The 230,686-nt window shown below is 37.1% G+C and carries 196 protein-coding genes, 1 tRNA gene, 1 other RNA gene, 1 pseudogene and 1 riboswitch (2 of these 200 cut by a window edge); of the genes and pseudogenes, 52 read left to right on the top strand and 147 right to left on the bottom strand.

The window, feature by feature from the left end:
- Together AC3RVF_RS10160 and AC3RVF_RS10155 are read left to right on the top strand one after the other, a co-directional pair.
- On the top strand, positions 1–1,187 hold the 3' portion of the coding sequence (locus AC3RVF_RS10160; protein WP_489691531.1) for a DUF3858 domain-containing protein. It extends 787 nt beyond the left edge of the window; the window shows 1,187 of its 1,974 coding nt (coding positions 788–1,974); its start codon lies beyond the left edge, outside the window; it ends in the stop codon at positions 1,185–1,187.
- A 1-nt stretch (position 1,188) separates the two neighbouring features.
- Positions 1,189–3,156, top strand: coding sequence for a DUF3858 domain-containing protein (locus AC3RVF_RS10155; protein ID WP_489693314.1), 1,968 nt, complete (start codon positions 1,189–1,191; stop codon positions 3,154–3,156).
- Positions 3,157–3,323: 167 nt separating this feature from the next.
- Here the strand turns inward: AC3RVF_RS10155 and AC3RVF_RS10150 are convergent, their stop codons facing one another.
- Both AC3RVF_RS10150 and AC3RVF_RS10145 read right to left on the bottom strand, forming a co-directional pair.
- Positions 3,324–4,136, bottom strand: a complete 813-nt coding sequence (locus AC3RVF_RS10150; RefSeq protein WP_489691529.1) for an SDR family NAD(P)-dependent oxidoreductase — start codon at positions 4,134–4,136, stop codon at positions 3,324–3,326.
- A gap of 29 nt (positions 4,137–4,165) precedes the next feature.
- A complete protein-coding gene (locus AC3RVF_RS10145; RefSeq protein ID WP_489691604.1) occupies positions 4,166–5,374 on the bottom strand; it encodes an NAD(P)-dependent oxidoreductase in 1,209 nt (402 codons plus the stop codon).
- Between the two features lie 134 nt (positions 5,375–5,508).
- On the opposite strand from AC3RVF_RS10145, the gene ssrA reads away from it, so the two are divergent.
- Positions 5,509–5,907, top strand: a transfer-messenger RNA (tmRNA) gene (gene ssrA / locus AC3RVF_RS10140).
- Positions 5,908–6,181: 274 nt separating this feature from the next.
- Positions 6,182–6,427, top strand: coding sequence for a GIY-YIG nuclease family protein (locus AC3RVF_RS10135; RefSeq protein ID WP_489693313.1), 246 nt, complete (start codon positions 6,182–6,184; stop codon positions 6,425–6,427).
- A 207-nt stretch (positions 6,428–6,634) separates the two neighbouring features.
- Here AC3RVF_RS10135 and AC3RVF_RS10130 read toward each other — a convergent pair whose 3' ends face one another.
- On the bottom strand, positions 6,635–7,108 hold the full coding sequence (locus AC3RVF_RS10130) for a hypothetical protein (RefSeq protein WP_489693312.1): 474 nt from the start codon (positions 7,106–7,108) through the stop codon (positions 6,635–6,637).
- A gap of 271 nt (positions 7,109–7,379) precedes the next feature.
- Between AC3RVF_RS10130 and AC3RVF_RS10125 the strand changes: the two genes are divergently transcribed.
- Positions 7,380–7,661, top strand: a complete 282-nt coding sequence (locus tag AC3RVF_RS10125; RefSeq protein ID WP_489693311.1) for a DUF2188 domain-containing protein — start codon at positions 7,380–7,382, stop codon at positions 7,659–7,661.
- A 381-nt stretch (positions 7,662–8,042) separates the two neighbouring features.
- On the opposite strand, the gene AC3RVF_RS10120 is transcribed toward AC3RVF_RS10125, so the two are convergent.
- The 10 genes from AC3RVF_RS10120 to AC3RVF_RS10075 form a co-directional block, all read right to left on the bottom strand.
- Positions 8,043–8,588, bottom strand: coding sequence for a PIN domain-containing protein (locus AC3RVF_RS10120; protein WP_489693310.1), 546 nt, complete (start codon positions 8,586–8,588; stop codon positions 8,043–8,045).
- Entirely contained in the window at positions 8,575–8,922 is a 348-nt protein-coding gene (locus tag AC3RVF_RS10115) for an STAS-like domain-containing protein (RefSeq protein ID WP_489693309.1), read from the bottom strand. The genes AC3RVF_RS10120 and AC3RVF_RS10115 overlap by 14 nt, the downstream gene beginning before the upstream one ends.
- Positions 8,923–8,944: 22 nt before the next feature.
- A complete protein-coding gene (locus AC3RVF_RS10110; RefSeq protein WP_489693308.1) occupies positions 8,945–9,850 on the bottom strand; it encodes a hypothetical protein in 906 nt (301 codons plus the stop codon).
- 188 nt (positions 9,851–10,038) lie between these two features.
- The gene (locus AC3RVF_RS10105) at positions 10,039–11,238 is read right to left on the bottom strand and encodes a PD-(D/E)XK nuclease family protein (protein WP_489693307.1); all 1,200 of its coding nucleotides are present in this window, start codon (positions 11,236–11,238) and stop codon (positions 10,039–10,041) included.
- Complete coding sequence (locus tag AC3RVF_RS10100; RefSeq protein WP_489693306.1) at positions 11,235–12,239, bottom strand: HNH endonuclease; 1,005 nt, start codon at positions 12,237–12,239, stop codon at positions 11,235–11,237. Before AC3RVF_RS10100 ends, AC3RVF_RS10105 begins: the two co-directional genes overlap by 4 nt.
- Positions 12,226–14,547 carry an OLD family protein gene (locus tag AC3RVF_RS10095; protein ID WP_489693305.1) on the bottom strand — a complete coding sequence of 774 codons (2,322 nt, stop codon included), beginning with the start codon at positions 14,545–14,547 and terminating at the stop codon, positions 12,226–12,228. Before AC3RVF_RS10095 ends, AC3RVF_RS10100 begins: the two co-directional genes overlap by 14 nt.
- Entirely contained in the window at positions 14,544–15,845 is a 1,302-nt protein-coding gene (locus tag AC3RVF_RS10090; RefSeq protein WP_489693304.1) for a restriction endonuclease subunit S, read from the bottom strand. Before AC3RVF_RS10090 ends, AC3RVF_RS10095 begins: the two co-directional genes overlap by 4 nt.
- Complete coding sequence (locus tag AC3RVF_RS10085) at positions 15,832–17,457, bottom strand: HsdM family class I SAM-dependent methyltransferase (RefSeq protein WP_489693303.1); 1,626 nt, start codon at positions 17,455–17,457, stop codon at positions 15,832–15,834. The genes AC3RVF_RS10090 and AC3RVF_RS10085 overlap by 14 nt, the downstream gene beginning before the upstream one ends.
- A gap of 9 nt (positions 17,458–17,466) precedes the next feature.
- Positions 17,467–20,535, bottom strand: a complete 3,069-nt coding sequence (locus AC3RVF_RS10080) for a type I restriction endonuclease subunit R (protein WP_489693302.1) — start codon at positions 20,533–20,535, stop codon at positions 17,467–17,469.
- Between the two features lie 135 nt (positions 20,536–20,670).
- A complete protein-coding gene (locus AC3RVF_RS10075; RefSeq protein WP_489693301.1) occupies positions 20,671–21,063 on the bottom strand; it encodes a hypothetical protein in 393 nt (130 codons plus the stop codon).
- A gap of 753 nt (positions 21,064–21,816) precedes the next feature.
- On the opposite strand from AC3RVF_RS10075, the gene AC3RVF_RS10070 reads away from it, so the two are divergent.
- The 10 genes from AC3RVF_RS10070 (at position 21,817) to AC3RVF_RS10025 (ending at position 47,516) form a co-directional block, all read left to right on the top strand.
- On the top strand, positions 21,817–29,013 hold the full coding sequence (locus AC3RVF_RS10070) for an HYR domain-containing protein (protein ID WP_489693300.1): 7,197 nt from the start codon (positions 21,817–21,819) through the stop codon (positions 29,011–29,013).
- A gap of 711 nt (positions 29,014–29,724) precedes the next feature.
- Positions 29,725–34,344, top strand: coding sequence for an HYR domain-containing protein (locus AC3RVF_RS10065; RefSeq protein WP_489691514.1), 4,620 nt, complete (start codon positions 29,725–29,727; stop codon positions 34,342–34,344).
- 249 nt (positions 34,345–34,593) lie between these two features.
- Positions 34,594–35,367, top strand: coding sequence for a DUF805 domain-containing protein (locus AC3RVF_RS10060; RefSeq protein WP_489691513.1), 774 nt, complete (start codon positions 34,594–34,596; stop codon positions 35,365–35,367).
- On the top strand, positions 35,357–38,008 hold the full coding sequence (locus AC3RVF_RS10055) for a DUF922 domain-containing protein (RefSeq protein ID WP_489693299.1): 2,652 nt from the start codon (positions 35,357–35,359) through the stop codon (positions 38,006–38,008). The genes AC3RVF_RS10060 and AC3RVF_RS10055 overlap by 11 nt, the downstream gene beginning before the upstream one ends.
- Positions 38,009–38,248: 240 nt before the next feature.
- Positions 38,249–39,835, top strand: a complete 1,587-nt coding sequence (locus AC3RVF_RS10050) for a sensor histidine kinase (protein WP_489691511.1) — start codon at positions 38,249–38,251, stop codon at positions 39,833–39,835.
- 2 nt (positions 39,836–39,837) lie between these two features.
- Positions 39,838–40,503: a response regulator gene (locus AC3RVF_RS10045; RefSeq protein WP_489691510.1), complete on the top strand. Its 666-nt coding sequence runs from the start codon at positions 39,838–39,840 to the stop codon at positions 40,501–40,503.
- A 504-nt stretch (positions 40,504–41,007) separates the two neighbouring features.
- Complete coding sequence (locus AC3RVF_RS10040; protein WP_489691509.1) at positions 41,008–43,155, top strand: cation:proton antiporter; 2,148 nt, start codon at positions 41,008–41,010, stop codon at positions 43,153–43,155.
- A gap of 212 nt (positions 43,156–43,367) precedes the next feature.
- Positions 43,368–43,871, top strand: a complete 504-nt coding sequence (locus tag AC3RVF_RS10035) for a GreA/GreB family elongation factor (protein ID WP_489691508.1) — start codon at positions 43,368–43,370, stop codon at positions 43,869–43,871.
- A 114-nt stretch (positions 43,872–43,985) separates the two neighbouring features.
- Positions 43,986–45,257, top strand: coding sequence for a hypothetical protein (locus tag AC3RVF_RS10030; RefSeq protein WP_489691507.1), 1,272 nt, complete (start codon positions 43,986–43,988; stop codon positions 45,255–45,257).
- A gap of 90 nt (positions 45,258–45,347) precedes the next feature.
- Positions 45,348–47,516 (top strand): S46 family peptidase, encoded by a 2,169-nt coding sequence (locus AC3RVF_RS10025; RefSeq protein WP_489693298.1) that lies wholly within the window; start codon positions 45,348–45,350, stop codon positions 47,514–47,516.
- A 103-nt stretch (positions 47,517–47,619) separates the two neighbouring features.
- On the opposite strand, the gene AC3RVF_RS10020 is transcribed toward AC3RVF_RS10025, so the two are convergent.
- The 7 genes from AC3RVF_RS10020 to AC3RVF_RS09990 all read right to left on the bottom strand — a co-directional run bounded on the left by AC3RVF_RS10020 (position 47,620) and on the right by AC3RVF_RS09990 (position 59,450).
- Positions 47,620–49,740 (bottom strand): M3 family metallopeptidase, encoded by a 2,121-nt coding sequence (locus tag AC3RVF_RS10020; protein WP_489693297.1) that lies wholly within the window; start codon positions 49,738–49,740, stop codon positions 47,620–47,622.
- 129 nt (positions 49,741–49,869) lie between these two features.
- Positions 49,870–50,904 (bottom strand): ice-binding family protein, encoded by a 1,035-nt coding sequence (locus AC3RVF_RS10015; RefSeq protein ID WP_489691504.1) that lies wholly within the window; start codon positions 50,902–50,904, stop codon positions 49,870–49,872.
- 400 nt (positions 50,905–51,304) lie between these two features.
- The gene (locus AC3RVF_RS10010; RefSeq protein WP_489691503.1) at positions 51,305–55,108 is read right to left on the bottom strand and encodes an HYR domain-containing protein; all 3,804 of its coding nucleotides are present in this window, start codon (positions 55,106–55,108) and stop codon (positions 51,305–51,307) included.
- A 509-nt stretch (positions 55,109–55,617) separates the two neighbouring features.
- On the bottom strand, positions 55,618–56,277 hold the full coding sequence (locus tag AC3RVF_RS10005; protein ID WP_489691502.1) for a uracil-DNA glycosylase family protein: 660 nt from the start codon (positions 56,275–56,277) through the stop codon (positions 55,618–55,620).
- Positions 56,278–56,343: 66 nt separating this feature from the next.
- Complete coding sequence (gene yaaA, locus AC3RVF_RS10000) at positions 56,344–57,105, bottom strand: peroxide stress protein YaaA (RefSeq protein ID WP_489693296.1); 762 nt, start codon at positions 57,103–57,105, stop codon at positions 56,344–56,346.
- A gap of 244 nt (positions 57,106–57,349) precedes the next feature.
- Positions 57,350–57,889 carry a DUF3124 domain-containing protein gene (locus AC3RVF_RS09995; RefSeq protein WP_489691500.1) on the bottom strand — a complete coding sequence of 180 codons (540 nt, stop codon included), beginning with the start codon at positions 57,887–57,889 and terminating at the stop codon, positions 57,350–57,352.
- An 82-nt stretch (positions 57,890–57,971) separates the two neighbouring features.
- Positions 57,972–59,450, bottom strand: a complete 1,479-nt coding sequence (locus AC3RVF_RS09990; RefSeq protein ID WP_489693295.1) for a potassium/proton antiporter — start codon at positions 59,448–59,450, stop codon at positions 57,972–57,974.
- A 146-nt stretch (positions 59,451–59,596) separates the two neighbouring features.
- On the opposite strand from AC3RVF_RS09990, the gene AC3RVF_RS09985 reads away from it, so the two are divergent.
- Together AC3RVF_RS09985 and AC3RVF_RS09980 are read left to right on the top strand one after the other, a co-directional pair.
- A complete protein-coding gene (locus tag AC3RVF_RS09985) occupies positions 59,597–60,391 on the top strand; it encodes a HipA family kinase (protein WP_489693340.1) in 795 nt (264 codons plus the stop codon).
- A complete protein-coding gene (locus AC3RVF_RS09980; RefSeq protein WP_489691496.1) occupies positions 60,369–60,752 on the top strand; it encodes a DUF3037 domain-containing protein in 384 nt (127 codons plus the stop codon). Before AC3RVF_RS09985 ends, AC3RVF_RS09980 begins: the two co-directional genes overlap by 23 nt.
- 48 nt (positions 60,753–60,800) lie before the next feature.
- Here the strand turns inward: AC3RVF_RS09980 and AC3RVF_RS09975 are convergent, their stop codons facing one another.
- From AC3RVF_RS09975 to AC3RVF_RS09935, 9 genes are all read right to left on the bottom strand, one after another.
- Positions 60,801–61,178 (bottom strand): PH domain-containing protein, encoded by a 378-nt coding sequence (locus tag AC3RVF_RS09975; protein ID WP_489693294.1) that lies wholly within the window; start codon positions 61,176–61,178, stop codon positions 60,801–60,803.
- Positions 61,179–61,233: 55 nt separating this feature from the next.
- Positions 61,234–61,725, bottom strand: a complete 492-nt coding sequence (locus tag AC3RVF_RS09970) for a DUF4251 domain-containing protein (protein ID WP_489691494.1) — start codon at positions 61,723–61,725, stop codon at positions 61,234–61,236.
- A gap of 62 nt (positions 61,726–61,787) precedes the next feature.
- Positions 61,788–62,498: a flavodoxin family protein gene (locus AC3RVF_RS09965; protein WP_489691493.1), complete on the bottom strand. Its 711-nt coding sequence runs from the start codon at positions 62,496–62,498 to the stop codon at positions 61,788–61,790.
- A gap of 104 nt (positions 62,499–62,602) precedes the next feature.
- Positions 62,603–63,007: a DUF6789 family protein gene (locus AC3RVF_RS09960; protein ID WP_489691492.1), complete on the bottom strand. Its 405-nt coding sequence runs from the start codon at positions 63,005–63,007 to the stop codon at positions 62,603–62,605.
- Positions 63,008–63,013: 6 nt separating this feature from the next.
- Positions 63,014–63,604, bottom strand: coding sequence for a YceI family protein (locus tag AC3RVF_RS09955; RefSeq protein ID WP_489693293.1), 591 nt, complete (start codon positions 63,602–63,604; stop codon positions 63,014–63,016).
- 88 nt (positions 63,605–63,692) lie between these two features.
- The gene (locus AC3RVF_RS09950) at positions 63,693–64,232 is read right to left on the bottom strand and encodes an RNA polymerase sigma factor (RefSeq protein WP_489691490.1); all 540 of its coding nucleotides are present in this window, start codon (positions 64,230–64,232) and stop codon (positions 63,693–63,695) included.
- 225 nt (positions 64,233–64,457) lie between these two features.
- Positions 64,458–64,859, bottom strand: a complete 402-nt coding sequence (locus AC3RVF_RS09945; protein ID WP_489691489.1) for a response regulator — start codon at positions 64,857–64,859, stop codon at positions 64,458–64,460.
- Between the two features lie 139 nt (positions 64,860–64,998).
- Positions 64,999–68,601: a PAS domain S-box protein gene (locus tag AC3RVF_RS09940; protein ID WP_489693292.1), complete on the bottom strand. Its 3,603-nt coding sequence runs from the start codon at positions 68,599–68,601 to the stop codon at positions 64,999–65,001.
- A 193-nt stretch (positions 68,602–68,794) separates the two neighbouring features.
- Positions 68,795–70,432: an ABC-F family ATP-binding cassette domain-containing protein gene (locus AC3RVF_RS09935; RefSeq protein ID WP_489691487.1), complete on the bottom strand. Its 1,638-nt coding sequence runs from the start codon at positions 70,430–70,432 to the stop codon at positions 68,795–68,797.
- 390 nt (positions 70,433–70,822) lie between these two features.
- On the opposite strand from AC3RVF_RS09935, the gene AC3RVF_RS09930 reads away from it, so the two are divergent.
- The gene (locus AC3RVF_RS09930; protein ID WP_489691486.1) at positions 70,823–71,131 is read left to right on the top strand and encodes an STAS domain-containing protein; all 309 of its coding nucleotides are present in this window, start codon (positions 70,823–70,825) and stop codon (positions 71,129–71,131) included.
- A gap of 790 nt (positions 71,132–71,921) precedes the next feature.
- Here AC3RVF_RS09930 and AC3RVF_RS09925 read toward each other — a convergent pair.
- From AC3RVF_RS09925 to AC3RVF_RS09915, 3 genes are all read right to left on the bottom strand, one after another.
- Entirely contained in the window at positions 71,922–74,327 is a 2,406-nt protein-coding gene (locus AC3RVF_RS09925) for a TonB-dependent receptor (RefSeq protein WP_489693291.1), read from the bottom strand.
- Between the two features lie 177 nt (positions 74,328–74,504).
- Positions 74,505–75,044 carry a hypothetical protein gene (locus AC3RVF_RS09920; RefSeq protein ID WP_489691484.1) on the bottom strand — a complete coding sequence of 180 codons (540 nt, stop codon included), beginning with the start codon at positions 75,042–75,044 and terminating at the stop codon, positions 74,505–74,507.
- 137 nt (positions 75,045–75,181) lie between these two features.
- On the bottom strand, positions 75,182–76,063 hold the full coding sequence (locus AC3RVF_RS09915; RefSeq protein WP_489693290.1) for a DUF808 domain-containing protein: 882 nt from the start codon (positions 76,061–76,063) through the stop codon (positions 75,182–75,184).
- Positions 76,064–76,208: 145 nt separating this feature from the next.
- On the opposite strand from AC3RVF_RS09915, the gene AC3RVF_RS09910 reads away from it, so the two are divergent.
- On the top strand, positions 76,209–77,102 hold the full coding sequence (locus AC3RVF_RS09910; RefSeq protein WP_489693289.1) for a phospholipase A: 894 nt from the start codon (positions 76,209–76,211) through the stop codon (positions 77,100–77,102).
- A 149-nt stretch (positions 77,103–77,251) separates the two neighbouring features.
- Here the strand turns inward: AC3RVF_RS09910 and AC3RVF_RS09905 are convergent, their stop codons facing one another.
- Together AC3RVF_RS09905 and AC3RVF_RS09900 are read right to left on the bottom strand one after the other, a co-directional pair.
- Positions 77,252–79,393, bottom strand: coding sequence for a S46 family peptidase (locus AC3RVF_RS09905; protein WP_489693288.1), 2,142 nt, complete (start codon positions 79,391–79,393; stop codon positions 77,252–77,254).
- 227 nt (positions 79,394–79,620) lie between these two features.
- Positions 79,621–82,041, bottom strand: coding sequence for a DUF7619 domain-containing protein (locus AC3RVF_RS09900; protein ID WP_489693287.1), 2,421 nt, complete (start codon positions 82,039–82,041; stop codon positions 79,621–79,623).
- Between the two features lie 372 nt (positions 82,042–82,413).
- Between AC3RVF_RS09900 and AC3RVF_RS09895 the strand changes: the two genes are divergently transcribed.
- The 3 genes from AC3RVF_RS09895 (at position 82,414) to AC3RVF_RS09885 (ending at position 84,808) form a co-directional block, all read left to right on the top strand.
- Positions 82,414–84,168, top strand: coding sequence for a T9SS type A sorting domain-containing protein (locus AC3RVF_RS09895; RefSeq protein WP_489693286.1), 1,755 nt, complete (start codon positions 82,414–82,416; stop codon positions 84,166–84,168).
- Positions 84,169–84,285: 117 nt separating this feature from the next.
- Positions 84,286–84,519, top strand: coding sequence for an addiction module protein (locus tag AC3RVF_RS09890; protein ID WP_489693285.1), 234 nt, complete (start codon positions 84,286–84,288; stop codon positions 84,517–84,519).
- Entirely contained in the window at positions 84,512–84,808 is a 297-nt protein-coding gene (locus tag AC3RVF_RS09885) for a type II toxin-antitoxin system RelE/ParE family toxin (RefSeq protein ID WP_489693284.1), read from the top strand. Before AC3RVF_RS09890 ends, AC3RVF_RS09885 begins: the two co-directional genes overlap by 8 nt.
- Before the next feature lie 2 nt (positions 84,809–84,810).
- Here the strand turns inward: AC3RVF_RS09885 and AC3RVF_RS09880 are convergent, their stop codons facing one another.
- Both AC3RVF_RS09880 and AC3RVF_RS09875 read right to left on the bottom strand, forming a co-directional pair.
- Complete coding sequence (locus AC3RVF_RS09880; protein WP_489691601.1) at positions 84,811–85,857, bottom strand: RluA family pseudouridine synthase; 1,047 nt, start codon at positions 85,855–85,857, stop codon at positions 84,811–84,813.
- Positions 85,844–86,476 carry a PASTA domain-containing protein gene (locus tag AC3RVF_RS09875; RefSeq protein WP_489693283.1) on the bottom strand — a complete coding sequence of 211 codons (633 nt, stop codon included), beginning with the start codon at positions 86,474–86,476 and terminating at the stop codon, positions 85,844–85,846. Before AC3RVF_RS09875 ends, AC3RVF_RS09880 begins: the two co-directional genes overlap by 14 nt.
- A 236-nt stretch (positions 86,477–86,712) precedes the next feature.
- On the opposite strand from AC3RVF_RS09875, the gene AC3RVF_RS09870 reads away from it, so the two are divergent.
- Genes AC3RVF_RS09870 through AC3RVF_RS09845 form a run of 6 tightly spaced genes read left to right on the top strand, consistent with a single transcriptional unit; the run spans position 86,713 to position 92,094 of the window.
- Entirely contained in the window at positions 86,713–87,696 is a 984-nt protein-coding gene (locus tag AC3RVF_RS09870; RefSeq protein ID WP_489691475.1) for a D-alanine--D-alanine ligase, read from the top strand.
- 20 nt (positions 87,697–87,716) lie between these two features.
- Positions 87,717–88,832, top strand: a complete 1,116-nt coding sequence (gene lpxB, locus AC3RVF_RS09865; RefSeq protein ID WP_489693282.1) for a lipid-A-disaccharide synthase — start codon at positions 87,717–87,719, stop codon at positions 88,830–88,832.
- A 45-nt stretch (positions 88,833–88,877) separates the two neighbouring features.
- Complete coding sequence (locus AC3RVF_RS09860) at positions 88,878–89,471, top strand: C40 family peptidase (RefSeq protein ID WP_489691473.1); 594 nt, start codon at positions 88,878–88,880, stop codon at positions 89,469–89,471.
- Between the two features lie 36 nt (positions 89,472–89,507).
- Entirely contained in the window at positions 89,508–89,741 is a 234-nt protein-coding gene (locus AC3RVF_RS09855; RefSeq protein WP_489691472.1) for a hypothetical protein, read from the top strand.
- On the top strand, positions 89,726–90,019 hold the full coding sequence (locus AC3RVF_RS09850; protein ID WP_489691471.1) for a type II toxin-antitoxin system RelE/ParE family toxin: 294 nt from the start codon (positions 89,726–89,728) through the stop codon (positions 90,017–90,019). Before AC3RVF_RS09855 ends, AC3RVF_RS09850 begins: the two co-directional genes overlap by 16 nt.
- 50 nt (positions 90,020–90,069) lie before the next feature.
- Positions 90,070–92,094 carry a ComEC/Rec2 family competence protein gene (locus tag AC3RVF_RS09845; protein WP_489691470.1) on the top strand — a complete coding sequence of 675 codons (2,025 nt, stop codon included), beginning with the start codon at positions 90,070–90,072 and terminating at the stop codon, positions 92,092–92,094.
- A 26-nt stretch (positions 92,095–92,120) separates the two neighbouring features.
- Here the strand turns inward: AC3RVF_RS09845 and AC3RVF_RS09840 are convergent, their stop codons facing one another.
- The 41 genes from AC3RVF_RS09840 to rpsL all read right to left on the bottom strand — a co-directional run bounded on the left by AC3RVF_RS09840 (position 92,121) and on the right by rpsL (position 122,250).
- Entirely contained in the window at positions 92,121–92,654 is a 534-nt protein-coding gene (locus AC3RVF_RS09840) for a thioredoxin family protein (RefSeq protein WP_489693281.1), read from the bottom strand.
- 84 nt (positions 92,655–92,738) lie between these two features.
- Positions 92,739–94,529, bottom strand: a complete 1,791-nt coding sequence (locus AC3RVF_RS09835) for a peptide MFS transporter (protein WP_489693280.1) — start codon at positions 94,527–94,529, stop codon at positions 92,739–92,741.
- Positions 94,530–94,561: 32 nt separating this feature from the next.
- Positions 94,562–95,968, bottom strand: a complete 1,407-nt coding sequence (locus AC3RVF_RS09830; RefSeq protein WP_489691467.1) for a peptide MFS transporter — start codon at positions 95,966–95,968, stop codon at positions 94,562–94,564.
- A gap of 29 nt (positions 95,969–95,997) precedes the next feature.
- Positions 95,998–98,178, bottom strand: a complete 2,181-nt coding sequence (locus AC3RVF_RS09825; protein ID WP_489693279.1) for a S9 family peptidase — start codon at positions 98,176–98,178, stop codon at positions 95,998–96,000.
- 294 nt (positions 98,179–98,472) lie between these two features.
- A complete protein-coding gene (locus AC3RVF_RS09820) occupies positions 98,473–99,387 on the bottom strand; it encodes a dimethylarginine dimethylaminohydrolase family protein (RefSeq protein WP_489691465.1) in 915 nt (304 codons plus the stop codon).
- A 61-nt stretch (positions 99,388–99,448) separates the two neighbouring features.
- Positions 99,449–100,735, bottom strand: coding sequence for a citrate synthase (locus tag AC3RVF_RS09815; protein WP_489691464.1), 1,287 nt, complete (start codon positions 100,733–100,735; stop codon positions 99,449–99,451).
- A gap of 179 nt (positions 100,736–100,914) precedes the next feature.
- A complete protein-coding gene (gene eno / locus AC3RVF_RS09810) occupies positions 100,915–102,201 on the bottom strand; it encodes a phosphopyruvate hydratase (RefSeq protein ID WP_489693278.1) in 1,287 nt (428 codons plus the stop codon).
- Between the two features lie 79 nt (positions 102,202–102,280).
- Complete coding sequence (gene carA / locus AC3RVF_RS09805; RefSeq protein WP_489693277.1) at positions 102,281–103,402, bottom strand: glutamine-hydrolyzing carbamoyl-phosphate synthase small subunit; 1,122 nt, start codon at positions 103,400–103,402, stop codon at positions 102,281–102,283.
- Between the two features lie 165 nt (positions 103,403–103,567).
- Positions 103,568–104,539 carry a T9SS type A sorting domain-containing protein gene (locus AC3RVF_RS09800; RefSeq protein ID WP_489693276.1) on the bottom strand — a complete coding sequence of 324 codons (972 nt, stop codon included), beginning with the start codon at positions 104,537–104,539 and terminating at the stop codon, positions 103,568–103,570.
- 199 nt (positions 104,540–104,738) lie between these two features.
- The gene (gene rplQ / locus AC3RVF_RS09795) at positions 104,739–105,248 is read right to left on the bottom strand and encodes a 50S ribosomal protein L17 (protein ID WP_489693275.1); all 510 of its coding nucleotides are present in this window, start codon (positions 105,246–105,248) and stop codon (positions 104,739–104,741) included.
- Between the two features lie 155 nt (positions 105,249–105,403).
- Positions 105,404–106,396 (bottom strand): DNA-directed RNA polymerase subunit alpha, encoded by a 993-nt coding sequence (locus AC3RVF_RS09790; RefSeq protein WP_489691460.1) that lies wholly within the window; start codon positions 106,394–106,396, stop codon positions 105,404–105,406.
- A gap of 21 nt (positions 106,397–106,417) precedes the next feature.
- On the bottom strand, positions 106,418–107,023 hold the full coding sequence (gene rpsD, locus AC3RVF_RS09785) for a 30S ribosomal protein S4 (RefSeq protein ID WP_489691459.1): 606 nt from the start codon (positions 107,021–107,023) through the stop codon (positions 106,418–106,420).
- Between the two features lie 145 nt (positions 107,024–107,168).
- Positions 107,169–107,570, bottom strand: coding sequence for a 30S ribosomal protein S11 (gene rpsK / locus AC3RVF_RS09780; RefSeq protein WP_489691458.1), 402 nt, complete (start codon positions 107,568–107,570; stop codon positions 107,169–107,171).
- A gap of 11 nt (positions 107,571–107,581) precedes the next feature.
- Positions 107,582–107,956 carry a 30S ribosomal protein S13 gene (gene rpsM / locus AC3RVF_RS09775; RefSeq protein ID WP_489691457.1) on the bottom strand — a complete coding sequence of 125 codons (375 nt, stop codon included), beginning with the start codon at positions 107,954–107,956 and terminating at the stop codon, positions 107,582–107,584.
- A 3-nt stretch (positions 107,957–107,959) separates the two neighbouring features.
- Positions 107,960–108,076 (bottom strand): type B 50S ribosomal protein L36, encoded by a 117-nt coding sequence (ykgO, locus tag AC3RVF_RS09770; protein ID WP_009779203.1) that lies wholly within the window; start codon positions 108,074–108,076, stop codon positions 107,960–107,962.
- Between the two features lie 95 nt (positions 108,077–108,171).
- Complete coding sequence (gene infA / locus AC3RVF_RS09765; protein WP_026452613.1) at positions 108,172–108,387, bottom strand: translation initiation factor IF-1; 216 nt, start codon at positions 108,385–108,387, stop codon at positions 108,172–108,174.
- Positions 108,388–108,389: 2 nt separating this feature from the next.
- Positions 108,390–109,733, bottom strand: a complete 1,344-nt coding sequence (gene secY / locus AC3RVF_RS09760; protein WP_489691456.1) for a preprotein translocase subunit SecY — start codon at positions 109,731–109,733, stop codon at positions 108,390–108,392.
- 12 nt (positions 109,734–109,745) lie between these two features.
- Positions 109,746–110,198, bottom strand: coding sequence for a 50S ribosomal protein L15 (rplO, locus tag AC3RVF_RS09755; RefSeq protein WP_489691455.1), 453 nt, complete (start codon positions 110,196–110,198; stop codon positions 109,746–109,748).
- A gap of 14 nt (positions 110,199–110,212) precedes the next feature.
- A complete protein-coding gene (gene rpmD, locus AC3RVF_RS09750) occupies positions 110,213–110,392 on the bottom strand; it encodes a 50S ribosomal protein L30 (protein ID WP_111880345.1) in 180 nt (59 codons plus the stop codon).
- An 11-nt stretch (positions 110,393–110,403) separates the two neighbouring features.
- Entirely contained in the window at positions 110,404–110,928 is a 525-nt protein-coding gene (gene rpsE / locus AC3RVF_RS09745) for a 30S ribosomal protein S5 (protein WP_489691454.1), read from the bottom strand.
- Between the two features lie 8 nt (positions 110,929–110,936).
- On the bottom strand, positions 110,937–111,293 hold the full coding sequence (gene rplR, locus AC3RVF_RS09740; protein ID WP_489691453.1) for a 50S ribosomal protein L18: 357 nt from the start codon (positions 111,291–111,293) through the stop codon (positions 110,937–110,939).
- An 11-nt stretch (positions 111,294–111,304) separates the two neighbouring features.
- Complete coding sequence (gene rplF / locus AC3RVF_RS09735) at positions 111,305–111,847, bottom strand: 50S ribosomal protein L6 (protein WP_489691452.1); 543 nt, start codon at positions 111,845–111,847, stop codon at positions 111,305–111,307.
- 15 nt (positions 111,848–111,862) lie between these two features.
- On the bottom strand, positions 111,863–112,264 hold the full coding sequence (rpsH, locus tag AC3RVF_RS09730) for a 30S ribosomal protein S8 (protein ID WP_489691451.1): 402 nt from the start codon (positions 112,262–112,264) through the stop codon (positions 111,863–111,865).
- A 113-nt stretch (positions 112,265–112,377) separates the two neighbouring features.
- Complete coding sequence (rpsN, locus tag AC3RVF_RS09725) at positions 112,378–112,647, bottom strand: 30S ribosomal protein S14 (RefSeq protein ID WP_111880340.1); 270 nt, start codon at positions 112,645–112,647, stop codon at positions 112,378–112,380.
- 3 nt (positions 112,648–112,650) lie between these two features.
- Positions 112,651–113,202, bottom strand: coding sequence for a 50S ribosomal protein L5 (gene rplE, locus AC3RVF_RS09720; protein WP_489691450.1), 552 nt, complete (start codon positions 113,200–113,202; stop codon positions 112,651–112,653).
- Positions 113,203–113,204: 2 nt separating this feature from the next.
- Entirely contained in the window at positions 113,205–113,519 is a 315-nt protein-coding gene (gene rplX / locus AC3RVF_RS09715) for a 50S ribosomal protein L24 (protein WP_489691449.1), read from the bottom strand.
- Positions 113,520–113,532: 13 nt separating this feature from the next.
- Positions 113,533–113,901, bottom strand: a complete 369-nt coding sequence (gene rplN, locus AC3RVF_RS09710) for a 50S ribosomal protein L14 (protein WP_489691448.1) — start codon at positions 113,899–113,901, stop codon at positions 113,533–113,535.
- Between the two features lie 2 nt (positions 113,902–113,903).
- Entirely contained in the window at positions 113,904–114,167 is a 264-nt protein-coding gene (gene rpsQ, locus AC3RVF_RS09705; protein WP_489691447.1) for a 30S ribosomal protein S17, read from the bottom strand.
- Between the two features lie 15 nt (positions 114,168–114,182).
- Positions 114,183–114,374, bottom strand: a complete 192-nt coding sequence (gene rpmC / locus AC3RVF_RS09700) for a 50S ribosomal protein L29 (protein ID WP_489691446.1) — start codon at positions 114,372–114,374, stop codon at positions 114,183–114,185.
- Positions 114,375–114,385: 11 nt separating this feature from the next.
- The gene (gene rplP / locus AC3RVF_RS09695) at positions 114,386–114,805 is read right to left on the bottom strand and encodes a 50S ribosomal protein L16 (protein WP_489691445.1); all 420 of its coding nucleotides are present in this window, start codon (positions 114,803–114,805) and stop codon (positions 114,386–114,388) included.
- Between the two features lie 18 nt (positions 114,806–114,823).
- On the bottom strand, positions 114,824–115,549 hold the full coding sequence (gene rpsC / locus AC3RVF_RS09690) for a 30S ribosomal protein S3 (protein ID WP_489691444.1): 726 nt from the start codon (positions 115,547–115,549) through the stop codon (positions 114,824–114,826).
- 4 nt (positions 115,550–115,553) lie between these two features.
- A complete protein-coding gene (rplV, locus tag AC3RVF_RS09685) occupies positions 115,554–115,964 on the bottom strand; it encodes a 50S ribosomal protein L22 (RefSeq protein ID WP_489691443.1) in 411 nt (136 codons plus the stop codon).
- 6 nt (positions 115,965–115,970) lie between these two features.
- The gene (gene rpsS / locus AC3RVF_RS09680; RefSeq protein ID WP_111880330.1) at positions 115,971–116,249 is read right to left on the bottom strand and encodes a 30S ribosomal protein S19; all 279 of its coding nucleotides are present in this window, start codon (positions 116,247–116,249) and stop codon (positions 115,971–115,973) included.
- A 3-nt stretch (positions 116,250–116,252) separates the two neighbouring features.
- Positions 116,253–117,077 (bottom strand): 50S ribosomal protein L2, encoded by an 825-nt coding sequence (gene rplB / locus AC3RVF_RS09675; RefSeq protein WP_489691442.1) that lies wholly within the window; start codon positions 117,075–117,077, stop codon positions 116,253–116,255.
- A 26-nt stretch (positions 117,078–117,103) separates the two neighbouring features.
- Entirely contained in the window at positions 117,104–117,394 is a 291-nt protein-coding gene (gene rplW / locus AC3RVF_RS09670; RefSeq protein WP_045079239.1) for a 50S ribosomal protein L23, read from the bottom strand.
- A 7-nt stretch (positions 117,395–117,401) separates the two neighbouring features.
- The gene (rplD, locus tag AC3RVF_RS09665; protein ID WP_489691441.1) at positions 117,402–118,031 is read right to left on the bottom strand and encodes a 50S ribosomal protein L4; all 630 of its coding nucleotides are present in this window, start codon (positions 118,029–118,031) and stop codon (positions 117,402–117,404) included.
- Positions 118,031–118,642, bottom strand: a complete 612-nt coding sequence (rplC, locus tag AC3RVF_RS09660) for a 50S ribosomal protein L3 (protein ID WP_489691440.1) — start codon at positions 118,640–118,642, stop codon at positions 118,031–118,033. Before rplC ends, rplD begins: the two co-directional genes overlap by 1 nt.
- Positions 118,643–118,856: 214 nt before the next feature.
- Positions 118,857–119,162, bottom strand: coding sequence for a 30S ribosomal protein S10 (gene rpsJ, locus AC3RVF_RS09655; RefSeq protein ID WP_010181931.1), 306 nt, complete (start codon positions 119,160–119,162; stop codon positions 118,857–118,859).
- An 11-nt stretch (positions 119,163–119,173) separates the two neighbouring features.
- Positions 119,174–121,312 carry an elongation factor G gene (gene fusA, locus AC3RVF_RS09650; RefSeq protein WP_489691439.1) on the bottom strand — a complete coding sequence of 713 codons (2,139 nt, stop codon included), beginning with the start codon at positions 121,310–121,312 and terminating at the stop codon, positions 119,174–119,176.
- A gap of 3 nt (positions 121,313–121,315) precedes the next feature.
- Positions 121,316–121,792 carry a 30S ribosomal protein S7 gene (rpsG, locus tag AC3RVF_RS09645; protein WP_489691438.1) on the bottom strand — a complete coding sequence of 159 codons (477 nt, stop codon included), beginning with the start codon at positions 121,790–121,792 and terminating at the stop codon, positions 121,316–121,318.
- An 83-nt stretch (positions 121,793–121,875) separates the two neighbouring features.
- Complete coding sequence (rpsL, locus tag AC3RVF_RS09640) at positions 121,876–122,250, bottom strand: 30S ribosomal protein S12 (RefSeq protein WP_014782632.1); 375 nt, start codon at positions 122,248–122,250, stop codon at positions 121,876–121,878.
- Between the two features lie 187 nt (positions 122,251–122,437).
- Between rpsL and AC3RVF_RS09635 the strand changes: the two genes are divergently transcribed.
- The 5 genes from AC3RVF_RS09635 to rlmB all read left to right on the top strand — a co-directional run bounded on the left by AC3RVF_RS09635 (position 122,438) and on the right by rlmB (position 130,099).
- The gene (locus AC3RVF_RS09635; protein ID WP_489691437.1) at positions 122,438–124,135 is read left to right on the top strand and encodes a POTRA domain-containing protein; all 1,698 of its coding nucleotides are present in this window, start codon (positions 122,438–122,440) and stop codon (positions 124,133–124,135) included.
- 120 nt (positions 124,136–124,255) lie between these two features.
- Positions 124,256–127,318, top strand: coding sequence for a SusC/RagA family TonB-linked outer membrane protein (locus AC3RVF_RS09630; RefSeq protein ID WP_489691436.1), 3,063 nt, complete (start codon positions 124,256–124,258; stop codon positions 127,316–127,318).
- A 20-nt stretch (positions 127,319–127,338) separates the two neighbouring features.
- Complete coding sequence (locus AC3RVF_RS09625; protein ID WP_489691435.1) at positions 127,339–128,778, top strand: RagB/SusD family nutrient uptake outer membrane protein; 1,440 nt, start codon at positions 127,339–127,341, stop codon at positions 128,776–128,778.
- Positions 128,779–128,800: 22 nt separating this feature from the next.
- On the top strand, positions 128,801–129,226 hold the full coding sequence (locus tag AC3RVF_RS09620; RefSeq protein ID WP_489691434.1) for a hypothetical protein: 426 nt from the start codon (positions 128,801–128,803) through the stop codon (positions 129,224–129,226).
- A gap of 132 nt (positions 129,227–129,358) precedes the next feature.
- Positions 129,359–130,099, top strand: a complete 741-nt coding sequence (rlmB, locus tag AC3RVF_RS09615) for a 23S rRNA (guanosine(2251)-2'-O)-methyltransferase RlmB (RefSeq protein WP_489691433.1) — start codon at positions 129,359–129,361, stop codon at positions 130,097–130,099.
- A 2-nt stretch (positions 130,100–130,101) separates the two neighbouring features.
- On the opposite strand, the gene AC3RVF_RS09610 is transcribed toward rlmB, so the two are convergent.
- On the bottom strand, positions 130,102–130,899 hold the full coding sequence (locus AC3RVF_RS09610; RefSeq protein ID WP_489693274.1) for a rhomboid family intramembrane serine protease: 798 nt from the start codon (positions 130,897–130,899) through the stop codon (positions 130,102–130,104).
- A 90-nt stretch (positions 130,900–130,989) separates the two neighbouring features.
- Between AC3RVF_RS09610 and AC3RVF_RS09605 the strand changes: the two genes are divergently transcribed.
- The gene (locus tag AC3RVF_RS09605) at positions 130,990–132,267 is read left to right on the top strand and encodes a replication-associated recombination protein A (protein ID WP_489691431.1); all 1,278 of its coding nucleotides are present in this window, start codon (positions 130,990–130,992) and stop codon (positions 132,265–132,267) included.
- Here AC3RVF_RS09605 and AC3RVF_RS09600 read toward each other — a convergent pair.
- From AC3RVF_RS09600 to radC, 6 genes are read right to left on the bottom strand one after another with little or no spacing between them, the layout of a single operon-like run.
- Positions 132,264–133,049 carry a hypothetical protein gene (locus tag AC3RVF_RS09600; protein ID WP_489691430.1) on the bottom strand — a complete coding sequence of 262 codons (786 nt, stop codon included), beginning with the start codon at positions 133,047–133,049 and terminating at the stop codon, positions 132,264–132,266. The genes AC3RVF_RS09605 and AC3RVF_RS09600 overlap by 4 nt on opposite strands.
- Complete coding sequence (locus AC3RVF_RS09595; RefSeq protein ID WP_489691429.1) at positions 133,046–134,461, bottom strand: DUF5723 family protein; 1,416 nt, start codon at positions 134,459–134,461, stop codon at positions 133,046–133,048. Before AC3RVF_RS09595 ends, AC3RVF_RS09600 begins: the two co-directional genes overlap by 4 nt.
- Positions 134,462–134,464: 3 nt before the next feature.
- Positions 134,465–135,010, bottom strand: coding sequence for a hypothetical protein (locus AC3RVF_RS09590; RefSeq protein ID WP_489691428.1), 546 nt, complete (start codon positions 135,008–135,010; stop codon positions 134,465–134,467).
- Positions 135,011–135,059: 49 nt separating this feature from the next.
- Positions 135,060–135,749, bottom strand: a complete 690-nt coding sequence (locus AC3RVF_RS09585) for a YjjG family noncanonical pyrimidine nucleotidase (protein WP_489691427.1) — start codon at positions 135,747–135,749, stop codon at positions 135,060–135,062.
- Positions 135,739–137,034: a DUF7033 domain-containing protein gene (locus AC3RVF_RS09580; protein WP_489691426.1), complete on the bottom strand. Its 1,296-nt coding sequence runs from the start codon at positions 137,032–137,034 to the stop codon at positions 135,739–135,741. Before AC3RVF_RS09580 ends, AC3RVF_RS09585 begins: the two co-directional genes overlap by 11 nt.
- Positions 137,035–137,040: 6 nt before the next feature.
- Positions 137,041–137,736, bottom strand: coding sequence for a RadC family protein (gene radC, locus AC3RVF_RS09575; protein WP_489691425.1), 696 nt, complete (start codon positions 137,734–137,736; stop codon positions 137,041–137,043).
- A gap of 133 nt (positions 137,737–137,869) precedes the next feature.
- Between radC and AC3RVF_RS09570 the strand changes: the two genes are divergently transcribed.
- Positions 137,870–138,310: a DUF1569 domain-containing protein gene (locus AC3RVF_RS09570; protein ID WP_489691424.1), complete on the top strand. Its 441-nt coding sequence runs from the start codon at positions 137,870–137,872 to the stop codon at positions 138,308–138,310.
- A gap of 188 nt (positions 138,311–138,498) precedes the next feature.
- Here the strand turns inward: AC3RVF_RS09570 and AC3RVF_RS09565 are convergent.
- From AC3RVF_RS09565 to mraZ, 15 genes are all read right to left on the bottom strand, one after another.
- Positions 138,499–138,572, bottom strand: a tRNA-Arg gene (locus tag AC3RVF_RS09565).
- Positions 138,573–138,620: 48 nt separating this feature from the next.
- Positions 138,621–139,070, bottom strand: coding sequence for a GatB/YqeY domain-containing protein (locus AC3RVF_RS09560; protein ID WP_489691423.1), 450 nt, complete (start codon positions 139,068–139,070; stop codon positions 138,621–138,623).
- A 152-nt stretch (positions 139,071–139,222) separates the two neighbouring features.
- Positions 139,223–141,199 carry a cell division protein FtsZ gene (gene ftsZ / locus AC3RVF_RS09555; protein WP_489691422.1) on the bottom strand — a complete coding sequence of 659 codons (1,977 nt, stop codon included), beginning with the start codon at positions 141,197–141,199 and terminating at the stop codon, positions 139,223–139,225.
- A gap of 72 nt (positions 141,200–141,271) precedes the next feature.
- Positions 141,272–142,627: a cell division protein FtsA gene (gene ftsA / locus AC3RVF_RS09550; RefSeq protein WP_489691421.1), complete on the bottom strand. Its 1,356-nt coding sequence runs from the start codon at positions 142,625–142,627 to the stop codon at positions 141,272–141,274.
- A gap of 4 nt (positions 142,628–142,631) precedes the next feature.
- On the bottom strand, positions 142,632–143,348 hold the full coding sequence (locus tag AC3RVF_RS09545) for a cell division protein FtsQ/DivIB (protein WP_489691420.1): 717 nt from the start codon (positions 143,346–143,348) through the stop codon (positions 142,632–142,634).
- Positions 143,338–144,693, bottom strand: a complete 1,356-nt coding sequence (gene murC / locus AC3RVF_RS09540; protein ID WP_489691419.1) for a UDP-N-acetylmuramate--L-alanine ligase — start codon at positions 144,691–144,693, stop codon at positions 143,338–143,340. The genes AC3RVF_RS09545 and murC overlap by 11 nt, the downstream gene beginning before the upstream one ends.
- A gap of 76 nt (positions 144,694–144,769) precedes the next feature.
- The gene (gene murG / locus AC3RVF_RS09535) at positions 144,770–145,864 is read right to left on the bottom strand and encodes an undecaprenyldiphospho-muramoylpentapeptide beta-N-acetylglucosaminyltransferase (protein ID WP_489691418.1); all 1,095 of its coding nucleotides are present in this window, start codon (positions 145,862–145,864) and stop codon (positions 144,770–144,772) included.
- A gap of 29 nt (positions 145,865–145,893) precedes the next feature.
- Positions 145,894–147,084, bottom strand: a complete 1,191-nt coding sequence (locus tag AC3RVF_RS09530) for an FtsW/RodA/SpoVE family cell cycle protein (RefSeq protein ID WP_489691417.1) — start codon at positions 147,082–147,084, stop codon at positions 145,894–145,896.
- A 31-nt stretch (positions 147,085–147,115) separates the two neighbouring features.
- The gene (gene murD, locus AC3RVF_RS09525; RefSeq protein ID WP_489691416.1) at positions 147,116–148,450 is read right to left on the bottom strand and encodes a UDP-N-acetylmuramoyl-L-alanine--D-glutamate ligase; all 1,335 of its coding nucleotides are present in this window, start codon (positions 148,448–148,450) and stop codon (positions 147,116–147,118) included.
- 4 nt (positions 148,451–148,454) lie between these two features.
- A complete protein-coding gene (gene mraY, locus AC3RVF_RS09520; RefSeq protein ID WP_489691415.1) occupies positions 148,455–149,696 on the bottom strand; it encodes a phospho-N-acetylmuramoyl-pentapeptide-transferase in 1,242 nt (413 codons plus the stop codon).
- Positions 149,697–149,700: 4 nt separating this feature from the next.
- On the bottom strand, positions 149,701–151,164 hold the full coding sequence (locus tag AC3RVF_RS09515; protein WP_489693273.1) for a UDP-N-acetylmuramoyl-L-alanyl-D-glutamate--2,6-diaminopimelate ligase: 1,464 nt from the start codon (positions 151,162–151,164) through the stop codon (positions 149,701–149,703).
- Positions 151,161–153,161, bottom strand: coding sequence for a penicillin-binding protein (locus tag AC3RVF_RS09510; RefSeq protein WP_489693272.1), 2,001 nt, complete (start codon positions 153,159–153,161; stop codon positions 151,161–151,163). The genes AC3RVF_RS09515 and AC3RVF_RS09510 overlap by 4 nt, the downstream gene beginning before the upstream one ends.
- Positions 153,162–153,221: 60 nt before the next feature.
- Positions 153,222–153,542, bottom strand: coding sequence for an FtsL-like putative cell division protein (locus AC3RVF_RS09505; RefSeq protein ID WP_489691412.1), 321 nt, complete (start codon positions 153,540–153,542; stop codon positions 153,222–153,224).
- Position 153,543: 1 nt separating this feature from the next.
- Positions 153,544–154,443, bottom strand: a complete 900-nt coding sequence (gene rsmH, locus AC3RVF_RS09500; protein WP_489693271.1) for a 16S rRNA (cytosine(1402)-N(4))-methyltransferase RsmH — start codon at positions 154,441–154,443, stop codon at positions 153,544–153,546.
- Entirely contained in the window at positions 154,427–154,900 is a 474-nt protein-coding gene (gene mraZ, locus AC3RVF_RS09495) for a division/cell wall cluster transcriptional repressor MraZ (RefSeq protein ID WP_489691410.1), read from the bottom strand. The genes rsmH and mraZ overlap by 17 nt, the downstream gene beginning before the upstream one ends.
- 204 nt (positions 154,901–155,104) lie before the next feature.
- Between mraZ and AC3RVF_RS09490 the strand changes: the two genes are divergently transcribed.
- Complete coding sequence (locus AC3RVF_RS09490) at positions 155,105–155,869, top strand: alpha/beta fold hydrolase (protein ID WP_489691409.1); 765 nt, start codon at positions 155,105–155,107, stop codon at positions 155,867–155,869.
- A gap of 61 nt (positions 155,870–155,930) precedes the next feature.
- Positions 155,931–156,542, top strand: coding sequence for a ribosome biogenesis GTP-binding protein YihA/YsxC (gene yihA / locus AC3RVF_RS09485; RefSeq protein ID WP_489693270.1), 612 nt, complete (start codon positions 155,931–155,933; stop codon positions 156,540–156,542).
- Positions 156,543–156,547: 5 nt separating this feature from the next.
- Here yihA and gldC read toward each other — a convergent pair whose 3' ends face one another.
- A complete protein-coding gene (gene gldC / locus AC3RVF_RS09480; protein ID WP_489691407.1) occupies positions 156,548–156,886 on the bottom strand; it encodes a gliding motility protein GldC in 339 nt (112 codons plus the stop codon).
- The gene (gene gldB, locus AC3RVF_RS09475; RefSeq protein WP_489693269.1) at positions 156,886–157,845 is read right to left on the bottom strand and encodes a gliding motility lipoprotein GldB; all 960 of its coding nucleotides are present in this window, start codon (positions 157,843–157,845) and stop codon (positions 156,886–156,888) included. Before gldB ends, gldC begins: the two co-directional genes overlap by 1 nt.
- A gap of 105 nt (positions 157,846–157,950) precedes the next feature.
- Between gldB and nadE the strand changes: the two genes are divergently transcribed.
- Both nadE and AC3RVF_RS09465 read left to right on the top strand, forming a co-directional pair.
- Positions 157,951–158,739, top strand: a complete 789-nt coding sequence (gene nadE, locus AC3RVF_RS09470) for an NAD(+) synthase (RefSeq protein ID WP_489691405.1) — start codon at positions 157,951–157,953, stop codon at positions 158,737–158,739.
- A gap of 136 nt (positions 158,740–158,875) precedes the next feature.
- A complete protein-coding gene (locus tag AC3RVF_RS09465; protein WP_489691404.1) occupies positions 158,876–159,508 on the top strand; it encodes a response regulator in 633 nt (210 codons plus the stop codon).
- 1 nt (position 159,509) lies between these two features.
- Here AC3RVF_RS09465 and dnaG read toward each other — a convergent pair whose 3' ends face one another.
- From dnaG to AC3RVF_RS09440, 5 genes are all read right to left on the bottom strand, one after another.
- Entirely contained in the window at positions 159,510–161,468 is a 1,959-nt protein-coding gene (gene dnaG / locus AC3RVF_RS09460; RefSeq protein WP_489693268.1) for a DNA primase, read from the bottom strand.
- Positions 161,469–161,599: 131 nt separating this feature from the next.
- Positions 161,600–162,670 carry a hypothetical protein gene (locus AC3RVF_RS09455; protein WP_489691402.1) on the bottom strand — a complete coding sequence of 357 codons (1,071 nt, stop codon included), beginning with the start codon at positions 162,668–162,670 and terminating at the stop codon, positions 161,600–161,602.
- A 118-nt stretch (positions 162,671–162,788) separates the two neighbouring features.
- Positions 162,789–163,583 carry a hypothetical protein gene (locus AC3RVF_RS09450; protein ID WP_489691401.1) on the bottom strand — a complete coding sequence of 265 codons (795 nt, stop codon included), beginning with the start codon at positions 163,581–163,583 and terminating at the stop codon, positions 162,789–162,791.
- Positions 163,570–164,136, bottom strand: a complete 567-nt coding sequence (locus tag AC3RVF_RS09445) for an RNA polymerase sigma factor (protein WP_489691400.1) — start codon at positions 164,134–164,136, stop codon at positions 163,570–163,572. The genes AC3RVF_RS09450 and AC3RVF_RS09445 overlap by 14 nt, the downstream gene beginning before the upstream one ends.
- 132 nt (positions 164,137–164,268) lie before the next feature.
- Entirely contained in the window at positions 164,269–165,246 is a 978-nt protein-coding gene (locus AC3RVF_RS09440; RefSeq protein WP_489693267.1) for a polyprenyl synthetase family protein, read from the bottom strand.
- A gap of 314 nt (positions 165,247–165,560) precedes the next feature.
- On the opposite strand from AC3RVF_RS09440, the gene AC3RVF_RS09435 reads away from it, so the two are divergent.
- Positions 165,561–166,370 carry a choice-of-anchor J domain-containing protein gene (locus AC3RVF_RS09435; RefSeq protein ID WP_489693266.1) on the top strand — a complete coding sequence of 270 codons (810 nt, stop codon included), beginning with the start codon at positions 165,561–165,563 and terminating at the stop codon, positions 166,368–166,370.
- A 50-nt stretch (positions 166,371–166,420) separates the two neighbouring features.
- Here the strand turns inward: AC3RVF_RS09435 and rlmN are convergent, their stop codons facing one another.
- The 10 genes from rlmN to AC3RVF_RS09385 all read right to left on the bottom strand — a co-directional run bounded on the left by rlmN (position 166,421) and on the right by AC3RVF_RS09385 (position 178,984).
- Positions 166,421–167,461, bottom strand: a complete 1,041-nt coding sequence (gene rlmN / locus AC3RVF_RS09430; protein WP_489691397.1) for a dual-specificity RNA methyltransferase RlmN — start codon at positions 167,459–167,461, stop codon at positions 166,421–166,423.
- 82 nt (positions 167,462–167,543) lie between these two features.
- Positions 167,544–169,202, bottom strand: coding sequence for a T9SS type A sorting domain-containing protein (locus tag AC3RVF_RS09425; protein WP_489693265.1), 1,659 nt, complete (start codon positions 169,200–169,202; stop codon positions 167,544–167,546).
- Positions 169,203–169,334: 132 nt separating this feature from the next.
- Positions 169,335–170,384: a tRNA preQ1(34) S-adenosylmethionine ribosyltransferase-isomerase QueA gene (gene queA, locus AC3RVF_RS09420; protein WP_489691395.1), complete on the bottom strand. Its 1,050-nt coding sequence runs from the start codon at positions 170,382–170,384 to the stop codon at positions 169,335–169,337.
- 136 nt (positions 170,385–170,520) lie between these two features.
- A complete protein-coding gene (locus tag AC3RVF_RS09415; RefSeq protein WP_489693264.1) occupies positions 170,521–171,765 on the bottom strand; it encodes a 3-phosphoshikimate 1-carboxyvinyltransferase in 1,245 nt (414 codons plus the stop codon).
- A 240-nt stretch (positions 171,766–172,005) separates the two neighbouring features.
- Positions 172,006–172,332, bottom strand: coding sequence for a nucleotide pyrophosphohydrolase (locus AC3RVF_RS09410; protein ID WP_489691393.1), 327 nt, complete (start codon positions 172,330–172,332; stop codon positions 172,006–172,008).
- Complete coding sequence (locus tag AC3RVF_RS09405; protein WP_489693263.1) at positions 172,332–174,353, bottom strand: DUF3858 domain-containing protein; 2,022 nt, start codon at positions 174,351–174,353, stop codon at positions 172,332–172,334. Before AC3RVF_RS09405 ends, AC3RVF_RS09410 begins: the two co-directional genes overlap by 1 nt.
- A 13-nt stretch (positions 174,354–174,366) precedes the next feature.
- Positions 174,367–176,271: a DUF3858 domain-containing protein gene (locus AC3RVF_RS09400; RefSeq protein ID WP_489693262.1), complete on the bottom strand. Its 1,905-nt coding sequence runs from the start codon at positions 176,269–176,271 to the stop codon at positions 174,367–174,369.
- Positions 176,272–176,421: 150 nt separating this feature from the next.
- Complete coding sequence (gene dtd / locus AC3RVF_RS09395) at positions 176,422–176,874, bottom strand: D-aminoacyl-tRNA deacylase (protein ID WP_489691390.1); 453 nt, start codon at positions 176,872–176,874, stop codon at positions 176,422–176,424.
- A gap of 58 nt (positions 176,875–176,932) precedes the next feature.
- On the bottom strand, positions 176,933–177,880 hold the full coding sequence (rsgA, locus tag AC3RVF_RS09390) for a ribosome small subunit-dependent GTPase A (protein WP_489693261.1): 948 nt from the start codon (positions 177,878–177,880) through the stop codon (positions 176,933–176,935).
- A gap of 21 nt (positions 177,881–177,901) precedes the next feature.
- Positions 177,902–178,984 carry a chorismate mutase gene (locus tag AC3RVF_RS09385; RefSeq protein ID WP_489691388.1) on the bottom strand — a complete coding sequence of 361 codons (1,083 nt, stop codon included), beginning with the start codon at positions 178,982–178,984 and terminating at the stop codon, positions 177,902–177,904.
- A gap of 245 nt (positions 178,985–179,229) precedes the next feature.
- Here AC3RVF_RS09385 and gldA point away from each other — a divergent pair, with 245 nt between their 5' ends.
- The gene (gene gldA / locus AC3RVF_RS09380) at positions 179,230–180,129 is read left to right on the top strand and encodes a gliding motility-associated ABC transporter ATP-binding subunit GldA (RefSeq protein WP_489693260.1); all 900 of its coding nucleotides are present in this window, start codon (positions 179,230–179,232) and stop codon (positions 180,127–180,129) included.
- Here the strand turns inward: gldA and AC3RVF_RS09375 are convergent.
- The 10 genes and pseudogenes from AC3RVF_RS09375 to AC3RVF_RS09330 form a co-directional block, all read right to left on the bottom strand.
- Positions 180,116–180,865, bottom strand: coding sequence for a head GIN domain-containing protein (locus tag AC3RVF_RS09375; protein WP_489691386.1), 750 nt, complete (start codon positions 180,863–180,865; stop codon positions 180,116–180,118). The two genes, gldA and AC3RVF_RS09375, sit on opposite strands and share 14 nt — an antisense overlap.
- Positions 180,866–180,894: 29 nt before the next feature.
- Positions 180,895–182,004, bottom strand: coding sequence for an acyloxyacyl hydrolase (locus tag AC3RVF_RS09370; RefSeq protein ID WP_489691385.1), 1,110 nt, complete (start codon positions 182,002–182,004; stop codon positions 180,895–180,897).
- Positions 182,005–182,075: 71 nt separating this feature from the next.
- Positions 182,076–183,032, bottom strand: a complete 957-nt coding sequence (metF, locus tag AC3RVF_RS09365) for a methylenetetrahydrofolate reductase [NAD(P)H] (RefSeq protein ID WP_489691384.1) — start codon at positions 183,030–183,032, stop codon at positions 182,076–182,078.
- 34 nt (positions 183,033–183,066) lie between these two features.
- The gene (gene metH, locus AC3RVF_RS09360) at positions 183,067–185,775 is read right to left on the bottom strand and encodes a methionine synthase (protein ID WP_489691383.1); all 2,709 of its coding nucleotides are present in this window, start codon (positions 185,773–185,775) and stop codon (positions 183,067–183,069) included.
- 59 nt (positions 185,776–185,834) lie between these two features.
- A complete protein-coding gene (locus tag AC3RVF_RS09355; RefSeq protein ID WP_489691382.1) occupies positions 185,835–186,776 on the bottom strand; it encodes a pyridoxal-phosphate dependent enzyme in 942 nt (313 codons plus the stop codon).
- Positions 186,773–187,786: a homocysteine S-methyltransferase family protein gene (locus AC3RVF_RS09350; RefSeq protein WP_489693259.1), complete on the bottom strand. Its 1,014-nt coding sequence runs from the start codon at positions 187,784–187,786 to the stop codon at positions 186,773–186,775. Before AC3RVF_RS09350 ends, AC3RVF_RS09355 begins: the two co-directional genes overlap by 4 nt.
- An 80-nt stretch (positions 187,787–187,866) precedes the next feature.
- Positions 187,867–188,301, bottom strand: coding sequence for an OsmC family protein (locus AC3RVF_RS09345; RefSeq protein WP_489693258.1), 435 nt, complete (start codon positions 188,299–188,301; stop codon positions 187,867–187,869).
- Positions 188,302–188,415: 114 nt separating this feature from the next.
- A pseudogene (locus tag AC3RVF_RS09340) lies at positions 188,416–189,495 on the bottom strand (homoserine dehydrogenase family protein); the annotation flags it as partial.
- A gap of 66 nt (positions 189,496–189,561) precedes the next feature.
- The gene (locus tag AC3RVF_RS09335) at positions 189,562–190,542 is read right to left on the bottom strand and encodes an alpha/beta fold hydrolase (RefSeq protein ID WP_489693257.1); all 981 of its coding nucleotides are present in this window, start codon (positions 190,540–190,542) and stop codon (positions 189,562–189,564) included.
- A 19-nt stretch (positions 190,543–190,561) separates the two neighbouring features.
- A complete protein-coding gene (locus AC3RVF_RS09330) occupies positions 190,562–191,857 on the bottom strand; it encodes an O-acetylhomoserine aminocarboxypropyltransferase/cysteine synthase family protein (protein WP_489693256.1) in 1,296 nt (431 codons plus the stop codon).
- 126 nt (positions 191,858–191,983) lie between these two features.
- A riboswitch (SAM riboswitch) is annotated at positions 191,984–192,103 on the bottom strand.
- 360 nt (positions 192,104–192,463) lie between these two features.
- On the opposite strand from AC3RVF_RS09330, the gene metK reads away from it, so the two are divergent.
- Positions 192,464–193,720 (top strand): methionine adenosyltransferase, encoded by a 1,257-nt coding sequence (gene metK, locus AC3RVF_RS09325; protein ID WP_489691376.1) that lies wholly within the window; start codon positions 192,464–192,466, stop codon positions 193,718–193,720.
- A gap of 128 nt (positions 193,721–193,848) precedes the next feature.
- On the opposite strand, the gene AC3RVF_RS09320 is transcribed toward metK, so the two are convergent.
- The 9 genes from AC3RVF_RS09320 to alaS form a co-directional block, all read right to left on the bottom strand.
- Complete coding sequence (locus AC3RVF_RS09320; RefSeq protein WP_489691375.1) at positions 193,849–195,393, bottom strand: M20/M25/M40 family metallo-hydrolase; 1,545 nt, start codon at positions 195,391–195,393, stop codon at positions 193,849–193,851.
- Between the two features lie 210 nt (positions 195,394–195,603).
- Complete coding sequence (locus tag AC3RVF_RS09315; protein WP_489691374.1) at positions 195,604–196,251, bottom strand: response regulator; 648 nt, start codon at positions 196,249–196,251, stop codon at positions 195,604–195,606.
- Positions 196,252–196,355: 104 nt separating this feature from the next.
- A complete protein-coding gene (locus tag AC3RVF_RS09310) occupies positions 196,356–198,146 on the bottom strand; it encodes a tetratricopeptide repeat-containing sensor histidine kinase (RefSeq protein WP_489693255.1) in 1,791 nt (596 codons plus the stop codon).
- A gap of 3 nt (positions 198,147–198,149) precedes the next feature.
- Positions 198,150–198,392, bottom strand: coding sequence for a hypothetical protein (locus tag AC3RVF_RS09305; protein WP_489693254.1), 243 nt, complete (start codon positions 198,390–198,392; stop codon positions 198,150–198,152).
- A 118-nt stretch (positions 198,393–198,510) separates the two neighbouring features.
- Entirely contained in the window at positions 198,511–200,490 is a 1,980-nt protein-coding gene (locus AC3RVF_RS09300) for a tetratricopeptide repeat-containing sensor histidine kinase (RefSeq protein WP_489693253.1), read from the bottom strand.
- Between the two features lie 181 nt (positions 200,491–200,671).
- Entirely contained in the window at positions 200,672–202,540 is a 1,869-nt protein-coding gene (locus tag AC3RVF_RS09295) for an outer membrane protein assembly factor BamB family protein (RefSeq protein WP_489691370.1), read from the bottom strand.
- A 229-nt stretch (positions 202,541–202,769) separates the two neighbouring features.
- Positions 202,770–203,291 carry a DUF6252 domain-containing protein gene (locus AC3RVF_RS09290; RefSeq protein WP_489691369.1) on the bottom strand — a complete coding sequence of 174 codons (522 nt, stop codon included), beginning with the start codon at positions 203,289–203,291 and terminating at the stop codon, positions 202,770–202,772.
- 135 nt (positions 203,292–203,426) lie between these two features.
- The gene (locus AC3RVF_RS09285) at positions 203,427–204,380 is read right to left on the bottom strand and encodes a GSCFA domain-containing protein (RefSeq protein ID WP_489693252.1); all 954 of its coding nucleotides are present in this window, start codon (positions 204,378–204,380) and stop codon (positions 203,427–203,429) included.
- Between the two features lie 94 nt (positions 204,381–204,474).
- A complete protein-coding gene (gene alaS, locus AC3RVF_RS09280) occupies positions 204,475–207,084 on the bottom strand; it encodes an alanine--tRNA ligase (RefSeq protein ID WP_489693251.1) in 2,610 nt (869 codons plus the stop codon).
- A gap of 121 nt (positions 207,085–207,205) precedes the next feature.
- On the opposite strand from alaS, the gene AC3RVF_RS09275 reads away from it, so the two are divergent.
- The 6 genes from AC3RVF_RS09275 to AC3RVF_RS09250 all read left to right on the top strand — a co-directional run bounded on the left by AC3RVF_RS09275 (position 207,206) and on the right by AC3RVF_RS09250 (position 211,152).
- Positions 207,206–208,183 (top strand): M23 family metallopeptidase, encoded by a 978-nt coding sequence (locus tag AC3RVF_RS09275; RefSeq protein WP_489691366.1) that lies wholly within the window; start codon positions 207,206–207,208, stop codon positions 208,181–208,183.
- A 6-nt stretch (positions 208,184–208,189) separates the two neighbouring features.
- Positions 208,190–208,519, top strand: a complete 330-nt coding sequence (locus tag AC3RVF_RS09270) for a MerR family transcriptional regulator (protein WP_489691365.1) — start codon at positions 208,190–208,192, stop codon at positions 208,517–208,519.
- Positions 208,520–208,531: 12 nt separating this feature from the next.
- Positions 208,532–209,140, top strand: a complete 609-nt coding sequence (locus AC3RVF_RS09265; RefSeq protein WP_489691364.1) for a LemA family protein — start codon at positions 208,532–208,534, stop codon at positions 209,138–209,140.
- 82 nt (positions 209,141–209,222) lie between these two features.
- Complete coding sequence (locus AC3RVF_RS09260) at positions 209,223–209,684, top strand: TPM domain-containing protein (RefSeq protein WP_489691363.1); 462 nt, start codon at positions 209,223–209,225, stop codon at positions 209,682–209,684.
- 62 nt (positions 209,685–209,746) lie between these two features.
- Positions 209,747–210,547: a TPM domain-containing protein gene (locus AC3RVF_RS09255; RefSeq protein ID WP_489691362.1), complete on the top strand. Its 801-nt coding sequence runs from the start codon at positions 209,747–209,749 to the stop codon at positions 210,545–210,547.
- Positions 210,548–210,657: 110 nt separating this feature from the next.
- Positions 210,658–211,152, top strand: coding sequence for a TPM domain-containing protein (locus tag AC3RVF_RS09250; protein ID WP_489691361.1), 495 nt, complete (start codon positions 210,658–210,660; stop codon positions 211,150–211,152).
- A 1-nt stretch (position 211,153) separates the two neighbouring features.
- Here AC3RVF_RS09250 and AC3RVF_RS09245 read toward each other — a convergent pair whose 3' ends face one another.
- From AC3RVF_RS09245 to der, 5 genes are all read right to left on the bottom strand, one after another.
- On the bottom strand, positions 211,154–213,916 hold the full coding sequence (locus AC3RVF_RS09245; RefSeq protein WP_489693250.1) for an outer membrane beta-barrel protein: 2,763 nt from the start codon (positions 213,914–213,916) through the stop codon (positions 211,154–211,156).
- Positions 213,917–214,230: 314 nt separating this feature from the next.
- Positions 214,231–214,626, bottom strand: coding sequence for a hypothetical protein (locus AC3RVF_RS09240; protein WP_489691359.1), 396 nt, complete (start codon positions 214,624–214,626; stop codon positions 214,231–214,233).
- A gap of 75 nt (positions 214,627–214,701) precedes the next feature.
- The gene (locus tag AC3RVF_RS09235; RefSeq protein WP_489693249.1) at positions 214,702–216,567 is read right to left on the bottom strand and encodes a T9SS type A sorting domain-containing protein; all 1,866 of its coding nucleotides are present in this window, start codon (positions 216,565–216,567) and stop codon (positions 214,702–214,704) included.
- A 144-nt stretch (positions 216,568–216,711) separates the two neighbouring features.
- On the bottom strand, positions 216,712–218,217 hold the full coding sequence (locus AC3RVF_RS09230) for a helix-turn-helix transcriptional regulator (RefSeq protein WP_489693248.1): 1,506 nt from the start codon (positions 218,215–218,217) through the stop codon (positions 216,712–216,714).
- Between the two features lie 188 nt (positions 218,218–218,405).
- Positions 218,406–219,713, bottom strand: coding sequence for a ribosome biogenesis GTPase Der (der, locus tag AC3RVF_RS09225; RefSeq protein WP_489693339.1), 1,308 nt, complete (start codon positions 219,711–219,713; stop codon positions 218,406–218,408).
- Between the two features lie 78 nt (positions 219,714–219,791).
- On the opposite strand from der, the gene AC3RVF_RS09220 reads away from it, so the two are divergent.
- Entirely contained in the window at positions 219,792–220,283 is a 492-nt protein-coding gene (locus AC3RVF_RS09220) for a GTP-binding protein (RefSeq protein ID WP_489691356.1), read from the top strand.
- 29 nt (positions 220,284–220,312) lie between these two features.
- On the opposite strand, the gene AC3RVF_RS09215 is transcribed toward AC3RVF_RS09220, so the two are convergent.
- Both AC3RVF_RS09215 and era read right to left on the bottom strand, forming a co-directional pair.
- Positions 220,313–221,107, bottom strand: coding sequence for a M90 family metallopeptidase (locus tag AC3RVF_RS09215; protein WP_489693247.1), 795 nt, complete (start codon positions 221,105–221,107; stop codon positions 220,313–220,315).
- Positions 221,104–221,994 (bottom strand): GTPase Era, encoded by an 891-nt coding sequence (gene era, locus AC3RVF_RS09210; RefSeq protein WP_489693246.1) that lies wholly within the window; start codon positions 221,992–221,994, stop codon positions 221,104–221,106. The genes AC3RVF_RS09215 and era overlap by 4 nt, the downstream gene beginning before the upstream one ends.
- Before the next feature lie 100 nt (positions 221,995–222,094).
- Here era and AC3RVF_RS09205 point away from each other — a divergent pair, with 100 nt between their 5' ends.
- The 3 genes from AC3RVF_RS09205 to AC3RVF_RS09195 all read left to right on the top strand — a co-directional run bounded on the left by AC3RVF_RS09205 (position 222,095) and on the right by AC3RVF_RS09195 (position 224,869).
- Positions 222,095–222,265 carry a C1orf53 family protein gene (locus AC3RVF_RS09205; protein WP_489693245.1) on the top strand — a complete coding sequence of 57 codons (171 nt, stop codon included), beginning with the start codon at positions 222,095–222,097 and terminating at the stop codon, positions 222,263–222,265.
- A gap of 16 nt (positions 222,266–222,281) precedes the next feature.
- Complete coding sequence (gene hutU / locus AC3RVF_RS09200) at positions 222,282–224,264, top strand: urocanate hydratase (RefSeq protein ID WP_489693244.1); 1,983 nt, start codon at positions 222,282–222,284, stop codon at positions 224,262–224,264.
- A 68-nt stretch (positions 224,265–224,332) separates the two neighbouring features.
- Positions 224,333–224,869: a DUF4136 domain-containing protein gene (locus tag AC3RVF_RS09195; RefSeq protein WP_489691350.1), complete on the top strand. Its 537-nt coding sequence runs from the start codon at positions 224,333–224,335 to the stop codon at positions 224,867–224,869.
- Between the two features lie 71 nt (positions 224,870–224,940).
- On the opposite strand, the gene AC3RVF_RS09190 is transcribed toward AC3RVF_RS09195, so the two are convergent.
- The 5 genes from AC3RVF_RS09190 to AC3RVF_RS09170 all read right to left on the bottom strand — a co-directional run.
- Positions 224,941–226,551 (bottom strand): T9SS type A sorting domain-containing protein, encoded by a 1,611-nt coding sequence (locus tag AC3RVF_RS09190; protein WP_489693243.1) that lies wholly within the window; start codon positions 226,549–226,551, stop codon positions 224,941–224,943.
- Between the two features lie 92 nt (positions 226,552–226,643).
- Positions 226,644–228,782, bottom strand: coding sequence for an alpha-ketoacid dehydrogenase subunit alpha/beta (locus tag AC3RVF_RS09185; RefSeq protein ID WP_489693242.1), 2,139 nt, complete (start codon positions 228,780–228,782; stop codon positions 226,644–226,646).
- 85 nt (positions 228,783–228,867) lie between these two features.
- Entirely contained in the window at positions 228,868–230,160 is a 1,293-nt protein-coding gene (locus AC3RVF_RS09180) for a dihydrolipoamide acetyltransferase family protein (RefSeq protein ID WP_489693241.1), read from the bottom strand.
- Between the two features lie 20 nt (positions 230,161–230,180).
- Positions 230,181–230,393, bottom strand: a complete 213-nt coding sequence (locus tag AC3RVF_RS09175) for a hypothetical protein (RefSeq protein WP_489691346.1) — start codon at positions 230,391–230,393, stop codon at positions 230,181–230,183.
- A gap of 63 nt (positions 230,394–230,456) precedes the next feature.
- Positions 230,457–230,686 carry the final stretch of an acyltransferase gene (locus AC3RVF_RS09170; protein WP_489693240.1) on the bottom strand. 379 nt of this gene lie beyond the right edge of the window, so 230 of the gene's 609 nt are visible here — the last part of the coding sequence; the start codon falls outside the window, past its right edge; its stop codon occupies positions 230,457–230,459.

Raw genomic sequence — 230,686 nt, 5'->3', positions numbered from 1 at the left:
TTAGTGTTGATTGGAAAGAACAAGTGTTTACTCGAAATTGGAAAGATGTAGATGAACGCTTTAAGAATGATGAAGATTTTGGAGACCAATTAACTCAGAAAAATTATTTTAAAAGAAAACTCCCAAATGAAATCCTAAATATTCCGGATAAAATGCTGCGTGCAAAAGCTGTTTATAAATTTATACAAGAAAGATATACTTGGAATGGCAGATATTTTAATTATGAAATTAAAGTAAAAGACGCTTTTGATGAAAAACTGGGAAGTGTAGCGGCCATTAACCTTTCACTAATAAATGCACTTGAGGCAGCAGGATTATACGCCAAACCTATGATCCTATCAACTCGTGAAAATGGTTCGCCAACAGAATTATACCCAGTTCTTTCAAACTTCAATTATGTTTTGGCGGTATTAATGATTAACAACGAAAGAGTTTTACTTGACGCCACCAACAAACAAACACCATTTGCAGTACTTCCTTTTCATGCGCTAAATATTCAAGGCCGCGTGATGGATTTCAAAAACGGGAGTTATTGGATGCCTATTGAACCTTTTAAACAAAACATACATTACGCAAACGCTCAAATAACCGCCGATGCAAATGGAGATTTTATTGGGAAAGTGAGTCAAGCTAGCTATGGCTACATCGGTTTAAAGAAACGAAGCATTATTGAAGACGGTACACTTCAAGAGTATATTATAACCCAAGAAAATGATAAAGCAGGAATAGAAATTGAAGAATACCAAGTGGAAGACCTCAACGCAATTGAAAAACCGCTGAAAGAAAACTACAACATTTCTATAGAACCCGAAACGGTGGGCGACAAAGTGCTCCTCTATCCTTTTTTCAACAAAACCTATATTTCTGAAAACCCATTCAAAATGAAAGAGCGCAACTACCCGATAGATTTCGGTTTTCCGTTCACAAATACCTATTTACTATCCATAGATTTGGGCGATGTTTATAAAGTTGAACAACTACCCGAAAGCCGCAGCATAAAATTACCCGGGGACGATGGCGAGTGTTTGGTAACTTATGTATCTGAAGGCAGCAAAATCAACATCCGCTTTAATATGAAACTGAATGCCTATCGTTTTCCGTCTGATGCCTACCAATCTTTAAAGGAATATTTCGGGACAATGATAACCATGTTGAAAGAAGAAGCAATCATTCTAAAAAAAATATAAAATGAATTTAAAATCGTTACTAATTATTTTGTTTTCCCTTTTATTTTCAATTAATTATTCGCAAACCAAGGCTGCTCATATTTTTGGGGAACCCATGGCAGAAGAGTACGCTATGACTAGCTATTCCTTAGATCCAGAGGCAAATGGTGTGATACTTTATGAAAGAGGAAACTATTCTGTCGATGTATCAGATGGCTACATAAGGCTCATTAAAGAAGTGCATAGAAAAATAAAGGTATTCGATGCTAAAAAATTTGAATTCGACCATGTTCAAATTCTTTACTACCGCGAAAACAATGTTCGTGAAAACATTAAGAATCTAAAAGCAATTACGCACAACGGTAAATCAAAAATCTATGTAAGCGATAATGCAATTTTTGACACCGATGAAAGTGATCATTGGTCGCTTAAAAAGTTCACATTTCCGAACGTGCAAGATGGTAGTATTCTTGAATATACGTATCGTGTTGAAACTCCCTATTTACGCAACTTTGGTGAATGGACTTTTATGAATTCGATACCGACCATATATTCTGAATTACATACAGAAATTCCTGGAAATTACACGTATAATAGAACGCTTTACGGCGAAAGAAAGCTGGATGTAAATCACGCAGATATAATTAGAGATTGCTTTCACCTTCCCGGCTTTAAAGTCCCTGGCGACTGCGAATCGGCTACGTATGCAATGAAAGACATTCCAGCTTATAAAGAGGAGAAATACATGCTTTCAGGCAATAATTACATTCCTTCCTTAAAATTTGAGCTTAGAGATATTGTTCACTTAAATGAAAGCAAAGATGCATACTCCAAAACTTGGAAGGATGTAGATCGCGAATTTAGATATGATAAAGATTTAGGGCGCCAATTAAAATATAACAACTTTTTTGAAGAACAGCTTCCTACTAATATTCAGAATATTTCCGATAAACTTGAACGCGCGAAGGCAGTTTATTACTTTATTCAGAGTACTATGGCTTGGAATAAAGAAACACGAATTTTAAGTGATATTCGTGTAAAAGATGCTTTCGAAAAAAAATCTGGGAATAATTCTGAAATAAATTTAGGGCTTATAAATGCTTTGGAAGCGGTTGGTTTAGAACCAAAAATAATGATTTTAGCAACCCGTGACAGGGCACAGCCCACAAAGCAATATCCTGTGCTTACAGATTTTAATTACGCAGTGGTTTTTCTGAACATCAACAATACAAAATACATACTAGATGCCACAGATAAATATATGCCGTTCGGTATGCTACCTTTTCGACTTTTAAATATTGAAGGACGTGTATTAGATTTTAAAGAAGGAAGTTATTGGGAACCCATTACCCCTATCGAAAAAAATATGCATTATGTAAATATGCAGTTGTCTGCCAATGAAAAAGGCATATTCTCTGGAAAGGTTAATGAAGTTTCTACGGGTTATATTTCAGTACCAAAGCGAAGTGAAAACTACAATGTGATAAAAGAACATATTGTAAAAAGAAAGCAGAGCAACAATGAAGCTTTGAATATCACTATGCTTCAGATTGAAAACGAAACAGATTTGGAACAACCTTATAAAGAAAGTTATGAGCTTACGCTACACGAGCAACCAGTAGGCGATAAACTGTTTGTATTTCCCTTCTTATTTCAAACCTATTTTACTGAGAATCCTTTCACCAAAGAAACTCGTGAATATCCAATTGACTTTGGGTATCCTGTCATTAACAACTACCTGGTTTCATTAGATTTGAAAGACCAGTATGAGATTGTAAAAGCTCCTGAAAACAAAATATTAAAACTTCCAAATAATGATGGGGAACTTTCAGTTGTTTACGATGTTTCTGGCACTAAAGTAAACGTTAGGCTAAGTGTAAAGCTCAACAACACAAGTTTTTCAACCGAAGCATATCCCGCTTTGCGTCAATTTTTTGAAACATTAGTAAAAATTCAGTCGGAAGAACCTATTGAGCTTAAGAGAATATAATTTTAGTCGCGGAAAAATTTAGTGTTAATCGGAAGTGTTTACATACTCTTGTAAATAGCTAAATATTTCCGTCAGTTTTCCTTCTGAGTTAGTCATTTGCGCACGGTCTGAAATTCCGCTTTTATCTCCATTAAAGAATGCGTTTTATTAAAAACTAAACATTCATTCTATACCTTTCTATTCTTTTCCTGAATACGCCTTATAACCGCGGTAGCAGTACGTCTGGAAACAAAACGCGGAAGTTTTGAGAGTAATTTATTAAGTGTGCCGGGCACGGCAACAACCTTCCCTTTTTGCATGGCTTTATAACCGTATTCGGCAACGACCGTTGGGCAAGCCATATTGAAATTGATTTTGTTTTCAGAATCTGAAGTGCCCACCCCATTTGATACCACCTCCTGAAAACAGGTTTTTGTTTGTCCTGGACACAGGCAGGTAACAGTAACCCCAGTGCCTTTAAGTTCATTCGCAATGGCTTCGGAAAAAGAAAGAATATAGGCTTTGGAAGCATAATATACCGACATTAACGGCCCGGGCTGAAATCCCGCAAGTGAGGAAATATTCAAAATTTTACCCTTCCCTCGATCCACCATTCCTTTTAAAACGAGTTTTGTTAAATGTGTGGTGGTCATAACGTGAAGGTTCAGCATTTCGGCTTCACGAACCCAATCAGTATCGTTAAAGCTGCCAAAAACGCCAAAGCCAGCATTGTTAATCAGTACATCTATTGATGCGCCCTCCAGAACCTCAAATATTTCATTCGCCGCGTTGCTTCTACTTAAATCATAGGAATACAGATAGATTTCACAATAATGGGCATTTAAAATCGCCTGTTTTGAGTGCTGTAATTTTTCAGTATCAACATCTACCAAAATTAGGTTGTAACCATCTATCGCCAAAAGTAGCGCAAGTTCAAAACCAAGGCCTGAGGCGGCTCCTGTAATTAATGCGGTTAATTTTTTGGGCTCTTTAAATATCAAATATTGGTAATGTTCGCATTAGTTAATAGCTATTCGCCAGTATCTACATAATCCTGTAAGTATGAAAATCGAGGGGTAAGATTTCCATCTGAAGTTGTCATTTGTGCACGTTCTAAAATTCCACTTTTATCTCCATTAAAGAATGCGGGAATAACGTGGTCCAAAAACATCTCTCCAAAACCTATACTGGCGTCTTTCGGCAATTCGCAAGGCAAATTATCTACCGCCATTACTGCAATAGCGCCGGGAGCATCAAAAGCAGTTTCGCTTTCAGTTTTTGGATCGTATCCGTAAAAAGGATTGGCAATGGTAGAGGCTCGCAAAGTACAGGCAATAGGTCCATCTACGTCGCAAGAAACATCTGCAACTAAGTTTATTTTGAAATCAGGCTGTTTTGCATCTTCTCGTGTAAATAGATAAGGCGCTCCGTTGCCGTAAAAGTGACCTGTAATAAACATATCGCTCACTTTGGCATATTTCATAAAATCGCTTTCGTAAACCGAAGGATCCTTATAAAATTCACGCTTGCTAAAAGCACCGCCGTCTTTACGTTTGTTGTATTCAGAAACGTCTATTAGGCAATAAACGGGCTCGTTAAATTCTTTTGAAAGATACTTAGCATCGGTAACTTCTTTAATCTTTAAATGATCTAAAATCTCCTTTGCGCCTCTGGTTACCTTTCCTGTTCCAGATAAGATAATTTTAATGTTGGGAATGGTTATTTTATCTAATTCAGCTTTTGCAGCTGTCAAGTCGGGAAGGATTTCAACTTTTGGTAGTTCGAATAATTTATCGCGCAATCCCAAACATCTAAAACCATTATATGCACCTACTAAACCTGCGTAATAACCAAAACCAATTAAACGGCGATTCGCTTTATTCACGATCGTTTCGTGGTCAAACATTTCAATCTTATTATTGAGCATAGCCTCCAACAAGTTTCGATTGTACGGCTGCTTTTTAAGAGTATGACTAAAATAGAAGTATTTCTTATTGGGAATTAATGCTTCAATCGGCACTTCCTTTACACCAAACATTACATCTGCATCTGTAATATCCTCCACCACTTTAAAACCTGCCTTTCTATATGCTTCATCGGGAAAAATACGGATATCTGAACTTTCCACAATTATAGTGGCCTCAGGATGTACTTTTATGACTTCTTGGCATTTTTCTGGAGATAAAACTACGCGACGATCTGGCGGGCTTTTGCGTTCTTTGATAATTGCAAAGGTTATTGGCATATGGTATTTTTATTGAATAGATTTAAAGCGAAGGTAAAGATAGGGTTTTTCATGTATCTTTGCGCTTCTTTAAACGTGAGACGTGAGACAGCTTTCTGCCACTGAACACTGATTACTAAAGAAAAAAAGGGGCCGACTGGTTTTGACAGCGGGTCTAATTGTATTGTAAGCATGTCGAGCGCTGGGATATAGCTCGTAAATATCATATTTCACACTTTTTAAACGGCGAGAACAACTACGCCCTAGCTGCATAATCCGAATTACAGTAGGATGTGCCTCGGCCCACAAGGTGGGCAAGCAGGAAGTCACTCAACGGCCTTGGTTTGCGGCGGTTGATTTAGTGGCTTCGTAAAAGTAAACCTAGCGATGCTAGTGCTTTGATGGCATCGTGAAGCTCAAGTAAAGATAAGGAGTGCGTTGGTAGTTTTCGACCGGCAATCTCACGAAAATCTAAATGAAAACTAAACATGTAGAAGGCATTATAATTGCTTGTTTGGACGAGGGTTCGAATCCCTCCGGCTCCACCTTCGCCCTCCGAAGCTTTGCGTATTTCAGCAAAGCGAAGGAGGGCTTTTTAAATTTAGGAAACTTATCATTAATGCCGTTTGAGGGCTTGCACCTCCGCTAAAGCTTTGGCGCACGCAGTCGGTGGATGCGGATCCACTTAATTTTGAATTGAATAGATATACTTCGCACTATGAAGCTTCATTAAAGGGGTGATATTCCAATGTCAATTCTAATAAGAATTAAAAATTGTTTATTAATTTTAGACGACTCCCCATAATTATAAAATCTTAAATTATGGAACTTCCCTTCGCTGTATATATACTTAAATGTGCCAATGGTATATATTACACAGGATACACAACCAATATTAGCAATAGGCTTACTGCACATAATAAAGGTGAGGTTTATTTTACTAAAGATAAACTTCCTGTACAACTTGAACATCTCTCACTCTTCGCAAACAAGCAAAAGGCGTATGATTTTGAACGGTATATAAAGTCAGGTTCAGGGATTGCTTTTCGAAACAAACGACTAATCTAAAATATAGAAAGGCTTTCCGCAATACGTTAGCGTAAACGGCTTTGCAGGTCTGATGCATAAGGGTTCACAGCTTTTTAAGTAATTTTCTGGCTCCACAATAAAAAACCACAATACGCATACTATTAGCGTGTTGTGGTTTTTTTATTATTTAATCTGTACGATTTTTTTAAAATACAGATTGCAAATTAGATTATAACATAGGTAAAATTACTCTTCTCTCTTCCCTGCATTATCGCGCGCCCATAATTGGTATTCCTTAAATTGTGCGTCGTTTAGTACGTCTTTTAAAATTCTATCTTGGTATTCCGTGCGCTCAAAGTTGTTCATTGTTTTTGAGCGGTTGTTGGTTTTCCAAGCAGCAACTTCAGTTCTCCATTCTTTTTCGAAACGGCTTATTTGATCGTCGCTCATATTTAAGTCGGTATACATTTTTTGCGTTTTGGCATTATATGCAACCTCAGCATTTTCAATTTCTGATTTAGACATTGTTGGCGCCACAGTTCTGCTTCCCGTGGCAACACGTTGAGGTGCCGTGGTAGTCGAACTTTTAGTGGTTACTTCTGTATTTACTCTACCTCTATTTGTAGTTTCAGATTCGGTTGTTGTAGTGGTTTGCGTTGGTCCGCAAGCGGTAAGCAAGGCTAATAATCCCGCTGCAGATACTATTTTTAGCTTTTTCATAGTGTTCAGTTTGTTTGTTGTAAGTACGAATTTACAACGCAGCAATAGTAAAATAATAGCCTTTAAGAAAAGTTTCTAATATGGTTAACAGGATGAATTGTACACACGGGAGTTCTGGAAAGCGAGATTGTATTAGAAATACATAATGCTTTTAAACCATTAGTTTGAGCGTCTTTTAAGTATTCCTGTAATGACTTAGTTTTGATAATGCGCACCCAGATATTCCAATCTATTAAAAACAGTATCTTCGGAGCTAGTAATTTATAGTTTTATGGCAAATGGCAAATCTTGGTTAAAAGCACTTCTGGAAATAATTAAAGTTATTTTTGAAAGTTCGCGGAGCAACGCTACACCCAGAACCTGGCACCAACACGTGGTACCTTATGAGGGGGATTGGGCCGTAAGGCGTGAGGGTAATAAACGCATCACTTCCAAACACCGTAAACAAAGTACAGCCATTACTAAAGCGAAACGAATAGCCAAAAAACACAAAGCCGATGTAATAATTCATAGGGAGGATGGAACTATTAGAGATCGGATTGGTTTTGATTAACTATTGCAATTTTTGTTTTCAGTCTTTCTCATCGAATGACGAACAGACTAATTTTGTTTGGTAATCCTTTTTATACTTTACCGCTATTTTCTTTCGCCTGCTAATTAGAGGATGAAATAAGACTCTGTTCCTCAAAAGCAGCTATGATATATCTTTTCCCGCTTTGACGGTGTTTAACCTTGGACTTTATAATAAGTAGATGCAGATGGGGAATAAATATATGCCGACACGGTTTTATTGGTTGGGTGCTGGTGGGATGATTGGGACAGGGTGAGGCGGTTAAGGTTTTCTTGATGGTTAAGGCATATCTCAATTTATAGATATACCCCTTTTCTTAACCTAAAAAATAAGAATCAAGAAAGGAAATTTACTTGATGCGAGTCAAATCTGCGAACTCAATATATCTATTTTGTCCTTTACCTTAAAGAAGTCTTTGTCATTTGTAACTACTTTGTAATTATTACCTCGAGACATTTCTGTTATATAGGAATCATTGAAATCTAAAAGTTCAAAGTCTTCAAGAATATTATCCAACTCTAATGCATTAAAACTGTCTGGAATCTTCACGACAATAGGAAGTTTAATAATTGTATTGAGTTGTTGAATTATAACAGCAACTGAATTTTTGTATTCTGCGGTTCCAACAAAATCTTTTTTAAAATCTGGTCTAGCAATTCCAGATTTCGGACACCATTGTTTAAAGTCTATCCGAAGTAGCACATTTGCATACTCGGAGAGTATTAGAGAGGATATAAAAACTGTAGAATTATTAGAGGACAAAAGCTCCTTTAGGAAAGCAGAATAGACTTTTTGATCTTTTCTTTGATAATTCGCGACAGATCCAAACAACAATAACCAAACGTTGGTATCAAAGAAAAATTGATCGTTAAATTTAGATTTATAAGTAGTTAGACTAATCGCGGCCATAGATAGATTCGTCAGAGTTTTCTTCAAAACTATCTTTAGCAGCAAAGTATTCCTTAGCTCTTTCTGTTACTTTTTTGAAAAGAATTTTATCTTCATCGGCTACATTAATAAGTTTTAAAGCCGGCGAGATCTCGTTTCCAGTATATTTACTATATAACTGGCCAATTGCAGCATTTAGAAATGCTGTGGTAAGTATGATGATTCCGGCAAAATCTAAAGTTGTTATAATACCCTTTTGAATATTTTCATCAAGCATAGTGAAGATTTTGTCCCCATCATCTGTAGTAACTGCAAAATTACTACCTATCTCGTCAAGCACCTTAATCTTGTTCATAACTAGTTTAAAGATTGTAAAGTTAGAAAATATTATCTAAATCAATTTTTTCTTCTTCTAAATAATATAATTTATTATCTGATAAGTCGAATTCTAAATTTGCGATCGTTCCAGAAAAACTAAAGTTAAGATCTTCTTTAGTTACCTGGCCTTCCCTTAACTCCCAATAACCATTAGACGAAATTATCTGTATTTTCCCCTTATTCAAATTTATAAACTCAAAAATAATTCCAAGTCCCAAACCGCCAGGTATATTACCTATTTTAGTAGTATTTCCTAGCTGCATTGCCCAATCTATACATTCGCAAGGAGAAAGTTTATCTTTCAAAAAACGTTGAACATTATTTGTTATTGTATCTCCCGTATCAACAATAGTAATATGCAGTTTTTGTTTATTAGGATAAAATTGACCACAAGTATGAATGTTCCTACATTTTCCGTGAGTTCTTGCATTTTCAAAAAGTTCATAGATGTTTTCCTTTATTTTCTTGCCCAGCCGTTCACTATGTCTTGGGAATTCTGGATTATCAATTAACTCAGCCTGAATATATTGATTATAGGATATGGCTTCTTTTTCCTTAAACATTTTATACGATATAGGGGTTTTATGTTCTCGTGTTGAAGGAATTTGCACACCATAGTGTTTAAAGAAACCATTTCGTGAAAGAATATCACTCTTATTATGAAAATTTTCACAATCTATTAAAGTAACTACATTGCCTCGTGATTCTAGTTCTTCTATTATAGCGCCCAAAATAGCACATAAATTAGCTTCTAACCACATTACATACTTAAAACTGATTAGTATTACTTGGTTTTGCGCAGAGGATAAATCATTGTGAAGCCGAAGCAATAATTCATAACCTTCAATCGCCGAAGTAATTCTTTGGGGAACATAACTAATATGAGGTTTATCTTTTGTCATCATCAATCAATATTTATATCCAGTTCGATTTGAGATTTCAAATCTCTGCTTCTTCTTACAATATAATTTTTCATAATGTCTTTACCTATATATGCAACCAGTGCTCTATCAGGGGGAGAAGTTTAGTTTATTTTCATACCGTGTTTTAAGCTATGCTGTAATTTTAAGAAGTTGTTTATTTCTTTCTTACATCAATTAGTCTTTAAAATATTACGTTCTTCTAAATATGCTTCAACTTTTTTAACTGGAGCATCATTAGCTTTAATTAAACTAACTAATATTTCACTAAAGCGTTCTTTAAATGAAATACCTCTAGTGAAAATATTCTTTTCATGATACGTAAAAGCGTGTGTGTGATTTTTTCTAATGTCTAAAGTTGACTCATTAAAGTGTTTTTGATTTTTAAACTCCTCAGTGAAGATTGCAACAAACTCTTGTTTATTTACAACACTGTTAGTGTTATTCCTTATTTCAAAACAAAGCCACAATGCATCATGTTCCATTAATTCGGATGCTGTTTTTATATAGAAATACAAATCATACCTTTTATCTTTTCTTCTAAACCATTTACCAGCCTTTTCGTAATCGTGTTCCTTAAATTCATATTCAATTACTTCTTCAATATGCTTTTCGGCAGCCTCTTTCGTTTTTATTATACCACTTATGTCTTCGTAATTTTCTACAATCTTACTTAATACATTATCCATTTCAGGGTTTTCTTTTAGATGATAATAATGACTTTCTATGTTTTTAAAATATTCTCTTAGATAAAACAAATCTGTACTACTAAAGTCGCCAGTAAGTTGAATATTACTTTGTACTTTTTCCAAAAGTTCTTTATGCGTAATATTCAAAAAATAAATAGAATCATTTGCCTTACATTCTTCAGGTTGATAAACTTTTAAGCTCAATACAATCCCAAAAGTCTTTTTATCTTTACTTTCTAAATGTTCCCAATAGACATATAATGGATTTATTAGATGATGGTTCAGTTTATTCTCAATACCGATTACCCAATCATCGCCTTCTAAAACAATATCTATGCTTTTTGTGGTTTCTTTAGCTCCTGTTGTTTGCTCTTCTGTTCTTACAGTTTTAACCTCATCAAAAGAACTTATATCGTTAAATGTTATGTAGGAATGTGTTTCTTTTAATTCGGCAATTTTATTTACAGCAATTTCTTGAAGTGCTTCACTAAATAATAACCCATACCCGTGTTCCTCATTCGGGTCAAAAAAATAAGCAAGTATATTACTATTGCGAATTTCTCTATGTTGAATCTTTAAAATATCAAATAGGTTTTTTCTTGGTCTTTTTGGGAGTGCCGGCAACTTGGATTTTATAAGTGCGACTTCTTTTAAAAGATCAAAATTGTCAATACTTTTCATCATTTAATTATTTTTAATTGTCTGGCTAAATCTTGTGTGTATTTTGACATAGGTCTTTTAAAAGTTTCGTCTGGCTTACTATAATTTCCAATAATCATCCTATCTATTATTAAAGTGTCTGGGAATATTTTATTGAAATTCCTTTCTAGGTATTTTTTATAAACTTGTGGATTAGCCTTAGCTTTCCAAACTAACTCTTCCCCAACATCCTTCTGTGCATCATAAATCTTTTGTAGCTGAAATAGATCATTATGATTTTCTAATAGAGTTTTATCTCCATTAAATGCCTCAAGACTAATAATCAACTTATTCAAATCTAAACTCATCCAATAATCAATTATTGACTTATCATCTAATTTAAATTGAAATACGTCCACATCATCTCCCGATGTATATAATTCAAATAAGGCGCTTTCCTTTCCTTTTGCTAAATTACAATTAGCGCAAGTAGGGTATAGATTAAAAAATGAAGTGCAGAGAAAGGGATATTTTGATTTTGGATGAAAATGATCCAGTTGTAATTTTGCTAAAACACGTTTTTTCTTCTTACGCTTTTTTGGATCAAAGTAAATCGGTTCAATCGTGATTGCAGATTGAGAATTACAATACACACAAGTTCTTAGGTCAGAATTTAATAAAAAGTATGGAAGTTCTTTGTCTCTTAAATCTTCATAGCGCATAGCAAAAACAACTTGTTCGTGAAATGTATATTTTTTGCTTGAAATATGTCTATTTAACTGTGAAGTATCTACTATTGCATTAAATTCAACTATTAGTTCCTTCATCTTTTCAGGATCTGCATTTAGAATAGTTTGATATTCGTCAATAATTTTTTTAATATATAACCTAAATTCTTTATGCTTTATTGGTTTTATATTTTCATAAAGTTTTTGGAGTCTGTCTAGTGGTAAACCAAAACTTGCTAATCTAGTATTTACAAAAAGATCATTATTAAATTTCTCTACAAACTTTTTGAGTTTATCTGTTATTTTAATCTTCCTCATCTTCCATCTCTTTTAATCTATTATCTATTTCCTGTCTTTTCAGAATAAGTGCTTGCTTATCTCTATATAAATACTTCTTATCAAATAGCTCGTTCAATCTTTCTTTTATGAGTGGTTCATCGACTATATTTATAATTTGTCTTGCACGATTTTTAGACCAATCATATTTTAAAATAAGTTCATCTATAACTTCTCTACCTTCAAGGTCATCTTTCAATACTAAGTAATCTGCTAAATCTCCAATCATTTCTTCAGAAAACTCTCCCATAAAACCATCTTGCAAAAAGAAACTATTTGCTAATAAATCGTGAACGTTAGCTCCAAAAGACTGTTTAGGCTTAAGATGATTCTCTAAAATATGCACTATATCTGACTTGTCATTTTTTACTTTATCGACATACACAATATTGTAATTGGGGATATCTGAAAGAGTTAATGGATCGTGCGTAGAAATGATAATTTGTATTTTTCTAGAATTTAATTCTGGAGTTTTTGAATTATCGACACCATTGTTAAGTTTATCAAAAATAATTGGAAGCACTTTTGTTATTGCACTTACATATTTCTTTTTCCATAAAGGATGAAAACCTAAATCAGCCTCATCCAATAAAATAATGTAATGTTCTTTTCTTCTAAAATGATTACGTTTTCTCATGGTGAACTCATAGAAACTACTAAAAAGATTTAGTAAAGATTTCTCTCCGTAAGAAAGTCTCTTGTCTGGTCTGAATTCTAATATTTGAGCATTAATTAAGTAATTCCCATTAAATTCTTCTAGCAGAACTCTATAAGTTTTCATAAAGCTTTTGAAGACTGAAAAATCAATACCGTTAAGTTGTACATTTATTTTACCACCTTCAATGATAACCCCTTCATACTGACTAAACTTGTTAGTGAAATTATAAAATTCTTGTATGGCCTTAAATAATTTAATTGCCTTTATAGCTCCATCTTTTAGTTGATCGATTATCTGAAAACGAGCTTCAAAAATTGCATTAAATGATTTACCTATCCCTACTTCAACTTCCTCAAGACCTTTTTTAATTACCTCTAATAAATCTTCCTTGTTCTCCTGAATTTTTATGTCTAAATATCTGCTAAACTTTAAAATATTATTTTTAATGTTTTCAAATTCATCATCATTCAACTCACTGTTTATCAATGATTCAAGCGCTCCATTAATATAACTATTAAGATGTTTTTTATTAATACCCTCAACAGAACCTTTTAATCTTTTTATTGCCGAAATGGCACGGCCTTGCTTTTCCTTTAAAACCTCATCAAAATTTGTACTCTCAAATTGAAAAAGTAGCATATGGTAATCATTTTCTATCATAACCTCTTTCAAAGTAGAATATACGTACTTGTCTAAATATGCTATCTTATGAAAAAATAGATGTTTTAATTTTTTTTCAAAATTCGTTTCTTTAATTATGTCATAATAGCTAATAGGGTACTTTCCGTTAAAGGCAGTTTGAATTGATGTCTCATCTATTAAAAGATATGACAATATATTAACTTCAATATTTTTGAAAAAATCATTACTATCATGGGTAAGATGATCCTTATTATCAGAATCGGTTGGATAGCTTTCCCATAATTTCTCAAGGGCTTCTTTTTGGATTTTTTCGATATCACCAGTAACTTTGAATCCACCATAGGTATTTCTCAAATCCTTTTTATAAAGAGGTTTGGCCATTATTTTAATATGGTTATATAATGGTAATTTTGGATAGATACTTTTAATTTGCTCAGCAAGATCATCCGACAATAGCATTATGGAACGCTCAATATTGTCTAAATGATATTCTGCTAAAGTTGATTTAAAATGGGAAGTTTTAGAAACGGATGAACTAAAATTATTTAAATCCTGATCTGGAATGGGGGAGTAATATAAAGTCGGTATGTCAATATTGACCGTTGCATCTATTCTTTCACCTTCATAAAATACTGGAATCTGGTTCTTTTCTGTAAAGTCTCCATTTTCATTTACGTGACCTGTTCTATTAACCAATTTAATATTATGCTCTGAGTCCTCATAAATAAAGATTGCTCTTGTAGTATCGTAGTGCTTATTTATTATAGAAAAGAGTGTTGTTTTTCCACTTCCATTCGCACCAACAATAGCCGATAATTCACTTATGTTGTTTGAATATAAATTTTCAACGTAATTATCGTTCTTAACGCGATTAATAGTGATCTTTTTATACTCCAGTTCAAAATTATAATAATAATTACTAACAAAGTTAATGGCCTGAGGCTTCTCAAAAAGATAGTGTTCTATTATATATGCTGCGACTAAAATCATCCTTTCCCATATTTTAATTTATCCTCAGCAACCATCCCCAACTCCCCCACAATCTCACCATAACCATCCCCAACACTAACCTGCCCATTCATCAACATAGGCAATAACCAATCCCGAAGCTCTGAGAGCTTTTGGTTTTGTGTAAGTACATTGTTTATTTTAAGATAAATGGGGTTAATAACTTTATGAAAATCCTCAAATAATCTACTTTCAGGAATTACAAATCTTAATGCTTTCAACTTACCCTGAGTAATTAAGGGTTGAGCTGAACCACCTGCTATATTAGAATAATTAATCCCTTTCAAGGTTAAAAGAAGCCACCACAAATACTTACCCATTTTTGGTTGAGATGTAACAGCATTATCTGTAATCCAGCAGGGATTTACTGAATAATGTACTTCTCCATAATTCGCACCTACTCTTCCAATAGCAATAACAGGTTCATCGAATAGAAATTTATTTGTATTACCAATAACTCCATTAGAACCAAAAACTGGAAATTGACCACAATCTGTTAGTCGTTCCTTTTTTATTCCATTTCCATTCTTAAAAAACGCATAATGTTCTAATTCAGAATCTTCCCACCCCACAGGAATCTCCCGCTTCAACTCCTCATTGTAAACCATCTTCCCGCCAGAAGATTTATAACCTTTTGAAGCATCGACTTTATGATCTGTTGAGGCACTTCGACTGCGCTCAGTGTGACATAGGTTTAAAGGAAAATCAAATTGTACAAACCAATAATCATAAAGCGTTTTTGCCATCGCTTCTAACTCTTGGTTTATTTTGTTGTTGACTTCTATTTTGGCATCTAAATCGGAAAGAACTTTAGCTATTTGTTTTTGGGTTGCTAAATCATGAAAAGGAATTTGAAATTCTTCTATTTGAGATTTACTAATGTGAGGAACAGACGAACCGGTTTGTATTCTAAATACATAATCCTCAAATCTTGGATTATTAATACAATAATATAAATAGACTTGGTCTAAATTTTCTGTTGTCCTTAAACAAGCTACGCGTTGAGCAAGAAGTAATGGTAAATCTTCCTGAAAGATTCTTGCTTTATTTTTACCTACTTTAGAGCCATCCATTCCAATAACAATGTCATCAGTTTTTAGCTTATAATATTCTTCCTTATCAAAGGGTATATTCCAATATTTAATAGTATCCCACCTTAACTTACCTTCTGTAACATTTTCACCCCGGACAACTCTTATTCCATTATCGGTGTATTTATCACCTTTAAAGGCACAGCCAGTTAAAATATCTACTACATTTTTTAGTCTAATTAATTCCATTCAATTGCTTTAAGTTGTTTTGAATGTCATTTTCCAATCTTTTAGATTCACCAAAAAGTGATTCCAAATTACTTTCAAAGCTTTTCATTTTAGCAGCAAATTCTTCCGCAGTAATGTCTGTATATTCTATTTTCACTTCAAAATATTGCCCTGCGCTTAGGCTGTAGTTTTTGGCTTTTATTTCATCATAGCTTACCACCACAGAGAAATCTTCTTTGGCTTCTTTAGCATTAAAAACATCTATAATTTGTTGTTCTTCTGCTTCGCTTAAAACAGTTTTTTGGTTTTTGCCTTCTTTTACTTTGGTTCCTAAGTTAGAGGCATCTACCAAAACCACATCTTTGGTATTTGTTTTATCTAAAAACAAAATACTTACGTTGGTTCCTGTGGTTGCAAAAATATTAGAGGGCATACTTACTACGCCAGCCAGCATTTTACTTGCAACCAGTTTTTGGCGAATCTTTTTATCTATACCAGATTGTGCGGTTATAAAACCTGTGGGTACTACAATGGCTGCTTTTCCTTTTGCAGATAAACTGTACATTATATGTTGTATAAACAACAAGTAAATAGCCATAGATTCCTTTTTGCTTTTAGGAATATTTGGGATGCCTGCAAAAAAGCGTTCTTTATTGGCTTTACTATCTAAATCTGCGCTGTAATCACTAAAATCTAACTTAAACGGCGGATTGGAAACTATATAATCAAACTGTTCTAATTGTCCGTTTTCTTGTTTGTGGTAGGGTTTTAAAATGGTATTGCCTTGTATAATGTTGCGTATGGAATGTACTAGATTATTTAAAATAAGGTTTAAACGCAACAAAGCAGACGACTTTTGTGAAATATCCTGCGAGTAAATGGTGCATTTATCTTCGCCAATGGCGTGTGCAATATTCATTAATAAGGTTCCCGATCCCGCACTTGGGTCATAGCAGGTTACATTGTTTACATTGGTATCTGTTACCAAACAGGCAGCCATAATTTTAGCAACGGCGTGCGGTGTAAAGTATTCTGCATATTTACCGCCACTATTGGTATTGTAATCTTTAATTAAATACTCAAATATAGTCGCGAAGAAATCAAACTTCTGCGTGAAAATATGCTCAAAACTAAAGTCAACTAGCTTGTTAACTAAGGCTTTGCAGAATGCATCTCTATTGTCTGAAACATATTTACTAATGTTTTCAAACAATACTACTTTTTCGCCTCCTTGTGTAAGTACTGAGAAAATATCGCTGTTTGTTTTGGCAACGTCTAATAATGTTTGGTCAAAAATATCAGCAAATTGATCTTCGTTTTGTTGTACAAATAAACGTGACAATAGGTTTTTAGGTGCAATGCGTGCTGTGTTTTCGCTTATTTGCATGCTTAGCATTTCTAAATCATCATCGGTATATTTTTCTAAAGCTTTGTCAAAATCAGCTGCTTTTGCTAATGCTGGTTCCAGTTGTTTTAATTCGTAAACGTATTTATCGTTTAGGAATTTATATAAAAACACTTGGGTTATAATTTTAAATTCGTTTCCGTCATTTCCTAAACCATAATTGGCGCAGACGCTTTTAAGATCGTCTATAAGGGCTTTGGTTTGGGTTTCAAATTGGTTTGTAGTCATTCTTTATTTTTAGGCAACTCTTCCGTTGTATTCGTTCATATATTCTTTTACAATAATGCTGTTAATCCGTTTTACATCGGTTGTATTTACAGCTATATTTTGTTCTTTATTAAATTGGTTAATCACCAAACGCATTACCATTTTTTCTACATAACTCTCGTTTTCTAAAATCTTTGAGTTTTGTAGTATCTCTTTATCTACCGCAGTTTTTAAACCTTTTAGGGCATCAAATAATTTACGTTCACTATCCGTTAACGGGTCTTTTTCCATTAAGCGTTTGTGAATGCGGGCATACTTAGCATCGTAATCATACTTTGCTCTTAACAATTGGTTTTCGCGTTCTAAGGTTTTGGCTTTATCGTAAATGGTGTTTAATGCTTTAATATTGGCTTCCATTTCTTCTTTGGAAACTTCACTTAAATTCTTCATTTTAAATAATCGCTCTAATTCTTCTCGTAAGGAGACAAAAACAGGATCGCGCGGGTCAAAATTACCGCCAAGCATTTCGCGTGTTTTCTGAAGAATGTTTTTAAGCTCGTCTGCCAAGACCATTTCTTCTTCTTTTATTTTGGTAAAAGCGAAAATGACATCTTCTAAAGCAAGGTTTAAAATGTTTGTAGTATCTACATTATGCTCTAATGCGTCTCTGGTATTTATTAAGGCTAACCTATCGTTCGCTAAACGTCCTAATATTGTTAGCTTTCTAAAGTCGAGTTTTTCCAGTAATTCAAAATCTCCGGAATAGCGAATTAGATTGTAGAGTTCTTTGGCGTTGTTTAATGCTTTTGCAATTTGGCGTATTTCTGTGCGGTCGTTAATGTCGCTCATTTGCTCGCCAAACACCGTTGCATTCTCTGTATTAAATTTAAAGAGAACGTCTTTTATTTCTTCAATTTCTTGTTCTATTTCGGCAGGCTTTTTAAATAGATTAGAGTAATGCTCCATTTCATCACCTAATTCAGATTGCAATTCGTTAAAATATTCTTGGTTGGTTTTGTCAAACTCTTTTTGAATATCTGCAAAGTCAACTACATAACCATATTTATGTTTTTTATAAGTTCTGTTTACACGCGTAAGTGTTTGAAGTAAGTTGTGCGATTTAATTTTTCGCCCTATGTATAGTTTCTTTAATCGCTTGGCATCAAAGCCAGTTAGCAACATATTATACACAAATAAAAAATCTATATTCCCAGCTTTATAATCAGCTACCCAATCGTTTCGGTCTTGCTTAGTGCCAACGTCATATAAAATTACTTGGGCAGTGTTTACTTTGCTGTCTTTTAACTTTTTATTTCCATAACTAGCAGACTCATCAGCTGCAAGATTTAAAAGAGAAGCGGATTTATCTGCATATTTCTCCTGAAAAACTTCGTGCATCATTTTAGCCTGCTCGGAAGAATCGCAGACTACCATTCCCCCAATTGTATTATCGTCCATTGAAATTCGTGCCTGCTCCATATCTTTTACGATATAGTCTAGCATAGGCTCTACAAACCTATTATGAGAATAAATGACTTTCTTTTCTGAATTGCCTTGTAACACTTTTAGTTCTTCAAGGGTTTTCTTTAAAGCCAGTTTATAATTGGTTTCTATCTCTTCACGAATTAACCGTAAAGTATAGCCATCTTTAATAGATAAGTTGTAATAGTATTTATGAATATAATCGCCAAACAAGGTTTTGGAATTATATTCTTTACCTAACAAAGGCGTGCCTGTTAAGCCAATTTTTATGGAATGTTTATCGGCTAATTCCAGATTGGCTAAAAAGCTTCCTTTTGGATTATAGCTTCTATGTACCTCATCTAAGAAAAATACCCGTTGTACACCTAAATTATAGTCGTTGTTTTTTATAACATCTGGATCATCCTTAAATTTTTGGATGTTTACTACCGTAATTTCAGCCTTTCCAGAATCGTTATGAATGACTTTTGTAGATTTTATATCTCTTGTAAATGCATCTCTACTATTTACTTTATGAACCACTAAGCCTCGAGCTGTAAATTCTTTAGCTGCTTGGGTTAATAAATCCAACCGATCTACAATAAAGTAGAACTTTGGAATAATGTTTTTCTTTTGATAATAATCTGTAAGATGCTTTACATTAAAATACGCCAAGGCAGTTTTCCCAGAACCTTGCGTGTGCCAAATAATTCCTTTTTTAATTCCAGCTTCTAATTTGCTTTCTATGGCTTTTGTTGCAAATAGCTGTGGATAACGCATCACGTGTTTTTCTAATCCATTTTCTTCTTCTACGTATGCGAGTGCATATTGTAATATGAATTTTAAACGATCTCTTTGGAATAAAGACGTGGAAATAGCATTGGTTGGAGTATTTGAACTTTTATTGTATAGGTACTCAATTTTGCTTTTAATACTTAGAAGATTCGTGTCTTTTAATATGAAATTCTCGTCCTCCTCTGTAAGTGGCGCGAGTAATTTATTCAAATCGAATATTTCTTCTTCTCTGAAATAATTGAAAATTGGTTTAAAATAATTGGTAGTGCTGTAAAATGCACCTTCTAACATTTGAGTATCATCTTCTGAATACTTCATATTGTTAGAAAACACCATTAGCTGTGTGATGTTTATGAACTTTCGGAATTTCTTGTTCTGAAAACGGCGTTGCATCCGTCTGTGTTCATCCTGAACCCCGTCTCTATTATTAGGTTTTTTCACCTCAATAAAAACTAAAGGCATTCCGTTTATTAAAAGTATGATGTCTGGCCTAAACGTTTCATCATCTTTCTGATAGGGTAATTCAGTTACAACCTGAAAAGAGTTATTATCGAAGTTTTTAAAATCAATAAGTTTTATTCCCGATTGATCTATTAGCTTATTATAAAACGCACGTCCTAAATCTTCATTTTCTAAAGAAAGACTTACTTCTTGATAAAGACGATTGATGTCCGCCTCAGATATTCCCTTGTTAATTTCTTTAATGGAACTTGTAAAAATATCAGTAAATATATTGGTTTCAATATCCCACACCTCATTTTTCAGAGATAGGTATTTATAGCCCAACTGAGTAAGATGGAGAATAGCCGGTATTTTTACTCGGGAGTCTTCGTTGAAAGCCATAAATTGGTTAGTAATTCTTCAAATATAAAATAATAAAACACTATCGCACTGCAAGTTTTCGCAACGCGAGAGATTTTGTTGTTTTGATTAGCTTATGTTTTTACACGGCTACCAATAGCGAAAGCAATTTACCACCTACTTCACCACCTCCACATTATACGTATACTTATAACCCACATATGAAACGGTGAACTTACTTTGCTCTTTGGCGGTTAATGCTTTAATGTATTTTATTCTACAGATTTTATCGTTGTTATCTACGCAATAGAAAGCCAGGCTTTCTTCACCATTTTCGGTGGTTTCTATATCTTCATCGCCAGAAATGGTGTACTCCATATCTTGTTTTGCCCGGATAGTTATTTTATTGGTATCTAGGTTTAGCGTAATTAAATCGCTAGTTTCTGAAATAGGGTCCCATTCTGTCCATTGTCCGTTATCTAGCTCGTAGCGCATCGAAATACCTGTTGCTTTAAGCTTAATTACCTGTGCTGAAATTGGCATGCTAATCAATAGGAATAGAACAGCCAAAAGGAGCGGTTTAAATACACATTTTTTCATCATACTAGTTTTTAATTTTTGTTATTCAGTAAAACAATCATAAATGGGGATTTAATTTTTTGCGTTTTTATTTCAGCAAAGCTTTAAGTGGGTTGAATTCTTTTTTTATTGCGTTGTATTTTTAAGTGTTGGTTTTAGTTTTGTAAATGTAAAAGTGTTAAAGTACATCGCATTGCGGAATTCCACATTGCAGTTAAAATAATTAGCGCACGACAGCTTGGAGCCTCTGTGCATGTGGTTTTTTGGTGATCGTGGGTCTCCTACGCTAAAGCTTCGGAGACCATGGGGAGAGAATCAAAGATATCAATTTTTACAAATTTTTCACTATCAAAATTGTTTTCTAAACAGGATGCTATTTTTTCTGAAAAAATATAAGGCGTATTTCTGTTTAGGTGGCAACTACAGCAATCTCATTCCTACAGTATTGCATACACAAGGCCATTTCTATTCTCATTATACGAATGCTATCAACAATATGAAAAATAGTCTTAGGGTTCCCTATTTATCATTTTAATACACTTTAGTTAGTTACATATCTAAATTTCTGTAGCGAATTGAGTACTAACAATATACGTGGTAACACTTATTTTCTATAGTGCTAATAATCAGTAACTTTAATATTTCAAACAATATTCAAATTACTCCCCTTTCTAAATTGATGAATACTTCATATTATTCCAATATGGAGTATTTACTATACTAATAACACTAACAACCAAACCAATGAAAAAAATTACACAACTATTAGCCGTAATAGCAATATTTTGCTGTTGCTGGCAGAGCAGTGCACAAGGGACAGAGAACAGCTTGTACTACCCTTCTTCATTACAGACACAACGGGCAATGCCCACGAGCCCAACTGCTGGACCTATGGGCATTGTTCCTATTGCGCCTACACAGGGCAATGAATTTTGTGCTGTTACCCATATTCCATATATAACGGAATTGGAACAGCCTAACGGTCAAATTTTCCGCGGGCGGATTTTAACCGTCGATAAAATTACGTATCTAGAAACTGAGGATGGTTATACTATTATGCAAGATCCTGCGGATGGCTATTTTAAATATGCCGCCCAAGGTGTTGATGGCGAATTGTATTTATCTGATGTAAAAGTTTCTGCTGCTAATCGCAGAAATGCGCAGGAAGTGCGCACGCTAAATTCTTTAAATACCCACGCTCGTTTTGCTGGAGCGCCTTTGCAAGAGCGATTAGTTAGTGCAAGTGCTTCGCGAATTCCGTCTGGAGTGTCTGTACAAAGTGTGTTTCCTTCTACTGGTGTTAGGAGGTCATTGCTTCTATTAATTGATTATCCAGATCAGCTTGCAACTTATACCAATGTAGAGTTTGACAATCTGAGCAATCAGGTTGGGTATAATGTAAACGGACAAACGGGAAGTTTTCGCGATTTTTATTTGGCGGCTTCATACGGTAGCTTAACAATAAACACTGATGTTTCTGGATGGTACACCGCGGCTAATAATCGCGCACATTACGGGGTTGATGATATAAATGCAAGAAATTTCTTTAATGCAGTACCGCTTATTCGCGAAGCAGTTGACGCAGCTGAAACAGCCGGTATTAATTATGCGAATTATGATGGTGATGGCGATGGGTCTGTTGATGTGGTTATGGTAATTCACTCTGGTCGTGGATCTGAAGAATCTGGTAATGCTGCCGATATCTGGTCTCATAGATGGACATTGTCTGCCGCTGGCTTACAGGTTACATACGATGGTAAAATTATTAATGACTATATAATTCAGGCTGAAAAATATGGTCCTGCATCGATTACAAACATAGGTGTAATGTGTCATGAATTTGGACACGCACTGGGACTTCCAGATTTATACGATACCGATGGCGGCTCTGAGGGTTTAGGAAATTGGTGCTTGATGGCTGGCGGAACTTGGAATAATAGTGGAAAAACGCCTGCTCATCCTTCTGTGTATTGTAAAGATGAAATGGGCTGGATGACACCAACTGTTTTAACTGGCTCGGGAACAATTACTAATATGGATTTTTCTCAAAGCTCTTCTGAAGCTTATCGACTAAATACATTGGTAGGTAATGAATATTTTTTAATTGAAAATAGACAAAAAGTTGGTTGGGATGCCTTTTTACCAGGTTCAGGATTATGTATTTATCATATTGATAGAGCCACAGCCAATAACACCAATCCAGCGAGATATCGTGTTGATTTGGAGCAAGGTGATGGTTTTAGAAATTTGAATTTAAATGTAAACCGCGGTGATGCAGGTGATACTTTTCCTGGAACTTCGGGTAATGCTACATTTAACTGTATTAGTAATCCGAATTCGAAAACATATAATACTGCGGAATCTGACGCTAACCTTTATAATATTGTAGCGGAAGCAGCCAATAAAATGGGCTTTAATTATTTTACTGCGGCAGATTATACAGCGCTAGCAGATTTAAATGTGAATGCTGGCGTTCAATCCGGTCTTGGGAGCGGTACTCCTACAGGTGGGGTATATAGCGGACCCGGTGTTACAGATGATGGAAACGGAACTACCTATAGTTTTGATCCTGCTGCTGCAGGAGTTGGAGTTCATACTTTAAACTATACCTTTTCATTTACACTTTCCTGTGCGGATACGGCCTCAGATAATGTGGAGGTTTTTGCTTCGGCAACAACTTTTACAGCATTGGCAGATTTATGTATAGATGCAGGTAATCAAACTGGTTTAGGCAGTGGTTCACCAACGGGCGGTGTATATAGCGGGCCGGGCGTTACTGATGATGGTAATGGTACAACCTATAGCTTTAATCCAGCCACCGCGGGAGCTGGAACACATACATTAACATATACCCAAGGTGGAGATTTTGCTACAGATAATGTGGAAGTATTTGCATTACCGAATGTAACTTTTACTGTGGCAATGGACCCGGTATGCCCAGCGACTGTGTTGCTTGGTCAAGGCGGTGGAAGCCCAACAGGTGGTTTATATAGTGGACCTGGAGTAACAGATGACGGTAATGGAACCACCTATACATTTGAATCGGGTGTTTCAGGGAATGGTACCCATACAATAACTTATAGCTATACTGACGGCAACGGATGTACTTCTAGTGCTACAGACACGGTAACCGTTGAAGATACTACTCCACCAGTTGTTACGTGCCCTGGAAATATTACCCAGAATAACGATCCCGGAAGTTGTGGCGCTGTAGTTACTTATGCTATGCCAACAATGACGGATAATTGTGGAACTACTCGTAATAATCAAATTCCTGATCAAACGAGTTCTTTTGGTGGAAATGCCAGAGGCTATTGGTTTACCGCGCCTGTTGATTTTGTAATTACTGCGCTAAGAGTTCCGAATACGGCTTCTGCTGATGATCAAAATGTACAAGTAATGCGTTTTGCAGCAGTTCCTACAACGTGGCCAGCTCTATCGTCTTATGACGCTTTGCTTCACTGGTCTGGCCTTACCCCTGGCAATAACTTTATTCCGGTAAATATTCCTGTTGTAGCGGGAGATATAATTGCGATTATGGGAACCCGTGGAACAGGTAATATAAATTCATATACTAATGGTAACAATATTGCAATTGGGGGAAATATTGTAAACATTGCTCGTTTTGGCACCCAAAACACTATACACACTGGCCCTGCGCCACAAGGTACTTACTGGACGGAACCTAGTGATAGCAATAAATCTCGTATAGAATTTGAATATGATGCAACTACGTTAAATCAAACAGCAGGTCTTCCATCGGGTAGTGTCTTCCCAGTAGGAACGACTACTAATACCTTTGAAGCAACAGATGCATCGGGTAATATGGCTAGTTGTAGTTTTGATGTTACAGTGGTTGATAATGAAAATCCTATAGTAATGTGTCAGGACATAACTATACAATTAGATGCCGCGGGAACGGCTACCATTATTCCTGATGATGTACTTGCACCACCCGTTCCTGGTTATTCTGTAAATCAGACAGGCGTATTTAACCCGATAGATATTTCTGGAATAGGAACAAATATTACGCTAGGTGATGATCAAGGAAGTGCGGCAATACCGTTGGGATTCTCGTTTGATTTTTTCGAAAATACATATACAGATCTTTTTATATCGTCTAATGGTTATTTATCGTTTTCAGGTGTAGATCTTGCTGATTTTTCAGACGATGCAATACCTAATGTATCTACTCCTAATGATATTATTGCTGTTGTATGGGACGATTTAAATCCTGCATCGGGAGGTACTATTCGTTATGCGATGACAGGGATAGCGCCAAATAGAGTGTTTATTGTAGAATACAATAACGTGCCGCAATTTCCAAATACCGCTCCTATTACCACCCAAGCGCAATTATACGAAGGATCTAATATTATTGAAATTCATACGCTATCTAAATTATCGGATGGAAATCCTTCAACCCAAGGAGTTGAAAATGCCGCTGGAGATGCCGGCACCTCTACACCAAATAGAAATAATCAAATATGGACCGCGTTTAATGATTATGTTGCCTTTATTCCTAGTACTGGCACTAATCCAAGTGATAATTGCGGTGTAGCAAGTACAACATTAGATATGGACACCTTTAGTTGTGCCAATGTAGGACCAAATACTGTAACTATAACCGTAACCGATGTAAACGGAAATACTAGTACTTGTACGGCAGTTGTAACTGTTGAAGATAATATACTGCCTACTATTACTTGCCCTGGAGATATTACAGTAAATAATGATGCTGGTATTTGTGGCGCCGTAGTTACATGGACCGCTCCAGTAGTAGTTGATAATTGTTCTGGAAGTGCAGTAATAACATCATCGCATAACCCTGGAGATATGTTCTCAATAGGGATAACCACGGTAACTTATATGGTAACAGATCCTGGCGGCAACACGGCTAATTGTAGCTTCACTGTAACTGTTAATGATACAGAGCCACCAGTTTTAACATGCCCAGTAGATTTTACAGTAAATAATAATGCTGGACTTTGTAGTACAGTGGTTACTTATGTTACTCCAACTGCTACAGATAACTGTTCGTTTAGCGATATACTTATTAATGGTAGTTTTGAAACAGGCGATTTTACAGGTTGGGTTGTGGATGATTTTACTGGTCCTTATATAGCATATTACGTAGGAGCATCTAATGATGGAGGTGCATTTTTCCCACCGGCTACTCCAACAGATGGAGGATTGCTAGCCGGAAATGGCTTCGATGCAGGAGCTCCTGACACCTCACTGCTGTATCAAGAAATTAGTATTCCTGCCGGAGCAACAACTGTCGATTTAAAGTGGGACGAAAATATAGATTATGACCTGCTCACTTTCTGTGGTGGATGTTCAGATAGAACCTATCAGGTTCAAATACTCGATGCAACCAACACCGTACTTCAAGTGCTAAAAACGAGAGTTTTGACTGCGGGTACAATTGAGGATGATAATATGTGGGAAAGTGAAATGGCAGATCTTTCTGCCTATGCAGGACAGACAATTAGAATTGGCTTCTGGCAAGATGTGCCTGATTCCTCCTCGGGTCCTGCTAAATTTGCATTAGATAATGTTGTCTTGCTGATAGATACGCCTGTTGCAGTTATTCAAACAGCTGGATTACCTAGTGGTAGTACTTTTCCAGTTGGAATAACAACAAATACCTTTGAAGCAACGGATGCAGCTGGTAATACTGCAAGCTGTAGTTTTACTATAACAGTGATAGATAACGAACCACCAGTGGCAAACTGTGCTCCTGCGTTCACGCTTCAATTAGATGCTGCTGGAAATGCAAGCATTACCGTTGGCGATATTGAAAACGGAAGTACAGATAACTGTGGAATTTCAACTACAACAATCGATAAATCAACATTCACTTGTGCAGATGTAGGGCCAAATACAATTACTTTAACGGTCACAGATGTTAATGGAAACGTTTCAACTTGTACAACCATTGTAACAGTTGAAGATAATGTGCCGCCAATAGCAGTATGCCAACCCTTTACAGCACAGCTAGACGCTACCGGAAACGTGACAATTACAGGAGCCGATGTTGACAATGGATCATCAGATGCCTGTGGAATTGCTTCACTTTCTGTATCTCCAGCCACATTTACTTGCGCAGACGTGGGACCAAACACAGTTACATTAACTGTAACCGATGTTAACGGAAATGTTTCAACATGTACAACTACTGTAACGGTTGAAGACAACGTGCCGCCTGTTGCAAACTGTGCTGCTCCATTTACTATTCAATTAGATGCTGCGGGTGATGCAAGTATTACTGTTGGAGACATAAACAATGGAAGTACTGATGCTTGCGGAATTGCAAGTACAACAATTGACAAATCAACATTTACTTGTGCAGATGTAGGTCCGAATACAGTGACCTTAACGGTAACCGATGTAAACGGAAATGTTTCAATGTGTACAACAATTGTAACTGTTGAAGATAGCATTGCACCAACCATAATCTGTCCAGCAGATATAACAGCCTTTACTGATGCAGGTGAATGTTTTGCAACGGTAAATTTTGCAACTCCGGTGGCTTTCGATAATTGTGGAATAGCGACTATTGTACAAACAATGGGAGCTCCAAGTGGAGGTACATTCCCTGTGGGAGTAAACACTATTGAATTCACTGCAACCGATGTAAATGGAAATACAAGCACGTGTACATTCACTATAACAGTGACCGATAACGAAGCGCCAGTGGCGGTTTGCCAGAACATCACCATCCAACTTGATGCTAACGGTAACGCAAGTATAGTGGCAGCAGACGTTGATGGCGGAAGCACAGACCAATGTGGTGTGGCTACTTTAGCGATAGACATTGATACTTTTGACTGTAGCAATGTTGGAGACAACAACGTGATTTTAACGGTAACCGATGTAAACGGAAACACTTCAACCTGTACTGCTATAGTAACTGTGGAAGATGTTACGGCGCCAGTAGTGGTTTGCCAAGACATAACAGTAGTGCTTGATGCATCGGGTACAGTAACCATAGCAGGAATAGATGTTGACGGTGGAAGCACTGATGCTTGCGGAATAGACACCTATACTTTAGATATGGACACCTTTGATTGTAGCAATGTTGGAGACAATATTGTAACATTAACGGTAACCGATGTAAATGGAAACACTGCAACTTGTACTGCTACAGTAACTGTTGAAGACAACACCAGTCCAGTGCTAGTTTGTCAAGACTTTACTTTAGAACTTGGTGCAGATGGTACTGCTATCCTTAATCCAAGTGATGTAATAGCTAGCAACGACGATGCTTGTGGAATCTTTACTTCTGCAGTAGATATTACGGCTTTCGATTGTTCAGATATTGGCGCGCCAATTACGGTTCAGGTATTTACAATAGATGTAAATGGCAACCTTGCAACTTGTACTGCAGAAGTAACAGTTGTAGATCTATTAGCACCAGTAATTACTTGTCCGGCAGATCAAACTGTTGATCCGGGACCTGGAAATATTTTCTATATTCTTCCAGATTACTTTGGAACCGGTGAAGCAACTGCAATAGACAACTGTACAGATCCTGTAACAGTAACAACGCAGAGTCCAGCAGCAGGAACACCACTTTCTGATGGTACATATACTATTTCATTTACAGCAACAGATGCATATGGCAACACAAGCACTTGCGATTTCGAACTAATAGTAGAAAGTGTACTTGGCGTTGGCGATAACAATCTAGATCTTGGAAGCATCAAAATGTATCCGGTACCAGCCAAAGATGTACTAAACATCAGCAATCCGCAGAGTTTAGAATTGGAAAGACTGGAAATATACGACCTAAGAGGTAGATTAGTACAGAGCACAGACCTTCGCGGAATGGGCAATGTGAAAACTATAAATATTGACCAACTAGCCGCTGCTTCTTATTATGTTAAGATTAAAGGTGCAACTGGCGAAATAACCAAACGACTTATAAAAGAGTAGTTTATTTAGTAAATAGTTTATAATTGTAAATCGCCCGAGGAAATTCCTCGGGCGATTTTTTTGTTTTTATAGGAATAAGATAGCGATTACTCGTTACAATTATTTTCATTGATTTCCATTTTAAAATGGTCAATTTATAACAGGGATGGCCATATTTCAGCCCGCAACCAGTTAATTCCAACAAACTACTAGAGATCTCAACTAACCACTACAAAAGAACGTTTTTCCTCAGATTCATTTACTGTTTCCATCCTACAATTAACTTAAATAATTAATAATAAAATTGCGTTTTTAACACTAACTACGTAAAATATACGTGTTACTACTTACTTAAAAGTTAAAAATTTAACATAACTTGCTGAATAGACAATAACGCAACTGATGCGAAATGTCAGTCTTTATTCATTTTATAAAGCTCGAAACCTCCTCATTTCTGACTTAAAAGAGGTCGCTTTCAAATTACAATCGCTAAAAGCTACTAATTTGATGCAAATTCTTAAAACCTAACTCGGTAGTCCCAATTACTGTACTTGCAAAATAGATATAGAATTCTTTTTAAGTACAATTTCATTCTGCTACAGTTAAAAAATTAGCTCCACAAATTTGACTGATTTAAACCTACGCCAAATGTTATTTAGAACAATGTTCTAAATGAGTATCGCAGTTTAAAAATTTAATTTGAGTCAACTTTAACCCTTTAATACCTTCATTATGAAAAAATTTATACTATCATTATGCATGTTTGCGGTCACGTGTTTTACGTATGGCCAGACAACAGTAACCAAGACTTATTCCGGGCCCACCGTTACAGTAGATGGCTGCGGAAATTATTGTGTAGCACTGCCAGGTGTTACTTTCTCAGCCGCCGATTTCACCCCCGGATGTACATCAATAATAGACATTAATATAAGTATAGACTGGCAAAAAACCAGTGGTACTTGTGGGGCGCCAGATACAAATTGTTCTTTTCACAATGAAACCAACTTTCGTATAGACGGACCTGCCGCTATGGAAATACTGGCTACTCCTAGTACGTGGAGCGGATGTGGAAATACCCCGGCGGTAACCACCGTTTTTGACCAGGCTGCCGCTGGCCCTCCAGGACCAGGAGATCCCGTTAGCGGGACCTTTCAACCAAATGGTGGAAATTTAGATAATTTTAATGGCTTAAGTGCTTTGGGAACATGGAGTCTGTCCGCAGGAGATACAGTTGGATCCGATCCACTTTGTGTGATGAGTTACTCTGTGACTATCACCGTAGGCGCCGCCAATGATACTTGTGCTACGGCTATTACAATAGATCCCGTTGCAGGAGGTACCGTAAGTGGCAACACTACTTGTGCTACTGCAAATGTTCCTCCAGAACCCAATTGTTCGGGTGTTGCAGCCGGATCACCAATGGTCTGGTATACTTTTACCGATACCACTGGAACGGGAATGATCGTTGATGCAAATACCTGTTCTGCAGGGACCGGTTATGACTCGGCACTAGGAGTTTATATTGGAGCTTGTGGAGCTCTCGCTTGTATTGCCGGTAATGATGATGCCTGCGGTTTGCAAAGCAGCGTTTCTTTTGTCACAGATGGATCCTCAACATACACCATTGGAGTGCACGGATTTTTTGGAAGTGTTGGTGCATTTGATCTTAATTTCAGTTCGTGCATCATAGATATTACCTGTCCTGCAGATGTAATTGTAAGTAATGATCCCGGTGCCTGTGAAGCAACTGGGGTTGGCTTGGGCACGCCAATTACTAATGGCTGCGCTGGTGAAATAATAAGTAACGACGCCCCCGCAGCCTTTCCTGTAGGAGTAACTGTTGTTACTTGGACTGTCACGGATGCTTCTGGAACAGCTATAGCAACTTGTACGCAAAATGTTACGGTTAACGACACTCAAAATCCAATCATTGGATGCCCAGCGGATATAACAATTAATAACGATCCCGGCGTGTGTGGTGCAACCGTATCTTATGGCATAGGATTCTCGGATAATTGTCCTGGGGCCACATTAAGCCAAACTGCCGGACAAGCTAGCGGAACTGTTTTCCCGATAGGAACAACAGTTAACACCTTTGTTGTAACCGATGCATCGGGTAATACTGCTACATGTAGTTTTAATGTTACGATTAATGATACTGAACCACCTGTAATTGCCTGCCCAGCAAATATAACGGTCAATAACGACCCAGGCGTTTGTGGCGCTACCATAACCTATGCAACACCTGTGGGCACAGATAATTGTCCAGCTTCCACAACAGTACAAACAGCTGGACAAGCCAGTGGAACCGTATTCCCAGTGGGTACAACCACTAATACTTTTGAAGTTACTGATGCTTCTGGAAATACAGCCACCTGTAGCTTCGATGTAACGGTAAATGATATAGAAGATCCAACCATTACATGCCCGGCAGATATTACAGTTAGTAACGATCCGGGAGTTTGTAACGCCGTGGTAAATTATACGGTCACAGGTATGGATAATTGTACCACTGGAACTAATCAAATCCCCGGACAAACCGGCACATTTACAGGTCTGGCCAGAGGTTACTACTTTGTGGCTCCAGCCAGTTTTACCATAACCGGTTTGAGAGTTCCAGATACATACGTGTCTACAGATCAGAATATTCAGGTAATGCGATTTGCCTCAACACCGGCAAACTTCCCAGGAACAACAAGTTATGATGCCTTACTTCATTGGTCTGGTTTAACTCCTGGAAATAACTTTATACCTGTGAATATCCCAGTAGCTCAAGGAGAGATCATTGGAATCTTGGGTACAAGAGGAACTAACAGTTCAAATTCATATGCGAGTGGTAACCCAATGGTAATTAATGGAATCAATATACCTATTAATAGACTAGGCTCACAGAATGATATTCATGCGGCAGCGGCACCCGATGGAACGTTTTTTACTGAGCCCTCTGGTGTTAATCCTAATAAAGGACGTATAGAATTTGAATATGACAGCCCAGTGTTAACGCAAACCGCAGGTCTTGCTAGCGGAAGCACTTTTCCAATAGGAACAACAACAAACAGCTTTGTAGCAACAGACGGTTCAGGAAATACTGCTACTTGTAGTTTTGATGTAACGGTTAACGATACCGAACCTCCAGTGGCAAACTGTGCTCCTGCGTTCACACTTCAATTAGATGCTTCTGGAAACGCTAGCATTGCCGTTGGAGATATTGATAACGGAAGTACAGACAACTGTGGCATTGCAACTACAACAATTGATAAATCATCTTTCACTTGTGCAGATGTAGGCCCTAACACGATTACTTTAACGGTAACCGATATTCACGGAAATGTTTCAACTTGTACAACAATTGTAACCGTAGAGGATAATGTAGCACCGATAGCAGTATGCCAACCGTTTACTGCACAATTGGATGCAACCGGAAACGTGACGATTACAGGAGCCAACGTTGATGGCGGATCATCAGATGCTTGTGGAATTGCTTCGCTTTCTGTTTCACCAAATACGTTCACTTGTGCAGATGTAGGTCCGAATACAGTTACTTTAACCGTAACAGATGTAAATGGAAATTCTTCAACTTGTACAACAACGGTAACTGTTGAAGACAATGTTGCGCCAGTAGCAAATTGTGCGCCGCCGTTCACCATTCAATTGGACGCCGCTGGAAACGCAAGCATCACAGTTGGAGATATTGATAATGGAAGTACAGATGCCTGTGGCATTGCAAGTACAACAATTGATAAATCAACCTTCACTTGTGCAGATGTAGGTCCTAATACAATTACTTTAACGGTAACCGATGTTAACGGAAACGTTTCTACTTGTACAACAGTTGTTACAGTTGAAGACAACATCCCACCAACCATAATTTGTCCAGCAGATGTTACTGCCAACACAGATCCGGGAAATTGTTTTGCTACGGTAACCTTTGTAACCCCAGTAGCTTTTGACAATTGTGGCATTGCTACTATTGTTCAAACAATGGGCGATCCAAGCGGAAGTGGTTTCCCTGTAGGTGTAAATACTATTGAGTTTACTGCAACAGATGTAAACGGAAACACAAGCACTTGTAGTTTCACCATTACAGTGACTGATAACGAAGCTCCAGTGGCTGTTTGTCAGAATATCACCATCCAACTTGATGCAGCTGGTAATGCAACAATTGTTGCAGCAGATGTTGACGGTGGAAGCACAGACCAATGTGGTGTGGCGAGTATTGCGATAGATATTAATACTTTCGATTGTAGTGATGTTGGCGACAACAACGTAATATTAACTGTAACTGACGTAAACGGAAACACTGCTACTTGTACAGCTGTAGTAACTGTTGAAGATGTAACGGCGCCAACAGTGGTTTGCCAGGACATAACCGTAATGCTCGACCCAGTAACGGGCACAGTAACTATCGCAGGAATAGACGTTGACGGAGGAAGCACTGATGCCTGTGGTATTGCAAGCTACGATCTTGATATGGACACGTTCGATTGTTCAAACGTTGGAGCAAACACAGTAATATTAACTGTAACCGACGTAAACGGAAACACTGCAACTTGTACTGCTACAGTAACTGTTGAAGACAATACGATTCCAGTAATCGTTTGTCAAGACTTTACTTTAGAACTTGGTGCAGATGGTACCGCCATCCTTGACCCAAGTGATGTGATAGCTTCTAACGACGATGCTTGTGGAATCTTTGCTTCGGCAGTAGATATTACGGCCTTTGACTGTGCAGATATTGGAGCGCCTATAACGGTTCAAGTATTTACAATAGATGTAAATGGAAACTTAAGCTCTTGTACAGCAGAAGTAACAGTTGTAGATTTATTAGCACCAGTAATTACCTGTCCAGCAGATCAAACTGTTGATCCGGGACCAGGAAATATATTCTATATTCTTCCAGATTACTTTGGAACTGGTGAAGCAACAGCTGTAGACAACTGTACAGATCCTGTAACAGTAACTATGCAAAGTCCTGCAGTTGGAACACCACTTTCTGATGGCACGTATACAATCACGCTAACAGCGACAGACGAATATGGCAACACTAGCACTTGCGATTTCGAGCTAATAGTAGAAAGTGTACTTGGTGTTGGTGATAATAACCAAAACCTGGGAAGCATAAAAATGTATCCAGTGCCAGCCAAAGACATTTTAAACATAAGCAATCCGCAGAGTTTAGAATTGGAAAGACTGGAAATTTACGATCTAAGAGGTAGATTGGTTCAAAGAGTAGATCTTCGTGGAATGGGTAATGTAAAAACCCTAAACATCGATCAACTTGCTGCTGCTACTTACTATGTTAAGATTAAAGGCGCCAATGGCGAAATAACCAAACGTTTACTAAAAGAATAGTATTCAAAATTAATAATTTTTAAAATGAAGTCGCCTGAGGAAATTCCTCGGGCGATTTTTTTTTACTTCCTGTTTGCAGTCTGAGTTTAAACTAAGTAATAAAATAGACCCCTTCTACCAAAAACAAAACACTACACACAATACACAACTGAAAAAAAATAGTCTCAAAATTTTAATTTTCAAAATTTCATAATTGCATTTGGAATATTGAACATCATTATTTTATATTGCAATTCATTTAACTTTCAAATGTTTAAAAATCCCTTTTCATTTAATGGTCGAATTCACAGAACCGAGTATGGCATTAGCTATACTATATTTCTCTTCTTCGCATATAGCTTTACATTTATTGCGGAATGGTTAAATCTTGGTGGGTATCATTTAATAGTCATCTTTGGTGCCAGTTATTGGTTTCTTATTTCCCAAAGTACTAAACGCTGCCATGACCTTGGCAACAATGGATTTTATCAGCTAATACCTTTTTACTTCTTTGCACTCATCTTTAGTGAAGGGCAAAATCGAAATAATAAATATGGGCAAGATCCTAAACTTGTAGAATTGCAAGCTGAGAAAGCGCCTACGACCTCATTATACAATAAATTTTCCCTTCCCGAAGGAAAAAGCATGGAAGCCATAGGTAGCGAATTGCTAAGCGGAATAATGCTTACTGCACTTTCTGTAGCCTTGTTGAATTACTTCACGAACACAGAAAGCTGGGTTACTTTTATTTTTGAAAGCATGTTTATAATGGCAGGTTATTACATGGTGCTTCTATTAAGTTTTAAACTAAATCCGCTTCCGCATTTACCTATTTATTTTATAGTTCACAGAGTTATTTTTAGCCTGGGGTGGTATGTTGTTATTTGGATCTATGAAGTGTATAGCAATAACATCAGCGATATTGAATTTGCTGCTATTGGCGGCGATATAATTTATATAATTTCAACTTTTATACTTACCTATATTCCTTATTTTTTATATAAAACGTTCAAGAAACCAAATCTAATACTGCTTGAAGCCTAAATATCATATTTTAATTTCGGCCATACTCATGGCGTGTTTGGTAATGTTAGCATACGCCAAAAAAACTGAGGTCACAAAAAGTATCCGCTGGCACGAACGCTCCCTAATTTGGGATGATTTTCCTATTATAAATAATATTCCTGGCGATTACCACGCTATGGTGTATTCTGATATACAATATGAAGGCAGCCGCGAAGATCAATTTCTTTACATTTATGCGCAAATGATTCCGCATCGCTCTGGAAGAGTTATAAAGGATGATACGGATACAGAACAGCTGCTTATTCACGAGCAAAATCATTTCAATATCACGGAATATCATGCGCGTCTTTTCCGTAAAGAAGTGGTTGAAATTGGAAGAGAAAAATTAACAAACAGTACCCTCAAAAGTCTTGGTAAGAAATATTTAGAGCAAATAGATGCGATGCAAGATAGGTATGACAGAGAATCTAAGCACAATATTGAATGGCCCGCACAGCGTTATTGGGAATTACATATTGCTGGTTTGTTGCGTGAGACTGCCTATTACACAAATCAAGATCTCTATACTTATCAGGCGTTTTTGGGTGGCTCCACTAAGTGGTTCCGACAATTATATTACACCATAGAAGGGGAGGTACTTACCTCCTATCCAGAGAAAGCTGAAAATAGTGGTTATGGCGAAGTATATAACATTGAGCGAAAGGCAGACAGCACCATTGTAGAGTATTACCAGAATGGAAAACTTACCAATGGCGGCTATTTTGAAGCGGCAAAGTGCATCATTACCTTTCCAAAAGTAAATACGCGAGAGGCGCTACTTTTTGATGCAGATAACAAGCCATATTCTAATAAAACTGAAGCTCATATTACCCGAACCATAACGGACGCCAAAGGTAATATTACAAAAACTTATTATGACGAAAACAAAAAACAGATTTCAGTTGAAGGAGTTTATACACTAAAAGGAGTTTGGGATGCTTCTAAAAAAAGTATGCATTCCAGTTACTACAATAAAGACGGCATTGCCGCAATGCGTCGTGGTGCTTTTCAAGAACTCCGAATACTAGATAGTATTAAAATTTCTACTAAAATCGCATATTTTAATAGCGATGGCAAGCCAATGCGGGACAAATTTTTTGTTTCAATTTACGAATATGAATATGACAGCAATTTTATGCTAAGCACTGTAAAATTGTATGATGTGGATGGTAAATATGCCATTGGTCTAGAAGGTTATAATGCTATCTATGATTATGACGCGCTGGGCAATATAAAGTCTATGGCTTACTTTGACGAATTGGGAAGCAAAACATCAAACACGGAGGGCATTCATAAATACATGTATACCTACGACCAGTATGGCAATAGTACCGATATGCGAAAATTTAATATTCGAGACCTTCCCACCAAAGGGGCTGATGATTATCATCAGTTCGTAAACCTATATGATAGCTTGGGAAGAACCACCTTTAATGCAAAATATTATCCCGATTATGTTTTAATGTTCAACGATAATAAAAGTGGGGCTGCTACTTATGAATATGTAGGAGACACTATTATAAACGTAAAAAATGTGGATGTATATGGCGAAGATGGGGTAAATGATTTGGGAATATTGTTGACCAAGCTGTTCATTGATGATAAAAAACAAACAATAAGGGAGGAGTTTTACGGCTCTGACGGTGCGTGGGCGAAAACCGAAGACGGAGTGGTTTCTTATACATATAAGTACGATGAAAGAGGAAACCAAACAGAAACGGCGGCATTTGATTCTTTAGGTAAATTACGTGCATGGCAAGAAGATGTAGCTATTACTCGCTGGGAATACGACGAAAATAACAATAAAAGCAGGACAACATATTTTACCGTCGATAACAAATTGGCAAATGCGGTAGATGCAACAACTTATAATGTATTTAAATATGATGATAATAGCAATTTAATAGAACGCACCAATTTCGATAAGAAAATGAATCCGAGTATTATTGATGGGGCATTTAGAACCAGCAGTATTTTAAATAAATTTGGGAAGGATTCCATCGTAATGATGTACGATATTAATAACAACTTACTAGCCAATGCAGGAATTATTAAATATACCTATAATTCACGAGGGGTTTTGCTCTCGGAAGCAAATTTCAACCCGAATAACCAAGCTGCACTAAATGAACTAGGTATTCATAAAACTGTTTATGTTCACGATAAATATGACAGGTATATTGGCTTTACATATTTTGGCAAAAATGGCGAAAGGATAAATAGTATAGAAGGCTACGCTAGCATGGAAATTAAATTAAACAATTCTGCATTTGTAAGCACCTATTCTTATTATAATGATAAAAAGAACCCAGTGCTAGGTCCCGATGGTTTTCACAAAATAGAAAATTATTATAATAATATGGATGAAGTGGTTCGAACTTCTACCTATGGATCAGACAATAAGCTAGTTAACAATGTAGATGGCATTGCAGATTATGTTTATCAAATAGATAAAAGTGGTAGGACAGTGCGCATTTCTTTCTATGATGCGAAAGGCAATTTAACGGAAAACGCAAGTGGTATCGCCGAATATTTATACAAGCCTTCATTAAATGGACTATTCTATCCTGAAAAACAACTAAATGCAGAAGGAGAGGAAGTTGCTGAAGAAGTCCTTTAAAAACTTTTTACGCTACTTAACTTGATCTAAAATTATTTGCCACAAAGAGCGAGTAGGCACTGTAAATATTGGCGAATTAATTAGAAAAACAGAACGTAACGCTGGCGGCACCAAACAAGAATAATATTACAGATACAGCAATTAACAAAACTGAAAATTTGTACCTATTTTTGAGGAATGGAAAAACCCTTGTTTTCATTCCTCATTTTTTGTTTCGTATTGGGAATGTTACCTCAAAAGGTGATTGGCCAATTCAAAATTGATAGTACTGCCTATCATTACAATCACATTTTGAATCCGCAGAAAAGCTCAGATATTTCACTAGCAATTAATTATTTTTCACATTTAAAAGAACAGCACCTCAACGAAAAAGATACGTATGAGGCTATTAAAGATTTGCGATTGATTGCCATTGGGCAGCTGGAGATAGGAAATAATTCTGATAGCGAAATAGCTACAGTAGAAGCGTTAGAATTAATAGATAATTCTGCACTTTCAGATACTTTGGTGGAAGCAAGAAAAGGGCTTTATAATCAGTTGGGACGAATCTACAGAGAGAACCATAGATATGATGAAGCTATAAAAGCTTACAAAAATGCCTTACTGTTCTCTGCAAATCTCAAGGACAGCCTCACTATTTTAAATAATACTGGCAATATCTACAAGGATATGGGGCTTTATGAAAAAGCGTTGGGGCAATTTGAACTTGCTTTAACGAAAGACAACGTTCAGAAAAATACCTTGGCATACGCTAGGTTACTGGATAATAAAGGTGCTACACAAGCTAAATTAGATCATCCAGATGCATTGGCACATCTGCAACTGGCTTTAACGTTAAGAGAAGCGAAAAATGATATCCCAGGCAAGTATTCTAGTTACCGCAATTTGGCAGTTTATTACATCGATAAAAACGATACTACCACAGCTTTGGATTTTGCAAACCGAGCTTACGAGGTTGCAGAGACCATGAATAGTCTTACTTATATTGAAAATGCGTTGTCACTTTTTGTTAGTATGAGTCCAGATCCCAGAATTGTGCGTTTTGAAACCATAAGTGATAGCATTGAAAAGGAGAAACAATTGGCAGGAAATAAATATGCCTTTTTGAAATACAATGTTGAAAAAGAGCGCAAAAATACAATCGCCGCCCAACTCGAAAATGAAAAACAAAAAACCTGGAAAATATTTATTTTGGCTATTGGTTTAGTTGGATTTGTAATAGCAATAGTTTCATATTTCAATATTAAGACCAGGCATAAACAAGAAAAAGTTGCGCAAGTATATACTACTGAAAAAAGAATTTCGAAAAAAGTACACGACGAAGTGGCAAATGATGTGTACAGGTTAATGGCTAAACTACAAAGCAAGCCTGCAGAAAAAGATGAGATTTTGGACGATTTAGAATCTATTTATATTAAAAGTAGAGATATCTCAAAAGAAAACAGCGCCATAGATGTTGAAAATTTCCAAGAAGTCTTGTCCGATTTATTGTTGAGTTATGAGAACCAAAATGTATCTGTAATTCGTAGGCATACCAAAACTATTGATTGGAAGACAGTATCAAATATTAAAAAAACCAATCTCTATAGAATATTGCAAGAATTAATGACTAATATGGCAAAACACAGTAATGCCACTGCAGTTGTATTAAATTTTGATCAAAAAGACAAGGCGATTTTCATCAAATATGCAGATAATGGCGTAGGATGTAAACTAAAAAGCAAAAATGGACTCCGAAATGCGGAATCCCGCATAGAAGCCATAAACGGAACTATTACTTTTGAATCTGAACCAAATAAAGGGTTTAAAGCAACTATAAGTATTTGATCATGTTTAAAAAAGTTCTAATTTCAGACGACCTAGATTGTATCAATCAAGGAGTAATATCGATATTGCAAGCATTAAAAATTGAAAACATTACAGAAGTTGCCTACTGCGATGATGCTTTCTTAAAAGTTGAAAAGGCGATTTTAGATAATGCACCATTCGATTTGCTGATAACAGACCTCTCCTACACTCCCGATCATAGAGAACAAACATTTTCGTCTGGCGAAGCGCTTATTGCTGTGCTAAAAAGTAAGTATCCTAAGCTTCCCATTATAGCCTATAGTGTGGAAGATCGATTGCAAAGGGTGCGCTCTCTAGTTTTAGAACACAACCTAAACGCCTACGTTTGTAAAGGCAGAAAAGGACTTGAAGAACTTAGAACTGCAATAAATAAAGTTGCTATGGGCGAAACCTATCTTTCGCCACAGGTTGTAAACGCTCTCTCCGGAAAGATTACGCCTGTATTAGACGATTACGATATTTCTTTAATGGAGCAGTTGGCAAACGGTTTATCGCAAAAAGAAATAAGTGAATATTTTAGAGATCGAAATATTCAACCCAGTAGTTTGAGTTCCGTAGAAAAAAGGGTGGGTAAACTTTGTATCCATTTTAAAGCAAAAAATGCAATTCACATGGTGGCGATTGCTAAAGATTTAGCACTGATTTAAGCTGCCTTTAATAATTTATTTCAAAAAAAATGGCCGCTTTACGGAATCCCGCAAAGAAATGTGCGTTTTGTCCCTTTTCTTTGTATTGGGATAGACAATTCATTCTGGGGAGAATTGTTTTGTGTTTTCCTATAACCGTCTTGTCGTTGAGGTAGGACGGTTTTTTTTATTTTGAAATTATCCTTCCAAAACGAGCAATGAATTACTTCGAAGTAAATTATTTTCTGATCTCGATATTTTGAATTAGATGATAAACTCTTTTCATTTTAAACAAATTCTAGCAGCTTCAGCTAATTTGAATATATAAATAAAAAATTGATTATTTCAGCTATCCGAAAATGCAAAATCTAATTTTAAATTAATAAGAATAGCATACATTTGGATAAGATTTTACGAGGGTATTTGGTTGCACACTTTAGGAAGGGAGCTAGCAGATATTTCGTAATTGCAAAGTACAGACAAGGACTCTAAAGCCCCTGGCAATGCACTAAAAAAGGATAGAGGATGATACAACTACACCTGCTTGTTATTAGTCTGCCGCTCACGAATCCTGTGTTAAAATTCCTTTTAATATTGGTAATTATTCTAATTGCCCCAATCATCCTCAATAAAATAAAAATCCCCCATCTTCTTGGCCTTATTATCGCTGGAGCTATAATTGGTCCAAATGGCTTCAATTTAATAGAACGCGATAGCAGTATTATCCTTTCTGGAACGGCTGGACTTCTATATATAATGTTCCTCGCAGGTTTGGAAATAGATTTAGCCGACTTCAAAAAAAACAGTAAAAAAAGTATTGTTTTTGGATTATACACCTTCATTATCCCTATGATATTGGGGACTCTTGCAGGTCTTTACATTTTAGAGCTTCCACTACCATCCACAATTTTACTGGCAAGTATGTTTGCTTCGCATACTCTAATTGCCTATCCGCTAATTAGTAAAATGGGCGTTGCAAAAAACAGAGCCGTAAATATAACCGTAGGCGGAACAATGATTACCGATACCCTAGCCCTACTGGTGCTGGCAGTAATAGTTGGAATGACAACTGGAGAAGTAAACACAGCATTCTGGATACGTTTGTCTATTTCAATAATTGTATTTGGTTGTATTATCTTGTTTCTCTTCCCTATAATTGGAAGGTGGTTTCTGAAACGTTACGACGATAAAGTATCGCAGTATATTTTTGTTTTGGTTATGGTTTTTTCGGGGGCTGGGCTTGCAGAACTAGCAGGAGTTGAAGCTATTATTGGTGCCTTTTTAGCCGGACTTGCACTTAATAGACTTATACCACAAATTTCACCATTAATGAACCGAGTGGAATTTGTAGGGAATGCTATTTTCATACCTTTTTTCCTTATTGGGGTGGGAATGCTAATTGATTACAAAGTATTTTTTAAAGATTTAGAAACTATTAAAGTGGCTGTGGTTATGATTGTTGTTGCAACTTCAGCTAAATTTCTTGCCGCTTGGTTAACGCAAAAAACGTATAAATTTTCGGTTGATGAAAGAAGGTTAATTTTTGGGCTTAGCAACGCACAGGCAGCGGCTACTTTGGCAGCGGTACTAGTGGGTTATTCTATTATTACAGGTGAAACAGCTACGGGTGAACCAATTCGGCTACTTGATGAAAACATCCTAAACGGTACTATTTTAATGATACTTTTTACCTGCACCGTAGCATCGTTTGTAGCGCAGAAAGGTGCTCAAAACATTGCGCTTTCCGAAGCTTATGATAATACAGGCGAAGAGGAATACTTGCAAGAAAAAATTCTGATTCCGATAAGTAATGAAGCTACTACAGACGAACTTATAAACCTGGGAGTTACTATAAAATCGAAGAATAACAAAGATGGTTTATATGCGCTCAATGTAATTGATAATAATACAACGGACGGTGCAGCAGACAAGAAAGCTAAAAAATTATTAACGAAAGCGGCAATAACTGCTGCGGCCACAGACAACCAATTGCACGAGCTTTTACGTTACGACATAAATATTACTAACGGTATTAATAGCGTCGTAAAAGAGCATAAAATTACCGATATAATTTTAGGGCTGCATATAAATCAAGGATTATCAAATTCATTTTTAGGAAATTTAACCGAAGGAATTTTATCAAAGTGCGACACCACAACGTTAATTTATAAACCAGCACAGCCTTTCGGAACCGTAAAAAGACATATAATTATTGTTCCTCAAAAAGCAGAAAAGGAAATAGGCTTTCCTTTTTGGCTGATAAAAGTCTGGAACATAGCACGCAATTCAGGCGCAAAACTCATATTCTACGCTACTTCAGAATCGCTAAATTTTATAAAAGAAATTCACCATTCACATCCTATAGAATCAGAGTTTGTAATTTTTGATGATTGGGATAACTTCTTAGATCTTTCCAGCAATTTCCATAAAGATGACAATCTTATAATAGTGATGAGTAGAAAGGATAAGCTATCATATACTAGTAATATGAGCAAAATTCCTTCATATCTCAACAAGCATTTTAAAAGCAATAGTTTTATAATAATTTATCCCATCCAAATTGGTGTCACCGATTCTGCCACAATAGACCTCACAAACCCTACCATCACAGAACCTCTTGAAAAGCTTGATGAAATAGGGAAGACAATCGCAAGAATATTTAAGCGGAAATAAAACCTACTCGTATTAATAATACTTTGTAAATCTGTAAAGCCGAAATATTTCAAACGCAACCTCTATGTTGCTATTTGTTAATTTCATGTAAACACTTTTTTCAATAAAGCAATGTATTGTAATTTCACAATTATCTATAAATAAATTCTAAATTAAAGTTTGATTTCATCATTTGTACCAAAATATAGAATGCACTTTTAATATAATTATATATGAGCCGAGGATTTGTAAAAGAAGAAGACCAAGAGGAAGCGCCCATTATACCGCCACGCGCAGCACTGCCTGCTGGCGCCACTAATTATGTAACCCCGACTGGCATGAAACTACTGCAAACAGAACGGGAACAGTTAGAAAACGAACGCGCTACTCTCTCCACTACTCACGAACAACAAAGACGAATTGAACTTGCAGTCCTAAACGGAAAACTGGATTTGCTTAACGAACGCATTGTGTCTGCAAGAATTTTAGATCCAGCATTACAACCAAAAAACGAAGTGCGATTTGGCGCAACAGTAACTTATAAAATATCTACCGCCCCTACTCCGCAAACCTTTCAGATTGTAGGCGTAGATGAGGCTGACATAGCCAAACGCAAAATTGCATTTGTGGCACCAATTGCTGTGGCGCTTACCGGACATAAAGTTGGAGATATAGCAGATTTTAAAATGGGAGGGGAATCTCGTAGTTTGGAGGTTGTAAACATAAAATATGAATAATAGAAAAAGCTACTTATTATTTAAGTTTTGATCATCCTGAAGGGTATTCATCGTAAAACTGATTTACTATTGTAGCGAAAAAAATACATTGTTTACTTAAAATTGAATGTCTTAATGAAAAAAATTATTGCCATCCTACTAAGTATAACAGCTGCTGTTGTAATTATCATATATTTTTCAATTTGGAGTACACCAACCAAAGTGGCTTCCCAAATTATCGTGAACACAGATAATATTAATACATTCAATTTTGGGGATCACGATTCGGTTACCATCGCAGTAACGACAATGTATGAAGGCAATATTTTAAAAAAAATGGTGCAAGGAGAGCAATATCGCGATGAATGGGCGATCCCCGTAAAAGTACCTATCGTTTTTTTACACACTTTAAAAGGAGGGCTTACCATTATTAAAAAAGGGGGAGGAAAACAGACTCAATCCTTACGATTAAAAAACAACAAAGGCATTTACTATTCATTGCGAAGTGTTGCAAAAAACCCCGAACCTCTTATTCCTGAATTCGCAAAAACACTGGGTATAGAAAATATTATTATCGATGGAATCTCGGCACAACATCCTTATGCCGCCATTGTGGTAGCTAAATTAGCCGAATCTATTTCAATTTTACACACGCACCCTTCCTTGGTATTTGTTCCTAAGCAAGAACGCCTAGGTAAATACAATACTACGTATGGTAACAAATTATATTGGCTTGAATATGAAACCGAAGGACCTACAAATTGGACACATTTAAAAAATGTAAATGAAATAATCGACACCGATAAACTGCAAGAAAAAAAACAACAATTAGGCGAAAAACTAAGTATTAAAAAGGAAGAATTGGTGCGAAATCGTTTATTCGATTTAGTGATTGGCGATTGGGACCGGCACGCAAAACAATGGGGCTGGGTGCTACAACAACAGGGAGAAAAGTATGTAGCCACCCCATTACCCGGAGATCGTGATAATGCATTTTTTTCAATAGACGGACTAATACCTTCGGTTGTGTCATCTAAAAACATACAGCCTCGTTTACGTCCTTTTGAAAAGGAGATAGACTATATTCCAGGACTGATATACCCTTTTGACAGGTATTTTTTACAAAACACAGCTGAAGAAATTTTTATAGAACAGGCAAAATTCATACAAAACCATTTAACAAACCAAGCAATTGAAGAAGCTTTAAAATTATGGCCAAAGGAAATATACAATCTCCACGGTGAAGAAATTATGGCCAATATAATAGCAAGAAGGGAGCGGTTAGTTGAATATGCTATAGCATTTAAAGTAGAAATTGACAGGCAAGGAATTTTAACTGAGCCATTAAAAGGTTCAGAGGATTTGGTTTTATCCAAACGTTTAATGCAGTGTTTTGAATGTGATTAAAAGCTACATAGAAAACCATTAGCCTAATTAAATTACCAAAATACCCTCCATATCATTATCTTGCACGCTATTATTTAAAAAACCGTTACTATGAAATTATTTCGCCTTCTTTTTATCTTTTTATCAGTCCCACTTTTTGCCCAACAAGGTGGTATGTGGATTCCTTCGCTCTTAGAAGGAATGAACGAATCTGAAATGACCAACCTCGGCATGAAAATGACCGCCAAGGATATTTACGATGTTAATAATGCAAGTTTAAAAGATGCAGTGCCTCACTTTAACGGCGGCTGTACTTCTGAAGTTATTAGCAATAAAGGACTTTTGCTTACTAATCACCACTGTGGTTATTCTCAAATTCAAAGTCATTCCACGTTAGAAAACGACTATTTGCAGGATGGTTTCTGGGCGATGAGCCTAAAAGAAGAACTTGCCAATCCTGGAGTTACCGCCACTTTTATCGTTAAGATTGAAGATGTAACAACCCAAGTAATGGCAGGCGTTACCGCAGCTATGAATGAGGCCGACAAACAAAAAAAGATAGAGGAAAATATTGCGAACGCTGTACAAAATTCTCCAAAAGAAGCTTGGCAGGAAAACCGCATACGTACATTTTATGAAGGCAACCAATACATGCTTTTTGTTGTAGAAACTTTTAAAGATATCCGTTTGGTAGGCGCTCCGCCTTCTTCAATTGGGAAGTTTGGTAGCGATACCGACAACTGGATTTGGCCACGCCACACTGGCGACTTCAGCCTTTTCAGAATTTATGCCGACAAAAACAACCGTCCCGCAGAATATTCTGAAGACAACGTGCCTTATACGCCAAAACACTTCCTACCTATTTCTTTAGATGGCGTAGCTGAAAACGATTTCACTTTAGTATTTGGGTACCCAGGAACTACAGATGAGTATTTACCTTCAATTGCTATCGAGCAGGTAATAAACACTGTTAACCCAGCGCGTATTGCCATTCGCGATGCTGCATTGGCTATTCAGGATAAATATATGCGTGTAGATCAGCAGATAAAAATTCAATATGCTTCCAAGTTTGCTCGTATCGCTAACTACTGGAAAAAGTGGAAAGGCGAAACCCTTGGTTTAAAAAAATCGAATGCTGTTGGCATCAAAAAGCAACAGGAAAAGGAACTTATTGCGCAAATTAATAAGAAAGGAAAACAACAAGAATACGGCCAACTTCTACCAAAATTCGAACAGTATTATACCGAAATAGAACCATATACTTTAGCTCGCGAATATTTCCTAGAAACAGTTTTACGAAATGTAGAATTACTTCGTACTGCCTACCAAGTTTATCAGTTAAAGCAAGTTTATGAAAGCCGTGGCGCACAATCTTTTGACGATAGAAAAAACAATATGATTGAAAGATTGGAAGGTCAATATAAAGATTACAGCAAAAAAGTAGATCAAGAAGTTTTCGAAGCCCTAATTGCACTTTATGCCGAAGGCGTTCCAGAACAATTTCTTCCTGCAACGTTTAAAAATTTAAATGCTGCACAGTTAACTACCAACGTCTACACTAATTCTGCTTTTGTAGATTATGCTTCAGTAAAAAAGTTATTAGAAGGTGATGCCGAAACGGTTATTGCTAAGCTAAATAACGATCCCGGTTTCAAAATTGTACAGGAAATGGCAGATGCTTATTTTGACAAGGTTGCCCCTAAATATGAAGAACTTGAATTAAACATTTCAGGTTTGCAGCGTGACTATATGAAAGCTATGCTCGAGTTAAGCCCGAAAAACGCGCGTATCTTCCCGAATGCTAACAGTACGCTTCGAGTAACCTACGGAAAAGTTGCTGGCTACTCTCCTGCCGATGCTGTCTATTACGAACCCGTAACTACTTTAGAAGGAGTAATTCAGAAATACGTTCCAGGCGACTACGAATTCGATGTTCCTCAAAAATTAATTGATTTATATGAAGCTAAAGATTACGGTCAATATGCTGAAAATGGCAAGATGCCAATCAATTTTATAGGAACTAACCACACAACAGGTGGCAATAGCGGGAGCCCTGCAATTGATGCCCACGGAAATCTGATAGGCCTTAACTTCGACCGTGTTTGGGAAGGTACAATGAGCGACTATTACTATGACCCTGCCCTATCTCGCAACATTATGGTAGATATTCGTTACGTGCTTTTTATAATGGATAAATACGCTGGTGCAACAAATTTAATTGATGAATTGAAGTTAGTACACCCAAAGAAGGATTTGAAAAAATCTAAAAAGAAGAAGTAAATAAAATATCCTCTGGAGCCCTTCAGCTTCAAATGGATATAAAAAAACCACGAATACACGAATAAAAAAACATTCGGGTATTCGTGGTTTTCATTTTATTCAATTATTTCAAGCCTCGTGCCTTAAGCATTGGCTCAATTTTCGGATCGCTACCACGCCAGTCTTTATACATTTTTTCGAGCTCCAAAGTGTTTCCTCTTGAAAGAATCATATCTCTAAAACGTTGACCGTTTTCGCGAGTAAGTCCGCCGTTGTTTTCAAACCAATTGTAGGCATCGTGATGTAACATTTCAGTCCAAGAATAGGAATAATATCCAGCAGCATATCCTCCAGCAAAAATGTGGGAGAAATAGGTTGAACGGTATCTTGGTGGCACTGCATGTACCACATTAAGTTTTGTGTTATTCAACGCTAACTTTTCAAACGCATTTACATCTTCAATCTTTTTGTCTGGCGAAATGATGTGCCATTGCATATCTAAATTAGAACCCGCCAAATTTTCGGTTAAACTATATCCTTGATTGAAAGTTCCCGAGTTTTTAATTTTATCAATTAACTGCTGCGGAATCTGCTCGCCAGTTTTATAGTGTAGCGCATAGTTTTTCAACACATCTGGATACAATGCCCAGTTTTCGTTAAATTGTGAAGGAAACTCTACGAAATCACGTGCTACGGCAGTTCCCGAAAGCGAAGGGTATTGCTGATCTGCAAAGAAACCATGAAGCGCATGTCCAAACTCGTGGAACATCGTGGATACCTCGTCATAGGTTAATAATGCAGGTTCATTCCCCGCTGGTTTTGGAATATTAAGCACATTATATATTACTGGCTTTTTATTATACAATTTAGATTGCGTAACAAAGTTGCTCATCCAAGCGCCACCACTTTTGCTAGGGCGTGCAAAAAAGTCTGCATAAAACAGTCCAAGCGCGTCGCCGTTTTCTTCAAACAATTCATAAACCATAACATCTTCGTGATAGGTTGGAATATCAGTTCTAGGTTTATAGGTAATGCCGTACAATTTTTCAGCGGCGTAAAACACACCTTTTTCCAAAACATTCTTCAATTCAAAATATGGCTTTATTTGATTTTCATCTAAATCATATTTTTCTTTACGAACCATTTCAGCATAATAATTCCAGTCCCAAGGCTCTAATGTGAAATCCTGTCCTTTGCTTTTAATCATTTTCTGAATTTCATTAGACTCTGCTTGCGCCTTGGCAGTGGCCGCTGGAATAAGTCCGCTGAAGAATTTGTTTACATTTTCAGGAGTTTTTGCCATTGTTTTTTGAAGACTCCATTCGGCATAATTATTAAACCCTAAAAGTTTTGCCTTTTGAGCACGTACTTCTACCAATTCCTTAATTAATTCGCGGGTGTCATTAGCACCTTGGTCTGCTCTGTGCCAAGCGGCTTTATAGAGCTTTTCTCTACTCGCTCTATTTTCCATAGATTGAAGTAGAGGTTGTTGCGTCGTGTTCTGCAATGGAATGGTCCAGCCTTTACCATCTTCATTTTCTTTCGATTTCAGAAAATCTTCATCCACGCCTGCTAATTCCTCTTTATTGGTAAAAGTTACAGCACCAGCATTATTAGCATCCAAAAGTGTTTTGCCAAATTTAGTTGTAAGCGTTGCGATTTTTCCGTTGTATTCCTTTAGTTTTTCTTTGTCTTCAGCAGAAAGATTAGCGCCAGCTATTTCAAAATCTTCGTAATAATTTTCAAGTAATTTTAAGGATTCCGTATCTAGATTTAATGATTCTTTTTTATCGTGAAGTGTTTTAAAACGTTTGAACAGATTATCGTTCAAATAAATCATATCGTTTTGGGCTGCGAATTTAGGCGCCATTTCGGTTTCCACAGCTTGAAGCGTTTCGTTGGTATTTGCACCAGCTAAGGCACCGAATACTTGAGAAGCTCTGTTTAAAAGCACACTACTTTTTTCCAAAGCGAGAACTGTATTTTCAAAAGTGGGTTCTTCACTATTATCTGCAATTTCAGATACGGCTTTCTTTTGCTGTTCTATACCTTCAAGCATTGCAGGTTTAAAATCTTCATCTTTTATTTTTGAAAAATCCGGTGCTCCGTAGGGCAAAGTACTTTCGGAAAGTAGCGGGTTTTCGGTGCTATTCATCTGTTCATCATTTTTGTTTAATTTTTCTTTAGAATTGTTACACGCAGTTACAATAATGGCAAGTGCCAAAAAGGGAATTATTTTTTTCATTGTGGAATTTTTTTAATAGATACGTAAAGATACACAAATAGCAAGATTTGTCTTGTGAAGTTATCTTAAATGAAAAATCCCCTCAGCAAAAGCTGAAGGGATTCTCTTTATTTGGTGGGTTTAAATTTATTAGTTTTTAATCAAACGCTTCACAGAACTTGCGTTGTCACCAACAATCTTTACAACATAAACCCCAGTTGCTAATGCTGAAATATCTATCGATTTTTCACCTTGCATATTGCGAAGGTTAGTCTGGTTAACAAGTTTTCCTGTTATATCATAAATCATCAATTTCTCGAGAGAAGTATTGTTGCTATTTACTAGGTTAATCAGGTTGTCTGCGGGATTCGGGTATAAAGCCAAACCTTCGTCTATTGAACTGTCATTAACACTAAGTACAACATTATTACCATCTAACGTTATAGCGGTCTGTGCAAGTGCTCTTCCGTCAAAAGTTGCTCCTGTTTGCATCGCTATCTGTGTTTGACACAATATATTTCCACTAAATTCTGATGTTGTTCCAAGAGTAACTTGTCCAGAAACTTGCCAGAAAATGTTTGATGCCTTCGCACCTCCACTAAGCGTAACAATTGCGCCGTTAGCTATAATTAAATCCTGTGCTATCTCAAATATCCAAACATCTGTTGGACTGCCTGAAAGAGTAACACCAGCTTCAGAAACTAAAACATTGGTACCCCATTTATAAACACCCGTGGTTAAGGTCTGTCCGGTAAGATCACCAGCGTGTAATTCAGTGTAATCTGGCGTTCTTCCAGCTGCATCGGTATATGCAGTTTCCATATCGCTTATAGCAGTCGTTAATTTTGTTGGAGTTGGTGATGCATAGTCTGATGCATATATTTTTCCATTAACTAAAGATGAAGTAGCAAATTGACCTGAGGAATCTAATATTAAACTAAATCCAGTTATACCGGTTTGGTCAATAGGGCTAACTCCAATATCGCCAACGATTGAAGTGGTTCCAGTAGCTGAAACTCCTGATTTTGCTAAGACCACGTAATTGCCAGCAGTTCCAAGATTAACTGGAGAAGGCGATTGCGACACAGCAATAGCTGGCATCGTTAAAGCAATTACGAGAATGATTCCGAGAAATCCCTTTAGTTTGATTGAAGTTGTTTGGGGACTTTGAGTATTGTTTTTCATAAAACATCTATTTTTTAGGGGGTTCTATAAGATCTAAATCAATCTAAATATGTCCTTCTAATAGATGACCAAAATTACACTAATAATAGATGCGGCTTAGCCATGTTTAAGCTAAGTTTAAGCCAAGCTTAAGCCAAAGTGTAGAAATTATCGATAAAACTGCTGTTTAATAGCCAAAAATTTATTAAAAAACCCCTGAATTATTAAATTTATGTTAAAACGACGTGTTAAGTTTATAATGGTAAAAATTACCAATTATATATTAGCTTCGGGTTTATTAAGTTACAATTGAGATTATGAAAGGAATCTCTTTAAGAATATTAAATATCTAAATTAGTTAAAATGAAAAAACCCCCTCAGCAAAAGCTGAAGGGGTTCTCCTTTTATAATTGGTTATTGATTATTTCTTAATCAAGCGCTTCACAGTGCTTGCATTTTCACCAATAATCTGAACAACGTAAACACCAGATGCAAGAGACGAAACATCTACTGCTTTTTCACCTTGCATTGTGCGAAGGTCTACTTGGTTTACAAGTCTTCCATTTATGTCATAAATCATCATTTTATCTAGAGAGATGTTGGTCTTGTTAACAAGATTTACAACATTGCTCGCTGGGTTTGGATATAAAGCCACACCAGCATCTAAAGAATTCTGATTCACACCAAGAACAGTTGTAACTGTAAGTTCAAAATCACAAGATGACATGTTACCGTACTCATCAGTAGCAGTAAAGCTAATGGTGTGAACACCATCTGGCAATGCCGCGCCTGGAGCCGGAACTTGAGTAGTCAACGTTACAGGATCTGTACAGTTATCGTCAGCAATCGCTTCGCCAGTTGCGAAGTAATCTGGAACGATATAGAAAATGTTTCCTGCTCCTGGATCTACAGTTTGATCTGCAGGGCACGTAAGTACCGGTGCAAGTCTGTCTACCACATGAACTTCAGCCACACAAGATGCAAGGTTACCACTAGTATCGCTTACGAAAACTGTAACCATTACTGGGGTTCCTATATCTGCACAAGTTACTGTAGGTACATCTACTGCAATAGTAGCGATACCACAAGCTTCATTTATATCAGAAAGTAAGCTGTAAGGATCAAGAGTAGTTGTACCATCTGGTCCAAGCTCAATTTCTACAACGTTACCAGTGCTTACACCTTCAAAATCAATTTGGAAGTTGTCTACACCAGCTCCCCAAGCCCAGCCGCCTTCATCGTCGTAAGTAAAACGAACTTGGAAGTCAGCATTCATATAAGCAGCCATATCTAGTGCTCCTGAATTGGTTGGGTTAGTATCAACATCAACAAATAGAATTTGTTGCCAAGCTGCACCATCATATACTTCTACAGCAAGGGTTCCGTCTCCTGCAAATTCCTGCATTGCATAATCAAAAGAGATAGATGCTGTTACAGCTGCAGAGATATCATAAACTGGAGAAATAAGTGAAACTAAGTTTACTTCACCGCTTCCTGCTGCATCATCATTAAAGATAGCTGCATTAGTCGGGAAATCATTTCCAATTGGCATATCTCCTGAACCGAAAGCCCAGTCAGCGCTACCAGAAGTAACAACTGTAGACCAGCCAGAAGGAATTGAAGCACCTTCAAAATCTGTAGCTTCGGATGTAATATTAGCAACTCCACAAGTAATTACTGGAGCAGTATTGTCTATTACATTTACAACTGCCATACAGGTAGAAGCGTTTCCACTTGCATCCGTAACAGTTACCTCAATAATATTCTCGCCAAGATCTGCACAAGTAAATTCTAAGCCTGAACCTCCAGATGTTACGTAGTGTAAAGTTCCATTCCACACACGAGGGGTGAAAATTGAACCTGTAAATAATCCAGTTACTGCAGAACCAAGGGACATTGAAAGTTCAGCATTTGAATAGCTCTGATTAGCACCAGTACCATTAGTATACCTCTGTCCAACGCCATCTGTTACTACTGCAATACCGTAAGTGGTATTGGCAGAAAGTACTACAGGAGCATTTAGTACAACATTGCTAGGAATATCCTGACCTGCGCCAGTTCCTGAACCAGATGCAGCTGGGGCACCCCAAGCAGCACTATTGGTTTCACTTCCTACATAAGTACCTGTTTTAACATATAAGTCTAAATCAAATACTGTTGTGCTTGCTGTATTAATATCAACTTCAGTCAATTCAATATCAGTAGGTCCAACTGTTACGTCATACATTACTGCCCAACCTGTTGAACCGCCATTATTTGAAGTGAAAAGTGAAGTTAGAGCGCCTGCTGTTCCACCACCAGCACCACCGGCGCTAATTGTGTATCCACAAGCTTCGTTAACACCAGTTACAAGATCGTTAGGGCTAATAGAAGCCATACCGTTTGCATCAAGGAAAACATCAAGTCCACCGCCAGCAGCAGCTTCATAGTTCAATAAGAAGTTGTCAACGCCAGCTCCCCAGCCCCATCCGCCAAGATCGTCAAAAGTGTAACGCACTTGGAATGCAGCATTTACATAAGTAGAGACGTCGAAAGATTCCGTTTGAATAGTAGTCAAGTTTGCATCATAAATAGCAATTTGTTGCCATGCCGCACCGTCATATACCTCTACTTTAAGTTCTTGGTCACCAAATTCTCTAAAGGCTACATCATAACCTACAGTTACATTTGAGGCAGCGCTAAGATCATATACAGGAGAGAGCAATCTTACTAGATTTACTGATCCATTACCGGCAGCATCATCATTAAAAATAGCAGCGTTGGTAGCAAAGTCAGGACCAATAGGCATGTCTCCTGAACCGAAAGCCCAATTTGCAACTCCAGTTTCTATCACTGTTGTCCATCCTGTTGGAACGGCTGCGCCATTAAAGTCTTCAGATTCTGAGAACACTCCAAATCCGCCTACACAGAATACTTCAGGTGGAGTAACATCTTGAACAGTTACTGTTGAAGTACAAGTTGCAGTTCTTCCAGCGCTATCAGTAACAGTCATAGTTACTGTGTTTGGACCTACCATTGAACAGTCGAATGTAGATACACTCAAAGTTCTTGAAGCTATAGTACAGTTATCTGTTGAACCGTTATCTAAATCGGCAGCAGTAATTGTTGCCATACCAGTTACTGGATCAAGGTCTATTGTAATGTCTTGGCATACTGCCACAGGATTTTCATTATCAATTACAGTAACAATAAAACTACAATCTACTGTATTATTATCGCTATCTGTAACAGTAAGGGTAACAGTAGTATCACCTACTGGGAAAGTACTTCCGCTTGGTGGGGTTGCTACAATATCGCCAGAGATGTTTCCATCTTCATCGTCAAAAGCAAGTCCAGCAAAGTTGACAACTGCGCCACAAGTTCCTGGAGAATTATTTGCTGAAATATTAGCAGGACATACTATAGTTGGAGGGTTACCAGTAGAAAGTACTGGGAAACCAGTAATATTAAGTTCAAAATTACCAGCATTAGAACCAAAACCGTGTACTAAAACGTAATATCTAGAAGAACCATCTGAAGTAAATGTTACTTCACTTCTAACGCCACTAGCAGCACAAAGGGCACCAGCATCATCATTTGCTCCTACGCAAGTAAGTGCTCCACAAGCACCAGTGTACACAGAAAGTTTAGTGTCATAACCAACGGCTGCACATGTATTAACAGTTACAGAAGAACCTGTACCGCTAACATCGTCAAAATAGTACCATACTCCGGCTGCAGTAATACTAACTCCCCCACAAGCCCCTGGTGTATCAACAGTAGCATTGGTAGTTGTACCAGGCACTGTACCATCAGCTGTTAACTCAATTGCACCTGCACAAAGATCATTTGCCGGTGGTGGTGGTGGTGTAAGATTTTGTAAAGTATTAGTGTAACAAGTAGCAGCAGTTCCACAACCTGGAGGAGGTGAAGAATGCGTATGAAACCTAATAGATGTAGAAGCAATGTTGTTCACAACTATGGGTGAAGTTCCAGATGCTATTACAACGTTGCTTGTATTTGTAATAGTTACATATGGAGCAGTAGAGGTGAATCGGTAATTACTACCTGCTATTAAACCATTAATGGTATTATAATCACCACCCCAACTACAGGTGGTTATGGTTTGCACTGCACCACTATTATTAGCAGTTACCGTCAGATACGGCGAAGTTCCAATGCATTGACTAAAAACGCTTCCGACCGTAAAAAATAACAGTAGAAGCGTGAGTGTAATTTTCTTCATAGATTGTAATTTAAATTAATAATTAATAATATTCTTAGTTAAAAGGTCGTTAAAAATAGCATAAAATATGACATAAGCCAAACAATTCCCAAAACAAAAATCGACTTCATCCCCAGAATATTTATGATTGCAAAGAAATAATTTTTTATGCATTTTTTAAAATATTGTCTATAAGAGAGTTAACGCCTTTGATTTTAAAACACCAGTCACAATACTTTTAAACTCAAAAATTTAACATTCAATTTACATTCAAAAAAAAAGGAATATCTGTAGACTATTTACCGCTAAAATCATAAAATATTGAATTTTGTATGAAACCTATGAATTATAAAATCACGCAACTCTATGCGCAGAAGAAGGTAAGAATGAGTAGAAAGACAGTAAAGATTTGGCTTAAAACACCACCGAATATTAGACTCTTTTTAGTACCGTGTAATAATCATTTATAGCGTGAAGGAATATTTAAAATAGAAGTATTAAAGCTCCCAAATCCAATGTGTTAAATGATATTAAAAAAAGAGTTTGTATTGAGCTACCCGAAAATCGATAGTAGTTTTTTCGGGAAATTCGGCCTTCATTTTTTTATACGCGGCAAGGCTGCCTACTGCCCTATTTGCTGCACCAGAAGGTGCAATTAGTGAGACGGTTTTAACTATCCGTTCGTTTTCGGGCATTTTAAATTGATGAATGCGCGGCACTTTGTTTGAAACTAATTCTAAGGAAATATTGTACGCCTTTAAATTTCTTCGGAAGAAATATTCAGGGCCATTCTTACTATTGCCTCCCGTGAAAAGCAAGGTGTCTATTTTAGGATTTTGCTGAAGTACAGAAATCAAATCGCGAAGCTCAACTTCCAACATTCCAATATCTGAAGCATCCACTTTTTCGCGCCTAGCGGAAGAAACCATATCGCAAATGCCAATACCTTTTTTTTTAAGAAAATACTCGCGCTGCTCGATGGCTTCTGCGGTGGTTTCAAACTTCAAATTTAGACCGAAAATCTTATCCAAAATCACCCACAACTGCCCGTCGCGACTTCCGTAACAAAAATCTACATCGCCATCTTTCAATTCGCCTGTGGTAAAACGCGGTGGCGGCAGGGTGCCAACAATCAACTTAGTTGCAGTTTCCGGAATGAATGGCGGATATGGATGAATGTGATGAAACAAATAAATTTACGATTGTAGATTGACGATTTAGTTTTCAGTTTTCGTTTTCGATTTCGATATCATAAACTACCTTATAAAAACAGGCTCATTTTCCTTCTCGGTATATTCTTCGCTATAGTTGTAACCGTCATAGTCGAAAGCTTTCAATTCATCTAAAGATTTCACATTGTTATCAATAGCAAAACGCGCCATGCTGCCGCGTGCTTTTTTGGCGAAAAAGGAAATTATTTTTAACTCCCCATTTTTGAAATCTTTGAAAACTGGTGAAATTACTGGCACCTTCAATTTCTTTTCGTCAATGGCGCTAAAGTATTCTACACTGGCGAGATTTAAGAAAAGTTCGTCATCTTCCAATTCGTCATTCAATGTTTCTGTAAGTGTTTTTTTCCAAAAAGCATATAAATCTTTTTTGCGGTTTATAGAAATCTTAGTGCCCATTTCCAAACGGTAGGCTTGCATCAAATCTAACGGTCGTAATATTCCGTACATTCCAGAGAGAATACGGAGCGAATCCTGTAAAAGATCAATCTTTTCCGCAGGAATTGTATAAGCATCTAATCCTGTATAAACATCGCCAGCAAAGGCGTAAACCGCTGGGCGGGCGTTTTCTTTTGTGAAAGGTGTGCTAAATTCTTTATATCGCTGATAATTAAGCTGTGCCAGTTTATCGCTGATGTCCATCAATTGCGCGATTGCCTTTTTGCTTTTACGTTCTAGCTTGTTGTTTATCATTTCGGCTTCTTCCAAAAATTTGGGTTGAGTGCCGCGACTAGTGGGAAGTTTGGATTCAAAATCCAGCGTTTTTGCTGGGGAAACTACTATTTTCATTTCAATTCTTTTTCTTCAAAAATAACGAAAACAAATTGATTGAAGATTTAAAATTTAAGATTCAAAATTGGTGCTTCAGCTTCACAAAGCAACCCAGTTAAGCTTTTCTATTTGAACTGTGAAATTGGGTGATTGTGAAGAAATCCTTTTGTTTTCTGTGGCTCTGTGGCAATTTCATCAAAAAGAGCGCAAAAAAAAAATGTAATCTGGCAAGATTTATAACATGAAAATTTTTAAATTGAATTCACTCAATTCTTCTTCCCTGCGTAGTAAAACTCAATCCTTGCGAGCCGCGAAGCGAAGTCATAATTGCTTCAAAAAACGGTTCGGGAGTTGAGGCTTTTGTGGTCCATTCAAAAATAAAATTGGCGCCGCTACCACCGTGATTGTCTACTTCATCAATAACAATTTCCACAGTTTCTAATGGTTTTAAGTAGATTGGTTTTTTGAAATAATGACGAATCAACTCGCCGTTAGTATTGTAGTAATCTGCTTTGGCAATGTAAATTGTATCTGTAATGCTAACATTTCTAAGGCTCACCATCGCAGTTAAACTGTGCGATTTTTCCATCGAAAAACTGTAGATATTTGAGTAAATACTCAAATAAGTTGTTCCCTTTTGCAGCGAATCATTTATTGGCTGTATAGCTTTAGCATCTACATAATGGTCTTCCCAATGATTTGGATGGTACGAGCCTATTTCTTTGGGTTCTTGGCAGCCTCCAACTATTCCCAAGAGAAATAGAAAAATCGTTATTTGCGATATTTTGAACAGTTTCTTCACAGATTTTTTACTGAATTATTTTCACAATAAAACTACAGCTTTTTATTGATTTCTGCCTTTGTTTCAAGCAGTACTATTCAATTTAAGTAGCCGAAAACTCCTTAATCTTTAAAGTTTGGAAGACCTTTTTAATTCCCTTTTTTGTTTCAGAAAGCACTATAAGCACATCGTCTGCATGAATAATTGTGCTACCGTTTGGCGTAATATATTTATCGTCTCTTTTTATCATTGCAATAATTGCGGTGCTTGGAAATTCGATATCCACAATTTTCATTCCTACCACTATGTTTCCATTATCTATGCCTATCTCCCGCATTTCTGTTTTGGGGTGTTCCTCGAGAAATTTTTCTGAAGGAGTCAATTTTTTCTCTTCGCTTGGAATACTCACTTTTAACCATTTGGCTACTACAGAAAGTGTAGTTCCTTGAATTAAAATAGAGGTAAGCGATATAAAAAATACAATATTGAACATCATATTAGCCTTGTCAATTCCAGCCAATAATGGATAGGTCGCAAATACAATGGGCACAGCTCCACGTAACCCCACCCACGAAATATAAAACCGTCTGCGCAATTTCATTTTAAAGGGAATAAGGCTTATAAAAACCGCCGCCGGACGCGCAACAAAAATTAGAAACAACGAGATTACAAGTCCGATGCCAATAACAGGGACTATCTGTGAAGGAAAAACTAAAAGTCCTAAGGTTAAGAAGAGCACGATTTGCATTAACCACGCCAAACCATCATACATTTTGAGAATGGTTTTTTTATGAATTAGATATTGATTTCCTAAATATACGGCGCAGATGTATATGGCTAAAAAGCCATTTCCACCAAAGAAATCTGTTACTGAAAAGGTGATGAACATTAAGGCGATAACCAGCACTGGGTATAAACCTTCAAAATCTAACTTAATTTTGTTAATTATAATCTTGCTCAGCTTCCCAAAGCCAAAACCAGCGATGGTTCCAATTATCATCTGCTGAAAAAACAACGGAATCATAGTTACTAAACCTTTATCCTGATTAATTACCAACCCCAAAAAGGCAATAGTTAACACATAAGCCATTGGGTCGTTACTACCGCTTTCCATTTCTAAAGTAGGACGTAAATTAGAGCGAAGTGCAAGATTTTTGGAACGTAAAATAGAAAACACGGCGGCTGCGTCTGTTGATGAAACTATGCTTCCTAAGAGCAAACTTTCATAAATGGTAAAATCGGTAACATAAAACACAAAAGTTCCTAAACCAACAGCAGTAAGTAAAACCCCCAATGTTGAAAGCATAAAACCTTCTTTCATAATAGGCTTTACTGTTTTCCAGTTAGTATCAAGCCCGCCAGAAAAAAGAATAAAGTTTAATGAAATTATGCCAATTAATTGCGCGAGTTGTGGATCGTTAAAACTGATGCCGCCAATTCCATCTTCGCCGGCAAGCATTCCTATTCCCAAGAAAAGAACTAAGGTGGGAACGCCAAATTTATAGGAAGTTTTACCCGCAATTATGCTTATAAAAAGCAATAACGAACCAACAAGTAAAATGTTTTCAATGGTTAAATTCAATAATTTTCAGTTTAATGTTTCACAATTGAGCAAAATACGAATTTATATTATTAAAAATAGCGGCAATTCATTTTTTGGAAGCAAAAAAACATCTTTAAATATTTCGGGTATCATATTCACAAATAAACCTAATTTTGCAATCAATGATAACCAACAAAATAGAACTCCGTACTGTAAACGTTACGCGTTACATTACCCCACTGCGGGAAGGAGGTTCCTTACCTGCTTTGGCCGAAGCGGATGACGATTTTAAATATGTTTTAAAATTTCGCGGTGCAGGTCATGGCGTAAAAGCATTGATTGCTGAATTGCTGGGTGGCGAGATTGCACGAACTTTAGGACTGAGAGTGCCCGAACTTGTTTTCGCAAACTTGGACGAAGCTTTCGGACGTAGTGAAGGTGATGAAGAAATACAGGATCTTTTAAAAGGTAGCCAAGGTCTTAACCTCGCTCTCCATTTTCTTTCGGGAGCGCTAACTTTTGATCCGATAGTTACTCAAGTTGAAGAAAAACTGGCCTCCAAAATTGTCTGGCTTGATGCGTTTACTACCAACATTGATCGTACGGTGAAAAACACAAATATGCTTATTTGGCATAAAGAACTTTGGCTTATTGATCACGGCGCCACTTACTATTTTCATCACGCATGGGACAATTGGGAAAAAACAGCTATTAGTCCGTTTATTTATATAAAAGATCACGTTTTGCTTCCGCAAGCATCTTTAGTTGAAGAAATAAACAATGAAATGATTGCTTTGCTTCCAGATGAAAAGCTTCGGGAAATTACAAACCTCATCCCCGCAGATTGGTTAAACTGGGAAGGTTCAGAAATGAAAGCCGAAGAAATAAGCGAAGTGTATTTTCAGTTTTTAGTAAAGCGTAGAAATAATGCAAACAACTTTGTAAAACAGATTCAGGATGCCCGGGAAACACTTGTATGAATATGCGGTAATACGTTTGGTGCCACGCGTAGAACGCGAGGAATTCCTGAATGTGGGTATCATTCTTTTTAGCAAAGGAGCTAAATATTTGAACTGTAAATACCAAATAGACACAGAAAAACTAAAGTTATTTTCTTGCGAATTGGAAGAAACAGATTTTAATCAAAACCTAAACGCTTTCCAGAAAATTTGCTCTGGGTCAAAAGAAGGTGGTCTTGTGGCACAATGGGAAATCCCCGATCGCTTCAGATGGCTTACGGCACAACGCAGTTCGTCACTTCAAACGTCGCGCCCTCACAATGGATTTAGCGACGATTTAGACAAAACTTTAGAGCGACTCTTTACGGAATTGGTGCTTTAAAAAGTTTAGGAGTTTAAAGGCTTAGAGATTGAGATTTACTGGCAAAAACTACAAAACCTTTCCTGCCAAATACCTCTGCACTTCGTAGATATCTATGCTTTTGTTGAATTTTTTACTCACCGTCGGCAAGTCTTCACTTGAAATCCAAATTTTTAGTTCGGCATCCAAGTCGAAAGTACCAGCGGTTTCCAACGAAAATCTTGAAATGTGCTTATAAGGCAAACATTTATATTCGGCTTTGCTGCCTGTTATTCCCTGCACGTCTATTAAAATTAGGCGTTTATTCGTGAACATAAATACATCTCGAAAAAGTTTGAAACCAAGTTCAACTACTTCGCCCTCAATTAAAAGTCGACCGTATTTTTCGTTTAATTTTTCAGCAGAAACCTCACTGGAGTTTCCTAATATTTTGTTGAATAGACTCATTGAAATAGTATAAAAGTTATGAAACTGAAGATATCTTTAAGTTAAACATTGAATATTATTTAACTTCACCCTGATAATTCACAGTATCTCGATTATTGGTATTAATAGAAAGTGTTGCAAAACCAGAGTCGCTTACTGTTAGCAGAAGCGTATAGGTATCGTTTTCATTTTTCACTGTAGCCTTTACTTCATAGCCCCTTTTCATTTCCGCAATGGTAAAATCTTCCGGCGCTCCTTTAAAGCGCATTCCTTTATCTTTTCCCGAAATCATAGCGCTATATGCGCGCCCATAAAACGGCATATTGCTGATAATCATTTCTGGCGAAAAGGTTACGGAATAACTACTACCCACTAAATTTTTTGGCGGTTGCCCCAACGGATACATGGTGTTTGCTACAAATTCAAAGTTTTTTGAATTCAACAAAATAGCCATCCTACTTTGGTCTGTTTTAGTGGCTAGTTGTGCTTTAGCGATTTTATCTTGCGCAGTTACGCCACCAAGAATAAAACAAAACAACGCTGCAAATAATATATTTCGTGTTTTCATAATTCATATTTTTCACAGAAGAAATCAAGCACTATGCCGAAATATTAAGAAAACCGATACTCTTAACGATATTCCGGGTTTTCAAAATTCCAGCGGGTGCCGTCGTCCCAAGCTTTTCGTGAATTACCATAAGCTGGATAACCACCTTGCTCTTTCAGCATTTTTGCCAAATGAAGCAAATTGTAAGTCATAAAGGTAGTATTCCTATTAGTGAAACCGTTATTCTTGGCATTGCTTTCTTCATCCAAATAACTCGGACCTGGCCCAGCTTCGCCTATCCAACCACAGTCTGCTTGCGGCGGAATACTGTAGCCCACATGTTGCATGGCATACAAAATACCCATTGAACAATGTTTTATTCCATCTTCATTACCCGTAATGATACAACCCCCTACTTTTCCGTAGAAATAATATTGTCCTTTTTCATTTTGCAAACTACTCATTGCGTAAAGACGTTCAATTAATTTTGTAGCAACCGAAGATTTTTCTCCCAACCAAATTGGGCTACCGATAATTAATATATCTGCTTCATCTACTTTTTTCCAAATTTCAGGCCAAGCATCTTCTTTCGCGCCATGCTCGGTCATATCTGGATATACTCCGTATGCAACGGGATGATCCACAAGGCGAATGTTTTCAAAAGAAACCCCTTCGGCTTCCAGAATATTTTGCGAAACATTCATTAATCCTTGCGTATGGCTAGTTTGCGGAGATTGCTTTAATGTGCAGTTAATGTAAAGAACTTTTAGTTTTGTAAAATCTGGTTTTCCCATAATATGTTGTGTTTGTTAAAACAAAACTATCATAAGTTCTGCTTTCTATAAATTATTTTAGACAAGCTTAACTTCTGACAATTCTGTTTACTAGTTAGTTATAATTATTTACGAGCAGTAAAAGCCACTCCCAATCCAAATACAAGGTGGCCAATTAATGTTGCCATCAATAGCATTACCATAGATCCTTCGCCTGGAGCCGCGCCCATAATTGTCATCATAATTTTCGCAAAAACAAATGCCAAAAAGCCAAATAGCAACCCAGATATTAAGGTATTTGCAATTTTTACTTTAGGATTAAATAGATAGACATAAACAAATGCATATACAATCCCTATCATAAAATGCATTATCCAGCCCACAAATAAGGGCATTCCTAACATTCCCGCTACCATTGCAGGAGGCGACATTTTTGGCATCCCCATATAAGGAGCCATTAAAATTACAATAGACATTACTATGGTACCAACGATACCCGCTACAATTGACTTAGATATATTTGATTTCATAATTGATTATCTTTTTTGATTTAACTCCATTGGAATATTGATTTGCACCTCATCGCCAACAACCATTGTTGTAGACCAGCTGCCCGTGCCCACTTTGTAATCTGTTCTATTAATGGTAGTGTTAAGTAACAACCCCATAATCATGGTTCCTTTCATCATTGGGTGCTCCATTTGCCCTGTGATTTTAAAAGGCAAAGAAACCTTTTTGGTCACACCTCTAATTGTTAAATCGCCGTGTGCGAGGAATTCATTTATTGATGTTGACTCCAGCTTTGTTGAAGAAAACGTTATTTCTGGATAGGTTTCGGCATCAAAGAAATCTGGAGATTGTAAATGTTTGTCTCTTTTTGCATTTTCAGTATTAACACTATGTGTTTTAACAGTGAAGCTTAATTTCCCATCAGCAATATTCTTAGGGTCTATCTGAAATTTGCCGTCAAAATCGGTGAAATTACCGTTAACCTCAGAAAAGAAGTGATTGATTGAAAAGTTGACCGAAGTGTGATCTTTGTCCAGCATCCACATACTGGAATCTTGCGCCTGCGCGGTGAAAGAAAATAGAATTGTCGCGAAAAAAGCGAATAATAGGGTTTTCATTTTTGATATCATCTGTAGTATATTTATTGGTTTATACTTATTAATACCAATAACTTCATAATATCACCCGTTGCATTAAATTATTTTTTCAATCTCTTTCTTGCTCCTTGATTTTTCGTATTTGGCTTATGCATTTATGTTTTTGATTTACGGCATTATGCCTTGTGGTATAACCGTATTCTGTCTGTATTTCGGCTAGTTCTTTACCGTTGTAAAAAAGATCGTTAATTAATCTACTGCAATGGTCAGTTATTTTCAACATATAACCTTTCATTTTATCTGCATAGGTTTTTTCTCGTTCTATATCAAGATTAATTTCTTCGAAAAGAGTATTATCGTGCATATTTTCGAACGCAATTTCGCGACCTGCATTTCTCAGTTTTTTAAACCAAATATTCTTACTTATTGCCACAACGTAGGTTTTTATTGAAGCAGTTAATACAAAATTATCCAACCGCAACTTTTCAACTAAAACAAGCATTGTATCTTGAAAAACATCATCGGCATCTGCTGTACTGCCGTTATTTTTCAGAACGAAATACTTTACAGTATCGAAGTGGTTTTTATAAAGAGTGCCAAAAGCAAAATTATTTTCGCCTTTTAAGTCGTCTAATAAAGAGTCTTTCATCGTTAAAATGTCGCTGGAATTACTATAAAATTACATTAAATAAAGTGATTTCTTATTGAATGTTTATAATCAAAGACTATAGGTTTTGGAAAACCTTCAACTAATTGAGGAGTAAACAGAAAGCTTAAGAAGTGAGTAAAGGAATTGAATTTGTTATTGCCTAAAGTAATTTACATTACCAAAACTGAAGTAACTAAAATAGACGGCGAGACAGCTATGAAAATACTACGCTTCATCAAAAAGGCCGCTTACCATTTTTGTAGATAGTGGTTTAGACAATAAATCTTTTACGTGCGGAATTGCATCAGCTTTTTCTAAGTCTTTTTGCTCAATAGAAGAAGTAAGTACATAAATAATAAACTGTTGCCGTATGTGCTGGGAAAAGTTATTGAAAATCTCTAAAAAATCCCAACCAGTAAAAACGGGCATATTGATATCAAGAAAAAGCATTGTCGGGGTACTTAATGTAGTATCTACATAATCTTCCTTTATAAATTGAAGGGCATCCTCAGGACTCACAAAAGTTTTAATCTCTGTAATGGGAGAAAATCTACGCAAAGAAAACTCGCAAATCATATTACTGGTTCGATCATCATCGACCACTATAAAACGTTCAGGTAATTTCATCGTTGACTTTTTAAACACGCAACGGTATTAGCGCATTCAATAATGGTTAGTATTATGCCTATCGGCATTCATATAGCTAAATATACTTAATTGTAGTAGTCACCCAAGTGCTTACTAAACATTTAACACTACGCAAATGTTATTTTCTATAATCAAATTCAATTGTAAATATAGCTCCTTTATTTACCTCGCTGGTTACCGAAATTTTTCCGCCCAATGTTTCTACTTGTGTTTTAACCATATACAAGCCCATTCCCTTTCCTTCAGTATCAGAATGAAATCTTTTGTAGAGCCCAAATATTTGTTCGCCTTCCTTCACTAAGTCAATACCCATTCCATTGTCTTTGAAAATTATGAACAGTTTATTTTTACTTATGTGCGAACTTATTTCAATAACTGGAATAAGCTCAGGCTGGCGATATTTAATACTATTCGAAATAAGGTTGTAAAATATACTCTGCATATAACTTTTAATAGTATTAAAAGTATCTGCGGCAGAAAAATCTGTTATAATCGTTACTTCTTCTTTCTGAATAAGATCGCTAATGCTCAGCTCGATATTGTTCGCCAACTCTGAGAGTATAACCTCTTCTTTGCGCTCAGTAATTTCCGTTTTTGTTTGAAGAATAGTGTTAAGATCGGCAATTACATTTTCAAGTCGATTAGCATCAGAACTTAGCGCTTCGCCCAGCATCAGTTTTACTTCTGCACTATGGGCTTCGTCTTTCAATTCTTCAGTTATACCAATAATATTTGCTACCGGCGAACGAAGGTTGTGCGAGATGATATAAGAAAATTGCTCAAGATCTTTATTGCGCTGTATAATGTCCGATATCATTTTAAGGCGTTCACTTTCTGCCTTTTTTTCTTTTGTCAAGTCTCTCATAATACCATAAACGTACAATGGGTTTCCAGAGCTATCAAATTCAAACTTCCATTCTGAGGATGCATAGCCCAATTCGCCATTTTGCCTAATAAAACGAAAATGAAATGATGAATCTTCCTGCATGGCGATAGCTTCATTCATAGTATTTGTGGCACGATCTCTATCTTCGGGATGTATAAATTTCAAAAATGAATCGCGAGATGGTTCTATATCTTCACTTATTCCTAAGATTCTATAAAACTCGTCGGACCAACTATATTGATTGGTAGCTACATCCAGTTCCCAACTTCCTACTTGTGCTATAAGTTGTGCTACATTTAACTTCGCTTCGCTTCGTATTACTTTATCTGCTGCATTTTTATGTTCAGTAATATCCTGAAAACTACCGTATATTTTGCTGCATTTTCCATTTGTAAAAACTGCTTCGCCAATGGTACGTACCCATTTCAGGTTTCCCTTAAAAGTGGTGAATTGTAGTTCCTCGTCCCAAGGAATTCCGTGATCCATGCATTGCTGTACACGCTGCGTTATAATTTTATTATGTTCGCCCTCAGTAAAAAGACCCATGCCTGTTGAAAGATCTGGGATAAAATCAGGTTCTGCTTCACGAATTTCCTTTGTTATATCCGACCAAAATACGGTCCCTTCAGCAACATCAATCTCCCAGCTTCCAATTCTCGCAAGCCTGTTCGACTTTTCTAAAAGGTCTTCTAAATGTTTCTTTTCAGTAATATCTGAAACCATTCCCAGTGACCCTCTAAAAATTGCCTCATCGTCAAAAATAGGATTGGCAGACATTTTAGTGAGAACATTTTTTCCGTTTTTAGATATAAAGGTATATTCAAGATTTTCAGCTATTCCCTGTTTCCTTCGCTCCAAGGCAATCAAAGCATTAACCTTTCCTTCCTCATTCATAAAATGAAAATTCTCCTTACCTAGCATTTCTTCTTCCGTGTATTCAAGAATCTCGCACATCTTTTTGTTTACAAAAGTTGTTCTACTATATTCGTCGAGCAGCCATATACCCTCCTGCGCAGTTTCTAGAATTTGACGGTATTTATTCTCGCTTTTTTCAATATTTTTCCTCGACACCACTTGTTCGGTAGTATCGTTTATAAAAAAGAAAACACCTTCTATATTACCCTCAGTATTTCTATAGGCTTGGAAAACGAAGTCTATATATAGTTCGGTAATTTTACCATTTCCTTCTTTATCTATTTTAATCATTATCTCAGCGCCAGTGTGCGATTCGCCGGTCTGATAAACATGGTCTAACATGTCAATAAATCCTTGCTCAATTATTTCTGGAAACACATCTGCAATGTTTTTCCCTATCACATCTATTTTGCCTGTCAACTGTAAATAATTGGGGTTAACCATTTCAAAAACATGGTTTACGCCTTTTAACATACCAATTGCTGAGGGTGCTTTTAAGAAAATATTGTAAAACTGGTCCCTCTCATTTTCAATGATTTTCTCAAATTTCTTTTTTTCTGTTACATCCTTTGCTACGCAATACATTAACCCATGTTCTTCATCATAATTAACAGACCATAACAGCGGGACTACTCTACCGCTTTTGTGCAAATATCTATTTTCAAAACCAGGGGTATTAATGGCGTTAAAAATATTTTTAAATACATTATACGTGACATCGACATCCTTATCGTAAACAAAATTTATAAATTTTAAACCTATTAGTTCTTCAGGGCTATAACCTAGAACATTTTGCGACGCCTTATTTACATTAACAAACTCGCCATCTGCATTGATTGTACAAATAAGGTCTAAAGAAGAATGTAATATTTTATTGAGTTCAGAAAGTGTTTTTTTCAACTCAACCGAAGTATTTCTGAGGTTATTTTCGGCAATCTTTCTTTCTGTAAATTCTTTGAAAGAAAGACAAATCCCCGTTATAGCTTCTAGATTATAAACAGGAGAAATTGTAAAATTAAACCACGAATCGCCATAAACATTATCAAAAATCACAGTTTCACCTGACAAAACTTTTGCGAAATACGATCTGTAGGCCTGCTTGCGAGAATTTGGCAGGAAATCGAAGGAGTTTTTTCCCGCGCTTAACGTTTCCTTTGAAATGTTATAAATAGTATTTTTAGCATTATTATTAAATTCAATAATAACACCTTTTGTATCCGTTAAAATAAATCCTTCTGAAGTACTATTAACAATGGCTTGTAGATTTGCCTCCGTTGTCTGCAAAGCTTCTACCCTTATCTTCTTTATTCTCAGCCTTTCTAAAATATCCAGCGCATTCGAAAGATCTGCTGTTGCTTCCTCTAGAAGTTGAATTTCTTCCGTTGTGAAAAAATTTAATTCAGATGCATATAAATTAAATGTGCCTATTACAGCACCCAGTTTTTTTAATGGCAATACTATATATGAACCGGAATCCATTTTAGCGGCTGCAGCACTATAATCTGGTATTTGTAACTTACATTCGTCAGAATTACAAACAAAGGTTTTGCCAGTATGCAACGCCTGACTTTGTGAATCTTTATATTGAAAAAATGCATCTGTGGAACTTACAGTAGCATCGGGATTTAAACCGGCTTGCTCAACAAGGTTTATTTGCCCAGTAGTTGAATCTATCATTCCAATCCAAGCAACTTTGAAATTCCCTGCTTCAATGGCAATGTTGCAGGCTTTTTTAAGAAATTCTTGTTCGTCAGAAGAATGAGCGATTGCTCGGTTTATTTGACTAATGAAAGTATATAAACGTGTTAGGCGATGAATTTTAAGTGTTCCGAAATTAAGTTCACTTTCGTTGAGATTTCTCTCATATATGTCCAGATCCTTGTCACTAACCATTCGGGAAATTTTTTCCTCTCTTTTCATTTTACCGTACATCAATTAAAAAAACACCTGCGTTAAATATAGGTAACATAATCTCAATGCTTCATTATTTCAAAGTCTTAGAGAATAAATGCAAACCATAAAGATTGAAAGGAATAACTTTTTTTTGAGTTGCGAAATTACGAAATTTTAAATTATCAATTATTTCTATGTTTTAGTTTTCTAATTAATACATCTAAACCTTCAAGTCAATATCTTTCAAATTTTCAATTCTATTTCGTTGAAGAAAATCGTCTATACTTTCAAAGTGTTCAATAACGCGTTTGTCTTTAAATTCGAATACTTTTTCAGAAAGCCCCTGCAAGAAATCGCGGTCGTGGGAAACAAGTATCAAGGTGCCATCAAACTGAAGCAATGCCTCTTTTAGCACATCTTTCGATTTTAAATCTAAATGGTTTGTAGGCTCATCGAGAATTAAAACGTTTACGGGTTCCAGTAATAGTTTTACCATAGCCAAACGCGTTTTTTCTCCCCCGGAAAGCAGACCCACTTTTTTGTCAATATCGTCGCCGCTAAACATAAAACGTCCGAGAATGTTTTTTATCTGGTTTCTAATTTCACCTTTGGCAACCTCATCTACGGTCTGAAAAACGGTGAGTTCTTTATCTAAAAGTGCCGCTTGATTTTGCGCAAAATAACCCACCTTGGTGTTGTGGCCTAAAGCGCAAGTTCCCTCAAAATCTATTTCGCCCATAATGGCTTTTATCATTGTAGATTTTCCTTCGCCATTTCTACCCACAAAACTCACTTTTTCACCGCGAGAAATACTCATATTGGCATCCTTAAAAACCACCAAATCGCCGTACTTTTTAGTGAGTCCTTCCGCAACAACCGGATAATCGCCACTGCGTTGTGAAGGCGGAAAACGAAGTGCTAAAGCTGAAGTATCTATTTCATCAATTTCAATTACCTGTAACTTTTCAAGCATCTTTTCGCGAGAATTCACTTGATTGGTTTTAGAATAAGTGCCTTTAAAACGATCTATAAATTGTTGGGTATCTGCAATAAATTTTTGTTGTTCTTCGTACGCTTTTATTTGGTGCGATCTTCTATCGGCGCGTAATTGCAAATAGTGACTGTAATTAGCTTTGTAATCGTAAATCCTTCCCATTGTTACTTCAATGGTGCGGTTTGTAATGTTATCGATAAATTTTCTGTCGTGCGAAATAACGATTACGGCTTTTGCTTTATTCAGCAAAAAATCTTCCAACCAGATTACAGATTCAATATCTACGTGATTAGTAGGCTCATCCAGCAAAATTAAATCCGGCTTTTGAAGTAGCAATTTTGCCAATTCAATTCGCATACGCCATCCGCCACTAAATTCGGAAGTTGGACGGTGCAAATCGCTTCTTTTAAAACCAAGTCCGCGAAGTGCTTTTTCTACTTCGGCTTCGTAATTTATTTCTTCGAGTGCATAATACTTTTCGCCTACTTCTGCCACTTTGGTGATGATGTTCATATACGCATCACTTTCATAATCGGTTCGGGTTTCCAATTCTTTATTGAGGCGATCCATTTCGTCCCTCATTTCAAAAATCTGTTTAAACGCTTTCGAGGCTTCCTCAAAAACGGTGCAGCTATCATCTGTAAGCAAATGCTGCGGCAAGTATGCAATAACCGCATCTTTTGGCGCACGCACATGGCCACGCGTAGCTTTTTGTTCGCCGGCAATTATCTTCATCATCGTACTTTTTCCGGCGCCATTTTTACCCATTAGGGCTATTTTGTCGTTTTCGTTTACAACGAAAGTAACATCACTAAAAAGCGTATCTCCACTAAATTCAACCGCTAAATTATCTATTGAAATCATATATTAATGTGTTGTTTTTTATGACGTAGGACTTTAAGACGTAGGACGAATGACACTTTTCAAAATGATCAGCACGCTTTTTTTTCATTGCTACGTCTTAAGTCATTTTTAAAGGCTTTGCTCTGTCTTAAGTCTTAAATCCTTTTTTAAAAGCTGCAAAACTATTAAAAAGAAGTGGATTGACAGTTAACAGTTTAATGTTGTTATTTACTTTAAAAAAAATGAATTTGTTGATAAGTCATGCCATTAGTAGTCATATTCGCACAGTTAAAGGGCTTATAATCAGCTATTATTCTGTAAATTCACAGTTACTAAAATTTATCCCCAAGTTAAATTTGCCCTCAAATTCCTACGCAAACCTATGTGATCGTTAATTTTAAATCACTTAGTATGAAATTGCATAGTTTTTTAACTAATCGTTTTTTGAGTTTAGAGGGGAAATTATACAGCGGTAATCTCTCCGAAGTTCAATTCAAAATTGAAACTGCCCTCGATAAAACCTCCTCTTTAATTATAGATTTAGATCTATTAGAAAAGTTTGACGCCGCAGGTGCTTATATGCTATATATGACCAGTAAAAAAGCGCGTGAAAACAATAAAGAAATTATACTGTTTTGTAGAAAAAATGAAATGGTAAAAACTATCTTCCAATTTGTTGGGATTCCCTACTACAGCAAAATCCCGAGAGTTACCGTATAACCGTTTTTAATTTGTTTTCCTGCATAAAATTGAATATGCTTACTTCAAATTATTAACGTTTCCGCTATGCCCTGCTTAATTCAATTTACTAAGAGCATTTGTAACCAAACAGGTCTGCGGAAACCGTTATTTTTCTACTTTTTTAAACTGAAAATCATCTTCCCGAATTAAGGCGCACCCGCGAGTGTGCCGCAACATTTTTCTTTTTCACTAAAATTACATCCGCCCATTATACTCCATAATTTATGGTGTTTAAAACTCGCCCTAACTATTTATTCTGAAAAGGAAAACTGGATGTTATGTTTCTAATTTTTAAAAATTATATCATGGCAAAAGGAAATAATCTTAGAACTTCCGCTAAAGATGCAAAAGCATTAAAGCAGGAAAAAATATTGAAAAAACTAGAAGATAAAAAAATGAAAAAACGCAAGTCGCGTGTTTAACTATTCTTTGGATTGTATAGTTAGTTGATGAGTGAAAGGGTTCGTGTTAAGTTATTACTGACCGGCCCTTTCCTTTTTGCCCCACTATTTCCGAAAAACTAAGAACCCACTCCAAAACTGGAGTGGGTTCTTTCAAATTAAGTGGGGAGAATTAAGCCAAATAGGCTTGATTCAAATATAAGCAAGATTTGCTTGTTTAAGTGGCTTATTAGGTAATGATTAACTTTTTATTTTGCATACATTTTATTCACAACCTCAAGTATATTTCATAAAAAAGCATAATTAGCTACACATTTTACGTGAATCTAAAACTTGCTCAACTTTATTTCAACATACTATGTTGAAAATTAAAAATGCGCCGTCAATGCAAGAATAAAATTCCTGCCAGCGCCTGAAAGACCAGAGCTATATGGACGGTAACGTTGGTCTGTTAGATTTTCAATACCACCGCTTACATCAAAAGTATCTGTTAATTTGTATAGCGCTTTAAAGTTAAGCGTGTACCAAGACGGAGCATACGGATTTCCGTTTTCATCGAGCGCATATATTTCTGTTTTGCCTCTTTCTTCATCAGGAAGCTCGTCAAAATCATATTGGCCTTGATAGTTTACATTCACTTCCATACTTAGCTTCTTCGCCTTATAATTCAAACGGGAAACTGCAAAAAATGGCGCAGCATGGCGAGATGTACTTGTTTCACCATTATCCAATTCTTCTTCTCCTTTTTGAAAATTAACATCGGTAGAAAAACCAAATCCTTTTGGCAATTTCACCTCAACGCCTGCCTGTAAACCATAAACATGGGCAACGGCAGCATTTTGAATTGCTTGCACCTGGCTTAATTCTCCCTGATACACGATGCTATCTTGACCGTTCAGCTTAAAATCTCTACGTACTAATGCATCTTTCAAAGAAGTGTAATAACCCGTAACATCTACTTTTAGAATATCACCAAAAACTTTTGCAATACTTAAATCTGCATTGTAAGCGTATTCGGGTTTTAAATCTGGATTGGGAATTACAACACTTCCAGGTTCCGAATCAAAAACTTTCCCCACATCATCAACGTTAGGCGCTCTAAAAGCCGAACCCAAATTGGAGCTTATCACCCAAGTATTGTTGGGACGATAAACGCCACCTATGCTGCCTGTGAGTGCGCCATTGTTTAAGTTGGCTTCAGTAAAAGGAAATGGATAAAACGTAGTGTCAAATTCAGAATCCAACAAAATATAATTGTAACGCGCTCCACCACTTAAGGTGAAATTATCTGTAACCTTAAACTCATCGGTAACATAAGCCGCAATAGATTGCCATTTGGACGCAGGATAACGTGCCGGGCCCGCTTCCGAAATACCTGTTGAAACATCTGTCAATAAACCTGTAGACTTTACATCATTCAACACATATTCAAGTCCGTAAAAAAGGGTGTTTCTTTCACCTGTCTCTTTTATAAAATCCAAATTGGCAGAATATGCACTCACTTCTTCCGCTTGCGAATTGCGTTCGGTTTTGTTAAAAGTTCGATCAATTCTACTCTCCTCAAACCATTGGTGTGCCAAGCGAATGCTCATTTGGTCGAAAACAGCATTGTTTGCAGTATGGTTAATGTTTAGATTATTCATCATCCAAATTTGAGGACCGTAGTCCCATTCTGCATAACGCGGCAATTCATCGCGAACTCGTAAGTGTCTGTCGTATCTTCCATAGGGTGAGGTTTCAGAATAATGAAAACCATATTGAAAATCCCAAGCTTCGCTAGGATGAAAACGGACTTTCTGCATCATATTAATTTGTGAATATGCCGTCGGAATTTGGAGCAACTTATCTTCCTGCGTAATCACAACATCAGTACTATCCTGTCGTTGCACATAATAATCCTTTAAATAATCGTCCGGGCCATGGCTTCCCTGACGCAAATTATCATAATCCCAAGATGAAATACTGGTTACAAATGCCCACTTTTTAAAACCTAAATTCACATCAAAATGCCCCGTCTTTTCATTGTTTGCAGATGAATAGCGCAAATTTGCTTTTCCCGTTACTAAAGGAGAATCCGTTAATGAAAGTCGTGGAGTTAAAGTTTGAAAACTCATTACGCCACCAATGGCATCACTACCATAAATTACCGAACCCGGACCAAATAGCACTTCGGCTCCCTCCATTGCGAAAGGATCTAAACTAATAACATTTTGAAGGTTTCCAGATCGAAAAATGGCGGTGTTCATTCGAACGCCATCAACAGAGTAAAGTAATCTGCTCGTTGCAAAGCCACGAATCATGGGGCTTCCACCACCCTGCTGACTTTTCTGAACAAATACTTTCCCGGAAGAACTTAAAAGATCTGCCGCGGTCTGCGGATTCTGTAGCGCAATGTCCTTTGCTGAAATAGAGATTATTTTTGAAGGTACATCGTCGCTGCTTTGCCTCCAGCGCGAACCAGAAATAACAACCTCATCAAGACTTAAATTAGAAATCTCTAAAAGTATAGTGAACCCTTCGGTTTGTAGTTGGTCATAACTTTTTATCACAGTTTTATAACCCATTGTGCGTATTTCAATTTTTTCGGCATTTTTAAAAGCGGTGATGTCTGCTTGCCCTTTTGAATTTGTGGTGGCATAAATTTTAGCATGAGTGCTACTAAGCGTAACCAGCTCTATTGGCTCACTGCTTTCGGCATCTTTAATGGTTATGGTTTGGGCTAGGGAGGTTCCCACAAAACCCACCAATAACCACAGGGTAAATAATTTCTTCATTTTATAATTGGCTTGTTTTAAATTAACTGAAGTTTAAAAAGTAAAGATTGCAAATTGTTCAGAGTCCAAAGCTTAATTGCTCGGAATCTGAATTTTTAAGCGTTTACTTTTAAACACTATAAACAATTGTTGCCGCCATACTGAAATAACGACAATAATCTAAATGTATAAATGTTGTTAACTTAGTTGTGGAGGAGGTGTGGGCGGACTTAAACGTATTGAAAAGAAATTATTTACACATAAATTGTCCTGATATATTGCAGACAAAGCGAATGTTGGAACGGCTTGCCACTCAAAAAGTTCTGAGCAGAAAAAGGAGTGAAAATAATTATAAAGTTGTTTTTGGTTGTCGCGATTCTCGTTGTTTGAGTCAAAAGAATCTGCCACGAGTATTTGCAATTTCTTATTGAGGGCAGTTTCGTCGTGATCCCACCAGCAGCGGTAATAAATGGAATCTCCCTTTATTTCTTTGGAAACAACGTCGTACATCTGCCCGTTGTATTCAAATTCCTTTGAATGCTCCCAGCGTAGTTTAGTATTAATTTCTTCTTTTGAAAACTTTAAAAGAACCAATTCATCTTGTTCCATTCCAGCAATCATTTTCCACTTTATTTCGCGCTTAATACTCGCCTTTTGAAAGTGGAGATAGAAGAACATTGTCACCGCTGGAGCAAACAATACAAAGAGAAATGATATGGCTACTATACTTTTTTTCAATCTAGAAAATTATGGGGTTTCAAATGTCGTAAAATTGAAAGTATTTGTGCGATTTTTTGGAATTAATTGTTCTGGACTCCAATAACAAGCTATAAAGTTTACAAAATCACTAAAAAAAATATGCTTGTAATTTGAAGTTATTTTTTGGCTTTAACCAATTTCCATATTTTTTTGAAACCCATAACTACAATCAAGCAGGCAAAACCCACCAAAAGGCCAACAACAAACTCAGTAATTATTGATGGTATAGCAGGAAATAAATGGTGAAAGAAATCAATATTATGCACGAAAATTCCCCCTGCAACCAAAATAAGTGCGATGGTCCCGATTATACTTAGCGATTTAATAACTTTCGGGAGGGCTTGTACTAAAACCATTCCCAACTTTTTAGAAAAGCTATTTTCACCTTTACTTCGTTTTATCAATTTAAAGCCAGCTTCGTCCATACGCACTATTAGCGCAACAATACCGTAAACGCCTACTGTTGCCACAATTGCTATAATGCTCACCACCATAATTTGTGTAGTTAGCGTTTCTTCAACCACCGTTCCTAAAGCAATGATGACTATTTCTATGGAAAGGATAAAATCGGTTAAAATAGCCGATTTTACGCGTTCTTTTTCAATTGCTAATATTTCGCTCTCGGTAAGCCCTACTTCTGCTAAAGATTCATTTGAATGCGCGTGAGGAAAAAAGAATTCATATATTTTTTCTGCACCTTCGTAGGCTAAGTAAAGACCTCCCAATATTAAAATTAGCGTCACAGCCCAAGGCAAAAAAGCACTGAGTAAAAATGCAATGGGAAGGATAATAAGTTTATTTAAAAACGAACCTTTTGTAATTGCCCACAACACCGGAATTTCGCGAGAGGAAGCAAAACCAGAAGCCTTTTCTGCATTTACAGCTAAGTCGTCGCCCAAGATTCCCGCCGTCTTTTTAGCGGCTACCTTGCTCATCATTGCAACATCGTCCAACAATGCAGCTATATCATCTAATATTGCGAAAATTCCTGATGCCATTATAAATTGATATTTAAGTATTAAGAAAATTCTATTTCCGAAAAGGTATATTTTTCAAGAGGCTAAAATAATTGTTTAATATAAAAATATGCATTTGCATTTCATTTATATTTCAGAATATATCTTTACAATCTAAAATATCTTAATGAAGTATTCCCAGCACTTTTTCTTTACAATTTTAATATTGTGTTCTTTCCATTCTTTTGCTCAAGATGCAGAAAAATATCTGTCCCTCACAGAAAATTGGCAGCTAGATTCAATTTTTCGGTCCAAAAAAGTAGATCTTAAGCTACACTCGTATAAACCGCTTTATATTCTTTTTACAAATTATAGTACTGATGTAAATACAGCTCCTGCCAGTGCTAATCCTAATAATGTAGTTCCTGAGCCCATTGCTTACAATGCAACCGAATTGGTTTTTCAAATAAGTTTTAAAACCAAAATGCTTCAAGACGTTTTTGGTGACGAAATAGGTGGCGACATTTGGGGAGCTTATACACAAAGTTCGCGTTGGCAATTGTACAATAATGAGCTATCTAGACCTTTTAGAGAAACCAACTATCAACCAGAAGTTTTTATAATATTTGGAACACCATACAGAATTGGAAGCTTAGAAGGTGTTTTTGTTGGAATGGGTTTAAACCACCAGAGCAACGGCCGCTCCAATCCTTTAAGCCGAAGTTGGAACCGGATTATCTTTCAAGCGGGATGGGAAATTGAAAAACTACAAATTGTTTTTAGACCTTGGGTTCGCCTGCCTGAAGATGAAGAAAACGACGACAACCCTGATATTGATGAATTTATGGGGCGTGCAGAACTTAACTTGAATTATACTTTAGGTAAACACGATTTTGAATTAGCAACCCGACATTCCCTAAGAAAAGGCAATAATAGTCATGGAAGTGCAAGATTGGACTACTCGTACCGAGTTGTTAGAAACTTAAAAATTCACGCGCAAGTTTTTACAGGTTACGGTGAAAGCTTGATAGACTACAACCATAAACAAACAACTTTTGGCGTTGGTCTTTCATTGTATTAATATGAAACAAAACTTTTAGCTCTGACGCTTGCCCGTTGCAACGCCGAAGTAAATTTTTTTTTTCATCAACCTACCGCACAAAAAAACCACGAATCCAATTGAATGGATTCGTGGTTTTTTAATACAATAGCTTTTAAGCTACTAAAAAATTATTTCGATAAAGTTAACTCATCAATTATATGACTTGCTCCAGCGAATTTATCTATTAAGAAAAGTACGTAACGTATATCAACATTAATGGTACGTTGCAGCTGATCGTCAAAAATAACATCGCCTGCCATTGCTTCAATGTTTCCATCAAAAGCTAAACCAATTAACTCTCCTTTTGCGTTCAATACAGGTGAACCTGAGTTACCACCAGTAATGTCGTTATCTGTTAGAAAGTTCACTGGCAAATAGCCGTCTTTATCTGCATATTGACCAAAATCCTTCTTCTCATAAAGATCAATAAGTTCTTTTGGCATATCAAATTCAGCATCGCCGGGTTGATATTTTGCAACAGTTCCTTTTAAGGTTGTGTAATAATTTTTGTTAGCATCGTTACGCTTATCTGCCGGCAAAGAAATTACTTTTCCGTAGGTTAATCGTAGTGTGCTATTTGCATCCGGATAGTATTTTTCGTCTGGATTTTGAAGACGCATACCTTCAACTAACATTCTGTAAGCACGCTCATAATCGCTTTCCAATTGCTTTTCCTCTTCTGTTTTGAAACGGTAACGAGTCAATAAATCTGTAGAAAGTTGAAATAACGGATCGTTCTTTAAAACTTCAGTATCTGGGTTAGCCATAAAAGCTTCCAATTTTTCTTTAGTTTCAAAAATGCTATTCGCAAATGCGGTATTCACATAATCATTCCAACCCGAATCACTTTTATTATTTGCTTCGGCAACACTAGCAACCATTGGCGCTATGTTTTGCGCTTTGGTAGAGTATAATTTTAATTGTGCTGCTAAAACATCTTTTTCTAAAGGAAGGTAAAGTCCCTCATAAAGATCATTTATTTCGGCATCTAACTTAGGTTTAACTTCTGCCTGTTTGGCTTCGTTTTGTTGCAAATAATAATCAAGAGCGTTGCCCAATCGATATGGAAGCGTAGCCATTTTAGTTCTAAGCAACAAGCCTATATAATTATTGTGGCGACTAACTTCATTGGTCTTTTCATAATAATTATTAATTACGGGCATCACTTCGGCAAACTTTTTATTGTCCTTTTTGTCTGCCCATTTCTGAAAAGCTTTTTCATCTTTACGTTTGCTTTCAGAAGTTTTATGTTGCTTTAACGCATCAATCATTCCTTGGCGGTTTTTCCAATAGTTGGCAGTAGACGCATAGCTAGAAGCATAATCAAGATTTACTTGCTGATCTTTGTTCATGTATGTTTTCATTACATCCATAGACGTTTTTGAAGCCTCCACCCAAGCTGGATACGCATACTCAACATTTTGCTCAATTCCGCCTGCAGGCATCCAACGGTTTGTTCTACCTGGATAACCCATAATCATAGCGAAGTCATTTTCTTCGAAACCTTTTATACTTGTGGTTAAGTGTTGTTTTGGCTTTAAAGGCACATTGTCTTCTGAATATTCAGCAGGGTTTCCGTCCTTATCTGCATACACTCTAAAAAGCGAAAAATCGCCAGTATGTCTTGGCCATTCCCAGTTGTCTGTATCGCCACCGAATTTTCCAATGCTCGCAGGAGGTGTTCCTACCAAACGCACATCGTTATAATCTTGGTAAACAAAGTAGTAAAACTCATTGCCTTGGTAAAAAGATTTTACCGAAACAGTATATTTTCCGCCTTCGTTATTTTCTTGTTCAATCTTAGCAATCTCTTTGTTTATCGTTGCTTCGCGTTCAGCTTCGGTCATTTTATCATTCACCAAGGCCAAAATACGTTTTGAAACATCGTCCATTCTAACAAAGAAACGCACGGAAAGACTTTTCGGTTTCAATTCCTCGCTTTTATTCCCTGCCCAAAATCCGTTGGTTAAATAATCATTTTCGGCGGTGGAAAGTTCAGCTATTTGGCTGTACCCACAGTGATGGTTGGTAAGCACCAAACCACTATCTGAAATAATTTCGGCAGTACATCCTCGGTTAAACTGTACAATAGCATCTTTCAGACTTGCATTGTTGATACTATAAATTTCTTCGGGCGTAAGTTGAAGGCCCATTTTTTGCATATCGCGGTAGTTTAAGCGTTCAATGTGCATTAAAAACCACATACCTTCGTTGGCCTGAACAGGCAGAACGAAAGCAGCAAGTAGGAAACAAATAATTAATTTTTTCATTAGAAAAAGAAGTTTTGATTATTAACAAATGTGAAAAATAAACGCCTTAATAAGGTTCTATTTATCGGTCGGTAAATATAGACGGATTCTCCACTTTTACTGCTTTTAGAATTCTAAAAAGAGTGAAAATATTTGAAATTTAACTTTTTGTTAAGAGAAGCTAGTTTAATAGGAAAGTGTTCTATACCGCGAAATGGAGAGTTGTACGTTTCAGGGTTACGAGTGTGTTACTTTTTCACAACCCGTAAAACTCGGCTCTCATCTCCAACAACAACCCGAACAAAATAATTTCCAGCACTTATCCCAGAAATATCTACTTGTTCACGATTACTGCTCCCTTTGGAAGTAAGCAAAGTCTGCCCAAGCATGTTCATTATTTTAATTGAAGAAATAGAACCCTCAGCTTGAATATTAAGAATATTATTTGTGGGATTTGGATATGCAACAATCTTTAAAGTCTCAAATTCAGAAACGCCCAATTCATCAACAAACTTTGTGTAAACAGTATTGGTTACAATCGCCGCATTAAAATCAAAGTATATATCCGCAGCATTTGCCACTACATCGTCTAATTGAATAGAAGGAAGTGGTTTTACCTTAAAAGCCACAAAACCTTGGCTTCCCTCGGGATCTGAAGTTGCCGTTGGCAAATTGATATCGTCAAAAATAAAATCAATTGTTCCATTTACAAGCTGCGTTTCCATAGCGTGGCTTTCGTCCAAAACTTTCAGTGTTGTCCAATCCAGTTTTTCATCAAGCGCATCCTGAACCCGAACATTTATGGCACTTGCAGTTCCCATATTCTGAAATCGCACTACATAATGCAAATATTCATCCGCATCGTCAATGAGCACTTGATAGCCTTCCAAAACTTGCTTATCGTTGGGATCAAAACTGTTTACCACTATTTGGTTTAGGTTAAAAACATTATCATCCGGAGCGGCATCGCCACTCATTGGGTTTACTCTTGCTATAAATGCTAGCACATCTCCTTCTTCAACTATCGGGGGTTGCGCTACATCAAAAATCACTTCAATAGTTCGGGTTTCAAAAGGGTTTAGGTTGCTGTAATCCCAAAAAATAGTATTTCCGTTTACGGAAGTTTCCGTTGGGGTTGCTTCTACAAAAGTCACCAACGCCCCATCAAAATCCAACTCCACATTGCCACTAAGTTGGGTTGTGCCTATATTTTCATAAACCAGTTTATAACGAGCTTCAAAACCAGGGCGGGCAGCATTTAATGGCACAATCGTAACGGCAAGGTCATTGGCCGTAGTTGCAGGTGCAATACAAAAATCTGCTATCTCTGTTTGGTTAAAGCCAACAAACGTATCAACCGCTTGCGCCGGACTTAATGAAAAATAAGGCGAAAGCCCCAAAACTGTTGTGGTATACGTATTCTCTGCAACGTTAAGATTATAGTCGCCAGAGTTTATAGTTGTGGTGGCAAAGTTGTTTGTTCCATCAGTAGTGTTTACAAGCAAACCACCAACTCCCGCATCGCCACCATCACAGCCGTTGTTTTCATCGTCGTATTTTACAGTGCCAGTTATATTGTTTAGGTCGCCGTTAGCGATTGAGCAATCCTCAACAAAGGTTGCCAATGGTGGAATGTCTGTAAAATTTGCTGCGGCGTATTGGGCATCTTCTACGCAGATAAATTGGAGGTTGGGATTGTTTTGTAATGATAAGGTTGGGATTGAACAATTTCCACCAAAAACTTCGTTGTTGCCATTTTTAAGATTTACATACCTTAAGTTCAAATTATTTAACCCTTCTACTTTACATAAATTAACATTATTGCTCAAATCTATTTCTTGAATTAAGGAATTAGAGAATTTAATATCTCTTAACGCTATGTTTGAAGAAACATCAATATTGGAAATAGGATTATTTGAAATATGAAACGTTGATAAATTAGAATTCTGTGAAACATCGATATTTGTAATATTATTTTTATCTGCCCATAAAGTTTGGAGATTTGTAATTGATGTAACATCTAATGATTCAATATCATTATCATAGCAGGCTAATATAGATATGTTTGGATGCTGACTCACGTCCAAACTTGATATGCTATTTCTATAACAAGCCAAATACTCTAATTGGGTATTTTGACTTACATCCAGAGCACTTAGATTAGCTTCATAACAATAAAGTAAATTAAGACTAGGGCATTGTGTTACATCTATAAAATTTAAAGGATTTCTTTCGCAACTTAACTGTAATAGGTTTATATTTTGTGATAAATCCAATTGTGTTATTTGATTATTAAAACAAGTAAGTTGCTCAAGAAGAACATTTTCTGAGAGGTCAAGTTCCGCAATTGAATTATTAGCACAACTTAAAGTTAGTAAATCTACATTTTGTGAAACATCTAATCCTGTCAATTGATTCCCCCCACAATACAATTCTTCTAATCCGATAAAAGCTTCAATCCCCGTAAGTTCCTGTATATCTTTATTTTGTACATCTAATAAAGTTATTCCCACCGCCTCACTAACCTGTATCTCCCCATCCCCATTGGTATCAATAGGTGGATTATAATTCAGCAGTGCATTTTTAAAATTGGCATCGGGTATGTTTACTATTTGCGCACTGGCAAAAAAAGAGGTAAGCAAGGTTAGGGTGAGTAGTAGATGTTTCATAGAAAAGACGGTTAGGGTATAAATTTAAAGACAAAAGTCACAGACTGTTGTTTATAAAGCACTATATATATATATCCAAAAAATATAAAAAACTTATTAAAAAATAACTTCTAAAAAGGTTCCCAATCCGTCTCAGCAGAAGCGGCGGCGACCAGTAATAAAGCCAAAACCCCTTCCCCCTCCCTCCGATTCGTAAACTTTAATTATAATAAAAATTTAAACCTTCATCGCCATTTTCCCCGTAGAGGACTACCAAATTTTTATAAGCGAAAGAAACTCATAGTCAGCCAAAAGTAATTGCAATTCAATTTCACTCTTTGTAAACCCAACATTTATTAATAGCTTTATAAAAATTAACTTCAAAAAAACCAAATGAAAAAAACAACTACACTACTTTCCCTATTATTCTTAGGAATAATTGGCACTGCTACTGCCCAGCAACAGGGTAAAAAAGCTAGCTTAAATGAAGACGGAACTATTTCCGTTGAAACTGTTATCCTGCCAGAAAACTACAATAATGAAAACACACAAGTTTTTGACCGCATTTGGCGCTTCGGTGAGCCTGCACATCCAAACCTAAAAAACAGTCGCGGTACTACCTTGGCAGATATTAACAACGATGGTGTAGACGAAATACTATACGGAATTTGGAACAAGCTATACGCCTTAAGTGGAGATGGATCTGTACTATGGGAAAAATCTGTGAGTGGAACTATTCTACTCCCTCCATCAGTAGCCGATTTGGATGGTGATGGCACACTTGAAATAATTCTAAACACAGGCGGCGTTCCAAATGCTGGCCGCGTTTATCTAATGGATCCCTTAGGAAACGATCTTCCTGGATGGCCATTAAATTTTGCAGACCACTGGATGATTAACGCTCCAGCCATTGCAGATGTGGATGGCGATGGCGTACTCGATATTGTTACTGGCGAGCGAGTGGCAAGCGCACAAGGCTTTGTACACGCCATTAAAATGGACGGCACACCCATTAATGCCAATTGGCCAGTAGAAGTTCTGGCTACCCCTGCTTTCACACCTTCAATTGGAGATGTTGATAATGACGGTAGCCCAGATGTGGTTATTGCTGCATCTTCAGCAGGAATGTACATTTTTGATAACCAAGGGCAAGTATTCCCTGGTTTTCCGGTCTTCGATGCGAACGTAAATTACTCCTACCAATCCCCAATGCTTGCAGATCTTGACGGTGATGGCGATTTAGAAATTATAGGAAGTAATCACGGCAACGCCCCAGGTTTTTACGTAATGGAGCACGATGGCTCCTACAAAGCTGGCTGGCCTATTGCTACAAATGGGTGGACCTATTCTCCTTCTACAGTTTGGGATGTGGATAATGACGGTACATTTGAAATATTTATGTCAGACAGAATTACTAGCAGCACCCAAGGTGAAGAACTTCCTGTTCTTTACGGGCTTGATCCAAATGGCAATAACTTACCCAACTTTCCAATTGAAAAATACGGCGGAACTGAAGGTGTAATTTCCATAGCAGATGTGAATAATGATGGGGAATTAGATTTAATCTTTCCAAGCATCATGACTGACGCGAATGGTTTTGGATATATACACGCCTATCCAATGGACGGTAGTGGCGAAATTGATGGCTTCCCGCTACGCACAAGAGGTTTTACATTTTTAAACGGTGCCGTTTTAGGCGATGTGGATGATGATGGCCTTTTAGATTTAACGGCAAATAGTTACACTCTCACTTTTGGTGCCGGCGTTGATTCTACTTTCGTAAACGTATATAATCTTAACGTTCCTTATAACCCAGATAGTATTAAGCGAAATGGATATAAAGGCAACAACACTCGTGATGGTTTGGTAGAATTAGAAGCTATTGCTGGTGTAACAGACTTTAATGCAATTTCCATGATTAACATTTATCCGAATCCTTCGGAAGGAATGTTGACTTTTAAAATTCCTGCAGCAATTCAAAATGCAAAGGTGAGAATTTATAGCGTTGACGGAAAAGTGGTGTTTTCGGAAGAAAAAAACTTAGAAACAAATTCTAGTTATAACCTGAAACATCTAAAAGGCGGCTTATATTTCGTTTCCATTTCTGACGGGAAGAATACATTTACTGCCAAGTGGGTGAAGAATTAGATAGATTTAAATTATTTTAAAACCATAAGTCCCTTTTCCTTTGTTTGGAAAAGGGACTTATTTTTTAATAAAAACTACATTTTAAAATTTCTTATATTTGAATAAAACCACTTTGCCATGACCACAATCCACATTGAAGAAGAACTGAACTTGGATAAAACCCATTTTAAAACAATTGAGGAATTTCAGCTGTATTTGATGATGCGTGAAAAAGACCAACCCGAGAATTATTCACTAAGCGATGCGCATAAAAAGTTACTTGATGAGCGCATTAAAGAAGCTGATGAAGCAAAAGAACCTGGCTTATCCTGGGAGGAAGTAAAAGCCAATTTGCAGAAAAGAAATGAATAATTTATCATTTCGCCGAATAGCTCAAAAGGATCTGCGAGAAATCATGCTTTATTATCAAGAAATAAATCAATCAATTGCAGCAAAATTTCTTCAGGAAACTGAGGATTGTATTTTTCATATTAAGCATTATCCAGAGGCCTTCCAAAAAAGAATTGAAGATGTACATATAGTATATCTAAAAACTTTCCCCATTGGAATATTCTATAAAATATATCCTTCAGAAATACGGGTAATAGCGGCTCTACACACCAGCCGAGACCCAAAAATTTGGAAAAAAAGAAATAGCTAATGCTACTCAATAACGTGCTGCGAATACTTTCGCCATTTTTCAATACAAGCCTCCATATCTTCTGGAATAGGGCTCTCAAAACGCATAAATTTATTTGTAACAGGGTGTACAAAACCTAAAGTGCGCGCGTGCAAAGCTTGACGCGGCAATACTTTAAAACAGTTATCTACAAACTGCTTGTACTTAGAAAAAGTTGTTCCTTTTAAAATTCTCTCACCACCGTAACGCTCATCGTTGAAAAGTGTGTGACCTATGTATTTCATATGCACACGGATTTGGTGCGTGCGGCCGGTTTCTAAACGGCAAGAAACCAAAGTTACATAGCCTAAACGCTCTATAATTTTATAGTGAGTAACCGCAGGTTTTCCTTTTTCCTCAACATCGTTTTCATAAACGGTATTTTGTAAACGGTTTTTGGGGTGACGTCCAATATTGCCCTCAACGGTTCCTTCTTCCTCTTCTACATTTCCCCAAACTATAGCTACGTATTCGCGCTCCGTGCTTTTGTCGAAAAACTGTTTGGCGAGATGCGTCATTGCTTCCTCTGTCTTCGCAACTACTAATAAACCGCTAGTGTCTTTATCTATTCTGTGAACAAGACCCGGACGATTACTACTGTTATTTGGAAGATTTTCGAAGTGATAGGTTAACGCATTTATTAATGTTCCGCTGTAATTACCGTGGCCAGGATGCACAACCATTCCCGGCTCTTTGTTCACTACAAGTACGGCATCATCTTCATAAACAATATCAATCGGAATATTTTCGGGCACCAATAAAAACTCATACGGTGGATGCTCAAAAAGCACCGTAACCACATCATTTCCTTTTACTTTGTAATTGCTTTTTACAGCTACGCCATTAACGTGTATATTTCCGGCAACGGCGGCCTTTTGTATTTTATTTCGAGTAGCCTTTTCAATAAGGTTCATCAGGTATTTGTCTACCCTAAGTGCACCTTGTCCTTTATCTGCTGTAAAGCGAAAATGTTCATAAAGTTCATCATTACCGTCAGTATCCTCTACTTCTTCTTCTTTAAAATTCGTCATTGTTGTCTTCTTCATTATTAGTGGGAGCCTCTAGGTTATCTTCTAAGGGGTCGTCTTCTGTTTGTATTCTATTTTGTGACTCGTCGCCCACAATTAAATCTATTACCGAAGTCTTTTGAAGCGGTGTACCAGGATCGAGCTTGTCGCCTTTGTAACGCATTTCTAAAACATTATCGCTTATGTGCGGACGGTAACTTATTTTACCAATTTTAAAGCCCATTGCTAAAAGTGTTGGCTCCGCTTGGCGGCGTGTACGGCCTAAAACATCCGGCACCTCAATTTTTCGGTAGCCAGACGGATTTAAGGTTAAGTAAAGCTTTCTATCTTCCTTTACAAATTTGCCCGGTTTTGGAATTTGCTCAATCACAGAATATCTGGGGTATTCGGGATTGTAATTTGCAGAATCTAAAATTTCATAGCGAAGATCCATTTCATCCAACTTCTCCTCGACTTTGTCTAAAGAAAATTTCGCCAAATTGGGTACTTCTATTTTTTCATTGTGATTAGTACTGTAGCGTAACCACCATAAAATCAAAAATCCCAAAACTAGTAATGCTACTATAGCCAAAAGCAATTGCTTCAAAAATGCTTTGGAAAACACGAACTGGAAAAAAGTCATACGTTTCTTTGTTTATGCACAAAAATATAAAGTCCAAAGGTAGTATCTTTTGTTGAAAGTCGCCCTAATCCCCAAAGCCGTAATTCAAAATTCTATACTACTTTTTCGAAATATGCTATAAATCGCCGCTACTGTTGCTAAATACTGCAACTCCCCACTTTGCACACTTATAACTTTAAAAAATTTAGCGCACTTATTTTTAATACTTTTGTAAACGTAGATTCTAATCAATTGTTATGGATAAAAAACATATCGCAGTGGCTATGGGTGGCTATTCCAGCGAATTTAAAATTTCAATAAACAGTGGCGGAGTAGTTTGCAATGCCCTTGACAAAAACAAATACGAAGTTTATCCGGTTCATATTCTGAAAGATAACTGGAGTTTTGTGAGCGAAAATGGCACAAAATATCCTGTAAATAGAGCAGATTTTAGCTTTAGCAACGGTACGGAAATCATAAAACCAGATGCTATTTTCAATACAATTCACGGCACACCCGGCGAAGACGGCTATCTACAAGCCTATTGGGAACTGCTCGGTATTCCACATACCAGCACAGATTATTATTCGGCAGCATTGAGTTTTAATAAGCGTGATTGTCTTTCAGTTTTAAAAAACTTTGGCGTACGCGCAGCAAATTCATATTATGTGAATAAAGGCTCCCAAATAAATGTGGAAGAAATTGTTATGAAAACAGGACTGCCTTGTTTTGTAAAACCAAATCGTTCCGGTTCCAGTTTTGGAATTAGTAAAGTGAACGATATGAGTGAAATGATGACCGCTATCGAAAAGGCTTTTACTGAAGATTCCGAAATAATAATTGAAAGGGCATTGGTGGGTACAGAAGTTTCCGTTGGTGTTTATAATAACGGCAAAGAGATAATTGCACTTCCAGTTACCGAGATTGTTTCGGAAAATGAATTCTTTGATTATGAGGCAAAATACCTTGGAAAATCACAGGAAATAACTCCTGCAAGAATATCTGAAGAAGAAACGGAAATGGTGAAAAAAGAAGCCGTTCGTATCTACAAATTACTGAATATGAAAGGCATCTCTCGTAGTGAATTCATAATTGAAAAAGGAAAACCATATTTCTTAGAAATAAATACAAATCCCGGTCTTTCTGCAGAAAGTATTATACCCAAGCAAGCGCGTGAAGCAGGAATGACACTCACCGAATTTTTTGATATAATGATTCAGAATGTACTGAAAACAGAATAGCGAATTTTTAAATTTAATTAATGAAATATTACCTCATAGCTGGAGAAGCTTCTGGCGATTTGCACGGAGCCAATTTAATGAAAGCCTTAAAAAAGGAAGACGCTGAAGCCGATTTCCGTTTTTGGGGTGGCGATTTAATGAAGGCTACTGGAGGAACAGAAGTAAAACATTACCGCGATTTGGCTTTTATGGGTTTCGCCGAAGTAATAATGAATCTTGGCACTATTTTAAAAAACATCAAATTCTGTAAGAAAGATATTGAAGATTATAATCCAGATGTAATAATTTTTATTGACTACCCTGGTTTCAACCTTCGCATCGCGAAATGGGCGCGGCACAAAGGTTATAAAACACATTATTATATTTCACCACAAATCTGGGCTTGGAAAGAAAGTAGAATAAAAGAGATAAAAAGTGACGTGGACGAAATGTATGTAATCCTCCCTTTTGAAAAAGAATTCTACGAAGAAAAACACAACTTCCCTGTGCACTTTGTGGGTCATCCATTGATTGATGCTATTTATAATAGAAAGCAAGTTATACCCGCTACCTTCAAAAAAGAAAATGGGCTGGACGATCGGCCAATTGTTGCGCTGCTACCTGGCAGCCGCAAGCAGGAAATCACAAAAATGCTGGAAATAATGATTTCCGTGGCAAAAGATTTTAAGGATTATCAGTTTGTAATTGCTGGTGCGCCGAGCCAAGAAAAATCGTTTTACGAAACTTTTCTGAGCACAAAAAACGTGCATTTTGTAACCAACAAAACGTACGATTTGCTAAGCATTTCGGAAGCCGCTTTAGTTACTTCGGGTACTGCTACATTGGAAACTGCTCTTTTTAAAGTGCCACAAGTGGTATGTTATAAAGGCAACAGAATTAGCTATGAAATCGCGAAGCGTGTTATTAAATTGGAGTACATTTCGTTGGTGAATTTAATTCTAAATAAAACCGTTGTAACGGAACTTATTCAAGCCGATTTCAATAAAAAAAGGTTAAAAGAAGAATTGACAAACATTTTGGATCCGTACAAACGTGCGGCCATGTTTTTAGACTATTACGAACTAGAAAAGAAACTCGGTGGTCGCGGTGCAAGTGAAAGCACGGCCAAACTAATATATTCAGCTATCAAGAAGTAAAATAAATTTCATAATTTTAAACAATTAATCCGCTACTCGCTATTTATGAAAAACCTGCTGTTACTTACTTTTTTCGCATTATTCCTGATTTCCTGCGGAAGCACGAAAAATACAGGCGAAGTACCTGAAATAATTATTGCTAAAAACGAGCCATCAACAAAAAAGGCAAAACTGCATAAAAACAACAAGATTATTTCAAAAAGTAAAGATCAAACTCCAGAAACTTCAGAACCGGAAGCAGATGAAGAAAGTCCGAAGGAAATTAAGAAAGAAATTATTGCCTACGCAAAAACCTTTGAAGGCACACGCTATAAATATGGCGGAACAACGGAAGCAGGAATGGACTGCTCTGGTTTAGTGAGCACGGCTTTTATGAAGGAAAACATTACGCTTCCCAGAATTTCTCGCGATATGGCAACTAAAGGAATCCTTATTTCCTTTAAAGATATTGAAGAAGGCGATCTGGTATTCTTTAAAACCAGTAGCAGAAACACCATTACGCACGTAGGCTTAGTAGTTGAAACAAAGCGAGGCGAAGTGAAGTTTATCCATTCTACAACCAGTGCAGGTGTTATCATCTCATCACTCGAAGAAACCTATTGGAAAAAGGCTTTTGTGGAAGTGAGACGGGTTATTTAAAACTGAATTTTTGTATCTTAGAATAAATTTTAAGCAATGGAAACTGCGGCATTGAAAAAAAAGTTGATTGCAAAAATAAACGACACCCAAAATAATGAAGTTCTTGAAAGCGTGATGCGCTTGTTGGAAATTCACGATGAAAATGATGTGTATGTTTTAAACGAGGCACAAATAGCAGCTATTGAAGAAGCTCGCGAACAATACAGAAATGGTCAATATTCCACACATGAAGACGTGCAAAAGGAAATAAAGGAATGGCTAAAGAAGTAATATGGTCAGACCGTGCTAAATTCGAATTATACGATATTCTTGAATATTGGTTGCAAAGAAACAAATCTGAAGAATATAGTATAAAACTGAATGTGCTATTTAATGAGGCAATAGAACAAATTAGAAAATATCCAGAATCTGGTAAGTTTTCTAGTGATAGAAAAAGTAGAATCAAAATAGTACGAGATTACCTTATTCTATATGAAGAAAAAAATGTTGAAATATATATTTTAGCAATCTGGGACAGCAGACAAAACCCAGCTTCCCTCAAATTATAGCCAATTTTCTCCCCAATAAATTTTAAGTATTCAACTTAAAGTCTCGGGGTATGAAATTCATAAACTTTGCTGTAGTTAAGTTTTCAATTTTTCTTGTGCTTGGTATTCTCACTGCACACTTCTTCCCTATTTCTACTTTTCTATTGTATTATGTTTTAGCATTCCTTTTAGCCGTTTTTGGTCTTTGGTTTTGGGCGAGAAATCAATTAATTCAAAACGTTTACTTCGGAATTGCAACCTATTTGTGCTTTTTTGCAATTGGGTATTTTAGTTATCAAATTCGATTGCCGCAGTTTCAACCGAAACACTTTTCGCATTTAATTGCTGATGATAATGCTGAACTAATTCAGATTAAAATCATCCAAACTTTAAAGCCCGATAAATTCAATTTAAAATATTTTGCAGAATTAAACGCCATAAATGGAGTAAATGCGAATGGAAAAATACTGCTAAACATTTCCAAAGATTCTCTGATACAATCGTTTTCAGCCAATGAAGTTTTATTGGTTTACACTACTATTTCCGAAATTCCAAAACCGCTGAATCCACACCAATTTGATTATTCAGCATATATGAAATCGTTGGGAGTTTACGGACAATTACGATTTTCAGAAAAGGAAATTTTAAAAACTACAAACGGTAAAACAACGCTTTTCGGAAGATCGCAAAACTTCCGCGCAAAACTTATAGAGAAACTACAGCGCACCAAACTAAAATCGGATGAACGCGCAATAATACAAGCTCTTGTTTTAGGCGAAAAGAAGGATATTGAAAAAAATCTTTACAATGCCTACGCAGCAGCCGGAGCTGTTCATATTTTAGCAGTTTCAGGTCTCCACGTGGGGATTTTATACCTTATCCTCGCCTTCCTTTTCAAACCACTAATACGATGGAAATACGGCGCATTCATTCAAGCAATTGTAATTGTATTACTACTTTGGGGCTTTGCACTACTTTCTGGACTTTCACCTTCGGTAACCCGTGCGGTTACAATGTTTAGCTTTTTTGCAGTTGCTAGACTCTTTAATCGGGAAACAAATAGCATTAATACTTTGTTTCTTTCTTTTCTGACGCTTTTAATTATCAATCCTTTGTGGCTTTTTCAAGTAGGATTTCAACTTAGTTATTTAGCGGTTTTCTTTATAGTTTGGCTACAACCTATTTTCTATAAAGCAGGCTATTCTAAATATCGAATTGTACGCAAAATTTGGGCAATAGTAACGGTTACCATTTGTGCGCAGATTGGCGTTTTACCACTAAGCTTGTATTATTTTCATCAGTTTCCTGGGTTGTTTTTGCTGACGAATATTGTAGTGCTTCCCTTTTTAACCTTGCTGATGTGCGGAGGAATATTGATTGTAATTTTAACTGCTTTCCAGCTTTTACCCCACTGGCTAGCCGAAGCATATAATTTTCTAATTGAAGGGCTAAACAGCTTTATAAATTGGGTTGCGGTACAAGATGAATTTCTATTCCGAAATATTCACTTTTCGGCACTGAAGGTATTAGCAGCTTATCTATTAATAGTTTCACTAGTTTTATTTCTAAAGAAAAGGAATTACAGAAATTTGATGGTTTCACTCGTCACAATTTCTATTTTTCTATCGGTTTACATTTATGATGAATTCAGAACTTCGGGAAATTTGCTTGTGGTTTTTCAGAAAAGCAAACACACACTAATTGGTTATAAAAATGGTAAAGAATTGAAGATTTTAAAAAATGATTCACTTGAAAATATTTCAGAATTATTTCCTATAAAATCATTCAAAACGGCTATAAATATCAACAACTATTCTGAAGAAAAACTACCGAAGCTGTTTCGCTATAATAACAAAAACATCCTCGTTTTAGATAGTTTAGGCATTTTTCCGAAGCATTTAAACGTGCATACAATTTTGTTAACTAGCAGTCCAAAATTAAATCTGAACAGACTTATCGATAGTTTAAAACCGCACCAAATTATTGCAGATGGCAGCAATTACTTTTCTTATGTAGCGCGCTGGGAAAAAACTTGTAAGCTAAAAAAGCTCCCGTTTTGCCATACTGCAAAACAAGGAGCTTTCCCAATAGAATAGCCTGAATATGAAACCGAAAGGCTAGACTAAAATGTAGGTTTAAAATTTTTCTGATAGGCTTCCCAAGCCTCAGTAGTTGTAACTTTTAAATAATCGTCTGTATGAATCATTCTTAGAAAAATTTCAAGTTGTGGCGGTGTTCTATATCCTGGTACGGCTTGAATTAGATCTCCTTTTTCTGTAAAGAAAACTACACTTGGGTATGCATTCACTTTTAAAGCGTGTGCAAACAAATGCTGTGCATTTCTACCTTTGCGTGCAGCATCATAATTTGGGTTTGTATAGGTGAAATTATTATAATTTACTTCCTCTGTTCCTTCGGCATTAAACTTCACCGCATAATAGTTTTTGTTTACATACTCTATTACGTCTGCATCGCTAAAAGTATTTTTATCCAACATTTTACACGGACCACACCAAGTAGTGTACACATCCATAAAAATCTTTTTGGGCTCCTTTTTTTGTGCGGCGAGTGCTTCATTCATCGTCATCCAATTAATTTTTTGAGCGTTGATAGTACCTGCGGAAACAATAAGAAAAAGTAGTAATAAATATTTCATGCTAATATGTTTAAAAATTTATTCTGAATGAAACAAAAAGCGTTCCATAATAGGGAACGCTTTTTTAATATAAACTATTGTGTATTAACGAATACCGTGCATTAATTTTTTTAAGACTGGATTTAACAACATTGAAACTATACCAACCGCAATGGGAATTAAGGTAAATATTAAAAAGAACGTACCCATAGAATATTCTGCCGAAATTTTATCGATCATTCCACCCATAGTGTTTGCAGCTTTTTGCCCCACGGCGATGGCAAGATACCAAACCCCAAACATAAACCCAATCATACGCGCTGGCACCAATTTACTTAAATAAGAAAGTCCTAACGGAGAAAGACAAAGCTCGCCCATAGTATGCATTAAATACGCTAGAATAAGGAAGATCATACTCACTTTTGCTGTCATTGCTCCCGGAGGAATATCTGACGCACCATACGAAAGAATTGCAAAACCTAAACCTAACATAATTAATCCTATTCCGTATTTTACGGCAGCACTTGGGTTGTATTTGCTTTCCCACCATTTTGAAAATATAGGGGCCAATGTAATAATGAAAAATGAATTTAAAATCCCGAACCAAGTGGCATCCACTTCTAATTCTGTCTGTGAAAACTTATCTACTAATCTATAGATAACCAATCCCCAAATACCGATAAAGGCAATTACAAGGGCAACATTTGATAATGCTATTCTAGTATGGGTTTTCTTGACCAATAAGTATATAACCCACGTAATAATAATTAATGGAACCGTGGTTAAAAGCGCATCCACAATTTTGAAAATAAATGCAGAATCACCCGTTAAACTTCGCTCGGTATAATCCTGCGCAAAAAGCGTCATGGAACCCAATGATTGTTCAAAAAAGGCAAAGAAGAAAACGGTGAAAAGTCCAAAAATTGAAACCGCGATTAACCTATCACGAACAATTGGCAAGTAACGAGCAATTCGGGTAACTAATAAAACTAGGAACATTGCCAAAGCAGCAAGCACCACAATATTAGTTCCACTCATTCCACCAATTTCAAAAGGCACTAAAGATTTTGAATAAATAGTCTCCAGAGGATCATTAAAAAGATAGAGTAAACCACCAACAGATGACAACACAATCAGCACATAATCAAACATTGTGAAAGGATTCAACTTGATGGATGCTTCTTCTATTTCATCACTTCTTAATTCAGGTCTTTCTTCGTTTATATTTTGAGGTATTTCTACTTCGTGTTTTTTAGAAGGTTTTGCTCCAATGTCTCCAAATATTTTATGAGCCAATAAAAATTGAAGCATTCCTAAAAACATAAAAATTCCAGCAAGACCGAAGCCCCAAGCCCATCCTTTATTTTCGGCTAAATAACCGCAAAGCATCATTCCGAAGAAAGCCCCTGCATTTACACCCATATAGAAAATAGTATAAGCGCCGTCTTTTTTGGATTCTTTACCCTTATACATTTCAGAAATGATAGAAGTAATATTCGGCTTAAAGAAACCCGTACCAATAACTAAAAGAGCAAGACCTAAATAAAATGAAGGTGTAGTTTCCAATGCCATTGAAGCGTGGCCTAAAGTCATAATAATACAACCAATAACCACAGCCATTCTATAACCTGTAATTTTATCTGCAACCCAACCACCAATAATTGGTGTTAGATATAACAGCGAAGCATACGTACCAATAAGTGCTAACGCGTGCTCTCTTGGCCAATCCCAACCAGGATTGTCGCTCATAAGCGGTGCCGTTAAAAACAACACTAAAAGAATACGCATTCCATAAAAGGAAAAACGCTCCCACATTTCGGTAAAGAAAAGTATGAAAAGTCCCGCGGGATGTCCTAAAACTTTGTCTTTAAACAGATTTTCAATATCGGTATTCATCGGTTTATGTTTAGATTAATGTATCTCTGAAATTAATTAACTTTATTGAAATCTGGATCGGCCAGTTCATAAGGTTCGTTGTCGTCATTAATTTCACGTTCATTATCTTCAGCTCCGTGAGTAAGTTTTTCTAATTTATTTCTAATTAACAGTACCAATAATCCGAAGACTACACAGAAAATCGCAATTCCCGTAAAGACTGTGTATTCCCCTAAATCTGAGGCAGATTCACCCAAAAGTCCAGCAACTTTATTTCCTAAACCTGTCATTGCAAAATACACACCCATCATAAGTGATGCGTATTTTAGAGGTGCTAATTTTGTAATATATGAAAGTGCAACCGGCGATAAACACAATTCTCCAACTGTGTGGAATAGATATGCCGCAACTAACCAATACATAGCTGATGAACCATCTGCGTTATATTGAGCTGTTGCTCCCGTCATAAAGAAGAAACCGACACCCATTATTATCAAACCAAGACACATTTTAAAAAGTGAAGTTGAAATTTTTCCTTTCAGTTTTCTATGTGCCCAAAAAGCAGCAACACTTGTTCCTAAAATAATAATGAAAAGTGCATTTAAAGATTGGAACCAAGAAGCAGGTACCTCCCAGCCCATTAGCATTCTGTTAGTCTTTTCTGAAGCATAGATGTTCATTAAACCTCCTGCTTGCTCAAAAGCACCCCAGAATACAATTACCAAAATGAAAGAGATGAACAGAACAACCATTCTGTCTTTTTCGATTTTGTTAAGTGGTCGCTTCATTGCAGCTTTTTCTTCTTCATTTTGAGAATTATTGGTGTTATTACCCACATATTTAAGATGCTTTTGTCCAATCACATATTGAATCAAACCTAAAAGCATTCCTATTGCTGCAAGTCCAAAACCATAATGCCATCCATAAACTTCACCTACATAACCTACAATTATACTTGACAGAAATGCACCTACGTTTATACCTATATAAAATATTGTAAAACCTTTATCTCTTCTAATATCGCCAGCTTTATAAAGACCACCAACCATTGTTGAAATATTCGGTTTTAGCATTCCAACACCAGCTATAATTAGTCCAAGTCCAGTATAGAATGCCCACATTTGTTCAATGGACAAAATACCGTGACCTGCAACAAGTAAGATTCCGCCAATTAGCACAGATTGTTTTTGACCTAAAAATTTATCGGCAATCCAACCTCCGGGAATGGAAGCTACATAAACTAACATTGTGTATGTTCCGTAAAGTGAAAGGGCATCGCCATTGGTCCAACCTAAACCTGGATTCCCACTACCAGCTTCTGCAACTAAATAAAGTACCAATATGGCACGCATTCCGTAATAGGAAAAACGTTCCCACATTTCGGTAAAAAACAGTATGTAAAGGCCTACGGGGTGGCCAAACAATTCTTTTTGCTTTTGATATTGAAGTGCTTCTGACATAAAATTAATTATTAGTTAGTGTTGATTTTTTATAAGTTTTTCTTGATGTAATCGGTCATTAATGTATAAAGATGTAATCGTGTATTACCACCGTAAATACCGTGGTTTTTGTCTGGATAAATTCTCCAATCAAATTGTTTGTTGGCTTGCACTAAAGCTTCAATTAAACGCATGCTATTTTGAACATGAACGTTATCATCTGCACTTCCGTGTACCAATAAAAATTTTCCTTTTAGACCAGCAACATGCGAAAGTGGCGAGTTTTCATCGTATCCCGAAGCATTTTCTTGCGGAGTCTGCATATAGCGCTCTGTGTAAATACTGTCGTAAAATCTCCAGCTTGTAACTGGCGCAACAGCAATAGCCATTTCAAAAGTATCGGGTGCTTGGAATAATGCGTTTGAAGACATAAACCCACCATAGCTCCATCCCCAAATACCTGTTCGGGACTCATCAATATATGGTAATTCGCTTAATTTTTTAGCAACGGCTATTTGGTCTTCAACTTCAAATTTACCCAATTCTTTTTGGGTCATTTTTTTGAAATCTCTTCCTTTAAAACCTGTTCCGCGACCGTCAACACAGGCTATGATAATATCTTGTTCGTTCGCAAGCATTTCGTGCCAGTAGTCATTAGTGCCCATCCAACTGTTTGAAACATTTTGAGAACCTGGACCTGAATATTGATACAGAAACAATGGGTATTGCTTATTCTCATCAAAATCCAAAGGCTTAATCATATACATATTTAAATCTTCACCATTAATATTTATAGTTGAAAATTCTTTAGGTGAAATATTATACGTAGCCAATCCGCTTTTTAGATCGTTATTGTTTTTTATTTCGCGAAGCAATTTACCTGTTTTCGCCTCGTGAAGCGTGAATACATAAGGTGTAGTAGCACTAGAATAAGTATTTATGAAATACGAATAATCCGCACTAAAATCCGCTGCGTTGGTTCCCGTTTGTTGGGTTAAACGAGCTTTATTTTTCCCAGAAGGAAGAATAGAATACACATCGCGATTGATGCTTCCGTTTTCAGTACTTTGGAAATACACACGTCCCGTATTCTGATCAAAACCATAATAAGCGGTTACTTCCCAAGGACCTTTAGTTACTTGATTAAGTAGTTTCCCGTTTTTATCATATTGATAAATATGGTTCCAGCCGTCTTTTTCGCTCGTCCAGAAAAAACTATTGTTATTTAAAAAAGTAAGATTGTCTGTAACATCTACATATGCATCGTCCTTTTCTGCTAAAATCAATTTTGAAGTATTATTTGAAGCATCAACAAAAACCAAATCGATTACATTTTGATGGCGATTGGTAAGTTGAACACTCAAAATATTATTGTCCTTTGTCCAAAGTAATCTCGGAATGTAGTAACTGTTATATTTTGAAAGATCTACTTCAGTAGACTTTGCGCTGCCAAGATCATAAAAATGCAATGAAACCTTTGAATTTGCCTCGCCCGCTTTTGGATATTTAAAGGTGTCTGCTGAAGGATATAGCTCGCTGCCATAAAGATCCATATTAAATTGCGGCACCTCGGTTTCATCAAATTTTATATAGGCTAGTCTATCACCATTTGTGCTCCATTCAAAAGCGCGTACAAATGCGAATTCCTCTTCATAAACCCAATCTGTTAAACCATTAATAAGGCTATTCTTTTTACCGTCGCTGGTAATTTGTTTTGTCTCTCCCGAGTTTAAATCTTTTATATAAAGATTATTTTCAAAACCGAATGCTATTTTGCTGCCGTCATTACTAAAAGTTGGTTCCTGAATTTTTTTAGTGGAAACGAGACTGAATTGCTTCGAAGCTACATCATAAACATAAAATGTCCCACGAGAGGAACGACGATAGATTTGCTGCAGTTCTGTAGTGAAAAGAATTTTAGATTCATCTTTACTAAACTCATAAGAAATAACGTATTCTATTCCTTTTAAGTCGGTCGTGTTTAAAAGCGTTCGCGCCTTTTCACCACTTTTATAGTCATAGACATCTACTGTAGATACTTTATTTTGCCTGTCGTAATTTAAAACGGCGTATTCTTTACCGTTATTCATTGAATGTAGGGCGTCTAAACCTTGGGTTCGGAAAGCGCCACCCCAAATTTCTTCAAGGCTTATATTTCTTTGTTGGGCATTAATTGTTGTAATTGCTGTTAGAAACAGCAACAAAAATGGAAGGGAGTTAATTCTTTTCAAACTGTTAAAATTTTAATATGCCAAGTTTACTAATTTTTTGTGAAAGAGGGGTTGGTTTTTTTGTTAAATAAGCCTTTAAGACGTTATTTTATGCGAATAGCAGATTGATGTAAAGCCTAAAATTTGTAGATATCTGATAGTGTTGATGAAACCCTATAAAATTATTAATTCCTTTTTCCAATTGCCAAAAAAAACCCTACTCGTACCGAAAGGAGTTTACACCTTTTGAAACCTTAATCTATTCTTTAATAATTTTTTAATGCTTTGGGTTCCAAAAATTTAAAGACTATTAGATTAATCTCTTACTAATGGCATCGTTGAGCAACGAAGCAGACCTTCTTGTTTTGAAATTTCGGCATACGGCACTTCTTCTACCGTAAAGCCTTGTTCACGCAGCCAAGTATTGAGTCTTGTAAAGTTTTTTTCTGAAATAACAACGTCTGGCGAAATAGAGAAAATGTTGCTATTCATATTATACATTTCCTGCTTTGTAATATGAAAACAGTTTTCTTTTCCGAAGAAATTCACTAACCATTCATATTCTTCTTCAATCAAAAAACCTTCCTTATGAATAATTGCTTTTCCGTTACCCAAAGGTTGAAAACAGCAATCTAAGTGCAGCGCATTTTCATCTGCAACTGTATTACTTTTTTTAAGGTTGAAAGACTTCACTTTTTTATGCGGAAACAGCTTTTGAAGATGTTTTACAGCGTTCATATTCGTGCGAGCCGTTATAAAACTCGGGTAGTCTTCGCCGTAATACGTTCCCACAAAAATGTAATTACCCCAAGGCATTACATCGCCGCCTTCAATATGTGCGTTTTCGGGGAATTCAATAACTTTTGAAGGATCAATTTGATTAATTACATGCTCAATAGCTTCAATTTCCATAGAGCGGTCATCGAGTATGTTTGCTATTATAAATTTATCTTCAATAACAAATGCTATGTCTCGCGAGAAAATTTGATTGTAATCTTTTATAGAGTGGGGTCTGTAAACCTTTACATCGTATTTTTCAAAAATAGCTGCAACCGCCTCCATTTCCTTCGCCATATCCTCATCTTTAGGATATGTTCCAGCTTTAATATGTTCAGCAGATTTGGGGTCGTAAGCATCTTCTAACCTTGGCACAGGTCCATTACTATCTGCGCGGCCCAATACCACGGCACGAAGTTGAGAAGTTTCGTCGTTAATATTTAAATTGATCATACGGCAAATATAAAAAAAGCACCTCGATTCCGAGGTGCTTTCAAATGTATTAAAATAAAAGTTATCTTTTCTCCACTGGCACGAAATCGCGGTGGGTTTCGCCAGTATAAATCTGACGTGGGCGACCTATTGGTTCTTTGTTAAGACGCATTTCTCTCCACTGTGCGATCCAACCCGGTAAACGGCCTAAAGCGAACATTGGTGTAAACATTTCAACTGGAATACCTAAGGCTCTATATATTATACCTGAGTAGAAATCTACGTTTGGATATAATTTTCTTTCAACGAAATATGGATCCTCTAAAGCTTCTTTCTCAAGTGCTTTTGCAATAACTAGAATTTCATCTTCTATTCCTAAATTATCTAAAAGGCTATCGGCAGCTTTTTTAATGATTTTAGCGCGTGGATCAAAATTCTTATAAACTCTGTGTCCAAAGCCCATTAAACGGAACGGATCGTCTTTGTCTTTCGCCTTAGCCATAAATTTTTTGGTGTCGCCACCATCTTCTTTTATAGCCTCTAGCATTTCAATAACAGCTTGGTTTGCCCCTCCGTGAAGTGGTCCCCAAAGTGCTGCAATTCCTGCAGAAATAGAAACGAAAAGACCAGCATGCGATGAACCTACAATTCTAACTGTAGATGTAGAGCAGTTTTGCTCGTGATCTGCATGAAGAATCAATAACTTGTCCAAAGCCTCTAATACAGTATCATTGGTAGTATAATCCCCACTAGGTTTTTTGAACATCATTTTTAAGAAGTTGTCCACATATCCTAGAGAATCTCCGCCGTAATCTAACGGAAGTCCCATGCGTTTTCTGTATGTCCAAGCGGTTAAAACTGGGAATTTCCCGAGAATTTTTACAATGGCTTTGTACATATCCTCCTCACTATCTACATTTACTGAAGAAGGATTAAACGCTACTAAGGCAGATGTTAGTGAAGATAGCACTCCCATTGGGTGTGCAGCCTTTGGAAAACCATCCAAAATACGTTTTACATCTTCGTCAACATGTGACTGTGCTTTTATATCTGTGTGAAATTTTTTGAGTTGTTCATCGGTAGGCAATTCACCAAAAATAAGAAGGTAACAAACCTCTAAGAAATGAGCTTTTTCCGCAAGTTCTTCAATTGAATAACCACGGTAACGCAGAACTCCTTTTTCTCCATCTAAAAAAGTAATTGCACTTTCGCAAGAACCTGTATTTTTATATCCTGGATCCAAAGTAACAACACCACCAGTGCTGGCACGAAGGCTCTTTATATCTATTCCTAATTCATTCTCAGTTCCCTCAACAATGGGGAATTCATACTTTTTACCATCTATCTCGAGGGTCGCCATCTTTGCCATAAAATATTGTGTGTTTTTTAATTTATTCAGAAATGCTAAATTACAAAATCTAAAGTGATTTTTTTAACAATTGTGAGTTATGTTAGGTTAAATAAACCTTAAATAATCGGTTATGAAGCTAATTATTGAAGAAAAAAAACCTCGCCATAAGCGAGGTTTTTATAAAGAATCGTAATAAGTTATATTTTGAAGGCATTTTGTTGCGGAAAATAAGCAACTTCTCCCAATTGTTCTTCTATTCTTAGAAGTTGGTTATACTTCGCCATTCTATCACTTCGCGATGCCGAACCAGTTTTTATTTGACCACAGTTTAGCGCGACTGCTAAATCTGCAATAGTATTGTCTTCAGTTTCTCCACTTCGGTGACTCATTACTGAAGTATAACCAGCGTTATGCGCCATATTTACAGCAGCGATTGTTTCGGTAAGTGTACCAATTTGATTCACTTTTATTAAAATTGAATTTGCAATTTTCTCAGAAATACCTTTTGAAAGTCTTTCCACATTTGTTACGAATAAATCGTCGCCAACTAATTGCACTTTATGTCCAATTTTTTCGGTTAAATATTTCCAGCCATCCCAGTCGTTTTCATCCATCCCGTCTTCAACAGAAATAATAGGGTATTTTTCACATAATTCAGCAAGATAATCTGCTTGTTCTTTTGAAGTGCGAACTTTTCCTTTCTCGCCTTCAAACTTTGTGTAGTCGTATTTTTTATTCACATAAAATTCTGCTGCTGCACAATCTAAAGCAATCATTACATCGTCGCCCAATTTGTAGCCAGCTTTCTTAGTTGCTTTTGCGATAGTATCCAAAGCATCTTCGGTACCATCTAAAGTTGGTGCAAAGCCGCCTTCGTCACCCACAGCCGTACTTAAACCGCGGTCGTGCAATACTATTTTAAGGTTGTGAAAAATTTCGGAACCCATTTGCATTGCGTGCGTAAAGCTTTTTGCCTTAACTGGTATAATCATAAATTCCTGAAAGGCAATAGGCGCATCGCTGTGCGACCCTCCATTGATAATATTCATCATTGGCACAGGAAGTGTTTTTGCACTCACACCACCCACGTAACGATACAATGGCATGCCCAATTCATTGGCTGCTGCTTTCGCACACGCTAATGACACTCCAAGAATTGCATTGGCGCCTAGTTTAGATTTATTAGGAGTTCCGTCCAATTCGATCATAGTTTTGTCGATAAGCTCCTGCTCAAAAACAGAAATTCCGAGAAGTGTACCAGCAATTTTTCCTCTTACATTTTCAACAGCTTTCATTACGCCTTTTCCCATATATGCTTTTCCACCATCGCGAAGTTCAACAGCTTCGTGTTCACCCGTAGATGCTCCCGAAGGAACTGCGGCACGACCCATAAAACCGTGTTCAGTGATTACGTCTACTTCAATTGTTGGATTTCCTCTTGAATCGAAAATTTGTCTGGCAATAATGTCTATTATGATGCTCATTAGATTTTAATCTTTGGTTATTGTTTCTTATATATATAAAGACCTCAAAGGTTTTGGAAACCCTTGAGGTCTAAAAATTTTAGGCATTTTGTAAATTATGATTTTCAATACTCTCGATAAATTGATCGAAAAGATATGAAGCATCGTGCGGACCAGGGCTAGCTTCGGGATGATATTGCACCGAGAAAGCTGGTTTGTTTTTTAAACGAATACCAGCGGCAGTATGATCGTTAAGATGTTCGTGGGTTATTTCTATATTTGGATTGGCTTCCGCCTCTTCTCTACTTATCGCGAACCCATGGTTTTGTGAAGTAATTTCACCTTTTCCAGTAACAAGATTCATTACAGGATGATTTATCCCTCTGTGACCATTGTGCATTTTATAGGTTGAAACTCCATTTGCCAAGGCCAACATTTGATGCCCCAAACAAATTCCAAACATTGGTCTTTCTTTGTCTAAAATGGTTTTTACAACTTCAATAGCGCTGTGAAGTGGCTCTGGATCGCCAGGACCGTTGGATATAAAATAACCATCTGGATTAAAAGATTCCATTTCTGTAAAACTGGCATTATAAGGAAAAACTTTTATGTAGCAATCGCGCTCTGCAAGTCTGCGAAGGATGTTCTTTTTGATCCCTAAATCTAAAGCTGAAATTTTGTATTTAGCGTTTTCATCTCCATATAAATATGGTTCTTTTGTGGAAACTTTTGAAGCGAGCTCCAGTCCGTGCATATCTGGAACATCTGCCAATTGTTTTTTAAGGCCTTCAATATTGTCAACATCTGTAGAAATAACGGCATTCATCGCGCCATTATCGCGAATGTAGCTTACTAAAGCACGCGTATCTACATCACTTATTGCAAGTAAATTGTTTCTGTTTAGAAATTCTTCTAATGAATCATCGGCAGCAGGACGTGAGTAATGGTAGCTGAAATTGCGCACCACCAAACCTGCGATTTTTATTCCTTCAGATTCTACTTCGTCTTTATTAACACCATAATTCCCAATGTGGGCGTTAGTGGCTACCATAATTTGTCCGAAATAGGACGGATCGGTAAAAATTTCTTGATAACCGGTCATTCCAGTATTGAAGCAAACTTCGCCGAAGGCTGAACCTTCTTTGTTTCCAACCGCTTTTCCGTAGAAAATGGTTCCGTCTGCTAATAAAATAAGTGCTTTTTTTCGTGTTTGGTATTTCATTCTGTGAAGGGTTTCAAGTTTCAAGTTGTAAGTTTCAATTTATAATGTTGAACCTTTCTTAAAATTCTTTGCAAAAATAGTATAAAAAAAAGGGATAAACGAAAACGCTTATCCCTTTGTGAATTACTTCTGAAAACTTCTAATCATAAAACGATTAAATTTCTTTTATTGCTTTATAAACTTTTTAGTAGCCGATCCTGTTTCAGTTTCTATTTTTATGAAATAGATTCCGTTGGAAAGGTTGGAAATATCAATTTTATTATCATTTAAAGCAACATTCACTTTTTGCCCAAGTGAATTGTAGATACTGAAATTATAATCAGTTGAACTAGTTTTAATATTCAGATAATCAGAAGTAGGATTTGGATAATTTTCAAAATTAACTTTTGAAAAATCTTGTACTGAAAGTGCTGATGGTGTAAAACGATAAACGGTTCCCGTTGGTATGGATCCAATTAAAAAGTCGCCTTCATATATAGTACCCGGATTAACTACAACAACAGTTGGATTGGCAGGATTACCTTTCAAAAGATATGCGTTTTCAATTAATTCGCCTGTATCCATATCCAGTGCAGTTATTAAACTAACTACTGGACCAGTAGCGCCCATATATGATTCCATAGGATTATTAATTTCGCTGATACCATATCTATATTCAATTATATTTGATCCCTCATATAACCATAATTGAATATTCATAAAATCACTTGTTGTAGAATCTTCCCAAAAACCAGCATTGTTCCATTCAATTTTTAAAATTCGGTTTCCCACCGTTCCCTCAGATTTATAAGAAATATTTGATTGAGATATTCCAGAATCAAAACCCAAATCTATAATATCTTGACCAATCGGAGATATAATAGGCAAAATACCTGCATCTACCTTATTGGTTGAAAGCTCACCTCCACTACTCCATTCAACAATATAAATAGTGCTAAAAGTGTGTGTACTAATTGTAAAATTAAAACCTATGGGAATAGTGTATTCTGGATCATCCCAAACATTTCCATTATTTAGCGATGTAGCACCAACAAGATTATGATAAGAATTATTTTCTGTTTGAAATTGATAAACGCTTTGAGCATTCATTAATATTCCAAAAAATAGCATTCCAATCACTAGTAATTTCTTTGTCATAATCTTAAAATTTAAGACCTTAAATCCTTGATTTAAAGCCCACAAATGTGCTTTGAAAATAAATTATATGAAAATTAAAAAAAGTATATTTATAAATATTATCGACGTAATTTGCAATTATTCAGAAAGTTGAAAACAAAAAAAAAGGGATAAACGTAAAACGTTTATCCCTTTTTTATTTTGTGAAATGAAATAGTTACTATTCCTCTTCTTTTTTAGCTTCTTTATCAGCTTTTGCTGGAGCGGCTTTTGCAGCAGGTGCAGCGGCAGCAGCTTCAGTTCCAGTTGTGCTTCCACGACGACTTCTACGAGTAGTTTTCTTCTTGGTAGCTTTTCCTGCGTTGTAAATTTCGTTGAAATCTACAAGCTCTATCATTGCCATATCAGCGTTATCACCTAAACGATTACCCAATTTGATAATACGAGTGTAACCTCCTGGACGGTCACCAACTTTTGGTGCAACAGTTCTAAAAAGTTCAGCAACTGCTTCTTTTTGACGCAATTTCGCAAAAACCAAACGACGGTTATGCGTAGTGTCTTCCTTAGATTTTGTTACTAATGGCTCAACAAATTGTTTCAACGCTTTTGCTTTTGCAACAGTAGTGTTGATTCTTTTGTGTTCTATTAAAGAATTAGCCATGTTTGCCAACATTGAATGTCTGTGGGCTTTTTTTCTACCTAAGTGATTTATTTTTTTTCCGTGTCTCATGACATTTTTATTTTCATCATCTTGCTACTGGACCAGCTTTGGCTGGGAGCAAATTATGACGGGTTAAATTGATTAACGATTGTTGATTGGTGAATATTGACTTCAGATTTATAACTTCAGAAATCTGAAATCATAAATCTGAAATCGTTAGTTCTCTAATCTTTATCTAATTTATATTTTGCAAGATCCATCCCGAAGTTAAGGCCTTTCACGTTTACAAGCTCTTCAAGCTCTGTAAGCGATTTTTTACCGAAGTTGCGGAATTTCATCAAGTCATTTTTGTTGTAAGATACAAGGTCGCCCAATGTATCAACCTCTGCAGCTTTCAAACAGTTTAGTGCACGAACCGAAAGATCCATATCTACTAATTTTGTTTTAAGCAACTGACGCATATGAAGGGATTCCTCATCATAAGTTTCAGTTTGTGCAATCTCGTCAGCCTCCAATGTTATGCGCTCATCGCTGAACAACATAAAGTGGTGAATTAACGTTTTTGCAGCTTCGGTTAAAGCATCTTTTGGGTGAATTGATCCGTCAGTTTGGATTTCGAAAACCAATTTTTCGTAATCTGTTTTCTGCTCTACACGGAAGTTTTCAATACTGTACTTCACATTTTTTATTGGAGTGTAGATAGAATCTGTAAAGATTGTTCCCAAAGGAGCGTTCGCTTTTTTGTTCTCTTCTGCAGGAACATAACCGCGACCTTTTTCGATAGTGATTTCCATATTAAGGTTCACTTTCTTCTCCATATTGCAAATAACCAATTCTGGATTCAATACTTGAAAACCTGAAATGAATTTTTGGAAATCACCAGCTTTCAACTGCTCGTTTCCAGAAACTGAAATAGTAACGGTTTCGTTATCTATCTCGTCAATCTGTCTTTTGAAACGAACCTGTTTAAGGTTCAAAATAATTTCGGTAACATCTTCCACTACTCCAGCAATGGTAGAAAACTCGTGATCCACGCCTTCCATGCGAACCGAAGTGATGGCGAATCCTTCCAATGAGGAAAGTAATACGCGTCTTAATGCGTTACCAACGGTAAGTCCGTAACCTGGTTCCAAAGGACGAAATTCAAATTTCCCCTCGAAATCGGTGGAGTTCACCATTATAACTTTATCAGGCTTCTGAAAACTAAATACTGCCATAATTGACTTTCTGTGTTTTAATTATTTAGAATATAATTCGACGATCAATTGCTCATTGATGTTTTCTGGGATTTGGAGACGATCAGGTATAGAAACAAAAGTTCCTTCCTTTTTTTCTTCGTTCCAAGTAATCCACTCATAAACGCGACTTGCATTTGCCAACGAATTGTTGATTGCCTCAAGAGATTTTGATTTCTCTCTAACGGCCACTACATCTCCAGCCTTTAACTGGTAAGATGGAATGTTTACTTTTTCACCATTAACGGTGATATGACGGTGAGAAACTAGTTGTCTGGCACCAGAGCGACTTGGAGAAATCCCCATTCTGTACACTACGTTATCCAAACGAGACTCACACAATTGTAGCAATACTGCACCAGTAATACCTGGAGCTGCTGTTGCTTTTTTGAACATATTTCTGAACTGACGCTCCAAAATACCATAAGTGTATTTTGTTTTTTGCTTCTCCATTAATTGGATTGCGTACTCAGATTTTTTACCACGGCGACGTGTGTTACCGTGTTGCCCTGGAGGGTAGTTTCTTTTTTCGAAAGATTTATCATCTCCGAAAATTGCTTCTCCGAACTTACGGGCTATTTTAGTTTTTGGACCAGTATATCTTGCCATTTCTTGGTTTTAATTATGAAGGAAAACTAAATTAAGGTCTTATTCTTATCCTTTAGTTTCTAAATACCTTCAGTTGATATTATTTTTGATGTACAATATTAGATATACGATTAAATTTAACCGTATATCTAACTATTGAAAATTATTATACTCTTCTTCTTTTTGGAGGACGACATCCGTTGTGCGGCATTGGAGTAACATCGATAATTTCGGTTACTTCAATTCCTGCATTGTGAATAGCACGTATAGCAGATTCTCTACCATTTCCTGGACCTTTTACGTAAACTTTTACTTTACGTAAACCAGCGTCGTGAGCAACTTTTGCGCAATCTTCTGATGCCAATTGAGCTGCATACGGCGTGTTTTTCTTAGATCCACGGAAGCCCATTTTACCGGCTGAGGACCAAGAGATAACATCTCCATTCTTATTTGTCAACGAAACAATAATGTTGTTGAATGATGCTGTAATATGCGCTTCACCCACTGATTCAACATTAACCTTGCGTTTTTTAACTGTTTTTGACGTCTTTTGACTTGTCTTTGCCATAACTCTAGGTTTTATTTAGTTGCTTTTTTCTTGTTAGCAACTGTTTTACGTTTTCCTTTTCTTGTACGAGAGTTATTCTTAGTTCGCTGTCCTCTTAAAGGAAGACCCGATCTGTGACGAATACCTCTGTAACAACCAATATCCATTAAGCGTTTAATACTTAATTGAACTTCACTACGTAATTCACCTTCGATTTTGAAAGACCCTACAGCTTCACGAATAGCACCGATTTCATCATCGTTCCATTCACTTACCTTTTTGTCTTCGTCAACTCCGGCTTTGTTCAGAATATCTTCAGCACGGCTTTTGCCGATTCCGAAGATATACGTTAACGCGATTACACCCCTTTTGTGCTTCGGGATATCTACACCTGCGATTCTTGCCATAACTTATCCTTGTCTTTGTTTGAACTTTGGGTTCTTTTTGTTAATTACATATAATCTGCCTTTTCTGCGAACAATCTTGCAGTCGGCACTTCTTTTCTTTACGGATGCTCTAACTTTCATCTGTCTTTAGTATTTAATTTTTAAAGGTCAGATGGAACCATCCGGTTTCATCTGTTTCTGTTTATATAGTCCAACAAACTGTGAGGTTTGTTGTATTAGTATCTGTATGTTATTCTTGCCTTAGTTAAATCGTACGGGCTCATTTCCAGTTTCACTTTATCTCCTGGCAACAACTTAATGTAGTGCATTCGCATTTTACCGGAAATATGTGCGGTTACAATGTGACCGTTTTCCAATTCTACACGGAACATGGCATTTGATAGTGCTTCCACTATACTTCCATCTTGTTCAATTGCGCTTTGTTTTGCCATAATTATGCTACTGCTTTTCTATTTTTGCCACTTTTCATTAAACCATCGTAATGACGATTCAATAAGTACGAGTTTACTTGTTGCATTGTATCGATTGCTACTCCCACCATAATTAGTAGTGATGTACCACCGTAGAATAATGCCCAACCTTGCTGGATTCCTAACAACTTAACAACGAACGCTGGGAAAATAGCGATCAAAGCCAAGAATACAGAACCTGGAAGTGTTATTTGAGACATAATTCGATCTAAATATTCTGCGGTTTGTGACCCTGGTTTAATACCTGGAATAAAACCACCGCTACGTTTAAGGTCGTCTGCCATTTTGTTAGTAGGCACCGTGATAGCAGTATAGAAATATGTAAATACTATAATCAATAAGGCGAATACAACATTGTACCAGAGTCCGAAAATATCACTGAATGTAGCTTGAACTCCTTGAGCGAAATCGCTTTCAGAAAGACTTGCTACCGCAGAAGGCACAAACATAATTGCCTGAGCAAAGATAATTGGCATAACTCCAGATGCATTCAACTTTAACGGAATAAACTGTCGTGCTCCAAAAATATTCTTTTCGTAACCACCAGTTGCGGTTCTTCTTGCATATTGTACTGGTATCTTACGTACAGCCATTACCAACATAATTGATAGGAGGATAATAACAAACCAGATAACCAATTCAATAAGTATCATAATCAAACCACCGTTTGATTCCATTACTCTTGAAACAAATTCCTGAGCAAATGACTGTGGTAAACGTGCAATAATACCCACCATAATTAATATGGAGATACCGTTACCAATACCTTTATCAGTAATTTTTTCACCCAGCCACATTGCAAATATAGTACCAGTAACCAAGATTATAACCGAGGAAACATAGAACATTAAGCTCTGCCCCATTATAAAAGCTTCTGCTGGCACTCCCATTGCTGGAAGACCTGCAAGATAACTTGGTGCTTGTACCAAACAGATACCGATTGTTAACCAACGGGTAATCTGATTGATTTTCTTACGGCCACTCTCGCCTTCCTTCTGTAATTTTTGAAGGTATGGTACTGCAATTTGCATTAACTGCACAACAATCGAGGCAGAGATGTATGGCATAATTCCCAATGCAAAAACAGAAGCGTTAGCAAAAGCCCCTCCTGTAAATGCGTTTAGTAATCCTCCAATACCACCTGCATCAAATTGACCTGCAAACTGTCCTAACATATCTGCATCAATTCCTGGAAGCACTACTTGTGCACCAAAACGGTACACTAATAACATTCCAAGAGTGAGGAAGATGCGGTTACGCAACTCCTCTATTTTCCAAACATTCTTTAAGGTTTCGATAAATTTCATCCGTATCTTATGTTACAATGTTACTACTTCGCCTCCGGCAGCTTCGATAGCTTCTTTTGCCGAGGCAGTAAACTTGTGTGCAGATACTTTTAATTTTGCCTTTAACTCTCCTCTTCCTAAAATCTTAACCATTTCGTTTTTTCCAGCAAGACCTAAACCAAATATAGTTTCAAAGTCAACGGTATCTTTTATTTTCTTGTCGTCAACCAATTGTTGTAAAGTATCAATGTTGATGCCTTTATACTCCTTACGGTTGATGTTTGTAAATCCAAACTTAGGAACACGACGTTGTAGGGGCATCTGTCCACCTTCAAATCCAATTTTCTTGGAATAACCTGAACGTGATTTTGCACCTTTATGTCCGCGGGTGGCAGTACCACCTTTACCGGAACCTTGTCCGCGACCTACTCGCTTGCCTTTGTTTTTCGCCGATCCTGCGGCGGGTTGTAAGTTACTTAACTCCATTTTTCGTATTTACTTTATTTAGTTTCAACAGAAACCAAGTGATTAACTTTATTGATCATACCAAGAATATTTGGCGTGTCTTCATGTTCCACAGTTTGGTTCATCTTATGAAGACCTAACGATTCCATGATTCTCTTTTGGTTTTTTGGACGCTTTATAACGCTTCTAACCTTTGTTACTTTAATTTTTGCCATCGTTCTGATATTTATCCTTTGAATACTTTATCAAGTGAAATCCCTCTTTGGTTAGCAATAGTTTGTGCACTTCGCATTTGCAAAAGGGCATCAAAAGTTGCTTTTACCACGTTGTGTGGGTTGGAAGATCCTTGTGATTTTGACAATACATCGTGAACTCCTACTGCTTCCAATACGGCACGTACGGCACCACCAGCAATAACTCCGGTACCAGGCGCTGCTGGAAGAAGGTTAACACGGGCTCCGCCATATTTTCCTTTTTGTTCGTGTGGAAGTGTTACCTTGTTTAGTGGAATGCGAATCAAGTTTTTCTTGGCATCCTCAATAGCTTTCGCTATTGCACTAGCTACATCCTTGGATTTCCCAAGTCCGTGGCCTACCACTCCTTTTTCGTCACCAACAACTACAATAGCTGAAAATCCGAAGGCACGACCACCTTTGGTCACCTTGGTTACACGTTGTACACCTACCAATCGGTCTTTCAATTCAAGACCTCCTGGTTTTACTAATTCTACGTTTTTATAATCTTGATACATAATGCTACTTAGAATTTAAGGCCACCTTCGCGTGCACCTTCAGCTAATGATTTTACTCTTCCGTGGTATAGGTAACCGCCTCTGTCAAAAGCGATGGTTTCAACACCTGCTTTAACAGCTTTTTCTGCGATTGCTTTTCCTACCATTTTTGCAGCTTCAACTTTGTTTACTTTTGAAGCGTCAATGTCTTTATCTCTTGAAGATGCAGCGGTAATTGTTTTTCCACTTACATCGTCAATAATCTGAGCGTATATTTCTTTGTTGCTACGAAATACAGCCAAACGTGGGCGACTTTCTGTCCCATCCACGGTTTTTCTGATTCGCATGCGCAAGCGCGCTCTTCTTTCGTATTTTGATAATGCCATAACTCTATTTGTTATGCAGATTTACCTGCTTTTCTTCTTAATTGTTCACCTACAAACTTAATTCCTTTTCCTTTGTACGGCTCTGGCCTACGGAAGCCACGTATTTTCGCCGCAACTTGTCCTACCAATTGCTTGTCGTGAGAAGTAAGTTTTATGATTGGGTTTTTACCCTTATCTGATACAGTTTCCACTTTAACTTCTGGAGCAATGTCCAAAATGATGTTGTGTGAAAATCCTAAAGCCAATTCCAATTTTTGTCCTTGGTTGCTAGCGCGGTAACCCACACCTACCAATTCTAATTGTTTGGTCCATCCGTTGCTTACGCCTTCAATCATATTGTTTACCAACGATCTGTAAAGACCGTGTTTTGCCGTATGATCTTTTGAATCTGAAGGGCGCTCAACAATAACTTGATTATCTTCTACTTTTACGGTTACATCAGAGTATTCCTGAGTTAACTCGCCTAATTTTCCTTTCACGGTTATTACGTTGTCTTTTACATCAACTGTAACTCCTTGTGGGATTGCTACCGGGTTTTTACCTATTCTTGACATTTCTTTGTCTATTTTTTAGTAAACGTAACATAATACTTCGCCACCAACATTCTGCGCCTTGGCTTGTTTGCCTGTCATAACTCCTGAAGAAGTTGAAACAATTGCAATTCCAAGACCGTTGAGAACGCGCGGAAGCTCTAATGAACCTGCATATTTACGTAAACCTGGTTTACTAATTCTTTGAATTTTCTTGATCACCGATTCTTTGGTAAGCTTGTCGTATTTCAACGCAATTTTAATGACTCCCTGTGCGGTACTCTCGTCATCAAATTTGTAGCTTAAAATGTAACCTTGATCAAAAAGGATTTTTGTAATCTCCTTTTTAAGATTAGACGCTGGAATCTCTACTACGCGATGTCCGGCTTTTGCAGCATTTCTAACACGTGTTAGATAATCTGAAATTGGATCTGTATTCATTTATTTGAATTTGCGGAAGTGGTTTTCGACCCGAGTGACGGGTTCGAACCTGCAACCAATTAGTATTTACATTTTGATACACGCACAATTAATTGCACGCCTACATCATTATTTTACCAAGATGCTTTACGCACCCCTGGAATTAACCCTGAATTTGCCATTTCACGAAATGTTACACGTGAAATTCCAAAAGTTCTCATATACCCTCTTGGTCTTCCTGTTAGTTTACAACGGTTGTGCAAACGAACTGGTGAGGCATTTTTTGGTAATTTCTGTAAACCTTCCCAATCGCCAGCTTCTTTCAAAGCTTTACGTTTGGCAGCATACTTCAATACCGTTTTTTGTCTCTTAACCTCGCGGGCTTTCATTGATTCTTTAGCCATAACTTAGTTCTTTTTAAAGGGTAGACCCAATTCTTGTAATAATGATTTCGCTTCTTTATCGGTAGCAGCTGTAGTAATGAACGTAATGTTCATTCCTTCAATTTTCTTCACTTTATCGATATCGATTTCTGGGAAGATAATTTGCTCGGTAACGCCTAAAGAGTAATTTCCTCTTCCGTCAAAACCGGTTGCTTTAATTCCGTTAAAGTCACGTACCCTTGGCAATGCAGAAGTAACTAATCTATCTAAAAATTCGTACATACGCTCTCCACGCAACGTAACTTTCACACCAATTGGCATGCCTTTACGAAGTTTGAAGTTTGCAACATCCTTTTTAGAGTTAGTTGAAACCGCTTTTTGCCCGGTTATCTTTGTAAACTCATCAACCGAATAGTCAATAAGTTTCTTGTCTGCTACTGCTGCACCCACACCGCGGGAAACAACAATACGCTCCAATTTTGGTACTTGCATGACGTTTTTGTAACCAAATTCGTCTGTGAGTGCGTTAACCACTCTGCCTCTGTACTCTTCTTTAAGTCTTGGTAAATATGCCATAACTATATTACTTGATTCGATTGTTTTGAAAACCGTACTTTTTTACCATCTTCAGTTTTATACCCTACACGTGTAGCTTTTCCAGATTTTGGATCAACCAATGAAAGGTTTGAAATATGGATAGGAGCTTCTTTTTTCACGATTCCACCCTGTGGGTTTTTCGCGCTTGGTTTCTCATGTTTTGAAACCATATTAACTCCCTCTACGATTGCTTTGTTTTTGTCAAGGATAACTTTCATTACCTTACCTTCAGAACCTTTGTGGTCTCCGGCAGTAACTACTACTGTATCTCCTGATTTTATTTTAAGCTTTGCCATCTTAGTTTTCATATTAAAGCACCTCTGGTGCCAATGATACTATTTTCATAAATTGTCTATCACGAAGTTCTCTTGCTACAGGTCCAAAAACACGCGTTCCTCTCATTTCACCTTGTGGGTTTAAAAGCACACAAGCGTTATCGTCGAAACGGATGTAAGATCCATCAGGTCTTCTTATCTCTTTAGCAGTACGTACTACTACTGCTGTAGAAACTGCTCCTTTCTTAATGCTTCCGTTTGGTGTTGCTTCTTTAACAGAAACTACTATTTTATCACCAATCGAAGCATACCTTCTTTTTGTACCGCCCAATACGCGGATGCAAAGAACTTCTTTAGCACCGGTATTATCTGCGACTTTGAGTCTTGATTCTTGTTGTAACATAACTACTTCGCTCTTTCAATTATTTCTACTAATCTCCAACATTTAGTTTTACTTAAAGGGCGTGTTTCCATGATCCTTACTGTATCTCCTTCGTTGCAGTTGTTTGTCTCGTCGTGTGCTACGTATTTTTTCGTTTTCAAAACGAACTTTCCGTACATTGGGTGTTTTACTTTTTTAACCTCTGCAACTACAATGGACTTATCCATTTTGTTACTGGTTACAACACCAACACGTTCTTTTCTTAAGTTTCTTTTAATTTCTTCCATCTTTCAGCTGTACAATTACTGCACTTCTCTATTAGTTAGTTCCGTCGCTATTCTTGCTATCACCCTTCTCTGGGATCTTAGTTGAACTGGATTTTCCAACGGTGAAATGGTATGAGCCATTTTAAGGTCTGAATAAGCCTTCCTAGATTCAGCGAATGCTTCCTGAAGTTCTGCCGTTGATGCTTTCTTAATTTCTGATTGTTTCATCGTTCAAAAAATTATGCTTGGAAATCCCGAGACATTACAAATTTAGTTTTTACTGGAAGCTTTTGAGCCGCAAGGCGCAATGCTTCTTTTGCTGTTTCAACAGTAACACCAGATACTTCGAAAAGCATTCTTCCTGGTTTTACCACAGCAGCGTAATATTCCACAGCACCTTTACCTTTACCCATACGTACTTCAAGAGGTTTCTTGGTGATTGGTTTATCTGGAAAAATCATAATCCAGATAGAACCTTCTCTCTTCATAAAACGGGTTGCAGCGATACGTGCAGCTTCTATTTGTCTTGCTGTAAGAAATTCTGATTCCAACGATTTTATACCGAAGGTTCCGTACGCTAACTGAGTGCCACGTCCGGCATCGCCTTTCATACGACCTTTCATTTGCTTACGGTACTTTGTTCTTTTAGGTTGTAACATTTTCTTTTATTTAAAAAATTACTTTCTGCGACGTGCTTTGTTGCCACCGCGTCCTGGAGCTCCTTTGCCACCACTCTTTTTGCCAGTCGATAAACCAACAAGTGGGGAAAGTTCTCTCTTTCCATATACTTCACCTTTCATAATCCATACTTTAACACCCAATCTACCATAAGTAGTGTGTGCCTCAACTAAAGCGTAGTCAATATCGGCTCTAAAAGTTGATAAAGGAATACGACCCTCTTTATAAGATTCTGAACGTGCCATTTCAGCACCATTCAAACGTCCTGAGATTTGAACTTTAATACCTTCAGCATTCATTCGCATTGTTGCCGCAATTGCCATTTTAATAGCACGACGGTATGAAATACGACTTTCAATTTGGCGTGCAATACTTGCAGCTACCAAAAATGCATCAAGTTCAGGTCTTTTAATCTCGTGGATGTTGATCTGTACTTCTTTATCTGTAATTTTTTTAAGCTCTTCTTTTAGCTTGTCTACTTCCTGGCCACCTTTACCGATTATGATACCGGGACGGGCAGTGGTTATAGTAACGGTTACAAGCTTAAGCGTACGCTCAATAATTACTCTACTCACACTAGCTTTACTTAAACGAGCGTGGATATACTTCCTGATCTTGTCGTCTTCGGCTAATTTATCGCCGTAGTCGTTGCCTCCGTACCAGTTGGATTCCCAACCTCTAATGATACCTAAGCGATTCCCGATTGGATTTGTCTTCTGTCCCATTTAGTTATTTGCTTTGTGTGTTATCGTTAGCTGCCAATACCAGTGTTACGTGGTTGGAGCGCTTTCTAATTCTGTGTGCGCGGCCTTGCGGTGCTGGTCTAAGTCTTTTCAACATTGTTCCACCATCCACACGGATTTCCTTAACAAAAAGATCTGCATCTTCTATTGAAGCGTCTTCGTTTTTTTGTTGCCAGTTATTGATGGCAGACAAAAGTAGTTTCTCCAATTTACGTGAAGATTCTTTTGAACTAAACTTCAAAATGTTAAGTGCTTTATCTATTTTCTCACCACGTACCAAGTCTGCCATTAAACGCATCTTTCTTGGTGAAGTGGGGCAATTATTCAATTTAGCTAAGTAGATAGTCTTCTTAGCTTCCTTGATTGCATCTGCTCTTTCTCTTTTACGAACTCCCATGGCCTCTTATTTTTTACCTTTGTTTTTAGCACCTGCGTGACCACGGAATGATCTTGTAGGTGAAAATTCTCCTAGTTTATGCCCAACCATGTTTTCTGTAACATATACAGGAACAAATTGGCGTCCATTATGTACTGCGATGGTTTGGCCAACAAAATCTGGTGTGATCATAGAAGCACGTGACCAAGTTTTGATTACGGTCTTCTTATTATCATCAACGTTTTGTTGAACTTTCTTGTCTAGTTTGTAATGAACGAACGGTCCTTTTTTTAACGATCTTGCCATAACTTATTTCTTTCTTCGTTCTAAGATATATTTATTACTCGCTTTCGTTTTAGTACGGGTTCTGTAACCTTTAGCAGGTATACCTTTTCTAGAACGTGGGTGACCTCCAGAAGATTTACCTTCACCACCACCCATTGGGTGATCGACTGGGTTCATCACTACTGGTCTTGTACGTGGTCTTCTACCCAACCATCTACTTCTACCAGCTTTACCAGAAACTAACAATTGGTGATCACTGTTTGATACGGCACCAATGGTAGCCATACAGTTTACCAAAATTAATCGGGTTTCGCCTGAAGGAAGTTTAACGGTAGCATATTTTCCATCACGAGCCATAAGCTGTGCGAAAGCACCAGCACTACGAGCCATAATAGCTCCTTGACCGGGACGAAGCTCGATGCAAGAAATAATAGTACCTAATGGAATAGCTGAAAGAGACATTGCGTTTCCAATCTCGGGAGCAATTGCATCACCTGAAAGGATATTCTGCCCAACTTGTAGTCCGTTTTGTGCAATTACATATCGCTTCTCACCATCTTGATAGTTTAAAAGTGCGATAAATGCTGTACGGTTTGGATCGTATTGAATACTAGCAACTGTAGCAGGAACTCCTACTTTGTCGCGTTTAAAATCGATAATTCGATATTTTTTCTTATGACCACCACCTATGTAGCGCATGGTCATTTTACCTGTACTGTTTCGACCACCAGATCGTTTGTTCGGAGCAAGTAAAGACTTCTCCGGCTTATCAGTTGTAATGGCGTCGAAACCATTTACAACTCTAAAACGCTGACCTGGGGTGATTGGTTTTAATTTTCTTACTGACATTTTTGTCTGATTAAATCTAAGTTACCTTAGATGTTGCTGTAAAAATCTATTGTATCACCTTCCGCCACCTGTACGATTGCTTTTTTGTAAGCATTCGTTTTACCAGTTTGGACACCTGTTTTTGTATAACGGGTCTTCCTATCAGGGCGGACATTCATTGTGCGAACTTTTTCAACAGAAACTCCGTAAGCAGCTTCCACCGCTTTCTTGATTTCTACCTTATTCGCCTTTGGGTTCACTACAAAGCCAAAAACATTTTTGTCTTCAGCGTCTTTAGTAGCTTTTTCCGTAATTATAGGTTTAATTAAGATGTTCATCTTGTTTCTATTTACTTAAGTTTGTTTCAATTCCTTCCAAAGAACCTTCAAACAGCACTAAACTGTTTGCATTCATAATTTTGTAAGTACTTAATTGTGAGTTAGTTATAACTTCAGTACCTTTCAAATTGCGAGAGGACAAATATACATTATTATTTAAATCTCCCAACACAAATAAAGATTTTTTGTCATCAAGTCCTAAACTCTTCAAAACCGCGGTAAAATTCTTGGTTTTTGGAGCGTCAAAAGTAAGGTCTTCTAGTACAAAAATAGCTTTCTTATTCGCCTTCATCGTTAAGGCAGATTTACGTGCCAAACGCTTAAGGTTTTTGTTCAATTTAAAGGAGTAATTGCGTGGACGAGGTCCAAACATTCTACCACCACCTCTAAATACACCAGACTTGATGCTACCCGCACGGGCAGTACCAGTTCCTTTTTGCTTCTTTATTTTTCTGGTAGAACCAGAAATCTCAGCACGTTCCTTTGCTTTGTGAGTTCCTTGTCTTTGATTGGCAAGGTATTGTTTCACATCAAGGTAAACAGCGTGATTGTTAGGCTCTATTCCGAACACATCTGCAGAAAGTTCAACTTTCCGGCCTGTGTCTTTTCCGTTTATATCTAGTACAGCTACCTTCATTATTTCTCGATCATTACATAAGCGTTTTTATGGCCAGGAATTGCTCCTTTAACCACAAGTAGATTCTTTTCAGGAACTACTTTCAAAACTCTTAAATTTTCAACTTTTACTCTCTCGTTGCCCATTTGACCCGCCATACGCATTCCTTTGAATACTCTCGCAGGATAAGATGCAGCTCCAATAGATCCTGGTGCACGCAAACGGTTGTGCTGACCGTGTGTGGCTTGACCAACACCAGCAAAACCATGACGTTTTACAACCCCTTGAAAACCTTTACCTTTAGAAGTACCCGCGATATCCACGAATTCACCTTCAATAAAGTGTTCCACAGTAATTGTGTCACCTAATTTGTATTTTTCTTCAAATCCTTGGAATTCAACGACTTTGCGTTTTGCAACGGTTCCTGCTTTTTTAGCGTGCCCTTCAGCAGCTTTAGTAGCAGTCTTCTTGTCATCGAAACCAAGTTGAAGAGCATTGTACCCGTCAACCTCTATGGTTCTGACTTGGGTGACAACACAGGGTCCTGCCTCAATAACGGTACACGGAATATTCTTTCCGTTCTCGTCAAAGATGCTGGTCATCCCTATCTTTCTTCCAATTAACCCAGACATATTTAATTATTTATTGATTATTACTAATATTTATTTGAATTGCGATAAATCGCGATATTCTATTCAAAGCAAACGGGATCAAAATAAATTCGATCCCGAATGTTACTTTGTTTACCGTTTTTCCCCAACCATCGTTGAGGACATTTTCATACCTGCGCAAGCAGGCATCTCATGACAATAACTTACCTCATGAGATTCCCGCCTTCGCAGGAAATTATACTTTAATCTCTACTTCTACACCACTTGGCAACTCTAATTTCATTAGAGCGTCAATTGTTTTTGAAGAAGAACTGTAAATATCCAATAGTCTTTTGTAAGAACTTAATTGGAATTGCTCACGACTCTTCTTGTTAACGTGTGGAGAACGTAATACTGTAAAGATTTTTTTGTGTGTTGGTAAAGGAATTGGTCCTGTTACTACAGCACCAGTACTCTTTACGGTCTTAACGATTTTTTCAGCAGATTTGTCCACCAAATTGTGATCGTAAGATTTTAGTTTTATTCTTATTTTTTGACTCATAGCTGAAATTATTAATCGTTTGAGGTCCCTCTTGCTTTTGCGATAACATCTTCAGAAATATTTGAAGGTGTTTGCGCATAATGTGAAAATTCCATTGTTGAAGTAGCACGACCTGAAGACAATGTTCTTAAAGTGGTTACATAACCAAACATTTCAGAAAGTGGCACTTCACCTTTAATTACTTTTGCGCCTGCACGGTCACCCATATTAGTGATTGTTCCACGACGACGGTTAAGGTCACCAACAATATCACCCATGTTTTCTTCCGGTGTAATTACCTCTATTTTCATAATAGGCTCCATAATTACAGCTCCTGCTTTTTTGGCAACTTCTTTGAAACCAATTTTAGCAGCAAGCTCAAAAGACAATGCATCAGAATCCACAGGGTGGAAAGATCCATCTTTTAAAGTAACCTTCATACTATCTACTTCGAAACCTGCAAGTGGGCCATTGACCATTGCTTGTTTGAATCCTTTTTCAACAGAAGGAATAAATTCCTTAGGAACGTTACCACCTTTTACAGCGTTAACAAATATAAGTCCTTCTTTAGGATCTTCTTCATCTACAGGACCTAAAGTAAATACGATATCGGCAAATTTACCACGACCACCAGATTGTTTTTTGTAAACTTCTCTGTGATCTGCAGTTTTTGTTACCGCTTCTTTATACTCAACCTGAGGTTGACCTTGGTTAACTTCTACCTTAAATTCGCGACGTAAACGGTCAACGATAATATCTAAGTGAAGTTCGCCCATTCCAGAAATAATAGTTTGTCCAGAAGCTTCGTCTGTACGTACTTGGAATGTAGGATCTTCTTCGGCAAGTTTTGATAATGCCATTCCTAATTTATCAACATCCGCCTTTGTTTTAGGCTCTACCGCGATACCAATTACTGGATCGGGAAAGTCCATACTTTCTAAAACAATTGGGTGTTTTTCATCAGACATAGTATCACCAGTCTTAATATCTTTAAATCCAACTGCTGCTCCAATATCTCCAGCTTCGATAAAATCGATAGCGTTTTGTTTGTTAGAGTGCATTTGGTAGATACGAGAAATACGTTCTTTTTTTCCTGAACGGTTGTTCAAGATATATGAACCTGCATCCAAACGACCAGAATAAACACGGAAGAATGCCAAGCGACCTACGAAAGGATCTGTAGCAATCTTAAAAGCTAATGCTGCAAAAGGAGCAGTTACATCTGGCTTACGAATTTCTTCTTTTTCAGTATCAGGATTAATTCCTATAATACCTTCTTTGTCTGTTGGAGCTGGTAAATAACGACATACAGCATCTAAAAGAAACTGAACACCTTTATTCTTAAATGAAGAACCACATACCATTGGGATGATACTCATATCCATTACAGCAGCACGAAGCGCAGCGTGGATTTCATCCTCGGTAATGGAATTTTCATCTTCCATATATTTTTCAAGCAGGTTTTCATCGTAAGCGGCAACTTCTTCAATAAGTTTACCTCTTAGCATTTTCGACTCTGCTTTTAATTCTTCAGGGATATCAATAACGTCAAAAGTTGCACCAAATGAATCATCGTGAAAGATGACAGCACGGTTCTTAACCAAATCAACAATTCCTTTAAAATTTTCCTCATCACCAATATTCAATACAATTGGCACTGCATTGCTACCCAACATGTCTTTAACCTGTTGGCAAACTTCTAAAAAGTTTGCACCCTGACGGTCCATTTTATTTACGAAACCAATACGCGGCACCTTATAGTTATCAGCAAGTCTCCAGTTAGTTTCAGATTGTGGCTCTACACCATCTACTGCACTAAAAAGGAACACCAAACCATCAAGTACTCTAAGCGAGCGGTTTACCTCTACGGTAAAATCTACGTGACCAGGAGTGTCAATAATATTAAAGTTGTATTCTTTTGTTTCAGGCAAAACTTCAGCGTTTTCCATTGGAAACTTCCAAGTACAAGTTGTAGCAGCTGAAGTAATGGTAATACCACGCTCCTGCTCTTGCTCCATCCAGTCCATTGTTGCAGCTCCATCGTGAACCTCACCAAGTTTATGGCTTACCCCAGTATAAAAAAGGATTCGCTCTGTAGTTGTGGTTTTACCCGCATCAATATGCGCAGCAATCCCGATATTTCTTGTGTATTTTAAATCTCTTTGTGCCATTTTTTAGAATCTGAAATGTGAGAATGCTTTGTTAGCTTCTGCCATTTTGTGAGTGTCCATACGTTTCTTAACAGCAGCGCCTTCTTCTTTAGCAGCAGCAAGAATCTCACCTGCTAATTTTGCAGCCATGGATTTCTCGTTTCTTTTTCTTGAATAGGTAATCAACCATTTCATTGCAGTTGCAATTTTACGGTCTGGACGTATTTGATTTGGAATTTGGAAGGTTGCCCCACCAACTCTACGGCTACGTACCTCTACGTGAGGCATAACATTAGAAAGTGCATCTTTCCATAGCTCCAATGCAGTTTTTTCGTCGTCTGGTTTCTTTTCATCTACAATGTCAATTGCATCATAGAAAACTTTGAAAGCCACACTCTTTTTCCCATCCCACATCATGTTGTTTACGAAACGTGTAACCAACTGGTCGTTAAACCTTGGATCTGGTAAAAGCGGTCTTTTTTTGGCCTGTCTTTTTCTCATTTGTTGTTTTGTTATAGCTAAACGTTAATTAAAACAAACGTTTAACCCGTTTTCATTTTTACTGAACGCAATCTATTGCGTTCCTACTTTTTAGGGCGTTTTGCTCCGTACTTAGATCTACGTTGTGTGCGGCCTGCAACACCAGCGGTGTCTAATGCTCCACGAACAATGTGATACCTAACTCCTGGCAAATCTTTTACCCTTCCACCTCTAACCAATACTATCGAGTGCTCTTGGAGATTGTGACCTTCGCCTGGGATGTATGCGTTTACTTCCTTACCATTTGTAAGCCTAACCCTTGCTACTTTACGCATAGCAGAGTTTGGTTTTTTAGGTGTAGTAGTATATACACGCGTACAAACACCACGACGTTGTGGGCACGAATCCAAAGCAACCGATTTACTCTTCTTGGTTATTTTGGTCCTTCCTTTACGTACTAATTGTGAAATTGTTGGCATATAAAATATGTATTATTAATGTTTAAAAATAAAACACCCCTATTTTTAGGGGATGCAAATGTAGAATAATTATTTAACTAATCAAACCATACTGAATTAATTTTCAGCACTCTTTCATTATTTTTTTAATTTGAATATGAAATGGCAAGTTGAAACGTTAGATTTACAACGTTAATTTATTCGCTTTTTGAAAAAATATCTTGCACTTTTCTTTTTCCTTAATATGTATACCTGTTTTTTCTACGGAATACAAGCACAGGAACTATACCTTACTATAAAGGCTGAAAAACCAATTCCCGATGGCATTACCGATTCCTTGCAAATGCAAACTTCTTTCAAGAATTTTCTATTGCTAAAAAGTGAAACCGATACTCTGCATTTAAAACTACAGCGCATGGGCTACATTGAAAGTGAATTGCTTCAATTGCAAAAAGAAAATGACAGCAGCTACATCGCAGACTTCTTCCTCGGAAAAAAATACAAAGAACTAAAAATTTTCTATTCCGAAGATGATTTCACCAAAAAAGAACTTCAGCGCGTTTCTTCAATAATTGAGGACTCCACTTTCATGCTACCTTTTGAAACCATTCCGGCTTCGTTAAAAAAACTTACAGCACTGCGCAACCAAAAAGGAAATGCTTTTGCACGTGTAAAATTGGCCGAATTTGAAAAAGACGAAGTCGGCAATTTGAGCGCAACACTTTTTATTGACAACGGAAACATTCGCACGGTAGATTCAATTGTGTTGAAGGGTTACGAAAAATTTCCGAAATCATTTCTTAAATATTATGCCGGTGTTCGTAAAGGAAAAACATTCAATCAGAAAAAATTGGTAACGCAAAATGAAAATTTAAACAGTCTTGGTTTTGTTTCAACAGTTAAACCACCCGAAGCGTTGTTCAGAAAAGACAGCACTACAGTGTATTTTTATTTGGAAAAACAAAATAATAATCTTTTTGACGGCATATTGGGTTTTGCTACTGACGAGAAAAGTCAAAAACTATCATTTAACGGCTACTTGAATTTAGAACTTAATAATAACTTAAATTATGGAGAGCAGTTTTTGATTAACTACAAAGCAGATGGCCAAGAGCAAGTAAATTTTAGAACCAAGCTTACACTCCCCTATCTTTTTAGCACACCATTTGGACTGAGTGGAGAATTAATGATCTTTAAAAGAGATAGCACTTTTATAACTACAGAGCAACAAGTGCGTACTTCGTACCAAATAAACCCAAAATCTATTGTATATATTGGCTACAAAGGTTTCGAATCAAGCAATCTATTAGATGAAGCTGTTGCAGGAATACCCATAGAAGATTTTACTTCTCGCTTTTTTATTATGGGCGGGAGTTATAAAAAGTCTCAAAACCGAAAACTGTTCCCAATAAAAACAGCAATTTATCTGGACATGGGTATAGGTTCCCGCAAAAAAGAAAGCAAATCTGAGAGCCAATTGGGGTTTGAATCTGTGATAAATAACATCTTTAACTTAAATTACCGAAACTCAATATTTGTGCAAAATAGTACGAGCGTCCTGTTTAGCGACACCTATTTAGTTAATGAATTGTTCCGCTTTGGAGGCATAAACAGTATTCGCGGTTTTGACGAGAATAGTATTGACGCTTCACTTTTTTCAGTTTTGAATACTGAATACCGCTATCAATTTAATGATGGCGTATATCTACACAGTATAATAGATCTTGGTTATTTCGAAAATCAAACAATTATGATAAAGGAGAAATTATATAGCTTTGGACTGGGTCTAGGACTAAATACTAAGGCTGGTATCTTCCGCTTCAATATTGCCAATGGGAATAGGCAGAATGCGGACTTCAACTTTTCAAACACCAAAATACACATCAGTATTTCATCAAAATTTTAACATTTCGTTCAATAAAACTACAATACCTCTTAAATAAACCCAAAAATTGGGAGCAAATACTTGTGTAATTAACTTTTTATTGTGATTTTTGCCGTTGGCTAATTCAAATAATCTATAAAAATGAGAACAAAGTTTAGTGGAATTTTAACGCTAGTATTAGCGTTAGTTGTGCAGCTTACCTTCGCGCAGCAAAAAACTATTACAGGTACGGTGACGGACGACACAGGTCTGCCATTGCCTGGTGCAAACGTTATAATCAAGGGGACAAACACTGGTACACAGTCAGATTTTGATGGAAATTATTCCATTTCTGCTAGTGTGGGCCAGACGCTTACCTTTAGTTATGTAGGTTTTGACACCAAGGAAGTAAAAGTAGGTGCCCAAAATAAAATTGACATGAACCTTCAACCAGGTGAAAGCTTGAATGAGGTTGTTGTTACTGGGTATTCTACAAGGAACCAAACGGTACAGACTTCGGCAGTAGTGTCGATTTCCGCATCAGAACTTGCGCTAATGGCGCCAACTACCAGTATTGACAATATGCTGCAAGGTAAAGCGGCCGGGGTACAGGTAACTGCTGCTAACGGTAAGCCAGGTCAAGGAGCTTTTGTTCGTATTCGTGGAACAGGATCTCTTGTTGCCGGTGCATCTTCTCCACTATATATTGTGGATGGATCGCCTATTAGAGAGGAAGATCTTTCTAATATCCCAAATGAGGATATTGAAAACATTACAATCCTAAAAGATGCAGCCACCACTGCTCGTTACGGTTCACGTGGAGCTAACGGTGTGGTTGTAATTACAACTAAAAATGGTAATCGTAACAAAGATGCTGTAATTCGTTTCAGCTCTCGTTATGGTACATCTTCATACATCGATCCGAATTATACAATGATGAATGCTTCGGAAAAAATGCAGTATGAAGCTGAATTGTATGCTTTAGGTGTTACAGGCGCTGCAGGTACTCCTGGAGTAACTACACAACCTGGATCTATAGAGCGTCAAATGCTTTTAGATAGAGAAGTAGATTGGGAAGATATTATTTTGAAAGATGGTATTATCCAAAACAACAGTGTTTCCGTTTCTGGTGGTGCTGAAAAAATGGATTATTACTTCTCTGTATCAAATGATAGAAACACAGGTATTATTGACAATATTGATGGTTTTGAAAGATTAGGTACACGTTTGAACGTTAATTTCGACGCAAAAGAATGGCTTACTGTAGGTGTAAACGTAGGATACTCTAGATCTATGAGCGATGAGCCAAGAGATAGAAACAATACGCAAAACCCTTTTAGAGGTATGCTTGATTACAACGCTTACGAAACTGAATTCCTTTTAAATGATGACGGAACTACTCAGTTAGATGACAACGGTAATCCTATCTACAACCCAACACATACTGGATTTCCTATCCGTGGAGCACTTTTAAGTGAGCCGAGTGAAGATATTGAAAACACCACTATTGGTAGTGTAGACGCTTTAGTAACCTTTAGCAAAAACTGGAGTTATGGCTTTAATGTAGCTGTAAACTGGGGAGCTACAAGAAGAGAAAGCTATTCTAAACCAGGAGGTATTTTAGATATCATTCTAAATGGTTCTCCAACTGGTAACAAATTTGATGATCAACAACACAGATTAGACTTTACGGTAAGTAACCGTTTAATGTACAATTTAAATAAGAACAACCACAACTTAAATGTTTTGGGTCTTTATGAATATAACATGAACGAGTTTAATCGTCAGTTTGTTAGAAGTAAAGGTTTTCCTTCAGCATTATTGACTACTCAAGCTAACGCATCTGAACTTAACGATGGTTTTACAAGTAGAACTAGATTAACTTTAGTTTCTTATGGTGCTTTTGCTGATTACGATTTCAAAGAGAAATATTTACTTTCTGCTTCTGTACGTCGTGATGGATCGTCTAACTTCGGTACTGATGTAAGATTTGGTACTTTCTATAGTGGAAGTGCTGGTTGGAACATTGCAAAAGAAGATTTCTTTGGTATTGATGCAGTAAACGATTTAAAAATTAGAGCTGCTTATGGTACTGTTGGTAACAGAAATGGTATCGGTAGATACGCATCTCAAGGTACAGTAGGTTTCGATTCTTATCCAGGTGGATCTAGTACAATTCCTACACGTGTAGCTAACCCAGAATTACAATGGGAAACTACTGAAACTTATAATGTGGGTGTAGAACTTAACATGTATAACAACAGAGTTCGTTTAGTTTCTGATTACTTCATCAGAAATACAACAGATTTGCTTTTCCCTATCCCAACTGCTTATGAAGCAGGAGTAGGTTCAATCGCAGGTAACTTAGGTGAGATTCAGAATAAAGGTCTTGAAATTTCGTTACAAGCTGATGTTTTCCGCAGTCCTGATTTCACTTGGACTTTAGGTGGAAATATCATATTCTTGGATACAGAAGTTGTTGCTCTTCCAGAAGGGGAAGACGTAACACCAAATGCATTTTTCATTCGCTACCAAGAAGGTCGTAAAATTAACGAACATTTCTTAGTACGTTATGCTGGTGTAGATCCTGCAACTGGTAGAGGTTTATTCTACGGAGCTGATGGAAATACTTACTTTGCCGATGATTTACCAACGGATGAAAATGACAATCGTGTTTTCCAAGGAAAATCTACAATTGCAGACAAAGAAGGAGGATTCTTTTCCAACATTGTTTACAAAGGATTTGGACTTCGTACAGATTTCGTTTTCAAAGCAGGAAACTGGATTAATAACTTTGTACGTTCTGACCGTGAATCTGATGGTTTAGCTATCACAGATAATCAATCAACAAACGCGTTTAACTACTGGCAACAACCTGGAGACACAGGAGTGCTTCCAAGCCCTATCTATGCCACTACAGATGCATCTGTTATGGGCAATTCTGACAGATGGTTAGAAAAAGGAGATTACATACGTATGCGTAACGTAACTCTTTCTTATACATTCCCAAGCAAGACCTTAGAGAACACAGCAATTAGTTCACTTAGAATTTATGCTCAAGGACAAAACTTGTTGACATTTACTAAATTTTGGGGAGATCCTGAAGTAGGTCTTTCTTCTGGAGAAACCATTTCATTCGCAAATGTTGTTGCTCCTGGTGAAGCTACTTTATATAGTTACCCAAATACCAAGTCATTTCAAGTTGGATTGGATGTTAGTTTCTAATTTTAAAAAAAATTGATACAATGAAAAAAATAATTTATAAAATAACAGTTTTAGCTCTAATCGTAGGTGGATTTGCATCTTGCGATAGCGAACTAGATCAAGTACCATTCGATGAATTTGGTACTGAAAATGCTTACGTTACTGCAGCAGATTTTGAAAACGCTGTTCGTGGTGTATACGCATCCTTAACTTCTGCGTCTGTTTATGGAGGTAGTGATGCTGGTGGTATGTTAGATGCTCCAGATGTACTTTCAGACAACGTTACTTTTGCACAAAAAGGACGTGGAACTAGAAGAACATTGCATAACTGGCAGTATGGCGCTTCTGATGCACCTATGGGTGGATTATATCAGGTTGCTTACACGCTAATTTACCGTGCAAATATTCTTCTTGCAGCAAGTGAAAATTTTGAAGGAGAAAATAAAGCAAATATTGTAGCTGAAGCAAAAGCTTTAAGAGCATTGGCACATTTTAACATTATAACTTACTTCGGAAAAATCCCTACGCAATCAGGAGATGCAAACGGAAGTTTAGGTATAGCTTATATGTCCGAACCAGAACCATTAGCAGAACCTGCAAGAGAAACTGTAGGTGCTGTTTATGACAAAGTGATATTAGATTTAAAAGATGCGGCGGCTAACATCAATGCAACTAATGGAGCAGGACGTATGGGTAAAGATGCTGTAAATGTTCTATTATCTAGAGTTTACCTTTATATGGGTCAATGGCAGAATTCAATAAATGCAGCAAACCAAGTAACAAAAGCTATCGCTCCACGTGCAGATGTAGTTGGTGTTTGGGAAGATGCTAACCAAAGCGGTCTTACATTTTATATTCCTGTTAACCCACCTGTATTAAGTAATACAATTGGAGTTACATGGAGCCAAGGTGGTAATACCAACCTTATTCCAGAATATGTTGTTTCGTTTGAATTATATAACCTTTTTGCTGATGATGATATCCGTAAAGCTGCATATACTTTTCAAGCAACAAACAATAACGATGGCTTAGCTTTTAATGCAATCAAAAAGTTATACAAAAGAGGACCTAGTGGTGCTCCTGGATTAGTGGATATTAAAATATTCCGCGCAGCTGAAGCTTCTTTAAACAAAGCTGAAGCATTATATAACTTAGGCCAAGAAGGTCCTGCTAGAACTGCTCTTGATGCTGTAAGAACAAAACGCTACACTTCTCCTCCAAGTGGAGAAACTGGAACTGCGCTTCGTGATGCAATTCGTTTAGAAAGAAGGTTAGAATTTGCTTTTGAATCTCAAAGGTTCTTCGACCTAAAAAGATGGGGACAACCAGTAGAACGTGAAAGTTTTGGTGATTTAGCTGATGGTTCAGGAACTGCTTCAGATCAGTTAGCTTTACCAGCAAACAGCAATAAATTTCAATTGCCAATACCACAAACTGCTTTGGATTTAAATCCAAACTTATCACAAAACCCTGGGTATTAATAATTTCTAAAATCTATCAAAAATGAAAAAAGTAAATATATTATTAGTTATTCTTGCCATAGCAGTTGTCGCAGTATCTTGCGAAACATATGACGATTATAACGCAGAACGCAAGACTACTGTTGGTTTTGTTACCCTAACTAAGAACCTAAGTGTTCCAGAAGGTGGTACAAAAACAGATAGCGTTAAGCTTTTTGTGTCTGATTTATCAAGTTCTGCAAGAACGTTCACTGTAATTACAGTAGCAGTAGATACTTTACCATCAGCAGATGAAAACTTAATTTTTGAAAGTACAGTTACTTTTCCAGCAAATACGCGTGAAGTAAACTTTGGTGTTACTGCAGTAGATGTTTCTATTGACGATACTAGACGTTTCTTCCGCCTTGCAATTCAAGGAGAAGCAGATGTTGTTTCTGGAGGTAGATCTCTAATAGGTGTTAAAAACTAATTTTTAACCACCTTAAATTTATAAAGCACCCCTTGAAAAAGGGGTGCTTTTTTTTACATATACTTTAAAGGGATATAAAATGAATATTCTCTTTACCTTTGCCAAAATCCTTTAAAAAAAACAACAACTGTTATGCAAGATAAAAATAATACCATCTTCGGAATTTACCCTATAAAAGAGGCACTCGCCTCTCAAGTTGTTTTTGATAAGGTTTTTATCCAAAAGGGAATAGAAAGCGATAAAATTGAAGGCCTGATTAAAGATTTGGAAAAGGCCAATGTTACCGTAAATATTGTTCCGTTCGAAAAATTAAATAAACTCACTAGAGGAAACCACCAAGGTATTGTTGCACTTACTTCACCTGTGGCATTTCATTCTTTGGAATCAGTAGTTGAAAAGGCATTAGAGAGCGATAAAGCTCCCCTCTTCTTAGTTTTAGATCAGATAACAGATGTTAGGAACTTCGGAGCGATTTTACGTACCGCTGAATGTACCGGCGTAGATGCAGTGATAATACAAAAATCTGGAGGTGCTCCAGTTTCGGGCGATACCGTAAAAACTTCTGCAGGCGCTATTTTTAAAATTCCAATTTGTAAAGTAGAGCATATTAAAGATGCTATTTTCTACCTACAAGGCTCAGGAATTACAACGGTTGCTGCAACAGAAAGAACTCAAAACGAAATATATTCCGTAGACCTAGTTAGGCCATTAGCAATTATAATGGGTTCTGAAGGTAAAGGTGTATCAAAATCTGTACTTGGTTTAGTAGACGAAAAGGCTTCCCTTCCACTTCTTGGCGAAATTAACTCTTTGAACGTTTCCGTTGCTTGTGGTGCATTTTTATATGAAGTTACTAGACAAAGACGCTTGTAGCATTATTCATTTTTGTCTTTTGCACCTTCCTTAAAACTGTAGACTATTTTAATAGTATTGCCTTCTTGTTCGGCTAATTTCTTTATTGATGGATGTGCATCAGCATGAATGGTTTCAGCAGTTTCCACAGGTTCTTTTGGCAGTTCTATAAAATTACCGTTTTCATCAAACTGTTTTAAAAAAGGATCTTTTTCTGGATTATAATTTTCCTTCTCCCACTCGTACTTCTTTCTTTCAATGGGCTTGGTTTTAAATAAAAACGCAAAGAGGAAACCTACAAAAAATCCAGATAAGTGACCCTCCCAGGATATTTCAGGATTTACAGGAAATACATACCACAACATTCCGCCATAAAGAAATACTACTGCCAAAGCTAAGGCGGTAAGCTGAAACTGTTTCGAAAATATTCCTTTAAAAAACGTGAAAGCTACAAGCATATAAACTACCCCACTAGCGCCAATATGTAATGCAGAACGACCAATTACCCAAGTAGCTAAGCCAGTTAATAACAAACCCAGAATTAGTACTTTCCAACGTATATCTCTATAAAAGTAAAAGAGTGCGGAACTTAAAACGAAAAGCGGTACCGAGTTGTTAAATAGGTGTTTTAAACTCCCGTGAAGAAAAGGACTAAAAATAACACCCCGCAATCCTTCAACGGTACGCGGAAAAACCCCAAAATAATTGAGATTAATATTGAACCTAGTTTCAATCCAAAATACAATCCAAAGTATCATCACAAATAGCAATGGATATCCGATAACGTCTGGGCTGAATTTTAACTGGTTTGAACTCTTCATATTTCACTGATTACAAAAAGCAATCCTAAATCCAAATTTATGATAAATTGTCAGTGAAACCGTTATATTAAAATTGTAATTTTGAAAACTATGAATGCACCCCTCGCAGAACGAATTCGTCCCACAACATTAGACGGTTATTTAAGTCAACAACATTTGGTTGGACCTAAAGGTTCACTCACTTCACAACTAGCTACGGGAATGATTCCCTCCATAATTTTATGGGGTCCTCCGGGAACCGGAAAAACAACGTTGGCAAATATAATCGCCAACGAAAGCGGTAGACCATTCTATACATTAAGTGCTGTAGATAGTGGTGTTGCTGCCGTTCGAGAAGTAATTGAAAAAGCGAAAAAAAGCGATAATTTATTTTCTACTAAAAACCCAATTCTATTTATAGATGAAATACATCGCTTCAGTAAATCGCAACAGGATTCACTTTTAGGAGCTGTTGAAAAAGGATGGATTACCCTAATTGGTGCTACTACAGAAAATCCAAGTTTCGAAGTTATTCCCGCATTATTATCACGCTGTCAGGTTTACGTTTTAGAATCGTTTAGCCGCGAAGATATGGAAGCCTTATTGAAGCGAGCTTTAAAGGAAGACGACGTTCTTTCAAAAAAAAATGTAATCTTAAAGGAAACCGAAGCGCTTATTAGACTTTCTGGTGGCGACGCGCGTAAACTTTTGAATATATTAGAGCTGGTAGTTCTTTCAGAAAAAGATACCAAAGTCACCATTACAAACGAACTGGTAATGCAAAAGGCGCAGAAAAACACTGTGCTTTATGACAAAACGGGCGAGCAGCATTACGATATTGTTTCGGCCTTTATAAAATCCATGCGTGGCAGTGATCCTAATGCAGCTGTATATTGGCTAGCACGAATGATTGAAGGTGGCGAAGACATCAAATTTATTGCGAGAAGAATGGTCATTTTAGCTTCTGAAGATATTGGCATTGCAAACCCAAATGCACTTTTACTTGCCAACAGTACTTTTCAGGCCGTTAATACGATTGGCTATCCAGAAGCGCGGATAATATTAAGCCAGTGTGCCATTTATTTGGCAACTTCGCCTAAAAGCAATGCTTCCTATAAAGCTATTGGCGAAGCCCAGCAAGTAGTTCGACAAACGGGAGACCTATCTGTTCCATTGTCTATTAGAAACGCTCCTACAAAGCTAATGAAGCAATTGGGCTACGGAAAGGAATATGAATATGCCCATAATTACGAAGGCAATTTTATTCCCCACGAATTCTTACCCGATGAAATTAAAGGAACAACATTTTACAGACCTGGAAACAATCCCAAGGAAAATGCTTTGAAAGGGTATTTAAAGCAGCTTTGGAAGGATAAATACAACTTTTAATTCACCGATTGGTAGACAGTTAATGAAGATCCATCTTTTACAGTTAAATTTCCAGCAGCGTCAAAAGTAGCATCTGAAACCTTTCCCGAAGTATCCATAAATTTAACGACAGTCTCCATTACTATTATTTTTCCTTTTAAAAGAAGTCCGTCCTCTGCACTCGTAGTTTCTTCGTATAATGAATAACCTTCAGCAGTTTTTCTAAGCAAGAATGTTTTTCCTGAATTTGAATAGTTCGAAAACTTTTCAGTAGGCATTATATTTTCCGAAGTATTTATAGCTTGAATTCTAACGGGAGTGTTTACTTCAGTAACAACTGTTTGGTGAGTAACAGTATGGGTGTCCTTTAGCAACGCCACATCTTTCTGCTTTACGCGTAAAATATCTATGCTATTAAAAGCTTTCCGCAGCGCATCTTGATACGATTTGTCAAATTCTTTATACTTGCTCTTTCCCTCTTGGCTTCTATATATTTCGACACCATTACAATCCTTCAGTGTAACTTGTAGTTTTGTGCCAAACACAGATTTAAGTTCTTCAACATTGGCATACAATCCGTCACAACGGTTCGTATTTGGTGCCTCTGCTGCCGAATATGCATTAAATCCACTTTTATCGAAATAGAATTCCGCCATTGAATTCAACTTATATTGATCTTTATTTTTTAAGAAATCGAATTGTTGTGGAACAATTACAAAACTATAATCGCTCAGATTCATATTCTGTGCCCCAACATTTATGGTTAAAAGAAAAGCAATTGCAAGTAGTAGAAATCGTGTCATTCTTCGTCAATTATTATGTTAAACCCTAGCTGTAAAGATACGCTTTTTGCCTTTGCCAAATTACCATAACGCAGAAGGTTGTCTGCGGCAACATAAATATTTACTTTACCAATATCTGCTGAAACCCCTAAACCTACATTTGAAAATGAATACGAATCTACCGTATAAGTTGCCTTTGCCGAAAGAAAATCTGTAAACCTTCTAAGGTAAAAAAGCGTTCCCGCCATCTGCGGACCTTTGGGTCTAAATATTGAATAGAACTGTAAACCAACATTCTGTTTATGAAGTTTTCCGCCACCCATATTTAAACAATCACAAGCCCCCGAGCCATTAAATCTTCCAAAGCCATAGCTTATTGAAGCGTTAAATTTCATCGGTCTAAATTGGGTGTACCCAGTGTTTAATGTATCTATATCAACTTCGCGTTCTATATCATCTTCAAGATCGTCATAATATGGAAAGGTGGATTCCCCTTCACTTAAAGGCGGAAAAAGTAAATTTATTCCGTCTAGCGTATACGTTCCATGAGCCCGATACGTTTCCACATCTTTGGTATGAAAAATTGCACCCACATCCAGCGCACTCCCCGAAAGTGTCCATGCTTCGTTAATATCGTAAGTAAACCCAAGGTCTACTCCTACTCCAATATTGCCACCAAATAAAGCACGCCCGAAAATTTCACTAGCTACCTGTGAAGACCCATCTAATTCCCGAAGCGGAACATAACCAGAAGTTTCTACGGTGACATCGGCATTTTGAATAGTGTGTTCGTAAATATTCTCTGAACTGGCATCGCCCAATCTTGTTGTAAAAGTTCCGGAATTGTTTACACTGCGGAAGCTAATCATACTAGAATAAACTTTCAGCCGAGCGCCCACCGTAAGTCTATCACTTATTTGTTTATTCGCACCAAAATGATACACTGTAGTAAGATCGCCAGTCGCGCTTATTTCACCTAAATTAAAAGGATAATCTAAATAGTCTCTATTTCCCTCCCAAGCAAGAATTGCTAAATCTCTGGGGAAATAGGCTATAAAATCTAACTCTTCATAAATTCCACCCGAAAAATATATATCGTTCTTTGCGCGCCATCCAAAATTAATGAGTTCCAATTGTTGGGTAGCAGTGAAGAAATCTGAATTTTTCATTTCGAAAATCTTTTGCAGGATTCTATCGTTAATATCACCATTTCCTTCCTGGAAAATATCATAAACATTAACCCCCGATGAACCACCATTAAAATGAATTTGCGAGAAAAACGGAATCCCGAAGTGTTTTTTCTGGCTTACCTTACTTCCAGGGTTTAGCATCAACGATTGGGGTATATCGTCGAAACCGTAGAGTATTTGCTTATTTTGTGAAATAGCGCAAAAGCCCACGAAGCATAGTATGTAGGGTAAAAAATTTCGCATTGTTTAGTTTTCCAAAAAATAGGTGGTTTTGGACTTTAGATTTAAGGTGCCATTTAGATTTTCGTCAGAAGTATCGATGGTTACCGAAACAACAACTCTATTAGCTTGGGTAAGACGCAGTATATCTTCCCCTTCAATATTTTCAGTAAATTCTGTAATTACAGGAGTTGTAATAGTGCCTTCAGAAACGGCAGTTTGCGCAACGTAGGTAGTATCGTTGGCTTCACTTAAAAATTGAAAATCAACTTGAAAATTTCGAGGTATGGAATTGGTGAATTTAAAATAGAATTCTGCTCGCTTTAGTTTTTCCTGAAGACTATTGTCGTCCAGAAATCTAATTTCGGTGGTATCTCTAACCGTTAGAATTGGGTTAGAATTGATTGTATCAAAAAAACGATCGGCAGACAGATTGAAGTAAATTAGGTTTAATTCCATAACCGGAGTTAACGCAATATCTTCCGTTTGATCAAAATCAGTATCCTTTATGCAGGCCGTAAATAGTAGGCAAACACAGATCGCAAAGATAGTGTGGGGGAATATCTTTTTCATAAATGGGGTTTGTATACCAGTTACTAACGAACTTAATGTAGGATTATTATTACAAGTGCCGTTTAATTTCTGACAGTTCGCTAATCGCAAAATAAGGCGCGATTACAATTTCATTTCTGTAATTAAAAAACAATGTATGCATTCCAGCATTTTTGGCGCCTACAATATCCGCCTCAAAACTATCGCCAATCATTACGCTTTTTTGTGAAATAACGGAAGCCTTTGTGAGTGCAGTTTCGAAAATAACGGGGTGTGGCTTTTTTAACCCAGTTTCCTCAGAAGTGGTTACCGTTCTAAAATACTTTTTAATACCACTATTTTGAAGTTTTAAATGTTGCACTTCCTCAAAACCGTTGGTAATAATATGAAGATTGTATTTTTCTGAAAGATAGTCTAGTATTTCAATAGCGCCCAAAAATAAATAATTGTCCACAGGAAGCTCTTCAATGTAACTATGCGCGAGGGCGTCTATGGTTTCTATTGGAAATTTTATATTGAAAATGTCAAACGTTTCAGTCAATCTGCCTCTTCGTAATTCCTCTTTGGTAACTCGATCTTCACGATATTTTTTCCAATATTCAAAATTTATGGGCTCGTATTCTTTTAAAAAATCGTTGAGCGACAAATCAATTTTATATTTTTCAAAAACGCGCTGAAATGCCAAACCAGAATTTCGGTCAAAATCCCAAAGCGTGTGATCTAAATCGAAAAAAACATCAGTAATTTCACTATTCTGCATATTCCTGTAATTTTTCTGAAAAAATGGAGCGCCAAATCTTATTGCTTTCTTCCGAAGAAAAATCTTTGTTTGAAAAAATCATGGTAAAAGTTCCATTTACATTTTCAACTTCAGCAATCATGGCATTAACAACTTTTTCAATATCTGAAGCATATTTTTTGTGAAACGCAAAGGTCGTCATTGCTGCCGGATGCACCACTAAAGGCGTCTTTATTTCATAATCTAAATCATAAAAAAGAAATGGAGTACAGGTTCCTGCTCGAAAACCAATGGTGTCGCGAAAAACCATCGTAAAATCGCGATTTACTTCCAGTTCAACTAAATGTCGATAGATGTCCGGTAAGTTCACCAAAAACTCCGAATTCATTGAACTGCTAAGAGATCGATTGGTAATTTCTTCCATCCGACGTTTTTCACTTTTTAAAATATCGTAATTACTAAGCGCGTTGAACGAAAAAATGAGCCCCACATCTTTATAATCAGACACGTATTTAATGAGTAATTTAAACTTCTGTCTGTGCGTGTTCATACTTTCATTAAAGGACAATGCATTGCCCAAAAGAAAGAAAATAGTGAGCCTAAAATTACTGCGATTGGCTTTGTTAACAATCCATTTAAACGTGTCTAAAGGATCGCGTTTTAGCCCTAAAATAACCTGTGTACGATCTATTATATTTAGAAATTTTCCCTGAACAAGGCTGTCAAAATAGCCTACAACAGAGCGAAAAATACCTTTTTGTTTGTAAGCATAGGGTTGTGCGGCCTCGATAACGGGATGAATAATAATCTTTTTTTGGGGAAAATCCATTTCTGGAAAAGCCTCTAAAAGTTTACCTTTAAATATGTAAGCCCAAATATCTACAATTGGCTGATGCAGGAATCCCTCTTTAAACGCCAAACTTTCCGAAGCCATAAAACGCCCCGTTTCGTCTTTAACGTGCGGCAAATATTCTTCGTAACGCGTTAACATAAAAAAGCTGGAAGAAAAAATATCGAATGGCAAAGCGCTACTATTAGAAACTGAAAAGAAACCGTAAGTATCTTTCCACTTTTTTACAGTAACCTCGATTGCTTCAAGCCCCTGCTGCTCTAAAAGTCCTTCGCTTTGGAAAAAGAGCTCATTACCGAGTGGTTTTTTACCGTAAGAAATTTTTGGCCCAGTATGCGCAATAAACTCCTCAATTACAGAAGTAAAAAGCACATCAATGCCCAAAATTCGCAGACAGATATGCTTGAAAATATAGGAAATTCGAGGCGTAAGTTTTTGGGTGTAGATTAAAAGCATAGCGGATTACAGCATATTTTCATCGGCAAAGCTAAAGTACGCTTTTTCGGTAATTATAAGGTGGTCCAGCACTTTAATGTCCAAACTATCGCCCGCAGTCTTTAGCTTTTTAGTGAGTTGAATATCTGCATGACTGGGCTTCAATGTACCCGAAGGATGATTGTGCGCCAAAATAACACCCACAGCTCCAAGTTGCAAGGCTTCTTTAAATACTAAACGAACATCGACCACCGTACCCGTTATTCCGCCTTTACTGAGCTGGGCGCTTTTAATGATTTTGTTGGAATTATTTAGGTAAAGAATCCAAAATTCTTCGTGCGGAAGTTCACCAATTATGGGCTGCACATATTCAAAAACTGAATTGCTTGAAGTTATTTTTTTTCGCTCTAAAGCCTCTCCAGCCCTTCTTCTCCTCCCCAACTCCATTGCGGCGGCAATACATATGGCTTTTGCTTCGCCAATTCCTTTAAACTCCATTAATTCGGTAATGGAACACCTTCCTAATTCGCTTAAATTATTGCCTACAGATGCTAAAATTCGTTGGCTCAATGAAACGGCACTTTCATTTCGGCTACCCGAACCAATTAATATTGCAATAAGTTCCGCATCACTCAAGGCTATGCGTCCTTTCAGTAACAATTTTTCGCGTGGACGATCGTCTTCGTTCCAATTTTTTATGGAAAATGATTGGTTTTCTTCCATATTTTTAGGTTTTCATTAAAGATAATAAGGAATGCTTAAACGGCATAAATAATTGAAAACAATCTTCTTAACTAAGAGATTTCAATTATAATTGAATAAATTTATAACTTCTAATCGATATTAAACAACAAAAATGAAATCACTTTTTGAAACCGAAACTCACGCGGAAATAAAGGAAAGATTAAACAATCTAACCGCAGAAAGTCAACGAAGATGGGGAAAGATGGATGTAGCTCAAATGCTTCATCACAGTCAACAAGCTTTAAATGTTTCCCTGGGAAAAGGTAATGTGAAAGAACAGTTTTTCCCTTTGGCATTTCTTTTCAAAAAATCGCTTTATAACAATAAGCCGTGGAGACAAAATTTACCTACTGCAAAGTCTTTCAAAATTTCTGAAACGAAAGATTTTAATAGCGAAAAAATTGAAATTGAAAAATTAGTGGATGAATTTCATACTAAGAAAAACCAAACAAACTGGAATCCGCACCCCATTTTTGGGAAGTTTACCCCTCAGCAATGGGGACAAATGCAGTACAAACATTTGGACCACCATTTGAAGCAGTTTGGAGTATAATATAAATCCAATTTTTAAAATAGAAAAGGGAGAAAAAATATGTTTGAGCAAGCTCACATAACATATAAAATATAATTTATAAAGGGGTTCGCTGCGCGCATCCCTCAAAGCTCCGCTTTGAAAAAGAAAAGGGAGAAAAAATATGTTTGAGCAAGCTCACATATTTTTTCTCCCTTTCTTTTTATTCGTGACCGCGAAGGGATTCAAACCCCCAACCCTCAGAGCCGAAATCTGATGCGCTATTCAGTTGCGCCACGCGGCCAAATTCCTGCGAAAGCAGGAAACTCTTTATATTTTTTCTAATTAATCATTAAGAAAGCCGAGACTTTACTGCAGTTGAAATAGTTTTACCATCAGCCTTTCCTGCAAGTTTTGCGCTTACTAAGCCCATAACCTTTCCCATATCTGCCATTGATGACGCTCCGGTTTCGGCGATGATTTGATCCACTATTTTCACTACTTCTTCTTCGTTTAATTGTTGTGGCAAAAATTGCTCTATAACTGCAGCCTGCAACAATTCTGGTTCTGCCAAATCTTCACGCCCCTGCTCTTTATAAATAGCTGCGCTGTCTTTACGTTGTTTAACTTGCTTTTGAAGTAATTTTATTTCTTCAGCTTCTGATAATTCTGTTTTTGAACCAGTTTCAGTTTGAGCCAAAAGCAATGCAGATTTAACAGATCGCAAAGCTTCTAAAGCTTGCGTGTCTTTTGCTTTCATTGCGGCCTTCATTGCCTCCATAACATTTTCCTGTAAGCTCATTTTTTGTGTTTTTAAATAGAGTGCGAAGATACTTAATAATAGGCAAACGTGAAACAGTAAAAAGTTAGAATTATGTGGCGAAACTAACTTCAAAAAAAGACCCGAATTTATTTATGAAATTCGGGTCTCAACATTAAGTGAATAGATAATTCTTAATCTACATTATCATGTAAAAATGAATTGTTTTTTCGCAATTCAATGTCATCAGCATCGGTGTTTACCGAAGTTCTTGAAATGTTTGGCTCGTTTTTAGTATCGTTCAAGTCAATTCCCATTCTTTTATAAGCCGGTTGTTTTTCAATCTCATCAATTCTTGATGGACTGTTTTTAAACTTATAATTGAATTCCTTCATTTTTCTTTTTCGCTCTTCAGCCCGGTCACTCAATATTTTTGAAATTGGCGAGTTCATTGGGTCCTCATCATCGCGAACATCATTTTCCTTTTCATTAGGCTCAGAAATGGTTCTTTTTTCGAAAACAATTTCTTCATCTACGATTTCCTCCTGTGTTAGCTTTTTAGGCTTAGCACTATTTAAATGGTTCTCAACTTCTTGGTAATCGTCCAAGCTGTAGCGTTTAATGCCGTTTCCCGATACTTCTGTAATAGGAACAACTTCTACATGGTCTTTTACCTCAATCTCTCCCAAATTGTAGAAAATGGCATCCTCCTTTTTTTCCTTCTCTGCACTCTTATGCGAATTAGAATTTATGGGAAGATCGAACATTAATATTTGTTCATCATTTTCTTGGGAAGGCGCTTCAGCTTTATTAAATGCCTGCTCTTCTTTTCTTTTTGATGCTTCAACAATTACAAATTCGTTGACGTTTATTTTATTTACTTCAACTTGGTTGAATTGATCTATATTCTTAGTTTCAACTTCATCATAAGAAACGTTTATGTTCTTCAATAATTCTGAAGTTTTAATATAGCCTTTAAAAGGAGGTGTTTCTTCTATTTCCGCGTCATCAAAGAGCGTGTGCTTCAACACCGTAGTTTCTGCTTTGGGCTGTGTATTTACAGGTTTTTCTGGCAATCTTACAGGACTAGCAGTTGCTTTTGGCGTAAGGTTTTGCTCGGCTCTTTGCTCATCTTCCAGCGTATGGATTATTTTTTTTGTTTCAGTATTTACAATTTCATTTTGCTGTTCAATATTGAAACCCGTAGCAATTACAGTAATAGAAATAGAACCTTCTAAGTTTTCTTCGTCACCTACACCCATAATAATGTTTGCACTGTGGCCAGCTTCATTCTGAATGTGATCACTTATTTCACCAATTTCATCAATTGTAATTTCGTCAGTTCCAGAAACGATAAGCAGCAATACGTTTTTGGCACCTTTAATTTTATTGTCGTTCAACAATGGAGAATCCAATGCTCTACCGATTGCTTCTTTAGCTCTATTGGCACCAGAGGCAGTAGCGCTTCCCATAATTGCAGTTCCACTATTGGCAAGTACTGTTTTCGCATCGCGAAGGTCAATGTTTTGCGTGTAGTGATGCGTTATAACTTCGGCTATCCCACGAGCAGCGGTGGCCAAAACTTCATCAGCTTTTGAGAAGCCCGCTTTGAAACCGAGGTTTCCGTAAACTTCACGTAATTTATTGTTATTGATAACAACCAAAGAATCTACATTTTGACGTAGTTTTTCAACTCCAATCTGTGCTTGGTCGTTTCTAGTTTTTCCTTCAAACTGAAATGGAATGGTTACAATCCCAACAGTGAGAATGTCCATATCCTTCGCCATTTTTGCAATTATAGGCGCAGCACCAGTACCCGTACCACCACCCATACCAGCGGTAATGAAAATCATTTTGGTATTTGTGGTAAGCATACTGCGAATTTCTTCCATGCTTTCAACAGCAGATTGCTCGCCAACTTGAGGATTTGCACCGGCACCTAAACCTTCCGTTAGGGAAACTCCCAACTGGATTTTATTTGGAACTGGACTATTTTCTAAAGCCTGTGAATCTGTATTACAAATCACGAAATCTACTCCCTTTATGCCCTGGCTAAACATATGGTTAATTGCATTACTTCCTCCACCGCCAACGCCAATAACCTTAATCACATTGGATTGGTTTTTGGGCAGGTCGAATGAAAAATCTTCAAGTTCTGTGTTGCTGCTCATAGTTTTATTTTTAATTGCAATTTTTTTTATTTTTTCTTAGCTGTGTACTGTTACTGAACACTGAATTCTTTTTTATTCAGCGTTATCTAAAAATTCCTTGAATTTCTCTGCCCATTTATCAAAAAACCGTTTCGATGTTTTTTGTCCTTTGGCATCTTCTATTTCTTCGTCTTCTTCGCTTTCTTCCTTCGTTACAGTTGTGCCTGCTTTCTTTTCTTCTTCAACGTCATCTTCATGTGGAAAACGTTTCATTAATGATGACTTTTCTTTGCTTTCCAAACTGTTAAGCACCAGACCTACTGCGGTTGCATACATTGGGCTGGTAGTTTCAGCATCGCTATCGCCAGCTAAATGCTCATTGGGATAACCAATTCGCGTGTCCATTCCTGTTATGTATTCAACAAGTTGTTTAATATGCTGAAGTTGTGCGCCTCCACCGGTCAATACGATTCCGGCAATTAGTTTCTTTTTTGGATCTTCGTGACCGTAATTTTTAATTTCCATATACACTTGCTCGATAATTTCGATAACACGTGCGTGGATAATTTTTGAGAGATTTTTTAAACTTATTTCTTTTGGCTCTCTACCGCGTAACCCTGGAATAGATACTATTTCGTTGTCTTTGTTTTCACCAGGCCAAGCAGATCCAAATTTTATTTTCAGAAGTTCAGCTTGCTTTTCGATAATAGAACAGCCTTCTTTTATGTCTTCGGTAATAACATTTCCGCCAAAAGGAATTACTGCCGTATGGCGAATAATTCCGTCTTTAAAAATCGCCAAATCTGTAGTTCCGCCTCCTATATCAATTAGGGCTACACCAGCTTCCTTTTCCTCTTGACTTAAAACTGCCTTCGCAGAAGCCAACGGCTCCAAAGTGATTGCAGATAGTTCTAATCCTGCACTTTTTATACATCTCCCAACATTACGGATAGAGGAAACCTGCCCTACAACAACGTGGAAGTTAGCTTCCAAACGCGCGCCGTACATTCCAATTGGCTCCTTTATTTCCGCTTGTCCGTCTACTTTAAAATCCTGTGGTAAAACGTGCAATATTTCTTCACCGGGAAGCATAACCAATTTGTGTACTTGATTGCAAAGTCTGTCAATATCTTCTTCCTTAATTACGTCTTCGCCATTAGGACGGGTTATGTAATCGCTGTGTTGCAGACTTCTTATATGCTGGCCTGCAATACCAACAACCACTTCCTTGATTTTCATTCCAGAAGAAGTCTCTGCATCTTGCACTGCTTGCTGAATAGACTGTATAGTCTGGGTAATGTTATTAACAACGCCGCGATGTACACCAAGGCTTTTTGCTTTACCAATACCCAAAACTTCCATTTTGCCATAATCGTTTTTTCTACCAATCATTGCAACTATTTTGGTAGTTCCGATATCCAATCCTACAGCAATATTATCGTTTTCCATGGCCTTACTTTTTTGTGGCTATTACCTGATTTTCAAAATTCAGATTTACCATTTTGTACCCAACTAGAGTACTGTCTTGTTTTGTTTTTTTATAAAATGCTTTAAAGTTTTGAAACTTTTGTTCTATATTTTCCGGTTGTCCGAAGTGCACTTTAAAATCCATCATTCGAAGCTCCAATTCTACAGTACCATCCGCTTTTCGGTTTATGCCCACTACACTGCTCTTCATAAATTCATCTTCTTCAATTTTAAGCAGCAAAAGAGTAACTTCATTAAAATTATTTTTTGAAGTTCCCGTAATTATGGGCACTCTTGCAGAGTAAACTTTGGACAGCGGCATCTTTGTTCCATCTGCATCTAAGTAATAATCTGGCGAGGCAGACACTCTGCCTATTGGTTTACGTTGCTCAATCTTCGCTCCCAACGCACCATCAACCGTTACATACACTTGAGCATCACGAACCATAGGGTTTTCCCGCAGTCTTTGCTCCATCTTCTTCAAAACTAAAGTTTCTTTACCTATGCTCGTAACCTTAGCATGATTTTGTATCAACAATTTATTAACCGTATCGAAGGTTATAAAAGGGCTGTTTTCATCTATAAATTCGATCTCTAGTTTTGTGATTTTTCTTGCATCATTTCGCTTTTTTGTAAAGCTGAAAAGAAACGCCATGACCACAAGCAACACTATAAATTTTATAATTTCGAGACTACGCTTCATTCTTTAATATTTTGGATAATTTATTCACCTCGGCACCAATGTCTCCGGCACCTACCAACAATTTCACTCTGCATTTTGACTTTAATAAAACTTCTGGCAAAGCAGATTTAAAGACCACTCTTTTATGCGTTGCATTAATTTGATCTAAAAGCCATTCCGAAGTAATTCCTTCAATTGGCTCTTCCCTCGCAGGATAGATATCTAACAATATCACTTCATCAAATTGTGATAAACTTTTTGCAAAACCCTCGGCAAAGTCGCGCGTTCTGCTAAAAAGATGCGGCTGAAAAACAATCTGTTTATGATCATTCGGGTACATTTCGTCCACCGCTTGAAAAAGTGCGTCAAGTTCTGTAGGGTGATGTGCGTAATCGTCTATCAAAACCAAATCTTCAGTTTTAATTTTATACGAAAAACGACGTTTTACACCTTTAAAAGATGCCAACGCTTTGGGCAGACAATCGGTCGGGGAGCCTGCTAAAATTGCCATGCCCAAAGCCATAATGGCATTTGTAAGATTATGATGACCCGGAAGATGAAATACTAAATTATTCATCCTTCCAGTCGGAGTTTTTAAGTCGAATAAATATGCGCCGTTTTCAATTCTAATATTTTGTGCTTCATAATCTGCACTTTCGCCAACTGCAACGGTCATTCCATCCAAAGGAAGATGCTGTTTTATGAAAACATTTTCCTCTTTTTCCACTAATTGTGCAAAAGTTCTAAAGGCATTTTCTATTTCAATAGCATCGCCATAAATATCTAAATGGTCTGCATCCATTGAGGTTACGCAAGCAATATCTGGTCGCAACTGAAGAAACGATCGGTCAAATTCATCTGCTTCAACAACTGTTATTTCGCTTCCTTTGTATATAAAATTCGAATTGTAATTTTCTGCAATCCCACCCAAAAAGGCTGTTACAGGCATATTACATTCCGCCAATAAATGTCCTAATATTGCTGAAGTTGTGGTTTTTCCGTGCGTTCCAGCAACGGCTAAGCAAAGCGTGTTTTTTGAAACTTCACCTAAAAGTTGCGCTCTTTTTAAAATTGAAAACTCTTCGGACAAGAAGTAATTTAAAATCTTATTGCCTTTTGGAATTGCCGGAGTATAAACCACCAAAACATTTTCCTTTAAAATAACTTCGCTTTGAATTTCAGAAATATCGTCAATAAAAGTCACCGAAATTCCTTCGGCAACCAATTCGTCAGTTAAGTCAGTCGGCGTTTTATCGTACCCAAAAACAGCCTTCCCCTGCATTTTGAAATATCGTGCAAGCGCACTCATCCCAATGCCGCCGATACCGACGAAGTAAAAAGTTTGTATGTTATTTAGGTTATTCATTTTTAATTTGTTTTGGGTTTAGAAGTTTAAAATTTAGTGACGAATGTCTGCTAAACTTTTAAATACATAAACCTTCTCAACTTTTACTCAATAATTTTTCAATCTCTTCAACTATATCTTTCGTAGCGTCTGGTTTCGCTAGTTTCTTTATGTTTGCTGATAGCTTTTTCTGCATTTCTTCCGAAGCTATTAACTCTGAAAACACATTTTCAAAAGTTGCATCCAGTTCACTTTCTTTAATTAACACGGCTGCATTTTTTTCTGTAATCGCCTTCGCATTTTTAGTTTGATGATCTTCAGCAACATTTGGCGAAGGAATAAATACAACTGGCTTACCAACCAAACACAACTCTGAAATCGAAAGGGCGCCAGCTCTCGAAATAATAAAATCTGCTGCGGCATATGCCAAATCCATTCTGTTTAAAAACGTATGGACTTGCACCGTTTTGCTGCCTTTGTTTTTATAGGTTTCTTCGTAATATTTTCCGCATTGCCAAATAACTTGAAGGTTATGCTTTTCAAAGAAAGGAAGCGATTTTTCTATTAATTGGTTTATCCGTCGTGCACCCAAACTTCCACCCAAAACCAACAACGTTTTTTTATCACTTTTTAAATTGAAGAAAGCCATTGCTTCTTCTTTTTTTGTGGAAATATCCAGCAGATCTTGTCGCACTGGATTTCCTGTAAGTTTAATTTTTTCGGATGGAAAAAATTTATCCATTCCTTCGTAAGCAACACAAATTTTCTGAACCTTGCCGCTCAACCATTTGTTCGTAATACCAGCGTGACCGTTCTGCTCTTGTATTAGGCATGGAACACCTCGCAAGGCTGCCATTCGCAATAATGGAGCACTTGCAAAACCACCAGTTCCAATTGCAACATCAGGTTTAAATTCTTTTAAAATTTTCAAGGATTTTCGAAAACTGGAAACAAGTTTTAAGGGAAAGGCGAGGTTTTGTAAAGACAAACTGCGTTGCAAACCAGAAATCCAAAAACCTTTAATTTTGTAACCAGCTTGTGGCACTTTTTCCATCTCCATTCTATCCTTTGCACCTACAAATAAAAATTCAGCATCAGGGAAACGGGTTTTTAACTCGTTTGCAATAGCAACTGCAGGGTAAATATGCCCTCCGGTTCCGCCGCCTGATATGATGAATTTTTTAGGTTTCAAAAGTTTTTTATTTTTTGTATTTCGTATTTCTAAATTGTTTCACTTAAAATGTCTAATGGATTTTCCTCTGCTTCTTCTTTCGGTACAACTTCGCGCTTTGCACTAACACTTAAAATCATTCCTAAGGCCAAACACGTCATCCAGATTGATGTTCCACCACTACTTATCAACGGTAAATTTTGTCCCGTTACAGGGAACAATTCCACCGCAACCGCCATATTTATCATTGCTCTAAAAACAATTGGCAAGCCTACTCCAATTACGAGCAACTTCCCAAAAATGGATGTGGATTTATGTGCTACAACTACTATTCTAAATAATAAAAACAGATACAGCACCATTAAAAACATACCGCCCAACAAACCAAATTCTTCTACAATTATTGCATAAATAAAATCTGAAGAAGACTGTGGTAAAAAGTTTTTCTGAACGCTTTTCCCGGGTCCTAAACCAGCAATTCCGCCAGAGGCGATGGCTATTTTCGCTTTTTCAATTTGGTAATCTGCTTCAGTATCTTTATCGTCACTAAAATTTTCAACACGGCTCATCCAAGTATCCACGCGGTTTGGGAACACATCTGGGAAAGCCTTTGCCGTAAGTACAAAAAGTGTCAGAAATATTAAACCAGCGCCAAGGATTATTCCTAAATATTTTAAAGGGTAACCGCCCACAAATACCAGTACTACTATCATTGCAAAAAAGATTGCGGTGGTTGAAAAGTTAGCCGGAAGTATTAGCGCGAGCACAATGAAAACCGGTATCCAAAGCGGTAAAATAGTTTCTTTGAAAGTAACTTCTTTATCTTTTATTCGCGAAAGATATCGCGCCACGTAGGTCATCAATACCACGCCCGCCAAGGTAGAAGTTTGAAAGGTGATACCCACAAAAGGCAGACGTATCCATCGGCTTGCATTGGCGCCATCTATTGTAGTTCCTTCGGCCATTGTAACCATTAACAACAAAATAATCACCGGCATCGCGATGATGGATAGCCCTCGAAAATAGTGATACGGTATTTTATGAACACCATATAATATTCCAAAACCTAATACTAAATGCGAAAAGTGCCGCAACAAATAAGGCATAGTACTTCCATCGCCATATAGATAAGCAAGGTTGCTGCTCGAGCTATAAACCGGCAAAAAGGAAAAGAGCGCCAAAAGCCCCACAACTCCCCAAATTGCTTTATCACCTTGTATGTAATGGAAAATGTTTTTCACGATAATAATTATATTCTACTGTCTTTAAAACTTATAAATTTCTAATTGCATCTTTAAATTGTCTGCCACGATCTTCGTAGTTTTCAAATAAATCAAAACTTGCACAAGCCGGGGAAAGCAGTACTGTATTATTTCGCTCAGCCAATTTGTAAGCCATCTTTACTGCCATTTCCATTGAATTTGCTTCAACGATTGTATCTACAACATTTCCGAAGGCATCAACTATTTTTTGATTATCAACGCCTAGGCAGATAATTGCTTTCACTTTTTCGTTTACCAAAGGCAACAACTCACTGTAATTATTTCCCTTATCAACTCCGCCAACAATCCACACGGTTGGATTTTCCATACTATCCAAAGCATAAAATGTAGCATTTACATTCGTGGCTTTAGAATCATTGATGTACAACACATTGTTTATTTTCAAAACTTTTTCTAATCTATGTTCCACACCTTGAAATCCTTCAAGACTCTCGCGTATGGTTTGTTTTCTGATCCGCAATAGCGTAGCTACTGTAGATGCAGCCATTGCGTTCTTTACATTGTGTTCCCCTTGTAATCCTATTGTTGCGATTGGCATAGTAAATTCTGTATTATTTATTTTTATTATTAATTCGTTGTTTCTTTTGAATGCGCCTTGTTTCAATTCTTTTTTTACTGAAAAAGGCAGCGGTTGCGATTTTATAGGATTTTGTGTAAGCCATTTAATGATTTCCACATCGTCAGCATCATAAATAAAATAGTCTTGCGACGTTTGATTCATTATTATCCGAAATTTTGAAGCGATATAATTTTCGTATTTATAATCATATCTGTCCAAATGATCTGGACTTAAATTGGTTAAAACTGCGATGTGCGGAGCAAAGTTTTCGATGCCGTCAAGTTGAAAACTGCTTAACTCAAGTACGAAATTTTCATACTTATCTTCAGCAACTTGCTCGGCAAAACTTTTTCCTATGTTTCCACCCAAAGCCACATTTAAGCCGCCGTCTTGCAATATTTTGTGCGTCAGGCTGGCAGTGGTAGTTTTTCCGTTACTTCCAGTTATTCCAACAATTGTCGCTTTTGTATATTTTGAAGCGAATTCAATTTCAGAAATAACCTTCACTCCTTTCTCGTGCAATTTTTTGATTATTGGCGCCTTTTCGGGAATTCCCGGGCTTTTCATCACTATATCTGCAGAAAGGATTTTTTCATCGGAATGACCTTCCTCTTCCCATTCAATCTCATTATTTATAAGAACTTGTTTGTACTTGTCTTTTATTTTTCCGAAATCTGATGCAAACACTTCAAACTCCTTCTTTTTACCCAAAAGGGCAGTTCCAACTCCACTCTCTCCGCCGCCAAGAATCACCAGTCGTTCCATTAGCTTATCTAATTTTTAATGTAACAAGCGTAATTATTGCTAAAAATATTCCCACGATTAAAAACCGGGTTACAATTTTGCTTTCGTGAAATCCTTTTATTTGATAGTGATGATGCAATGGCGCCATTCTGAAAACACGTCGCCCTTCACCAAATTTCTTCTTTGTGTATTTAAACCAAGTAACTTGTAAAACCACAGACAGATTCTCCATTAAAAATATTCCGCACAGAATGGGGATTAGCAATTCTTTTCTTACTGCAATGGCTATTACGGCTATAATACCACCAATAGTTAAACTACCCGTATCACCCATAAATACTTGTGCCGGGAAGGCGTTATACCATAAAAACCCAATTAGTGCCCCGACGAATGCCGTGATAAAAATGGTCATCTCGCCTGTATTCGGGATATACATAATGTTTAAGTAATCTGAGAAAATAACGTTACCCGAAACCCAAGCGAAAAACGCAAGTGTAAGCGCAATAATCACGGATGTTCCCGCGGCGAGTCCGTCAATTCCATCGGTAAGATTAGCACCGTTTGAAACTGCTGTAATAATGAAAATGACAATAGGAATAAAAATAAGCCACACATAACTTTGGTAGTTATCGCCAGCCCAACTTATAAGATTGGAATAGTTGAATTCATTCTCCTTTACGAAAGGAATTGTAGTCAACATTGCCTTATCCTTTACATAAAAAGTACTTGTAGATTCCTTTTCAATCACTCGAGCTATTTGAGTTTCCGCTTCAGGATTTTGAACAGTTCTTTCAACTACAATGTCTGGATGCAGATACATTGTAATTCCCACAAAAAGTCCCAAACCTATTTGCCCAATTACTTTAAATTTTCCTGGCAGACCTTTTTTATCGTTTTTGAATTTTTTAATATAATCGTCAATAAAACCAATTGTTCCCATCCAAAGAGTAGTTACAATCAATAGGATTACATAAATATTTTCAAGTTTCGCGAAAAGCAAAACCGGTATAAGTGTGGCCAGAATAATAATAATTCCACCCATTGTTGGGGTTCCAGCTTTTTCGTTTTGACCTTCCAAACCGAGGTCGCGTATAGATTCCCCAACCTGTTTTTTTCGGAGGTATTCAATTATTTTCTTACCATAAACCGAGGCAATAAATAACGAAAGGATAATCGCCGAAATAGCACGGAAGGAAATAAAATTGAACAAGCCTGCGCCTGGTATATCGTATGTTTTATCCAAATATTCAAATAGGTAAAAAAGCATTTGGCTACTTGTTTAGGTTAGTTAGTGTTTGACTTACTATTTTAAAATCATCAAAATCGAAGCGTTCGCCATTAATTTCCTGATAGGTTTCATGACCTTTTCCAGCAATTAAAATAATGTCGTTTTCCTGCGCCATTTGGCAGGCGGCTTTTATAGCTTCTTTTCTATTTGTGATTGAAATTGTTTTTTTATAATGAATTGCAGGCACGCCCGCTTCAACCTGTTCAATAATTTTATCAGGATTTTCAGTTCGGGGATTATCGCTTGTAAAAACTACCTTCGTACTCAAAGAGGCTGCAATACCACCCATTATTGGGCGTTTTTGAGCGTCGCGATCGCCGCCACAACCCACAACGGTAATTACTTCTTCATTGCCGGTGCGAATTTCATTAATGGTTTCCAAGACGTTTTTTAAAGCGTCAGGAGTATGCGCATAATCAACAATGGCGGTTATTTTTTTATCAGAAATTAAATACTGAAATCTGCCATCAACACTTTCTAAAGTACTCATGATTTGAAGTACTTCAAGTTCCTCCAGCCCCAGTAATTGAGCGGCACCGTAAATTGCAAGCAAATTGTAAGCATTAAAACCTCCAATTAATTTTACCCACAAATCTTGATTGTTAATTTTTAGAAATTGACCCGTAAACTGACTTTCCAAAACCTGCGTCTTATAATCAGCGTACGTTTTTAAGGCGTAGGTATATTTCTTCGCTTTTGTATTTTGAAGCATCACCAAGCCGTTTTTGTCATCCACATTTACCAATGCAAAAGCAGCTTTTGGTAAACTGTCAAAAAACGCCTTTTTCACATCGCGGTACTCGGCAAAATCTTTGTGATAATCTAAGTGATCGTGCGAAAGATTAGTAAATATTCCACCAGTGAAACGCAAGCCCTCCGTACGTTTTTGATGAATGCCGTGCGAACTAACTTCCATAAAGCAGAATTCAACCCCAGCATCTACCATTTCGCGCAGATATCTATTAATTGTAAGAGAATCTGGCGTGGTGTGTGTGGCTTTATATTCGGTGTCTCCCACCATTATTTTTACGGTAGAAAGCAATCCAGCTTCAGTTCCGGCTTTTTTGAAAAGTTGGTATAAAAGTGAAGAAACCGTAGTTTTTCCATTAGTACCAGTTATACCTACAAGCTTTAATTCATCTGAAGGATTACCGTAATAATTGGCAGCCATTATCGCTAAAGCGCGATGCGAATCTGTAACCTGCACATAGGTAATTCCGTTTACAATATTTTCGGGTAAAGTTTCGCAAATAATAGCTAATGCCCCTTGATCTGCGGATTTTTTAATGAATTGATGCCCGTCAGAAACAGTTCCTTTTATTGCGATAAACACATCATTCAACGAAACATTTCTCGAATCAAATTCAAGATTGCTTATAGCCACAGAGGTATTACCAACGACGCTTTCGATGGTTACTTTGTACAGTATGTCTTTTAACAATATCACGATAAACTCAAGGTTATTAGTTGTCCTTTTTTCAGTAATTGTCCAGATTTTATTGATTGTGTTGAAACTGTTCCATTACCCACAACTTGTACTCTAAGTCCTAGATTTTCTAATAATGAAACTGCATCCATACCTGCCATTCCAGTTACATTTGGGATGGTTTTGGAAGACTGTTGCAGATTTGTATAGTATTTTTCGAAATCTTGCTCAATCGCTGGATCTGGCTTTTCTATTCCATCTACCTTATCTACATTTCGAGATTCGGTGAATATTTTTTGCGCTACTCTTTTAAAAACTGGTCCGGAAACATCAGCTCCATAAAACCCTTTTTTAATACTTGGTTTATGGATAATTACTATACAGGAGTATTTTGGATTTTCTACGGGAAAGAATCCTGCAAAAGATGAAACATAGCGACGATTGCTCTTCCAATCTGGCATCCAGTATTCAGTTTGGGCGGTTCCTGTTTTTCCTGCCATTGAAAAATCTGGCGAGTAAAGTGATTTACCCGTACCGCGCTTCACAGTATTTTTCATTATTTCCTTGATTTCGTTCAAGGTTTCATCAGAGCAAATCTTAGGATTTATAATCTTGGTGTCGTAAGTAGTAACCTTTTCATTCCAAGCACGTACCTCCTTTATAAAACGCGGTTTCACCATTACTCCATTGTTGGCAATAGCGTTGTAAAAGGTTAAAGTTTGTAATGGAGTAAGCTTTAACCCATAACCGTAAGCCAAAGAAGGTAAAGCATTCTTGCTCCAGTTTTTATCGCCTGGTTGAGGAATCATGGGCTGTCCTTCGCCTTTGATTGCTACACCTGTTTTTTCGTTCAGGTGCCAACTTTTTAATCGATTAATGAATTTAATCGGGTTTTTGGAATAACCTTCGTCAATAATTGTAGCTAAACCAATATTAGAAGAAACTTCCAATGCCCTTGCAGCACTAATTTTTCCAAAGCCACCGCGGTGCGAATCGTTAACTGGTTTTCCGTAGAAAATTTTTCTACCATTTCCGGTATCTACAATACTACTGGTGTCAATCACTTTATCTTCCAAAGCTGCCATCAATGCCATCACTTTAAAAGTTGAACCAGGTTCGTGCGATTCACCAATGGCGTAATTAAGTTTTTCGTAATAAGTACCGTCAGAGGTGCGCCCCAAATTAGAAACGGCTTTTATCTCGCCCGTCGCAACTTCCATAACGATTACCGTTCCGTGCTCAGCTTCATAATACTCCAGTTGCTTTAGTAAAGCGTGGTGCGCAATATCTTGAATGTTCACATTTATAGTTGATACAATATCAAAACCATCCTGCGGCTCAATTTCATTATCGTCAGAAACTGGTTTCCATTGACCTTGGGCTATTTTTTGCTTTAAACGATGCCCTTCCTTACCAGTTAATAAATCGTTGAAAGCACCCTCTAATCCTACTGCGTAATAACCAGGACGATCAAAGGCTTCATCGCCTACCGTACGCTGAGCAATTTTCCCAATGGGATGTTCGCGAACAGTACGCTGCTCCACAATAATTCCTCCTTTATAAGGTCCTTTGCGGAAAAGCGGCATATTTTTCACTTTTATATAATCTGAATAACCCAAATTTCTTGCTACAAGTAAATACCTGTTTTTACCGGCACGGGCTTTTCTGAACATATTTTGATAATAAGAAACAGGCTTCCCAAACATGGCACTAAGACCTTCGGAAAGCGGCAATAAATTTTCTTTGAAATCATCCGAAGTAACTGTAACCGCATCAAAACGGATATCGTATTTTGGCACCGACGTAGCCAATAGACTGCCATCATCGGCATATACATTGCCCCGGTTTGCAGGAATTACGAAGTTTTTAGTGGTATTTTCTTTGGCAAGCGCGCGATATTTTTCGCCGTCAACAAACTGAATGTTCATCAACTTAATGCTAATGGCTAGCGCAAAGAGGAACATACATCCAGCAACGATGTATAAACGGTTTAATATGTTTTTTTCTTCGTAAGCCATTCTTTGTCTTCAGTATTCAGATGCGTGTTGCCTATTTTCTTTATTGTTTTTTTCTTATCCTTAATCTTTCTTTTCAATAATGCGAATTCGCTTTGGTGGATTTGTTGAAGGTTGTAAACCCCGACTCTCCATTGCTGCAATAATTTTGCTCTCCATACGCGCCTGCATCAGTAACATTCTTACATCCACATATTCGCTTTTCAGCTCCTTTACATTTGCATTCAATTTTGAAATTATGTGCACTTTTTTATCAGCGCTATGCGAACTGCCAATCATAACTAAAGCCAAAACGGAAAGAAAAATGATGAAACGCCAGTTTTTTAGCGCATCATCACTTACCAAAAATTTCCCTTTGATTATGTTATAAAAGCCTTCTTTCATATTATATTTTCTTTGCAATGCGAAGCTTGGCACTTCGCGCTCGATTGTTTAGTTTAATTTCTTCTTTGGTAGGAATTATGAATTTTCCCACGGCTTTAAAAGGCACTTCCACTCTACCAAAAACATCCTTCTCCGGCTCGCCTTCAAAGAGCCCACTGCGGATGTAACGTTTCACCAACCTGTCTTCCAGCGAATGATAGCTAATCAAACTAATTCTTCCGCCTGGTTTTAAAACCTCGTTTGTTTGAAGTAAAAATTCTCTTAACGCCTCTAACTCTTGATTAACTTCAATTCTGATTGCCTGATAAATCTGCGCCAGAATTTTATTTTCTTTATATGCCGGCAAAAATCTTCTCAACACTTTTTTAAGCTGCTCGCTAGTTTTTATTTTTTGTTCTGCTCGGGCCTCTACAATTACACGTGCTATTGCAGCAGCATTTCGCAATTCACCATAATTTGAAAGCACATTTCGCAATTGCACTTCTTCATATTTATTGACAATGGTAAATGCCGAAAAATTACTGTCGCGGTTCATTCGCATATCCAAGTCGGCCTCAAAACGGGTTGAGAAACCTCTTTCTGCAACATCAAATTGATGCGAGGAAACGCCGAAATCCCCCAAAATGCCATCAACAGTTCTGTGACCGTGAAATCTTAAAAATTGTTTCAGAAATCGAAAATTCTGATTGATTAACAAAAATCTTGGATCGTCAAGCGCGTTCGCCAAAGCATCTTTATCTTGATCAAAAGCAATGAGTTTTCCGTCTGGGCCCAAGTGTTTTAATATTTCACGAGAATGTCCGCCGCCACCGAAAGTAACATCTACATAAACCCCATCTGGTTTTATGTCTAGGCCTTCAACTGTCCTTTTAAGTAAAACTGGATTATGATATTCCGTCATCTTCGTTGCTTTTGTTTCCCATCACCTCTTCAGCTAAATCTGCAAAATCATCTGCAGCATCATCAATAGCTTGTTCATATTTCTCTTTATCCCAGACTTCTATAATATTTATGGCAGAAGAAAGCACGATTTCTTTACTGATGCCCGCAAAAGAAAGCAGGTCTTTAGGAATCAACAAACGCCCCGTAGCATCGAGCTCAACGGTTTTTACACCTGCGGTGAATCTTCTAATAAAGTCGTTGTTTTTTCTGTTGAAGCGATTTAACTCGCCCATTTTTAACATCAAGGCATCCCATTCTTTCATTGGATAAATTTCCAAACAAGGCTGAAAAACGGCACGTTTTATAATAAAGCCCTCAGGAGCCACTACTGCTAACTGCTTTTTCAGCGGCACAGGCACCATGACGCGTCCTTTTACGTCTGCTTTACATTCGTATGTACCTATTAGATTGAGCATTGTGGAAATTTCCTATTTGCAAATTATAGTTTCAAATATATAGAACTTTTACCACTTTTTACCACAATCTACCACTTTGTTGATAAGTTTTACCACTTTGTAGATAACCCAGATTCTGACTTTCAAAAAACAAAGGCAACGCATATATAGAATCTATGAAATTTTTTTGCTTACTTTTGTGATTCTAAATTGCACCAACTAAGAATGTCAATAAACTTAAAGCGAGAAGGAAAATTTACATATTCAGAAATTGGTGAAGGCACACCGATTGTTATCCTTCACGGACTAATGGGAGGATTAAGCAATTTTGATGGCGTCGCTGATTTTTTTCCACCTAAAGGCTATAAAATCCTTATTCCAGAATTGCCTATTTACAAGATGACTTTGTTGCGCACTAATGTGAAAAATTTCGCAAAATACGTGGCGCAGTTTATAGACCATTTGGGCTATAAAGAAGTGATACTTTTGGGAAATTCATTGGGAGGACACATTGGTCTGCTCTGCACAAAAATGTATCCAGAGAAAGTAAAAGCACTTATAATTACCGGTAGTTCGGGGCTTTACGAAAGCGCTATGGGCGAAAGTTACCCTAAACGTGGGGATTATGAGTATATAAAACAAAAAGCCGAAAATGTATTTTACGATCCTGCTGTTGCCACCAAAGAAATTGTAGACGATGTTTACGAAACCGTAAACGACAGAACTAAATTGATACGCACACTTGCAATTGCAAAGAGCGCAATTAGACATAATATGGCGCAGGATTTGCCAAAAATGCATACCCCAACTTGTATTATTTGGGGGAAAAACGACAATGTAACCCCTCCAGAAGTAGCAGTAGAATTTGATGAGCTTTTACCAAATTCAGACTTGTATTGGATCGATAAATGTGGCCACGCTGCAATGATGGAGCATCCCGATGAGTTTAACGAACTACTTAACGCTTGGCTAATTAAGCGAGGACTTTAGCGGTTTCAGGGTTTTATAAAAAGTAATTTCCCGAATAACTTATAATTCATAATTCAAAAAAATGCATATTAAATCTGCGGAATTTTTAATGAGCAACAGCGAAGTTGCTAAATGTCCGAAAGACCGCTTACCAGAATACGCCTTTATTGGCCGAAGCAACGTTGGGAAATCTTCCCTTATCAATATGTTGATGCAACGTAAAAGCTTGGCAAAAACCTCTGGAAGACCAGGGAAAACGCAGCTTATCAATCATTTTATTATAAATAAAAACTGGTATTTAGTAGATTTACCTGGCTACGGCTATGCCCGTGTTTCAAAAAGTAGTAAAAAAACATTTCAGAAATTTATTACCAATTACTTCGAAAAGCGCGAACAAATGGTACTCGCTTTTGTGTTGATTGACTGCAGACTTGAGCCCCAACCTATAGATTTAGAATTTATACAATGGATGGGTGAAACAGGAATTCCTTTCAACATTATTTTCACAAAAGCAGATAAAGTAAAACCACTAGCTTTAGAACGAAATATAGCAGTATATACTGAAAAAATGCTAGAAACTTGGGAAGATATGCCTCCGTATTTTGTAACCTCTGCTAGTAACTTTATTGGAAGAGATGAAGTTCTAAATTATATTGACAAGCTAAATGCTTCAGTCATAGATTCAGAATTTTAAACTCTTTAATCCCGCTTTAGCTCCAACTTTTCAGCAAAATAATCGCAGAAATCGCGCATAGTGGCGCTCATTTTTTCATCATTAGTTGCACGCTGAAATGTTTCTGCCATGGCGCTCAATGTTTGGTGAAAAAAGATCTTCATTTCATCTACCGGCATATCTTTTGTCCAAAGGTCTATACGTAGCGATTCTTGCTTTTTATTGTCCCAAACTGAAAGCATTACAGCTTTAGTTTCTTCATTTGAAATCCCTCCGTCTTCTGCCGTCCATTTAATTGTTTCGGGGATTTTATTTTCGTCTAGCCCAACGTTTAGTCTTATTTCCGAAGTATGTTTTATTGCCATTATTTCTTTGGTTTGTATTTTGAATTTGTAAATATTTCGTCAGCTTCAGTTGCCATTAATTGCTGAACATCAGTATTATTATTTTGCATGTAGGCACGCACTATTTTCCAGCCTAAATATCTTCCTAACATCCCTGGGGATTCGTTATCTATTTCAAGATAAAATTTCGAAAACGGCGCAGGGCTTACAAAGCGTGCAGCAAGTTTTGGATCTGTACTGTACAACAATTCCTTTTCTATAAAATAACGCCACATATACTCCTCATTCTCCTCTGCCCATTGGAATTCTTCTTCGGTATAACCTATTTTTTCGGCATCCGTCGTATATGGAAGCCATAGTTCTTTTAAATAAAGTTCTTTTCCGAAGAACACAATTTGTCCTAAAAATGATCTTCTATTAGGTACTTTAATATATTGCCTTGCATATCTTTCAGCAACATCGGGACCAATTTGACTAGGCTTCATTTCCTTCGCAATATATTTATCTATCCCTTCATAAAACCGATGCTGGCTTCCCAAATAATTGTCCAATCCTATCACTAGCATACTATCGGCAAGAATTACTTTGTTTCTATAATCAACATCAGATGTTGTGGTAACCACTACAGGTGTTGAAAATTCTGGAAAATAATATTTTATATGTTGAAACAGGGAAACAAGTACTTCCTGCAAAGTGTCTTCATTTGGAAACGCTTTTAGAACCTCGTTCTCCAATTCTTTTTGAAGTGTATCGGTTAACTTTTCAACCCAAATACTATCGTTATATTGTTCTGGAAAAAATGATGGAAACTCTGCTTTCAACTTCGGTAACTCATCCGGCGTTGTAGACCCAAACGCTTTGTCGAAACGGATAATTTCGACATTCATAGGAATTTTTCCTATTTCCTTTTCAACCTTACTTTTGGAATTGCACGAAAAAAGCAGAACCACAAAAAGTACCGACACAAAATATTTTATCATATAAATAATCTTATTGTAGGTTAACGACTTTCCTTTTTATTAATTTTATCTTTAACCACTTTTGCGATGCAAAGGTATTATTATAAAAGATTAAAAACACGGAAAATGCATACCGAAAAAGTTATAGATTATATTGTAAACTGGCTAAAAAACTATGCTGTAAATGCAAAAATGGACGGCTTTGTAGTAGGAATAAGCGGCGGAATAGATTCTGCAGTAACCTCTGCACTATGTGCTAAAACTGGACTGCGCACGCTTTGTGTGGAAATGCCCATACACCAAGCGCCCAACCAAGTAAGCCGCGGACGTGAACATATTAAGTTATTGAAAAAAAAATTTGCGAATGTAGCCAACACAGAAGTTAACCTAACTTCCGTTTTTGAACAATTTAAAACCGAAGTACCACAAACTGCTAATGATAGTTTTCTTGATCTATCTTTAGCCAATAGCCGAGCGCGTTTACGAATGACGACATTGTATTATTTTGCAGGACTGCACCGGTATTTGGTGGCAGGTACGGGAAATAAGATAGAAGATTTTGGTGTAGGCTTTTACACAAAATATGGCGATGGCGGTGTAGATTTAAGCCCGATTGCCGATTTAATGAAAAGTGAAGTATACGAAATTGCAAAGGCATTAAACATACCCGATTCAATAATAAAAGCAGCTCCAACCGATGGACTTTTTGGCGATAGCAGATCTGATGAAGACCAACTGGGTGCAAGTTACGACGAACTGGAATGGGCGATGAATACAATAGCAAATGGCAAACAAAATGATGACTTCACTGATAGACAAAAGGAAGTTTTAACCATTTACACGAGACTTAACAGGGCCAACCAGCATAAAATGGTGCCAATTCCTGTTTGCGAAATTCCTCAAGAATTGAAATAAAATGTTATTTACCGAATAATTTGGCCATTAAACGAAAGGCTACTTTTTCTTACCCTAAAGGTTTTATTCTCTCATAATGTATTGTTAATATTACATAGGAAACTTGCCCTGCTTGTTAATATGAAATTATACAAAGATGAAAAAAGTTGTAATCGCTGACCATCATCCTATGACTAGGGACGGTGTTTCGGTCTTGCTAGAAAGCACAAAAGAATATTCTGTAGTGGGAAATGTATCTCGTGGATCTGAATTATCACAATGTATTGAAAGAGTACGTCCAGATATTTTAATTTTAGAATTAAACATTCCAGAAATCAACGGGTTTCGCACATTGCGAAGCTTACACGAAGAATTTCCTAAAACTCGAATTGCCGTTTTTTCATCGCATCCCGAAGAAATTTATGCACTGCGGTCTATTAAATCGGGAGCCTCTGGTTATATTCCTAAAACCTCTAGTTCTGAAACTATCCTAAATGCTATTAGACGCATTGCTGTTGGCGGAGTATTTTTAAACGACGAACTGGCAGCAGCTTTCAATAACTGTTCGTTAAACGATAACACAATTATTGGTAGATACAAAAAACTTTCAGCTAGAGAAATAGAAGTGCTTAACCTTCTTTCAAATGGCAAACGCAATAAAGACATTGCATCGCTCTTAGAAATCAATGAAAAAACCGTGAGCACCTACAAAACAAGACTCTTAAAAAAATTAAATCTCTCAAATTTGGCTGAATTAATTAACCAAGCCAGAATGTTTCAGTATAATTAATTTAAAGCACGCGATTAAGTTTATTGGAAAGCACTTTTTTAAGGCTTATATAATCTACAATTTCCTGAAGGCCAGAATCATTGTCGGTATTCTTTCCCTCCTTCATCAATTCAGACAATTCATTTATTTTTTGAGAAACCAAGTGACGGCGTAGATTTAGAATAGTTTCACTAACAATTTGGGCAATCGTCTTTTCCTTCTGCTTAACATAAATTTCTTTCCGCTCCCAATCGTGCAACACATAGCGCTCCTCTTCCATTAATATATGGGTGACGGCAGATGCTAGTTCGGGTTTCAAATCATTTATAAAAGTTTCAGCTTTCGCTTCCGGATTTAGGTTAAACCTGTTCACTACTTCAAAATATAAATCTTTGAACTCAGGATTGGTAAACTCAATTTCATCATCCTGCAAATCGAGATATATCTTTTCAAAAACCCGAGATTTGTGAATTTCAGGTTTAAGTGAAATCTCGCCCTTGTCATCTGCTTCAAGTATTAAATCTTCAAAATCTTCCTCAACATTTCCATAAAGCAGCAACAGCTCAATTATTTTTTGCTCCAATTCAAGCTGAACATCTACTTTTTCAAACTTTTTTTCCGCAGGAATAACTTCAAATGGTTCCTGCTGAACATTGGTTTTTTTGGCAGCTTCCTTTTTGTCTTTCTGAAAAATCTGCGCTAGCGTATTAAATAACACTTGTTCCGAAATATCCATAATCCGCGAACATTCCTTAATGTACACTTCACGCTGAATAACATCGGGTATTTTCGCGATGCTATTAACCATATCGTGGATGGTTTCACTTTTTTTAATCGGGTCGTTCTTTGCATCAGTAGCTAACAAAGAAGCTTTGAAAGTGATAAAATCTTTGGCGTTTTCTTCTAAATAGAGCGTGAGTTCTTCCAAAGAATTTTTACGCGAAAAACTATCTGGATCCTCCTCTTCTGGGAAGGTGCAAATTTTCACGTTCATCCCTTGCTCCAAAATCAAATCTATCCCGCGAAGAGAAGCACGAAGCCCCGCAGCGTCACCATCAAAAAGAACGGTAATGTTTTTGGTTAGGCGATTAACTAGCCGAATCTGTTCCGAAGTTAAAGCCGTTCCCGAAGAAGAAACAACGTTGTGAATACCCGTTTGGTGAAACTGGATAACATCTGTATATCCTTCCACCAAATAGCAATTATCCTCTTTGGCGATGCTTTGTTTGGCGTTAAAAATTCCGTAAAGCACTTTACTTTTGTGGTAAATATCGCTTTCGGGAGAGTTTAAATATTTTGCTGCTTTTTTATCTGAAGTTAAAATACGCCCACCGAAACCTAACGTACGACCGCTCATACTTAAAATCGGAAACATTACCCTTCCCTTAAAACGGTCAAACTGCTTTTCTTCTTTTACAATTGAAAGACCCGTTTTCTCAAGAAATTCTAGCTTGTAGCCTTTTTTAATGGCGTGGCTAGTAAAAGCATCCCAAGAATCTGGCGAATAACCCAGTTCAAACTTTTTAATGGTTTCGTCTGTAAAACCTCTTTCTTTGAAATAGGAAAGACCAATGGCTTTGCCTTCTTCGGTTTTTAATAAGGTGCTGTGGAAATAATTTTTCGCGAATTCACTAACTAAATAGAGGCTTTCGCGTTCGTTGGCCTGTTCTTTATCTTCAGAAGTTTGCTCGGTTTCTTCTATTTCAATACCATACTTTTTAGCTAAAAACTTTATGGCTTCTGGATAGGTGAAATGTTCGTGTTCCATTAAAAATGAAACTACATTTCCGCCTTTTCCGCTACTAAAATCTTTCCAAATCTGTTTAACGGGACTCACCATAAAACTCGGCGATCGTTCATCGGTAAATGGGCTGAGACCTTTATAATTGGTTCCAGATTTTTTTAGCTGAACAAAATCACCAATTACCTCCTCTACGCGGGCGGTTTCAAAAACGTTTTCTATTGTGGTTTTGGAGATCAAAGTTGTTGTGAGTGGTTATTGGTTAATAGAATGAAGCTCTCGGTAAAAATAACAATATATAAAAGAGAAACCTACAAGGTTTTGAAAACCTTGCAGGTTTATAAACAAACGAATAATGAAAGTCGTTCTGGCTAATCTACATCGAAGCGTAAACCTAGAGAAACGTTGTGTTGGTCTACGGGATTGTTTTTAAAAATTGTGTTGAGATCGTATTTGGCATATAGCGCCACGCCTTGCCAACCTATATAACCACTAAGGCCGTAGATAAATTGGTTAGTGTTATAATTTGCTTTTAATTTTAGTTTTTGGTCTTCGCCATCTTCTTCAAATTTTAGTTTTTGACGAGTGCTCAAATTTATTCCCGCATAACCTCCTAGACCAACTGTAAGTTTATTTTCGGTATTATAACGAAAGTAATCATCGTGCTCTATCTTTTTTGAAGGCCCAAACTCGAAGTGAAATGGCACAACTAGATTGTCCATTCTAAATTTTGACTTGTCCAAATTTAAAGGATAGGTTTGCAGCTCGGTCTGTTCTCCAGCATCTACAAAAAATCGGTTGTCTGTTGGCTTCAATCCGTTAAATTGGAAGGATACACCATACTTAATTCGCAACCAATTTGTGTTATCAAAAACACGGGTTTTCCACGCCCAGCCAAGTTCGGCAAAACGGCTTCCGGCAACTTTAAAGTCGGAATCTTTTAAAGATTCGCCTTCTGTTGTGGCGTTGTTCAGACCAAAAGCGAAGACGAGATCTGAGGAAGTTCTCCGATCGTACTTTCGCTTCTTTGTTTTGACTTCTATATTCAACAAGCCTTCTTCCTTACTTTTTTTATCATTATACCCAATACGGATGCTTAACCCGCTATCATCAATGTCCCTAGCACCATTTCGCTTTAGCAGTGCAATCTTATTATCAATTATCGCCAAACGATTTTCGATGTTTAGCGCGTGCTTTTCTGCAGCTTTTTGTTTTAAAATTTCGCCCTCTGCTTCGGTAACGCCATCACTGTTTAACAACGTATTTATTCTTTCAATTTCTACTTTTAGCGCGTCTTTTTCCTCTTGGATAATCTTTTCTTTTAACGCACTTAGCTGCTCAACAGCAGTTTGTGTTTCTGGGGTTGTTTGCTGTGCTTGTGCATAAACACCGGCTAAAAGCCATATTGTGAGCGCAAGTGTAATCGTGATTAGTGATTTCATAACTGTTCGATTTTTTTGATTAATGATGAATTATTGATGAATGTTAATTGATACTTATAATAAACTTTTGCCTGTCTTTAGACTGCACAAAAAATGTTACGCTAGAGAGGAGATACAGCTAATCATTTCGTTCCGAAACGGCGGTGCGCACTTTTTGAAAACCTTCGCCGAGGGCGTCAAAAACTTTGTCGCGGAAGCTTTTTTCCAACTCCACTTCCACATCCTGAAGCAATGCAGTGGCATCTACTTTCGGGCTGTTTAAAATTCGTTGGGTCTGTATTTCGCGGCGAGCGTTGTTTAACAGGTTTTCCACTTCACTTATAGAAACCTCCGAGTTATTCTGCTGAAGTTTTTTAACCGAAGCAACCACTTCATCTATTTTATTATTCAAAAGTTTTTCTTCTTCCTTCGCTAATGCTTCAGAATTTAAGCCCGAAGTGGTTGCATAAGCATCCTTTTTAGATTGTTTTTCGCTTTCGGAAGTTGTTGCAATAGCCTCACTTTTTTCTATCTTTTCATCAATTACAGATTTTTTCTGCGGAAGTGTTTTTAATTGAGTTGAATTCGTTTCTTGTTTCTTTTCAGTTTCTTTTTCTGAATTATTTTCATCGGAAACAATTTCAGTAACTTCAGAGTTGTTGGGAATAATTTCAGATTCATTTTCAATCAATTGCTCGGGGTTTTCTTCTACAATTTGATTGATTACTTCTGTATTATTTCTGCCTAAGAAAACCGAGGCCAGAATTAAGAAACCCACAAAACTTGCTGCAGCGTAATACCAAAGCACTGGTTTCTTTTTAGGTTGTTCGGCATCTAATTTTGCCTCTAGTTTTTTCCAAGCTTCGGAAGAAGGTTTTAGTTCCCTCGCCTCTAGCTTTTCGCGAATATTATCTTCTAATTTATAAGGTGCCATAACTTATATTATTTTGTTGTTTTACCATGTTTTGAAGCATTTTACGTGCTTTAAAAAGTTGTGTCTTTGAAGTGCTTTCACTTATCTGCAATAGCTCTGCAATTTCACCGTGTTTGTAACCTTCAACCGCGTAGAGCACAAAAACCGTTTTGTAACCGTCGGGCAGATTGTCAATCATTTTTTGAATTTCAGCCGTTTCTAATTCGGTTTCAATAAAAGTGGAATGGGCGGTTGTATTCTCAATTTCAGATTCAGAAATAAAATGTAATTTTTTGTCCTTCCGAAGTTGCGAAATACTTTCGTTTACCATTATTCGGCGTATCCATCCTTCAAAACTACCTTCGTTTTTAAAAGCAGTTAAATTTGTAAATACCTTGAAAAACCCGGTTAACATTACCTCTTCAGCCAAATCGTTGTTTTTTAAATACTGTCTGCAAACACCCAACATTTTGGGCGAAAACATTTCAAACAATTGATGCTGCGCGCGGCGATCGCCTTTAGACGACTTGCTAATCAACTTAGAATAATTTTTATGTAAGGGTATTATTTTCAAAATACGCTTCGCTTTTATAGGCTTCTATTTTAATAGACGCAGGTTTTTTAAAAAAGGTTGCCTGGAAGAAAAAAGTTTTCAGTTTTCAGTGGCAGTATTCAGTTTACCACTGGAAACTGAGACTGCAAGCTGCTACTTTTTCCGGTCTATAACATAATTCACCATCAACTCTAGCGAATCTTTATAGGGCGAAGCAGGATAGGTATTTAAAAGTAGAAGCGCTTGTTGCTGGAAATCCTTCATTTTTACAACGGCATAATCCAAACCGCCATTATCCCTCACAAAAGCGATAACTTCTTTTACGCGTTTGCTGTCTTTATTATGATTTTTAACGGAATTGATAAGCCATTTTTTTTCTTCGGAAGTCGCATTATTTAAGGCATATATTAAAGGAAGCGTCATTTTTTGCTCCTTAATATCGATACCCGTGGGTTTGCCGATATGCTCGTTACCATAATCGAAAAGATCATCTTTTATTTGAAAAGCTGTACCGATGAGTTCGCCAAACTTGCGCATTTTTTCAACTTCTTCATCTGGTGCCATTACGGAACGGGCTCCCATTGCGCAACAGGCTGCGATTAAAGTAGCTGTCTTTTGACGTATAATTTCAAAATAGATTTCTTCAGTAATATCGAGTCGGCGGGCTTTTTCAATCTGAAGTAATTCACCCTCGCTCATTTCGCGAACTGCGACTGAGATTATTTTTAGCAGATCGAAATCATCATTATCAATAGAAAGTAATAATCCTTTTGAAAGCAGATAATCACCCACTAACACAGCAATTTTATTCTTCCAAAGCGCATTTATAGAGAAAAATCCGCGACGGCGATCACTGTCGTCCACCACATCGTCGTGCACTAAAGTTGCCGTGTGTATTAATTCAATTACCGAAGCGCCACGATACGTGCGTTCGTTTACTTCGCCATTGTTGGTCATTTTCGCAATTAGAAAAACGAACATGGGTCGCATTTGTTTTCCCTTTCTATTTACAACATAGTGCGTAATTCTATTGAGAAGGGAAACTTTAGACGACATAGAAGCGGAGAACTTTTTCTCGAAAAGCTCCATTTCTAATTCAATGGGAAGTTTTATGCGTGAAACTATCTTCATAAAGCGTCAAAGATAGTTAAAATAGGACGACAGTTTCAAACCAGTTTAAAAGCTAGAAGGGTTTATTGTCTGTTAGAAAAACTAAGTTTAACAGAATTAATAATAGGCGACCCATCAGTCCTTTATTAAAACACCCTTGTTGCAAGTTTATAAACAGAATTGTGTAAGTACGCTGTTATAAAGATAGTGATACATCAGTATACGAGGATATATATACGAATATACTAAAAGGCGTTAAACCGTACGGAAATAAGCAATCCCGAAAGCTCAAAACCTATTTTTGGAAAATAAATTTAACCCTAATAATATTTAAAATGAAAAAAATTACATTAATGGCCGCATTATTTGCTGGCTTTGCAATGACTGCACAGACTACTTTTTTCTCAGACGACTTTAATGACGAAGATGTTTCAGATTGGACTCTTTACGATGAAGATGGCGACGGAAACTTGTGGGCTGATCTTTTTGTTGTAGAAGACACTGACGGAAACCCAGTAACACCGATTTCAATTATTTCAAGATCTTGGCAAGGCGGTACTGCTTTAACTCCAGATAATTGGATTGTTTCTCCAGCTATTGATTTGACAACTGCTAGTGGAAACGTTGAATTAACTTGGAAAGTTCAGGCTGCAGCAGCTGAATGGGACTTAGAAAAATATACTGTATATGTTGCCACTAGTAGTGACATCGTTGATTTAGAAGCTGCTACGGTAACTTTCACTGAAATTTATGATGACCCAGCAGATGCAGGAACTCAATTTGAGCGTTCTTTAGATCTTTCAAGCTTGTCTGGTGAGACTGTTTACATAGCTTTCAGACATCACGATGTTAGTGATATGGACTTTCTTTCTATTGATGACGTAATGGTAAGTGGTGTTTTAGCTGTTGGAACTAATGAGTTCAAAGGTTTTGAATACTTTGTAGCAAACAACCAATTAAATCTTTCAGCAAGCACTTTAATGGAGAATGTTGCACTTTACAATATGTTAGGTCAACAAGTTGTTTCTCAAAAATTGAGCAGCAACAACGAAACTATTGAACTTTCAGGATTACAGTCTGGAATTTACATTGCTACTGTATCTATTGACGGAGCAATCAAGTCTTTTAAAATCGTAAAAAACTAATTTACGTTTTATATTGAATTGAAAAGAGCGGCCTTTGGCCGCTCTTTTTTTTATTGTTTATTTGCCAACTGCCCACAGGCAGCATCAATATCTTTCCCTCTGCTTCGGCGGACTGTTACAGGAATTCTATCGTGTTCCAACGCTTGTATATAATCGTCTATTATGGATGAAGAAGCCTGCTGAAAATGACCGTCGTCAATAGGATTGTACTCAATAATATTCACTTTACAAGGCACATATTTGCAAAATGTAACGAGTGCTTCAATATCTGCCCACTTATCATTTATATCTTTCCAAACAATGTACTCGTAAGTAATTTTACGATTCGTTTTGCTATACCAATATTCCAAAGATTCGCGAAGGTCAACTAAAGTGAAGCTTTTTGCAAAAGGCATAATTTGCTCCCGTGTTTCCTGAATAGCGGAATGCAATGATACAGCAAGGTGAAATTTAACTTCATCATCTGCCAATTTCTTTATCATTTTAGGCACACCAGATGTAGAAATGGTAATCCGTTTTGGAGACATCCCCAAGCCTTCTTCCGAAGTAATTTTTTCAATAGAACTCAAAACATTTTTATAATTCATTAGTGGTTCGCCCATTCCCATAAAAACAATGTTTGAAAGCGGTTTGTTGTGATATAAGCGACTTTCTCTGTCAATAGCCACTACTTGGTCATAAATTTCATCGGGGTTTAGATTTCGCATTCTTTTAAGCTTCGCCGTAGCGCAGAATCTACAATCTAAACTACAACCTACTTGTGATGAAACGCAAGCGGTGGTGCGCTTTTTTGTGGGAATTAAAACTGATTCAACTATAAGATCATCATGAAGCTTTACAGCGTTCTTAATTGTACCGTCATTACTTTTTTGAATATGATCTACCTTAATGTGGTTAATAACAAAATTTTCATCCAAATGCGCGCGCGTTTCTTTGGAAAGATTCGTCATATCATCAAAACTATGAATTCCTTTGCTCCACAACCAATCGTAAACTTGGGTTCCACGAAAAGCTTTGTCGCCAATGCTTTCGAAAAAACTTCGAAGTTCTTCTTTTGAAAGTGCTCTTATATCTCTTTTTTCTGCAATCATTGTGCAAAATTACTGTATTTAAAAGTAAAATGCCCCTTTCCTTTGCAGAATAGAGGCATTTCAACAATAATAGAATTATGGTTTATTTATTAATAATAATCTTTTTGGTTATAGAATCCTTGCTATCCTCATCTATTAAATAAAGGAAATATACACCATCAGCTAGGTTTGCCACATTTATGGTGTTATTGGTATTAGACAATGAGCCTGAATGGATGCGTTGCCCCAAAGCATTCAAAAACTGAAATGATAGGTGCGGAAATCTAGTGTTCTCAACCGTAATGGTTGTACTAGCCGGGTTGGGATAAATTTTAAGGTCTCCAATAAGTTCAAAATCTGGAATATTCAAAAGATTTTGAATCGTTTCTACATATGTGTGACCCGAATTAGTGGGGTCTAACCACTCCATCAAGCGAGTTTCGGGAGTGTTACCAGCATTCCAAGAAACCCCAAACCTGCCATAAATATCGTACTCCTGATTATTTTCTAAACCGACACACGCAGACTGACCTGCATATAATTGCCCGATAATACGTCCGTTTTCGTCAAAAAGTGGCGAACCAGAAGATCCACTTTCGGTAGTGCCAATTTCCCAGCCATTACCACTTCCATGGGCGCCACCGCCAATTAACCATACTTCTGTACCATTTGCATCAACTTTTGTGGCGCCAGAATCATCGCGGCATATTTTCATAATATCGCCATTGGGGTGGTGAATTCCCACTTCGTAAAGCGGGTCGGTATCTGTGTTGTCCCATCCAGCAAAAGCAACATCCCAAGAATCTGGGATTTTCTCAAAAAGCTGAACCAACGCAAAATCACTTTTGCTATTGTTCGCTTTTAATTCGGCGCCGCTGATGGTAAAATTTGTTTGTAAATCTCCACTCTCTTCATCGGTTCCGCAGACAGGATTTGGACTTACCCAATTAAAACGAATAGTCCATAACGCCGGACTACTATTATCCAAACAATGATTGGCGGTTAATATGTATGGCGTTTTATCACTCTGTGTATTATTCACCAATGCAGCAGAACATAAATGCCCGTTTCCTAAATTTAAGAGTGCTACTGATTTTTTAATTAAATCTTTTTTTGTGTCGAAATCGCTACCAACAGAACAGTTTACATCGTAATTACAATCTCCAGATTCGTTCATACCGCGAATGCCTTCAACGAATGCATTTACACTACCCATTCTGTAACCATGGATAACATTAGTTATTTGAAGTCGTGGTGATTCTTTCGTGCTAGGAGGCTGATAGTATTCAATCCAGATAATTTCACCTTCTACAAACCACGTTCCCAATTGACCGTTAATTCGGGTCTGCGCATTATTAAAAGTTCGAGTAATATCCGTTCTGTCTTGATTGTATAGTTGAACTCTGGAGCCTGGGGGTAAATAAAAATCGCTAAAATTTACACTCAAATTAAGCGCTCCGTGGGATTGGATGGTAGTGCGCCATATTTTAGCACCATTGGGAAGTGTAGTCCACAACCCACCTTGATTCATATTTAGGTTTAAAGGTATTTCAATTCCGTAGCGCCAAGGCATACTTTTGTCTAAGTCGTTAATGCTATCTTGCTGTACTATTAACTCTAAGTCTAAAGTTGGAAGGCGAATAACATCGGGCTGTTGTGGTAAATCTAAATCCCAACTCATAGGGAAATCATCCCCATTACCTTGTGGAAAGGCAATAAGAACGTAGAAACATAAAATGAAGAAAATCGTAGTTTTTTTCATTAAGCCCGCTGGTTAGTATTTTTAAAAACGAACACTAAGGTATCTCTTTATTTTGACATTTGGAAACCAAACGCTTACAAAATAAAAAATCCCGATTTATATCGGGATTCATTAGTATTTATGGGGCTTGATTTAGATAATCAACATTGCATCACCATATGAGTAAAACTTGTATTTTTCTTTAATAGCTTCTGCATACGCTTCTTTAATAAATTCGTGTCCAGCAAATGCTGAAACCATCATTAATAAAGTAGACTTTGGAGTATGGAAGTTACTAATCATTGCATTTGCAATACTGAAATCATACGGAGGAAAGATAAATTTATTAGTCCAACCTTTGTAAGCATTTAGCGTGTGGTTTGAAGAAACTGAACTCTCCAAAGCACGCATTGCCGTTGTACCTACAGCACATACTCTTTTTTTCCTCTGAATACCTGTATTGATAATATCTACAGATTGCTGAGTAATTTCCATTTCTTCAGAATCCATTTTATGTTTTGAAAGATCTTCAACCTCAACAGAGCTGAAAGTTCCCAAGCCTACGTGCAATGTAACTTCTGCTATACTTACACCTTTAATTTCAAGACGCTTTAACAAGTGTTTTGAAAAGTGTAAACCAGCGGTTGGCGCTGCTACAGCTCCTTCATTTTTTGCAAAAATAGTTTGGTAACGTTCTGCATCTTCTGGTTCTACTTCTCTCTTTATATATTTTGGAAGTGGAGTTTCGCCCAATTCTGTCAATTTATTGCGGAATTCTTCATAAGAACCGTCAAAAAGAAAACGAAGCGTTCTTCCACGAGAAGTTGTATTGTCTATAACTTCTGCAACAAGTGTTTCGTCCTCGCCAAAATATAGTTTGTTTCCAATTCTAATTTTTCGCGCTGGATCTACCAAAACATCCCAAAGACGGGTTTCTGGATTCAACTCTCTTAAAAGAAAAACTTCAATTCGAGCTCCTGTTTTTTCTTTATTTCCGAACAAACGTGCAGGAAAAACCTTTGTATTGTTGGTTACCAGTACATCATCTTCATCAAAATAATCAATAATATCCTTGAACATTTTGTGTTCAATTGTCTTGGTTTTTCGGTTTAGCACCATAAGTCGTGATTCGTCACGGTTTGGAGCCGGATACTCAGCCAATAATTCCTCTGGAAGAGTAAAGCCAAAATTTGAAAGTTTCATTCCCATATTGCGAGTTGTCTTTAGATTTTAAAAGGCTGCAAATATACAACCTCAAAACAGGCGTTGTCAAGTAAAAGACCTTTTATTATTTGGAAATCTTTACTATAGCTTACTGGCTGCTAACTTAGAAGGTTTATTATTTTGAAGAATCGCTTAAAGAACAGTCAAAACCCACTTTTTTTAAATCTTCCCAAAAGCTAGGATATGATTTTGAAACTACTTCTGCATTGTTTATTGTCAAGCTTGTTTTAACCGCCAGCGGCGCAAAGGCCATCGCCATTCTGTGATCTTGATAAGTTTCTATCAACACATTCGGGTTAATTTGAAAAGACTTTTCCAGATTTAAAGAATTGTCATCAATTTGAGGCGTTGCCCCTAATTTTTCCAATTCGTTTTTTAAAGCTGTTAGCCTGTCGGTTTCTTTAATTTTTAAGGTGTGAAGCCCCGTAAGCTTGCAACCTATGCCCAAACCAAAACAAGTTACGGCAATAGTCTGTGCCAAATCTGGCGTATTTGTAAGATCGAGCATAATAGAATCTGGTAATTCTATATTTTTTTTCGAGAGCGAAATAGTCTTTTCTGAAGTATTAAAAACAGTTTGTACGCCCAAAGAATCGTAAATCTGAACCAACGCAGCATCGCCCTGTAAGCTTTCTTCAGAAAAACTTCCGAGTGTTATTTTGCAATCTTTAGATAGCGCTACCAAACTATAAAAATAAGACGCCGAACTCCAATCTGATTCTACTGTTAATGAGGTGCTTTCTACAGTTTTTGCCGATGAAATGGTGATTATATTTTTGTCGAAATTTCCTTCTATACCGATACTTCTCAAAAGTGAAAGTGTCATTTCAATATAAGGCACCGAAGTAGTTTCTCCTTCGAGATTAATTTTCAGACCGCTGGGTAGCATTGGCGCAACTAACATAAGCGCAGAAATATACTGACTACTCACGTTAGCTTTAATCGTTACTTCATTTTTAAGAAGATTTTTACCCGTAATTTTCAAAGGAGGAAAGCCATCTTGATTTACGTATTCAATAGTTGCTCCTAAATTTTTTAATGCATCTACCAAAATACCAATTGGTCTTTCTTGCATTCGTTGGCTTCCGGTGAGCGTTGTTTGGGTAGCTTGTTTTGCCGAAAAATACGCTGTCAAAAAACGCATCGCCGTTCCGGCATGATGAATATCTACAATACCTTCTGAGCTTTGCAAACCAATTTGAAGCGCAACAGTATCATCACTTTCGGAAAGATTCTGAATAGTAATATTTGGAAACTGCGCCTGTAAAATCAACAATCGGTTCGATTCACTTTTGGAACCGCCTATATTGATTTTTACATTTTCTATTGGAAATTTACCGCGTTTAAGATTGGCTTTCATTTCCGTTTATCGTTTTCTTTGAGCTTGGACCTAAATTTTCCAAAGGTTACAAGAAAGCCGTAAATAAAGCCTGCCAAAATAAGGATTACGAAAAACACAAAAGGATTTCTTTCAGTGAAAAAAGTCGTCTCAAAACCTTCTATTGCCCACTTCACAATTGTAAAAAGGATAGCAGAAGCAATTGTTAGCGACAATACCGATTTCCAAAAACCTTTTGTATTTATAACTCTTTTAAACATACTATTTTAATTTTTCGTTGCTGTGGTGCCTGTCGTGATCGCGTTTGGTTTTTACATCCAACTTTTTCTGAAAAGCGTCTTCAAGATCAACACCGGTTTGGTTGGCTAAACAAAGTACCACAAAAATAACATCTGCAAGCTCTTCGCCCAAATCTTTATTTTTGTCACTTTTCTTTTCACTTTGCTCACCATAGCGGCGGGCAATAATACGTGCAACTTCGCCCACTTCTTCGGTGAGCTGTGCCATATTGGTAAGCTCATTAAAATAGCGTACCCCGTGTGTTTTAATCCAAGCATCTACTGCTTGTTGTGCGTTTTTGATATCCATTATGCTTTAGAAAGTACAACTTTTTCGTTTTCTTTCGCTACTAAAAGTTCAAAGAATTTTTTCAAATTTCCGTATTCCGCAGCAGCTATTAAAGAAGTATTGATAGAAAGTTCTACAGAAACCTGAAGTTTATTACCTATTTGCGTAATTAAGTAACGGTAGCTTCCTACTCCTTCTCCTAGATTATACACTGCATTTTCAGGCAATGATTCAACATTATAACCTTCCGGCAAATCTATATTTACAATATAACGATCTTTCATAGGATAGCCGAAATCTATAGGGTATGAACGCGTTTCAGGTTTAAAAGGATTTTCAGTCGTGGCCATAAAAATTAAAGGTGAAAAATATAATTTTCCTGCTACATCTTCAACTGCATCGAGTGTTTCAAAATCATATTCTAAAGCAACGGGTTTCCCTAAGGTGCTTAAATTTTCGAAATTTACATTCGATAATTCTGTTTGCTTCGTATCCTTTTCAATCGCTTTTCGTCTTGAATCTTCGTTTAAACTTTTAAACTCTGTTCTGTATTTGAAAGCATAATTACCAGTAAATCTATTTTGAGCTTTACCCACAATTGAAAAATCTGGATTGATTTCTGCACTTACCATTGCGCTTTTTACTGCGGGAACCAAAGAGTTTAATGAAACCCAACCAGAAGTGCCATCTTTTTTAATTACGCGCCCTTGCCAGTTTAACACACTCGACTTTAACACGCCAATTTCTGCATCTTTATTGGTTGCATCTAGCAATACAATTCCACCAGGAAGTTCAACGCCGGCTATTACATAATTAAAACCATTACGTGTTGGGAATAGCGGAATACCGTGAGTTTTGGTACTTACCAATACTGGATTGGCGTCAAGATTAGCCTTTCGTAACATAGCAATGAGCATTAGGTTAATATCAGCCACATTACCCGATCCTTTTTTATAAGCTTCCTTTACACCTTCGTTAGTGTAATAACCCGTGAAATTATTCCAAGTCATTTTGTTCAATAAAAACGAAAAGATCTTTGATACTTTCTCTTCGGGACTGCTAACACCACTTAATAGACTATTTAGATCATCTTCAAAATAATTGTCCTTTTCCAATTCGTCGCCGAATGAATCTACTTTGTAAATCCCTTTTGAAACATCTTCCCAAGTAGTTGAATAGGATTTCATTGAGCTGCCAGGAAAATCTACATAACTCAATTCAAATTTAAGTCCAGTGGCATAGTTATCAATATTTCCGGCAAATGCTTCTTCTTTCATTGCTGGCACATTGGCTAAATTAATTGTGTAAATATCTTCTTTAAATCTTAAATCTCTCGGTCCACCTTTAGATGTTCTGTTACCGTATATATCGTATTCTGAACGAGAGTTTGCCAATGCAATTGTTCGGTCTCTACCATCCTTTTCAACTTTATAAGGAACCCAGCCTTTTTGATGTGTCTTGAATACGAAATACTCTGGAGAAGCGAAACGTATTTCTACTTTTTCAACCGGAATAATCTCTTGAAAACTGAACTCATCAATGTTGCCGATAAACGGAGATTTAATAGTGTATTTATATTCTATTACGCAGCCTTCACGAATGTCGGGCATTGTAAATTTCGTTTTGTGAAGGTATTTACTTGTTTTTTCTTCAAAAACACCGTCGTTTCTTAATTTCACTTCTTCTATATCACCACTCCCATCCAAAAAGTAAGTATAGGCTTTTAAACCAGTAATTTCATCCTTAGATCCCGAATCGCCTTGATAAAGGTCTACTTCTTTAGAAGCCCAATCAAAACCTTCTTTATTATAGATTTTAACACGCTCGAAAATATCGGTAACCATATAAAAACCATCGCTATTTGTGTATTGAAATTCGGCGTGAATTTCTCTGTATAAAACTGCGGCATCGGCCGTAGGCTCCGTAGGATGCACTTTTTGAACCAATTCTTCTTTGGAAACTTTTCCAAATTTATAATTTTGAGCTACAGCTGTGCTAACAAAACACATAACTGCAATTACTGTAAGTAGGCTAGATTTCATAATATTCTGTTGTTTATTGTACATTTTGTTTTAAAAGAATTTTTGTTTTATCAAGTCGTGCGATTGACCGAAGAAAATCGCGGTAATTTTCATATTCAGAAGGCGGATAATCGCCTTTGTTTATGGTAATTTTTCTGTTGTATATTACTTTATGAGCATCGGTTTTGCTAAAGCTCATCTCGTATTTTCCAAATTTGGTTTCCAAAATAGTTTCTTCGGGAAGACCTTCCACCTCAAAATTTTCAGGTAGCTCAACCTCAACAGAATCTATATCTACATAGCCAGTGCCGATGTAAAGATTTTGTTTTCGGTTTTCAATTCGCGGCGGGATGTGTTGATTTTGATTGAAAATATTGGCGCAAAAAAGATAATCGTTACCTACTGGATTCGCATAATTAGGAATATTAAGTGCTAAATCTTCAGTGAAAACCACGGCTTCTCTATCATTATTGAGTTTTACATCAACAATAGAAAATCCATTTATATAACCCCACTTCTCCTTGTAATATTCATCTAAATCTTCTTGTTTTCGTTTTGGAAGAATATACATTTTATCATACTGAAGTCCTTTTGAAACAGTATTCAAAGTGGCAGTTACATTTCCTTCTGCATCTATCTTTACTTTTGCATTGTTTACTTGTGTATTCTCTTTAGTATTATAAACCGTGGTACGTACAATTTTACCTCCTTCGGGTGTAATTATCAGCACATTTCTATCATCTGTAAAATTACCTATGTAGCCATAAGGAGTGTCTTGGCTGGTACATTCAAGCCACGTTATTTCATTAGCCTCATTAGGAATACCAAGTATAACGTGATTTCCTTGAAGCGAAGAAAAATCTTCCATAATATCCCATTCCATAGCATCTCCATACACAACTGTGTAATACGATGGCACACCAACGGCATCAAGTAACGCCTTTGTATAATTAGTTAGTGCTTTACAGTCGCCATAACTAAGCTTATCTACGTCTGAAGCCAGCATCGGTTTCCACCCTCCAATACCTATTTGTATACTGATGTAGCGAACTTTATCCTGCACATATTTGTAAATTTTTCGAGCTTTACCTTCGTTTGTGGTTTCATTAGCTACTAGACTTCTAACTTGTGCAAGCGTGCCCGCAGGAAGTTCATTTACGTCGGCAAGTAAACTTTTAGCCATCCAGCTTCCAAACTGTTGCCAGTCTTTGCCCGAACCTGCAGTTCCTTTTAGTTTAAAATTATTGAGCGCCACATAAATAATTGGGAAAATTTTACTCTGCGAAAGACTGTGCTCTTCGTATCTTATTGTTTTAAGATCGGTAGCTGTGAATATTAATTCTTCCGGATTTTCGGAAATTGTAATGTTGTAACCTTCTAAATTTTGTGCCTTATACTTAGGCTTATTCAAAGGGTCGAATTTAATTTTCAACACGCTCTTTTTAGTACTTTCAGCATACCCATTCAATGGATACCACGGACTCAAAAATGCAGTATCTCCAGTTTCAGTTTCCTTTTCAAAAACTACAATATAAGGATATGTTGTTGGGGTGTAGTTTATGCCCAACATACGGTCATCACTATAGATACTGGAGCCCGTACGACTCACATCCATAAAATCCTTCTTTTTGAAATGCTCAATTTCTTTACCAGAGGCATTATAAATCCTAACCTCAATATCCTTAACGCGAGAGTTAGGGTCATAAAAGGCATAGAGTCGTGAATCGCCGTCACCAAGTTTGTTAAGCACAGCCGTAACCCGGCGGGTTTTTACATTCATCTTATTGAAATTGCTTACATCAATTTCAACCAACTCATCTAATAACACACTATTAGCGTATTCTTTAAGATCTTTTGGAATAGACGCAATGGAATATTCGTTTTGCGCGAAAATATGAGCACCGCAAAGAAGCAATGCAAAACAAAAAATGTTTTTCATATATAGGAGTTACATGAGGAATAGCAAAATTGAACGATAAGATCATTCATACTAATCAAAATTGAATGTTGCGGGGAGCTAGTTCAAGAATTTCTATAATTGCTTGGCAATATATAAAAAATTTTAAAGGTTAAGAAAAAGTTAAAGGAATTATTCTCTTTTTTTTGAATCTATCCAAATTGTTACCGGTCCGTCATTAATTAATGCCACATCCATCATGGCGCCAAAATTTCCTGTTTTTACTTTTCTATTAATTTCATTTTCAAGCTGAAGCAGGAATTTTTCGTAGAGTGGGATTGCAGTTTCAGGCTTAGCCGCATTTATAAATGAAGGACGGTTTCCTTTTTTTGTATTTGCGTGAAGTGTAAATTGGCTAACCACTAAACAGTCGCCGTTAATATCTTGAACCGAGAGGTTCATAGCATCATTTTCATCCGAAAAAATCCGTAAACGTGCAATTTTTCCTGCTAACCAGTCAATATCGTCGTGGGAATCTTCAGCTTCAATTCCTAATAAAATAAGTAAACCCTGATTTATTTCAGAAAAGATTTTCCCGTCAATGGTAACAGAGGCTTTTTTTACTCTTTGAATTAATACCCGCATTTTGAGTTATTGAGTTAAGGTTAGTTGATAACGGTAATACTTTTAGAAATTTGAACCTTTATTTCTCGTAAATATCTTTTCGGAAATGATCTTCCTCTCCAGCCAAAATTTGCAAATAACTTTTATACCTAGACCACGCAATTTCTTCGTTTTCTAATGCATTTTTAATTGCGCAGTGCGGTTCTTCTAAATGAAGACAGTTGTTAAACTTGCAGTTTTCCTTCAGTTTAAAAAACTCTGGAAAGTAAGCGCCTAACTCTTCTTTATCCATTTCAACCACACCAAAACCTTTAATACCCGGTGTGTCTATTATTTGTCCACCAAAAGAAAGGTCGAACATTTCAGCAAATGTTGTGGTGTGTTGGCCCTGCAAATGCTGGTCAGAAATTTTGGAAGTTTTTAAATGTAAGCCAGGTTCAAGCGCATTAACTAAGGTAGATTTTCCAACGCCGCTATGGCCCGAAAACATCGTCACTTTATCCTGCATCAAAGATTTTACTTTGTCTAAATTTTTACCTGTAATGGCAGAAATCCCTATACACTCGTAACCTATTTTACGGTAAAGAGCAGCAAGAAATTTTATCTCAAGTAATTGGTCTTCGTTATAAGTATCAATTTTGTTGAAAAGAAGCACCGCTTTAATATGATATGCTTCCGCAGTAACCAAAAACCGATCGATAAAAGTGGTAAAGGTTGGTGGATTATTGAGGGTAATAAGCATAAAAGCAATATCAATATTGGCAGCAATAATGTGTGTTTGCTTACTAAGATTAACCGATTTACGAATAATATAATTATTACGCTCGTCTATTTCCTTAATTACACCCACCGTTTCATCGCCTTTTTTCTCAACATCAAAACCTACGTGGTCTCCCACCGCAACTGGATTTGTGCTTTTTATTCCACCAATGCGGAACTTACCTTTTATACGACAATTATAAAAAGTTCCATTTTCCGCTTTTACGGTGTACCAACTACCGGTAGATTTATAGACTAGGCCTTTCATCTCGCAAAGTTGCAAAATCTTTCAATCATTTATCACCTTTTTTTGGTGGTTAATAGATTCCTGATGAATGGCTTTATAAATTTTCAGTACAAACTCTTCACTAAGTCTGTTTTGTTCACCTTCCAAAATCATTCGTCCAAGCACTTCATTCCATCGTTTCACCTGTAAAATGGCAACGTTGTTTTTCTTTTTCAAGGTTCCAATATTATCGACTATTTTCATCCTTTTGCCCAACATGTCCATAATTTGATCATCTATTAAATCTATTTGGGTACGCATAGTATTTAGCTGATTTTTGAATTCTTCCTCCTCGCCTTCTACTTTACGAATTTTAAGATCAACCGTTATTTTATCTAAAGTCGCAGGAGTTATTTGTTGTGCGGCATCGCTCCACGCATTGTCAGGATCAAAATGAGTTTCTACCATTAACCCATCGTAATTTAAATCGAGTGCAGTTTGACAAAGGTCAAAAATAATATCTCGTCTACCTGCAATGTGCGAAGGATCTAAAATTAGCGGCAAATCTGGAAAAGCATTTTGTAAATCAATCGGGATTTGCCATTCCGGATTATTTCGATAACGCGTCTTTTCATAGGTAGAAAAACCGCGATGTATTACCCCAAGTTTAGTAATTCCTGCAGTATAAAACCGTTCTACAGCACCTAGCCACAAAGCCAAATCTGGATTAACAGGATTTTTCACCAAAACAATTTTATCGGTCCCTCGTACAGCATCTGCAATTTCTTGCACTATAAAAGGTGATACCGTTGTGCGTGCGCCAATCCACAAAATATCTACATCGTGCTTCAGTGCCAAATCTACGTGATTAGCGTTTGCAACTTCCGTAGTTGTGAGTAATCCTGTTTCTTCCTTCGCTTTTTGAAGCCATTTCAAACCAAGGGCTCCAACTCCCTCAAAATTTCCAGGTCGCGTGCGAGGTTTCCAAATTCCTGCTCGTAAAACTGAAGTATCTGTATCTTTTAATTGGTGCGCAATTTTTAATAGTTGTTCTTCAGTTTCGGCACTGCAAGGTCCAGCTATTACAAGCGGATGATTCAATCCGAAAGCGTCTAACCAGTTGCGTAATTCCTTTTTATTTTCCATAAATTCAAGTCATAAAAAAAGCCCCAAAATGGGACTTTTCAAAGTATATTTATAATACAATTATCCCACTAGCAAATGTTTTTGAACATATGCCACCACCCTTGGGAAAAATTGTAAATAAGATTTATTTTCATCGCGGCTAAATTAGCTAATAAATATTATTTCGTAAACGTTTTAAGAAAATTTTTACTTCGGAAGCACAATCACTTCGGAAGAAAATTATGTAGTTTTGTTTTTGAAAAATTATGTCGATACACGTAGAAAATATTACTAAAATTTACGGCGAACAGAAAGCGCTGAACAAAGTTTCCTTCACCATTGAAAAAGGAGAAATTGTAGGCTTTTTAGGCCCGAATGGTGCAGGAAAATCTACCATGATGAAGATTTTAACCACCTTTCTTCCTGCTTCGGAAGGCGTTGCAATCGTCAACGGTTTTGAAGTTACCAAAGATGATATAGCCGTTAAAAAAAGTGTAGGCTATCTGCCCGAACACAATCCGCTTTATTTAGATATGTACGTTCGGGAATATTTACTCTTCAACGCCGGAATTTATAATATTCAAAAAACTGAGGTTGAAAATGTTATTCAGAAAACAGGTTTAACTCCTGAAGCTAATAAAAAGATTAGCCAACTTTCAAAAGGATACCGACAACGTGTTGGGCTTGCTAATGCCCTTTTGCACGACCCCGAAGTATTAATACTCGACGAGCCAACAACAGGTTTAGACCCCAATCAATTAGTTGAAATTAGGGAATTAATTAAAAACGTAGGAAAGGAAAAAACAGTTTTACTTTCCACGCATATTATGCAGGAAGTAGAAGCTATTTGCGATCGCGTAATTATTATAAATAATGGTAAAATTGTACTCGACAAAAAGCTGAAAGACCTTAAAAACAATAAACAGCAAATTATTGAAGTTGAGTTTGACTATCGTGTGGAAGAAGTGGCGCTACATAAGCTGCCAAAAATTGAAAAGGTTGAAAACTCAATTGGTTTTGTATATCAGCTTACCTTCGATACAGAACAAGATATGCGAGGAAAAGTCTTCGATTTTGCCCACGATAATGGTTTGAAAATTCTTCAGTTGCATCAAAAAAATACAACCTTAGAAAAGTTATTTTCTGAATTGACTATCGAAAAATAAGTTTGCCTCGATAGAGTTCTTCTACTTCAACAATCGGTGGTCGGTGCATGGAGATTACGTTGCCCAAACTCACAATTTTACCGCGAATAGTTAATTGCGGATTCACAATCATTTCACCAGTACTTCGATGATAGATATATAAGTTTTGCACAATTAGGTTTTCAGAATATATTCTGGAATCGCCAGCATACAAGCCGAAACTTGCATAAGTAGCCGTTCCGCTTAAAAAGAAATTTGAAAGACCGTTAGCAACAATATTTATATTTTCGACTTCTAAATCCAGTTTAAAATCACCATCGATTTGATATTCATCTTCGTTATTTTGATCTTCGGAAAGTAGCGTTAATGAAGGGTATTTCAACACGCCAATACTTTCAATAAGGTATCCGGTGCTACTTCGGATTTCAGTAATATTTGGAGCGGTTATATATACTTTTGTCAGTCCATAATCTTGAGCTAAATTGCAGCTATAGCTGTTCAGAATTTCCAGCTTGCCATTTGTTACGGTAGCCGTTACGTCCGAAATTATATTTTCACCTGTTTCAATTCTTACTTTTTGTTCATCTCCTTGTTCAATAAATAGCTTTATACGATCCCAAACTATAATTTTTGTAAATGGCGGAACATTTACTTCCTTCTCCACAATATCTCCTGAAGATTGAATGCAGTCCCAACTTTTGTCAGAGCTACAGCCTGCAAAGAGTAGAATTAATGCGATGTAAATTATTTTTTTCATACTTAGTATTTCTGAAAATTTCAGAATCATTATAAGCGGTAACCTATGCCAAATTCCACAGCTTCAGCCTTGGCCCAATGAGCGTGTACGGTTACTGCAGCAAAAACGGTATCGCTAAAGAAATATCTTTTCAGACCCAATCTGTTGTAAACCCGATTTTCAAATTCATACGGATAATAAACATAATACCCCAACTGCGAAACAAAAGCGACCTTGTTAAAACGCCACTCATGGCCTACAAAAACGCCAACGCGTTTATGGTCTTCGTCTCCCGAAAGATTATCTTCAGGATATGCGATAGAACGATATGTAATTAATTCTTTTAGAAAAATAGAGTAGAAAACATCTACCCCAGCCGTAAAAGTGCTTTTATAATTAATACGTTTATCAACAAAAGCCGAAATTACCAAAAATGGTTCCTGGCCTAGCCCAACAACATCACTTTCGTTAATACCAGTTCTAAAAGCAAGGTTATATTTAAATCGTTCTGCATGGGTTTTGCTGAGTGAATCTTCCTGCACTATAAATTCTGGAAATTCCTTATAATCTAACTGATAACTTACCCCAGCATTAAGTGCTAACGTATTTGTACTATTATTAGGTGCTTTAAAGTTTGCGTTGCTATAGTGGATAATGGTAAAACCAGCGTGGAATCCCAAACCTTTCCAAATATTCTCACGCACAAAATTTACCTTCACAAACGTTGAACTCAAAAAATGTGTGCCGTAAGCGTTGTTATCGTAGTTTGAAATTGGATCAAAAGGGTCTGTTGCATAAGCAACTCCTTGCCCAACCCTAATCATTAAATTACGTTTTAAAAAGTAGAAATTGAAGTGTCCATAGGCGCTGAAAGCACTTCCTAAATATTCGTTGTGTAAATTTTGATATGCTGCTGTAAAACCCCAATCTGGATATTTAAAGCGTCGCTCCCACTCATTAAAACCATATGTTTTCCTGTTAAATGCAAAAATAAAACCTGTTGGGTGACCAGTTATTATATGTTCAATATCTGGATTGTGTTCGAGAATTGAGCCGTAGAAAAAATCGGCTTCCAATGATATTGGCTTTAATTCCTTATCCTGCGAAAAAAGCGGAAAACAGGTAAGTATTGCTATGAAAGGTAATAGTAGGTGCTTCATTTTTTTTTCAACGGTCGTAAAGATAAACTAATCTTCAAACTTTGAGGGAAAGCATTTATTTTCTTTTCTGCTTAAAATACCTGTGAAGCAATTTCTTTAATATTGCTGCTTTTTCCCATTGAATAATAATGCAAAAACGGCACGCCTGCTTTCACCAATTCTTTGCTTTGCTGCACGCACCAGTCAATCCCAATTTGGCGCACGGCTTTGTTATCCTTCGCTTTTACCACTTCTTTCACCAATGTATCTGGCAAATCTACTTTAAACCTGTGGGGAATTAAATTGAGATGCGACTTGACTGCAATTGGTTTTAACCCCGGTATAATCGGCACAGTAATCCCGGCGGCTCTACATTTCTCAACAAATTTGAAGTACTTTTCATTGTCGAAAAACATCTGAGTTACAATGTATTCTGCTCCATTTTTTATCTTCTTTTTTAGGAAATGAATATCGCTTTCGCTGCTCGGAGCTTCCATATGTTTTTCGGGATAACCCGCCACACCTACACAGAAATCTGTTGGGAATGTATTTTGAAGTTCGTCGTCTAAATAAGTGCCTTTATTCAATGAACTAACTTGATCAACGAGATCGCACGCAAATTTATGACCATCTTTTTCGGGGGTAAAATAGGTTTCACTTTTCACAGCATCCCCGCGTAAAGCCATTACGTTGTCAATTCCTAAAAACTGAAGATCTATCAAAAAGTTCTCGGTTTCTTCTTTCGAAAATCCACCACACAAAATATGTGGCACCGCATCTACGTGATATCTGTTTTGGATTGCGGCACAAATGCCAACCGTTCCCGGACGTTTGCGAACGACTTTCTTTTCTATCAAGCCATTTTTCAATTCCTTAAAAATATATTCCTCACGGTGATATGTAACATTTATATAAGGCGGTTGAAACTCCATCAACGGATCAATATTACTGAAAATGGAATGTATGTTTTCCCCCTTTAAAGGTGGTAAAATCTCGAATGAAAACTGGGTTCTTCCGTTTCCGTTTTTTATGTGTTCGGTTACTTTCATATTCATGCCCGCGAAGGCGGGTATCTTTTTATTATTAATCTGCCAAATTCGTTTTCAACCAATTTGTGGCTTCGTCCAAATTCATATTTTTCCGCTTTGCGAAATCTGCAACTTGGTCTTCCTTTATTTTACCGAGACCAAAATACCGAGCTTCTGGGTTTGCGAAATAATAACCCGAAACCGAAGCTGCCGGCCACATGGCTAAACTTTCGGTCAATTCAACGTCAATGTTTTCTTTCACTTTTAAAAGCTCCCAAATTGTCAATTTTTCCAAATGATCTGGGCAGGCAGGATAACCTGGCGCCGGACGAATCCCTTTATATTTTTCTGAAATTAAATCTTCATTGGAAAGGTTTTCTTCGGAAGCATAGCCCCAATAATTGGTGCGTACTTCTTTGTGAAGATATTCAGCAAAAGCCTCAGCTAAGCGGTCTGCCAAAGCTTTTACCATTATGGCATTATAATCGTCGTGTTCTGCAACATATTTGTCTGCCAATTCCGTAGTTCCAAAACCGGTACTCACACAAAAACAACCCACATAATCCTGAATTCCTGTTTCTTTCGGCGCAATAAAATCTGCTAAAGCAATGTTGGGTTTTCCAGCAGCTTTTTGAGATTGTTGGCGGAGGGTTCGGAAAACACTTCGGCTACGCTCAGTGTCCGCAGCACGGTCGTTGAGCGGAGCCGAAACGACAATATCGTCATCGTTTATTGTATTCGCCTCAAAGACGCCAAAAACTGCTCTTGCTTCCAATAGTTTTTCTGAAATTAATTTTTGAAGCATCTTCTCTGCATCCTCAAATAATTCTAAAGCTTGCTCGCCCACAACCTCATCGGTCAATATATTTGGGTATCTACCGTGCAACTCCCAACTTCTGAAGAATGGAGTCCAATCTAAATAATCAACCAATAAGTTTAAATCGAAATTCTTTATAACCTGCACACCCAATTGCTCCGGTTTTGTTATTTCTGAAGTTTTCCAATCAATTTGAAACTTGTTTTTCCTGGCTTCGGAAATTGGCAAATAGTTTTTTACTTTTTGTCGCTTCAGAAAATCTTGTCGGAAAGTGTCGTATTCCTTTTTTAAATTCTCTTTATAAGGAGCCGAAGTTTCCTTTTTCAACAAATCGCCAACCACTGTAACCGCTCGTGAAGCATCGTTTATATGCACCACGGCACATTCATATTCGGGATCAATTTTTACAGCAGTGTGCGCCCTACTCGTGGTTGCACCTCCAATTAATAACGGAACTTTAAAGTTTTGTCGCTGCATCTCTTTCGCCAAAAAAACCATTTCGTCCAACGAAGGTGTTATCAATCCACTCAATCCAATCGCATCTACATTTTGTTCTTTTGCAGTTGCAATTATTTTTTCCGGCGGAACCATTACGCCCAAGTCGATAATTTCATAATTGTTGCACGCTAACACAACACCGACAATGTTTTTCCCAATGTCGTGAACATCACCCTTTACAGTTGCCATCAAGATTTTGCCAGCGTTTTTAGAATCACCAGCTTGCGGATTTCTTAACTTTTCTTCCTCAATGTATGGCAAAAGATAAGCCACAGCTTTTTTCATCACTCGTGCACTCTTCACCACTTGCGGTAAAAACATTTTTCCACTTCCAAAAAGGTCGCCAACCACGTTCATACCAATCATTAGATTTCCTTCAATAACTTCAATTGGTTTGTCGGCAACTTGTCTTGCTTCTTCAATATCCTCTAAAATAAATTCGTCTATTCCTTTCACCAATGCACGTGTAATACGGTTTTGCAAAGGTTCCTCTCGCCACGAAAGGTCGATTTTACTTTCTCGTGATTTACCAATAACGTTTTCGGCAAAATCTAGCAATCGCTCCGTGGCATCTTCGCGACGGTCGAACATTACATCTTCCACGTGCTCTAAAAGGTCCTTTGGAATATCATCGTATATTTCCAGCATTGCAGGATTTACGATTCCCATATTCATACCCGCTTGAATAGCGTGATACAAAAACACTGAATGCATTGCTTCACGAACAGGGTCATTTCCACGGAAACTGAAGGAAACATTACTCACCCCACCACTCACACTTACGTGCGGCAGATTTTCACGCACCCAGCGCGTTGCCTCAATAAAATCAATGGCGTTTCGGCGGTGCTCGTCCATTCCCGTTGCAACGGGGAAAATATTTAAATCGAAAATAATATCCTCTGGGGCGAATTTTACTTGATTCACCAATATATCGTAAGATCGGCTGGCAATTTCTATTCTTCGATCGTAATTATCAGCTTGGCCCGTTTCATCAAAAGCCATCACGATTACAGCCGCACCGTAACGTTTTATTAATTTTGCGTGGTGGATAAATTCTGCTTCGCCTTCTTTCAAACTAATGGAATTCACAACACATTTCCCTTGCACAACTTGTAAACCCGCTTCAATTATTTCCCACTTACTGCTATCAATCATAATAGGAACGCGTGAAATATCTGGTTCGGCGATTACTAAATTCAGGAATTTCACCATCGCCTCTTTTCCGTCAATCAAACCATCATCCATATTTATGTCGATAATTTGCGCGCCGTTTTCAACTTGTTCGCGAGCAACGGAAAGTGCTTCTTCAAAGTTTCGATTTTTTATAAGTCGAAGAAATTTCTTAGAACCTGCCACATTAGTGCGTTCTCCCACATTTATGAAATTGCTTTCAGGGGTTATGATTAGTGGCTCTAAACCTGATAATTTTAAATATCTTTTATCTTTCATTTCAACTTCATTTGCTTAGCGCCTTTGCGAGAAAAATTGCAGGCAAAGGCGCTAAGGTTTTAGAATGGTAGATTCTTTAAGTCAACATTTCCGCCGGAAATAATAATTCCAACTTTTTTATTTTGAAATCGTTCCCTTTCGCGAAGCAAAGCCGCAAATGCAACTGCACTGCTGGGCTCAACGATTATTTTCATCCGTTCCCAAATAAGTTTCATTGCTGAAATAATTTCAGTTTCTTCAACTCGTATTATTTCTGAAACCAATGCTGTTATAATTGGAAAATTAATATCTCCGAGGAAAGTTTTAAGTCCGTCAGCAATAGTATTTGTGGTTTCGTTGAATTCAATTTTTCCGCTTTTTAAACTTCGAAAAGCATCGTCAACCTCAAAAGGTTCGCCGCCGATTGTTTTGCAATCAGTTCCGAAATATTTCCCTGAAAGTGAAGTGCCAGCAATCAATCCACCACCGCCAACGGGTGCAAATACAAAATCTAAATCTGGATGTGTTTTTAGCAATCCTGCTGCGGAAGTTGCATTTCCGAGGATTACATTTTTATCGTTTGACGGATGAATAAAGGTAGCACCTGTTAACTTTTGAATTCGCTCCGCTTCATTTTCACGAGCAATTGCTGTGGATTCCGATTCCGTAATAATTCCGCCATAACCTTTTACAGCTTCCTTTTTTACTTGCGGCGCATTTTCGGGCATTACGATATATGCTTTTACACCAAGATTTTTGGCCGCCAACGAAAGGGCCTGCGCAAAATTTCCGGAGGAATGTGTTACAACTCCTGCTTTTTTCTGCGCTTCGGAAAGTTGCAAAATTGCATTGGTTGCTCCCCGCATTTTAAAAGCTCCCATCTTTTGAAAACTCTCGCATTTAAAGAAAACATCAGCTCCAACCAATTCATTCAAAAAAGAAGATTTCAATACTGGTGTATTGTGAACGTAAGGTTTTACGCGTTCGCACGCTGCTTCAACTTCAAATTTTGTGGGAATCATACAGTACTATTTTCAGATTGAAAAACTGGGCGCGGTTTGTATTGCGAAGCGATTTCAGCAATGGCTTGAATATGTTCCGGCGTAGTGCCGCAACAACCGCCAATAATATTTACCAACTGCTTGTCTAAATATTCTTTTACTTGTTCTGCCATTTGCTTCGGACTTTCATCGTATTCCCCGAACGCGTTTGGCAAGCCTGCATTTGGATAGGCGCTCACGGCAAGATTGGTGCGGTTTGCAATCACTTCCAAATGAGGCGTGAGTTGTTTGGCGCCCAAAGCACAATTAAAACCTACACTCAAAAGTGGAATGTGCGAAATTGAAATCAAAAATGCTTCTGCCGTTTGCCCCGAAAGTGTTCTTCCCGAAGCATCGGTTATTGTTCCGCTTATCATTACTGGAATATCGATATTTCGCTCTTCCTTTATTTCATCGATTGCGAAAAGAGCGGCTTTGGCGTTCAACGTATCGAAAATAGTTTCAACCAAAAGTAAATCTACACCGCCGTCTATTAATGCTTCGGCTTGTTGACGATATGCAACGCGTAATTGTTCGAATGAAATTGCACGAAAACCTGGATCGTTTACATCTGGGCTCATACTTGCAGTTTTATTTGTCGGGCCCATGGCTCCAGCTACAAAACGGGGTTTATTGGGTTCTTTGGCGGTGAATTCATCCGCAACTTTTTTCGCAATTTTGGCCGATTCGAAATTCAATTCGTAAACCAAATCCTGCATGTCATAATCTGCCATCGCGATGGTGGTGCTTGAAAAAGTGTTGGTTTCCACAATATCTGCGCCGGCAGCGAAGTATTTTGAATGGATTTCTGCAATTGCTTGCGGTTGTGTTAGTGAGATTAAATCGTTGTTGCCTTTAACCGATTTATGAAAATCTTTAAAACGTTCACCACGAAAATCTTCTTCCGAAAACTTGTAACGCTGCAACATTGTGCCCATTGCGCCGTCAAGAATCAATATTCGGTTTTGAAGTTCTTTTTGTATTTTATTCATCGTTTATTTTTCTTTTTGAGACCTACAAGGTTTTGGAAACCTTGCAGGAAGATGCAATGAGTTTTAATGGTTTATTCCTATTATATATCTAATACATCCAAAGACTTTCCGTTTAGCACGATACTATATGTAATTTTTACCGACGCCTCAAATGTTATTGAAACCGAACAATATTTTTCAAAACTCAACTGAGCAGCTCGGATAGCTTTCGTTTCGTCAATTTTTCCTTCCAAATGAAGAGACACGTGTATTGATTCGAACGGTTTTGCTTCGCGAACCTCTTTTCGTTGACCTTCCACTTCCATTTTATACGAAGTGATTTCCTGCCGTTGTTTTTTCAAAATTGAAACTACATCAATCGCACTACAACCGCCAACGCCCATTAATAGAAGCTCCATCGGACTCGAGCCTTTTGGCGTATCATCGGTTTTGTTATCAATAAAAACGGGAACGCCAGATGCGCCTTTCGCTTCAAATAAATACTTGTCGTTAATTCTGTTTAGGGTAACTTTCATAATTAGATATTTTTTTTATTAATAATGACTTAGGACAGTAAAACATAGGACTATTCTTAGTGATTTTTCGTCTTAAGTCTTTCGTCCTACAGCGCAGCGGTCTTAAGTCTTTTTTTAATCTTTATCGCTTATTCGTAAAATATCCCCAAAAACACCACGGGCTGTTACAGCTGCTCCGGCTCCAGCGCCTTGAATAACGATTGGATTGTCGCCATAGCTTTCAGTATATATTTCGAAAAGTGAATCGCTTCCTTTTACGATACCTAAGCTACTTTCTTTAGGCACATTTTCTAATTTTACCTTCAAAATTGCACCGTCTGTTTTTGAGAGATCTCCACAAAGGTCGGCAACATAACGCAAAACGTGATCTGGTTTGGCTGTATTTTTCAGGTGTTGATACGGAGCATCTAATTGGCTTACTGCGTCCAAAAATTCATTTTTAGAAATTGCTCTTAACGATTCAGGAATTAAATTTTCAATGTTTACATCACTAAATTCATTGTGCAAATCCAGCTCTCTAGCTAAGATTAAAAGTTTTCTCCCCACATCGTTCCCAGACAAATCTTCGCGAGGATCTGGTTCTGCGAAGCCTTTTGCTACAGATTCCAAAACAATTTCTGAAAATGGTCTATCCTCACTAGAAAATGTATTAAAAACATAACTTAAAGAACCCGAGAAAATACCGCGAATTCGTGTAATATTCTCGCCCGAAAGATGCAAAAGTTTAATTGTGTCTATCAACGGTAAACCAGCTCCAACATTGGTTTCATATAAATACTGACGCTTTTTTAAAGTCAGTTTATGTCGAAGGTTTTGATAAAATTCTAAATCTAAAGTATTTGCAATTTTATTCGAAGAAACTAAATGAAAACCTCCTTCAACAAAAGCTGAGTAATTATGTACAAAGTCAGCATTGGCTGTATTATCTACCAGAATCAAGTTTTGAAGATTGTTAGTTTTTGCGAAAGAAATTACATCTTCAACATTATAAAGTTCTCCGGATTCTTTCTTTTCTTCCAACCAATTTTTGTCCAATCCCTTTTGCTCGAACAAAATCGTTTTTGAATTGGCAACGGCAAAAATATTCAAGTCTAAATCGCGTCGCCGAGAGATTTCCTCCTTCGAAGAAATAATTTGATTAACCAACTGACTACCTACATTTCCGTGTCCAAAAATGGCAATATTTATCTTCTTCTTTTTTATATTGTTTAGGTCAATTCGGTTCAAAACCGGATTATCTAATACTTGCGTGCTCATAATCTAAAGTTTTTGTAATTTTTCTGAATTAAAAATGGGGTCCAGAATTCCCGCCAATTGTTCATATTCTATTAAAAATGCATCGTGCCCGTGAATGGAGTTTATTTCGGCATAATGCACGTTGTTTTTTTTTGGTTTTAAAATCGAATAAGTTTCTTTTATCTCTTCATTTATATAAAATCCGTCGCTGTCAATTCCTATCAAATGAATAGCACCTTCAATTTTTGAAGCTACATTTAAAAATGCTTCTTGCGTTTCAAAATTAGCCGTCATCAATAAATGGTTCATCAATTTATAAGCTTGCAACTGAAAACGATTTTGCAAAGCTTCGCCGTGATGCAGCAACCAACTTTCCACATTGAAAATATTTTTCGCTTCGTTTAAACTTCTATTAAATTTCTGCTTAAAAGATTGCGGCGTTCTGTAGAAAGTCATCGCGTGAACGCGTGCATCGTGAACCGGATTTTCAGAATTATTTAAAATTTGCTTTTGAACTCTACACTGCGCAATCACCCAATCTGTCGCTTTCCAATCGGTTGCAATCGGAATTAAATTCTGAAACAAATCGGGTTTTAAAACTGCCATTTGCCAAAGAATACTTCCACCCAATGAACCGCCGATTCCGGCAAAAATCGACGGTATTTGCAGGTTTGCTAATCCTATTAAAAGCAATTGGGCAACATCGTAAATGTTGAAATCTTCATAATTTTCTATAAAAAAATCATCGTATCCATTCCCGGGAATATTAAAAGCAAGAATGGTATATTTTTCAATATCTATGCACTTTTTAGAACCAATTAAAGCTTTCCACCAGCCGTTTTCACCGCAAACATTACTATTTCCAGTTAGCGCGTGCGTAACCAAAACAATAGGCGTTTTACCCAATTCCTGCCCAAAAACCTGATAACTTAAAGGCAAGTTTTTAAAGTGAAATCCACTTTGGGTTGTGTAATCTGCAATAGTTATACTTGAGATGTGAGACATTAGATTTGAGATTATTTAATTAAACCAATTGCGTTTTATAAACACTTTCAAATGCTTGTTCCAAATCTGCGGTTAAATCTTCAATATTTTCTAATCCAACGGAGAGTCTTATTAAATCTTGACTCACACCTGAAGCAGCTTGATCAGCTTCACTTAATTGTTGGTGCGTAGTACTTGCGGGATGTATTATAAGCGATTTAGTATCGCCGATATTTGCCAAAAGTGAAAATAATTTCACGTTATCAACAACTTTTTTAGCAGTTTCAAAACCGCCTTTTACGCCGAAAGTAACCAAGCTACTTTGTCCGTTAGGAAGGTATTTTTGTGCAAGACTGAAATATGGATTATCCTCTAAACCGGGATAATTTACCCACGCCACTTCTTCGCGATTCTGAAGCCATTGGGCAAATTTCAGCGCATTTTCACTGTGTTTTTTAAGTCGGATTTCTAAAGTTTCTAAACCTTGAATAATTTGAAAAGCACTAAACGGACTTAAAGCTGCACCGAAATCGCGAAGCCCCTCGAGGCGTACTTTTGCGATGAAAGCGGCTTCCTTTAAAACTTCGGAATAAATTAAGCCGTGATATCCTGCAGAAGGTTCCGTGAATTCTGGGAATTTCCCGTTGGTCCAATCAAAATTTCCAGCGTCAATAATTGCGCCGCCTAATGTTGTCCCGTTTCCGTTTATGTATTTGGTAAGCGAATGGATTACAATATTTGCGCCGTGCGCAATTGGATTCAATAAAGCTGGGGAAGCAACCGTATTATCTACAATAAGTGGAATTTTATTTGCCTTAGCTTCAGTAGCAATTGCTTCAATATCTAAAACATCCAACTTAGGATTTCCAAGCGATTCAATAAAAATTGCGCGGGTATTTTCTTTTATGGCTTTTCCGAAATTTTCGGGCTCCGAAGCATCAACAAACGTGGTTGTAATTCCCAAACGTGGCAAGGTAACATTCAGCAAATTGAAAGTGCCTCCGTACAAACTGCTGGATGCAACAATGTGGTCGCCAGCGTGAAGAAGTGTTAATAATGCAGTTGAAATAGCCGATGCGCCTGAGGCCGTAGTTACTGCGCCAATACCGCCTTCAACAGCTGCTAAACGTTTCTCCAAAATATCGCAAGTTGGATTGTTTAGGCGTGAATAAATAAATCCGGGTTCAGAAAGATTGAACAAGTTTGCAGCGTGATCGCTGTTTTTAAAAACGTAACTTGAAGTTTGGTAAATTGGCACCGCTCGGGTTCCTCCATTGGCGGTTACATCGTGTCCTGCGTGCAACAAGTTTGTTGCGAATTTGTTTTGTGTACTCATTTTTCTAGTTTTTTTGAGTTAATAAAAAGATTAAAACAAAAGTCAAAATGCGCCTTGCGACGTACTTTAATAGAAAAATGTTAAAAAGAATAATTGAAAAGCAATTTCAGATAAGAAATTGTCTTGTCGTTATCTATCGCCAATTCTGATAATTTCAGAATCGTTGTAGAATGTAGCACCTTCATTCCTGAGAAAGGGTTGCTAAGGCGTCATAGGGTCTAATCCCTCGGCCTTTCTTGATAACATTTCAGTAAAGATTTGAACTTTGTGAGCACAAATATAGCGTCATAAAAATTTAAGAACCAAATTATTTGCCAAAAATCTTCAAATAAAATTGTCGTTCATAATATTTTTTTACTTTTGCCCTTGAATATTTCAAGAGGAAAGATTTGACTGATTGCGACCTCATTAAAAAATGCTAAAGGCAGTGAAAATCTCCCTTCGGCGCACCCGTCAAATCCTTACTTGAAAATGACATAAGATTGTAAGACATAGGACTTAAGACTATTAAATTTTCAATCCTTGATTAGAAATAATTTTAGTCTTACGTCATACGTCCTTTTATCCTACGTCGTGTCAATTTTTAAATAATTTTATATACAATTTATGGCCTATTTATTTACTTCGGAAAGTGTTTCTGAAGGACACCCAGACAAAGTTGCGGATCAGATAAGTGATGCATTATTAGATAATTTTTTAGCCTTTGACCCTGAGTCGAAAGTTGCTTGTGAAACTTTGGTAACCACCGGACAAGTTGTTTTGGCGGGCGAAGTAAAGAGCAATACTTACCTCGACGTACAAACAATTGCACGCGACGTAATCAACAAAATTGGTTACACAAAAGGAGCTTATAAGTTTAGTGGAGATTCATGTGGTGTAATTTCTTTAATTCACGAACAATCGCAGGATATTAACCAAGGTGTAGATCGCGAAAACAAAGAAGAGCAAGGTGCAGGCGACCAAGGGATGATGTTCGGTTATGCTACGAATGAAACCGAAAACTACATGCCACTGGCTTTAGATATTTCGCATAAAATATTGATTGAATTGGCTGCTCTCCGTAGAGAAGATGACGAAATTAAATACTTGCGCCCAGATTCAAAAAGCCAGGTTACGATTGAATATAGCGATGACAATGTGCCACAGAAAATTGTAGCGATTGTAGTTTCTACCCAACACGATGAGTTTGATGAAGACGAGCCGATGTTGAAAAAAATTAAACAAGACATTGTTGAAATTTTGATGCCGAGAGTGAAAAAACAACTTCCCGAATATGTTCAAAAACTATTCAATGATGATATTGTTTACCATATAAATCCAACTGGAAAGTTTGTAATCGGCGGGCCACACGGAGATACCGGTTTAACAGGCAGAAAAATTATTGTTGATACTTACGGCGGAAAAGGTGCACACGGAGGTGGAGCTTTTAGCGGTAAAGATCCAAGTAAAGTAGATAGAAGTGCAGCTTATGCAGCAAGACATATTGCAAAAAACCTAGTTGCTGCAGGTGTTGCCGATGAAATTTTAGTTCAAGTAAGTTACGCAATTGGCGTTGTAGAACCAACTTCGATTTTGGTGAATACTTATAACTCTAAAAATGTAAAACTTTCTGATGGTGAAATCGCTATAAAAGTCTCTGAGATTTTTAATATGCGCCCAGCTGCAATTGAAAGAAGACTAAAACTTAGAAACCCAATTTATTCTGAAACCGCTGCTTACGGGCATATGGGGCGTGTTCCAGAAATGGTTTCTAAAGTATTCGAAAGCCCATACAACGGAAGAATAGAAAGAGAAGTTGAACTTTTCACTTGGGAGAAGTTAGATTTTGTTGATGTCGTAAAGGAAGCTTTTCAATTGAAATAGTTCTCGACTCCGCTCGAACGGACAATATTAAATAGCGTCTAAATTATAAATCCCAAATTCCAAAAGTTAAGCTTTGGAATTTGGGATTTGCTATTTGGTGCTTTTTAAGCTTTGATGTTTTTAAAAGTTTACATTCCACCTTTACGTTCCGGAACACGCGGCGTTGGCCAAGTTTGCTGCTCGCCCGATCTTTCATTTATCGGAAGAATAATCTGCTCCCGCGAAGTTTTTGAATCATCTTCTGAAGCCATATAAGCCATTATTGCAGTTAATATTACATTACTCTGCACATCGTCAAAAACAATCTTATCATACGTATCTAAGTTTGTGTGCCAAGTGTAATTCCAGTAATCCCAGCTCAATGAACTTAAGCTAAACGCAGGTGCGCCAGCAGCCACAAATGAAGCGTTGTCTGACCCACCAGAAGCAGGCCAACCCGGAAATGTAGTTTCAATATGCTTGCTAATAGAATCAGGAACTGCTCTCAACCAACGTGAAATATATTCGTAGGATTGTAAAAATCCTGCACCATTAATGCTTTTTACTCTTCCCGTTCCATTGTCTTGGTTAAAGACCGCCTGAATATTGTTTACAATCTCAGGATGATCTGCAACAAATGAAGAAGAACCGTTTAAACCTTGTTCCTCGCTTCCCCAGTGACCCACTAAAATGGTTCGTTTTGGGTTTGGATATACTTTTTTGAGAATACGCATGGCTTCCATCATTACTAAAGTACCAGTGCCATTATCTGTCGCTCCTGTGCCGCCATCCCAAGAATCGAAATGTGCAGAAAGAATTACATATTCATCAGGTTTTTCAGTTCCTTTAATTTCAGCAATTGTATTAAAAGTGGGAACTACGCCCAAATCTTTAGATTCCGCAACCACGTGTATTTTCGGTTTGTCGCCGTGTTCTACCATTCGGTAAAGCATTCCATAATCTTCCAATTGAATATCTACGGAAGGTATTTTTTTAGTTCGGGCACCAAAGATTTTATTCACTCCAAAACCTTTTGACCAATAGGAATCTACAATTCCAGCAGCTCCTGCTTCTTCCAAAGCAGTAATAATACTTCTTCTGTCATAACCGCTTCGTTTTATGTTTTGGTTCCAAGCAGTATTCATTTCATCTCTTTCCTTTTTCATCTTTTCGAAAGACTCTGGCGTTGCCCATTCTTTCCAGTTATCGTCTGGTCTTCCCGTGGATTGTTTCATAGCAATCATCACGAATTTTCCCTTTACGGTTGGCAGCCATTTTTTGAAAGAAAGAGAGTCTTTTATTTCTGGCAGTACAATCAATTCTGCAGTTACTCCTTTTGAGGAAGTACCGGGATTCCACGCCAATTGCGTTCCCGCCAAAGTCTGCACTCTGGGCGAAACCAGATCAATATGCGTTATGCCACGCTCCCATCCTTTCCACTCACCCCATTGTTGATTTTCAGCAGAGATACCCCAAGTTTTATATTTAGCAACGGCCCAATCGTGCGCCTTTTGCATTTGTGGCGTACCTACCAAACGCGGACCAATATCGTCCAGCAATTCGTGACCCAGAATTTCTAATTGTGAATTTTCGTAAGCTTCTTTTTGAATGTTTTCGATAACTGTATTCTTATCCTGCGAAAAGATTGAAAAGCTTACAAATAAAAGGAAGCTAAAAGTTAATAGTTTTTGCATAATGACCATTTTAGGTTTCAAAGATTTTTTTCAAAAATGAAATCTAAAACTACAATTAATTTATGAAACCTACCATTGGAATCTTTAACCGCAAAGGGCGCAAAGAAATTCGCAAAGGACGCTAAGTTTAGGATTAATTTTAAGACTTCACTGGTTTTCAAAAACTGAGCACTTTCGAAATTTTGAATTTGGAATTTGTTCTTTGGTGTTTTAAATAATATTGTGGTTTTTCGCCTTTTGAACTGCTTCTATTTTGCTATGCACTTGCAGTTTTTTGTAGATATTTTCAATGTGTTTTCGCACCGTGCTGGGTGATAAAAAAAGATGTTCGGCAATTACCGTGTAACTCAACCCTTTGCTTAACTGCTCCAAAACCTCAACCTCGCGCGTGGAAAGTGAAATTTCTTCTTTGTCTTTCAGATTCTGAATATCAATCGGATTTCGCAATAATTTCAAAGTTTTCATTGCGATGGAAGGATTCATTGCGGCACCACCATTTAAAGTTTCAATTATTCCATCATACAAATCTTTGGGATTGATTTCCTTTAGTAAATAACCATCGGCACCCGCTTTTATCGCGTTGAAAATATGCTCGTCATTATCAAAAGCGGTAAGCATAATTATTTTTATGTGTGGGTATTTTTGCTTTACTATCTGAGTGGTTTCAATGCCATTGAGGACGGGCATTTCAATATCCATTAAAATTAAATCGAGCTTGTGATTTTCTTGCAGTTTTGTAAGCAGTTCGCTACCATTTAAGGCTGTATGCTTTACGGTAACATCTTCAAAAAAGGAGAGCTTTTCCTTAATCGCATGGATGAGGAAAGAATTGTCGTCAACGATAGCAATTTTGTGCATCTTCAGATAGTTAGTAATTTAAAGATACTAAATTTAGTATTTATAAATTATAAAGAAAATAGGGCAATTGACGTATAAAACCGGATTTTGAAAAATATTGAAAATTACTGATAACTTGGTTTTATAGGAATGTTTAGAATAACTCGTGTGCCGTTTTTCTTTTTTGAAATAACTTCAATATTTCCACCAATTTCGCGAGCGCGTTTTTTCATATTACTCAATCCATTGCCTAAATCAGTGGTATCTGGATCGAAACCTTTACCATTATCTAGAATTTCAATTTTAAAATGATTTTCTTCTTTTGAAATATCCACCTCAATTTCTTCTGCGGAAGCATATTTTAACGCATTGTTTACAGCTTCTTGAATAATTCGGTAAATGTTCATGCCTTCAACCGATGAAAATAGGTGAGTTTCGTCAACATTTTTATCAATATCAAAAGAAAATTCTGTTTGTTCCGAAGCATTTTGCGCGTGTTTAATAAAGTTAGCAATGCGTATTTGCAAATCTTCAAACGTTACCTTTTCTTTATTCATCGCCCAAATAGTATCACGCAATTCATAAATAGTTTGCGAGGCAAAACTGTTGATATTAGTGAGTTTCCTGTTCAATTTTTCACTAATATCCGTAAAGCCGAACTTCACATTATCGATGCTGGAAATTATAAAAGTAAGTTGAGATCCAATATTATCATGCAGATCGCGAGAAATTCGCAAACGCTGTTCTTGCAGTTTGTTTTGAATTTCAATTTGCGATAGCGCAGCTTTCAACTCGCCTTCCTTTTGAAGTTGACGATTTTTCAATTTCTGCTGATTATACAGCAAATACCCGAGTAATCCCAGAATTAATGCCAAACCCAAACTGCCAAAAATAAATGTGTTTTTGCGGCGAACTTGTAAATCCTTTTCCGCCAATTGTGCACGCTGTTGAAGGATTTGGTTTTCCTTTTTTTCGGTTTCAAATTCAATGTTTAATGCAGAAATACGCTCCTTAACTTTTAGACTATGTACGCTATCTTTTACCGTAGTATATTGTTCAAAATAATACAAAGCCGAATCTGCAATATTCAACTTTTTATAAATATCTGAAAGCATTTTGTAATTGTAAATCGTCAGATTTTGATATTGCTTTTTTAGTGAAATAGGCAACGATTTGTGCATTAACGGAATCGCGTCATTCCATTTTTGTTCAGCCATAAAAACTTCGCCCAATTGGGTATAGTTTTCTGCAATTCCCAAGGAATCTGCCCATACTAATCTTTGTTGAAGCGATTTATTAAAATATTCTCTCGATTTCGAGAAATTTTCCTGAAGCCCATAAACGCCAGCCAAATTGCTCCAACTATATGGAATTCCGATGGTATCATTCAAAATTAATTTTATTTCCAGCCCTCGATTATAATAATAAATCGCGCTGTCTAATTCATTGTTTATTTCTTTTAAAACGCCGTAGTTATTGTAAATATCTTTAAGTTCGTTCTCAAAATTATTAGCCTCGGCAATTGCTTTTCCTTTTTGCATGGATTGAATCGCCTTAGGAAAGTCGTTATATTTTAAACTATAGCCCATTTCGCCGTAATAGTCAGCGAGCCTATCTAATTGATTCATGTCTTCATAAATCGTTACGGCCTTAATAGTGCTTTCTGTGCTTTTTTCATATTTGCCTTGATAGCCATAAACTAAAGAAAGTTGGAAATACGCATCGGCCACACCCAGTTTATATGAAATTTTTTCGGCGTCTTTTATATTTTTCTGAAATAATGCAATGATGGAGTCTTGGGGAATATTCAACCCCTGCACATAGAGTTTGTTAATGGAATCTATCTTGGTTTTATTTTGTGAATAGATAGTTGTAACGCTAAATAAAACCAGATAAAAAAGAATAGCTTTTACCATAATTTAAAGTTTTATTTCTGGTTGTACAACTAGGGCTTCGTCCAGATTATACTTTACAAAATTATACCTATTGAGATGAAGTGTTCTAAAATTAAGCTGAGAACGATGCTTGTAAATAGCACTTTCCAACATTTCCATGTTATGGTTATGTGCGTGCCCTATCGACTTTTTCGTGTTGAAAAACCAAACTATTATCCCAATTAAAGATAGCACTAAAACCAATAAAATGGTGATTTGCAGATACATAATTTCTCTTTTGGTTTTGTAGCCTAAATATACTGATTTACAAACCGTAAGCACATAGGGCAGTTGCCCTATTTATTGCGCTCCAACCGACCCCAAATAATCGATTAATTTTGAATTTTTAAAACAAAAGAGCAACCGCAGTTCCTTTACCTTTTTCTGAAATTATCTCCACTTTTGCATTCAAGTCTTTAGCGCGTTTTTGCATGTTTGCAATACCGTTTCCGAATATGGTTTTTTCAATATCGAAACCTTTTCCGTTATCAACTATTTCTAGTTTATAGGAAGTTTCTTCCCCAGGTTCATCACCAAAAGGAAGTGAAACTTTTACGAGAGAAACCATAATTTCCGTTGCTTCTGAATATTTTAATGCATTGTTTACAGACTCCTGCATTACCCTGTAAATATTCATCCCTTGTACAGAGTTAAAAACAGTTTCCTTCAAAAGTGCTTTGTCCACATTAAACTGAAAATCAACATCGCTTGCAACGACGGCTTTTTCTATAAAGTTAGAAATTCGAGCCTGCAAATCGTCAACTAAAATATCTGTTTTGTTCATTGCCCAAATCGTGTCGCGAAGCTCATAAATAGTTTGAGAAGTAAATCCGCTAATTTTTCCGAGTTTTTCGGTTATTGTATTTGCAACACCTTCCATCCCGAATTTTAAATTGTCTACGGAAGAAATTATAAAAGTAAGTTGCGAACCAATATTGTCGTGCAAATCGCGCGAAATGCGCAGTCGTTGTTCTTGCAGTTGATTTTGGGTTTCAATTTTTGCCAAAGCAGTTTTAAGCTCAGCCTCTTTCTCAAGTTGACTGTTTTTAAGTTTCTGCTGCCGAAAAATAAGAAATCCAAGAATTCCGGTAAAAAGCACTAATGCAACCATTCCGAAAATAAAACTGTTTTTTTGCTCGCCTTGTAATTCGCTTTCGGCAAGGTTTGCTCGGGTTTCGGCTAAGTCTCTTTCCTTCTCAGAAATTTTATATTTTGTTTCTAAAGAAGCGGTTTTGTGAGCGTTTTCGGTTGAAAAAATACTGTCTTTTGCAGCCAAGGTTTTTTCAAAATAAAGTTTTCCTTCTTTATAATTATTCTCCATAAAATACGCTTGGGAAGCGGCGCCATAAAAATCTACCGTAGAGACCAACAGATCTGGGAATTCATCCAAAAAATTATTGCCTTTGTCAATATAATCTTTTGCGTTTTTTAACTGCCCCGTGCCCAAATAAGCCGAAATAATATTTGCAATTGCAGAGAGATTTGCCCTCCGTTCAATATTTAATTGGTCCCTTTCTTTAATAGATTTTTCTAAAATTGGGATAGCTTTTTGGTAAGCTCCAGTTGTAATATACACATCTGCCAATCCGTCTGAAGCATTATAAAGAACGCCGTATTCATTAGCCGCTTTTGCGGTTTCAATTGCTTCTTTGAATGTTTTTTCGGCTTCGCTATAATTTTTTTTCAATAAAAGAGATATCCCAATATTGTTAAGCGAAATAGCTATTTCCTTCTTATCCTTGAGTTTCCGGCGTATTTCCAGTGCTTGGTAATGATATTCCAATGCTTTATCCGGCAGGCCCATATCCTGATAAATAAGCCCGATATTGTTATAATATGTATCTGCTTTTGAACCCGAAAGTTCGCTTTTATTCATTTCCAGAGCTTGGAAAAAATAGTCTAAGGCTTGTTGGTAATTGCCTTTGTTCCAATGAAACATTCCCAAATTATTAATTACCATTATGGTAATGGTTTTATAATTATGGGTTTTACTAATATTTAATGCCTTCTCGAAGTAATATTTTGCAGAATCTGACTGTCCAGAAACGTCGTAGTAAATTCCATAGGTATTGATAAGTTCCGCTTCGGAAAAAGGAATTTTCTTGTTTTGGGATTGTGTTATTCCTTTTAAAAGTAAACTTTTAGCACGTTCCGGTTCGTTGAAAATGTAATAGAAACTTATTCTATTGAAAAGCCGAAGTTTAATAGAATCGTTAGAAGATTCGGCAACCTGCCTTAAACTATCTATCTTTTTTTGGGCAGATTGGGAATAAAGGCTTGAACCTCCCAAAACCAAAAATAGTATTATATACAAATTACGGCTCATAAACGGCTTTTGGTGAGTTACCTAAAATACAGAAAAAAATCTAACAAAGTAGTTTTCAAAACATTTGAACTCGTTAAATACAATTAAAATTTAAACCCCATAAATACTTATGGGGTTTTTAACCTCAAATGCTCCTCACTTCACTTGCGGCTTTGAAAAATAATCTGGTTAGTAAATCACTTTATTTTTTAAGGTCGTATGCATAAATGGAATTATTATCTGCTTTGTAATAAAGCAATCCACCTATTTCATCTACTATATATTCTGGTTGTTTGTCTTTTAAAACAATTTCTTTTTCCTTTTTTCCGGAGTCTTTGTTAATTTTCACCAAACCTACTCCGTCGTCAAGTTTTGTAAGAATAAATTGATCATTTTTAGTAGCCGCTGTGGCTTTAAAACGTTTCAACATTTCGGAGACGGAGGCACCACTAGCTGCGGCCATTCCTCCCGCTAAATCTGCGTCGCGTTCCGACTGACTATCATAACCTGCTAATTTATTCTGCACAGAAGAATTAGCTGCCGCCACTGCCGTTGTTGCCGCAGCAACTGCCGCAACGCCTGCAAGTATTGCCCCCATAGCGCTTTTCCCTGGAGCGCGATAATATTCCTGCCACTGCTTGCCACCGTTCCAATCCATTAAATGCATATTTTGATCGCTAGTAAGAAGTATGCCTCCATCACGAATTTCTACGTGTGTTGGGTCTTCCTTTCCATCAAATTTTGATTCGGCTAAAGTGCTTACTTCCCCCGAAGTAGCATCTACCGCATACAAGGTTTCGTCAACACTTATAAGAAAGCGGTTATTCTTTTTGTCTAAAGTAGAGCTTACGGCATCTGCTCTTTTATATTTCAATGGTTTCTTCCAAACTTGATCGCCTGTTTTTAGGTCTACAATATTTGCATCTTCTGAAGTTATATAAATCAGTCCCTGTGGCGTGTGTGCCATCGTTAAAATGTTTTCTCCCGTCTTTAAAGGTTTTTTGAAAAGCGTTTGCCCATCGAAAGAAATTTTATTGATTCCGCCTTCATAAATTCCGAAGAGAATACCATCTTCCATTACATAAAAATGCTGCACATAGCCTTTAGTTTTTGGCGCTTTATCCCAAAGATCTTCACCGTTTGTGGCGCTTAAAAATGCAATGTTCGATTCGTTTTTTGCTGCAAAAACGCTATCGCTACCGCCGTCATTTTGATTACTCACTACAGCAATTCCATTGGGTAGAATTTCAAAATTTGCCACTTGCCCTTTTACTTTATGATCGTCTTTCCAAAGCTCCGCACCATTAATTCCCAGTTTGTGAATGCGGGTATTTTTTCCTTGGTTTACTAATTCAAAGGCATAAATTTCAGTTTCTGAAATATCTGCAACAAGTGAATTCATATTTTTCATATCATTTTGCCAAATAAGTTCTCCAGTTTGAGCTTTCATATTAAAAACCCCTTGCGAAGTTGGCACTACCAGACTATTCTTTAACAAAAGCGGAGTTCCGGTTACCACATACGTTTTCGCAATACCTACTCGTCCGGGTTCGCCAATATCGAACCTATAATCTTCTTTTCCGGTGTTAAGGTCATAAACAGCCACTTGTTGCGCATATTTCTCTTTTGAGGTTCTGTTTCCGCTTACTACTAGTTTATTTTGAGGCATCATAACGTGTAATGTTATAACATCTTTCCAACCATTAGTTTCAGTACTAAAAAGTGTTTTTCCCGAAATATAGTCAATAACGGTTTTTTTAGAGCTCAAATTAGCAAAGCCACCTTGGTAAATAACTACATAAGGTGCATTCGGAATATAGGTAAGCTCCTCTGGCTTAACCCTTCCGTACTCGGTAAAGTTGAACAATAGTTGGTTGCTACCTGGCTTTATCCCCACTAGGCCATCGTTGGTTGCAACCACCATTGTTCCTCCTTGTGTTAAGCTCATTTCATTAATTTTGGCTCCAGTATCGTAACGAAAATCTGGTTCCTCTGCTCTTTGTGCCAGCAATGGATTACTAGTAAAAAACACAAAGCAAAGCAATACGTAAAAAAGAATTGAAGTTTTCATAATCGTGGTTTTTTAAATGTTGATATTCAAAGATGCCTCGAAATAAAGGTGCAATCAATAGGGCAATTGACGTATTTGACCCCTAACCTCCAAGGGGTTAACCATTGCGTAATTCTGTAATTCCCCTTTGGGTGCTAGGGGGACAAAAAAAAACCGGAGGTAAAACTTGCGTTTCGCCCCCGGCCCACGTAAAAACCTCAACATCTGAGATTTTTCTTAGTGTGTTTAATTATTGAAAGTTAAGATCGAAAGATCCTTCTGTAATATTTTTTATGGACTGATCGCCGTTTACGTTTTTAGCCATAAAGTTGAACGTGCCCTTAATGTTAGTATCAGTTTTTTCAGAAACTTTAACCTCGCCTACAACGCCACTATCTTGGTAAGGAGCAGACCATGTTTGTGAATCCATGGGGTTATCTATATTTGCTTCAATATATGTAGCAGTTACGAATACATTTGAATCTGTAAACTCATAAGTTCCAGTTCCATCATAATTATTGATGATAATAAAAATTCCTTTACCATCTGCGTCGGAACCCTGAAGGGTAATCGTAGTGGTTCCACCACCAGTAGACTGACTTGCCGTTGAAGCAATTTCCATGGATCTAAAATCACTGCCTCCAACTTTTGCAGCCACGGTTCCAGAGCCGGCCGAGCCACCTCCGCCGCCATCGTCGTCTTTTTTACAAGAAGTTAAACTCACGGCTGCGATAGCCATTAATACTAAAATTGATTTTTTGAAAAATTTCATAACGTTTGGTTTTAGTTCTCCGCCGAAGCGAATACGTGAATACTATTTGAAACAAAATTGCCTCATTCACAGATAGTTCACAATAGGGCAGTTGCCGTATTCTGCAACATTAACCCCCAAAAGCGCAATGAATCTCTAAAATTTTATGTGTGGAAATCGATTTTGAATTGAAGCCATTTTCTGCTGAAGTTTCTCCAAGAACTGAAGATTCTCCGCACTTTCTGAATTGAATGGCCTGTGAAGTAAACCATTTTGAATAGAAGAAATTTCCTTCTGAAGTGATTCCGTTTCTGAAGCAATCCAAACTTCAGAAAATTTTTGCCAAATAATTTCAATCGCCGTTTTATTTGGGTGAAGCATATCTTCAGCATAAAATCTGTAATCGCGCAACTCGTCCATCATTATTTCAAAAGAAGGGAAATAAAAGCTACTCGACTGCGCTGGAAGTGACAATGTCTGCTGAATTGCAGCAATTAGATGTGCTTTGCTGAGTGAATTTTCTGTGAAACCATCTTTTATATGGCGCACCGGCGAAACTGTATATATAAAAGTAACATTTGGGTTTATGGCAGAAATTTTTTCCGCAGTATGCTGAATGCTTTTTGAAATAGTATCGATGGAAAGTAATTCCTTTTTAAAATTCTGCTGCGGAAGTTTGTGGCAATTGGCGACTATTTCATCACTTTCCAAATGTCTGTAAACCCAGGATGTTCCGAACGTAAAAATTATATGTGTTGAAGTATATAATGCTTCACGTAAATTTTGAAGTGCCGAATTTAAATTTTTCAGGAAATCAACGTTGTTCAAAGCTGCAAGCTCAGAATGTGCCTCAAAACATTTCCAAATTCCGTTGTGCTCAAAAATATCTTCTTCGGAAAAAAAGTCGTTTTCAATCGCCCGAATTATTAGTTTTTCAATGGAAACTGGATTAAAAATTATTCCAAACGGATTTTGCAGATTCTGAAATTTAAAAAAATCAAACTTCTCCCCGATGTTTTCCGAAAAACAACTTCCCAACAATAGTATATCCGAAGAATAATCTATTTGATTTTCTTCGGGTTTAAGTGGTATTTCAGTTTGAAGTTTCATGTTTCATTGTGGTTAAACTCAGCGAGCCTCCGTGGTTCTCCGTGCAACTCTGCGTAATAGTTATTTCACAGAGTAGCACAAAGAAGATGCAGAATTACACAAAGGATTTAGCTTTTATTAAAGCTTCGTCTATTCCTGCTGGGTTTTTACCGCCTGCTGTGGCAAAAAACGGTTGTCCGCCACCGCCGCCTTGGATGTATTTTCCAAGCTCGCGAATTATTTTTCCAGCATCGAGGCTTTTTTCGATTGCTAATTCCTTCGAAATATAACAAGCTAGTAAAGCTTTTCCATCGTATTCGGCGCCAAAAACTAGAAATAGATTTTCGGTTTCACCGCCCATTTCAAAAGCCAAATCTTTCATACCGCCAGCGTCTAAATCAATCTTTTTAGCAAGAAAATTCACGCCATTAATTTCTTGAATTTCACTTTTCAAATCGCCTTTTAAATTCTTGGCTTTATCTTTTAACAAATGCTGAATTTGTTTCTGTAAATTGCTATTTTCTTCCTGCAAGCTTTCAACTGCTTTTACCGGGTCTTGCGAATTATTTAGTGCTTTTTGAAGAGATGCAAAAGATTCACTTCTATCAATAAAATATTGTTTTGCCGAATCGCCAGTAATAGCTTCAATTCTTCTAATTCCAGATGCAACTGCGCCTTCCGAAGTAATTATAAAATGCCAAATATTATTGGTGTTCGGCACGTGCGTTCCACCGCATAATTCCATCGATTTTCCGAATTTTATAGCACGAACTGCATCGCCATATTTTTCGCCAAAAAGTGCAATTGCACCTTCGTCGATTGCCTGTTGGTACGGAATATTTCTACGTTCTTCTAAAACAATTCCCTCGCGGATTCTTGCGTTTACAAAATCTTCAACTTGTTTTAATTGTTCATCCGTCACTTTAGCATAATGTGAAAAATCGAATCGCAAATTTCGACTGTGAACCATGCTACCTTTTTGCGCTACGTGTTCGCCCAAAATATTTCGCAAACCTTGATGAAGCAAATGCGTTGCGGTGTGGTTTGAAGCAGTTCGGCTTCGTTGCAATTCGTCAACTACTGCATTAAAACTAGCTTCAGGATTTCTTGGAAGCGTTTTTGTAAAATGGATTATTAAGTTGTTTTCCTTTTTGGTATCTACAATATAAGTTACGCCGCCATCTGCCGCTTTTAAATAACCTTTGTCTCCCACTTGCCCACCACCTTCGGGATAGAAAGGTGTTAGGTTGAAAACAAGTTGGTACATTTCGCCATCTTTTTTGCTTTCTACTCTTCGGTAACGTGTAATTTTTACCTGAGTTTCCAGCGTATCGTAACCCACAAATTCTTCAACATCGTCTTTTTGTAAAACCACCCAATCGCCAGTTTCCACTTTCGTGGCTGCGCGAGAACGATCTTTTTGTTGCTGAAGTTCAGAATCGAAGTCCTTTTCATTTAAAGAATAACCGCGTTCACGAAGAATTAAAGCAGTTAAATCTATTGGGAAACCGAAAGTATCGTACAATTCGAACGCCTTTTTACCTGAAATTTCCTTGGAATCCGCAGAATCGATAATATTTTCAAGTAACACCAAACCTTGATCGAGCGTACGAAGAAACGATTGTTCCTCTTCGCGGATAACATTTGTAATTAAATTCTTTTCTGTGATAAGTTCTGGAAAAGCCTCCCCCATTTGGGCACTTAGAGTTTCAATCAATTTATAAATGAACGGTTCTTTTTTGTCTAAAAACGTAAAACCGTAGCGGATTGCTCTTCTTAAAATTCTTCTTATTACATATCCGGAACCAGTGTTGCTTGGCAATTGTCCATCTGCAATAGAAAAAGCTACCGCACGAACGTGATCTGCAATAACGCGGGTTGCGATATCTTTTTTCTCGTCTTTACCGTATTTAGAATTCGTTATCGCTTCTATTTCACGAATAAGCGGTGTAAAAACATCAGTGTCATAATTACTTTGTTTGTTTTGCAAAGTCATACACAAACGCTCAAAACCCATTCCCGTATCAACGTGTTGGGAAGGCAATTTTTCTAGGCTACCGTTGGCTTTTCGGTTGAATTGCATAAAAACCAAATTCCAGATTTCCACTACTTGTGGATGGTCATTGTTCACCAAATCTTTTCCTGAAACTTTAGCTCTTTCTTCGGCAGAACGAATATCTACGTGTATTTCGCTACACGGTCCGCATGGGCCTTGTTCGCCCATTTCCCAGAAGTTATCTTTTTTATTACCGTTTAAAATACGGTCTTCGGGTACAAATTGTTTCCAAAGATTGTAGGCTTCGGTATCGCGCTCTAAACCTTCACTTTCGTCCCCTTCAAAAATTGTAACGTAAAGAATTTCTTTATCAATTTTATATACTTCGGTTAAAAGTTCCCACGCCCATTCTATTGCTTCTTTTTTAAAATAGTCGCCAAAACTCCAGTTCCCGAGCATTTCAAACATGGTGTGGTGATAGGTATCCATTCCCACTTCTTCCAAATCATTGTGTTTTCCGCTAACGCGCAGACATTTTTGGGTATCGGTAATTCGGTTGCTTTTTGGTTTTCCATTTCCTAAGAAATATTCCTTAAACGGTGCCATCCCACTATTGACAAACATTAGTGTAGGGTCGTTTTTAACCACCATTGGCGCCGATGGAACAATGGTGTGTTGTTTCGACTTGAAAAATTCTAAAAATTGGGAACGTATTTCCTTGGACTTCATTTCTTATAAAATTATGCTAAATTAATGGTTGGGCGCAGAAGGAAACTATTTCTATCTTTGTAAAAACGTTACATTTACTCCGCGCTAACAACAAAGCGCAAAAATAGCAATTTTTTAACGCATGTCTAAGGTTAAATATTACTACGATAGCGAAACGCTCTCGTACCGAAAAATAGAAAAGAAAAAGGGTCGAAGACTAAAGATTTTCGCGCTAAGTATTCTAGGCTCGTTACTGAGTGGATTTCTGTTGCTTTTGGTTTACATAAACCTTCCATCTGTACAAACTCCCAAAGAATTATCCTTACAACGGGAAGTGAACAATATGCACCTGCAATTTGAACTTTTAAATAAAAAGATAAATCAGGCACAGGCTGTACTTGCGGAAGTTGAAGATAGAGATAACAACCTCTATCGCGTATATTTTGAAACCAACCCTATACCAGAAGAACAGCGAAAAGCAGGTTTTGGAGGGATAAACCGATATAAAGATTTAGAGGGTTTTAATAATTCAAAATTGATAGCAAACACAACTCGAAATTTAGATATTTTGACGAAGCAAATCGTTGTGCAGTCAAAATCGCTTGAAGAAATAGCTAAACTTGCAGTGAATAAAGAGAAGCTTTTAGCTGCAATCCCCGCCATTCAGCCAGTAAAAAATGAAGACCTTACACGCATGGCTTCAGGTTATGGATACAGAACAGATCCATTTACAAAAGCACGAAAGTTTCATTATGGAATGGATTTTACCGCCTCACGAGGAACACCAGTTTATGCAACTGGCGATGGTAAAGTTTCACGTGCCGATAATAACGCCACGGGCTACGGAAACCACGTTGTTGTAGAACACGGTTATGGCTATGAGAGTCTGTATGCGCATTTGTACAAATACAATGTGCGTCCGGGACAAAAAGTTCAGCGTGGAGACATTATTGGCTTTGTGGGAAGTACCGGAAGAAGCGAGGCGCCTCACTGTCATTACGAAGTTTTTAAAGACGGTGATCGCATTAACCCAATTAATTTTTACTACGGAAGTTTAACTGCAGAAGAATTTGCAGATATTTTGAGAAAATCACAAGAAGAAAACCAATCGCTTGATTAATTCTAGATGCACATAGACCTACCAGAAAAATTGTATTATGGCATCGGCGAAGTAGCCGAAGCTTTCAGCGTGAATACCTCGCTGATACGTTTTTGGGAAAAGGAATTTGATGTACTAAAGCCCAAGAAAAATGCAAAAGGCAATCGCAAGTTTACACCTCAAGACATAAAAAATCTTGAACTCATTTATCATTTGGTAAAAGAGCGCGGTTTTACACTGGACGGCGCTAAAATCCATTTAAAGGAAAACAAGCAAAAAACACTAGACCAATTTGAAATTATTAGAAAATTGGAATCGGTAAAAGCAGAATTATTAAAAATTAAAGAACAACTCTAAATCAATTGTATCATGAAAAAATGGTTACCTCTTATTATTATTCTTGGAATTATTTTTATAATTGGATCATCTTTGGCCAGTCAAAACAACAAATTAGTTGTGCTAGACGAGAAAGCAACTGCGCAATGGGCTAACGTGGAAAGTTCCTATCAACGTCGGGCAGACCTTATCCCTAATATTGTAAGTACTGCAAAAGGCTATGCTGAATTTGAACAGTCAACTTTAATTGCTGTTACTGAAGCCAGAAGTAAAGCGACCTCCGTTACTATTGACCCTTCAAACATTACCCCCGAGCAATTGACACAGTACCAAGAAGCTCAGGCTGGTGTTACTTCTGCCCTTTCGCGTTTATTGGCTGTTTTTGAAAGATATCCAGATTTAAAAGCGAATGAAAATTTCAAGGAATTGATAAACGAATTGGAACGTACCGAAAACCGCATCAACGTTGAAAGAAATAGATTCAATGAGGAGGCGCGATTGTTCAATACCGAAATCAATCAGTTTCCTACAAAGATGTTTGCAGGTGTTTTAGGCTTCCACGAGAAAGCATACTTTAAAGCAGATGCAGGCAGCGAAAATGCTCCAAAAGTAGACTTCGACTTAGGAAAAGACAAAAAATAAAGTTTACAGTAAGCAGTTGCAATTGGCAGTTGGAAGTATTTTTCAACTGAACAATATTTCAGAATTTAAAAAAAAATAAAGCATGTCTAAAGTTGAAGATTTTCTCACCAAAGAGGAAGAAGCAGCAATTATTGAAGCAATTCGTATATCCGAAAAAAATACTTCGGGAGAAATACGTGTGCATTTAGAACCCAGTTCTATCTCTACCGAAGAACCTGGCGAGCAAATAGATGCATTTGACCGCGCTGCAGAAGTTTTTGATACGCTTAATATGGCCAAAACTCAAGAACGCAACGGCGTGCTACTATATGTTGCCGTGAACGATAGAACCCTCGTTATCTTGGGTGATAAAGGCATTAATGAAATTGTGGGACAAAACTTTTGGGAAAGCACCAAAGACGTTATTATTAGCCATTTTAAAAATGGTGATATGAAACAAGGTTTGGTGGAAGGAATACTAAAAGCTGGCGAACAATTGAAAAAGCACTTTCCTTATAAAAAAGATGATAAAAATGAATTGCCGGACGATATTTCGGTAGGATAATTTTTAAGTACAAAGTGTTTCGGCTCCAGCCAGCAACCGTATAAGTTGGCAAAAAAAATTCAATGAAAAAAATTCTTCAGAAATATAAATTCGTATTAGTATTAATCGCGATTACATGTTGCTTCCAAAATGTTTGGGGGCAGTATGAAATTCCACCAAAACCAAAACTTGCGGAGCAAACTTCGGTGTACGATTATATAAACCTACTTACGCCTGCCCAAGAATCTGCCTTAAAAAATAAGTTGAAACGATATGCCGATTCAACTTCCACACAAATAGTTTGTATTATAATCGGTACTACAAAAGGTGAAGACATTTCAATTCTAGGTGCAGAATGGGGACAGAAATGGGGCATTGGTCAAAAAGATGAAGACAACGGAATTGTAATTACCCTCGCCAAAGATGACCGCAAAGTGGACATAAACACAGGTTACGGAATTGAATATAGAATTACCGATTTAATGTCTGAACGTATCATTAACCGCATCATGATTCCCCAGTTCAAAACCGGCAATTTTTACGAAGGTTTAGATCAAGGTAGCGACGCCGTTTTTGCGGCTCTAAAAGGAGAATTTAAAGAAGATCGCGATTTCGGAAAAAAAGAAGACGGTACTCCTATACCATTCTTTATTATCTTCATTTTTATCATTATTATTATTGCGTTAATCCGTAAAGGAGGCAAAGGCGGAAAAGGCGGCGGTAGGAGCAGTCTGTTAGACATAATTGTACTTAGCAGCCTTGGACGAGGTGGTTTTGGCGGCGGCGGAGGCGGCTTCGGCGGCGGAAGTGGTGGCGGAGGCGGCTTTGGTGGCGGTTTCGGCGGCGGTGGCTTTGGAGGTGGTGGCGCTAGCGGTGGTTGGTAAAACCCCCTAATCCCTGAAGAGGAACTTCTTTAAGATATCGAAAAGATTTGTTCAGAATGAAACTTCCTGCAAGGTTTTTAAAACCTTGTAGGTCTAAAGATGTTATAAAAATGAAACTTTCATTAGTATCAATTTTCATATTCACCCTTGTTTTTTCCTGTAAAGGTCAGGATCGAGATTATTCCGAAGTTTTTCCAGAAAACCCAAATTCATTAGCTGTAGTAGATAGTTCGAATATATTTTCAACTGCAGAAAATTACGAGCTTGCCGCCAAATTGGTGGAGTATGGTGATGCTACAACACGACAAATTGTAGTGGTGACTGTAGACTCTATTTCGCCCTACAATGATATTCAAAAGTATGCCAGCGATTTGGGAAGTTATTGGCGTGTGGGCCAAAAAGACCTCGACAATGGCCTGGTAATCGTGCTTTCAAAATCACTCAGAAAAGTGGCTATTGCTACAGGGTATGGCACAGAGAAAATTTTAACCGACTCGATATGCGAACAAATAATCGATAGTACTATGATTCCTGAGTTCAAAAACGGTAATTATTTTAAAGGAATCGACAAGGGTGTTGATGCGATAATTGAAGCCTGGAAATAAATCAATCCCACGGATTATCATCTATCTCTCCTTTTTTACCAAGCGTATTAAATTTATAGCTCAGCGTAAGCATAAAATATTGCTTTAAAACCGTACTCTGGACATCTTGTATATAATCTTGGTTTGAAGTCCGCTGGACGTTATTATTTTGGTTCAACAAATCGTAAACTTTAAGAGTTGCACTACCGCTATCTTTTAGGAATGAATAGGTTAATGAGCTGTTCCAAAAAACATAACTTCTGTTAAAACCATCGGCAACATCAGCATTATATACGTATTCGATATCATTGCTCCATTCTAAAAATTTCGGAACAAAAGTAGTAGCTCGTAAATTGAATTCGTGCCGCGTGTAATTATTGTCTTCAAATGTGTCTATTTCAAAACTATTGATGCTATAATTAATGGCGTACCTAGGGGTTATTTCAAATATATCCTTCCATCTGAAACTCGTATATAATGATGGAGTATAACTAATTGTTCTACTGCTGTATTGTACGTTATTGATAAAATTCACATTTTTATTGCCGTGCAAATAGATGAACGCTCCGTATTTAAAAGTGCGTAAACTGTCAATTTTAAAATTTTTATTAAAACCGAAATTTCCCGAAAAATTATATGTGCCATTCACGTTTGTGTAGGTGGTAGTCCTAACAAGGTTTTCGTCCACGGTGGTTTTCGGCACTACGCGGTCATTGGTTATTTCGAGATTTAAGTAAGAATAGAAGCCAGATTGATTTTTAAAATCGTAATTATTTCCTCCAAAATAAAATCGATGCTCGTTTGAAGGTTTCAAATCTGGGTTTCCGTTGGTAATATTCAATGGATCTGAAATATCTACAAAAGGTGAAAGTTGGTCTATATCTGGAGCATTATTCTGTAGATAATATCCTGAAAATACGCTAAATGATTTAGTGAATTTATATCGAAAATTAACACCCATCTCCAACGCATTAAAATCGTTTTTGAAGTTTATATCTCTTAGCGCATCATCGCTTTCCAGCGTTCTAAAAACATAACCAACATTCACACTGGCATAGATTTTTTCGGAAGAATAAGTCACGCCCATTTCTGGACTGGATTGCTGATTTGTATTAGTAAAATCGGCACTCTGCGCAGTATTGAAATCTGTATATTCTTGTGAAACTACATCAAAATCGAAAACATCTACTTGGTCTTTTCGTTTATCTTTTTCAAAAGAATATTCAAAATTTAGAAAAAGTGTATCAGCAATAATGGGCACTCGCCACGATGGCGTTACAGTAAAGTCTGAAGAACTTTTTCTGCCATCAGAAAGTTGATTTCTTGAGATTGTATTTGGGTCGTCGCCAAAAATTTGTGTTTCACTATTTGTATAATCCTGATTATCGATAGCGTTAATTTTGTTGTTGGTTATAACTCTGAAAAAGCCTCCCTTAGCTCCGTACTTTTTGGTGATTGTGAGTCTGTTGTTAAAATCACTTCCCTGTCTTTCGCTGTGATTATCGTTATTAGATTGATTAATCAGTTCCTGATCTAAATCACGGCTTTCTTCATTTTTGGTGAAATCAGAAATAGCTTTATTAAGTGTTAGTTGCGGGCGAATAGAAATCAAAAATGTAGAATCTATTTGCGTTTTAAAACTCATGTTTGCCGTATGGCTATCATTATCATTTTCTGATTTAGTATTCACATTTGAGAAATATCTATTCTCTGGTAAAATATTTTCACGGTTTCGCAACTCTTCGTTAAAAGTATTTGCAGAAGAATAAAAATAATCTGCGCTTAGGTCTGTGCCTTTTCCAAAGTTATCCGCAATATTGGCACCAGCGGTACGAGAATTGGTAATACCATCGCCTCCGCCAAACGACCGCCCGTTAATGCTGAAAGAACCATTGCTGTTGAAATTAGCATTTCGAGCGCTACCGAACATTTTCTCTATTTCCCCAAAACTAAAACCTGGAGAATTTATATTGTTCCCTCCCGCAAGAGCGCTAACCCGAAGATCATTGTCAAAGTAATTTATAAGGCCGGCATATTCAAAACGTTTATCTGTTCCACCACCAGCTGCCACCCTTCCAAAAATACCTTTGTTCTTTTCTTCGTCAATTTGGATGTTTATGGTTTTGTTGTTTTCATCACCTTTTTCACCTGTAAATGCTTGAGAATCTGTTTTGGTATCGGTTACCTGAATTTTTTCAACAATTTCTTTAGTGAGATTTCTGGTAGCAATAGTTGGATCATCACCAAAAAACGGCTTCCCATTGACCAAGATTTTGTTAACAGGCTTTCCGTTAACGGTTATATTGCCCTGCGCGTCCACTTCAACGCCCGGAAGTTCTTTCAGTAAATCTTCAACAGTGGCGTTCTTTTTTGTATTGAAAGAAGCTACATTAAATTCTAAAGTATCTTTTTTGATTGTAATGGGAGCGCGCGATTTTACTACTACTTCATCTAGATTTGCTACCGAAACCGAAATAGGAATAATCCCCAAATCCTGAATTGGTTTATCTAAATTTATTTCCTTTTGAAAGTTTTCGTAGCCAACAAAACTGATGTTCACTCGAACGCTTTTTTCTGAAGTTTTCCCTTCTAAAGCAAATTTGCCATTTTTATCGGTAATGGTGTAAGTAATCAACGTACTGTCTTTTACTGTTTCCATAAAAACGGTGGCAGCTTCAAGTGGACCGCGGGTTTCACTGTCGATTAAAGTACCTGAAACGTGAACATTTTGGGAAAAACCAAAAGAAACAAATAGGAAGAAAAAAATTGAAAAAAATCTCTGCATAAAAAAGTGTAGCAACTTTAATTTACAATCGAATATAAAGCTATATTTTGAAAAATTCAATGCAAATTTAAAATAAAACAGTCCCCTCCTTTTTAAAGATTTTTGCATTATAATATTTCGGTGAAACTGCAGTATTTACCATTAATTACACGTTAAAAATAACGCAATACCATAGTGGAAACTAATTGGTAAATAGGCGAATAATCTTCATTATAAAGGCTAATTCGGTAAAAAATACATCTTTTCAAAAAATAGTAAACGAAAAAAGCTGCTAAAATATCTTTAGCAGCTTTTAAATTTATAATACTCTCTTTTTACTCTTTGGGAGTTTTATCCTTTTTATCCATCGCTCGTTCGCGAATTTCGGTAATACTAATAGGATTAGCTTTGTCGCAACGGTTAGGCATTTTTAAAGATCTAAACGTGAACCACACTCTAGTTCCGTTCTTCTTAAAATTACCCAACAAATTAACGGGGTCGAACATAACGGTTCGCTCATCTTCCAAAGCGATTACATATTCACAATCGCCCTCTACCGTTGAATGTATAATTATCCCCTTGTATTCTTTAACGTTCGGGGTCGAAACTTGAGCTTGAGCTTGAGTTTTTACGCTACTTTTAGAAGGGCTTGTTTTAGGTTTTGTGGAATTGCACGACGCTAGGCTTACGACAGCAAAAGCAAGAAAGAAAATTTTTTTAACGGTTGTCATATTAAGGATTTTATAATAGCTAAGGTAAGAAAAAAGGCTGTTTATATTAAAAAAACAGCCTTTTTCTTAATCTAGTTATTTTACAAGAATCTTCTTGCTGAGCTTATTTTTAGAGTTTCCAATTTCAACTATATAAGTACCAGCACTAACTGCTCCCATATCTATTGTAGTTTTATAGTACGCTGCATTGCTTTTTTTAACTTGCTGTTGCATTACTCTTTTACCTTGAATATCGTACACGTTTAGTCTTAAAATATCACTTGTCGTTGTATTCAACAAACTTAGGTCAAATGTTTTATTATCTACAGATGAAATTATAAGATCTGAAGCATTCATCACCAATTCATCCACACTTGCTGTACTAGACAATTTAAACGACGCTATACGTGTTTTTCTTGGCTCACCTGAGTATTCACCTGTAAACCAAAAAGTAAGGTCGTCCACAGGGTCTCTTGTAAGTTGTGAATAATCTCCATAACGCGCATTATCTGTTACCGAAGTAGTTCCTGCAACTATCAATTCTGGCGCAATAGTCATATTACCAATTGGGTCTGAGTTCATTCGACCTGTATAATATAATGACGGAAAAGTAGTAGCTCCAGACTTTGTAAAGCCCATACCTATGTTACCTTCTTGATCCATAGCCATTCCAGAAAGGAAAACACTTTCGCCACCTGCATCTTGAAATGTACCTTCTTGATATTTAACCCAAGGTGCTGCTACACTTGGTCTTCTAAGTTCAATCCAGCGAATACCACAAATTCTAGTTCCATCTGTTACTTCTACTGGGAAGTTGATTAACATAGATTCGTGCGTACCAAAATCATAACGATGTGTTTGAAAATAGGTTGCAAAAACTATCGGGTCTATACGTTGTGCAGTACCAGGCTGTTCTACAACAGCAAATGAATCTCCTCCCGTTCCTTCTAAAAACGAATCGAAAGCATTGATAGGAATTTCCTGCGGTTGAGATACAATAGCTGCACCTGGGTTAGACCAATCTATATCAAGACCCCAAACTTTAATGTGGTCTACTGCAACTCCTGCCCAAGCATTATCTTGAAACCATACAATAGGAGCAGCTCCGTCTGCTACACCAGCACCTTCAGAATGTACGGGTTGTGGCGCTTGAAATCCGCCAGAACCAATATACCCTGGTAAAGTTAAGGTAGCAATTTCAGCAGATGGATCTCCATCTAACATCTTTTGACGGTTGAATGCATAAAAGCGACCACTCTCTAAAGGACTAAAATTTCCTGTACACACATAGCTATTGCCATAAACTGCGTAATGTGGGTAATCGTTTTCTGGCACATTGTAGCTGTAAACAGCATAAGTTCCAGTAGGATCTGGAGTAGTTGAAACCGCTATTTTAAATTGTTCTCCAGCTGGTAATTGAAACTGAGAAATAAACCAACGATCTGCTTCTCTATCATACAGAACAACAGGATCTCCTGAAATAACACCACCAAGTGGAATGTTAATATCCTTTGGAAAACCTGGAGCTTGCACGCCGTTTTTATCCCATACGCTCCACAAACCATTTGTCATTTGCACAACGTGATTTGGACCCACAGCTGCAGTTGGATCTGGTGGGCTAATATCTATGTTAATTCCATCAAAGTTTGCAATTGGAGCACTACCTCTATGTAGCGGAGTTTCGGTTTGCGCCAATGGATCTTGCTTTGTTGGGCTTTCTCCAACAGTTTCAGTAAAAGCTTGTTTTTTTAAGTTTTTAGAACTTATTCCATTCCTAGGAACCTCTCTTTTAGCAACAGACTTTGGGTCTACTTTAGGATAGGTTGTCATGGATTGGGTGACGAAGAAATTGTCGGGGGTTTTTACTTCAACGACTTTTCCTTTTAAGGGCGAATCTTGAGCTTGGGATACCAATCCAAAACAGCAGAACGCTCCTAATAAAAAGTAATTTTTAATTCTCATAATGTTCAAGTTTTATTACGTTAGTTTTCTTGAACAAATATCTTGAAACTCTGGAATAGATTGACAAAAACAGACTACGCACAAACTACTCGAAAATGAAAATTTGTTAAAAATTAAGGTTTTACCTGCAAAATTGAATAAAAACTAAGTAGCCGAGAAGCGTGCCTGTTCAGTTTCTTTGAGAGTGGCAACAAGAAATGTTGCTAGTGTTTCATCTTCCTCATCCAATCCAATTTTTTTGCTAATGCGATATCGTTTGCTTTCCACCGCACGTATGGACCTATTTAAGAATAAAGCAATGTCCTTATTTTTAAAATCCATCGCTAAATAATAACACACAATAAGATCAGAATCGCTAAGTTTTGAAAATCGAGCTTTTAAGTTGGAAAAGAAATCAATATTCAATTCGTTAATCAACTTAAGATGATCTTCACCATTACTAATTACTGAAGAAGATTGTAAGTGAATATTATTATATAAATCTTTTATTTTAACACGTTGCTCCTTGGTATCATCTCTTGAAGCAATGCTTTTAATTTCCTTTTTCAATTCGCCAATATACTCTTCTAAACCAAGGGTTTTAATTTTTAACTTTTCGTAATTTGAGCTTAATTGCGAATAACTTTTTCGCTGATTAATAAAGTGATTTATCTTTCTATCGATTTTTTTATAATAGATAAGAAAAGCGCCTATTAGAAGAAGAAGCACAACGAACAGGGCAATAAGCCAATATCTATTCATTAGTTTTAAATCGCTTTCGGTTTGTAGTGCTTTTTCAGATTCAATTAAATTTTCAGTAATATCATAGCTAGCAGTAATATTTTTATTCAGAATTTCTTCTTCAAAAAACTTCAAAGAGTCTGAGTAAACCCTGCTCAAATCTCGATCGCCCCTTAAATCATAAACCTCAGAGTAGAGTGTGTAAAATCTTTTTTTGGAAACATAATCCAAATAGTCTTTAGCTTCACCGGCGTAAGCCAAGTAAACCAGAGTAGAATCCAGCTGTTTTTTAACCAAATGCAACGAAGCCATGCACACATTTAAGTTTACATTATACGCACGAAAATTATAGTTATCTATGGTTGGATTATCTTTTAGCGATTTAAAAATATTGCGGTATTTATTGGCATTTTCTAAAACGTTTAGATGCGAATAATTATCTGTAAGCATGAAAAGCGCAAATAAATAATAGTATGCATCGTCCTCAACATTTTTATAAATGTTTAAGTTTTGTAAAAGCAACGAATTACTCTTCTCAAACTCATGATTCTGAAATGCAACATACGCAGGCATTTGCATTACTTCAATTAACCCATTTTTATTATTGGCTAAAGTGAAATATTTTTTTGCCTGTTGAAGATATTTGCCTGTAGTTGAATCTTTTTTTACTACGAAAGTATTGGAGAATAAATCTAAACTTGCTTGCCCAGCAATGTCATAATTTTTTTCTTTTTCACCATATTTTACAGCCAGAGTGAAACTATTAAAAAGTTTAGCCTGCTCATTAGATTTATGATAGAGTACCCCCTTAATCATATAATAATCTGCTAAGCGCCCTTCAATAGATTGGGTAACCGGAGTGGGTATAGAATCTAAAAAGCTCCAAGCCAATTGTGGATTTTCGTGCACATAAACATCTGCAGAATCCACATATCGTGTAAATTTTCCTTGCTTTTGCGCCGCAATTGTAGTAGCAAATAAAAATATGTTCGCATATAGAGTGCATTTTAAAATTTGAAGAAAGGAAGTATATCTAAAGCTATTCATGAATATAGAGGAATACAACTAGAACAATATATGAAAAATCTCCTATAACTAATGAGATAAGATTAAAGTTCCTATTTCTTCCTAAAATAAACAGTAATTGGCACTCCAGAAAAATCGAAGTTTTCTCGAAGTTTATTTTCGATAAAACGTTTGTACGGGTCTTTAACATACTGCGGCAGGTTGCAGAAAAACGCAAAACTAGGATAGGGCGTTGGCAACTGCGTACAGAATTTTATTTTTACGTATTTAGCCTTGTAAGCTGGCGGCGGATATGCTTGAATTATAGGAAGCATTACTTCGTTAAGCTCGCTAGTTTTTACCTTTTTGCTTCGGTTTTGGTAAACCTCAACAGCAGTTTCTATTGCTTTGAAAATACGTTGCTTTGTAAGAACTGAAACAAAAACAATAGGTACATCTACAAAAGGTTCAATTTGCTGGCGGATGTATTTTTCATAATCCTTAACGCTGCTACTTTCTTTATCTTCCACCAAATCCCACTTGTTGGCAAGTATTACAATCCCTTTATTATTGCGTTGTGCAAGCCAGAAAATATTTTCAACCTGTCCGTCAAATCCACGGGTGGCATCAAAAACTAGAATAATTACATCGCAATGCTCAATGGCGCGAACGCTTCGCATTACCGAATAAAATTCTAAATCTTCCTTTACCTTGCTTTTTTTCCGAATACCAGCTGTATCAACTAAGTTGAACTCAAATCCGAAACGGTCATACTTCGTATCTATACTATCGCGAGTTGTTCCTGCAATATCAGTAACAATATATCTGTCTTTTCCAATTAATGCATTAATGAAAGAAGATTTTCCTGCATTTGGACGTCCAACCACAGCAAAACGAGGTAGCTCGCTGTTGTCTTCTTCTTCCCTATCTGGCAAGGCTTTTACCAAATCGTCAAGCAATTCACCGGTACCACTACCATTAATACTTGATAGATTGTATTGATATTCAAAACCTAAGGAATAAAACTCCAACGCAGCGTTTACACGCGAAGCTGCATCGACTTTATTGATAGCCAAAAAGATAGGTTTTTTAGAACGACGAAGCAGTTTTGCAACTTCTTGATCCATTCCAGTAACACCCGTTTCCACATCAACCATAAAAATAATGGCGTCAGCTTCATCTATAGCAAGCTCTACTTGTTTATCAATTTCGGCTTCAAAAATATCACCGCTACCTTTAATATAACCTCCAGTGTCTATCAACGAAAATTCCTTTCCGTTCCAATCACTTTTTCCATAATGACGGTCCCGCGTAACACCGCTTGTTGAATCTACAATGGCTTCTCTACGCTGAATCAATCTATTGAAAAAAGTGGATTTACCTACATTTGGTCTTCCAACAACGGCAACAATGCTCATAATCTTAATTTTAGAGTGCAAAAATAGCTTTTAGTTGGCAGAAAAAATACTATTTTAACCGCTTTAAAAACAAATAAATTTATGCAGCTTTCCAACGAAATAGTATTGAGACCACGTTTTGAAATGGAAACTAATAAAAGTTGCAAGCAAATTTCTGATGTTTTTGTAAAAGCTAAAAAAAATCAAGATCGATTCGTTATTTCCTGTGTGGACGACCATATTTTTATAAAACCGCCAAATAACAACCAGCATTTTTGGTCACCCCAATTACACTTAGAGTTAACCCAACACTCAGAAAACACCTGTACTATCCACGGTTTTTTTGGTCCCAACCCCACAGTATGGACCTTATTTATATTTTTACACGTGGCTATTGGAATTCTATTTATGGTAGATTTAACTTGGTTGTATTCTAACTATAATTTGGGTAATTCTATCACACTACAAATTAGCATAGCAGTTATTTTACTAATATTTTGGGTATTACTTTATGTAGCTGGTAGAATTGGAAAGAAAAAAGGAAAGCCCGGGATGCGGGAACTTTATGATTTTACGATGGAAAAACTTGGTTAAAAACCGAATAAAACGTTCAGTAATTTAATTTATGCTTTAGAAATCCTCTTCCTTGCTGCTGGATTTTGCTGAAAACACTTTTCGAGCATTTCGTAGATTTCCGGATGCTTATTTCTGAAAAGTTTTGGACGCTCAAAAAAATATTCTGAAGCTACCGCTAAGAATTCAACTTCCTTGGTGCCGCCGTATTTTCGAATGTCAGACTTATTATCATTAATAGCTTCCATTTCTTCGTGCATCAATTTCAGCCACGGAGTAATGTATTGTCTTTCCAAAAGTCTTTCTGGAATTCCATCAGCCACGCCGTCCATTTTATCAATAAGATGAACAAATTCGTGAACAGAAGTATTGCCTTTATCCGTTTCGTTTTGAAATCCTAAATGCAGTGCTTTCCGGGACAGAATCATTTGTTTTTCGAATCTTCCAGAGCCTACGAGACCGGCGATTATCCGCTTTTCGCCATCACTTTCAAATTCGAGATCGTCATTAAAATTATCAGGATAAATTATAATACCGCTAAGATTATTGTAATGCCATTCCGCAAATCCGAAAACTGGAATTACTGCACTTGCAGCAATCAATACTTTGTCTAAATCTTCAATTTCGGTGTCAACTGCTTCTATGTACACTTCGCTCAAAAAAAGCATCATTCGCTGCCGAAATGTTTTCTTTTCGACTGTGGAAAGTTGCCTATAAAAATGAACGTTTTCATTTAAAAGTGCTTTCCATTCTTCAGGAAAATTTTGGACAGGTCGTTTCTTATTAATAATGAAAGCATAAACCGCAAAGGCCACCAGACCAATAAAAAGAATGAAATAAATCATTTTTTATTGTTGTAACCAAACCTGCGCAACTGCCTTTCATCGCTTCGCCAGTTTTTATTCACTTTTACATAAAGTTCGAGGTGAATTTGTTTCCCAAAGAATTTTTCCAAATCCTTACGAGATTCAATTCCCACCCGTTTTAGCGCCGAACCTTTATGGCCAATGATAATTCCTTTTTGGGTTTCGCGTTCCACCATAATTACACTTCGAATGCGGATGATGGTTTCATCTTCAAAAAATTCTTCCGTATCAATTTCAACTGAATAAGGGATTTCTTTTTTATAGTGAATCAATATTTTTTCACGAATGGCTTCGTTTACGAAAAATCGTTCGGGCTTATCGGTCAATTGGTCTTTTGGATAGAATGCTGGCGACTCCGGAAGCAGTTCAATAATTCTGTTGAATACTTCGGGAACACCAAAATCTTGAAGGGCAGAAATAGCGAAAACTTCAGCATTTGGAACTTTTTCTTGCCATAGTTTAAGCGCTTCAGAAAGCAGCTCTTCGTTACCAATGTCAATTTTATTTATAAGAAGCAAAACTGGAATTTTAGAATTCGTTATTTTATTAAAAAATGCTTCATCCTTTAATTCCTTTTCGCCCAATTCAACCAAATAAAGCAGTATATCTGCATCTTCAAAAGCAGATTTTACAAAATCCATCATGCTTTCTTGCAACTGATATGCAGGTTTTATAATTCCCGGCGTATCGCTTAAAAGCACTTGAAAATCATCGCCGTTTACTATCCCTAAAATACGGTGTCGCGTGGTTTGTGCTTTGGAAGTAATTATTGAGAGACGCTCGCCTACAAAAGAGTTCATCAAGGTGCTTTTGCCCACGTTCGGGTTTCCAATAATATTTACGAATCCGGCTTTGTGTTTTGTCATTTCTTTGAAATTGGTTTTGCAAATTTAAAGCTTAAATTTCGAAACATTGGATTTGGTTCAATTTTTAAACTTTCAACATTGAAATCCGTACTTTTGCGAAATGCTTTTTCCAAAGAAAAAAATAGAACTCGATGAAGGCGATTATTACCTTACGCCCGAAGGTTACAAATGCTTTACGGAGCAATACCATTTAAAACGTGGCTATTGTTGCGAAAGCGGTTGCCGCCATTGTCCGTATGGGTTTGATAAGAAAACCGGAAAGCATCAATAAAAAATATCATTAAAAAATGACTTTTAAAGAACAAATACAACAAGGCATACCTTCAATTCTTCCCGAAAAGAAGCCTTTCGATCCCTCTATAAATCACGCGCCAAAGCGAAAAGATATTCTTTCAAAAGAAGAAAAGGAATTGGCGTTGCGCAACGCGCTTCGTTATTTTGAACCAAAACATCACGCCACACTCCTACCCGAGTTTAGCGAAGAACTTGGAAAATACGGACGCATTTATATGTACCGCTTCCGTCCTGAATATAAAATGTATTCTCGCCCTGTTGATGAATATCCCGGAAAATCAAATCAGGCGAAAGCGATTATGCTCATGATTCAAAATAACTTGGATTATGCAGTGGCGCAACATCCGCACGAGTTGATTACTTACGGCGGAAACGGTGCCGTTTTTCAAAATTGGGCGCAGTATCTTTTAGTGATGAAATATTTATCTGAAATGACCGATGAGCAAACTTTAGCGGTTTATTCGGGACATCCTATGGGTTTATTTCCTTCACATAAAGATGCACCGCGAGTTGTAGTAACCAACGGAATGATGATTCCGAATTACAGCAAACCCGATGATTGGGAAAAATTCAATGCGCTTGGCGTAACGCAATACGGCCAGATGACAGCGGGAAGCTATATGTACATTGGCCCGCAGGGAATCGTGCACGGTACCACAATTACGGTTTTAAACGGTTTCAGAAAAATTAAAAAAGAACCCCAAGGTGGTTTATTCGTAACCTCCGGCCTTGGCGGAATGAGCGGCGCTCAGCCAAAAGCAGGAAATATTGCTGGATGTGTAACCGTTTGTGCTGAAGTAAATAAAAGAGCAACTGAAACCAGACATAGTCAAGGTTGGGTTGACGAAGTGATTTCAGATTTAGACACACTTTCAAAACGTGTGAAAGAAGCAACTGCAAACAAAGAAACTGTATCAATTGCCTTTGACGGAAACATCGTTGAAGTTTGGGAAAAGTTTGACGCAGCTAATATTCATATCGATTTGGGAAGTGATCAAACATCACTTCATAATCCGTGGGCTGGCGGCTATTATCCAGTTGGCTTAACTTATGCCGAAGCCAACGAAATGATGGCCAACAATCCAGAACAATTCAAAAAAGAAGTTCAGAGAAGTTTGCGCCGTCAAGTGGAAGCAATCAACAAACACACGGCAAAAGGTACTTACTTTTTCGACTACGGAAATGCTTTTCTTTTGGAAGCTTCTCGTGCTGGTGCAGATGTGCTTTCCGAAGAAAAAGGCACGGAATTTAGATATTCGTCGTACGTTCAAGATATTATGGGCCCGATGTGTTTTGATTATGGATTCGGACCTTTTAGATGGGTTTGTGCTTCCGGAAAACCAGAAGATCTTCAGAAAACAGATGAAATAGCTTGCATAGTTTTGGAAAATTTGATGAAAAATTCTCCAAACGAAATTCAGCAACAAATGCAGGATAATATTACTTGGATTAAAGGCGCGCAAGAAAATAAACTGGTGGTAGGTTCGCAAGCACGCATTCTTTATGCAGACGCTGACGGACGTGTTCAGATTGCTTCGGCTTTTAATACAGCTATTTCAGAAGGTAAAATTGGTCCTGTAATTTTAGGTCGCGATCATCACGATGTTTCGGGAACTGATTCGCCGTACCGTGAAACTTCCAATATTTATGACGGTAGCAGATTTACAGCAGATATGGCCATCCAAAATGTTATTGGCGATAGTTTTCGTGGCGCCACTTGGGTGAGCATTCACAACGGTGGTGGCGTAGGCTGGGGTGAAGTTATAAATGGCGGTTTCGGAATGGTTCTTGATGGTAGTAAAGATGCGCAACGACGTCTTGAAAATATGCTTTTCTGGGATGTGAATAACGGAATAGCACGACGTAGTTGGGCACGAAATGACGAAGCAGTTTTCGCTATAAAACGTGCGATGGAAAACAATCCGCAATTAAAAGTGACGCTTCCAAATTTTGTTGACGACAATCTTTTCAAATAAATTTCTTTAACTTTAAAAGAAAAACGGCAGAGGTGAAAATTCTGCCAAAATTTAAAAAAATAAAAACTATGAAAGCACTTAAATTCTTACCGCTGCTATTGCTTTTTGTTTTCGCTTCCTGCTCCACCGTTCGTGTTGCGACAGATTTCGACAAAGAAGTAAATTTTAATCAGTACAAATCCTTCGCATTTTTTAGACCCGGCATAGACAAAGCCGAAATTAGCGATTTGGACAAAAAACGCATTCTTCGCGCTATTGAAAGTAATCTTACAATGAAAGGAATGTCTAAATCTGAAAAACCAGATTTGCTAGTTAGTATTTTCACTAAAGAACGTGAACGTATTGATGTTTACAGCAACAATTATGGTTACAACTGGGGCTGGAGTCCTTGGTATTACGGAGGTTATTATGGCGGAAGTAATGTTGCGAGAACTGCAGAAGGCACACTTTATATTGATTTAATCGATGCGAAAACCAATAATCTAGTTTGGCAGGGTATGGGTAGCGCAGATTTAGTGACTGGAGATATGGAAAGAAAGGAAGAACGAATTAGAGAAATAGTTTCTAAAATTCTAGCTGAATATCCGCCGGGTTCTAAGAAATAATATAGACTTAATTACAAATCAAAAGCCTTCCCGGAACACAGGAAGGCTTTTTAATTTAGGAACTTATAGGCTTATTGTTTAACTAGCTTTATGCCAGTTTTAATTCTGGAATTAGTTGAAACATTCATAAAATAAATTCCCGAATTCCAGTTTTGAGTATTTATGTTTACTGAACTTTCATCATTGAATTTTGAGGCGAATATTTGCTGACCTAAAACATTAAAAATTGAAATTTCTTCAATCGGGGAACCGCTACTAACGAACATTTCATCTTTTACGGGGTTCGCAAAAGATATTGAAACGTCTGAAAATTCTTCAACACCAGCGGTATCATCAACCACATTTTGCGCATAGATTTTTTGGCCACTACCTTTGTCTTCTGTAAAAACGGCTACACTTTGCGATGTTGCTTGTTTGGTAAAACTAATTCTACCTTTTGACGCTGAAAATGTAGCTACAGGACGCGTTTCTTCAGGCCAAGCAAAACCCCCATTTTCATCAAGATTAACTGAATGTAATGTTACCGGCGAAGCACCAGTATCTAATCCATCCTTTATTATAAACAAAGGCGTATTGTTAATTAACTGAAGACTTCCCGCATGAATTTTTTCGGAACCGATAGGAAATACAACTTTAGCATTATCGGTAAACGCTCGCGCTCCAGTAATTTTATCATACTTCTGAACAAATTCTCCTCTTTCGCTCTGAGTATTATTTGAATAAGTAGCAACAGACCAAATATTTTGTGATCCGCTTTCAAAAGCTATTTCGGTTTCCATTTCATAATCGGTTTCATTGGTGTCGAAATCAGAGCCGTTTACTCCCCAAGGCAAGGTTCCATCTGGATTTATTCGTTGTAGATAAGAATCAAAACGATTTCCTGCCGAAGCATAATAGCCCATATAAACTACATCGCCATCCTGAACACCTTTGTACGAACGAATAAAAGCTGTAGCTCTGTCAGAAATTTGAACAGCACTTCCCCAAACTGCATTACCGTCTGCATCGTATCGCTGTGCATATAGAAAAGAGTTTATACCCGTTAATAATTTATGGAAAACGGCTATATATTCGCCTCCCGAAACCTCAAAGAAATTTCCAGGCGACGAAGTGCCAGATCCCATTGTTAACGGCTGAGTTGCTGGCCAAACTGCAACACCACTAGCGTCATATTTTTGCATAACTGCACCACTTCCAGAAAGCCAGCTAACAATATCGCCTCCTGAAGAAAGCGGTAAAACTGTTACCACATTACCATTTCCAACTTGAACTCCATTTGCACCCCATAAATGATTGCCATTGGTATCCATTTTAAACACAAAAGCTGGATCTCCGCCGGCTGTTCCTGTAGCACCTATATAAAGATTATCATCGGCATCTACGGTTGAAGTCATTATTACCGTAGAAGTACTCATAGGTATTAGGTCGCTTACCAACATACCATCGCTACCAAGTGTTTGGTTGCCATCCGCATCCATAATTTGCAAGCGAAGTTCAATATTTGCTGGCGGCCCAACGTTTTTCCAATATACAACATATGTTTGTCCATCAGAGGTGCCACGGGCTTGCACATCCAGTTCGCCAGACTCGGCTACAAGCGTGTTTGCATCAGTATCATTTGTCCATTGCGCGTGTAATACTGTTACCGCGAAAATGGCGAAAAGTGTAATTATCGATTTCATAAAGAATATAATTTAAATTAGTTTTATATTTATCAATCAAAATATCAAATACTTAACTTAACAGTTGCCTTTTAGAAATTAGCCACTAGCAATTAATAGTTAAGTATTTCAAGTATTTTCTTCTTCACTTTTTCGGTGGAAGGAATCATCGTTTCTTCCAAAATTGAATTCAATGGAATTGCAGGCATATTTTCTGAACCAATTAACATTACAGGTGCATCTAATTGTTGAAAACACTCCTCTTGAATTCTTCCCTGTAAACTTCTACTAAAACCATTTTCCGAAGGTTCTTCAGTTACAACCAAACATTTTCCACATTTTTTAACCGATTTAAAAACCGTTTCATAATCTAATGGGTGAAGTGTTCTTAAATCCACAACTTCAATTTTATCCTGCATTCCAAGCTCTTCGGAAGCGTTCATTGCCCAATGTACGCCCATTCCATAAGTTATAATTGAAAGGGTTTCCTCCTCTTCTTTTTTCCAAATTTCTTGTAAAACCCAAGCTTTTCCGAAAGGCAAAATATAATCTTCCGCAGGCATTAATGAAGTAGCGCCTTTGGTGCCTTTTACCTTGCTCCAATATAAACCTTTGTGTTCAAAAATCACAACGGGATTTGGGTCGTAATAAGCCGCTTTCAACAATCCTTTTAAATCGGCTCCATTACTTGGATAAGCAATTTTTAAACCTCTAATATTTGTAATAATACTTTCTACGGAAGAAGAATGATAAGGCCCACCGCTGCCGTAAGCACCAATAGGAACACGCAAAACCATAGACACCGGCCATTTTCCGTTTGAAAGATAACAGCTTCGGCTTACTTCAGTAAAAAGCTGATTTAGGCCAGGCCAGATGTAATCTGCAAACTGAACTTCAACTATTGGTTTTAAACCTACAGCGCTCATTCCAACGGTGCTACCAACAATAAATGCTTCTTGGATTGGCGTATTAAATACACGGTTATCGCCAAATTTTTGTGCCAAAGTTGCGGCTTCGCGAAAAACTCCACCCAGGCGTCCGCCTACATCTTGACCATAAAGTAAACATTCTTTGTGCTTGGTCATTAACTCTTCAATAGCGAATAAAGCGCAATCTACCATCACTACCTTTTCGCCACCTTTTGGAGAGCGTTCGCCAACTTCTTCAGTAATTTCTGTAGGAGCAAAATCGTGGGTAAATAAATCTTCTGGTTTTGGATCTTCTGCTTTAAAAGCTTTTTCCAAACTTTTGGCAACTTCCTTTTTTGCAGCATTTTCAATATCTGAAAGTTCTTTTGCTAAAAAACCATTATTAGATAAAAGCTGTTTTAACTTCGGATACGGATCCCGACTTTTAGCTTCGTCCAAATCATCGCGATAAAACTCCATCCTAACTCCAGAGGTGTGGTGATTTAATAACGGAACTTTGGCGTGTACCAAAAACGGTCTTCTTTCAGTTCGAATTTTTGAAATTACATTTTGAATGGTGTTATAACTTTCTTCAAAATCAGTTCCATCGATAGATATTGCTTCCAATCCTTTAAAACCTTTGGCATATTCAAATGCGTCTTGAGCTCGGGTTTCTTCTGCATTTGCCGAAATATCCCAGCCGTTGTCCTGCACTAAATAGAGAATTGGCAATTTCTTTAAAACAGCCATTTGGAAAGCTTCAGCAATTTCGCCCTCGGTAACGGAAGCATCACCTAGACTGCAAACTACAATAGGTGCATTCCCGCGTTTAAGGGACTCTGCTGAATGAACCGACGAATCATAATGACTTTCCGATTTCTTTGCATTTTTAGTTTTTGAATCATTTGAGTGTTGTTCCTCGTCAAAGAGATTACCGCCTTCTCGGTAATGAAAACCTAAGGCAACACCAGTAGCTGGAATAGCTTGCATTCCTGTGGCAGAACTTTGGTGCGGAATTTTTGGTTTATCATCATCTTTCAAGCTTGGATGCGAATAATACGTTCTTCCTGCCGAAAAAGGATCGTCCTTTTTTGCCAAAACCTGAAGCATTAATTCATAAGGTGTCATCCCAATAGAAAGCAAAATGGAGTCATCTCTATAATATGGAAATACATAATCTTGTGGCAATAACTGCATGCCAACCACAATTTGTATTACTTCGTGACCACGCGAAGTAGCGTGTACGTATTTTGAAACGGTTTTGAAATTTTCTTCATAAATCTCGGTCATCGCTTTTGCTGTGACTAAGGTTTTGAAGGCATTTTCTAATATATCTTTATTCATTGTTTAATTATTTGAATCACGAAACATTTGAATCGCGACTAATGCTCAGACCTGAAAGGTTTTAAAAACCTGTCAGGTCTTTTAATTAAATTTTCCGATTGGAATCGAATTGTTCCATATAATCACCAATTCTCCTCAAAAAAGAACCCGCCAAATATCCATCCACAATTCTATGGTCAAAGGAAAGAGAAAGGTACATCATTTGTCTGATTTCGATAGTATCTCCATCTGCTCGTTCAATTACTTCGGCACGTTTTTTTATGATTCCTGTTGCTAAAATTGCAGCTTCTGGTTGGTTGATAATTGGGGTTCCCATTAAACTTCCGAAGGTGCCAACGTTGCTTATTGTAAAGGTGCTTCCCTTGGTGTCGTCAGCTTTTAATTTATTGTCACGGGCCTTCCCTGCCAACACATTGGTAGCTGCAGCTAATTCTTTTAAATTCTTTTTATCGGCGTTTCTCACAACGGGGACAATTAAATTTCCCGACGGAAGTGCTGTTGCCATCCCAATATTTATTTCGTCTTTTACAATAATATTTTTTCCATCTAAGGAAGAATTTATCGCGGGAAAATCCTTGATTGCCTTCGCAACTGCTTCCACAAATAAAGGCGTAAACGTTAATCGTTCGTTGTATTTTTCTTGAAAAGCGACTTTATTTTTATTTCTCCAATTTGCCATATCGGTCAAATCTGCTTCCACATAAGCCGTAACGTGTGGCGAAGTGTGTTTACTATAAACCATATGATCGGCAATCATTTGCCGCATACGGTCCATTTCAACAATCTTACCTTTTCCTTTATCGAATTTTAAATCGGGAATTTGGAATCCTGAAGGTTCCGAAACTGCTTGCGCAAACTTGAAAGGACGTCCGCTTTCTATATATTCTGAAACATCACTTTTGCGTAATCGTCCGTCTTTTCCGGTTCCGGGAATTCGTGCAAGTTCTTCGTAACTAATGTGATTTTTACGTGCAATGGCATCAACTAAAGGCGATATGAAAATATTTTCATTTACTTTGAAAGAAGTGCCTTTAGCACTCGAGGGTACAATTGAAGTTGACGCTAACTTTGTTGTTTTCTTTATGTCTTTTTGAGGAGTAGAAGTTTTTAATGTAGCTTTTTCTGAACTTCCACTTTCTGAAATATCCAAAATAGCAATAACTTCACCAATTGGAACAACATCCCCATCGCTGAATTTATGTTCCAGCATCGTTCCCGCAGCAGGTGCCGGCACTTCATTATCAACTTTATCTGTGGCTACTTCCAAAAGGATATCGCCTTCTTCAAAAGAATCGCCCACTTTTACATGCCATTCAATGATAGTTCCCTCGGTTATACTTTCGCCCATTTTGGGCATTTTGAAATTGGTTTTATTCATAAATAAATTTACCCTTCACACTATGGAAGGTGTTTATATTTTTTCTTCTTTTTATTTTTATTTTTATTCTGTCCAGGGGCATACGGTTTTGCACTTTTAGACCCTGTAAATTTTTTAACTTGACCAGGTGATGATTTATGTGATTTTGTAGCGCGATGGTGATGAACAGTACAAGAAGACAATATACCAGCTGTGAAAAGAGATAAAAAGAATAATCGAAATAAAGTTTTCATAATCTGTGGTTTTAAATTCAGAATAAATGTAATCTACCTTCAATCGATTAAAATTCTTTTTGGCTAAAGCTTAGTATTCTTTTCCTTGAATTCATTTAGCGTCTTATAAAAATCCTCCTGTATTGGCCTATCCACAGGTATTTCTCGTAATGGTTCAACTTCTTTCAAACTCTCATGACAGTCCGCAGGTAACTGCTGATACAATCTCGTGCCAGCTGTTTTCCAAGCAATCATTTCATCACTAATATCTTTAATTGCCTTTGCTGGATTACCAACAATCAGTTTTCGCTTCG

It is taken from the genome of Aequorivita sp. IT1183 (genome assembly GCF_058068265.1).
The sequence above is the reverse complement of the archived record's forward strand: the minus strand, read 5'-3'. Positions and strand labels throughout refer to the sequence as shown.

Excerpts from the sequence above, each read along its gene's own strand:
- AC3RVF_RS10155 (WP_489693314.1), top strand. The coding sequence starts at position 1,189 with ATGAATTTAAAATCGTTACTAATTATTTTGTTTTCCCTTTTATTTTCA.
- AC3RVF_RS10135 (WP_489693313.1), top strand. The coding sequence starts at position 6,182 with ATGGAACTTCCCTTCGCTGTATATATACTTAAATGTGCCAATGGTATA.
- AC3RVF_RS10130 (WP_489693312.1), bottom strand. The coding sequence starts at position 7,108 with ATGAAAAAGCTAAAAATAGTATCTGCAGCGGGATTATTAGCCTTGCTT.
- AC3RVF_RS10125 (WP_489693311.1), top strand. The coding sequence starts at position 7,380 with ATGGCAAATGGCAAATCTTGGTTAAAAGCACTTCTGGAAATAATTAAA.
- AC3RVF_RS10120 (WP_489693310.1), bottom strand. The coding sequence starts at position 8,588 with ATGGCCGCGATTAGTCTAACTACTTATAAATCTAAATTTAACGATCAA.
- AC3RVF_RS10115 (WP_489693309.1), bottom strand. The coding sequence starts at position 8,922 with ATGAACAAGATTAAGGTGCTTGACGAGATAGGTAGTAATTTTGCAGTT.
- AC3RVF_RS10110 (WP_489693308.1), bottom strand. The coding sequence starts at position 9,850 with ATGATGACAAAAGATAAACCTCATATTAGTTATGTTCCCCAAAGAATT.
- AC3RVF_RS10105 (WP_489693307.1), bottom strand. The coding sequence starts at position 11,238 with ATGATGAAAAGTATTGACAATTTTGATCTTTTAAAAGAAGTCGCACTT.
- AC3RVF_RS10100 (WP_489693306.1), bottom strand. The coding sequence starts at position 12,239 with ATGAGGAAGATTAAAATAACAGATAAACTCAAAAAGTTTGTAGAGAAA.
- AC3RVF_RS10095 (WP_489693305.1), bottom strand. The coding sequence starts at position 14,547 with ATGATTTTAGTCGCAGCATATATAATAGAACACTATCTTTTTGAGAAG.
- AC3RVF_RS10090 (WP_489693304.1), bottom strand. The coding sequence starts at position 15,845 with ATGGAATTAATTAGACTAAAAAATGTAGTAGATATTTTAACTGGCTGT.
- AC3RVF_RS10085 (WP_489693303.1), bottom strand. The coding sequence starts at position 17,457 with ATGACTACAAACCAATTTGAAACCCAAACCAAAGCCCTTATAGACGAT.
- AC3RVF_RS10080 (WP_489693302.1), bottom strand. The coding sequence starts at position 20,535 with ATGGCTTTCAACGAAGACTCCCGAGTAAAAATACCGGCTATTCTCCAT.
- AC3RVF_RS10070 (WP_489693300.1), top strand. The coding sequence starts at position 21,817 with ATGAAAAAAATTACACAACTATTAGCCGTAATAGCAATATTTTGCTGT.
- AC3RVF_RS10065 (WP_489691514.1), top strand. The coding sequence starts at position 29,725 with ATGAAAAAATTTATACTATCATTATGCATGTTTGCGGTCACGTGTTTT.
- AC3RVF_RS10060 (WP_489691513.1), top strand. The coding sequence starts at position 34,594 with ATGTTTAAAAATCCCTTTTCATTTAATGGTCGAATTCACAGAACCGAG.
- AC3RVF_RS10045 (WP_489691510.1), top strand. The coding sequence starts at position 39,838 with ATGTTTAAAAAAGTTCTAATTTCAGACGACCTAGATTGTATCAATCAA.
- AC3RVF_RS10040 (WP_489691509.1), top strand. The coding sequence starts at position 41,008 with ATGATACAACTACACCTGCTTGTTATTAGTCTGCCGCTCACGAATCCT.
- AC3RVF_RS10035 (WP_489691508.1), top strand. The coding sequence starts at position 43,368 with ATGAGCCGAGGATTTGTAAAAGAAGAAGACCAAGAGGAAGCGCCCATT.
- AC3RVF_RS10030 (WP_489691507.1), top strand. The coding sequence starts at position 43,986 with ATGAAAAAAATTATTGCCATCCTACTAAGTATAACAGCTGCTGTTGTA.
- AC3RVF_RS10025 (WP_489693298.1), top strand. The coding sequence starts at position 45,348 with ATGAAATTATTTCGCCTTCTTTTTATCTTTTTATCAGTCCCACTTTTT.
- AC3RVF_RS10020 (WP_489693297.1), bottom strand. The coding sequence starts at position 49,740 with ATGAAAAAAATAATTCCCTTTTTGGCACTTGCCATTATTGTAACTGCG.
- AC3RVF_RS10015 (WP_489691504.1), bottom strand. The coding sequence starts at position 50,904 with ATGAAAAACAATACTCAAAGTCCCCAAACAACTTCAATCAAACTAAAG.
- AC3RVF_RS10010 (WP_489691503.1), bottom strand. The coding sequence starts at position 55,108 with ATGAAGAAAATTACACTCACGCTTCTACTGTTATTTTTTACGGTCGGA.
- yaaA (WP_489693296.1), bottom strand. The coding sequence starts at position 57,105 with ATGAAAATAGTAGTTTCCCCAGCAAAAACGCTGGATTTTGAATCCAAA.
- AC3RVF_RS09980 (WP_489691496.1), top strand. The coding sequence starts at position 60,369 with ATGCCCGGGAAACACTTGTATGAATATGCGGTAATACGTTTGGTGCCA.
- AC3RVF_RS09975 (WP_489693294.1), bottom strand. The coding sequence starts at position 61,178 with ATGAGTCTATTCAACAAAATATTAGGAAACTCCAGTGAGGTTTCTGCT.
- AC3RVF_RS09970 (WP_489691494.1), bottom strand. The coding sequence starts at position 61,725 with ATGAAAACACGAAATATATTATTTGCAGCGTTGTTTTGTTTTATTCTT.
- AC3RVF_RS09965 (WP_489691493.1), bottom strand. The coding sequence starts at position 62,498 with ATGGGAAAACCAGATTTTACAAAACTAAAAGTTCTTTACATTAACTGC.
- AC3RVF_RS09960 (WP_489691492.1), bottom strand. The coding sequence starts at position 63,007 with ATGAAATCAAATATATCTAAGTCAATTGTAGCGGGTATCGTTGGTACC.
- AC3RVF_RS09955 (WP_489693293.1), bottom strand. The coding sequence starts at position 63,604 with ATGAAAACCCTATTATTCGCTTTTTTCGCGACAATTCTATTTTCTTTC.
- AC3RVF_RS09950 (WP_489691490.1), bottom strand. The coding sequence starts at position 64,232 with ATGAAAGACTCTTTATTAGACGACTTAAAAGGCGAAAATAATTTTGCT.
- AC3RVF_RS09945 (WP_489691489.1), bottom strand. The coding sequence starts at position 64,859 with ATGAAATTACCTGAACGTTTTATAGTGGTCGATGATGATCGAACCAGT.
- AC3RVF_RS09940 (WP_489693292.1), bottom strand. The coding sequence starts at position 68,601 with ATGAAAAGAGAGGAAAAAATTTCCCGAATGGTTAGTGACAAGGATCTG.
- AC3RVF_RS09935 (WP_489691487.1), bottom strand. The coding sequence starts at position 70,432 with ATGATTTCAATAGATAATTTAGCGGTTGAATTTAGTGGAGATACGCTT.
- AC3RVF_RS09930 (WP_489691486.1), top strand. The coding sequence starts at position 70,823 with ATGAAATTGCATAGTTTTTTAACTAATCGTTTTTTGAGTTTAGAGGGG.
- AC3RVF_RS09925 (WP_489693291.1), bottom strand. The coding sequence starts at position 74,327 with ATGAAGAAATTATTTACCCTGTGGTTATTGGTGGGTTTTGTGGGAACC.
- AC3RVF_RS09915 (WP_489693290.1), bottom strand. The coding sequence starts at position 76,063 with ATGGCATCAGGAATTTTCGCAATATTAGATGATATAGCTGCATTGTTG.
- AC3RVF_RS09910 (WP_489693289.1), top strand. The coding sequence starts at position 76,209 with ATGAAGTATTCCCAGCACTTTTTCTTTACAATTTTAATATTGTGTTCT.
- AC3RVF_RS09905 (WP_489693288.1), bottom strand. The coding sequence starts at position 79,393 with ATGAAAAAATTAATTATTTGTTTCCTACTTGCTGCTTTCGTTCTGCCT.
- AC3RVF_RS09900 (WP_489693287.1), bottom strand. The coding sequence starts at position 82,041 with ATGAAACATCTACTACTCACCCTAACCTTGCTTACCTCTTTTTTTGCC.
- AC3RVF_RS09895 (WP_489693286.1), top strand. The coding sequence starts at position 82,414 with ATGAAAAAAACAACTACACTACTTTCCCTATTATTCTTAGGAATAATT.
- AC3RVF_RS09890 (WP_489693285.1), top strand. The coding sequence starts at position 84,286 with ATGACCACAATCCACATTGAAGAAGAACTGAACTTGGATAAAACCCAT.
- AC3RVF_RS09885 (WP_489693284.1), top strand. The coding sequence starts at position 84,512 with ATGAATAATTTATCATTTCGCCGAATAGCTCAAAAGGATCTGCGAGAA.
- AC3RVF_RS09880 (WP_489691601.1), bottom strand. The coding sequence starts at position 85,857 with ATGACGAATTTTAAAGAAGAAGAAGTAGAGGATACTGACGGTAATGAT.
- AC3RVF_RS09875 (WP_489693283.1), bottom strand. The coding sequence starts at position 86,476 with ATGACTTTTTTCCAGTTCGTGTTTTCCAAAGCATTTTTGAAGCAATTG.
- AC3RVF_RS09870 (WP_489691475.1), top strand. The coding sequence starts at position 86,713 with ATGGATAAAAAACATATCGCAGTGGCTATGGGTGGCTATTCCAGCGAA.
- lpxB (WP_489693282.1), top strand. The coding sequence starts at position 87,717 with ATGAAATATTACCTCATAGCTGGAGAAGCTTCTGGCGATTTGCACGGA.
- AC3RVF_RS09860 (WP_489691473.1), top strand. The coding sequence starts at position 88,878 with ATGAAAAACCTGCTGTTACTTACTTTTTTCGCATTATTCCTGATTTCC.
- AC3RVF_RS09855 (WP_489691472.1), top strand. The coding sequence starts at position 89,508 with ATGGAAACTGCGGCATTGAAAAAAAAGTTGATTGCAAAAATAAACGAC.
- AC3RVF_RS09850 (WP_489691471.1), top strand. The coding sequence starts at position 89,726 with ATGGCTAAAGAAGTAATATGGTCAGACCGTGCTAAATTCGAATTATAC.
- AC3RVF_RS09845 (WP_489691470.1), top strand. The coding sequence starts at position 90,070 with ATGAAATTCATAAACTTTGCTGTAGTTAAGTTTTCAATTTTTCTTGTG.
- AC3RVF_RS09840 (WP_489693281.1), bottom strand. The coding sequence starts at position 92,654 with ATGAAATATTTATTACTACTTTTTCTTATTGTTTCCGCAGGTACTATC.
- AC3RVF_RS09835 (WP_489693280.1), bottom strand. The coding sequence starts at position 94,529 with ATGAATACCGATATTGAAAATCTGTTTAAAGACAAAGTTTTAGGACAT.
- AC3RVF_RS09830 (WP_489691467.1), bottom strand. The coding sequence starts at position 95,968 with ATGTCAGAAGCACTTCAATATCAAAAGCAAAAAGAATTGTTTGGCCAC.
- AC3RVF_RS09820 (WP_489691465.1), bottom strand. The coding sequence starts at position 99,387 with ATGATCAATTTAAATATTAACGACGAAACTTCTCAACTTCGTGCCGTG.
- AC3RVF_RS09815 (WP_489691464.1), bottom strand. The coding sequence starts at position 100,735 with ATGGCAAAGATGGCGACCCTCGAGATAGATGGTAAAAAGTATGAATTC.
- eno (WP_489693278.1), bottom strand. The coding sequence starts at position 102,201 with ATGAGCATCATAATAGACATTATTGCCAGACAAATTTTCGATTCAAGA.
- carA (WP_489693277.1), bottom strand. The coding sequence starts at position 103,402 with ATGAAATACCAAACACGAAAAAAAGCACTTATTTTATTAGCAGACGGA.
- AC3RVF_RS09800 (WP_489693276.1), bottom strand. The coding sequence starts at position 104,539 with ATGACAAAGAAATTACTAGTGATTGGAATGCTATTTTTTGGAATATTA.
- rplQ (WP_489693275.1), bottom strand. The coding sequence starts at position 105,248 with ATGAGACACGGAAAAAAAATAAATCACTTAGGTAGAAAAAAAGCCCAC.
- AC3RVF_RS09790 (WP_489691460.1), bottom strand. The coding sequence starts at position 106,396 with ATGGCAGTATTTAGTTTTCAGAAGCCTGATAAAGTTATAATGGTGAAC.
- rpsD (WP_489691459.1), bottom strand. The coding sequence starts at position 107,023 with ATGGCAAGATATACTGGTCCAAAAACTAAAATAGCCCGTAAGTTCGGA.
- rpsK (WP_489691458.1), bottom strand. The coding sequence starts at position 107,570 with ATGGCAAAGACAAGTCAAAAGACGTCAAAAACAGTTAAAAAACGCAAG.
- rpsM (WP_489691457.1), bottom strand. The coding sequence starts at position 107,956 with ATGGCAAGAATCGCAGGTGTAGATATCCCGAAGCACAAAAGGGGTGTA.
- ykgO (WP_009779203.1), bottom strand. The coding sequence starts at position 108,076 with ATGAAAGTTAGAGCATCCGTAAAGAAAAGAAGTGCCGACTGCAAGATT.
- infA (WP_026452613.1), bottom strand. The coding sequence starts at position 108,387 with ATGGCAAAACAAAGCGCAATTGAACAAGATGGAAGTATAGTGGAAGCA.
- secY (WP_489691456.1), bottom strand. The coding sequence starts at position 109,733 with ATGAAATTTATCGAAACCTTAAAGAATGTTTGGAAAATAGAGGAGTTG.
- rplO (WP_489691455.1), bottom strand. The coding sequence starts at position 110,198 with ATGGAGTTAAGTAACTTACAACCCGCCGCAGGATCGGCGAAAAACAAA.
- rpmD (WP_111880345.1), bottom strand. The coding sequence starts at position 110,392 with ATGGCAAAAATTAAAGTAACAAAGGTTAGAAGCGTTATAAAGCGTCCA.
- rpsE (WP_489691454.1), bottom strand. The coding sequence starts at position 110,928 with ATGTATCAAGATTATAAAAACGTAGAATTAGTAAAACCAGGAGGTCTT.
- rplR (WP_489691453.1), bottom strand. The coding sequence starts at position 111,293 with ATGGCATTATCAAAATACGAAAGAAGAGCGCGCTTGCGCATGCGAATC.
- rplF (WP_489691452.1), bottom strand. The coding sequence starts at position 111,847 with ATGTCAAGAATAGGTAAAAACCCGGTAGCAATCCCACAAGGAGTTACA.
- rpsH (WP_489691451.1), bottom strand. The coding sequence starts at position 112,264 with ATGAATACAGATCCAATTTCAGATTATCTAACACGTGTTAGAAATGCT.
- rpsN (WP_111880340.1), bottom strand. The coding sequence starts at position 112,647 with ATGGCTAAAGAATCAATGAAAGCCCGCGAGGTTAAGAGACAAAAAACG.
- rplE (WP_489691450.1), bottom strand. The coding sequence starts at position 113,202 with ATGGCATATTTACCAAGACTTAAAGAAGAGTACAGAGGCAGAGTGGTT.
- rplX (WP_489691449.1), bottom strand. The coding sequence starts at position 113,519 with ATGGCAAAGCTTAAAATAAAATCAGGAGATACAGTAGTAGTTACTGCC.
- rplN (WP_489691448.1), bottom strand. The coding sequence starts at position 113,901 with ATGTTACAACAAGAATCAAGACTCAAAGTCGCAGATAATACCGGTGCT.
- rpsQ (WP_489691447.1), bottom strand. The coding sequence starts at position 114,167 with ATGGAAGAAATTAAAAGAAACTTAAGAAAAGAACGTGTTGGTGTTGTA.
- rpmC (WP_489691446.1), bottom strand. The coding sequence starts at position 114,374 with ATGAAACAATCAGAAATTAAGAAAGCATCAACGGCAGAACTTCAGGAA.
- rplP (WP_489691445.1), bottom strand. The coding sequence starts at position 114,805 with ATGTTACAACCTAAAAGAACAAAGTACCGTAAGCAAATGAAAGGTCGT.
- rpsC (WP_489691444.1), bottom strand. The coding sequence starts at position 115,549 with ATGGGACAGAAGACAAATCCAATCGGGAATCGCTTAGGTATCATTAGA.
- rplV (WP_489691443.1), bottom strand. The coding sequence starts at position 115,964 with ATGGGAGTTCGTAAAAGAGAAAGAGCAGATGCAATCAAGGAAGCTAAG.
- rpsS (WP_111880330.1), bottom strand. The coding sequence starts at position 116,249 with ATGGCAAGATCGTTAAAAAAAGGACCGTTCGTTCATTACAAACTAGAC.
- rplB (WP_489691442.1), bottom strand. The coding sequence starts at position 117,077 with ATGTCAGTAAGAAAATTAAAACCAATCACCCCAGGTCAGCGTTTTAGA.
- rplW (WP_045079239.1), bottom strand. The coding sequence starts at position 117,394 with ATGAACATCTTAATTAAACCTATAATTACGGAAAAAGCTACTAAAGAC.
- rplD (WP_489691441.1), bottom strand. The coding sequence starts at position 118,031 with ATGAAGGTAGCTGTACTAGATATAAACGGAAAAGACACAGGCCGGAAA.
- rplC (WP_489691440.1), bottom strand. The coding sequence starts at position 118,642 with ATGTCTGGGTTAATTGGAAGAAAGATAGGGATGACCAGCATCTTTGAC.
- rpsJ (WP_010181931.1), bottom strand. The coding sequence starts at position 119,162 with ATGAGTCAAAAAATAAGAATAAAACTAAAATCTTACGATCACAATTTG.
- fusA (WP_489691439.1), bottom strand. The coding sequence starts at position 121,312 with ATGGCACAAAGAGATTTAAAATACACAAGAAATATCGGGATTGCTGCG.
- rpsG (WP_489691438.1), bottom strand. The coding sequence starts at position 121,792 with ATGAGAAAAAGACAGGCCAAAAAAAGACCGCTTTTACCAGATCCAAGG.
- rpsL (WP_014782632.1), bottom strand. The coding sequence starts at position 122,250 with ATGCCAACAATTTCACAATTAGTACGTAAAGGAAGGACCAAAATAACC.
- AC3RVF_RS09630 (WP_489691436.1), top strand. The coding sequence starts at position 124,256 with ATGAGAACAAAGTTTAGTGGAATTTTAACGCTAGTATTAGCGTTAGTT.
- AC3RVF_RS09625 (WP_489691435.1), top strand. The coding sequence starts at position 127,339 with ATGAAAAAAATAATTTATAAAATAACAGTTTTAGCTCTAATCGTAGGT.
- AC3RVF_RS09620 (WP_489691434.1), top strand. The coding sequence starts at position 128,801 with ATGAAAAAAGTAAATATATTATTAGTTATTCTTGCCATAGCAGTTGTC.
- rlmB (WP_489691433.1), top strand. The coding sequence starts at position 129,359 with ATGCAAGATAAAAATAATACCATCTTCGGAATTTACCCTATAAAAGAG.
- AC3RVF_RS09610 (WP_489693274.1), bottom strand. The coding sequence starts at position 130,899 with ATGAAGAGTTCAAACCAGTTAAAATTCAGCCCAGACGTTATCGGATAT.
- AC3RVF_RS09605 (WP_489691431.1), top strand. The coding sequence starts at position 130,990 with ATGAATGCACCCCTCGCAGAACGAATTCGTCCCACAACATTAGACGGT.
- AC3RVF_RS09600 (WP_489691430.1), bottom strand. The coding sequence starts at position 133,049 with ATGACACGATTTCTACTACTTGCAATTGCTTTTCTTTTAACCATAAAT.
- AC3RVF_RS09595 (WP_489691429.1), bottom strand. The coding sequence starts at position 134,461 with ATGCGAAATTTTTTACCCTACATACTATGCTTCGTGGGCTTTTGCGCT.
- AC3RVF_RS09590 (WP_489691428.1), bottom strand. The coding sequence starts at position 135,010 with ATGAAAAAGATATTCCCCCACACTATCTTTGCGATCTGTGTTTGCCTA.
- AC3RVF_RS09585 (WP_489691427.1), bottom strand. The coding sequence starts at position 135,749 with ATGCAGAATAGTGAAATTACTGATGTTTTTTTCGATTTAGATCACACG.
- AC3RVF_RS09580 (WP_489691426.1), bottom strand. The coding sequence starts at position 137,034 with ATGCTTTTAATCTACACCCAAAAACTTACGCCTCGAATTTCCTATATT.
- radC (WP_489691425.1), bottom strand. The coding sequence starts at position 137,736 with ATGGAAGAAAACCAATCATTTTCCATAAAAAATTGGAACGAAGACGAT.
- AC3RVF_RS09570 (WP_489691424.1), top strand. The coding sequence starts at position 137,870 with ATGAAATCACTTTTTGAAACCGAAACTCACGCGGAAATAAAGGAAAGA.
- AC3RVF_RS09560 (WP_489691423.1), bottom strand. The coding sequence starts at position 139,070 with ATGAGCTTACAGGAAAATGTTATGGAGGCAATGAAGGCCGCAATGAAA.
- ftsZ (WP_489691422.1), bottom strand. The coding sequence starts at position 141,199 with ATGAGCAGCAACACAGAACTTGAAGATTTTTCATTCGACCTGCCCAAA.
- ftsA (WP_489691421.1), bottom strand. The coding sequence starts at position 142,627 with ATGGAAAACGATAATATTGCTGTAGGATTGGATATCGGAACTACCAAA.
- AC3RVF_RS09545 (WP_489691420.1), bottom strand. The coding sequence starts at position 143,348 with ATGAAGCGTAGTCTCGAAATTATAAAATTTATAGTGTTGCTTGTGGTC.
- murC (WP_489691419.1), bottom strand. The coding sequence starts at position 144,693 with ATGAATAACCTAAATAACATACAAACTTTTTACTTCGTCGGTATCGGC.
- murD (WP_489691416.1), bottom strand. The coding sequence starts at position 148,450 with ATGGAACGACTGGTGATTCTTGGCGGCGGAGAGAGTGGAGTTGGAACT.
- mraY (WP_489691415.1), bottom strand. The coding sequence starts at position 149,696 with ATGCTTTTTTACCTATTTGAATATTTGGATAAAACATACGATATACCA.
- AC3RVF_RS09510 (WP_489693272.1), bottom strand. The coding sequence starts at position 153,161 with ATGGCTTACGAAGAAAAAAACATATTAAACCGTTTATACATCGTTGCT.
- AC3RVF_RS09505 (WP_489691412.1), bottom strand. The coding sequence starts at position 153,542 with ATGAAAGAAGGCTTTTATAACATAATCAAAGGGAAATTTTTGGTAAGT.
- rsmH (WP_489693271.1), bottom strand. The coding sequence starts at position 154,443 with ATGACGGAATATCATAATCCAGTTTTACTTAAAAGGACAGTTGAAGGC.
- mraZ (WP_489691410.1), bottom strand. The coding sequence starts at position 154,900 with ATGCTCAATCTAATAGGTACATACGAATGTAAAGCAGACGTAAAAGGA.
- AC3RVF_RS09490 (WP_489691409.1), top strand. The coding sequence starts at position 155,105 with ATGTCAATAAACTTAAAGCGAGAAGGAAAATTTACATATTCAGAAATT.
- yihA (WP_489693270.1), top strand. The coding sequence starts at position 155,931 with ATGCATATTAAATCTGCGGAATTTTTAATGAGCAACAGCGAAGTTGCT.
- gldC (WP_489691407.1), bottom strand. The coding sequence starts at position 156,886 with ATGGCAATAAAACATACTTCGGAAATAAGACTAAACGTTGGGCTAGAC.
- gldB (WP_489693269.1), bottom strand. The coding sequence starts at position 157,845 with ATGATAAAATATTTTGTGTCGGTACTTTTTGTGGTTCTGCTTTTTTCG.
- nadE (WP_489691405.1), top strand. The coding sequence starts at position 157,951 with ATGCATACCGAAAAAGTTATAGATTATATTGTAAACTGGCTAAAAAAC.
- AC3RVF_RS09465 (WP_489691404.1), top strand. The coding sequence starts at position 158,876 with ATGAAAAAAGTTGTAATCGCTGACCATCATCCTATGACTAGGGACGGT.
- AC3RVF_RS09455 (WP_489691402.1), bottom strand. The coding sequence starts at position 162,670 with ATGAAATCACTAATCACGATTACACTTGCGCTCACAATATGGCTTTTA.
- AC3RVF_RS09450 (WP_489691401.1), bottom strand. The coding sequence starts at position 163,583 with ATGGCACCTTATAAATTAGAAGATAATATTCGCGAAAAGCTAGAGGCG.
- AC3RVF_RS09440 (WP_489693267.1), bottom strand. The coding sequence starts at position 165,246 with ATGAAGATAGTTTCACGCATAAAACTTCCCATTGAATTAGAAATGGAG.
- AC3RVF_RS09435 (WP_489693266.1), top strand. The coding sequence starts at position 165,561 with ATGAAAAAAATTACATTAATGGCCGCATTATTTGCTGGCTTTGCAATG.
- rlmN (WP_489691397.1), bottom strand. The coding sequence starts at position 167,461 with ATGATTGCAGAAAAAAGAGATATAAGAGCACTTTCAAAAGAAGAACTT.
- AC3RVF_RS09425 (WP_489693265.1), bottom strand. The coding sequence starts at position 169,202 with ATGAAAAAAACTACGATTTTCTTCATTTTATGTTTCTACGTTCTTATT.
- queA (WP_489691395.1), bottom strand. The coding sequence starts at position 170,384 with ATGAAACTTTCAAATTTTGGCTTTACTCTTCCAGAGGAATTATTGGCT.
- AC3RVF_RS09415 (WP_489693264.1), bottom strand. The coding sequence starts at position 171,765 with ATGAAAGCCAATCTTAAACGCGGTAAATTTCCAATAGAAAATGTAAAA.
- AC3RVF_RS09410 (WP_489691393.1), bottom strand. The coding sequence starts at position 172,332 with ATGGATATCAAAAACGCACAACAAGCAGTAGATGCTTGGATTAAAACA.
- AC3RVF_RS09405 (WP_489693263.1), bottom strand. The coding sequence starts at position 174,353 with ATGAAATCTAGCCTACTTACAGTAATTGCAGTTATGTGTTTTGTTAGC.
- AC3RVF_RS09400 (WP_489693262.1), bottom strand. The coding sequence starts at position 176,271 with ATGAAAAACATTTTTTGTTTTGCATTGCTTCTTTGCGGTGCTCATATT.
- dtd (WP_489691390.1), bottom strand. The coding sequence starts at position 176,874 with ATGCGGGTATTAATTCAAAGAGTAAAAAAAGCCTCTGTTACCATTGAC.
- rsgA (WP_489693261.1), bottom strand. The coding sequence starts at position 177,880 with ATGAAAGGCCTAGTCTATAAATCTACCGGTAGTTGGTACACCGTAAAA.
- AC3RVF_RS09385 (WP_489691388.1), bottom strand. The coding sequence starts at position 178,984 with ATGGAAAATAAAAAGGAATTACGCAACTGGTTAGACGCTTTCGGATTG.
- gldA (WP_489693260.1), top strand. The coding sequence starts at position 179,230 with ATGTCGATACACGTAGAAAATATTACTAAAATTTACGGCGAACAGAAA.
- AC3RVF_RS09375 (WP_489691386.1), bottom strand. The coding sequence starts at position 180,865 with ATGAAAAAAATAATTTACATCGCATTAATTCTACTCTTTGCAGGCTGT.
- AC3RVF_RS09370 (WP_489691385.1), bottom strand. The coding sequence starts at position 182,004 with ATGAAGCACCTACTATTACCTTTCATAGCAATACTTACCTGTTTTCCG.
- metF (WP_489691384.1), bottom strand. The coding sequence starts at position 183,032 with ATGAAAGTAACCGAACACATAAAAAACGGAAACGGAAGAACCCAGTTT.
- metH (WP_489691383.1), bottom strand. The coding sequence starts at position 185,775 with ATGAAAGATAAAAGATATTTAAAATTATCAGGTTTAGAGCCACTAATC.
- AC3RVF_RS09355 (WP_489691382.1), bottom strand. The coding sequence starts at position 186,776 with ATGATTCCCACAAAATTTGAAGTTGAAGCAGCGTGCGAACGCGTAAAA.
- AC3RVF_RS09350 (WP_489693259.1), bottom strand. The coding sequence starts at position 187,786 with ATGAATAAAATACAAAAAGAACTTCAAAACCGAATATTGATTCTTGAC.
- AC3RVF_RS09345 (WP_489693258.1), bottom strand. The coding sequence starts at position 188,301 with ATGAAAGTTACCCTAAACAGAATTAACGACAAGTATTTATTTGAAGCG.
- AC3RVF_RS09335 (WP_489693257.1), bottom strand. The coding sequence starts at position 190,542 with ATGTCTCACATCTCAAGTATAACTATTGCAGATTACACAACCCAAAGT.
- AC3RVF_RS09330 (WP_489693256.1), bottom strand. The coding sequence starts at position 191,857 with ATGAGTACACAAAACAAATTCGCAACAAACTTGTTGCACGCAGGACAC.
- metK (WP_489691376.1), top strand. The coding sequence starts at position 192,464 with ATGGCCTATTTATTTACTTCGGAAAGTGTTTCTGAAGGACACCCAGAC.
- AC3RVF_RS09320 (WP_489691375.1), bottom strand. The coding sequence starts at position 195,393 with ATGCAAAAACTATTAACTTTTAGCTTCCTTTTATTTGTAAGCTTTTCA.
- AC3RVF_RS09315 (WP_489691374.1), bottom strand. The coding sequence starts at position 196,251 with ATGCACAAAATTGCTATCGTTGACGACAATTCTTTCCTCATCCATGCG.
- AC3RVF_RS09310 (WP_489693255.1), bottom strand. The coding sequence starts at position 198,146 with ATGGTAAAAGCTATTCTTTTTTATCTGGTTTTATTTAGCGTTACAACT.
- AC3RVF_RS09305 (WP_489693254.1), bottom strand. The coding sequence starts at position 198,392 with ATGTATCTGCAAATCACCATTTTATTGGTTTTAGTGCTATCTTTAATT.
- AC3RVF_RS09300 (WP_489693253.1), bottom strand. The coding sequence starts at position 200,490 with ATGAGCCGTAATTTGTATATAATACTATTTTTGGTTTTGGGAGGTTCA.
- AC3RVF_RS09295 (WP_489691370.1), bottom strand. The coding sequence starts at position 202,540 with ATGAAAACTTCAATTCTTTTTTACGTATTGCTTTGCTTTGTGTTTTTT.
- AC3RVF_RS09290 (WP_489691369.1), bottom strand. The coding sequence starts at position 203,291 with ATGAAATTTTTCAAAAAATCAATTTTAGTATTAATGGCTATCGCAGCC.
- AC3RVF_RS09285 (WP_489693252.1), bottom strand. The coding sequence starts at position 204,380 with ATGAAACTTCAAACTGAAATACCACTTAAACCCGAAGAAAATCAAATA.
- alaS (WP_489693251.1), bottom strand. The coding sequence starts at position 207,084 with ATGAAGTCCAAGGAAATACGTTCCCAATTTTTAGAATTTTTCAAGTCG.
- AC3RVF_RS09275 (WP_489691366.1), top strand. The coding sequence starts at position 207,206 with ATGTCTAAGGTTAAATATTACTACGATAGCGAAACGCTCTCGTACCGA.
- AC3RVF_RS09270 (WP_489691365.1), top strand. The coding sequence starts at position 208,190 with ATGCACATAGACCTACCAGAAAAATTGTATTATGGCATCGGCGAAGTA.
- AC3RVF_RS09265 (WP_489691364.1), top strand. The coding sequence starts at position 208,532 with ATGAAAAAATGGTTACCTCTTATTATTATTCTTGGAATTATTTTTATA.
- AC3RVF_RS09260 (WP_489691363.1), top strand. The coding sequence starts at position 209,223 with ATGTCTAAAGTTGAAGATTTTCTCACCAAAGAGGAAGAAGCAGCAATT.
- AC3RVF_RS09255 (WP_489691362.1), top strand. The coding sequence starts at position 209,747 with ATGAAAAAAATTCTTCAGAAATATAAATTCGTATTAGTATTAATCGCG.
- AC3RVF_RS09250 (WP_489691361.1), top strand. The coding sequence starts at position 210,658 with ATGAAACTTTCATTAGTATCAATTTTCATATTCACCCTTGTTTTTTCC.
- AC3RVF_RS09245 (WP_489693250.1), bottom strand. The coding sequence starts at position 213,916 with ATGCAGAGATTTTTTTCAATTTTTTTCTTCCTATTTGTTTCTTTTGGT.
- AC3RVF_RS09240 (WP_489691359.1), bottom strand. The coding sequence starts at position 214,626 with ATGACAACCGTTAAAAAAATTTTCTTTCTTGCTTTTGCTGTCGTAAGC.
- AC3RVF_RS09235 (WP_489693249.1), bottom strand. The coding sequence starts at position 216,567 with ATGAGAATTAAAAATTACTTTTTATTAGGAGCGTTCTGCTGTTTTGGA.
- AC3RVF_RS09220 (WP_489691356.1), top strand. The coding sequence starts at position 219,792 with ATGCAGCTTTCCAACGAAATAGTATTGAGACCACGTTTTGAAATGGAA.
- AC3RVF_RS09215 (WP_489693247.1), bottom strand. The coding sequence starts at position 221,107 with ATGATTTATTTCATTCTTTTTATTGGTCTGGTGGCCTTTGCGGTTTAT.
- era (WP_489693246.1), bottom strand. The coding sequence starts at position 221,994 with ATGACAAAACACAAAGCCGGATTCGTAAATATTATTGGAAACCCGAAC.
- AC3RVF_RS09205 (WP_489693245.1), top strand. The coding sequence starts at position 222,095 with ATGCTTTTTCCAAAGAAAAAAATAGAACTCGATGAAGGCGATTATTAC.
- hutU (WP_489693244.1), top strand. The coding sequence starts at position 222,282 with ATGACTTTTAAAGAACAAATACAACAAGGCATACCTTCAATTCTTCCC.
- AC3RVF_RS09195 (WP_489691350.1), top strand. The coding sequence starts at position 224,333 with ATGAAAGCACTTAAATTCTTACCGCTGCTATTGCTTTTTGTTTTCGCT.
- AC3RVF_RS09190 (WP_489693243.1), bottom strand. The coding sequence starts at position 226,551 with ATGAAATCGATAATTACACTTTTCGCCATTTTCGCGGTAACAGTATTA.
- AC3RVF_RS09185 (WP_489693242.1), bottom strand. The coding sequence starts at position 228,782 with ATGAATAAAGATATATTAGAAAATGCCTTCAAAACCTTAGTCACAGCA.
- AC3RVF_RS09180 (WP_489693241.1), bottom strand. The coding sequence starts at position 230,160 with ATGAATAAAACCAATTTCAAAATGCCCAAAATGGGCGAAAGTATAACC.
- AC3RVF_RS09175 (WP_489691346.1), bottom strand. The coding sequence starts at position 230,393 with ATGAAAACTTTATTTCGATTATTCTTTTTATCTCTTTTCACAGCTGGT.